Here is a 219,068-nt window from a genome sequence, read left to right as displayed (position 1 = left end):
GACAAGGAGTTACCGTGAGTAGCATCCTGAGTACGGAAGTTCCAGCGTTTAACAGTACCCGCGAAACCTTTACCTTTGGACGTACCAGTAACGTCAACTTTTTTCACGTCAGCGAAAATTTCAACGCTGATGCTTTGGCCTACGGTGAACTCTTCGCCTTCAGACAGGCGGAATTCGCGCAGGACGCGGCCAGCTTCAACACCCGCTTTAGCAAAATGACCTGCTTCCGGCTTGGTAACACGGTTTGCTTTTTTAGCACCGGTAGTTACCTGTACAGCCTGGTAGCCGTCATTAGCCAGGTATTTAACCTGAGTAACGCGGTTTGCTTCAATTTCGATAACGGTTACAGGGATAGAAACGCCGTCTTCAGTGAAGATGCGGGTCATGCCCACTTTTTTACCGACTAAACCAATCATTGTATCAACCTCTCAATCGCTTGATGACCTGATTAACCCAGGCTGATCTGCACATCTACACCGGCAGCCAGGTCCAGACGCATCAGAGCATCAACGGTTTTCTCGGTTGGCTCAACGATGTCAACCAGACGCTTGTGAGTGCGAATTTCGTACTGATCGCGCGCGTCTTTGTTGACGTGCGGGGAGATCAGAACGGTAAAGCGCTCTTTGCGGGTCGGCAGCGGGATCGGACCACTTACTTGCGCACCAGTGCGCTTGGCCGTCTCAACGATTTCCGCGGTTGCTTGATCGATCAGACGATGATCAAACGCTTTCAGGCGGATACGGATTCTTTGGTTCTGCATGAGACCAGAGCTCCAATTATTTATAAACGTAAATGATTACTCCTCACACCCATTTCGATTGATGGGGGAGTGTAATCGTTCGGCCATAACTCCCAAATCGGGAGTATTGTTGACCCATGCCTATTGCATGGCGTCTCTGCTCGTAAACGTACTGCACATACATGCACCACATTTAACGTAACAGGCCCGACTTAATTCAGACGGGCCCGCGCATTATACGTAAATCTGTTCAGGAAGCAACCGCGTTTTACACAATCACGCTTGTTTTAGCTGTGCTTGCAAATAATTAGGCACCCCAAGGCGCGCTATCAGGTCAAGTTCTGTCTCAATCCAGTCGATGTGCCCTTCTTCATCAGCCAGGATTTCAATCAGCAGGTCGCGACTGACATAATCGCGCACCGAATCCGTGTACGCGATCCCCTCGCGCAAATCCTTGGCGCCATCTAACTCCAGCTTCAGGTCAGAACTCAGTATCTCTTCGACATCCTCGCCAATGTTGAGTGCACTGGTCAAGTAAATCAGGACACTTTTTTCTCAGCCATTTGTTCATAACGCACCGGAGACAGATCACCGTTAGCGGCATGATGCCTGTCTAGGTTGTAGTAGCGGATATACGTCGCCACATCATGCTCCATGTAAGCCCGTGTTGGCTGGGGTACCAGCAGCAACCATTCATGTTTCAGACTGCCCCAGAAGCGCTCCATCACCGCATTATCCCAGCAGGCACCCACGTCTCCCATACTGCTCCTCAGCCTGTAGCTGCTCAGCAGCGCCTGAAAGCGTTGTCCCGTGTACTGCGCCCCCCTGTCCGTATGCACCACCAGGCCCGGCGGGGGAGTTCGCAGGTTATAGCCAAGCGACATTATTTTGATAACAGCCAGCTATGCTTCTTTGCCGCATATCAGGGCATAGGATGTAATCATTTTTAAGTCGGTTGGCTATAATTGCTGCGGTGGCAACCAGTGGGCCAACACCTGGAATGTCCATAATCCGCCGACAGGCCTCATTCTGTTTCGCCCAAGTGGCAAGCTGTTTTTCGATACCCTCTATCTGCATATCCAGGTCATTGAGGCGCCGATGCTGGTCTTCAAACTGGTAGTTCAGGAACGGTGGCAGCTTTTCCTTAAGTCGCTCAAGCACCTCTGGCATCGCCTTGTCCAGTGACGCCCGGCCTTTACGCACAGTTTCGCCGAACTCCAACAGCAATCCGTGTAGCGAGTTGATTTGCGCGGTGCGGAACTTCACTAACTGGCGGCGCATTTTGTGCAGCGACAGTACTGCCTGCTGTTCCTCAGTTTTGACGGCAACGGCTTTAGCTGGCTGCTGGACCGCCATCCAGATAGCACGGGCATCCATCACGTCATTTTTATTGCCCATCACGAAGGCCTTGACGAATTTGCCCTGGAGTAGTCTGACCTTATGCCCCAGTTTTTCCAGCTCCCGCGCCCAGTGCTGGGAACCGCCGCAAGCTTCCATGCCAATCAGGCAAGGCTCACGATTGCTGAAGTATTCCAGCAGCGCGTCGCGCTTTATCTGTTTATCGATGACTTCACCGGTATGTTCATTAATGAAATGAACCTGCATCAGATGTTTTGCGATATCGACGCCAACAGGGGTATATTTCATGTCGTGGATCCTCCAGTTATCAGGGAGCTTTATGCATCCCGTGTTGGGCACAATGATGCCGGAAGTCTGCGAGGATCCACACCTTACCTGCCGAACCCTTCGCTGCTCTCAAATGTGTGGGATGCGTTCATCTCATTCTCCTGTTTTTATAGTGTTATTTGGGTGTCGTACTTGGCGTGGCTCATGGTCTTCCAACTCAGGCCATTATCTTTGGATAACATGCGCCAGTAGAGGGAGAGTCGTATTGATAAATAACCGGTTCGTCGTATGCGTATTGCGTGGATAAGTCCTTCACGGTATAAGCGCTTAAATCGCTTCTCACGCTCTCTTATTCTGACTGGTATAGCTAAACGACTTAATTTTGATTACATTATTTAAATGAGCTATTCAATTGATTTTAGACGTAAAGTGATATCTACACGGAAAAACGAAGGGTTGAGTATCCGAGAAACAGCGAAGCAATTTCGGATTGGCCCTGCCTCTGTATCGCGTTGGATTAATCAAATAGAGTCAAAAGCATCGACCACGCGTCAGCGAAAGATCGATAAATCCGAGTTGATAAAAGATGTTGAACAATATCCAGATGCTTACCAAAAAGAACGTGCAGAGCGTTTTGGCGTTTGTCAGAAGGCCATTTGGCAAGCGCTTAAAAAGCTGGGATTGACCTATAAAAAAAACTCTACGTCATCCGAAAGCCGACGAAAACGCCCGGCAGGGATTTCAACAAAAAAAACAACAGTATGAAAAAGAAGGTAAACCTATTGTTTTTATTGATGAAAGTGGTTTTTCACACGATGCCCCACGGACTCACGGCTATTCCCCAAAAGGTCAACGGTGTTTTGGCCTGAAGAACTGGGGAGCTAGGGGAAGAACAAATGTTATCGGCGCTTTATTAGGCACAACGCTGTTTGCTATCGGATTATTTGATATCAATATTAACAGCGATGTTTTCTATGCCTGGGTCACACAAGTCCTTATCCCAGTACTCCCTAAAAACAGTGTAATCATGATGGACAATGCCACTTTTCACAAAAAACATAATATTCAACAAGTCATCATCGATGCAGGGTATATGGTGGAGTATTTGCCTACATATTCGCCAGATCTTAACCCAATTGAGCATAAATGGGCACAAGCAAAAAGCAAAAAAAGAGAGATGGGTTGCGATACAGAGAGTTTGTTCTCAGTCCATATGGTGTAATCAAAATTAAGTCGCTTGGCTATAGCGCCGCTTCCCTTGACATCCATCTTGCCGACCGGCTTTTCTTCGTTTTCGCCTTTTCGGGGATGAGTTACCAACAGCACATGCACCGGGTAAGTCAGCTTGAACTCGCATAAGGCTTCCATAAACGCCTTCTGGCCGTTGTAATCATCCTCATTGAGTCCGCACATCATCAGCGAGTCCACGACAAACAGTTTCACGCCATAGCGCTTGTGCGCATATTTGAACACGGACAAAATCCGTTCTCCCTTGGCTTTACCCGTCACGTTGAACAACCACATCCGCGCATCGAGCAGGTCCATCATCCGGTCTACATCCTCCGGTGAGGTATCCCCCGTAGATACGGCTTGTCGAATCATCCGTTTCAGCAGGATAGCAGGCCGTAGCTCCATCGAGGCGATGCAGGCAGACACCCCCTGGTACGTCGCCTCAAGCGACAGATGCCCCACAAACTGCGATTTGCCGTGACCGTTAACGCCGTTGACCAAGGTCAGTTCGTGCGTCCTGAATCTGAAATTCTGCTCCAGCGTGGGCCACGGACTGGTGAACAGACCGGGAGCGGGTGAAAAAAAAGCCGCATGGACTTCCTGACGGAATTCGCCCGCCCGTTTGAGTTCTGTGGGGTCGAACGTCTCAGCGTTCATGAAGAGGCGTTGAAACTGCTCCACTGAAATATTGTTGACCAGGCATTCGTTAGCGTCCTTGTGAGGGAGTTTCACAAAGTTGCAACGATGGATACCCAGCCGGGTAGCAATTTCCTTGGCGGCGGATTGCCCGGCGGCGTCCATGTCCATGCACAGGAATATCTCTCCGAAACGTGATAGATTTTCGTACTCATGCTCAATCCACTGCTGCTTGGCCCCCGTCCCTCCACCGAAGGGAACCGACAGTGCCGGGAGGCCGTACTGGTGGAGGCTCATCGCGTCAATTTCGCCTTCACAAATCACCACCAGATTGCGCTCTTTGGGGTTGATGGCCTGCCAGCCAAACAGACAGGGTTCACAATCAGACTCCACCATGATGATTTTTTTACCGTCATGACGCTCAATCCCCAACCGCTTGATTTGTTTCAACTCACCGTCGCGCAGGTAGGGGAAGGCGATGGCAGGGACTTCCTGCTTGGTCTCGTGGTTGAATATCACCGCGTCGGTCACTTTGAACGCTTGTGCCGTCTCGTGGGAGATCCCCCTTGAGGCCAGATACGCGAAACAGTCGCGGGAGCCTTTGACGCCCTTGCGCTCAGGCCTCTTGAAGATTTTTGGCTGTTTCGGCAGGAACTCATTGCTCTCGTCCTTGACACCCAGAAACACTTTGGCCTCCTGCATGGCCTGATGGAGTTGGATACCGCACACCGCTACCCACAAGTCCAGCAAGTCGCCACCCTGTCCGCCGTTGAACTCACACCAGACCTGCTTGCCGGTGAGATTGACCTTGAGCGATTGCCCCTTGTTGCCGTCCAAATCACCGACAACCCATTCCCCATTGACGCGCCGACCGTTGGGGAGTAAGTGAGCCACCACCTGCTCCACCCGCTGCCACAACAGGCCGGATAATTCCTGGATAGTCATACTGCCTCCAATCGAAAAATCTTAAAGCCCAGCGTCACTGCCGATATCGGCATAACCCCGTGGCAGTAACCGGCAATCAAAACCGGTTTCAGCCATGATTTCATCGACCCTCCAGAAGTTCATACAGTGCCAGTTCACGCCGCTGCTCTTCGGTCAACCGGGAGGCATCGAACGCGGGCGTGGTATTGGCTGGCTCGGTGATTTTTTCGGGGAACAAGCCCTGCCAACCGCGCTCGATGGACAAGCCAATCACCGCATCGGGGTTGACATGGTTCTCCAGCATCGACCTGATGCGCTTGCAGGTGGTCGGGGTGAGTGGGTGACGAATTTCTTTCCGGTGCTCCACCCAATCGGCCCAAACCTCTGCCGACACGTTAGACGGTTTTTCGGTTAGCGGGTCAAATTTGTTTTTCTTGTCGGCAAGGGGTAAGGGGATATTCTTTACCGGTTCTATGACTGGTTCAAAAGAGTGACTGGTTCTGGTGCCGCCTGTCGGCACAGGGGGTGTGCCGCCTACCGGCATAGGGGTGCCATTTCCCGGCACAGGGGGTGTGCTGGTAGTCGGCATAGGGTTATCCAATTTCAGATAGTAAACATTGGATGCATTACCCTTGCCATTATTCGTACCGGTACGATTTTCTTTTACCAACAAACCCGCCTTTTCCAGTGCATCAATGTGATCTCGAACAGTGCTTTTACTGCATTCACAATGATCGGCAATATGCTGATACGAAGGCCAGCACTCCCCTTTGTCGTTGGTATTATCAGCCAGCTTCAGGAGAACCAGCTTACGTATCGGGTTACCGACTTTGATATTCATGGCCTTAGCCATCAATGACATGCTCATTTGCGTTTCTCCTCGGACTCATGCTGAGCCAGGTAAAGTTGTTGTTGCAGGCGGAAGAGTTCGGCGAATTTCTTCGCCGCATCCTCCGGCATCAGTGTTTGGGGTTCAGGATGAGGGCGACAGGCGCCCTTTTGCTTGAAATTCCGGCGGTTTCGTGCCATAATTCCTCCTGAAATTAATGAGTTATTTGCATTTCTAAGCCGAAAAAGTGTTCGCGCACTGTTCGGCTTTTTCTTTGGTCAAATACCCCGCCAACCGTTTGGCTAATTCAGCCATTTCATCATCAGCAATGCCGTAGTTCAGCACGGCCAGCATCAGGCTCACTTGGCGAAACAGACCGTTCTTCCAGCGACTGACCTGGTACTCCGGTACGTTCATGGCGGCGGCAAAGGCTTTCTGTCCCATCAGGGCTAACTTGTTGAGTAGCGCCGACTCGATGTGAGCAGCTTTCTTGCTTTGTGTTGCAGGGTTCATTTGTGATACTTCTCCGTATTGTTAAGGCATGACAACCCTGTGGGGTGCCACCGTGTTATTGGGGGTGAAGCACCCACCGGTTAAGTTTGTAAAGAGCGGTGAAGATTATTGGTTTTTTGCTTTTGCCATTGAGTTGAGAAGCTCAGCAGCACTAATCTTTCCGTCAGTCGCCATCACGATTGAGGATATGAAGCGTGCGCTTATCTCTGAACCTTTAAGCCACTTGCTAATTGATGGCTGGCCCGTTCCTACTCGGCGAGCCAACTCAGACTGGGAGCCAGCAATCTCAATAGCCCTTTTGATAACGGCATTCATAGCGGTATTCCCTTTTACATAAATAAGAATGAATTATTCTTTAGAGAATTGAAATAGTCAAGTCATTTTAGACTTTGACATAAAATTCTTTAGGGAATATTTTTCGTAATATGAAAACACTCAAAGAAAGACTGGCTTATGCCATGCATACGACCGGGAAAAACAACCAGACTGAACTGGGACGACAAGCCGGTGCACCTCAATCTTCCATATCAAAAATACTACGGGGGAATAGCGAAACATCGCGCCATACAGGAAAGCTAGCGGCAGCTCTTGGAGTTAGTGCTGATTGGTTAATCAACGGCACAGGTTCCATTTTTGGTGAAGCAAACCAAACCATACAAGCAATTGATGTTTCAAAAAATGTAAAAGTTTTCGATTTTAATGGTTTTACAGGAAACCATGTTTCGTGGTTTAGCACATTACCAGAACACTTTAGAGCCTACGAAATTAAAGGGAGGACGGGTATATCACAGGCTCCTGCCGGAGCTATTGTTATCGTTGACCCAGAAGAGCTACCGGCATCCGAAGATTTAGTTTTGATCCTACTAAAAGATACAATCTCCGTTTTTCGTTATCACATAGGTGGTGATGGTAAGGGATATTTGTCAGTAGATGATTCACGAGTTCCTCTAGCACCAGTTTCGGATCTCTCCTCAGTGCTTGGTCCAATCGTCCAGGTTTTCATTCCAGAATTGAATAAGTAAACAACCATTAGATCTTTTGCCTGAGCGCTGTAATAGCTACCAGGCCCAACTCTTACATACAGTTCCCCCATACTCCCTCCTGACAAAAACCATACATTACTGTGTTTTCATACAGTATATGACCGTAAAATTTACTATTCCAGTAAAAAAAATTCTCTTGCGAATCACCGATAAAATGCCCTTTAGAATTATTTAATAAATTCCATATTGACTTATATTATTCTTTATTGCATAGTTAGTCCATCAGCAGGACGCTGGGTAACTCAAACGGATGTGTGCTCTTTAACAATAGACTTGTGGGTGATTCACCCCGCCAAAGTGGTTTGCTTTGGGATGATGACACGAAAGTGTGGTGTAAAAACACTCCTTGCAGAGGAGTGAACCGTGCGAAAAACACCGCCGCTATTCAGGTGTAGACATCATCACCAAAGCTAACCAGTTGGAGAATTCAAATGCCAAGAAACAGGCACAAGAATCTAGCTCGTGCCATCGCGCACCGTGCGGAGAAGAAAGAAGCAATAGCTACAGGCCAACTTACGGTATGTAAGAGAGTCGGAACGGCTGATGTACTGGCTCAGCTCGTAATTCAGTTGCGCGACAGAAAGCAGCAAGAAACAGTTGGCTCAGTATGCATACCTGATGTAGCGCTCTTTCGAGCTGGACATCGCAGTAAGCCTAAAAATCCGTTTCATGTTCAAAAGTGAGGTAATTATGAAATTTAAAGATTTTCCAGATGCGCCAGCTCGTCGTCGTTAACTCCCCATTCCAAAATTGCCAGCGCCAAACTCATCAGCCCGAAAAACGAATGCTTCTCCGTTCCTCTGGCTACCTTCATCCGGCTTACTTGTGATTCGTCTACGCTCAGAAAGTCAGCAAACTTTCGCTGTCCGAATATTGCCAGCTTGTTCAAAAGCTGCGATTCAATCTGGCGAGCTTTCTTGCTTTGTGTTGCGTGGTTCATGTGTGATACTTTCCTTATTGAAAAAAACAGGTTATCGGATGCACGTGTAGATACACGGCACCTGTGGTGTAATGTGGTAATCAACAGACGTGACGAAGCCGTGAGGCAGTCACAGTGAGTGTGTTACTGTGGGATGTTGCGTTCGCCACGTTGTCGGTGGCTTCCGTAGGACGACTGTCCGTTGTGAAGAGCGGTACTGCTGGTTAAGCAGCCTGCTCCGGGTGCGGGAACAGCTTAGGTAAGTCTGGCCGAAATTCGTAAGCAGGAACCAGTCCTCCTGTGGCTTCTACCAGATCAGGCACATATTCAGGGGAGATCTGTATTTTGCCATTTAGCCAGTCACAGATTGTTGATTGTGCTCTACCGCACTTTTTTGCCAATGCCATCTGGCTACCAACGATTGCTATTGCCTGTTTTACTCCCAAATTCTTCATAAATCGAATCTCCTATAAGCAAATACGATTTTAGGCAAGTTTAGTTACGCAGTCAATCGTTATTGCTATTTTGAGAAATTATCGCTTCTGCGATATAATTTTATAAATTAGTTCAAAGGGTTATTCATGTGAGTTTTTCAGAAAGGCTTCAAATTGCAATGAAAGCAACAGGGCACACACAAGGCTCCTTGGCTCGTGCTGTAGGCATGGCGCAATCTAGCGTATGGAGGCTAACCAGTGGAGGTGCATCAGGAACTAAAAAACTTTTCAAGATAGCCAAAGTTTTAGGCGTCAATCCTGAGTGGCTTTCAGATGGCATTGGAGAAATGCAAGCTAACTATAACAATAAAGATTATCAATTTTTTTCTGATGCAGTATCTTTATATGATAACAAGGAAACGATAAGCAGTGATGTTTTTGCGATAAAAATATATAACCGCATAGAGTGGGTGCTCTCCCCTAGCGAAAGGGGTGAAAAGGATCCTGAATCCATGTTTTGGTTACCTAAAAATATTGCTTACAAAACAAATGCTTCTGTCGATTTGTCTGTGGCTGTCATCGCTCCAGACGACAGTATGTCTCCTAACATAGAAGAAGGTGCTATCGTTATACTAGATAGAAGCTTAAAGGAAGTCAGAAATGGTAAAACTTACGCCGTATCGTACGGGGGGGTGTATATGCTTCGTACACTTTATCAGTTGCCTGAAGGCAAGGTTCGGTTAAAGAATAATAAACCTCATGATTATCCTGAAGACATAGTATCCATATCTGATCTAATCATAATAGGGAAAATTTACTACGTGGCAGGTATTTTTGATTAATAACCATGTAGTTAGCTCAATTTCATTGATGGGCTAGCTATTTCTTTCTCTGCCCTAGGTAACTGCTATCCCTACCGCAATTTCATCCTCCTTTCTATTTACTCCTAAAGAACAGTTCATAAAAAATCGCAAAATAAAAAAATAATCATCTACGCATCAATTATCCATTGGTTTTCGCAAAAAAATAATCGTATTTACGATTGACTTGGTGCAATCTAAAAGCCTATTATTCCTCCCATCAACCCACCAGACAGCCTACAGCCAGACGGTGGAACACCAACCCGCAACGGCAATACCCCGGCAGGCAAGACCTCGAGTTACCCGCCGATTGCCTGAGCGTAAGTAGCCAGCCCGAGGCACAGGAACATGACGGCGGTTGGGATAGCTAACGAGAGAGGATGAGAGATGAAAATCATGCAGATTCGAGGGAATAACCAAGATTACTTGAATTGGAAGAACAATGTGATGCGTGATGCTAACAGCTTTACGCCAGGATGCCACCTTATCATGGCAGCCTGTGAGCAAGCAGATGAAACAGGGCACATGATAGAAAAAGCGTTTTTCTCCACATGCCCCAAAACTAAGAAAATAACGCTATACGTATCAGGTGATCCGGACGTGTTTCTTAAAACGATACGAATTATTGAAATGAAATCTACATTTTTACTTCAGTCTGAAACCCCGTTTTTCGCGGAAGAGAAATATTTTTTTTAATCAATGAGATAATTTCTGAGCGTGTATCTTCGATATCGACAGAGGTGAATTTTGTATCTGGAACATGATTACGCACAGAATCGATCATCGCTAAAGCGGGCTGTGTAATGTTATTACTACCATCAATATATGATATTGCAATTAATGGGATATTAATTTGAGCTGCTGCTTTTACCGCAGTTTCCAAAAAATCAACATAAATATCTTTGTTGGATGCCATAACAATAATTGCTCTTGATTGCCTGTGGAGTCACTAAATTATCAGATTCTCTAGCCTGTGGAAAGGAGGGAACCACTGCCGCCTGAGGTGGAGAAGTAAACCAGGCATTAAACCACAGCAGATTAATGAGTCTGCTCTGTTTTAACCGCTCTTTCAAAACGAGCCTCGTGCTCTACGGAAGCCACCGACAACGTGGCGAACCTTTACCCAGATGTTTTTGGGGTGTGGTGGGCTGAATAAAAATTATAGCCAACACCAGGGCCACCACTGGCTCACCACACCACCAAAACCATCTATTGGAGGGGAGCATGGCTACCATCATTTACCGTAAATCTATTAATCCTGTTAATTGTGTTAGCAAAACAAACGCCGCTATTCGCCGTCATGCCAGACGCAAGGCAGAGGCCATCCGGCGTGAACTGGTGTCATCCCGTATCGATAAAGCTTTAGGTCAGAAGCCAGAAAGACGCAAAGCGCTTAATCGAATTGAATTAGCATTCAAGAGCAAACGTGCGCCAAGGATTAATTTCAATTTACTGGCTAAGTTCAGAGAGAAAATTAATCGTTTCGCCGAAATGTACGACACGATTAAGCGTATTAGTCATCGCATCTGGTACAGCAAGCCGAAAACCGAGTATGGCATTACCGCCAGAGCAAGACAGACGCATATATCGCGGCGCGTTCATTGAATTTGAGGAGAATTGAATGATGCAACTTAATAAACCTCATATCACAACCTTTAATCACCCTAATTTCGGTGACATGGTCGCTGTCACCAACGGCAGTAATAATATTAATGATTCACGTTATTTGATGAGCATCAATACTCACCCATATGACGACCACGAGACAATGGTATATAGCCAACCGACTTAAAAATGATTACATCCTATGCCCTGATATGCGGCAAAGAAGCATAGCTGGCTGTTATCAAAATAATGTCGCTTGGCTATACAAATCAACCATCGCCTTTCTGGTGGAAGAAAATAAGTGGCTCAAAAAGCAGGTGAAAAAATTAACGGGCATCCATGACTGAAACACTTTCAGCATTCCAATCATCGTGCTTATCGCTGTAATTAACATGACAGTGACAACAATAGATAATATCACACTACCGATTTATACCCTCGCCGATCCCAATAGTTAAACGGAGAACGCCATGCAATATGCCTTTGCAGGGTGGCCTATTGCTGGCCGCTCGGAAACACAATTTGACCCGATTCGGTCAATCGAACATCACCGCTCAAATATCGTCACGGGCCAGAGCTTCAAAAACAAAAGCTGGCTGCAACGGTTATTCGAGCAGCTTATAGCAACGGTTAATCAAAAGGGTCATCCATGAAACGCGACCTCGTTATTTTCATGCACCGGCACTGCATGGTATCTGCCGCTGCAAACAGGCGGGCTGGCGTGATGGATAAGGCTGCGAACATGCTTATCTGCGCCAGAGACTACCGAACGTCATTGCGGCGTGACGCCGACCTTCCAGCGGGAGTGCTGGCTATCTTTCTCAGGGAAGAGAAAACAAGCGAATCCGAATGTTCAGAAATTCACAGCGATGAGCCTATTTCATGGGATGAATTCGCTGGCAATCACATGTGAGGTGAGCAATGGACTTATCACAATTAGACGCGCCGTTCCCGGTAGATGATATCGAATGGCGTGTGCAGCGGTGTGGAATAGCGAAAAACAACCCGTGGGCCATGGTTCTGGCCTACGTGACTAACCGCGCCATCATGAAGCGCTTGGATGACGTATGCGGGAAAGAGAACTGGAAGAATGAATTCACCCCGGGGCCGGATGGTGGCGTGATGTGTGGCATATACATTCGGATCAGAGACCAATGGGTGGCTAAGTGGGACGGTGCAGATAAAACTCAGGTTGAAGCCGTTAAGGGCGGCATGTCTGGTTCAATGAAGCGGGCCGCTGTTCAGTGGGGTATTGGTCGTTACCTCTACTCACTGGAAGAGAATTTTGCCATCTGCTCGATTGAGAAAAAAAATGGCTGGAACAAGGCTTCATTCAAGGATACAGACAACCAATACAAGAACATCTGGTGGCAAACTCCGCCATTACCTGAATGGGCTATGCCAACGCCTCCTGATGCGGCACAGGGCGAATCCGACGATGCCAATGCCGATGAATCCAACAAGGACGAGCTGCTTAAATCATTCACTGAATCCGCAACGTCAGCAAAGAATGTTGATCAGCTAAAAGCGGCGTTTGAGGAAGCGTGGCGAGCTTTGCGCGGAACGCCGCAGCAGGCCGACGCGAAAGGCGTGTATGACATTCGTAAGTCAGAACTGGAAGAGGCGGCATAAATGGGACAGAGAGGCGTCAACAAAGTCATTCTTGTAGGTCATTTGGGGCAAGGCCCCGAAGTGCGCTACATGCCGAACGGTGGCGCGGTAGCAAACCTGACCGTAGCCACATCGGATACGTGGCGAGATAAGCAATCAGGCGAGCAGAAGGAGCGCACCGAATGGCACCGCGTCACGCTGTACGGCAAGTTGGCAGAGGTGGCTGGCGAGTATCTCCGCAAAGGCTCACAGGTCTATATCGAGGGCCAGTTACGCACACGGAAGTGGCAAGACCAGCCAGGGCAAGACCGATACACAACGGAGGTTGTTGTCGATATTGGCGGATCAATGCAGATGATCGGCGGCAAGCAGGATGGCGGGCAGCAAAACAATCAGCGCCAGCAATCAAGCGGCAATGGTCGGCAGCAACAACAGGCACCCAACAATGAGCCGCCGATGAATTTCGACGACGAGCCGCCATTCTGATTTAACCCAACCATCACCGCAGCGCTATATCCAACATGGAAGGATTTGTGCTGCCTAAATTTCAGGTGACGTTATGACCTACGAAGAATTAACGCCTGACGAAAAACACTATTACAACCGATTAGACTCGTGGGGAAAGGAACGCTACCTAAAGACTATTCCTATAGTCAGAGGCGCAATGGAAGCGGTAGACGCTGGCGAAAAAGGATTGTCTCACCCACGGTTAATTAACTGGGAAGAAAAACGGCTGGCATGGGAAAATCGCGTGATATTAGCCGAAGAGAAGCGGAGCGCAGCGGAAGCCAATAGAGTTTATGTCAAAGTAGAAATTGACCCCTCTAAAGACGAACGCTTTAAGAATTACATAGGGCGTTACGGTGCTGTCAGAAGCGACTAAGAGTCTGTAAAGAATTTTGTGTAAATGGCTCCATTGCTTAACCGGAGATTCGTTCTCCATACATCAACATGAATTGGCTCATAGCAGGTTTCCAGTCTCTGATTGGCAAGGTCCATTTAGCAGAGATATTATGCAAGGCTAGATAGAGTAATTTTATCACCGAGTCATCCGTTGGAAATATTCGTCGCGTTTTCGTTATCTTGCGCAATGAAGCATTTAACGACTCTATCGCGTTGGTGGTGTAGATAACCTTGCGGATCTCCGGCGGAAAGTCAAAAATGACGATGAGACGTTCCCAATTATTTCTCCACGACGGGCTGATCGTCGGGAACTGTTCATCCCATTTGGCCGCGAAGGCATCCAGGGCCTCTTCAGCGCCCTCTAGCGTTGCGGAACTATAGATGGTGCGCAGGTCAGCAGCAACGGCCTTACGCTCTTTCCAGCCGACGTAGCGCAGCGAGTTCCGCACCTGATGCACAATGCAGAGCTGTACCCGCGTATGCGGGTAAACAGCTTCAATGGCATCAGGAAAGCCTTTCAGGCCATCGCAGCAGGCGACGAAGATGTCCTTTAGCCCACGATTTTTCAGTTCTGTCATCACAGATAACCAGAACTTGGCCCCCTCAGTTTTGGCTATCCATAGCCCCAGCAGCTCTTTTTCGCCCTGGCCGTTGACGCCGAGGGCCAGATAAACAGACTTGTTGGCCACGGCTCCGCCGTCCTGGCTTTTGACAACAATACAGTCAAGGTAAACAATGGGATAAAGCGCATCCAGCGGCCGTTGCTGCCAGCGCTTAACTTCATCCATCACAGCATTGGTCACTTGAGAAATGAAGCCAGCGGAAACATCGACCCCGTAGACTTCTTTAAAGTGTGCCTGAATATCACGGGTTGATAACCCTCTGGAATAGAGAGAAATAATGCGGTCATCGAAGCCGTTAAGCTGTTTTTCGTGCTTACCGATCAGTGTCGGCTCGAAGGTACTGTTGCGGTCGCGCGGAATATCGAGCTCGATCTCCCCATTTTGGCTACGTACGCTCTTGGATGTCTTGCCATTGCGTGAGTTGCCTGAATGATTACCAGCCGGGTCATGCTTAGCATACCCAAGGTGCATCTCCATCTCAGCTTCAAGAACCCGTTCCGCCAGTCTTTTAGTCAGCACCTTGAGTAGGCCTGATTCACCCAGCAGATCCTGAGGGGAGTGACAATCTTGAAGCAGTTGGTCAATAAGTTCGTTGCTGATAGGCATTTTGTTATCCTTTGAAGGTTTTCCTCAAAATGCCATTTACACAGATTATTTTACAGTCTCGCGACTAATCCCCAATATTGTGGGTTGTGCAGGATCTGCACACCTCCCGATATGGGCACCACCTGCATATTTTCATTGCTCCTGCTCATTTTTCTTTCTACTGCATATTTTAGTTGATCCTGCGTGTTTTAGTTGATCCTGCATATGAGCTAACAACCCGTAGTGGCATAATTAATTAGAGGGCCGTGACGAGAAAAGCTTTCACAACCAGAGAGAGAATACCCAAAATTCCAGCACTCAGCATCCAGCGAATTAACTTCTGCTCAGATCGGATACCGGCCATCTCAAGCTGTAAGTCTTTGCGGACTAATTGCATATCCTTACGGACATCGGCTATCTGAGCTTCAGTTTTCTCGAAGCGTGCCTGCATCTGAGCTTCGTTCTTCTCGAAGCGAGCGTCAATATCCTTACGGACATCGGCTATCTCACGCTTCACCTCGGCGATATCAGCGGACAGGTCTTTGCGCACATCGTCGAGATCGCGCTTTGTTGCAAGATCTGCTACCTCGTGTGATTTTCGCACAACAAGAGATATCGCCTTAGCCTGGTCTTTCGGCAATCCGGCGTTTTCCAGCGTTTCAACGAACTCTTGAGTATCAAATGCAACTTGGCCCATAGGGATCCTCCTGTGTTAAGCCAAGTGTAAGCGATCTGACCGCCAATCTGCAAAATTTTACCCGTTAGCCCTCTGATAACCACATCCGTTTAATTATGGAGAAATCGTTATGTCTAAATTAGTTGTCATTGAAAATACGGTCGTCCGTCAGGACGCTTTTGGGCTTTACTGCCTTAACGATTTGCACCGCGCCGCCGTTGCACAAGGTAAAGCGCTACCCATTAATAAATAGTCAAAATTATTTTTAATGCATGGCGCTATACATTGATTATATTAGAAAATGCTATGGACAGCCCCTTAAAGAAACGTCTATTTATTAGTGGTCATAGCTATATTGAAAAGGATATAGCGATCAGATGCGCCAATCTCCTAATAGTTTGATTTATTTAACAAAGCCGTATGAAGCATGAGAGTTAGCTCGTGTTTTGTTTAAGGATTGCACACCCATATCAAAACCGGTAACTCTCAACCTTTCAAGGTCCAGTGTCAGCTCAAGTCACGACTAATACAGATAAGTATTTAACTTGGCCGTGGACTCTTCTTCTTGCCAAGGGCAATAGTAACATGCTCCTCATTTGCAACATGTTCAGCGACATTAGCGATATCCCATGCTATTTGTCTAACATTTAATTGTGCTGCTTTTAGCATGTCTGAATAACGCAGAATTTCTTGCGCCTGCTTTACGCAGTGTATGCTATAGAGACCAGTACATTCGTGTTTATATGTAGCGGTAAGATTATCAATTGTCCGTTTAAAACCGCCTGCTCTGTCTATAGCTTCAGCAAGCTTTATTTGCAATAAATCTAGCTCATATCCCTCATGAGCAAGATTTCTTCTTGTATTTGCTGGTAAGTGATTAGCCGATGTCTGCTGTTGACTGTAGTAAAGTTCGAGAAACGCATTACTAACCCAACGACAGGTAGAGGCTACACCCGTTACTGCGCCCGCTTTAGTTGCCGCAAGTATGACGTTAGCTGTACTTATGGGGTCCGTCGGTGGACTCCATGCTCTCAACCAAGCAGCTGCATTTGCACCACAGATGGTTGCAATAACATTTGCTCCATCACCGTTAGTTAAAGGTCCACCTCCTCTGGCAACATAAGCTAACACTGAATTTAATGTTCCCCAGCCAGCCCAAGCCCCCCCGGCAGCAGCGCCGTATATAAGTGTCTTGTACTGTTGGTTAGTAAGTGCATAAACAGGATTTAGAGCCCCTAAGCACATAAACACTAGGTAAGTAATAAGTGATTTTTTAATACTTGACATGAAACCCCCATAAATGGCAAACATATCCAGAGGTTTCATATTAATTGGCAATTATTAAAATAGTATTACATATATATTACCATTTGTTAATAAAATTAAATGTTGAGGTTAATTAGCAGAGCTCGCCACAGATTTTATGAATCACAGGGAATAATGCTATCATGGCATGCCTATTTTGGATTAAAATGTTGTTAACTCTAGGCGGCGTCCCTTAATTGCCTAGGGCTTTGTTGAATAAATCAGAATTAGCCGACAGGATGGCTCCCTCTGCTACACCTGTTATCCGATCCTGACGCTGTGTGGCATACCCAACAACGTCATACGGTTCAGCGCTTTGACCATCGCCATTGCTTCACCTACCTGAGCCTCATAGTCACGCAGGCTCAGGTGGCCACCCAACAGAGTTTTGATGCGGAACATCACTGTTTCTGCCACTGAACGGCGGTTATTGACGCAAGGAGAACCCATGCGCTATAGTCAAGCTGCATCTGCAAATTCAGGTGCCGGGTTTGAGACCCCGCCGAGATTCACCGCGACAAACTGACACGCCGCGAGCGTGTTTTTTTATGTCGCAATCTAGCTACACTTCCATGGTGAGCTGGATGGGGCAGCCGTAAGGCTGGCCGGACGGTGATCCCGGTAGTCTCAACCCTGTTCAGTTCACCACCAAATATGAGTTTGAGACCTCATGGTGGTGATTATAAGTTCACTATCTGGAGGTCACCATGACGCTTCAACCATCTGTTACCACACCAAAAGTTACCATCCATAACGGTAAAGCTGTTACTACGTCACTAGACGTTGCTGGTTATTTTTGCAAGCTCCACAAGAACGTTATCCGTAGCATCGAATCGCTCGATTGTTCACCTAAATTCACTGAGCTCAATTTTGAGCCGAGTGAATATACCGACAGCACAGGCCGCAAACTCCCGATGTATAAAATGACTAAAGACGGCTTCGTCTTCCTCGTCATGGGCTTCACGGGCAAGAAAGCAGCAGCGTTCAAGGAAGCTTACATCGCGGAGTTTAACCGCATGGAAGAGCGGCTTCATGGAGCAGTTGCCGTCAGTGGTGTAACCAGCGAAATCTTACTTACCCTTCAAGATAATAAAATCATCAGCTCCCGGCCCATCGCTGACAACGAGTATGTTGCCAGTCTCGATACATTGTTCGAGATTGCGCGCCGAGCTGACTATCTCGTCATACACAAAGACGATCTGATTAAAAAGCTCGCTAGCTAATCACCAATCCCGCCCCGGTATCGCGCCGGGGTTTTTGTGCCCTATTCCCAGCATTTCGAACTACCTCAAATTCCTGGGTAGTTGCCCAATCGATTTAGGTACCACCAATTTCATCGTAACTCACTGATTATAGAGTGCAGGATCTGCACGCCTCCCGATATGGGCACCACCTGCACATTTTCCCCACTCCTGCATATTTTATCTACTCCTGCGCATTTTCGTTACTCCTGCATATTTACCATGGTAGATTCTGAGTACTAGGCTCGTAATTCCCTGCTATGCCTGCCGCCCGGCCCCGCGCCGGTTTTTTTTCACCACTAATCATCAATCCCGCCCCGGTATCGTGCCGGGGTTTCATTAATCACATTGACTTGTGAGGACCTTACTATAGCCAAGCGACTTAATTTTGATTACACCATATGGACTGAGAACAAACTCTCTGTATCGCAACCCATCTCTCTTTTTTTGCTTTTTGCTTGTGCCCATTTATGCTCAATTGGGTTAAGATCTGGCGAATATGTAGGCAAATACTCCACCATATACCCTGCATCGATGATGACTTGTTGAATATTATGTTTTTTGTGAAAAGTGGCATTGTCCATCATGATTACACTGTTTTTAGGGAGTACTGGGATAAGGACTTGTGTGACCCAGGCATAGAAAACATCGCTGTTAATATTGATATCAAATAATCCGATAGCAAACAGCGTTGTGCCTAATAAAGCGCCGATAACATTTGTTCTTCCCCTAGCTCCCCAGTTCTTCAGGCCAAAACACCGTTGACCTTTTGGGGAATAGCCGTGAGTCCGTGGGGCATCGTGTGAAAAACCACTTTCATCAATAAAAACAATAGGTTTACCTTCTTTTTCATACTGTTGTTTTTTTTGTTGAAATCCCTGCCGGGCGTTTTCGTCGGCTTTCGGATGACGTAGAGTTTTTTTTATAGGTCAATCCCAGCTTTTTAAGCGCTTGCCAAATGGCCTTCTGACAAACGCCAAAACGCTCTGCACGTTCTTTTTGGTAAGCATCTGGATATTGTTCAACATCTTTTATCAACTCGGATTTATCGATCTTTCGCTGACGCGTGGTCGATGCTTTTGACTCTATTTGATTAATCCAACGCGATACAGAGGCAGGGCAAATCCGAAATTGCTTCGCTGTTTCTCGGATACTCAACCCTTCGTTTTTCCGTGTAGATATCACTTTACGTCTAAAATCAATTGAATAGCTCATTTAAATAATGTAATCAAAATTAAGTCGTTTAGCTATAACGGCCCTGAATTCGCTCTGCACGAGCAAATTACTCAAATCACAGGGGCGCAGGTCTACTTTGCCCATCCTTATCATTCCTGGGAGAGGGGCTTGAATGAGCACACCAACGGGCTGATACGACGTTTTTACCCAAAGGGAACAGACTTCAGTCAGGTCAGTCATCGTAAGATTGCCGAACTCGAACACATACTCAATACAAGGGGCAGAAAATCGCTGGGCTATCGTTCCCCCAATGAGGTATTTTTAACGCACTTACTGGTGGCATAAGCCTCTACCGTTTTGTTGCGTTTCGAGTGGGAATTGGGCCACAATCGGTTTGCCGTTATCCCAAGTTTCCGCATACGCCAGCAGTTCCAGGTTCTCCTCCATACGATCCGCAATCCGGTTCAGCAGCAAGGCGCGCTCCTGTACCGACATCTCGCCCCACTCTGCCTTGGCGTTATGGGCGGCATCCAGCGCATGGTCGACATCACGCATACCGGAGCTGGCGACTTCACACAGGGGTTGCCCAGTGACAGGCGTCAGGTTAACGAAATAGTCGCCACTGACCGGAGGCACCCAGGTGCCGCCGATAAAGTTGTCATAGCGTTTTTTCAGATTGAGGGGGGCTTTGTTGAATAACTTAACCGTTTGATTTACATCTTCTTTAGTTAGAATGCATTTACAGAGAATGTATTTTGTTAGAACGACAAATCAAATAGTTAGCACAATAAAAAGCATTCCGAGAGGAAAAATTAGTCGTTGAAATTTTATAATGCTTATATAAATCAGTATCTTAAATTATTCAACAAAGCCATTGAGGGGATAAGCATAGTTGCCGGGCGCGACCCGGTCTTCAGCGGTGTGATGTGCCATTGCGGTCTCCTGTTCTTCGGCGTAGGGTTACGCGGCCAGGCCGCGATGAAAACAGAGCCAATATGCAAAAAATTGCTAACATCAAGGACGGTCTACCAAGCGTATACACAAATCGGCTTTCCTGCCGCGCTGTTTAGCGACTCTTCGAGGAAACGCACACTTTGCCTCCCTTTTTGTGCCCTGGACAACAGGCAACACACCGCGTGCCACGATAAAACTCGCATCGCACCCGGTGGAGTGAAATAATGGCATTCTACTCCAGAATGAACACATTATAGGGATAATACGTGGAAGAAGCGATCCCTGCGCTCGAGGGCGCATGCCAACGAACGGTACGCCATCAAGGCAGCCTGTCTGAGGCCAAAACTGACTGGTTGGCGGAAGAATTGCCGGTCGCACTGGTGTACAACGGCATTTCCCATGTGGTGATGATGGCTACGCCAAAAGATCTGGAAGCCTTTGCGTTAGGTTTTTCCCTGTCGGAAGGCATCATCACGTCACCGCAAGAGATTTACGGCATGGACGTGCAGCCGGTCTGTAATGGTATTGAAGTCCAGATAGAGCTCTCCAGCCGCCGCTTTTCGGGGCTAAAAGAGCGCCGCCGCGCCATGAACGGTCGCACCGGCTGCGGCGTGTGTGGTGTCGAACAGTTAGAAGAGATCGGCAAGCCGGTCACACCGCTGCCCTTCACGCAAACCTTCTCGCTAAATCACCTGGACGGTGCATTAAAACAACTCAAAGACGTGCAGCATATTGGCCAATTGACCGGTTCTACCCATGCGGCGGCCTGGCTTTCCGCTGAAGGGACTATTTTGGGCGGCTGCGAAGATGTTGGCCGCCACGTGGCGCTCGATAAACTGCTGGGCGTGCGCACTACGCGCCCCTGGCACTCAGGTGCCGTGTTGGTTTCCAGCCGTGCCAGCTATGAGATGGTGCAAAAAGCCGCGATGTGCGGCGTCGAGATCCTGTTTGCCGTTTCAGCGGCGACGTCGCTCGCCATTGATGTGGCTGAGCGCTGCAACCTGACGCTGGCGTGCTTTTGCCGCCCAGGCCGGGCAACCGTTTATACCCATCCACAGCGCCTGCTCGACAGCGCATGAGGCCACTGCGGATAGATTAATCTGTTTTTAGCTTAGGCAACAATGATATAACCGTCTGTTTTCCGGGGGTAAACGTGAGAACGCCGTGTGATGGCGACGCGAATAATCGTTTTCAAGATCATTTAATTAACTATAATGAACCTCATGATTACGCGACGCTAACAAACGGTTGTTTGTTAACCACTACCGCTTGAGGCGTGCCGTACCTCACTATCACGCGCGCGCCACAACCAAGACCAAGCACGCTCGCGATTATTTAGTAGTATAACTATGGAGATGATAAATATGAGTTATTCACTGCCATCCCTGCCTTACGCTTATGACGCGCTGGAACCGCATTTCGACAAACAAACGATTGAAATCCATCACTCCAAGCACCACCAGGCTTACGTCAATAACGCTAACGCAGCGCTGGAAAGTCTGCCGGAATTCGCTAGCCTCTCCGCAGAAGAACTGATCGCCAAACTGGATAAAGTACCGGCCGAGAAGAAAGCGGTACTGCGTAACAACGCCGGCGGCCATGCTAACCACAGCCTGTTCTGGAAAGGCCTGAAACTGGGCACCACGCTGGGCGGCTCCCTGAAAGCGGCTATCGAACGCGATTTCGGCAGCGTTGATGCTTTCAAAGAAAAATTTGAGCAAGCGGCAGCTACTCGTTTCGGCTCAGGCTGGGCGTGGCTGGTATTGAAAGAAGACGGCAAACTGGCCGTGGTTTCTACGGCTAACCAAGATAGTCCACTGATGGGTGAAGCGGTGTCTGGCGCATCCGGTTACCCGATCGTCGCGCTGGACGTGTGGGAACACGCTTACTACCTGAAATATCAAAACCGTCGTCCGGATTACATCAAAGCGTTCTGGAAAGTGGTGAACTGGGACGAAGCGGCTGCACGTTTTGCTGCTGCCAAATAATTTGTCCTGACGGTATAAAACGCATGAAACCGAAATAACAAAATGTTATTTCGGTTTTTTTTTGCTTTTTCCCCGCTGACTCGATTCATCTTTCTTACATTTAAACAATTAAAAATTTTTTAAAGGCGCGTTTTTCATTTATGCTGCCAGGGTTAACTCGCCGAAATCATGCTGTGTTTTGTGCTGCCTCCTTTGCGGCGCACGCTGCCTTGAACGAAGCAGCCTGGCGGCTGCAAATCGAAGTGTGGCAGGATAGCGATATTCTGAAACCCGCCAGCCGAAGGTTATCCCGTGTCACATTCCCCTGCGCATCAGCGCGTTCATATAGCTAAACGACTTAATTTTGATTACATTATTTAAATGAGCTATTCAATTGATTTTAGACGTAAAGTGATATCTACACGGAAAAACGAAGGGTTGAGTATCCGAGAAACAGCGAAGCAATTTCGGATTGGCCCTGCCTCTGTATCGCGTTGGATTAATCAAATAGAGTCAAAAGCATCGACCACGCGTCAGCGAAAGATCGATAAATCCGAGTTGATAAAAGATGTTGAACAATATCCAGATGCTTACCAAAAAGAACGTGCAGAGCGTTTTGGCGTTTGTCAGAAGGCCATTTGGCAAGCGCTTAAAAAGCTGGGATTGACCTATAAAAAAAAACTCTACGTCATCCGAAAGCCGACGAAAACGCCCGGCAGGGATTTCAACAAAAAAAACAACAGTATGAAAAAGAAGGTAAACCTATTGTTTTTATTGATGAAAGTGGTTTTTCACACGATGCCCCACGGACTCACGGCTATTCCCCAAAAGGTCAACGGTGTTTTGGCCTGAAGAACTGGGGAGCTAGGGGAAGAACAAATGTTATGAGACTGTAAAATAATCTGTGTAAATGGCATTTTGAGGAAAACCTTCAAAGGATAACAAAATGCCTATCAGCAACGAACTTATTGACCAACTGCTTCAAGATTGTCACTCCCCTCAGGATCTGCTGGGTGAATCAGGCCTACTCAAGGTGCTGACTAAAAGACTGGCGGAACGGGTTCTTGAAGCTGAGATGGAGATGCACCTTGGGTATGCTAAGCATGACCCGGCTGGTAATCATTCAGGCAACTCACGCAATGGCAAGACATCCAAGAGCGTACGTAGCCAAAATGGGGAGATCGAGCTCGATATTCCGCGCGACCGCAACAGTACCTTCGAGCCGACACTGATCGGTAAGCACGAAAAACAGCTTAACGGCTTCGATGACCGCATTATTTCTCTCTATTCCAGAGGGTTATCAACCCGTGATATTCAGGCACACTTTAAAGAAGTCTACGGGGTCGATGTTTCCGCTGGCTTCATTTCTCAAGTGACCAATGCTGTGATGGATGAAGTTAAGCGCTGGCAGCAACGGCCGCTGGATGCGCTTTATCCCATTGTTTACCTTGACTGTATTGTTGTCAAAAGCCAGGACGGCGGAGCCGTGGCCAACAAGTCTGTTTATCTGGCCCTCGGCGTCAACGGCCAGGGCGAAAAAGAGCTGCTGGGGCTATGGATAGCCAAAACTGAGGGGGCCAAGTTCTGGTTATCTGTGATGACAGAACTGAAAAATCGTGGGCTAAAGGACATCTTCGTCGCCTGCTGCGATGGCCTGAAAGGCTTTCCTGATGCCATTGAAGCTGTTTACCCGCATACGCGGGTACAGCTCTGCATTGTGCATCAGGTGCGGAACTCGCTGCGCTACGTCGGCTGGAAAGAGCGTAAGGCCGTTGCTGCTGACCTGCGCACCATCTATAGTTCCGCAACGCTAGAGGGCGCTGAAGAGGCCCTGGATGCCTTCGCGGCCAAATGGGATGAACAGTTCCCGACGATCAGCCCGTCGTGGAGAAATAATTGGGAACGTCTCATCGTCATTTTTGACTTTCCGCCGGAGATCCGCAAGGTTATCTACACCACCAACGCGATAGAGTCGTTAAATGCTTCATTGCGCAAGATAACGAAAACGCGACGAATATTTCCAACGGATGACTCGGTGATAAAATTACTCTATCTAGCCTTGCATAATATCTCTGCTAAATGGACCTTGCCAATCAGAGACTGGAAACCTGCTATGAGCCAATTCATGTTGATGTATGGAGAACGAATCTCCGGTTAAGCAATGGAGCCATTTACACAAAATTCTTTACAGACTCAATGTTATAGCCAAGCGACTTAATTTTGATTACACCATATGGACTGAGAACAAACTCTCTGTATCGCAACCCATCTCTCTTTTTTTGCTTTTTGCTTGTGCCCATTTATGCTCAATTGGGTTAAGATCTGGCGAATATGTAGGCAAATACTCCACCATATACCCTGCATCGATGATGACTTGTTGAATATTATGTTTTTTGTGAAAAGTGGCATTGTCCATCATGATTACACTGTTTTTAGGGAGTACTGGGATAAGGACTTGTGTGACCCAGGCATAGAAAACATCGCTGTTAATATTGATATCAAATAATCCGATAGCAAACAGCGTTGTGCCTAATAAAGCGCCGATAACATTTGTTCTTCCCCTAGCTCCCCAGTTCTTCAGGCCAAAACACCGTTGACCTTTTGGGGAATAGCCGTGAGTCCGTGGGGTATCGTGTGAAAAACCACTTTCATCAATAAAAACAATAGGTTTACCTTCTTTTTCATACTGTTGTTTTTTTTGTTGAAATCCCTGCCGGGCGTTTTCGTCGGCTTTCGGATGACGTAGCGTTTTTTTTTATAGGTCAATCCCAGCTTTTTAAGCGCTTGCCAAATGGCCTTCTGACAAACGCCAAAACGCTCTGCACGTTCTTTTTGGTAAGCATCTGGATATTGTTCAACATCTTTTATCAACTCGGATTTATCGATCTTTCGCTGACGCGTGGTCGATGCTTTTGACTCTATTTGATTAATCCAACGCGATACAGAGGCAGGGCCAATCCGAAATTGCTTCGCTGTTTCTCGGATACTCAACCCTTCGTTTTTCCGTGTAGATATCACTTTACGTCTAAAATCAATTGAATAGCTCATTTAAATAATGTAATCAAAATTAAGTCGTTTAGCTATATCGGCGCTTTATTAGGCACAACGCTGTTTGCTATCGGATTATTTGATATCAATATTAACAGCGATGTTTTCTATGCCTGGGTCACACAAGTCCTTATCCCAGTACTCCCTAAAAACAGTGTAATCATGATGGACAATGCCACTTTTCACAAAAAACATAATATTCAACAAGTCATCATCGATGCAGGGTATATGGTGGAGTATTTGCCTACATATTCGCCAGATCTTAACCCAATTGAGCATAAATGGGCACAAGCAAAAAGCAAAAAAAGAGAGATGGGTTGCGATACAGAGAGTTTGTTCTCAGTCCATATGGTGTAATCAAAATTAAGTCGCTTGGCTATACAAAAATGGTTAAGCAGATTTTCAAAACGGTGGTCCGACAGGGCAACCTCCCTTACCAGCAATTCCGCCTTTTCGTTGACAACGATCCTGACTGCACAGAGTGGTTCTGGACCACCTTCTACAGTGAATTCCCTGATTCTCCGTACCACTACGTTGCCTTCTGCCATACCTGTCGCCGGTTTGACCTGTACGAAACCGAAGCGGAGATGCTCTCCGATGACCCGCACGGATGATACCGGCATACAGCCCCGCCCCATGAAGACGCTGTTTCAGCGCAACAGGGCATGGGCTGACATCATGGAGGCATACCCGCTCCGGCCTGTAGAGATTGAGGTTGTATAGCCAACCGACTTAAAAATGATTACATCCTATGCCCTGATATGCGGCAAAGAAGCATAGCTGGCTGTTATCAAAATAATGTCGCTTGGCTATAACAAAGATGCTGGCCTGCGGCACCCCACTGACGGGCAGCCGGGAATTTCGCTGCAGCAACCCCGACTGCACTCACCACCGTTACATCCATCAGAGCTGCCACGGACGCGGATGTCCGACCTGCGGCAAAAAGGCCACCGACCTGTGGATTGCCACCATGATGGCCCGCCTGCCGGATACGCCGTGCCAGCACGGCACATTCACGATGCCGGATACCCTGTGGCCATTAAACTAGTTGCTGAATAGAGACTTGCATTTTTTGTCAGGCTATTGAGAATAAAAAGAGGTTTAACTTAGAGAATAAAGGTTTGAAATGATCAACAAAGAGCGGTTGTTACGAGATAATCGTTTATGTAAAGCAATCATTGGATTATCAGTCGAAGAATTGAAAAATTTAGCCGCTGAATTTTCAGCTTGTTATTTGATTTATCGGAAAAAGAATCGAAAAGATCACGAGCGGCAGATGGGTGCAGGGCAGAAAGGATTTATCCCAACCCCATTAGATAAACTGCTTTTTATTTTATTGTATTTAAAATGTTATCCGACCTATGATTTGCAAGGACTTCCTTTTGGTTTAGATAGAACACGGGTATGTCGCTGGGTAAAAATATTATTGCCGGTTTTAGAGATGACCTTGGGGCGAGAATGTGTTTTGCCCGCTCGTCAAATTCGCTCTGCTGAGGAATTTTTTCGCGCCTTTCCTGGAGTTAAAGACGTCTTTATTGATGGGACAGAGCGACCTGTCCAAAAGCCTAAGAATCTGCGTCGGCGAAAAAAATGTATTCGGGAAAGAAAAGACAGACCACTCGAAAAGGGCTTATTATGACTGACGAAAAAAGGCAAATTGGATTTATCCCCATGAGCAAAAATGGGCGCCGTCACGATAAACGCTTACTCGATAAAGTCGATATAATTCGCCATATTCCTCCTGAGGTAACCATCTGGGCAGATACCGGTTTTCAAGGTATAGATAAACAGCATCCTAATACACAAATCCCAAAAAAAGGAACTCGAAAAAGACCTTTATCGCCTGAACAAAAACAAGAAAATAAAATAATCTCGGGCATCCGTATTACAGTTGAACACGCCATCGCGAGTCTGTAAAGAATTTCGTGTAAATGGCTCCATCGCTTAACCGGAAATCCGATCTCCATACATCAACATGAATTGGCTCATAGCCGGTTTCCAGTCTCTGATTGGTAGGGTCCATTTAGCCGAGATATTATGCAAGGCTAGATAGAATAATTTTAGCACCGAGTCATCCGTTGGAAATATTCGTCGCGTTTTCGTTATCTTGCGCAATGAAGCATTTAACGACTCTATCGCGTTGGTGGTGTAGATAACCTTGCGGATCTCCGGCGGAAAATCAAAAATGACGATGAGACGTTCCCAATTATTTCTCCACGATGGGCTGATCGTCGGGAACTGCTCATCCCATTTGTCCGCGAAGGCATCCAGGGCCTCTTCAGCGCCCTCTAGCGTTGCGGAACTATAGCCAACCGACTTAAAAATGATTACATCCTATGCCCTGATATGCGGCAAAGAAGCATAGCTGGCTGTTATCAAAATAATGTCGCTTGGCTATATCAAAATAATGTCGCTTGGCTATAGCTTGGTTGACACCTTCACCACGCCGCTTTTCGATGTAGAACCGTTATTTCTGAGTCAGATGTTTTCCCTGCATGCAACAGGCTCTCCAGTATGGCCAGAACGGTGATTTTATCCGACTCTGGCAAGTGGGTCACTTTGTTGCGTTTCGAGTGGGAATGGGGCCATGGTTTATCCTGAGCATATGCTAGACCAGATAGCGCCGGAACCATGCCAGGGTGCGTTCCCAGGCCAGATCGGCGGCCGCTTTGTCATAGCGCGGGGTGGAGTCATTGTGAAAGCCGTGGTTGGTGTTGGGGTAAATGTGCGCCTGATACACCTTTTTTCCGGCAATCAGCGCGTTTTCGTAGGTGGGCCACCCTTCGTTAATACGCTCATCGCGTTCGGCGTAGTGGATCAGCAGCGGAGCCTTTATGCGCTCAACGTCTTCCGGTTTAGGCTGTCGGCCATAGAAAGGCACCGCGGCTGCCAGCTCCGGGTAGGCCACTGCCGCCGCATTGGCGACGCCGCCGCCGTAGCAGAATCCAGTGATGCCTACTTTACCGGTGCTGTCCGGGTGCTTGAGCATAAATTCGATAGCGGCGAAAAAGTCGTTCATCAGCTTAGTGGGATCGACCTTCTGTTGCAGTTCCCGCCCTTTTTCGTCATTGCCGGGATAACCGCCGACGCTGCTGAGCCCGTCAGGGGCCAGCGCGATAAAACCGGCTTTTGCCAGCCGTCGTGCAACGTCTTCGATATAGGGATTGAGGCCGCGGTTTTCGTGCACCACCACCACCGCAGGCACTGGGCCGGTCAGGTTGGCGGGTTTCACCAGATAACCGCGCACGCTGCCGTGCCCATTGGGTGACGGATAGGTGATGTATTCAGGGAGGATATCCGGGTCCGTGAACTCGACCTGTTGTGCCAGGGCGTAGTTGGGGCTAAGTAGCGACAGCAGGGTCATGGCGGTCAGGCCGCCCACTGCATATTTACCCGCGCGCTCCAGAAACTCTCGCTTGGTGAGTTTCCCATGCGCGTAGTAGTCATACAGTTCGAGCAGTTCAGGTTGGAAATCTTGTGCAGTAAGACGTGGCATGGCGATACGCTCTCCTTTGGCAACCCATCCAACACGGGCTCTCATCACTGTAGCAAAAGTGACTCAACGCCGCGCTAATGCGCTCTGGCGTTTCTCGCCATTTTTACCTTTTTTTACGTTGGAGAACGTAGGTACCGACTCAGCGAAACATTACACGATTACGCCCTTGCTGTTTGGCTTTATACAGCGCGGCATCGGCGGCGTTGTACAGCGTATCAAATCCCGTAGTTGCCGGGGCCCAACTGACGCCAAAGCTGGCTGTCACCGGATACGCGGGCAACGCGGCCAGGTTTGAACGGTTCAGGTAGGCATGAATGCGCTGTGCATACAGGACGGCCTGTTGCAGGGCAACGTTATCCAGCAAAATCGTGAACTCTTCCCCACCCACGCGCCCAATGCTGCCGACACCGCCCAATGCGTGACGCACGCGGGTAATCAAATCGCAGATCACCGCATCGCCAGTGGGGTGACCAAAGTTGTCGTTCACCCGCTTGAAGTGGTCGATATCCAACACAATCAGCGACGCCTGGCGTTGGGTGAGCACCGTACTGATGATGTCGATAATGGCACCACGGTTGTAGACGTCCGTGAGCGGATCGTGTGTCGCTTTGTAAGCCAGTTCATCGGCCAACTGATGGAGCTGATGGTTTAAGCGCGTCAATTCGCGCTCCGCCCGATCGCTGCGTGAGATTAGCCGGTGGGATTCACGCACCAGACGATGATAGTGCTCGGTCAGTGCCAGCAGGCTATCCCGGTAGACTTCCGCGGGGCGGTCAGGCTGAGCCGCCACGTTGCGCGCGGCGAGCAGGATGTCATATTCCGGGGTGAACAGCTCAAAGGTGCTCATGATTACTCCATGATATGGCTGTGAAAATCCAACGCGGGGAAGTCGATATGCAACTCTTCGCCAAACTCTTGCGCGATATCATCCTCACAATCGTGATACCAGTGCAGAGCGATGGTGAACGCGTCCTGCGCCGCCAGGTGCAGGATATTGAGCAGGCTGAAAAGCATCTTGGTGCTGGAACTGTTGAAATAGCTCAGCGAAATATGCACTTCGATTTCGGTTGCGGACGCGTCATCGCGGTGCGATAGCTCGGCAAGATAGGCTTCCACCTTCTCGATCAGCGGCCGGTATAGCCAAGCGACATTATTTTGATATAGCCAAGCGACATTATTTTGATAACAGCCAGCTATGCTTCTTTGCCGCATATCAGGGCATAGGATGTAATCATTTTTAAGTCGGTTGGCTATAAAACGCGGCGGCGTTCTCTGGGTAAGATTCGCAGGAAAGGGATAACCTATGTGTGTCGAAATAAAAATCAACGCTGGGGGGTGGATGCTGTCCCGGCGAGATGAACATTATCGATGCGAGTTATATTTATCATTTCAGATGATCGCGGCTTTGTTGAATAAATCAGAATTAGCCGACAGGATGACTCCCTCTGCTACACCTGTTATCCTATCCTGACGCTGTGTGGCATACCCAACAACGTCATACGGTTCAGCGCTTTGACCATCGCTATGGCTTCACCTACTTGAGCCTCATAGTCACGCAGGCTCAGATGGCCACCCAGCAAAGTTTTTATGCGGAACATCGCTGTTTCTGCCACTGAACGCCGGTGATAACCCACTTTCTTTTTCCACATATCATTACTCCCGCTCAGACGCTGATTCGCCACCGCATGGTTACGTTCATGGTACTTGTCCGGCCAGTATTTGGCTCCGCTTCGCGGCGGGATAAGGGGCCTGATTTTCTTTCTTAGCAACGCATCGTGGCAGTAACGGGCGTCATAAGCACCGTCTGCTGACACTTCCCTGATTTTTCGGTGGGTTTGGTTAATCAGGCCCGGCAGTGCCTGCGCATCTGTCGTTCCGCTGAGCGATAAGTCGGCACAGATAATCTCATGCGTCGCACTGTCTGCTGCCAGATGAAGCTTGCGCCACACTCTTCGTCTGTCAGCCCCATGCTGCCTGACTTTCCATTCACCTTCGCCAAAGACCTTCAGACCGGTACTGTCGATGACCAGATGCGAGATTTCACCACGCGTTGGCGTTTTTATGCTGATACTGACGGTTTTTGCCCGCCGACTGACCAGAGAGTAGTCCGGGCAGCGCAGTGGCAGGCTCATCAGTGTAAAAACCGAGTCGACAAAGCCCTGTAATGCCCGGAGCGACAGGTTAAACACGCGCTTTATCATCAAAACCGTGGTAACAGCCATATCGGTGTAGTAAAGCGGCCGACCACGACCTTCAGGCGAAGAACTGTCAGTCCATGCAGCGATGGCGGACTCATCAAGCCAGACCGTCAGGGAGCCGCGTTGTCTGAGTGCTTTGTTGTATAGCCAAGCGACATTATTTTGATAACAGCCAGCTATGCTTCTTTGCCGCATATCACGGCATAGGATGTAATCATTTTTAAGTCGGTTGGCTATATAGATAGTGCGGAGGTCAGCAGCAACGGCTTTACGCTCTTTCCAGCCGACGTAGCGCAGCGAGTTCCGCACCTGATGCACGATGCAGAGCTGTACCCGCGTATGCGGGTAAACAGCTTCAATAAACTAGTTGCTGAATAGAGACTTGCATTTTTTGTCAGGCTATTGAGAATAAAAAGAGGTTTAACTTAGAGAATAAAGGTTTGAAATGATCAACAAAGAGCGGTTGTTACGAGATAATCGTTTATGTAAAGCAATCATTGGATTATCAGTCGAAGAATTGAAAAATTTAGCCGCTGAATTTTCAGCTTGTTATTTGATTTATCGGAAAAAGAATCGAAAAGATCACGAGCGGCAGATGGGTGCAGGGCAGAAAGGATTTATCCCAACCCCATTAGATAAACTGCTTTTTATTTTATTGTATTTAAAATGTTATCCGACCTATGATTTGCAAGGACTTCTTTTTGGTTTAGATAGAACACGGGTATGTCGCTGGGTAAAAATATTATTGCCGGTTTTAGAGATGACCTTGGGGCGAGAATGTGTTTTGCCCGCTCGTCAAATTCGCTCTGCTGAGGAATTTTTTCGCGCCTTTCCTGGAGTTAAAGACGTCTTTATTGATGGGACAGAGCGACCTGTCCAAAAGCCTAAGAATCTGCGTCGGCGAAAAAAAATGTATTCGGGAAAGAAAAGACAGACCACTCGAAAAGGGCTTATTATGACTGACGAAACAAGGCAAATTGGATTTATCCCCATGAGCAAAAATGGGCGCCGTCACGATAAACGCTTACTCGATAAAGTCGATATAATTCGCCATATTCCTCCTGAGGTAACCATCTGGGCAGATACCGGTTTTCAAGGTATAGATAAACAGCATCCTAATACACAAATCCCAAAAAAAGGAACTCGAAAAAGACCTTTATCGCCTGAACAAAAACAAGAAAATAAAATAATCTCGGGCATCCGTATTACAGTTGAACACGCCATCGCGGGTATCAAGCGCCTCGGTTGCATGACCCAAATTTTACGGAATCGTAGACCCTTTATTGATGATACCTTCTTACTCCTTAGCGCCGGTCTTTGGAATTTCCATCTCAGAACAGCGTAAAATTTACTTCAATCACCGAAACACCCTTATTTCACTATTAAGCAACACGCTTAATGGCATCAGAAAAGCCCTTCAGGCCATCGCAGCAGGCGATGAAGATGTCCTGTAGCCCACGATTTTTCAGTTCTGTCATTACAGATAACCAGAACTTGGCCCCCTCGGTTTTGCCTATCCATAGCCCCAGCAGCTCTTTTTCGCCCTGGCCGTTGATGCCTAGAGCCAAGTAAACAGACTTGTTGGTCACGGCTCCGCCGTCCTGGCTTTTGACCACAATACAGTCAAGGTAAACAATGGGATAAAACGCATCCAGCGGCCGTTGCTGCCAGCGCTTAACGTCATCCATCGCGGCATTGGTCACTTGAGAAATGAAGCCAGCGGAAACATCGACCCGGCTTTGTTGAATAAATCGAACTTTCAGGGGATCGCCGGATCAAAGCACTATCATCGCTCCCGATAGCAGCTCCCCATGGCAAAGCAAAAGTTTAAAATCACCAACTGGCCCACCTACAACAAAGCACTCAGACAACGCGGCTCCCTGACGGTCTGGCTTGATGAGTCGGCCATCGCTGCATGGACTGACAGTGCTTCGCCTGAAGGTCGTGGTCGGCCGCTTTACTACACCGATATGGCTGTTACCACGGTTTTGATGATAAAGCGCGTGTTTAACCTGTCGCTCCGGGCATTACAGGGCTTTGTCGACTCGGTTTTTACACTGATGAGCCTGCCACTGCGCTGCCCGGACTACTCTCTGGTCAGTCGGCGGGCAAAAACCGTCAGTATCAGCATAAAAACGCCAACGCGTGGTGAAATCTCGCATCTGGTCATCGACAGTACCGGTCTGAAGGTCTTTGGCGAAGGTGAATGGAAAGTCAGGCAGCATGGGGCTGACAGACGAAGAGTGTGGCGCAAGCTTCATCTGGCAGCAGACAGTGCGACGCATGAGATTATCTGTGCCGACTTATCGCTCAGCGGAACGACAGATGCGCAGGCACTGCCGGGCCTGATTAACCAAACCCACCGAAAAATCAGGGAAGTGTCAGCAGACGGTGCTTATGACGCCCGTTACTGCCACGATGCGTTGCTAAGAAAGAAAATCAGGCCCCTTATCCCGCCGCGAAGCGGAGCCAAATACTGGCCGGACAAGTACCATGAACGTAACCATGCGGTGGCGAATCAGCGTCTGAGCGGGAGTAATGATATGTGGAAAAAGAAAGTGGGTTATCACCGGCGTTCAGTGGCAGAAACAGCGATGTTCCGCATAAAAACTTTGCTGGGTGGCCATCTGAGCCTGCGTGACTATGAGGCTCAAGTAGGTGAAGCCATAGCGATGGTCAAAGCGCTGAACCGTATGACGTTGTTGGGTATGCCACACAGCGTCAGGATAGGATAACAGGTGTAGCAGAGGGAGTCATCCTGTCGGCTAATTCTGATTTATTCAACAAAGCCCATCGACCCCGTAGACTTCTTTAAAGTGAGCCTGAATATCACGGGTTGATAGCCCTCTGGAATAGAGAGAAATAATGCGGTCATCGAAGCCGTTAAGCTGCTTTTCGTGCTTACCGATCAGTGTCGGCTCGAAGGTATAGCTAAACGACTTAATTTTGATTACATTATTTAAATGAGCTATTCAATTGATTTTAGACGTAAAGTGATATCTACACGGAAAAACGAAGGGTTGAGTATCCGAGAAACAGCGAAGCTATTTCGGATTGGCCCTGCCTCTGTATCGCGTTGGATTAATCAAATAGAGTCAAAAGCATCGACCACGCGTCAGCGAAAGATCGATAAATCCGAGTTGATAAAAGATGTTGAACAATATCCAGATGCTTACCAAAAAGAACGTGCAGAGCGTTTTGGCGTTTGTCAGAAGGCCATTTGGCAAGCGCTTAAAAAGCTGGGATTGACCTATAAAAAAAACTCTACGTCATCCGAAAGCCGACGAAAACGCCCGGCAGGGATTTCAACAAAAAAAACAACAGTATGAAAAAGAAGGTAAACCTATTGTTTTTATTGATGAAAGTGGTTTTTCACACGATGCCCCACGGACTCACGGCTATTCCCCAAAAGGTCAACGGTGTTTTGGCCTGAAGAACTGGGGAGCTAGGGGAAGAACAAATGTTATCGGCGCTTTATTAGGCACAACGCTGTTTGCTATCGGATTATTTGATATCAATATTAACAGCGATGTTTTCTATGCCTGGGTCACACAAGTCCTTATCCCAGTACTCCCTAAAAACAGTGTAATCATGATGGACAATGCCACTTTTCACAAAAAACATAATATTCAACAAGTCATCATCGATGCAGGGTATATGGTGGAGTATTTGCCTACATATTCGTCAGATCTTAACCCAATTGAGCATAAATGGGCACAAGCAAAAAGCAAAAAGCAAAAAAAGAGAGATGGGTTGCGATACAGAGAGTTTGTTCTCAGTCCATATGGTGTAATCAAAATTAAGTCGCTTGGCTATACTGTTGCGGTCGCGCGGAATATCGAGCTCGATCTCCCCATTTTGGCTACGTACGCGGCTTTGTTGAATAATTTAACCGTTTGATTTACATCTTCTTTAGTTAGAATGCATTTACAGAGAATGTATTTTGTTAGAACGACAAATCAAATAGTTAGCACAATAAAAAGCATTCCGAGAGGAAAAATTAGTCGTTGAAATTTTATAATGCTTATATAAATCAGTATCTTAAATTATTCAACAAAGCCTACGTACGCTCTTGGATGTCTTGCCATTGCGGGAGTTGCCTGAATTATTACCAGCCGGGTCATGCTTAGCATACCCAAGGTGTATCTCCATCTCAGCTTGAAGAACCCGTTCCGCCAGTCTTTTAGTCAGCACCTTGAGTAGGCCTGATTCACCCAGAAGCTCCTGAGGGGAGTGGCAATCCTGAAGCAGTTGGTCAATAAGTTCGTTGCTGATAGGCATTTTTTGTCCTCTGAAGGTTTTCCTCAAAATGCCATTTACACAGATCTTTTTACACTCTCGCCATCGCGGGTATCAAGCGCCTCGGTTGCATGACCCAAATTTTACGGAATCGTAGACCCTTTATTGATGATACCTTCTTACTCCTTAGCGCCGGTCTTTGGAATTTCCATCTCAGAACAGCGTAAAATTTACTTCAATCACCGAAACACCCTTATTTCACTATTAAGCAACACGCTTATTGTTTGAAGCCAACCGCTGGTTGCTGAATGGCCTCTTTGCGCTGGCGGCGGACAACCTGCTGTACGCTGCAGAGCAGCGGGGCCTGACCACCGGTATTTTCGGCGCTCTTCACACGTATGGTCGCCAGCTTAACTGGAACTGCCATATTCACCTGTCGTGGACCACCGGCGGCATAAATGAGCACGGTGCCTGGAAAAAAACTGTCGTTTGCCCTGCCGAAGGTCAGGGCGCGCTGGGTATGGAATGTACGCCAGTATCTGCTGTCTGCATGGGAGTCTCTTGTTCTGCCGCCGCAGCTGGCTCACATCCGGGATTATGATGAATGGAAGCGCTTTATCCTCAGCCAGGGGAAAAATGAGCAGGGAGAGATTTACTGGCACGTGTATTTTGCGAAGCCGACGAAACATCCCCGGCAGACAGCAAAGTACCTGGGCCGGTACCTGAAAAAACTGCCTGTGTCGGGTGCGCGACTGGCACACTACGACGGGGGAAGCCGCATCACCCTGCGTTTTCTGGATCACCGGACGGGGAGGCATGAAGACCTGGCGCTCAGTCAGCGTGAGCTGATACTGCGGCTGATAAAGCATATACCGGAGAAGCATTTCCGGATGGTGCGTTACTTTGGTTTTCTGGCTAACCGCGTAGTGGGAAAACTGTTGCCTCTGGTGAGAAAAGCCCTGGGGCAGGATAATGTGAAAAAAGCAGCGCCAGTGACATACACAACGCTGAGTCAGGGATTACTAAGCGTGTTGCTTAATAGTGAAATAAGGGTGTTTCGGTGATTGAAGTAAATTTTACGCTGTTCTGAGATGGAAATTCCAAAGACCGGCGCTAAGGAGTAAGAAGGTATCATCAATAAAGGGTCTACGATTCCGTAAAATTTGGGTCATGCAACCGAGGCGCTTGATACCCGCGATGGCGTGTTCAACTGTAATACGGATGCCCGAGATTATTTTATTTTCTTGTTTTTGTTCAGGCGATAAAGGTCTTTTTCGAGTTCCTTTTTTTGGGATTTGTGTATTAGGATGCTGTTTATCTATACCTTGAAAACCGGTATCTGCCCAGATGGTTACCTCAGGAGGAATATGGCGAATTATATCGACTTTATCGAGTAAGCGTTTATCGTGACGGCGCCCATTTTTGCTCATGGGGATAAATCCAATTTGCCTTGTTTCGTCAGTCATAATAAGCCCTTTTCGAGTGGTCTGTCTTTTCTTTCCCGAATACATTTTTTTTCGCCGACGCAGATTCTTAGGCTTTTGGACAGGTCGCTCTGTCCCATCAATAAAGACGTCTTTAACTCCAGGAAAGGCGCGAAAAAATTCCTCAGCAGAGCGAATTTGACGAGCGGGCAAAACACATTCTCGCCCCAAGGTCATCTCTAAAACCGGCAATAATATTTTTACCCAGCGACATACCCGTGTTCTATCTAAACCAAAAAGAAGTCCTTGCAAATCATAGGTCGGATAACATTTTAAATACAATAAAATAAAAAGCAGTTTATCTAATGGGGTTGGGATAAATCCTTTCTGCCCTGCACCCATGAGACGGCTTTGTTGAATAATTTAAGATACTGATTTATATAAGCATTATAAAATTTCAACGACTAATTTTTCCTCTCGGAATGCTTTTTATTGTGCTAACTATTTGATTTGTCGTTCTAACAAAATACATTCTCTGTAAATGCATTCTAACTAAAGAAGATGTAAATCAAACGGTTAAGCAATGGAGCCATTTACACAAAATTCTTTACAGACTCTCAACAGTCAGGTAGGGTGGCCAAATTTAGTTGACCACTACACCTCACGCGCGAATATCTCCTTTATTCCTAATTACACGGTGCCTGACGCGACTTTACATTGCTTAACGCTTTCCTCACTCAAAGCGCTATATCAATCGCAAAAAGTACGGCTAAAACGCAGAAATCAGCATCTGGGCTATATTCATTTCAGTTCTAAATCATCGTCGAATGTGATTTAGAACCTTATGGCTTACGTCGTAGATTATTTAGCATCGAACGCTATCTACCCTAAATAATTCGCTTTGCAGGACAAAACGTTAACGTTTTGAACGCCGCTGGCGGCGGCCTCGTAAGCGGTGAGGCCCAGGAATGGGCCGAATAACGAGCGCAGCCAACGCACCGGCAACTTGACGTATGACGGGTATAAAACGTTCTCCACTACACGATAGGTAAACGCAATGAAAACACTGGCTTTGGCAGCATTCACTGGCGCACTGTTGATGGCGGGTACCGCCGCACAGGCACAAGACTCCCTCAGCGCCATTAAGGCTGCTGGCGTACTCAAGATCGGTACAGAAGGTACCTATGCGCCCTACTCTTTCCATGATAAATCAGGAAAACTTCAGGGCTTCGATGTGGATATCGGCCGTGCTGTTGCTGAAAAACTGGGGGTAAAAGCCGAGTTTGTGGAAGGTCGCTGGGACGGTTTGATTGCCGGCGCGGACGCAAAACGCTATGACGCGGTAATTAACCAGGTGGGTATCACGCAAGAGCGTCAGACCAAATTTGATTTCTCCAAACCCTATATCGATTCCAAAGCGGTACTGGTGGTGCGTAGTGACAACGATACCATCAAAAGCTTTGCTGACCTGAAAGGCCGTAAGTCGGCACAAAGCCTGACCAGCAATTTCTCCAAACTGGCCAGCAGCCACGGTGCTGAAATTGTTCCTACCGACGGTTTCAACCAATCGCTGGAACTGGTGTTGAGCGGTCGGGCAGAAGCGACGTTGAATGACAATCTGTCATACCTGGACTTCAAAAAACAGAAGCCCGATGCCAAGGTCAAAGTGGCAGCAACCGCTACTGAAGGTGATCCTTCAGGGATTCTGGTACGCAAAAACCAACCGGAATTGGTGGCTGCCTTGAATAAAGCGTTGGATGAAATCAAAGCGGACGGTACCTATAAAACGATAGCGGTGCGATACTTTGGGGAAGATGTTTCCCAATAATCGTCGCGTTCGAGGTCACTATTGATGCCACCATGGCTACAACTTATGGCAGACTCCTTCTGGAGTCTGCTTTCTGCTGGACTACAGTTTACCGTTCCACTCGCCATCCTCTCCTTTGTGCTCGGGTTAGCATTGGGCATTCTGGTGGCGTTGATCCGTCTCTATGGCCCCAAGCCGCTGAAATGGGTGGCGGATTTTTACGTGTGGGTGATTCGCGGCACGCCGTTGCTGGTGCAGCTGTTTTTAATTTTCTATGGGCTGCCTAATGCGGGCATCACGCTGGATGCCTTTCCGGCGGCGCTGATTGGCTTCACGCTCAATGTGGGTGCTTACAGTTCTGAGATCGTGCGCGGGGCGATCCTTTCCGTGGCGAAAGGCCAGTGGAATGCCGCGGCGTCGCTAGGCATGAATCGGCGTCAAACGCTGCGCTGGGTGATTATTCCACAGTCAATTTTTGTCTCTATCCCGCCACTCTCCAATACCTTTATTTCGCTGATCAAAGACACCTCGCTCGCCGCCGTCATCACAGTGCCGGAGATGTTTCTGGCCGCCCAGCGTATCGTTTCTGTCACTTACGAACCCTTGATCCTGTATGTGGAAGCAGCGCTGATCTATTTGCTGTTCAGTACGGTACTGAGCAAGCTGCAAACCCGGCTCGAAACCTACTACCAACGCCACATTCCCCACTGATTTCGCCTTCCTGCCTCGTCTTGGGGCAGGTGGCTTTTCCGCGCGCCGTTCTTTCACCCGAAAGTGGGCACTTTGCACTCAAATAGCGCATCTTTTGCAGCAAAGAGCCATTTAAGTGCACATCAACCGAATAATCCTTATCGCGGCCCGGCAATTTTTCTATTTTCTTGTTATTTATCATAAAAATAAATTATTGGCATCGGTTTTGCATAACCCTGTCACGGCACGCTACCGTCTGACAAAACAACGGTGCCGACAGACAGGAATGGTGCAGCCGGATGGCTGCTACCGCACAGCAACACACAACGACTGAGCTAAATAGGATCATTATGAAAAGAATGCTACTTTCCACGCTGGTTGCCGGCGCATCCCTCTTCGCCGCCATTAATCAAGCCCATGCGGGTGCAACATTGGATGCCATTCAGAAAAAAGGATTTGTTCAGTGTGGTATCAGTGACGGCTTGCCTGGCTTCTCCTATGCAGATGCCAGCGGGAAATACTCCGGTATTGACGTAGACGTGTGCCGCGGCGTGGCTGCCGCTGTGTTTGGCGATGCCAGCAAAGTGAAATACACCCCGCTGACCGCCAAAGAGCGTTTCACCGCACTGCAATCGGGTGAAGTTGATATTCTGTCGCGTAACACCACCTGGACCTCTTCCCGTGATGCCGGGATGGGTATGCTCTTTACTGGCGTGACGTACTACGATGGCATCGGCTTCCTGACCCACAACAAAGCGGGCCTGACCAGCGCGAAAGAGTTGGACGGTGCGACCGTTTGTATTCAGGCCGGTACCGATACCGAACTGAACGTGGCGGATTACTTCAAAACCCACAATATGAAATACACCCCGGTGACCTTCGACCGCTCTGACGAAAGCGCCAAGGCGCTGGAATCTGGCCGCTGCGATACCCTGGCGTCCGACCAGTCTCAACTGTACGCACTGCGTATCAAGCTGAGCAAACCGGCTGAATTTATCGTATTACCGGAAGTTATCTCCAAGGAGCCGCTGGGACCGGTGGTACGTCGCGGTGATGAAGAGTGGTTCTCTATCGTACGTTGGAACCTGTTCGCCATGTTGAATGCGGAAGAAATGGGTGTGACCTCGAAGAACGTTGACGCGCTGGCCGCCAAGCCGACCACGCCGGACATGTCTCACCTGCTGGGCCACGAAGGCAACTACGGCAAAGATCTGAAACTGCCTGCCGATTGGGCGTTCAAAATCATCAAGCAAGTTGGTAACTACGGTGAGATTTTCGAACGCAATGTCGGTATGGACAGCGAGCTGAAAATCAAACGTGGCCTGAATGAGCTGTGGAACAAAGGCGGTATCCAGTACGCACCAGCAGTGCGTTAATCGCTAACAGAAAGCGGGTGCAGCGCCAGTGTGCGGCACCTCGGTATTCCCGCTTTTTCCGTGTTCCTGCTATTGAGGCACTCGCATGCAACAACGCCCAACCGTGAAACGTGATTTTTCACTATCAAATCCAGCGATGCGCGCCTGGCTGTATCAACTTCTCGTCATCGTTATTGTGATTGCCGTGGCGGGTTATCTGTTGCACAACACCGTAACCAACCTGGCCCAGCGTGGTATTACCTCCGGCTTCGCGTTTCTGAATAACAGCGCAGGCTTCGGTATTGTCCAGCACCTTATCGACTACCAGCAGGGCGATACCTATGCCCGCGTGTTTCTGGTAGGGCTGCTCAACACGCTGTTGGTTTCAGCGCTCTGTATTGTTTTCGCTTCGGTGCTGGGTTTTATGCTCGGGCTGGCGCGGCTTTCGGATAACTGGTTGTTACGCAAACTGTCCACGATTTATATCGAAACGTTTCGTAATATCCCACCGATTTTGCAGATCTTCTTCTGGTATTTTGCCGTGCTGCGCAACCTTCCCGGTCCGCGCCAGGCACTTAACACGCTTGATATTGCGTTCCTGAGTAACCGCGGGTTGTACCTTCCCGCCGGAGAATGGAGCCCCGGCGCTCTGGGCGCGCTCTTCGCGTTGCTCATTCCGTTGGTGGTCGGCATTATTCTGTATCGGCGCAATAAACAGATTCACACGCTTACCGGACAATATCACCGCACCTGGCCTATCGTTCTGGCACTGTTGGTGGTACTCCTTGGCGTGAGCCACGCGCTGTTTGGTCCTGCCCTGCACTGGGATATCCCGCAGTTAAAAGGGTTTAACTTCCAGGGTGGCATGGTACTGATCCCTGAACTGGCGGCGTTGACGCTGGCACTGTCAGTCTACACCTCCGCGTTTATCGCAGAGATCATCCGTTCCGGCATTCAGTCGGTGTCATACGGGCAACATGAGGCCGCTCGCTCCCTGGGGTTACCCAACCCGATCACGCTGCGTAAGGTGATTTTGCCTCAGGCGTTGCGCGTTATCATTCCGCCGTTGACCAGCCAGTACTTGAATATCGTGAAGAACTCGTCGCTCGCTGCAGCGATTGGTTATCCGGATATGGTTTCCCTGTTTGCCGGTACCGTGCTCAACCAGACCGGTCAAGCGATTGAAACCATTGCTATTACCATGTTGGTATACCTGATTATCAGCCTGATCATCTCCCTGCTGATGAACCTGTATAACCGCAAAATCGCGCTCGTGGAACGCTAGAGGCCGCTATGACGACATTGTCACAACCACACCGTCAGGCGCCACTGTTTGCACTGTGGCACTGGGCCAAAAAGAACCTGTTTTCCAGCGTCCCGAACGGCCTGCTTACGCTGTTCTGCTTCTGGTTGCTGTGGAACATTCTGCCCCCGCTACTCAATTGGACGCTGCTTCAGGCGAACTGGGTCGGTGAAACTCGCGCTGACTGCACCCGCGACGGCGCTTGCTGGGTGTTTATTCAGGCACGCTTCGGCCACTTCATGTACGGACTGTATCCGGCGGAAGAGATCTGGCGCATCAACTTTGCGCTGGTTTTAGGCCTACTCAGTATCCTGCCGATGTTCTGGCGTCGCATGCCGCGCCGTGGGCGCTATATCGCTATCTGGGCGGTGTGGTACCCATTACTGGCCTGGTGGCTGCTGTATGGTAGATTCGGCGGACTGACGCGCGTAGAAACGCGCCAGTGGGGTGGGCTGACGCTTACCCTGATCATCGCGGCAATTGGTATCGCAGGTGCGTTACCGTTGGGAATTCTGCTGGCGCTGGGACGACGTTCAACCATGCCCGTGGTACGTATCCTGTGCGTGGTGTTTATCGAATTCTGGCGCGGCGTGCCGCTGATCACCGTGTTGTTTATGTCCTCGGTGATGCTGCCGCTGTTTCTCACTGAAGGTACCAGCATCGATAAACTGGTGCGCGCGCTGGTCGGCGTCATTTTGTTCCAGTCAGCCTATGTGGCAGAGGTGGTCAGAGGCGGGCTTCAGGCATTGCCGAAAGGGCAGTATGAAGCGTCCGCTGCATTAGGGCTGGGCTACTGGCGCATGCAGGGGCTGGTTATCCTGCCTCAGGCACTGAATCTGGTCATTCCAGGTCTGGTGAATACCATCATCGCGCTGTTCAAGGACACCAGTCTGGTCATCATCATCGGCCTGTTCGATCTGTTTAGTAGTATCCAGCAGGCGACCGTTGACACGACTTGGCTGGGGATGTCCACCGAAGGCTATGTTTTTGCCGCCATGATCTATTGGATCTTCTGTTTCAGCATGTCGCGCTACAGCCAGCATCTGGAAAAACGTTTTAACACCGGACACAAGTCACATTGAGGCTCTTATGAACCAGAATGCATTAAAATCTGATAACTATATGATCACACTGGACAATGTGAACAAGTGGTATGACCAATTCCACGTTCTGAAAAACATCAACCTGCACGTGAAGCAGGGGGAGCGCATTGTGTTGTGCGGGCCGTCGGGCTCTGGAAAATCGACCACCATTCGCTGCATCAACCACCTGGAAGAACATCAGCAAGGCAAGATCATGGTTGATGGTACCGAATTGGACGGAGATCTGCGCAATATCGAGAAGATCCGCGCCGAAGTGGGAATGGTATTTCAGCACTTTAACCTGTTCCCACACCTGACTGTACTGCAAAACTGCACGCTGGCCCCTAGCTGGGTACGCCATATGCCGAAGAAAGAAGCGGAAGAACTGGCGATGCATTATCTGGAGCGTGTACGCATTGCCGCACATGCCCATAAGTTCCCAGGCCAGCTTTCCGGTGGACAGCAGCAGCGCGTAGCGATTGCCCGCTCTCTGTGCATGAAGCCGAAAATCATGCTGTTCGATGAGCCCACTTCAGCGCTCGATCCGGAAATGGTAAAGGAAGTGCTGGATACCATGCTCGGGTTGGCGCAAGACGGCATGACCATGTTGTGTGTAACGCACGAAATGGGTTTTGCCAAAACGGTAGCCGACCGGGTGATCTTTATGGATCAGGGGGAGATTGTGGAACAGGCCGCACCGGAAGCCTTCTTCAGCAATCCGCGTTCAGAACGTACACGCACGTTCCTGTCACAGATCCTGTACTAATCCTTTTTACGGCCCGCGCCAAGCGTGGGCCGTATTCTATTGCCGTCACGGCTGCACAACGGTAGCAACATAGATAGGTAAGTCCCAGGTTCCCCCGGTACGAATCAGCCGACAGTGTAGTGGTCAACTAAATTTGGCCACCCTACCTGACTGTTGATGGAACAGCCGTTCTGATTCATTTGGTGTTAACCCACCGTTATACCAGTGAGGTCTGACATCGCTATAATAATGGGTTATGTAGCGAATAATGGATGATTGAGCAGTACTAAAGCTTTGGTAGCCAGTCGTTGGCACCCATTCAGTCTTCAGACTACGGAAGAATCGCTCCATCGGACTATTATCCCAACAATTTCCTCTGCGACTCATACTTTGGGTCATCTGATAACGCCACAATGCCTGCCTATACTCACGACTGGTGTAATGGCTTCCTTGGTCACTATGAAACATGACTTGTTTGGGATGCCCACGCAGTTCCCAAGCCATTTGTAGTGCTTTGGCTGTTAATTCTGAATCTGGCGAAAACGACATTGCCCAACCCACGGGTTTTCGGGCAAATAAATCTAATACCACCGCCAGATACGCCCATCGGTCGCCTGTCCAAATATAGGTTACATCGCCGCACCAAACCTGGTCAGGCTTGGTAACAGCGAACTGCCTATTGAGCAGATTTGGAATATCAATACGTTCATTTCCACCGCGGTTGTATTGATGTTTTCTTGTTTGGCAACTAACGAGGGTTAATTCTTTCATCAACTTACCCGCTAACCACCGCCCAAGTTTCACGTCGTGTGTATTGGTAACCATCGTGGCGATAGTCCTTGCGCCCGCAGACCCGCCACTAACGTTCCACGCTTCGCTGACCAGGCTACGTTTTATCGTCCGCTCAATATCTGGCTCCTTAGGTCGACACCAATAGCGATAACTGCTTCGGTGAACATTAAAAATACGACACAACGCTTTCACTGGATAAAGCGCTCTTAGCTTTTCAACTACCGAGAATTTTTCAGTGAGTCGGACATTAAGAGCGCAGTAGCCTTTTTTAAGATGGCATTCTCCATTTCCAGTCGGTGGATTTTTTTCTTCATTTCTCTGAACTCAATTTGTTCAGGTGTTAATGGCAGACCAGGCGATGTTTTCCCTTGACGTTCTAAACGAAGGGCTCTTACCCACCGGCTAATCGCTGAAAGACTGACGTTCATGGCTTTCGCGGCTTCCTGGTAGGTATAATTTTGGTCAAGGACTAATTTGGCGGTTTCACATTTAAATTCAGCAGTAATTATTTTACTCATTTTGGCACCTATAAAAATTATGAGGTAAGCATATCACCTCTACTTAGGTGGCCAAATTCAGTATGCCACTACAGTTTTCGCCCGACGACGCGCATGCTATGACAGATTCTCTGGAGGGAAAGGAAACGCCGAAGTCTTCTTCGGCGTAATCACGCTATTGAGTATCAGAAGCGATAGCCAAGGCCGATATTGAATCCGTTGATTTTTATATTTTTGGCTGTCGCGCCCTCATAACCCAGATCGATACTCCAGTTTGCTGCTGGAGAGATCTGAACACCGGCACCATAAGCAAAACCTGATGTTTTTTTCTTGAAAGATATATTATCGCCATTAGCGAAAGTGTCAGAAGGTTTAACTTTACTCTGCGCGACGCCCGCTAAGCCATAAAGGCTCACAAATTCATTGAAGCGATAAGAGGTGCCCACTAACAGCGAATAATATTTCAGCTGAGTCTTTTCCTTATTTCCCTCGAAATTAAATTTTTCCTCTCCACCCATATAGGTCAGCGAGCTGATAAAGCCCAATGAACCGTCGGGTTGATAGTGATATTTCCCTGTGACGCCGTGGAGATTTTTAAAATCAGTCACCTTTCCATGAGAATAGCCCAGACTGATGGTATACGTATCCGCTTGAGCGATAGCCCCCCCCCCCATTGCAGCCAATACCACAGATAATGCCAATAGCTTTTTATTGATATTCACTTTCACACGCTCCTTTTATGATATGTAACATCCCAAAGACAGAGCGTAAAATGTCAGTTGACGCCTGGCGTGTAAATCAGTGAAATACCTTATCGCATAGTTAATGCAATTATTATCAACACGTTATAAGATATATTTTTATTATCTTTTTAGATGCATTATTGTTTTTTTTAAATAAATGAATAACGCAATAGATATTGTAGAAAGTAAACAAAATCTATCTAAACAAAAACGCAAACAAAAGGTATCAGACAAAACGCGGGGAATTTGGTCGGCGAGAGAGGATTTGAACCTCCGACCCACACGTCCCGAACGTGTTGCGCTACCAGGCTGCGCTACTCGCCGAATGCGGGGCGCATCTTACTGCGCCCTCCAAAAAGCGTCAATCCTTTTTTCACAAAAGCGCACGCTCGACGCCTAGACGCCTAGACGCCTAGGAATTTCAAACTTTTTGGGGCCCCTGATTTCGGGGGCTGGCAACGATGAAAACCGGCTTTTTTATCGTGAATGCCTCTGTGTTTGGGTGATTTTTGAACACATTGCGCGTTTTTTGATTACATCGCCGAATTCCAGGCAGAGCTTCCCCGCATTATCCAACGTAACGCATTCGCGCTATCTCCCCGGCGTTCGCGATTAGCTTCTCCAGGGCCGTTGCCGGCAGCGCCCGGCTGAACGCCATTTTTGCCCCGCACAGCAGGCAGGCAAACGGGTCTGTATTCAGTAATCCCTGACTCAGCGTTGTGTATGTCACTGGCGCTGCTTTTTTCACATTATCCTGCCCCAGGGCTTTTCTCACCAGAGGCAACAGTTTTCCCACTACGCGGTTAGCCAGAAAACCAAAGTAACGCACCATCCGGAAATGCTTTGTAGTGGTTGAATAATCAGGACACTAAACTTACATCCAAAACGGAGGTGTTTAGTGAACCATAAACGACAATTTACCCCTGAGTTTAAAAAGGAAGCCGTTGCCCTGGTAACAGAGCAGGGCTATACGATAGCCAGGGCAGCAGCATCGCTGGGCATAAGCAACAAAACCCTGCATACATGGGTCTCGCTGGCACGCGAGCAGAGCAACGGCGTACTCAGCGATGATGAACGTGCAGAGTTATAGCCAAGCGACTTAATTTTGATTACACCATATGGACTGAGAACAAACTCTCTGTATCGCAACCCATCTCTCTTTTTTTGCTTTTTGCTTGTGCCCATTTATGCTCAATTGGGTTAAGATCTGGCGAATATGTAGGCAAATACTCCACCATATACCCTGCATCGATGATGACTTGTTGAATATTATGTTTTTTGTGAAAAGTGGCATTGTCCATCATGATTACACTGTTTTTAGGGAGTACTGGGATAAGGACTTGTGTGACCCAGGCATAGAAAACATCGCTGTTAATATTGATATCAAATAATCCGATAGCAAACAGCGTTGTGCCTAATAAAGCGCCGATAACATTTGTTCTTCCCCTAGCTCCCCAGTTCTTCAGGCCAAAACACCGTTGACCTTTTGGGGAATAGCCGTGAGTCCGTGGGGTATCGTGTGAAAAACCACTTTCATCAATAAAAACAATAGGTTTACCTTCTTTTTCATACTGTTGTTTTTTTTGTTGAAATCCCTGCCGGGCGTTTTCGTCGGCTTTCGGATGACGTAGAGTTTTTTTTATAGGTCAATCCCAGCTTTTTAAGCGCTTGCCAAATGGCCTTCTGACAAACGCCAAAACGCTCTGCACGTTCTTTTTGGTAAGCATCTGGATATTGTTCAACATCTTTTATCAACTCGGATTTATCGATCTTTCGCTGACGCGTGGTCGATGCTTTTGACTCTATTTGATTAATCCAACGCGATACAGAGGCAGGGCCAATCCGAAATTGCTTCGCTGTTTCTCGGATACTCAACCCTTCGTTTTTCCGTGTAGATATCACTTTACGTCTAAAATCAATTGAATAGCTCATTTAAATAATGTAATCAAAATTAAGTCGTTTAGCTATAATTTCGAGGGGGCGTTGTGAGTCGGTGGGCAGGGAATCAATAAACGCTTTCAGGTTTTTTCGTATTCGTTCATCACGCAGCAGGAAGCATGTTTTTTCCATCACCCACCTCTGAATTTACCCACCCAAACAAAAAGGGCTGCCATTGCCAGCAGCCCCACGATGCATTCTGTTAGATATGCCGTCATTCGTATTTCCCTCGCTGTTTGCGTTAAACCGCCATACGGCGCATTTCAGATATCACCGCACTTTGTGACTGCCCACGGGCGTAGTTGAAAGGAATACTCTTTCTGTCGGCCAGAAACTGATTACTCAGCAAGTTGAACACCAGGGGGATTTTCCCCTGCCAGCCTTCGCCGTTACGCTGCTTGTCGAGCAATAACAGCGTTCCAGGCGCTTCCAGTAGCTTTTGCTCTTTTTCCGATAAAACCTCGTTGCCAAACTTCCTCGCTTTCTCTACCACGGCTTCACGCGCCTTGTTGCGCCAGACGGTGATCAGGTTATCGGTCAAATCCGTGATAGCGCCGCTTCCCTTGACATCCATCTTGCCGACCGGCTTTTCTTCGTTTTCGCCTTTTCGGGGATGAGTTACCAACAGCACATGCACCGGGTAAGTCAGCTTGAACTCGCATAAGGCTTCCATAAACGCCTTCTGGCCGTTGTAATCATCCTCATTGAGTCCGCACATCATCAGCGAGTCCACGACAAACAGTTTCACGCCATAGCGCTTGTGCGCATATTTGAACACGGACAAAATCCGTTCTCCCTTGGCTTTACCCGTCACGTTGAACAACCACATCCGCGCATCGAGCAGGTCCATCATCCGGTCTACATCCTCCGGTGAGGTATCCCCCGTAGATACGGCTTGTCGAATCATCCGTTTCAGCAGGATAGCAGGCCGTAGCTCCATCGAGGCGATGCAGGCAGACACCCCCTGGTACGTCGCCTCAAGCGACAGATGCCCCACAAACTGCGATTTGCCGTGACCGTTAACGCCGTTGACCAAGGTCAGTTCGTGCGTCCTGAATCTGAAATTCTGCTCCAGCGTGGGCCACGGACTGGTGAACAGACCGGGAGCGGGTGAAAAAAAAGCCGCATGGACTTCCTGACGGAATTCGCCCGCCCGTTTGAGTTCTGTGGGGTCGAACGTCTCAGCGTTCATGAAGAGGCGTTGAAACTGCTCCACGGAAATATTATTGACCAGGCATTCGTTAGCGTCCTTGTGGGGTAACTTCACGAAGCTGCAACGATGAATACCCAGCCGGGTAGCAATTTCCTTGGCGGCGGATTGCCCGGCGGCGTCCATGTCCATGCACAGGAATATCTCTCCGAAACGTGATAGATTTTCGTACTCATGCTCAATCCACTGCTGCTTGGCCCCCGTCCCTCCACCGAAGGGAACCGACAGTGCCGGGAGGCCGTACTGGTGGAGGCTCATCGCGTCAATTTCGCCTTCACAAATCACCACCAGATTGCGCTCTTTGGGGTTGATGGCCTGCCAGCCAAACAGACAGGGTTCACAATCAGACTCCACCATGATGATTTTTTTACCGTCATGACGCTCAATCCCCAACCGCTTGATTTGTTTCAACTCACCGTCGCGCAGGTAGGGGAAGGCGATGGCAGGGACTTCCTGCTTGGTCTCGTGGTTGAATATCACCGCGTCGGTCACTTTGAACGCTTGTGCCGTCTCGTGGGAGATCCCCCTTGAGGCCAGATACGCGAAACAGTCGCGGGAGCCTTTGACGCCCTTGCGCTCAGGCCTCTTGAAGATTTTTGGCTGTTTCGGCAGGAACTCATTGCTCTCGTCCTTGACACCCAGAAACACTTTGGCCTCCTGCATGGCCTGATGGAATTGGATACCGCACACCGCTACCCACAAGTCCAGCAAGTCGCCACCCTGTCCGCCGTTGAACTCACACCAGACCTGCTTGCCGGTGAGATTGACCTTGAGCGATTGCCCCTTGTTGCCGTCCAAATCACCGACAACCCATTCCCCATTGACGCGCCGACCGTTGGGGAGTAAGTGAGCCACCACCTGCTCCACCCGCTGCCACAACAGGCCGGATAATTCCTGGATAGTCATACTGCCTCCAATCGAAAAATCTTAAAGCCCAGCGTCACTGCCGATATCGGCATAACCCCGTGGCAGTAACCGGCAATCAAAACCGGTTTCAGCCATGATTTCATCGACCCTCCAGAAGTTCATACAGTGCCAGTTCACGCCGCTGCTCTTCGGTCAACCGGGAGGCATCGAACGCGGGCGTGGTATTGGCTGGCTCGGTGATTTTTTCGGGGAACAAGCCCTGCCAACCGCGCTCGATGGACAAACCAATCACCGCATCGGGGTTGACATGGTTCTCCAGCATCGACCTGATGCGCTTGCAGGTGGTCGGGGTGAGTGGGTGACGAATTTCTTTCCGGTGCTCCACCCAATCGGCCCAAACCTCTGCCGACACGTTCGACGGTTTTTCGGTTAGCGGGTCAAATTTGTTTTTCTTGTCGGTAAGGGGTAAGGGGGTTTTGTTTTTAATCTCTGTAGTAATCTCTGTAGTAGTCTCTGTATCCTTATCTATACATTGGGTCAAACTTACCATTTGCATTTGGTCAATTTGACCTGATGCATTTGGGTCAATTTGACCTGATGCATCGTCCACATTTTTAACCTCCAGAGATTTCAGCGCGTCATAGTTGATGCTGTACCATTTGCTCCGATCGCGCTGGTCTTTGTTATAATTCGCCGTAAGCAGTAGCCCTTGCTTTTCCAGGCTGGTAAGCGCACGTTTAACGGTAGTTTCACTCCAAAATGGAAATTGAGTTTGCCATTCAGCAACGCTGTTATAGACCCACTTACGGCCGTTATGAACGTGACGAGAGTTGCCCAGCCAGTAATGGATTTGTTGCAGTACCATCGCTTCATTCAGGCCAATGGTGCAGGCCAGAGACGGGAGTACCTGCAACGGATTTTCGTGGATAAGTAAACGGCTTGTGCTCATTTGCGTTTCTCCTCGGACTCATGCTGAGCCAGGTAAAGTTGTTGTTGCAGGCGGAAGAGTTCGGCGAATTTCTTCGCCGCATCCTCCGGCATCAGTGTTTGGGGTTCAGGATGAGGGCGACAGGCGCCCTTTTGCTTGAAATTCCGGCGGTTTAGTGCCATAATTTCTCCTGAAATTAATGAGTTATTGCAGTTTTAAGCCGGAAAAGTGTTCGCGCACTGACCGGCTTTTTCTTTTGTGCTTGCATCATGTTCTCCTCCTATGCAGCAAGGCATTCGTCGCCTGATACAGATTCAGCCGCTTCCAGTTGATACTTCGCGAACTCCATCGCTGAACGAAGCAGATAGCGGTATTCATCCAGCGGCATCTTCTTCTCGCCCTCGAAGACAAAATCCTGCACACCACTGGCGGCTAAGATATCCATCGTCTCGGTGAGCTTCTCTGAGCGGCGCAGGACGGTTGAATCGGCGACACCCAGCATTTTTGCGATGTTGGTCTGGCGTACCCGGGCAATCGCCTGATATGCTGTTGTAACGAGGTGACGGCTAATGAACTCAACCGCAGAATTTTTGCGTGTTTTTGCACGTTCCATTTGTGATACTTTCCTTGTTGAAAGAATAGGTTATCGGATGCACATGTAGATACACGGCACCTGTGGTGTAATTAGGTAATCAACAGACGTGACGAAGCCGTGAGGCAGTCACAGTGAGTGTGTTACTGTGGGATGTTGCGTTCGCCACGTTGTCGGTGGCTTCCGTAGGACGGGTGTCCGTTGTGAAGAGCGGTACTGCTGGTTAGGCTACTGGGTCTGGTAGACCTATGGCACAAGGATGCCTATACAAATCATTTCGATACTTCAGAGCACCATTAGTGACGACTTCCAATCGGTAAGCGTCCTTTTCTGGAATAACGTCTTTCCATTGAGAAATAGCTGCATCGCTTAAACCGAGTGCTTGCGCTACAGCTCTTTGTGTCCTGAAGTGTTTCACTACTGTTTTTTTCAGCATCAACACCTCCAATTAAAGAAAACTTAAATTCTGACACTAAAGGAAGTTTTAGTCAATATCTTTTAAGATCGCTTAACTATGAACAACAATTCTGCTGGCGAGCGGATCAAACTACGCAGAAAAGAACTAAAACTAACACAGCAGGAGTTAAGCAGATCTGTGGGGGTTTCTCATGTCTCTATATCCCAGTGGGAAAGAGGCGAAACCGAACCTAGTGGAGAAAATCTTTTAGCCCTAGCAAAAGCGTTAAGGTGCCAACCCGGCTATTTAGTGTACGGTTCTGTCGAAGACGACTCCCAAGAAATTATCAGTAGAAAAACACCTGAACCTATTGATTTTCAAGATGAAGAGCTTGAACGAGAGAGGCGGATGCTACTCGATATGTTTACTAGCCTACCTTCAACAGACAGGAAAAAGTTCTTGAAGGAAATTAGTGATAGAAAGAACGAAATTGATCTCATTGTTGAAGAAGTCCTAGCTAGGCGAGCCATAAAATCTAAGCCTAAAGCAAGCTGAACTTTTCCCGCCGTTCATGTTTGGTAGGACGCCTTATTTCCACGATCATAGTCACACGTTGCTCTTCCCCTCCTGCGTCACCTAATCTTAAATTTCTAAAATTAAGATATGAAAAATCAGGTTGACTTTATTTTTAAGTAATATTAAATTTATCTCATCAACCCACCAGACAGCCTACAGCCAGACGGTGGAACACCAACCCGCAACGGCAATACCCCGGCAGGCAAGACCTCGAGTTACCCGCCGATTGCCTGAGCGTAAGTAGCCAGCCCGAGGCACAGGAACATGACGGCGGTTGGGATAGCTAACGAGAGAGGATGAGAGATGAAAATCATGCAGATTCGAGGGAATAACCAAGATTACTTGAATTGGAAGAACAATGTGATGCGTGATGCTAACAGCTTTACGCCAGGATGCCACCTTATCATGGCAGCCTGTGAGCAAGCAGATGAAACAGGGCACATGATAGAAAAAGCGTTTTTCTCCACATGCCCCAAAACTAAGAAAATAACGCTATACGTATCAGGTGATCCGGACGTGTTTCTTAAAACGATACGAATTATTGAAATGAAATCTACATTTTTACTTCAGTCTGAAACCCCGTTTTTCGCGGAAGAGAAATATTTTTTTTAATCAATGAGATAATTTCTGAGCGTGTATCTTCGATATCGACAGAGGTGAATTTTGTATCTGGAACATGATTACGCACAGAATCGATCATCGCTAAAGCGGGCTGTGTAATATTATTACTACCATCAATATATGATATTGCAATTAATGGGATATTAATTTGAGCTGCTGCTTTTACCGCAGTTTCCAAAAAATCAACATAAGTATCTTTGTTGGATGCCATAACAATAATTGCTCTTGATTGCCTGTGGAGTCACTAAATTATCAGATTCTCTAGCCTGTGGAAAGGAGGGAACCACTGCCGCCTGAGGTGGAGAAGTAAACCAGGCATTAAACCACAGCAGATTAATGAGTCTGCTCTGTTTTAACCGCTCTTTCAAAACGAGCCTCGTGCTCTACGGAAGCCACCGACAACGTGGCGAACCTTTACCCAGATGTTTTTGGGGTGTGGTGGGCTGAATAAAAATTATAGCCAACACCAGGGCCACCACTGGCTCACCACACCACCAAAACCATCTATTGGAGGGGAGCATGGCTACTATCATTTACCGTAAATCCGTTAATCCTGTTAATTGTGTTAGCAAAACAAACGCCGCTATTCGCCGTCATGCCAGACGCAAGGCAGAAGCCATCCGGCGTGAACTGGTATCATCCCGTATTGATAAAGCTTTAGGTCAGAAGCCAGAAAGACGCAAAGCGCTTAACCGCATTGAATTAGCCTTCAAGCGCAAACGTGCGCCAAGGATTAATTTCAATTTACTGGCTAAGTTCAGAGAGAAAATTAATCGTTTCGCCGAAATGTACGACAGGGTTAAGCGTCTTAACCATCGCATCTGGTACAGCAAGCCGAAAACCGAGTATGGCATTACCGCCAAAGCAAGGCAGACGTATTAACTTGGCAGCACTGATTACCCACAAAGTAACCGTAACAACATTGATAGCCTGGAAAGCTTTTCTTGATTTTCAACAGGCAGATCAATTTTTATTTGCGTTTTCCGCAATGCTATAGGCTTCAGACAGGACCAGATGTTGTTATCGGCACTATCAAGTTCAATAAGTTTTGCTTTCAGGTCTGCATCACTGAACCGGGCTTCATTTGTGAATAATCGAAGATACTCAAAGGATTGTTTCGCGGCTCCTGCGGACTGCTTGCCAAATTGGTAAGTCGATTGCACCGCTGAAATGATCACGATCATCACCCCGAAGAGAAATGGGTTCGCTTTTAGCACTATCGCTGAGCCGAAAATCAACGTTAACACCGAAAAGAGTCGGTCAATCCGTCCCGTCGCGGTGGAGTACAACTGTTCTAGATAATATCCATAAAGGATGTGGTCTTTAATTTCATCTCGGCTCATAGCGATTCCTTATGGTTGTCAGCCTCCGGTTTTCTTCGGTGGCGGTGGCGGCGGAGCCTTAGGTTGTGGCTCGGGTCTTACATTCTTTTCGGGTAAATGGTCATAGGCCAGCCTTTCGGTAGGTGTGACCGTTTGCTTTTTAGACATCTGCTTGTCCTTCTATTGCATTGGGGTAAGCATATTTTAACCGATTCCTTTGCATTGGGGAATGCAGGAACCCTCGCCGCCTGAGAGGGTCACCAAAGCAGGCCTTAACACAGAGGCCACCATGCAAAAGCTCATTGACGAATTCGACCACCTGATAGAGCCAGGGACGATTGTGACTCAAATCATCCTGTCGGGCGTTGTAGACGACTGTGGTTATCTCATACAAGAGAATGATAATCCTGATTTCTTTCGTGTTTACATCCGTGGCGGCGACGGCTTGCTACAGACCATTGGCGACTTCTCCGACCGTGAGCACGCACTCGCTTATGCCGCGAGGATGGTTGAGAAATATCAAGCACAACTCACGGACAATACCCGGAAATTATTAAATGATTGAGGAGCATGAAATAGCGTTATGGCAGATAATGTAGATATAGCCAGCCAAAACGAAGAAGCCTTTCGCCAACATCTCATTACCCATTATCGGGAGCAGCAATTACACCTCACCAGCCGTTGCTATAATTGTGACGAGCCAACGGAGGATTGAATGATGCAACTTAATAAACCTCATATCACGACCTTCAATCACCCTAATTTCGGTGACATGGTCGCTGTCACCAACGGCAGCAATAATATTAATGATTCACGTTATTTGATGAGCATTGACATCCTCCCTTGTGATGACAATGAGACAAGAGTATACAAGTCAACTATTTTCTATCTGACGGAAGAAAATAAGTGGCTCAAAAAGCAAGTGAAAAAATTAACGCCAGTGTATGACTGAAACACTTTCAGCATTCCCATCATCCGCTTATCGCCGCAATCAACATCACACTAATAATATATAACACTGAACTGCCTCTTTATACCCGCGCCGATATTCCTCGGCATCATTAATACATCAATTTAAATTAAGGAAAGCCACGATGGAACTTGCTATCGCGGGCGCACCCATCGTGCGTCCTGAAATTACATTTGACCCGATTCGGTCAATCGAACATCACCGCTCAAATATCGTCACGGGCCAGAGCTTCAAAAACAAAAGCTGGCTGCAACGGTTATTCGAGCAGCTTATAGCAACGGTTAATCAAAAGGGTCATCCATGAAACGCGACCTCGTTATTTTCATGCACCGGCACTGCATGGTATCTGCCGCTGCAAACAGGCGGGCTGGCGTGATGGATAAGGCTGCGAACATGCTTATCTGCGCCAGAGACTACCGAACGTCATTGCGGCGTGACGCCGACCTTCCAGCGGGAGTGCTGGCTATCTTTCTCAGGGAAGAGAAAACAAGCGAATCCGAATGTTCAGAAATTCACAGCGATGAGCCTATTTCATGGGATGAATTCGCTGGCAATCACATGTGAGGTGAGCAATGGACTTATCACAATTAGACGCGCCGTTCCCGGTAGATGATATCGAATGGCGTGTGCAGCGGTGTGGAATAGCGAAAAACAACCCGTGGGCCATGGTTCTGGCCTACGTGACTAACCGCGCCATCATGAAGCGCTTGGATGACGTATGCGGGAAAGAGAACTGGAAGAATGAATTCACCCCGGGGCCGGATGGTGGCGTGATGTGTGGCATATACATTCGGATCAGAGACCAATGGGTGGCTAAGTGGGACGGTGCAGATAAAACTCAGGTTGAAGCCGTTAAGGGCGGCATGTCTGGTTCAATGAAGCGGGCCGCTGTTCAGTGGGGTATTGGTCGTTACCTCTACTCACTGGAAGAGAATTTTGCCATCTGCTCGATTGAGAAAAAAAATGGCTGGAACAAGGCTTCATTCAAGGATACAGACAACCAATACAAGAACATCTGGTGGCAAACTCCGCCATTACCTGAATGGGCTATGCCAACGCCTCCTGATGCGGCACAGGGCGAATCCGACGATGCCAATGCCGATGAATCCAACAAGGACGAGCTGCTTAAATCATTCACTGAATCCGCAACGTCAGCAAAGAATGTTGATCAGCTAAAAGCGGCGTTTGAGGAAGCGTGGCGAGCTTTGCGCGGAACGCCGCAGCAGGCCGACGCGAAAGGCGTGTATGACATTCGTAAGTCAGAACTGGAAGAGGCGGCATAAATGGGACAGAGAGGCGTCAACAAAGTCATTCTTGTCGGACATTTGGGGCAAGACCCCGAAGTGCGCTACATGCCGAACGGTGGCGCGGTAGCAAACCTGACCGTAGCCACATCGGATACGTGGCGAGATAAGCAATCAGGCGAGCAGAAGGAGCGCACCGAATGGCACCGCGTCACGCTGTACGGCAAGTTGGCAGAGGTGGCTGGCGAATATCTCCGCAAAGGCTCACAGGTCTATATCGAGGGCCAGTTACGCACACGGAAGTGGCAAGACCAGTCAGGGCAAGACCGATACACAACGGAGGTTGTTGTCGATATTGGCGGATCAATGCAGATGATCGGCGGCAAGCAGGATGGCGGGCAGCAAAACAATCAGCACCAGCAATCAAGCGGCAATGGTCGGCAGCAAACACCGCCGCCTAATAACGAACCGCCGATGAATTTCGACGACGAGCCACCATTCTGATTTAACCCAACCATCACCGCAGCGCTATATCCAACATGGAAGGATTTGTGCTGCCTAAATTTCAGGTTACGTTATGACCTACGAAGAATTAACGCCTGACGAAAAACACTATTACAACCGATTAGACTCGTGGAAAAAGGAGCGATACCTAAAGACTATTCCTATAGTCAGAGGAGCAATGGAAGCGGTAGACGCTGGAGAAAAAGGACAGCCTCACCCACGGTTAATTAATTGGGAAGAAAAGCGGCTGGCATGGGAAAATCGCGTGATATTAGCCGAAGAGAAGCGGATCGCAGCCCAAGCAAATAGAGTTTATGCCAAAGTAGAAATTGCCCCCTCTAAAGACGAACGCTTTAAGAATTACATAGGGCGTTACGGTGCTGTCAGAAGCGAGACTGTAAAATAATCTGTGTAAATGGCATTTTGAGGAAAACCTTCAAAGGATAACAAAATGCCTATCAGCAACGAACTTATTGACCAACTGCTTCAAGATTGTCACTCCCCTCAGGATCTGCTGGGTGAATCAGGCCTACTCAAGGTGCTGACTAAAAGACTGGCGGAACGGGTTCTTGAAGCTGAGATGGAGATGCACCTTGGGTATGCTAAGCATGACCCGGCTGGTAATCATTCAGGCAACTCACGCAATGGCAAGACATCCAAGAGCGTACGTAGCCAAAATGGGGAGATCGAGCTCGATATTCCGCGCGACCGCAACAGTACCTTCGAGCCGACACTGATCGGTAAGAACGAAAAACAGCTTAACGGCTTCGATGACCGCATTATTTCTCTCTATTCCAGAGGGTTATCAACCCGTGATATTCAGGCACACTTTAAAGAAGTCTACGGGGTCGATGTTTCCGCTGGCTTCATTTCTCAAGTGACCAATGCTGTGATGGATGAAGTTAAGCGCTGGCAGCAACGGCCGCTGGATGCGCTTTATCCCATTGTTTACCTTGACTGTATTGTTGTCAAAAGCCAGGACGGCGGAGCCGTGGCCAACAAGTCTGTTTATCTGGCCCTCGGCGTCAACGGCCAGGGCGAAAAAGAGCTGCTGGGGCTATGGATAGCCAAAACTGAGGGGGCCAAGTTCTGGTTATCTGTGATGACAGAACTGAAAAATCGTGGGCTAAAGGACATCTTCGTCGCCTGCTGCGATGGCCTGAAAGGCTTTCCTGATGCCATTGAAGCTGTTTACCCGCATACGCGGGTACAGCTCTGCATTGTGCATCAGGTGCGGAACTCGCTGCGCTACGTCGGCTGGAAAGAGCGTAAGGCCGTTGCTGCTGACCTGCGCACCATCTATAGTTCCGCAACGCTAGAGGGCGCTGAAGAGGCCCTGGATGCCTTCGCGGCCAAATGGGATGAGCAGTTCCCGACGATCAGCCCGTCGTGGAGAAATAATTGGGAACGTCTCATCGTCATTTTTGACTTTCCGCCGGAGATCCGCAAGGTTATCTACACCACCAACGCAATAGAGTCGTTAAATGCTTCATTGCGCAAGATAACGAAAACGCGACGAATATTTCCAACGGATGACTCGGTGATAAAATTACTCTATCTAGCCTTGCATAATATCTCTGCTAAATGGACCTTGCCAATCAGAGACTGGAAACCTGCTATGAGCCAATTCATGTTGATGTATGGAGAACGAATCTCCGGTTAAGCAATGGAGCCATTTACACAAAATTCTTTACAGACTCTCAGAAGCGACTAATCCCCAATATTGTGGGTTGTGCAGGATTTTAACATGCGACCGATGGATTAAGAGTCCACAGCTGTACCAACTGAGCTAACAATCCGTAGTGGCATTACATTTTGAGAATGGCAGCAATGATGCTCACGGCAGCGGCGACCATTAGCCCGAGCCGAATAGTCATCTGCATGCCTAGCTTTTCAAATTTATCGTTAATTTTATCAAAACCGGCAGCCATATCCTTACGGACATCAGCTATCTCTGCGGATAAGTCCTTACGGACAGTTCGTCAGGTCAAATTTGACCAAGTTAGCGTTCATCATGTCAGCGAACCTCAGGTTAGCGTGGCTCAGGTCAGCGTGGCTCAGGTCAGCGAAGTCCAGGTTAGCGTTGATCAGGTCAGCATTGCTCAGGTTAGCGGCTCTCAGGTTAGCGTTGCTCAGGTTAGCGTGCCTTAGATTAGTTCTGCTCAGGTTAGCGTTGCTTAGGTTAGCATGCGGAAGGTAACCATGTTCTAGATTAAAATCGCTTAGGTTAAGGTTGCTCAGATTAGCATGCTCCAAGCTAACATTAGTCAGGTCAGCGTTTTCCAAGTTAGCGCCGCTCAGGTCAGCATGCTCCATGCAAACCCAATTCAGGCTAGCATTGCTCAGGTTAGCGCCGCTCAGGTCAGCATGGTCCAGGTCAACCCAACTCAGGCTAGCATTGCTCAGGTTAGCGCCGCTCAGGTTAGCATGCTCTAGGCTAACATTAGTCAGGTCAACGTTTTCCATGTTAGCGTTGCTCAGCTTAGCATTGCATAGTATAGAGTTTTCCAAGTAAGCGTTGCTCAGGTTAGCATCGCTTAGATCTGCATCTACCAGATAAGCACCGTACAGTTTATCCCCGCTCAGGTTAACTCCTTTCAGGTTGAGAATCCCATCATCGGTTAATATATCTTTAATACAGGTAATGTTGAGCAATGCCTTCAATTTTATCGCTTGAAATACATTAAAAAATCTTTCATAATCAATTTCTTGTGTTTCTAATTTTTTGTTGTTTTTTACTTCTACAGTAACTTTTTTTGTTGAGCCTGTGTAATAAAATGATATTTTACATCCATGAATGTCATCTAAGTCTATTTTTATGCCATCTTCCATATCTCTAGCTGTTACTCCGTTAACAGCGATTTCCATTTTTTCCATTATTTGATTATGTAAAATCTCCTTACCTTTAAAAACCACAACAAAAGTAATGAAATTAATGATGTGTTCAAGAATACCTCTTGGTGAAGTTATATCTTCTATGGAACCATTTGTCACTGATGCGGATACATTTTGTAATAGAGAGCTTGGTGATGTGTTACTTAGCATTGTGTAAATCCATATTCATATTAAGTGATATTAATCAATACTATTTAAACTTTTTTACATCATCCATGGGGGTTTAACCTGATAACTTTGCGATATGGTTGGCTTTGTTGAATCAATCGAACTGTTAGGAGATTGGCTGATCACTACAGTCATTTTAGCATCGGGTTCCCATGGCAAAGCAAACGTTTAAAATCACCCACTGATCCGTCTACAACGATGCTCTGAGGCAGCGCGGTTCATTGACAGTCTGGTTTCAAGCGCCTGCAATTGCTCGGACTCACTCAGCGCAAGTCACGTTCCAGCAGCAAGCATCCCTCAAAGAAAAATTGTTCTGCTCGCTAACCGAGAAAGGTTTACAGTTTGGTAAAAACCTGACCGACCCGAATAACCCGCGCCAGACGCAGCCACACTTCTACGACAGCCTGTTTCCACGGCTTTTAGCCATCATGATGAACGTTGTAGCAGCATAAACAACCTGAGAGAAACTTATGTACAAAATAACGGCAACGATCAAACAGCCCGGCGGGGTCGATGTTAAGTGGCTACGGTTCTCTGAGGTGGAACTCACCATGTCAGAATGCGAAAAACTGCTCTTTAAGCCTCAGGAGGCAGGTAAGTCGTTCGGCGATAAGGTGAAACTGGAGGATTTTCGCTGCGTCAGGGTGATAAACAGGCACACGTGGTAAATCGCACAATCAACCACCCCATTGACCCAAGGATAACCCATGCGCTATAGTCACTATGCATCTGCAAATTCAGGTGCCGGGATTATCAACCCGGAGTATCTACCGCGACAACAACACGCCGCGAGCGTGTTTTTTGTTGCCTGAAAGCTGCACCTCTATGGTGAGCTGGATGGGGCAGCCGAAAGGCTGGCCGGATGGTAGACCCGGTGTTGATAACCCTGCTCAGCTCACCACCAACGAGATTATCAACTCCTGTGGTGACCGATTAAAGTCTACTATCGGAGGTCATTATGACACTTCAGCTATCCCTTTCCGCACCTGAAGTCACCATCTATAACGGTAAGGCCGTTACTACTTCACTTTCTGTCGCTGAGTATTTTCATAAACGGCACGATAACGTATTACGCACCATTGAACAGCTTGAGTGTTCACCGCAATTTACAAACCTCAATTTTGAGGTTTGCTATAAAAACAATAAATTACAGAATGGCAAATCCCAGAAATACTACACCATAACAAAAGACGGCTTCGTCTTCCTCGTTATGGGCTTTACCGGCAAAAAAGCAGCAGCGTTCAAGGAAGCTTACATTGCGGAGTTTAACCGCATGGAAGAGCAGCTTAATGGTGCAGTTGCCGTCAGTGGTGTAACCAACGAAATCCTGCTTACCCTTCAAGATAATAAAATCATCAGCTCCCGGCCCATCGCTGACAACGAGTATGTTGCCAGTCTCGATACATTGTTCGAGATTGCGCGCCGAGCTGACTATCTCGTCATACACAAAGACGATCTGATTAAAAAGCTCGCTAGCTAATCACCAATCCCGCCCCGGTATCGCGCCGGGGTTTTTGTGCCCTATTCCCAGCATTTCGAACTACCTCAAATTCCTGGGTAGTTGCCCAATCGATTTAGGTACCACCAATTTCATCGTAACTCACTGATTATAGAGTGCAGGATCTGCACGCCTCCCGATATGGGCACCACCTGCACATTTTCCCCACTCCTGCATATTTTATCTACTCCTGCGCATTTTCGTTACTCCTGCATATTTACCATGGTAGATTCTGAGTACTAGGCTCGTAATTCCCTGCTATGCCTGCCGCCCGGCCCCGCGCCGGTTTTTTTTCACCACTAATCATCAATCCCGCCCCGGTATCGTGCCGGGGTTCCATTAATCACATTAACTTGTGAGGACCTTACTATGTCTAAAGAACATGAACTGATCACTATCGAAACTAATAGCATCAATGGCGAAACCATCAAGACGGTGAATGCCCGTGACCTGCATGAGTTCCTGAAGGTCGGCAAAGACTTCTCCAACTGGATTAAAGACCGCATCAAGCAGTACGGATTTGTCGAAAATATCGACTATGTAGTTTTCGCCAATTCTGGCGAAAACCCCAACGGTGGCCGCCCTTCCATTAAATACGCCATCAGCATCGACATGGCGAAAGAGCTTTCGATGGTTGAGCGCAACGAGAAAGGCAAGGAGGCACGTCAGTACTTTATCCAGTGTGAGAAGCGCATCAAGTCCCTGCCTGCCGATCCCGTTCAGATGCTCAATGACCCAGCGGCCATGCGTGGCATCCTGCTTACCTACACCGAAAAGGTTATCGCCCTCGAAAGCAAAGTTGAGGAGATGGCCCCAGACGTGAAAGCCCTGCACCGCATCGCCAAATCTGACGGCGGCATGTGCATCACCAACGCCGCCAAGGAGTTACAGGTACGCCCCAAAGATCTGTTCGCTTTCCTCCGTGAGCGTGGCTGGATTTATCGCCGTATCGGCATCAAGAACTGGATAGCCTACCAGAGCAAAATCCAGTCAGGCTACCTCGAGCATAAAATATCACTTATCCCCTGTGACGACGGCACCGACAAAATTCGCGAGCAGGTGCTGGTGACACCGAAGGGACTGGCGAAGCTGTCTCAAGCGTTCTGCCTCGAACCGGCGTAATTATAGCCAAGCGACATTATTTTGATAACAGCCAGCTATGCTTCTTTGCCGCATATCAGGGCATAGGATGTAATCATTTTTAAGTCGGTTGGCTATAAATGTCCTTTCACCGCCCCGGTAATACACCGGGGTTACATTTTCTTCATCGTTTTTACTGACGAGGACTTTACGCATGCAAAATTTAACCATTGCACAAACATTAACCATGTCCAGCCGCGAGATTGCGGAGCTGACAGAAAAGCGCCATCCAGATGTAAGAGGGGCCACAAATGAAACCTAAAATACCTAACAGGATAAGAGAGCGGGAGAAGTTATTTAAGCGCTTATACCGTGAAGGACTTATCCATGCAAGACGCATACGACGAACCGGTTATTTATCAATACGGCTCTCCCTCTACTGGCGCATGTTATCCAAAGATAATGGCCTGAGTTGGAAGACCATGAGCCATGCAAAATACGACACCCAAATAACACAATAAAAACAGGAACTCCCATGAATTATGCATTCGCGGGTCATGCTGCCCTCATGGGGAGCTATCACCCGGAAGAAACCCAATTGGATAAAATTGTAAAATGGCTGAGAAACGGATACCGAAAGCTTATCGATATCCTCGAACAGCAAGGCAAGCCTCTACGACCTGCATCAGTACGTTAACCAAGGCTGTTACAGCCTGAAATCACCTGCATCACCGCATTTCTTAGATTGGTCATTCCCCCACCCGCTCGCCGTCATGACGAACGGCGCAGCGGCTTAATTTTAGCAGAGGTCAATGATGGCATACATCACCTTATCCGAGTGGAATCGGCGGCAACCCCGTCCGCGTTGTATGGAAACCGTCAGGCGATTGGTCAGGAGCGGAATGATTTTTCCCGCACCGATACGAGATGGGCGCGAGTATCTGTTTGACGAAAATGCCTGCAAGCTCACCCAGAATAAAAACCTTAGCTCATCAAGTTACCTTCATCCCACCCTGTTATCGAGGATAAGACATGGCACGCCGGAGAAGCCATAAGAACCGCGACTTGCCGCCAAACCTGCAACCGCGCAATGGCGGCTATTTTTGCTACCGTGACCCGCGCACCGGGAAAGAATACGGCCTGGGCCGCCATCGTCAGATAGCCATTACACAAGCCATCGCCGCCAATATGGCAATTTATGGCTCATCAAAACCCTCACCGCTCGTTGACCGCATCAACGGCACACAGGTGACTACAGTGAGTGAATGGACTGAGCGTTATATGACGGTACTCGAGGGACGGAAACTCAAACCGAAAACGATGAGCGAGTACAATAAATACCTGAAAGCCGTTAACGCCCATTTAGGCGAATTTGCTCTTCAGAAAGTAGAAACCAAAGACATTGCCTCGTTCCTTAATCAGTGGGTAAAAGCAGGGAAAGTGACAATGGCGAACTGCATAAGAGCGTTGTTACGTGACCTGTTTCGTGAAGCGATTGCGGAGGGGTTACTCAAAAGCAATCCAGCCGAAGCTACGCGCAACCAGCGTGTAGAAATTCAACGTGAGCGCATAACGCTGGATGAGTGGAGGCTTATACGCAAGGCAGCGGATACATTACCCGCCTGGGTTGGGCCCTGCCTTGACCTTGCTTTAGTCACCGGTCAACGTTTAGGGGATATACAGGCACTACGCTGGGAGGATATCAAAGACGGACGTCTTTACATTAAGCAGGCGAAAACAGGCACGATGCTTGCGTTCTCCGAGGCAACCCGCATCGACTGCCTCAATTTATGCCTTGCTGATGTATTGAACCAGTTTAGGGGATTAAACAACGGGGTAGCACATATCGTCGCAGACGCCAAATACAAGCAATTTGCCGCAAAAACGATATCTGCCGCTTTTTTGAAGGCGCGTCGTATATCAGGATTAATATGGGAACGTAACCCTCCCTCATTTCATGAAATCAGAAGCCTGGCTGCAAGACTCTACACCGATGAGAAAGGGGAAGAATATGCACAAAAATTGTTAGGTCACAAAAGCTCTACCATGACAGATAGGTACCGCGATGTCCGGGGGGCTGAATGGAAGCAGATTGAATAATTTCGATCGAATTTCGAGTAATTTCGATCTATACCCTATAACTTATTGAATAATAATCTCGGTATTTTTATGGCGCTATGGCATGCTTAGCGCCATGATGAACGACATAGGTCATGACAGAACATGGTGCAGATCCCGCAAAACCCGTTAATTTTGGTCGATGGCTCGTCGTATTTATACCGTGCCTACCACGCATTCCCTCCTTTGACAAACAACGCCGGTGAGCCGACAGGTGCCATGTATGGCGTGCTGAATATGCTGCGCAGCCTGCTGCTTCAGTTTTCTCCCAGCCACGTCGCTGTGGTCTTTGATGCCAAAGGAAAAACGTTCCGCGACGAACTGTTCGAAAACTACAAGGCGCATCGCCCACCGATGCCGGACGATCTGCGCGCGCAGATTGAGCCGTTGCACGCTATGGTGCGTGCCATGGGGCTGCCTTTGTTGGCCGTAAGCGGTGTGGAAGCGGATGACGTGATCGGTACGCTGGCGCGTCAGGCAGAAAGCGCAGGTACGCCAGTACTGATCAGCACCGGTGATAAAGACATGGCGCAACTGGTGTCACCAACGATCACGCTTATCAACACCATTAACAATACAGTGCTTGGGCCGCAAGAAGTCTGCGACAAATACGGTATTCCGCCGGAGCTGATTATCGATTTTCTGGCCCTGATGGGGGATGCATCGGATAACATTCCGGGCGTACCTGGCGTGGGTGAAAAAACGGCGCAAGCGTTACTTCAGGGGCTGGGGGGATTAGATACCCTGTACAGTAATCTGGATAAGATCGCCACGCAGTCGTTTCGCGGCGCAAAGACCATGGCGCAAAAGCTGGAACAGCATAAAGAAGCGGCGTATCTCTCTTATCAACTGGCGACCATCAAAACTGACGTCGAGTTGGAGCAGACCTGCACCGAACTGACGGTGAATGAACCCGATGTGGATGCACTGCACGGACTGTTTAAGCGTTATGATTTCAAACGCTGGATCGCCGATGTGGAAAGCGGCACCTGGATGCAAGGTCGCAAGGGGCACTCTGCGGTTTCGCAGCCAGCTCCGGCGGCACAAGCGCAGCCCCCAGAGGAAGCAACCGTTGCCTTGAGCCGCGAAGGCTATGTCACTATTCAGGATGAAGAGACCTTACTGTCGTGGATTACCCGTATCCAAAATGCAGGGGCGTTTGCGTTTGATACCGAAACGGACGGCTTGGATACGCTGAGCGCCAACCTGATTGGTATGTCATTCGCGGTGACGCCGGGGGAAGCGGCATATCTGCCGCTGGCGCATGATTATCTGGATGCGCCAGATCAAATCGACAGAGCTCGCGCTTTGGAATTGCTAAAACCCCTGCTGGAAGACAACGCGCTGCGCAAAATCGGGCAGAACCTGAAGTTCGATCAGGGCGTGATGAAGCGCTATGACATTGAGCTACGTGGTATCGCCTATGACACCATGGTGGAGTCTTACGTGTTAAACAGCGTGGCGGGTCGTCATGACATGGACAGCCTTGCCGACCGCTATCTGCAACATAAAACCATTTCGTTTGAAGAGATTGCGGGTAAGGGTAAGAACCAACTTACCTTTAATCAGATTCCTGTCGAACAGGCCAGTACCTATGCCGCAGAAGATGCGGATGTCACTTTGCATTTGCATCAAACCCTGTGGGAAAAGCTGCAACAGCATGGGGAACTGGTGACGGTGTTCCGTGATATCGATATGCCGTTGGTGCCGGTGCTGTCTCGCATTGAACGCCAGGGTGTGCTGATTGATGCTGGCATTTTGGCACAACATTCTCAGGAATTGACGGCGCGCCTGGCCGAACTTGAAACTGAAGTGCATGAAATGGCCGGTGAAGCGTTTAATCTTGCTTCCACCAAGCAGTTGAAGGTGATCTTGTACGATAAGCTGAAACTGCCGGTGTTAAAGAAAACGCCGAAAGGTGCCCCTTCTACTAATGAAGAAGTATTGGAAGAGTTGGCACATGACTATCCGCTGCCCAAACGCATTCTGGAATATCGTGGACTGGCGAAACTGAAATCGACGTACACCGATAAGCTGCCGCTGATGATCAATCCGCTGACCCAGCGGGTGCATACGTCATACCATCAAGCGGTCACGGCAACGGGGCGTCTTTCCTCCAGCGATCCTAATCTGCAAAACATCCCGGTACGCAACGATGAAGGGCGGCGCATCCGTCAGGCGTTTATTGCTCCAGAAGGCTACCGCATTGTGGCGGCGGACTACTCGCAGATCGAACTGCGTATTATGGCGCACCTTTCCGGTGATGCCGGGTTGCTCAACGCGTTTGCCGAAGGGCTGGATATTCATAGTGCCACCGCCGAAGAAGTTTTTGGCTTGCCGCTGGAAAACGTTACGGGAGAGCAGCGCCGCAGTGCGAAAGCCATCAACTTTGGTTTGATTTATGGCATGAGTGCCTTTGGCCTGTCGCGCCAGTTGGGCATCCCGCGCGCCGAGTCGCAGCGCTATATGAACCTCTATTTCGAGCGCTATCCTGGCGTGCAGGATTACATGGAAAGAACCCGGCAGGAAGCCGCCGAGAAAGGGTACGTGCAGACGCTGGATGGACGCCGCCTCTATTTGCCGGATATCCACTCACGCAATGCGATGAGCCGCAAGGCGGCGGGACGTGCTGCCATTAACGCCCCGATGCAGGGCACGGCCGCTGATATTATCAAGAAGGCGATGATTGCCATCGATAGTTGGCTACAGCAAGAGCAGCCGCAGGTAAATATGATCATGCAGGTACACGATGAATTGGTGTTTGAAGTACATGCGTCGGTACTGGATGCGGCAAAACAAAAGATCGTTACCCTGATGGAAGGGTGTATGTCACTAAACGTTCCGTTACGTGTGGATGTAGGCGAAGGTAAAAACTGGGATGAGGCGCATTAATATACAGAAAAACAGGATGTTGCAACTGAATGTTTAATGCGCATTACGTTATTCATTTCTGTAATTAAACTACAGGATTGGCTGACTCGCTTGACTTTGTGTGACCCATAGCCATTTTTTATGAAACTAAACAACAAAAAAACTTTGTTCTGGCGAAAAAATAGGGTAGAGTTAACTACGTAGGGTACAGAGGTAAGATGTTCTATCTTTCAGACCTTTTACTTCACGTAATCGGATTTGGCTGAATATTAGCCGCCCCGGTCACTTCGGTGACTGGGCGTTTTTTATTGGGCGAAAGTCAGAAAAATGCCGCAAGATCGCTAACGATCGCGGCGGTTGATCTCAATTATCGACGTCTTCTTGCACTAAGCGTGTTGCTTAATAGTGAAATAAGGGTGTTTCGGTGATTGAAGTAAATTTTACGCTGTTCTGAGATGGAAATTCCAAAGACCGGCGCTAAGGAGTAAGAAGGTATCATCAATAAAGGGTCTACGATTCCGTAAAATTTGGGTCATGCAACCGAGGCGCTTGATACCCGCGATGGCGTGTTCAACTGTAATACGGATGCCCGAGATTATTTTATTTTCTTGTTTTTGTTCAGGCGATAAAGGTCTTTTTCGAGTTCCTTTTTTTGGGATTTGTGTATTAGGATGCTGTTTATCTATACCTTGAAAACCGGTATCTGCCCAGATGGTTACCTCAGGAGGAATATGGCGAATTATATCGACTTTATCGAGTAAGCGTTTATCGTGACGGCGCCCATTTTTGCTCATGGGGATAAATCCAATTTGCCTTGTTTCGTCAGTCATAATAAGCCCTTTTCGAGTGGTCTGTCTTTTCTTTCCCGAATACATTTTTTTTCGCCGACGCAGATTCTTAGGCTTTTGGACAGGTCGCTCTGTCCCATCAATAAAGACGTCTTTAACTCCAGGAAAGGCGCGAAAAAATTCCTCAGCAGAGCGAATTTGACGAGCGGGCAAAACACATTCTCGCCCCAAGGTCATCTCTAAAACCGGCAATAATATTTTTACCCAGCGACATACCCGTGTTCTATCTAAACCAAAAAGAAGTCCTTGCAAATCATAGGTCGGATAACATTTTAAATACAATAAAATAAAAAGCAGTTTATCTAATGGGGTTGGGATAAATCCTTTCTGCCCTGCACCCATCTGCCGCTCGTGATCTTTTCGATTCTTTTTCCGATAAATCAAATAACAAGCTGAAAATTCAGCGGCTAAATTTTTCAATTCTTCGACTGATAATCCAATGATTGCTTTACATAAACGATTATCTCGTAACAACCGCTCTTTGTTGATCATTTCAAACCTTTATTCTCTAAGTTAAACCTCTTTTTATTCTCAATAGCCTGACAAAAAATGCAAGTCTCTATTCAGCAACTAGTTTACTGAAGGGCGGTTGTTGAACCACAGATCGAGTTTTTGCCGCAATTTATCCACCCCTTCTTTTTTCAAGGAGGAGAAGGCTTCAACCTGAATATCTCCGCCAAACGCGAGCACGGCTTCACGCACGGCATTCAGTTGTGCTTTGCGCGCACCGGAAGCCAGTTTGTCGGATTTGGTGAGCAGAATGAGCACTGGCAGATCCACATCCACTGCCCATTCAATCATTTGCTGATCAAGATCTTTCAGCGGATGACGGATATCCATCAACACCACCAGTCCTTGCAGACAGGCACGTTTTTGCAGATATTCCCCCAGCGCTTTCTGCCATTTCCGCTTCATCTCTTCCGGAACTTCGGCATAGCCATAGCCGGGGAGGTCAACCAGACGTACGCCGTCTGTGACTTCAAACAGGTTGATAAGTTGGGTTCGTCCCGGTGTTTTACTGGTACGTGCCAGACTTTTTTGGTTGGTCAGTGTGTTCAGGGCGCTGGATTTTCCCGCGTTCGAGCGTCCGGCAAACGCCACTTCAATACCGCTATCGGCACGCAGGTGACGAATATCGGGCGCGCTGGTGACAAAATGCGTCACATTGTAGTTATGCGTCACGTTCGGGTTCTGTTGTTCGGTCACAATGGTTATCTCTGTCTGGATAGGGGGTTTTGGGTCTATTATACCTATAACTGGCCCGAAACGCGGGGTTATCGGTCGCTGCTTGTAAAGCACAAAGCGAATTCGCCGAGTTAGCCGCACCAACCCTTTTTTATTGCTGGCCTTTCTGCTAGATTCCGCCGCAATTGTCTTCTGTTTACCTGAGAGTGTTGTTATGAAACAGCCGGTGAAAAATTCGGGCACTAAAGCCCCAGGCGCGAAGGCGTCGACATCGAAAGCAAATAAAAAGACGCGCGCCGAGCTTAACAGCGAAGGCTGGGAGCGTAAACGTCAGAAAAAACATAGTGGTCGTGCGGCCGGTAGCCGCGCGCACCCAGAGACGCTGGATGCAGGCAAATCCGGTCAGAGTAAGAAACTTGATCCTCGTCTTGGGAGTAAAAAACCGGTCGCGCTGATTGTCAGTGATGACACGCCGAAAAGCGCAAAGCCCGCGAAAGCGGCCGTATCTGCTAAACCAGAAACGCTGGCTGAAACACGGCTAACCCCTGATCAGGAACTGGCGCTGCTGGAAAATGACGATCGTCTCGATGCGCTGCTGGAACGTCTGGATAACGGCGAAACGCTGAGTAAAGACGAGCAAAAATGGGTGGGCAGCACGCTCGATCGTATCAATGCCCTGATGGATGAACAGGGCATTGAAATGGATGACGAGGAAGAGGAAACGCAGCAGGAAGACATGATGCAGCTCCTCAAGCGTAATAACCCGAAAGACGTATTCTGATAGATGAAAGGGCTACTGTCTCTCATCTTGGTGTTGGTTGTCTGTTATCTGCTGTGTCTGTTGGTTAAACTGTGGCTGCTTTCCCGGCGTAAAACGCGAATACAGCGCACCGTGTTCGGGACAGGGCAGCGTAAGCTGCCGCTGAAAAGCGCCGTCGGGAAATACAAGCGGAAGGAGTAACAGCATGCAAGATCAACACGTCGATTGGGGTTTAGCCCTGATTCAAAAATACAACTATTCTGGGCCGCGTTACACCTCGTATCCCACGGCGCTCGAGTTTAACGAACAGTATGACGATGCGGCATTCCGCCAGGCGAGAGTCTGTAAAGAATTTTGTGTAAATGGCTCCATTGCTTAACCGGAGATTCGTTCTCCATACATCAACATGAATTGGCTCATAGCAGGTTTCCAGTCTCTGATTGGCAAGGTCCATTTAGCAGAGATATTATGCAAGGCTAGATAGAGTAATTTTATCACCGAGTCATCCGTTGGAAATATTCGTCGCGTTTTCGTTATCTTGCGCAATGAAGCATTTAACGACTCTATCGCGTTGGTGGTGTAGATAACCTTGCGGATCTCCGGCGGAAAGTCAAAAATGACGATGAGACGTTCCCAATTATTTCTCCACGACGGGCTGATCGTCGGGAACTGTTCATCCCATTTGGCCGCGAAGGCATCCAGGGCCTCTTCAGCGCCCTCTAGCGTTGCGGAACTATAGATGGTGCGCAGGTCAGCAGCAACGGCCTTACGCTCTTTCCAGCCGACGTAGCGCAGCGAGTTCCGCACCTGATGCACAATGCAGAGCTGTACCCGCGTATGCGGGTAAACAGCTTCAATGGCATCAGGAAAGCCTTTCAGGCCATCGCAGCAGGCGACGAAGATGTCCTTTAGCCCACGATTTTTCAGTTCTGTCATCACAGATAACCAGAACTTGGCCCCCTCAGTTTTGGCTATCCATAGCCCCAGCAGCTCTTTTTCGCCCTGGCCGTTGACGCCGAGGGCCAGATAAACAGACTTGTTGGCCACGGCTCCGCCGTCCTGGCTTTTGACAACAATACAGTCAAGGTAAACAATGGGATAAAGCGCATCCAGCGGCCGTTGCTGCCAGCGCTTAACTTCATCCATCACAGCATTGGTCACTTGAGAAATGAAGCCAGCGGAAACATCGACCCCGTAGACTTCTTTAAAGTGTGCCTGAATATCACGGGTTGATAACCCTCTGGAATAGAGAGAAATAATGCGGTCATCGAAGCCGTTAAGCTGTTTTTCGTGCTTACCGATCAGTGTCGGCTCGAAGGTACTGTTGCGGTCGCGCGGAATATCGAGCTCGATCTCCCCATTTTGGCTACGTACGCTCTTGGATGTCTTGCCATTGCGTGAGTTGCCTGAATGATTACCAGCCGGGTCATGCTTAGCATACCCAAGGTGCATCTCCATCTCAGCTTCAAGAACCCGTTCCGCCAGTCTTTTAGTCAGCACCTTGAGTAGGCCTGATTCACCCAGCAGATCCTGAGGGGAGTGACAATCTTGAAGCAGTTGGTCAATAAGTTCGTTGCTGATAGGCATTTTGTTATCCTTTGAAGGTTTTCCTCAAAATGCCATTTACACAGATTATTTTACAGTCTCCCAGGCGATAGCACGTTACCCAGAGCGACCGTTGTCGCTTTATGTCCATATCCCGTTTTGTCATCGCCTGTGCTATTTCTACGGTTGCAATAAGCTGGTGACGCGCCAGCAGCACAAAGCAGAAGAATAATGCACTGGTCAAGTAAATCAGGACACTTTTTTCTCAGCCATTTGTTCATAACGCACCGGAGACAGATCCCCGTTAGCGGCATGATGCCTGTCTAGGTTGTATAGCCAAGCGACTTAATTTTGATTACACCATATGGACTGAGAACAAACTCTCTGTATCGCAACCCATCTCTCTTTTTTTGCTTTTTGCTTGTGCCCATTTATGCTCAATTGGGTTAAGATCTGGCGAATATGTAGGCAAATACTCCACCATATACCGGCTTTGTTGAATAAATCAGAATTAGCCGACAGGATGACTCCCTCTGCTACACCTGTTATCCTATCCTGACGCTGTGTGGCATACCCAACAACGTCATACGGTTCAGCGCTTTGACCATCGCTATGGCTTCACCTACTTGAGCCTCATAGTCACGCAGGCTCAGATGGCCACCCAGCAAAGTTTTTATGCGGAACATCGCTGTTTCTGCCACTGAACGCCGGTGATAACCCACTTTCTTTTTCCACATATCATTACTCCCGCTCAGACGCTGATTCGCCACCGCATGGTTACGTTCATGGTACTTGTCCGGCCAGTATTTGGCTCCGCTTCGCGGCGGGATAAGGGGCCTGATTTTCTTTCTTAGCAACGCATCGTGGCAGTAACGGGCGTCATAAGCACCGTCTGCTGACACTTCCCTGATTTTTCGGTGGGTTTGGTTAATCAGGCCCGGCAGTGCCTGCGCATCTGTCGTTCCGCTGAGCGATAAGTCGGCACAGATAATCTCATGCGTCGCACTGTCTGCTGCCAGATGAAGCTTGCGCCACACTCTTCGTCTGTCAGCCCCATGCTGCCTGACTTTCCATTCACCTTCGCCAAAGACCTTCAGACCGGTACTGTCGATGACCAGATGCGAGATTTCACCACGCGTTGGCGTTTTTATGCTGATACTGACGGTTTTTGCCCGCCGACTGACCAGAGAGTAGTCCGGGCAGCGCAGTGGCAGGCTCATCAGTGTAAAAACCGAGTCGACAAAGCCCTGTAATGCCCGGAGCGACAGGTTAAACACGCGCTTTATCATCAAAACCGTGGTAACAGCCATATCGGTGTAGTAAAGCGGCCGACCACGACCTTCAGGCGAAGCACTGTCAGTCCATGCAGCGATGGCCGACTCATCAAGCCAGACCGTCAGGGAGCCGCGTTGTCTGAGTGCTTTGTTGTAGGTGGGCCAGTTGGTGATTTTAAACTTTTGCTTTGCCATGGGGAGCTGCTATCGGGAGCGATGATAGTGCTTTGATCCGGCGATCCCCTGAAAGTTCGATTTATTCAACAAAGCCCCATATACCCTGCATCGATGATGACTTGTTGAATATTATGTTTTTTGTGAAAAATGGCATTGTCCATCATGATTACACTGTTTTTAGGGAGTACTGGGATAAGGACTTGTGTGACCCAGGCATAGAAAACATCGCTGTTAATATTGATATCAAATAATCCGATAGCAAACAGCGTTGTGCCTAATAAAGCGCCGATAACATTTGTTCTTCCCCTAGCTCCCCAGTTCTTCAGGCCAAAACACCGTTGACCTTTTGGGGAATAGCCGTGAGTCCGTGGGGCATCGTGTGAAAAACCACTTTCATCAATAAAAACAATAGGTTTACCTTCTTTTTCATACTGTTGTTTTTTTTGTTGAAATCCCTGCCGGGCGTTTTCGTCGGCTTTCGGATGACGTAGAGTTTTTTTTATAGGTCAATCCCAGCTTTTTAAGCGCTTGCCAAATGGCCTTCTGACAAACGCCAAAACGCTCTGCACGTTCTTTTTGGTAAGCATCTGGATATTGTTCAACATCTTTTATCAACTCGGATTTATCGATCTTTCGCTGACGCGTGGTCGATGCTTTTGACTCTATTTGATTAATCCAACGCGATACAGAGGCAGGGCCAATCCGAAATTGCTTCGCTGTTTCTCGGATACTCAACCCTTCGTTTTTCCGTGTAGATATCACTTTACGTCTAAAATCAATTGAATAGCTCATTTAAATAATGTAATCAAAATTAAGTCGTTTAGCTATAGTGGCGGGTCTGCGGGCGCAAGGACTATCACCACGATGGTTACCAATACACACGACGTGAAACTTGGGCGGTGGTTAGCGGGTAAGTTGATGAAAGAATTAACCCTCGTTAGTTGCCAAACAAGAAAACATCAATACAACCGCGGTGGAAATGAACGTATTGATATTCCAAATCTGCTCAATAGGCAGTTCGCTGTTACCAAGCCTGACCAGGTTTGGTGCGGCGATGTAACCTATATTTGGACAGGCGACCGATGGGCGTATCTGGCGGTGGTATTAGATTTATTTGCCCGAAAACCCGTGGGTTGGGCAATGTCGTTTTCGCCAGATTCAGAATTAACAGCCAAAGCACTACAAATGGCTTGGGAACTGCGTGGGCATCCCAAACAAGTCATGTTTCATAGTGACCAAGGAAGCCATTACACCAGTCGTCAGTATAGGCAGGCATTGTGGCGTTATCAGATGACCCAAAGTATGAGTCGCAGAGGAAATTGTTGGGATAATAGTCCGATGGAGCGATTCTTCCGTAGTCTGAAGACTGAATGGGTGCCAACGACTGGCTACCAAAGCTTTAGTACTGCTCAATCATCCATTATTCGCTACATAACCCATTATTATAGCGATGTCAGACCTCACTGGTATAACGGTGGGTTAACACCAAATGAATCAGAACGGCTGTTCCATCAACAGTCAGGTAGGGTGGCCAAATTTAGTTGACCACTACAATGACGTGGTCGGCGAGAAAGAAGCCTGGCACACCGTGGTATGGTTCGCCGTGCTGATGACGCTGGCAGGGCAACTGAACAAGATGGGGCTGATTGCCTGGTTAGGCCAACTGGCAGGCAACGCTGTCAGCGGGTTCCACTGGTTACCGATGCTTGGCATCTTGCTGCTGGTTTACTACTACAGCCACTACCTGATGGCGAGTGCGATTGCCCATATCAGCGCCATGTATGCCATCTTTGTGGCTTTGTTGAATAATTTAACCGTTTGATTTACATCTTCTTTAGTTAGAATGCATTTACAGAGAATGTATTTTGTTAGAACGACAAATCAAATAGTTAGCACAATAAAAAGCATTCCGAGAGGAAAAATTAGTCGTTGAAATTTTATAATGCTTATATAAATCAGTATCTTAAATTATTCAACAAAGCCCATCTTTGTTTCCATTGCCTTAGCGGCAGGCGCACCGCCGATGTTGACCGTGCTGGCATTTGGTATCTTCAGTAACCTGTTCATGTCCACCACGCACTATTCAAGCGGCCCGGCACCGATCCTGTTTGGATGTGGTTATATGCCGCTGTCAACCTGGTGGAAAATTGGCTTCTTGATCAGCCTGGTCGTGATTCCTATCTGGCTGGGTATTGGCGGCATGTGGTGGAAGGTATTGGGATTCTGGTAATCCCCGTCAGACTGCGATTTTCGTTGCCCAGTAACGCGGGGCAATAACGCAGGACGATAAATACGGCAAAACAGATTAAGATAAGGATATCCAAGGTGATTCCGGAGCAAGACATGAGCAGGACAAAAGCACCGATGAAGCTGGGAACATCCGTTTTTTTGATGGTCTCTGTCGTGCTAGGCGCGGTGTTGCTGGTGGTCTATGCTCTGCTGTTTTTCCGCATTAACCAACTCTCCGAAGACAGCCTACGCGACAAGGCGTTTGCCATCGCGCGCACCTTTGCCGCTTCCCCGGTGGTGATTGATGAGTTGCAAGGGTTGGGTAACCCCGAAGCGGTGCAGCGCGCCGCTGAGACCATCACTCACCGCAATCAGCTGCTGTTTGTCACCGTGACCGACATGGACACGGTGCGTCAGACCCACCCGGAACGCGAGCGCATCGGTGAACATTTTGCCGGGCGCGACATTTACCCTGCGCTGTTTGGGCTGGAAAATACTTCGATCAACCGCGGCACGCTAGACCCGGCGTTGCGGGTGTTTACACCGGTTTTTAATAATGATGGCAAGCAGGTCGGCGTTGTGGCGTTAGGCATTGCGCTGACCAGCGTGCAGAAAGTGATCAGTGAAAACCGTTGGATGATCCCCTGGGCGCTGCTGGCCGGTGCATTGGTTGGCGGACTCGGCACACTGGTGCTGGTGAAAATCCACAAGCGCATCATGCTGGGGTTTGAACCCTATGAGATTTCCAATCTGTTTGAGCAGCGCAACGCTATGCTGAAACAGATCAAGGAAGGGGTGGTTGCCGTGGATGACAGCGGCCGTATTACGGTGATTAACGATGAAGCGCGCAGGCTGTTCCGACAAGGCAATATGGCGGCCAATGCGTCGGCAGAAACCATCAGCGAGCAGTGGATGGAGCACCTTCGCCTCAGGCAAGTGCTGGAAAGTGGTATCGCTCAGCGTGATGAAGAGATCAATATCAACGGCAACTTGCTGCTAACCAATACCGTGCCAGTGACGGTGAAAGGTAACGTGATTGGTGCTATCGCCACGTTCCGCGACAAGACTGAAATTGGCCAGTTGTTGCAGCGCTTGACGGGGATGTCCTATTACGCCGATGCGTTACGGGCACAGTCCCACGAGTTTATGAACAAGCTGCATGTGATTTTGGGCATGCTGCATTTGAAATACTATTCGCAGTTGGAAGACTATATTTTAAAAACGGCGAACAACTATCAGGCAGAAATTGGCTCGATTATTCGCAAGGTGAAATCGCCAGTGATTGCCGGGTTCTTACTGGGTAAAATCAACCGGGCGCGCGATCTCGGCATACAGCTGTCAATAACCGAAGAGAGCCTGTTGCCCGAAACCGACGATATGGATGCCACCAATGAGTTGATCATCGTTTTGGGCAACCTGATTGAGAATGCCATGGATGCAATGAGTAACATGGAAAACGGAGAAATCAGCGTGAGTTTCCATCATCAGGATGGGCGCTTGCACTGCATAGTGGGCGATGATGGCCCGGGTATTACGCTGGAAAATCAGCACCGTATTTATGAACAAGGATTCTCCACCAAGGGATCCGGGCGCGGAATCGGTCTTTACCTGACCAAGCAAAGCCTGGAAAAAGTGGGCGGCAGTATCGATTTTGAGTCGAAAGCTGAGGTGTATACCCAGTTTTTCGTGAATATCCCTTATCAAGCCAAGGCTGTTTAACCATGATAAATGTACTGATTGTTGATGACGATGCCATGGTTGCAGAACTTAACCGTTCCTATCTGAGCCAGGTGCCCGGTTTCAACTGTTACGCAACGATGCCAACCTTACAGCAGGCGCGAAATTTACTGATGCAACCCGATTCCGAGATCGATCTGGTGCTGCTCGATATCTATATGCAGCAGGATAACGGGTTGGATCTGCTGCCGACCATTCGTGAGTTCAGCGAACAAACGGACGTGATTATCATCTCCTCCGCCAGTGATGTGTATACCATCAAGAAAGCACTGCATTACGGCGTAGTCGATTACCTGCTCAAACCGTTCCAGTTCTCTCGCTTTGAGCAGGCGCTGACTGCCTACCGCGAAGAAGCGAGAGAACTGGAACATCGAGAATTTGTTGCTCAGTCGGATATTGATAGCCTGATTCGTCGCACCAGCGGCGGCGTGGCCGGCGAGCGTAAAAAACTGCCGAAAGGGCTGACCAGCCTGACGCTACGCACCGTCTGCGAATGGATTGAAGGCAACCAAGGGGCTGAGTTTTCCACGGAAATGCTGGCGAACGCGATTGGAATCTCTCGCGTATCTTGCCGTAAGTATCTAATATATCTCGCTGATACTAATATTCTTGCCACCAATATCCTCTACGGATCGACCGGCCGCCCTGTATACCTTTACCGCCTGCTGCCCGAGAAACAAGACTCACTGCGCCAGTATTGCGAGTAGTGTGCTGCTTCTCTCCTCGCGCTATCGTGTAGACGATAGCGCGATGTTGATACCATCCTGTTCTTTCTATTTTATTCACGCATTATCATCGGTTTGTTATTGGTATCTCCACACAGCATTTTCCTCTTTTTATATTTCAATCAAGGCTCAATAAAGAAGTATTTTCTATAAATAAATAATCGCCGATGATGCTAAGAACCTATCCCAATAGGATTTTATTCGAGACAATGATGCCGCAGGTAAAATGCAGCATCGCCTCATAATTTTCGACTTTCTTCTCCCAGCGAGTCAGAACCCGACGAAAGCGATTCATCCAGCTGTGCGTTCTCTCCACTACCCAGCGGTGAGCTTTAAAATCCTTGTTTTTGATGGCTTCCGACTCCTCTTTCCCTGACTGGATATGAGGTTCGTAACGACGACTTTTCAGACAGGCCTCCAGCTATCCGGCTTCATAGCCTTTGTCTAGACAGAGGCGGAGCTTTCTGCCGGGTCTGCCCGTCTGAAGGGCGTCGAGAGTATCAGCAACCAGCTTTATGTCGTGGGTATTTGCCCCTGAGACAACCAGAGAGAGGGGAAGCCCGTTCGCATCGGTCATCAGGCTACGCTTTACACCCTGTTTCCCCCGGTCTGTGGGATTCCGTCCTGTTTTTTTGAGCCTGTCAGCGGTGTAGTGGTCAACTAAATTTGGCCACCCTACCTGACTGTTGATGGAACAGCCGTTCTGATTCATTTGGTGTTAACCCACCGTTATACCAGTGAGGTCTGACATCGCTATAATAATGGGTTATGTAGCGAATAATGGATGATTGAGCAGTACTAAAGCTTTGGTAGCCAGTCGTTGGCACCCATTCAGTCTTCAGACTACGGAAGAATCGCTCCATCGGACTATTATCCCAACAATTTCCTCTGCGACTCATACTTTGGGTCATCTGATAACGCCACAATGCCTGCCTATACTCACGACTGGTGTAATGGCTTCCTTGGTCACTATGAAACATGACTTGTTTGGGATGCCCACGCAGTTCCCAAGCCATTTGTAGTGCTTTGGCTGTTAATTCTGAATCTGGCGAAAACGACATTGCCCAACCCACGGGTTTTCGGGCAAATAAATCTAATACCACCGCCAGATACGCCCATCGGTCGCCTGTCCAAATATAGGTTACATCGCCGCACCAAACCTGGTCAGGCTTGGTAACAGCGAACTGCCTATTGAGCAGATTTGGAATATCAATACGTTCATTTCCACCGCGGTTGTATTGATGTTTTCTTGTTTGGCAACTAACGAGGGTTAATTCTTTCATCAACTTACCCGCTAACCACCGCCCAAGTTTCACGTCGTGTGTATTGGTAACCATCGTGGCGATAGTCCTTGCGCCCGCAGACCCGCCACTAACGTTCCACGCTTCGCTGACCAGGCTACGTTTTATCGTCCGCTCAATATCTGGCTCCTTAGGTCGAAACCAATAGCGATAACTGCTTCGGTGAACATTAAAAATACGACACAACGCTTTCACTAAACTAGTTGCTGAATAGAGACTTGCATTTTTTGTCAGGCTATTGAGAATAAAAAGAGGTTTAACTTAGAGAATAAAGGTTTGAAATGATCAACAAAGAGCGGTTGTTACGAGATAATCGTTTATGTAAAGCAATCATTGGATTATCAGTCGAAGAATTGAAAAATTTAGCCGCTGAATTTTCAGCTTGTGATTTGATTTATCGGAAAAAGAATCGAAAAGATCACGAGCGGCAGATGGGTGCAGGGCAGAAAGGATTTATCCCAACCCCATTAGATAAACTGCTTTTTATTTTATTGTATTTAAAATGTTATCCGACCTATGATTTGCAAGGACTTCTTTTGGGTTTAGATAGAACACGGGTATGTCGCTGGGTAAAAATATTATTGCCGGTTTTAGAGATGACTTTGGGGCGAGAATGTGTTTTGCCCGCTCGTCAAATTCGCTCTGCTGAGGAATTTTTTCGCGCCTTTCCTGGAGTTAAAGACGTCTTTATTGATGGGACAGAGCGACCTGTCCAAAAGCCTAAGAATCTGCGTCGGCGAAAAAAAATGTATTCGGGAAAGAAAAGACAGACCACTCGAAAAGGGCTTATTATGACTGACGAAACAAGGCAAATTGGATGTATCCCCATGAGCAAAAATGGGCACCGTCACGATAAACGCTTACTCGATAAAGTCGATATAATTCGCCATATTCCTCCTGAGGTAACCATCTGGGCAGATACCGGTTTTCAAGGTATAGATAAACAGCATCCTAATACACAAATCGGCTTTGTTGAATAATTTAAGATACTGATTTATATAAGCATTATAAAATTTCAACGACTAATTTTTCCTCTCGGAATGCTTTTTATTGTGCTAACTATTTGATTTGTCGTTCTAACAAAATACATTCTCTGTAAATGCATTCTAACTAAAGAAGATGTAAATCAAACGGTTAAATTATTCAACAAAGCCGAAGGTAGCGTTGCGCGCATCTGGTCTGCCAATGATCTCGTTGCCAACATAATGACCGCGGGCACGCTGTCGTATTTGCTGCAAAATATCAATGAGAAGGTAACCGGGGTTAAGCAAACAGAACCGTTTGACGCAACAGCAGGCTCGCTATTGATAAATGGGGCTTGGGGTTGGGGAGGTCGGGGCGAGGATTTTGAAAAATCAGAGGCGGATTTCATATAGCCAAGCGACATTATTTTGATAACAGCCAGCTATGCTTCTTTGCCGCATATCAGGGCATAGGATGTAATCATTTTTAAGTCGGTTGGCTATATCATGGGCCAGAAATATAAATAATGGATCGCGTGTTTTTCGCAATACTTTAAATACAAAATATACACAGCCCTATGGCGCAAGCCTTTTATTTAGGTCTGTTGATACATGGGGCGTTCTGTCAGTTGGATATGGTAATCAGGACGGAGTAAAAATATCAGGCGGCAATGCATCGGGTAGTAATACAAGAGATCACTATTTGTGGACTGATAAAAACCTCGCAAACCCGGCAACGCTTGATACTACGCAAACAATATCCGGGCAAAAAACGTTTACAACATCGCCAATAATAACGGCAAGTAATAGTAACGTGATATTGGATGATTCAAACGTTGCAACCGGAACGATTGGGCGAACGTTTAGAATAACCAATAACGGCGGAGTTTTAAGAATATTTCGTGACCCGTCATTATCATCGACAACAGGACGAACTTATATAAGTTTTCCTACCACAGCCACTGGAACCGTTCTTGTTTCAGGGAATAACGGGCTTTGTTGAATAATTTAAGATACTGATTTATATAAGCATTATAAAATTTCAACGACTAATTTTTCCTCTCGGAATGCTTTTTATTGTGCTAACTATTTGATTTGTCGTTCTAACAAAATACATTCTCTGTAAATGCATTCTAACTAAAGAAGATGTAAATCAAACGGTTAAATTATTCAACAAAGCCGGAATAACGCTGTAGCCGACGCAAACGGCTTATGGAAGACGCCTGAAAGCCCTGCATTAACACCAGACTCAATATGCGCATTGTCCATCCGTGAGATTGCAGGCATTCCACTGCCTTACCCCGGCGCCGTTGCGCCAGCTGGTTGGCTGAAATGCAACGGACAGGCATTTAACAAAACGGCTTACCCCATTCTCGCGGAGCTCTACCCATCCGGTCATTTACCTGACCTGCGCGGTGAGTTTATTCGTGGGTGGGATGATGGACGCTTGATGACCAAACGGCTGACCCTGGCGTCAATTATCCCCCGACAGGTGCTTTATACATCGATAGTTCAGCACCGGTGAATTACGACGCGACATCAAGTCGCACGAATACGGGTGCCCGTGCTGTTTTTGATTCATCACGCCAAACGCGAACCGCTACCGAAACCCGCCCACGCAACATCGCCTTTAACTACATAGTGAGAGCAGCATAATGAGCACCTATTCAACTGATATTGAAAATGCCGAATTAGGCGCAAACGGCCTCAGCAAAAAGGCGGGTTGGATCACTGTTTATCAAGCGCACCCGGTCACGCGCGAATACCAAAGCGCCAGCATGGAATACCTCATGTTCGATGTAGGCCTTCCAGCCCACAGTTACCCCGATAAGCCAGAGTTACCGCCTGTTGGGCAAGCGCTATGTCGCGCGGCAGATGGCAAGTCATGGGAGCACGTGGAGGATAATCACGGCCAGACAGTTTACAGTACCGAAACACGGCAGGAACAGATTGTCACCCAATTCGGCGAACTGCCGGATAACCTCACGTTACTGAAACCACAAACCGAATTTGATGTGTGGAACGGGAAAAAATGGGTGACAGACACGCAAGCCCAGCAAGCGGCTGAATCACGAGCTGCGCAGCAGGAGGCACAACAGGCGTTAACCTCACGTCTTACCGTGGCGAATACGCGTATTCAGCCACTTCAGGATGCGGTAGACCTCGATATGGCCACGGAGACAGAAAGGGCGCAACTTGTTGCGTGGAAGAAATACCGCGTGCTGCTTAATCGGCTGGATATAAGCAAAGCGGCGGCTATAAACTGGCCTGAGCCGCCGGACGCGGAAAAGGCGGGGATTAATGCCCGTGGTTGAACAGGGAAGCCAGTTCATCATCGGACAGGCCGGTATAGCGCTTGATGGCTGATTTTCCTACACCATCAGCAAGAAGTTGCCTTGCAATTTTGAGCGAGGCGCTATGCTCGCCTTCTTGGCGACCTTCTTGGCGACCTTCTTGGCGACCTTCTTGGCGACCGAGGTGGATGCCTTCTTGGCGCCCTTCCTGCCGTAGCTGTTCTGCAATCGTCATGACATCCTCCTGATAATCTTGTGTCTGTACCGCGATGGTGTGCAAAAACTGTCTGGTGTCTGAGGTTTCACCTCGACCTACAATATAGTACATCAGGCTACGAAACTGCTCTTTAGGTATCGCCCATAGATTGAGTAGGCGGGCGATATCGGCTGCCAGTTCCAGCATATCGCGCGTTTTGATGTGCTTCTGTACTAACTCTAGCAACGCCACCCGCCTATGCGTCAGGATTTCATCATCCGGCACAGCGGTGATATCAACGAGCGGGAATGCCTGCGTATAGACTGATTCTGCCAGTTCAGGGTCAGCAAAGCAATCGAGCCATTGGGTGCTGTAGGGGTAGGGCGACGTGGTGCCGTGGTAGAACATGAGCGGGATGACCACGGGTAAGGTCTCGTTACCTTGCTCAAGGTGCCGCTGCATGGCTGCCACACTGTACCGTAGCAGCCTGAATGCCATGAGCTTTTCTGGCCTGCTCTGGTGCTCGATGAGTGTATAAATGTAGCCTTTCCCCGCATTCGTCTGCACGGAATAGGGCATATCCGAACACTGGGTGCGCAGGTCGTCTTCGATAAAGCTGCCCGACTCCATTGCCAACGTACTGAAGTCGCAGCGTTCACGCAGGTGGGGCGGCAGATGGATTTCCAAAAAGTCTCGTGCCACAGCGATATCGCCGAGAAACTTTTTGAACAGCGAATCGTGTTGTGAGAGTGAGGATGTTGTCATTGGCGCAGTATACCTTGCTCAGGTTAGGCTACGCCATCGAAATCCCCTCCTTCAAGTCTGTCAAATCTGGGCGATTCTGGCGTAGTTGGCAAGTCGAAATGGACGGTAACGTATTGATAAAAATGTTGTGTATTGTCGTGCTTTGTTGTGTTTTGTTGCCTATTTTTTGAACGATAAATTCAGTCAATGCATTGATATTAATAGTTTTTATGTTCTTTTGCTCTGCTGTGCATGCCATAGCGCCATAAAAATACCCAGATTATTATTCAATAAGTTATAGGGTATAGATCGAAATTACTCGAAATTCGATCGAAATTATTCAATCTGCTTCCATTCAGCCCCCCGGACATCGCGGTACCTATCTGTCATGGTAGAGCTTTTGTGACCTAACAATTTTTGTGCATATTCTTCCCCTTTCTCATCGGTGTAGAGTCTTGCAGCCAGGCTTCTGATTTCATGAAATGAGGGAGGGTTACGTTCCCATATTAATCCTGATATACGACGCGCCTTCAAAAAAGCGGCAGATATCGTTTTTGCGGCAAATTGCTTGTATTTGGCGTCTGCGACGATATGTGCTACCCCGTTGTTTAATCCCCTAAACTGGTTCAATACATCAGCAAGGCATAAATTGAGGCAGTCGATGCGGGTTGCCTCGGAGAACGCAAGCATCGTGCCTGTTTTCGCCTGCTTAATGTAAAGACGTCCGTCTTTGATATCCTCCCAGCGTAGTGCCTGTATATCCCCTAAACGTTGACCGGTGACTAAAGCAAGGTCAAGGCAGGGCCCAACCCAGGCGGGTAATGTATCCGCTGCCTTGCGTATAAGCCTCCACTCATCCAGCGTTATGCGCTCACGTTGAATTTCTACACGCTGGTTGCGCGTAGCTTCGGCTGGATTGCTTTTGAGTAACCCCTCCGCAATCGCTTCACGAAACAGGTCACGTAACAACGCTCTTATGCAGTTCGCCATTGTCACTTTCCCTGCTTTTACCCACTGATTAAGGAACGAGGCAATGTCTTTGGTTTCTACTTTCTGAAGAGCAAATTCGCCTAAATGGGCGTTATAGCTAAACGACTTAATTTTGATTACATTATTTAAATGAGCTATTCAATTGATTTTAGACGTAAAGTGATATCTACACGGAAAAACGAAGGGTTGAGTATCCGAGAAACAGCGAAGCAATTTCGGATTGGCCCTGCCTCTGTATCGCGTTGGATTAATCAAATAGAGTCAAAAGCATCGACCACGCGTCAGCGAAAGATCGATAAATCCGAGTTGATAAAAGATGTTGAACAATATCCAGATGCTTACCAAAAAGAACGTGCAGAGCGTTTTGGCGTTTGTCAGAAGGCCATTTGGCAAGCGCTTAAAAAGCTGGGATTGACCTATAAAAAAAACTCTACGTCATCCGAAAGCCGACGAAAACGCCCGGCAGGGATTTCAACAAAAAAAACAACAGTATGAAAAAGAAGGTAAGCCTATTGTTTTTATTGATGAAAGTGGTTTTTCACACGATGCCCCACGGACTCACGGCTATTCCCCAAAAGGTCAACGGTGTTTTGGCCTGAAGAACTGGGGAGCTAGGGGAAGAACAAATGTTATCGGCGCTTTATTAGGCACAACGCTGTTTGCTATCGGATTATTTGATATCAATATTAACAGCGATGTTTTCTATGCCTGGGTCACACAAGTCCTTATCCCAGTACTCCCTAAAAACAGTGTAATCATGATGGACAATGCCACTTTTCACAAAAAACATAATATTCAACAAGTCATCATCGATGCAGGGTATATGGTGGAGTATTTGCCTACATATTCGCCAGATCTTAACCCAATTGAGCATAAATGGGCACAAGCAAAAAGCAAAAAAAGAGAGATGGGTTGCGATACAGAGAGTTTGTTCTCAGTCCATATGGTGTAATCAAAATTAAGTCGCTTGGCTATAACGGCTTTCAGGTATTTATTGTACTCGCTCATCGTTTTCGGTTTGAGTTTCCGTCCCTCGAGTACCGTCATATAACGCTCAGTCCATTCACTCACTGTAGTCACCTGTGTGCCGTTGATGCGGTCAACGAGCGGTGAGGGTTTTGATGAGCCATAAATTGCCATATTGGCGGCGATGGCTTGTGTAATGGCTATCTGACGATGGCGGCCCAGGCCGTATTCTTTCCCGGTGCGCGGGTCACGGTAGCAAAAATAGCCGCCATTGCGCGGTTGCAGGTTTGGCGGCAAGTCGCGGTTCTTATGGCTTCTCCGGCGTGCCATGTCTTATCCTCGATAACAGGGTGGGATGAAGGTAACTTGATGAGCTAAGGTTTTTATTCTGGGTGAGCTTGCAGGCATTTTCGTCAAACAGATACTCGCGCCCATCTCGTATCGGTGCGGGAAAAATCATTCCGCTCCTGACCAATCGCCTGACGGTTTCCATACAACGCGGACGGGGTTGCCGCCGATTCCACTCGGATAAGGTGATGTATGCCATCATTGACCTCTGCTAAAATTAAGCCGCTGCGCCGTTCGTCATGACGGCGAGCAGGTGGGGGAATGACCAATCTAAGAAATGCGGTGATGCAGGTGATTTCAGGCTGTAACAGCCTTGGTTAACGTACTGATGCAGGTCGTAGAGGCTTGCCTTGCTGTTCAAGGATATCGATAAGCTTTCGGTATCCGTTTCTCAGCCATTTTACAATTTTATCCAATTGGGTTTCTTCCGGGTGATAGCTCCCCATGAGGGCAGCATGACCCGCGAATGCATAATTCATGGGAGTTCCTGTTTTTATTGTGTTATTTGGGTGTCGTATTTTGCATGGCTCATGGTCTTCCAACTCAGGCCATTATCTTTGGATAACATGCGCCAGTAGAGGGAGAGCCGTATTGATAAATAACCGGTTCGTCGTATGCGTCTTGCATGGATAAGTCCTTCACGGTATAAGCGCTTAAATAACTTCTCCCGCTCTCTTATCCTGTTAGGTATTTTAGGTTTCATTTGTGGCCCCTCTTACATCTGGATGGCGCTTTTCTGTCAGCTCCGCAATCTCGCGGCTGGACATGGTTAATGTTTGTGCAATGGTTAAATTTTGCATGCGTAAAGTCCTCGTCAGTAAAAACGATGAAGAAAATGTAACCCCGGTGTATTACCGGGGCGGTGAAAGGACATTTATAGCCAACCGACTTAAAAATGATTACATCCTATGCCCTGATATGCGGCAAAGAAGCATAGCTGGCTGTTATCAAAATAATGTCGCTTGGCTATAATTACGCCGGTTCGAGGCAGAACGCTTGAGACAGCTTCGCCAGTCCCTTCGGTGTCACCAGCACCTGCTCGCGAATTTTGTCGGTGCCGTCGTCACAGGGGATAAGTGATATTTTATGCTCGAGGTAGCCTGACTGGATTTTGCTCTGGTAGGCTATCCAGTTCTTGATGCCGATACGGCGATAAATCCAGCCACGCTCACGGAGGAAAGCGAACAGATCTTTGGGGCGTACCTGTAACTCCTTGGCGGCGTTGGTGATGCACATGCCGCCGTCAGATTTGGCGATGCGGTGCAGGGCTTTCACGTCTGGGGCCATCTCCTCAACTTTGCTTTCGAGGGCGATAACCTTTTCGGTGTAGGTAAGCAGGATGCCACGCATGGCCGCTGGGTCATTGAGCATCTGAACGGGATCGGCAGGCAGGGACTTGATGCGCTTCTCACACTGGATAAAGTACTGACGTGCCTCCTTGCCTTTCTCGTTGCGCTCAACCATCGAAAGCTCTTTCGCCATGTCGATGCTGATGTAGTAATCTTTCATTGGGCGTTGGCGAGATTTTGCACTCGCCGATTTTGGCGAGCTCAAATTATCAACAATTACGTAGTCCTGATTTTCGACAAATTCGTACTGCTTGATGCGGTCTTTAATCCAGTTGGAGAAGTCTTTGCCGACCTTCAGGAACTCATGCAGGTCACGGGCATTCACCGTCTTGATGGTTTCGCCATTGATGCTATTAGTTTCGATAGTGATCAGTTCATGTTCTTTAGACATAGTAAGGTCCTCACAAGTTAATGTGATTAATGGAACCCCGGCACGATAACGGGGCGGGATTACTGGATTAGTGGCGTTGCAGGAACTGGTTAACGTTCGCCTGTTGCCATTTTTCGAGCGCGTGGGTCATGACGCCGTAATGCTGCTGCGTGCTCTCTTCAAGCATCTGTTGCATTTCGCCCAGTACGATAGCTTCATCTTCACGGTGACGCAGAACGCGGCGTATCGTCTGCTTCTCAGCGTCGAAGATGGCACCCTTGAGCGTGTTGGTAATGCTGTAGATACGGCGGCACTCTTCGGCCAGCAGTGGGAGTTGCCGGATTTCGAAGTGCTGAGGGGAGGGGACGCCGGTTACACGGCGCAGGGCATACCAGATGGCCTGTGTCCATGCCCGGTCAAAATGAAAGCCGTTAGCCATGCTCCAGACCAGATGGGTCAGGCAACGGGTATCATCATCGTTGAACAGTTCGGCGGTTTGGGGTTTGTATTTCGGTATCGCATAAAGCTCAGCCTCCATGCGGTTAAACTCCGCGATGTAAGCTTCCTTGAACGCTGCTGCCTTTTTGCCCGTGAAGCCCATGACGAGGAAGACGAAGCCGTCTTTTGTCATGGTATACATTGGGAGTTTGCGGCCTGTGCTGTCGGTATATTCACTCGGCACAAAATTGTGTTCAGTGAATTTTGACGAACAATCTAAGTTACGAATTTTATCCAGAACACGTTCATGGCGCTTGCCAAAGTATTCAGCGACGTCTTTGGATGTGGTCAGGGCTTTACCATTGTTGATAAATACGCGAGGTTCTTCAGTGTGACGATTTTCCGCTAATGCTGGAAGAGCCATAGTAGCCTCCGATGGTTGTATTTAAACTATCCACCACCGAAGTTGCTACGCCTACTGGTGGTGAACTGAACGGGGGTAGCAATACCGGATACAACCAACCGGCCAACCTTTCGGTTGCCCCATCCAGCCCACCATTGATCTGATGCGCCTAAATGTGCGACATAAAAAAACACGCTCGCGGCGTGTCATTCTGTCGCGGTTGTATCGTCGAGTTGCTACACCCGGCACCTGAATTTGCAGATGCAGCGTGACTATAGCGCATGGGTTATCCTTGCGTCAATGGGGTGGTTTATGCCGCTACACCGTTCATCATGACGCCTAAGAGACGTGGAAACAGGCTGTCGTAGAAGTGTGGCTGTGTCTGGCGCGGATTATTCGGGTCAGTCAGGTTCTTACCAAACTGCAAACCTTTCTCCGTTAGCGACCAGAACAGCTTTTCTCTGTCGGGATGCTTGCTGCTGGGACGTGACTTGCGCTCAGCGAGTCCGAGCAATTGCAGGCGCTTGAAACCAGACTGTCAATGCACCGCGCTGCCTGAGAGCATTTTTGTAGACGGACCAGTTGGTGATTTTAAACGTTTGCTTTGCCATGGGAACCCGATACTGAAATGACTGTAGTGATCAGAGCGGCCAATCACCTAAAAGTTCGATTTATTCAACAAAGCCGCTGCGAACCTACACAGACGTCGGACGCCCCTAATGTAAAATCAGTAGGTTAAAGTCAGAATTGGAAGGAGCACGCAAAGGTGAAAAACATCTTTGACCAAAACAGGCATGTCAAAACAGCATGATTCCCTAGGCTTTGTTGAATAATTTAACCGTTTGATTTACATCTTCTTTAGTTAGAATGCATTTACAGAGAATGTATTTTGTTAGAACGACAAATCAAATAGTTAGCACAATAAAAAGCATTCCGAGAGGAAAAATTAGTCGTTGAAATTTTATAATGCTTATATAAATCAGTATCTTAAATTATTCAACAAAGCCGATTCCCTATTATTCAACAAAGGCACATCCAGAGCGTGGTGATACATCCCGGAGCGATAAGCATTTTAATCGGCTTTGTTGAATAATTTAACCGTTTGATTTATAGCCAACCGACTTAAAAATGATTACATCCTATGCCCTGATATGCGGCAAAGAAGCATAGCTGGCTGTTATCAAAATAATGTCGCTTGGCTATACATCTTCTTTAGTTAGAATGCATTTACAGAGAATGTATTTTGTTAGAACGACAAATCAAATAGTTAGCACAATAAAAAGCATTCCGAGAGGAAAAATTAGTCGTTGAAATTTTATAATGCTTATATAAATCAGTATCTTAAATTATTGAACAAAGCCCGCCGATAAGCAAAGCATTCGGGAAATCGAAGAGTCACGCCACCACTGACACGGCGCAACTCTATGAAGAAGTGGCAAGGCTGAGGATTGATGCAATCGCGTAGCGATTATACTTGATCGGCTTGAAAAATAAATCAACAAAACAATGAGGCTCGGTTAATCCGGGCCTTTTTATGCAGTAAATCCAACGCGCATCAAAATGCGATAACCACAGCAGAACCTTACTAATATTTATCCGGCAGGTTCTTTACGAAGGAAATTAACAATGAAACATGATTTTTCCGATGTAGTACCAGAAAACTTTTATACAGAAGACGGGCATATAAATTTAGAGGCTTTGGTTAATCGAGAAGAGCATCTTTACGCACTCTCTATTGCTCAACGAGCATTAGCTGGAATTGAGGAGCAATTGACTTCATCTATAGGAGGTAGCGATGATTGGAAATATAGAGCTAATGCAGCGCATAAGAGATGGACTTGGTTGATTGCAAGGATCCGGGAAAGGCTTTCAATATTTAAGGCCCGAGAAAAAAAACGTCAAATTATCGGCTTTGTTGAATAATTTAACCGTTTGATTTACATCTTCTTTAGGTAGAATGCATGTACAGAGACTGTATTTTGTTAGAACGACAAATCAAGTAGTTAGCACAATAAAAAGCATTACGGCTGGAAAACTTAGTTGTTGAAGTGTTATAATAATTATGTAAATCAGCATGTTAAATTATTCAACAAAGCCCAAATTATCGCGTAGCATTCTTATGAGAAAATACCTGGTAAAAGAACTTAAAAAGCATGTATCGCGTGCGGTCTACAAAGAATGTGAAAAGCTAGCCAGAGATTTAGCGAGAGAAGAAATAGAAGCTCTTAAAGTAACGTCGCAGTAAAAAAGTAAGCAAGAAAGTAAATCCGCCAAGCCCGGCGATAACCCACCATAGATCCTGTTTGGAAATGACTCTCAGAGGAATGCCAGTATAGCTGGTGAGCTTCTATGGGCTGTCATTTCTGGGCGCTGAGGGTCATTTCCAAAAGGAATACACAATGCAATTAGTCGAAATAAAAAAATTTGACTTAGTAACCACGTCTTGCGCTGTTGCACAAGGCATTGGCTTTGTTGAATAATTTAAGATACTGATTTATATAAGCATTATAAAATTTCAACGACTAATTTTTCCTCTCGGAATGCTTTTTATTGTGCTAACTATTTGATTTGTCGTTCTAACAAAATACATTCTCTGTAAATGCATTCTAACTAAAGAAGATGTAAATCAAACGGTTAAATTATTCAACAAAGCCATGGATACCTTTCTGATGGCAGAGTTCAGGTAGGGGTTGGGCTTACAGAAAAAGCGTTAGCCTCCATCATCGTACTTCTCTATGCCAAATGCGGTAAAAAAGCACATGAATCACTGTATTGACAGAATTTTATATAGGTTTTATCCCATGCCAGTATCCTGATCTACCGGGCTGGCATTTTTTATTCAGAGGATTGTTCTAAATGACAGAATTAGTAAGCGGAAGCGTTGGCGGTACAGCGTCACTCACAGCACAACAATCAACTCGTCTCGAATTGTTGCGCCCAGTCATGAACGATACCGCAGCAGCTCAAGCGGCAATTGAATTTGTCGGTGATGACCTGCTGAAACTGGAACTGTTCAAAGACCAGTACAAGCTAGCAACGACTGAACGTGAAGTTGTGGCCCGTACACTCAAGGCAATTCAGGACGCTAAAGAAGCGCTGACACTTTTCTGAGGGAATGATTATGGCGACAAAGACAAAAAATAAAGTCGGTCGCCCGTCCGATTACATGCCGGAGGTGGCTGATGATATCTGTGCGCTGCTTGCCTCCGGAGAAAGCCTGGTCAAGGTTTGCAATCGACCCTCGATGCCAGCAAAGGCTACTGTATTTCGCTGGCTGTCAGAGTATGAAGAGTTTAGAGACAAGTACGCGAAGGCAACAGAGGCGCGAGCGGATTATATTTTCGAAGAGATATTCCAAATTGCTGACAGTGCGATTCCAGAAGCCTCTGAAGTGGCCAAGGCAAGGCTTCGCGTTGACACTCGCAAGTGGGCGCTGGCCAGAATGAATCCCCGCAAGTATGGCGACAAGGTAACTAATGAACTGGTCGGAAAAGACGGCGGCGCTATCCAAATTGAAACCTCTCCTATGAGCACGCTATTCGGAAAATGACAACGATTAACCCTATCTTTCAACCGTTCATCAAGGCGCATCGCTATAAGGTCGCTAAGGGCGGTCGAGGTAGCGGTAAGTCATGGGCAATAGCGCGGCTTCTTGTTGAAGGTGCAAGGCGCCAATCAATTCGCATTCTGTGTGCGCGTGAGTTACAAAACAGCATCAGCGATTCAGTTATCCGCTTGCTTGAGGACACGATAGAGCGTGAAGGCTACACGGCTGAGTTCGAAATCCAGCGCTCAATGATACGGCACCTTGGCACTAATGCTGAGTTCATGTTCTACGGCATCAAGAACAATCCGACAAAGATTAAATCTCTCGAAGGGATAGACATCTGTTGGGTGGAAGAGGCTGAAGCCGTAACTAAAGAGTCATGGGACATTTTAGTCCCGACTATCCGAAAGCCTGGGTCTGAAATATGGGTGAGCTTCAACCCGAAAAACATCCTTGATGATACCTATCAGCGGTTTGTTGTTACGCCTCCTGATGACATTGGTTTGCTTACGGTCAACTACACGGACAATCCGCACTTTCCCGAAGTTCTTCGGTTGGAGATGGAGGAATGCAAGCGGCGCAATCCAACGCTGTATCGTCATATCTGGCTGGGTGAGCCAGTAAGTGCAAGCGAAATGGCAATCATCAAGCGCGAATGGCTAGAGGCTGCCACCGACGCACACATTGAGCTTGGCTGGAAGGCTAAGGGCGCTGTTGTTGCTGCGCATGACCCATCAGATACGGGGCCAGATGATAAGGGTTATGCGATGCGGCATGGCTCGGTAGTTAAGCGTGTTGCCTCGCCGCCTACGCCTCTTGCCTCGCAGCCTACGCCTCTTGATGTTAACGATGGTGCTGATTGGGCCACTGATTTAGCGATTGCCGATGGCGCAGATCACTTCCTTTGGGATGGTGACGGGCTCGGCGCTGGACTACGCAGGCAGGTTACAGACGCATTTACTGGCAAGAAAATCACCGCGACCATGTTCAAGGGGAGCGAATCCCCATTCGATGAGGACGCTCCGTATCAGTCTGGCGCGTGGTCTGATGAGGTGGTCGATGGTGACAACATCCGTACCATCGGCGACGTGTTCCGTAATAAGAGAGCACAATTCTATTACGCGCTGGCTGACAGGCTTTATCTGACATATCGCGCAGTAGTGCATGGCGATTACGCAAACCCTGATGACATGCTGAGCTTCGACAAAGAGGCGATAGGCGATCAGATGCTTGAGAAATTATTCGCAGAGTTAACGCAGATTCAGCGCAAGTTTAATGGCAACGGTAAGTTGGAGCTTATGACGAAAGTCGATATGAAAAATAAGCTCGGCATTCCATCACCTAACCTGGCCGACTCCCTGATGATGTGCATGCATTGCCCTTCTGTGGCGATAGAACCGGACTATTCAAACTATTCAATCCCCTGTGGGGTAGGCTGATATGGCAGATAAAAAACAATCAACTGACAAATTGGCTAAGTGGCACGTTCAGGCCAGAACCCACTTTGATAAAGCGTGGTCTGGTAGTCAGAAAGTGCGCGAGAAGATTGTCGAGGCGCAACGGTTTGTTCGTGTCGCTGGCGCACAGTGGGAAGGTTCGACGAATGCCGGGTATTCATTTGAAGAAGGGCGATTCGAGCACTACCCACGGTTTGAACTGAATAAGGTTGCGCGAGAGTGCGATCGCATTATCAGCGAGTACCGACAGAACCGTATCAGTGTCAGGTTCAGGCCGAAAGACGGGCAAGCATCGGGGCTTTGTTGAATAATTTAAGATACTGATTTATATAAGCATTATAAAATTTCAACGACTAATTTTTCCTCTCGGAATGCTTTTTATTGTGCTAACTATTTGATTTGTCGTTCTAACAAAATACATTCTCTGTAAATGCATTCTAACTAAAGAAGATGTAAATCAAACGGTTAAATTATTCAACAAAGCCAAGCATCGGAAGAACTCGCGGAGAAGATGAACGGCAAGTTCCGCGCTGATTACTCGGAAACATCAGGCGGCGAGGCGTGTGATAACGCATTCGATGATGCTGTAGTGGGCGGGTTTGGATGTTTCCGCATGTGTGCTGACTATGAAGACGAAATGGATCCGTCAAACGAGCAGCGACGCATTAGCCTATTGCCTGTGTACGACGCGGCAACCTGCGTGTTCTTTGACCTCGACAGCAAGCAGTATGACCGCAGCGATGCGATGTGGGCGCTTGAGATGTTCTCCATGACGCCAGTTGCATTCAAAGCTGAGTATCCAAAGGCTTTGATGGCAAGCATGGACAGGAGCGACACTGGCACACAGTTTGACTGGTGTACGCCTGATGCCATCTATGTTGCGCGTTACTATGAGGTGCGCATTGAGAAAGTCACTCTTACCGCTTACCGCAATCCGATCACGAACGAAGCAGCGACATACGATAGTGACCAGATAGCCGATGTGATTGACGAACTGGCAGAGGGCGGCTTTGAGGAAATCGGTAAACGTGAGGTTAAGAAACGTCGCGTTTACTGTGGTTTGATGGACGGCGCGGAATGGCTGGAAGAACCTAAACGCATCCCCGGTGAACACATCCCGCTAATCCCTGTCTACGGTCGTCGCTCATTCGTTGACAACATGGAGCGCATCGAAGGACACGCAGCTAAAGCGATGGATGCTCAGAGGTTAGAAAACCTGATGGTGTCGATGATCGCTGATAACGCTACGCAAGCAGGTGGTGACGGCATTCCTATCGTCGATGTTGAATTCATTCCCAGCCCGCTAGCGCCACATTGGGCAGAGCGTAACAAGAAACGTCCTGCGTATCTCCCCATGAAGAGCATGCGCTCTAAAGACGGGCAGGTAGTGGCACAGGCAGAGGTCAGCGGATACACGCCGCCAACTCAGATGCCACCTGCGTTAGCTGGGCTTCTCCAGTACACCGGAACAGCCATCCAGCAAATAACAGGCGCGAATCAGATGGAGAATATGCCGAGCAACGTAGCCTCGGAAACCGTCGATTCGATATTTAACCGCATGGACACGCAGTCATATGTCTACATGGACAACATGGCTAAGTCTATGCGGCGTGCTGGTGTGGTCTGGTTGAGCATGGCTCGCGAGGTGTACGGTAGTGATACGCCGATGCGTGTAGTCAATGAAGACGGTAGCGACGACATGGTGTTACTGAATGGCTCGGTAGTTGATCGTCAATCGGGCCGAGAGGTAGCGCTAAACGACCTATCGCAGGGTAAGTACGAAGTGACCGTTGATGTTGGGCAGTCATTCGCCACGCGCCGCGATGCTACAGTGAAATCATTACTCAATATGCTCTCGCTGTTACCGCCTGGCACACCGAAACACGACATCGTTACCAGTATGATTCTGGATAACATGGATGGCGAAGGTATTAGCGACCTGAAAGAGTTCAACAGGAACCAAATGCTACTGTCTGGCGCTGTCAAGCCGAAGACGCCGGAAGAAGAGCAGACGGTTGCACAGGCTCAGCAGCAACAACAGCAACAACCAGACCCGGCAATGGTTCAGGCTCAGGGCGTCCTCATGCAAGGCCAAGCTGAATTGCAGAAAGCGCAGAATGAGCAGCTATCGATTCAGGTCAAGGCATTCCAAGCGCAGACCGACGCGCAAGTCGCCGCCGCCAATGTGGTTAAGATTCTCGCTCAGGCGGATAGCCAGCAGAAACAAGATATTCGTGAAGCCCTCAAAATGCTTTCAGACTTCCAGAATAAGCAAGGAGACAATGCCCGTGCTGATGCTGAATTAGTCCTGAAAACTCAATCGCAGGGCCATAACCAGCAGATGGATGTAGCTAACGCTCTCCGAACTGCGCAAACGCAACAACCTCAACAGTGATCCAACCAAATCACCACGCCACACCGTCACCATGAGGCACGGCACTCTATTGCCTTCCGATGGGCATAACAATCGAGTAAATCAGGGGTAATCATGGAACAACAGGCAGAAAACCAATCACCAGAAGTGGAAATCGAAGAGCAATCACCTGAGCAAATTCCAGATGATGCAGGTCAGCAACCAGACGTCGATGACGAGCAAGGTCAAGGCACCGAGCAACAGCCAGAAGATGAAGGCGATGACGAAGAAGAGTTCTATTTCGGTGATGAAAAACTGGAATCGCCTACCAGTGAAGAAGAGAAAGATCCGGCATTAGTTCGGCATCTGCGTAACACCATCAGGGAGAAAGACCGCGAGCTAAAAGAGTTGCGCACCAAATCTCCGCAACCGCAGCAGCAAGCCCCAACGCAAGCACCGCGCATGCCTCAGTTGTCTGATGATGGCATTGACTATGACGAGGCTGTTTTTCAGCAAAGGCTCAGTGAATGGTCAGAAGAAAACGCCAAATATAGCCAAGCGACTTAATTTTGATTACACCATATGGACTGAGAACAAACTCTCTGTATCGCAACCCATCTCTCTTTTTTTGCTTTTTGCTTGTGCCCATTTATGCTCAATTGGGTTAAGATCTGGCGAATATGTAGGCAAATACTCCACCATATACCCTGCATCGATGATGACTTGTTGAATATTATGTTTTTTGTGAAAAGTGGCATTGTCCATCATGATTACACTGTTTTTAGGGAGTACTGGGATAAGGACTTGTGTGACCCAGGCATAGAAAACATCGCTGTTAATATTGATATCAAATAATCCGATAGCAAACAGCGTTGTGCCTAATAAAGCGCCGATAACATTTGTTCTTCCCCTAGCTCCCCAGTTCTTCAGGCCAAAACACCGTTGACCTTTTGGGGAATAGCCGTGAGTCCGTGGGGCATCGTGTGAAAAACCACTTTCATCAATAAAAACAATAGGTTTACCTTCTTTTTCATACTGTTGTTTTTTTTGTTGAAATCCCTGCCGGGCGTTTTCGTCGGCTTTCGGATGACGTAGAGTTTTTTTTATAGGTCAATCCCAGCTTTTTAAGCGCTTGCCAAATGGCCTTCTGACAAACGCCAAAACGCTCTGCACGTTCTTTTTTGTAAGCATCTGGATATTGTTCAACATCTTTTATCAACTCGGATTTATCGATCTTTCGCTGACGCGTGGTCGATGCTTTTGACTCTATTTGATTAATCCAACGCGATACAGAGGCAGGGCCAATCCGAAATTGCTTCGCTGTTTCTCGGATACTCAACCCTTCGTTTTTCCGTGTAGATATCACTTTACGTCTAAAATCAATTGAATAGCTCATTTAAATAATGTAATCAAAATTAAGTCGTTTAGCTATACGGATCAGTTGCAGGTGTTCCGCGTTCTGGCTGTGAGCGGTGTCACTGCGACCATCACCCCGCAGATTTTGCCGCCGAACAACGCAGACGTAGCGAGCCGTCCGTATGCGAACGTTAACGCAAACGCGGCAAACGGCGCAGCTATCACCATCCTGAACGCTAACGCAGCGCCAACCAACATCTTCTGGGCTGACGGCTCAGTTGAGTTGATGTACGGCAAGTTGGCATTCCCTACCGGGCAGGGGCCACAGGTCATGACTGCAACGACTGAGCAGGGCGCTACGCTCATCATGTCGTATGCGTTCGACCACATCAAAGGCACCACAACGGCGCGTTTCACCACGCTGTACGGTTGCTCTGTGCTGGTTCCTGAGTATGTCGGGATCGTGTTTGGCAAGCAGTAACAGTTAGGGGCTTCGGCCCCTTTCTTTTTTTGGAGAACACCATGTCAGAAACCATGCTCTATAGCTAAACGACTTAATTTTGATTACATTAAACTAGTTGCTGAATAGAGACTTGCATTTTTTGTCAGGCTATTGAGAATAAAAAGAGGTTTAACTTAGAGAATAAAGGTTTGAAATGATCAACAAAGAGCGGTTGTTACGAGATAATCGTTTATGTAAAGCAATCATTGGATTATCAGTCGAAGAATTGAAAAATTTAGCCGCTGAATTTTCAGCTTGTTATTTGATTTATCGGAAAAAGAATCGAAAAGATCACGAGCGGCAGATGGGTGCAGGGCAGAAAGGATTTATCCCAACCCCATTAGATAAACTGCTTTTTATTTTATTGTATTTAAAATGTTATCCGACCTATGATTTGCAAGGACTTCTTTTTGGTTTAGATAGAACACGGGTATGTCGCTGGGTAAAAATATTATTGCCGGTTTTAGAGATGACCTTGGGGCGAGAATGTGTTTTGCCCGCTCGTCAAATTCGCTCTGCTGAGGAATTTTTTCGCGCCTTTCCTGGAGTTAAAGACGTCTTTATTGATGGGACAGAGCGACCTGTCCAAAAGCCTAAGAATCTGCGTCGGCGAAAAAAAATGTATTCGGGAAAGAAAAGACAGACCACTCGAAAAGGGCTTATTATGACTGACGAAACAAGGCAAATTGGATTTATCCCCATGAGCAAAAATGGGCGCCGTCACGATAAACGCTTACTCGATAAAGTCGATATAATTCGCCATATTCCTCCTGAGGTAACCATCTGGGCAGATACCGGTTTTCAAGGTATAGATAAACAGCATCCTAATACACAAATCCCAAAAAAAGGAACTCGAAAAAGACCTTTATCGCCTGAACAAAAACAAGAAAATAAAATAATCTCGGGCATCCGTATTACAGTTGAACACGCCATCGCGGGTATCAAGCGCCTCGGTTGCATGACCCAAATTTTACGGAATCGTAGACCCTTTATTGATGATACCTTCTTACTCCTTAGCGCCGGTCTTTGGAATTTCCATCTCAGAACAGCATAAAATTTACTTCAATCACCGAAACACCCTTATTTCACTATTAAGCAACACGCTTATTATTTAAATGAGCTATTCAATTGATTTTAGACGTAAAGTGATATCTACACGGAAAAACGAAGGGTTGAGTATCCGAGAAACAGCGAAGCAATTTCGGATTGGCCCTGCCTCTGTATCGCGTTGGATTAATCAAATAGAGTCAAAAGCATCGACCACGCGTCAGCGAAAGATCGATAAATCCGAGTTGATAAAAGATGTTGAACAATATCCAGATGCTTACCAAAAAGAACGTGCAGAGCGTTTTGGCGTTTGTCAGAAGGCCATTTGGCAAGCGCTTAAAAAGCTGGGATTGACCTATAAAAAAAACTCTACGTCATCCGAAAGCCGACGAAAACGCCCGGCAGGGATTTCAACAAAAAAAACAACAGTATGAAAAAGAAGGTAAACCTATTGTTTTTATTGATGAAAGTGGTTTTTCACACGATGCCCCACGGACTCACGGCTATTCCCCAAAAGGTCAACGGTGTTTTGGCCTGAAGAACTGGGGAGCTAGGGGAAGAACAAATGTTATCGGCGCTTTATTAGGCACAACGCTGTTTGCTATCGGATTATTTGATATCAATATTAACAGCGATGTTTTCTATGCCTGGGTCACACAAGTCCTTATCCCAGTACTCCCTAAAAACAGTGTAATCATGATGGACAATGCCACTTTTCACAAAAAACATAATATTCAACAAGTCATCATCGATGCAGGGTATATGGTGGAGTATTTGCCTACATATTCGCCAGATCTTAACCCAATTGAGCATAAATGGGCACAAGCAAAAAGCAAAAAAAGAGAGATGGGTTGCGATACAGAGAGTTTGTTCTCAGTCCATATGGTGTAATCAAAATTAAGTCGCTTGGCTATATAAGCGAGGAACGACCATCAAATGCGGCCCGTTCTCGCTGGACTACATCATCGTGGGTGATGGTGATATTCAGGGAAAGTTGGCTGAGGGTTGGGTAAAAACTCCGGCTGAAACTGACGAGCAGAAAAAGAAGCCGGGGCCAAAACCAAAGGTGGCACAAGATGGCGAGAACAAAGGGTGATTTGGTTCTAAAGGCGTTGCGTAAAGCCGGACTGTACTCCAACGCCACGCTAACAGACGCCGAACCACAAGCCGTTGAGGACTCAATTCAAGACCTCGAAGACATGATGGCTCAGTGGTTAGCGGTGGGCATTGACCTTGGCTATCTGTTCGCTGATGTGGAAAACGGTGAGTTCCCGCTACCAGATGACGAGTCTGGCATTCCGGCATGGGCATATGACGGCGTATCGCTGAAATTAGCAGTTCAAATCTGCATGGATAACGTGATACAGCCATCAGATGCGCTGCTGACCGCCGCCGATACCGCATATCAATCAATTTGCATCGCTCTAACCACGATCCCCCCATTACAGCGCCGTAACGACATGCCAGTAGGTGAGGGAAACCGTTCTGCATTTACGTGGGGCCGTTTCTACATCGAGAAAGACACGCCGAATAAGTAGGTAATCATGCCAATCCAACAGCTTCCGTTAATGAAAGGTAACGGTAAAAACTTCCGTGATGCAGACTATGTTGACTTGCTTCCGGTCAATATGCTGGCGACACCTAAGCAGGTGCTCAACAGTAACGGATATTTGCGCTCATTCCCCGGCATAGACAAGCGATCTGACGTTGCAGGTGTATCGCGTGGCGGTCAGTTCAACACCGCTCAGAATGCCGTCTACCGCGTTTGTGGTGGTAGTCTGTATCGTGGTCAATCAGTGGTGGGTTCGGTGTCCGGTTCAGGTCGTGTGCCAATGGCGCATAGTCGGGCATATCAGGCGGTGATTGTCGGCGGACAGGTTGTGCAGTATGGCTACGATGGCGCGGTGAAAACCGTTGCAAACTGGCCTGTATCGAGTGGCAACACGCAGTATGAATTGGGCTCTGCGCGGGATATCTGCTGGTCACGCGGTAACTACGTGTGGTCGAAGGATGGCACCGACTCGTTTTTCATCTCTGACTTAGATGACGAGGCTTTTCCAGACAAGTATAGCGCTGAATACCGAGCTGAATCACAGCCGGACGGCATCATTGGTGTTGGTTCATGGCGTGACATGGTGGTTTGTTTCGGCACCACCACGATTGAGTATTTCTCTCTTACTGGCAACACTGGCGCAGGTCAGGCGGTATACATCGCTAACCCTGCGTACATGGTCACGAAAGGCATTGCCGGAACGTTCTGCAAATGTTCGTACATGGATGCGTTCGCAATCATCAGCAACCCCGCCACAGGTGCTCCTTCTGTCTACCTGATTGACTCCGGTCAGTCTAAACCCATCGCATCAGCCACGGTTGAGAAAACACTACGTGAGTACTCCAACGCTGAGTTGGAGACGGGAATCATGGAGTCACTACGGTTTGACTCTCACGAACTGCTGATTATCCACCTGCCGCGCCATGTATTGGTGTTTGATGCGTCAGTGAGCGAGAACGGGCCGCAATGGGCCATCCTGAAAACGGGCCTGTTTGATGATATCTATCGAGTGATTGATTTCATCTACGAAGGTGGCGCTATCGCTTGCGGCGATAAGCTGGGATCTGTGACCGGACAGCTTAATTTTGCATCATCTGCGCAGCACGGGAAACAACAAGAGCACCTACTCTATTCCCCGCTCATCAAGGCGGATAACGCGAGACTTTTCGATCTCGAATTAGAGGTATCGACGGGCGTTGCTCAATTTGCTGAACGGCTGTTTATCTCTGCCACCACTGAAGGGATCAACTACGGCCGCGAACAAATGGTGCCGTGGAATGCCCCGTTCCGCTATGACCAGCGGGCGCTATGGCGGCGTATTGGGCGGGTGCGCAAGAACGTCGGGTTCAAATTCAGGATTATTACCAAAAGCCCGGTGACGTTATCAGGCCTACAGGTGAGGGTTGAAGAGTGGCTGATGACAAACTAAAAACGCCTGTTCGCGTCCGCGACATCAGCATCAAAGCCGTATCGCTCCCCGTAGGTTTCTCTCCAGCGTATCAGCAATACGTGCTCAGTCAGGCGCTCGACTTCACCAACGTTGCAGGTAAAGCCAACCAAGCGGCGGGTGGTGCATACGATGCGCAGGCCAGGAATGACGAGCAGGATGTGATACTGGAAGACCATGAGCAGCGGTTAGATATTGCAGAGACTACGTTAGCCAATCGGCTTTGTTGAATAATTTAAGATACTGATTTATATAAGCATTATAAAATTTCAACGACTAATTTTTCCTCTCGGAATGCTTTTTATTGTGCTAACTATTTGATTTGTCGTTCTAACAAAATACATTCTCTGTAAATGCATTCTAACTAAAGAAGATGTAAATCAAACGGTTAAATTATTCAACAAAGCCTAGCCAATCATGAAACGCGCATCACGGCAGCAGAAGCTACGCTGGCTAACCATGAGACGCGGATTGCCGCATCCGAGGCAAATATTGCCAGCCAAGGGGCGCGATTAACCACGGCAGAGGGCAATATCACAGCCATACAAACGCGCGTTGGTGCCATACAGGCCGATTATGTATCCAAGTCTGCTACAGCATCACAAACGCTCGCGAGCCCGATAAGCGTCGCTACGTCCTACTCAGTCAACGGAACCAAAGTTATAGGCCCTCGGCAAACAGGATGGACGGCCGCAACCGGTACGGCGAACAAAGGCGCATTCAATGCCGATCTCGCATTCACTGTCAGCGCCACTTACACGCAATCCGAAATTCAGGTCATCGCTGCCGCGCTAGTCGCTGAAAGACAGCGAACAAAGGCGCTTGAGGATGCATTGAGGTCGCACGGACTCATTGACTGAGGCGTGAATATGATTAGCTTAAAACCAACACGCAACATCGACCTGATAGAAGCGGTGGGTAATCACCCTGACATCATTGCAGGAAGCAATAACGGCGACGGATACGATCACAGGCCGGAGTGCAGGTATTTCGAGGTAAATGCACATGGTCAATTCGGCGGAGTTGTTTATTACCACGAGATTCAGCCGCTCACTTTCGATTGCCATGCAATGTATCTGCCGGAGGCGCGAGGGTTTAGCAAAGATATTGGTCTGGCGTTCTGGAGGTTCATCCTGTCAGAAACGAATGTCCAGTGTGTCACATCGTTCGCGGCTCGCAAGTTTCGTCACGGTCAAATCTACTGCGCGATGATCGGATTAAATCGAATCGGCACCATCAAGAAATACTTCAAAGGCGTTGATGACGTCACCTTTTATTCAGCCACTCGCGAAGAACTAACCGACTTCCTCAATAACCGGAGATAACCATGCTATAGCCAACCGACTTAAAAATGATTACATCCTATGCCCTGATATGCGGCAAAGAAGCATAGCTGGCTGTTATCAAAATAATGTCGCTTGGCTATATACGCATTTGCGCTGGGCAGGAAACTGCGCGGCGAGGAACCATTTTGCCCTGAAAAAGGCGGTAAGGGTGGCAGCAGTGATAACGGCGCAGGCGCTCAAGCTGACGCCATGAATCGAGCTACAGATTTGCAGCGCGAACAGTGGCAAACGGTGATGGGTAATCTTGCTCCATTCACGCCATTAGCTCAGCAATACGTCACTCAGTTACAAGACTACTCAACGCTGGACGGCCAGAATAAAGCGCTGAATGAATATTATAGCCAAGCGACATTATTTTGATAACAGCCAGCTATGCTTCTTTGCCGCATATCAGGGCATAGGATGTAATCATTTTTAAGTCGGTTGGCTATATACCGAATTCCAGGTGCAAACGGCCACTGATGATTTCAGGTGAAGAGTGAGTGGAAAGCGCCTGCCTGATGAAGTTCTGAATGTGTGGCTCCAACGGGTAAAAAGCATTGTTTGGCAGAGGCTTATGACGGCGTTCCCGGGCCAGAGTGTCCGCCCTTCTACAGCAGTAGACACCATTGAAAGTAGGGTCGGTATTGCGTCTGAGTTCCCTGCTGATGGTCGAGCGAGGCAGAGCAAGCTCTCTGGCGATGGTATAGCCAACCGACTTAAAAATGATTACATCCTATGCCCTGATATGCGGCAAAGAAGCATAGCTGGCTGTTATCAAAATAATGTCGCTTGGCTATACAATTCAGATCAATATCAGGGCTTGTCTGACCAGGCTAGAAACCAGATTTTACGCTCCGCTCAGGCTACGGGCGGCCTTGGTTCGACTGCAACCGGAAATCAACTGTCATCGATCGCCCCCACGCTGGGCCAGAACTGGCTATCAGGCCAGATGTGTAGTGGCATACTGAATTTGGCCACCTAAGTAGAGGTGATATGCTTACCTCATAATTTTTATAGGTGCCAAAATGAGTAAAATAATTACTTCTGAATTTAAATGTGAAACCGCCAAATTAGTCCTTGACCAAAATTATACCTACCAGGAAGCCGCGAAAGCCATGAACGTCAGTCTTTCAGCGATTAGCCGGTGGGTAAGATCCCTTCGTTTAGAACGTCAAGGGAAAACATCGCCTGGTCTGCCATTAACACCTGAACAAATTGAGTTCAGAGAAATGAAGAAAAAAATCCACCGACTGGAAATGGAGAATGCCATCTTAAAAAAGGCTACTGCGCTCTTAATGTCCGACTCACTGAAAAATTCTCGGTAGTTGAAAAGCTAAGAGCGCTTTATCCAGTGAAAGCGTTGTGTCGTATTTTTAATGTTCACCGAAGCAGTTATCGCTATTGGTGTCGACCTAAGGAGCCAGATATTGAGCGGACGATAAAACGTAGCCTGGTCAGCGAAGCGTGGAACGTTAGTGGCGGGTCTGCGGGCGCAAGGACTATCGCCACGATGGTTACCAATACACACGACGTGAAACTTGGGCGGTGGTTAGCGGGTAAGTTGATGAAAGAATTAACCCTCGTTAGTTGCCAAACAAGAAAACATCAATACAACCGCGGTGGAAATGAACGTATTGATATTCCAAATCTGCTCAATAGGCAGTTCGCTGTTACCAAGCCTGACCAGGTTTGGTGCGGCGATGTAACCTATATTTGGACAGGCGACCGATGGGCGTATCTGGCGGTGGTATTAGATTTATTTGCCCGAAAACCCGTGGGTTGGGCAATGTCGTTTTCGCCAGATTCAGAATTAACAGCCAAAGCACTACAAATGGCTTGGGAACTGCGTGGGCATCCCAAACAAGTCATGTTTCATAGTGACCAAGGAAGCCATTACACCAGTCGTCAGTATAGGCAGGCATTGTGGCGTTATCAGATGACCCAAAGTATGAGTCGCAGAGGAAATTGTTGGGATAATAGTCCGATGGAGCGATTCTTCCGTAGTCTGAAGACTGAATGGGTGCCAACGACTGGCTACCAAAGCTTTAGTACTGCTCAATCATCCATTATTCGCTACATAACCCATTATTATAGCGATGTCAGACCTCACTGGTATAACGGTGGGTTAACACCAAATGAATCAGAACGGCTGTTCCATCAACAGTCAGGTGGCCCCATTCCCACTCGAAACGCAACAAAACGGTAGAGGCTTATGCCACCAGTAAGTGCGTTAAAAATACCTCATTGGGGGAACGATAGCCCAGCGATTTTCTGCCCCTTGTATTGAGTATGTGTTCGAGTTCGGCAATCTTACGATGACTGACCTGACTGAAGTCTGTTCCCTTTGGGTAAAAACGTCGTATCAGCCCGTTGGTGTGCTCATTCAAGCCCCTCTCCCAGGAATGATAAGGATGGGCAAAGTAGACCTGCGCCCCTGTGATTTGAGTAATTTGCTCGTGCAGAGCGAATTCAGGGCCGTTATCAGCTGTTAGGGTCTTAAACTTGCAAAAGGTATTAGCTTCAATGTCCCTGAAAGCAGCAACCACAGTCTCCGCACGCTTATTAGGCAGTTTGCGAATGATGACGGTTTTCAATGCTTTATCTACGATGGTTAACAAGAATGACTTCTGGTCTTTGCCAAAAATAGTGTCAATTTCGAAGTGGCCAGGCTCCTGTTTAAGCTCGGCTTGAGCTGGGCGATACTCAATACCAACACGGTTGGGAATAGGGCCTGATTTGAGGTTTTCGGCATTGTACCTGTAACGTTTTCCCCGATGAGGAAGTTGCTGATATAGCTCCCCGCCAGCCTGTCTCTCCTGCAGGATATAGCGATATAGCGTATTCTTGCTGACAGGTATACCGAATTCCAGGTGCAAACGGCCACTGATGATTTCAGGTGAAGAGTGAGTGGAAAGCGCCTGCCTGATGAAGTTCTGAATGTGTGGCTCCAACGGGTAAAAAGCATTGTTTGGCAAAGGGCCTTGGCGTTGTCGAACAGCAACTGATGCGGAGTTCCGCCAAAGAACTTAAGTGCAGACTCAATGCCGTCACACCAGGCTGCGGACTCCTGGTTGCTGTAGAACTTGACGAAAGTCGCCCGGCTCCAGCCCAGCGTAGCGACGAAGGCCAGCAACGGGTTATGGCCCTGCCTGACGATGGTGAAATCAACCTGCATCTGTACGCCGGGTTCGGTCTCAAAGCGCGTGACCGCCTCAGTAACGGGCTGCTTCATGGGGTGTAGAAATGCGGTAAGCATGCTATAGCCGCCATCATATCCCCGTTGGCCTATCTCGCGCAGCAGCACACTGGCCGGTATCCACTGTGGTCTGGCAGCAGCAACGCGCTCGAGAACATACGGCTTGAACGGGTCAAGCTTGCATGTTCTAGGCATACGCGGCTTGTAACGCATGTCAGCCACCGGTAGTGGACTACGGATATATCGTCGAACGGTCTCGCGGGAGCATGAAAGCTGCCGCGCGATGGCGCGGATGGACATGCCTTGACGGTGTAAAACGTGAATCTCCACTCTGGTCTCCAATGTCATCATTGGCAGTGCCTTAAAACTGCCATTTTTACCCTAGGTGGGTCAGATTTACATCGGCAGGTGGGCCAGTTTTACATCGGTAGCGACATCAGCCACTTGCAGTGAACCCAATGCGTGACCATCAATCAGCAATTGTGGCGTACCCCGATACGGCAATGCCCCTTCATTGTCTAGCAAATAGGTGAGCATCACTTGGTTGTCAACCGGTGTGCCTGCACCTGCATCGCGGGTCAGCAGCACTGCTACATTGTAGCGTTCGTTTCCCGGGGAATATCCTTCTGCCCGGCAGGTCAAGGTGTTGTCACATGTCAAGTCCCAGCGCTTGTGAGAGAAGAAGGTCAGCGATTATTCGGCGCGTGCCCACGAAAATATAAAATTCAATATAAACAATAAGCGTGTTGCTTAATAGTGAAATAAGGGTGTTTCGGTGATTGAAGTAAATTTTACGCTGTTCTGAGATGGAAATTCCAAAGACCGGCGCTAAGGAGTAAGAAGGTATCATCAATAAAGGGTCTACGATTCCGTAAAATTTGGGTCATGCAACCGAGGCGCTTGATACCCGCGATGGCGTGTTCAACTGTAATACGGATGCCCGAGATTATTTTATTTTCTTGTTTTTGTTCAGGCGATAAAGGTCTTTTTCGAGTTCCTTTTTTTGGAATTTGTGTATTAGGATGCTGCTTATCTATACCTTGAAAACCGGTATCTGCCCAGATGGTTACCTCAGGAGGAATATGGCGAATTATATCGACTTTATCGAGTAAGCGTTTATCGTGACCGCGCCCATTTTTGCTCATGGGGATAAATCCAATTTGCCTTGTTTCGTCAGTCATAATAAGCGCTTTTCGAGTGGTCTGTCTTTTCTTTCCCGAATACATTTTTTTTCGCCGACGCAGATTCTTAGGCTTTTGGACAGGTCGCTCTGTCCCATCAATAAAGACGTCTTTAACTCCAGGAAAGGCGCGAAAAAATTCCTCAGCAGAGCGAATTTGACGAGCGGGCAAAACACATTCTCGCCCCAAGGTCATCTCTAAAACCGGCAATAATATTTTTACCCAGCGACATACCCGTGTTCTATCTAAACCAAAAAGAAGTCCTTGCAAATCATAGGTCGGATAACATTTTAAATACAATAAAATAAAAAGCAGTTTATCTAATGGGGTTGGGATAAAGAGACTGTAAAATAATCTGTGTAAATGGCATTTTGAGGAAAACCTTCAAAGGATAACAAAATGCCTATCAGCAACGAACTTATTGACCAACTGCTTCAAGATTGTCACTCCCCTCAGGATCTGCTGGGTGAATCAGGCCTACTCAAGGTGCTGACTAAAAGACTGGCGGAACGGGTTCTTGAAGCTGAGATGGAGATGCACCTTGGGTATGCTAAGCATGACCCGGCTGGTAATCATTCAGGCAACTCACGCAATGGCAAGACATCCAAGAGCGTACGTAGCCAAAATGGGGAGATCGAGCTCGATATTCCGCGCGACCGCAACAGTACCTTCGAGCCGACACTGATCGGTAAGCACGAAAAACAGCTTAACGGCTTCGATGACCGCATTATTTCTCTCTATTCCAGAGGGTTATCAACCCGTGATATTCAGGCACACTTTAAAGAAGTCTACGGGGTCGATGTTTCCGCTGGCTTCATTTCTCAAGTGACCAATGCTGTGATGGATGAAGTTAAGCGCTGGCAGCAACGGCCGCTGGATGCGCTTTATCCCATTGTTTACCTTGACTGTATTGTTGTCAAAAGCCAGGACGGCGGAGCCGTGGCCAACAAGTCTGTTTATCTGGCCCTCGGCGTCAACGGCCAGGGCGAAAAAGAGCTGCTGGGGCTATGGATAGCCAAAACTGAGGGGGCCAAGTTCTGGTTATCTGTGATGACAGAACTGAAAAATCGTGGGCTAAAGGACATCTTCGTCGCCTGCTGCGATGGCCTGAAAGGCTTTCCTGATGCCATTGAAGCTGTTTACCCGCATACGCGGGTACAGCTCTGCATTGTGCATCAGGTGCGGAACTCGCTGCGCTACGTCGGCTGGAAAGAGCGTAAGGCCGTTGCTGCTGACCTGCGCACCATCTATAGTTCCGCAACGCTAGAGGGCGCTGAAGAGGCCCTGGATGCCTTCGCGGCCAAATGGGATGAACAGTTCCCGACGATCAGCCCGTCGTGGAGAAATAATTGGGAACGTCTCATCGTCATTTTTGACTTTCCGCCGGAGATCCGCAAGGTTATCTACACCACCAACGCGATAGAGTCGTTAAATGCTTCATTGCGCAAGATAACGAAAACGCGACGAATATTTCCAACGGATGACTCGGTGATAAAATTACTCTATCTAGCCTTGCATAATATCTCTGCTAAATGGACCTTGCCAATCAGAGACTGGAAACCTGCTATGAGCCAATTCATGTTGATGTATGGAGAACGAATCTCCGGTTAAGCAATGGAGCCATTTACACAAAATTCTTTACAGACTCGGGATAAATCCTTTCTGCCCTGCACCCATCTGCCGCTCGTGATCTTTTCGATTCTTTTTCCGATAAATCAAATAACAAGCTGAAAATTCAGCGGCTAAATTTTTCAATTCTTCGACTGATAATCCAATGATTGCTTTACATAAACGATTATCTCGTAACAACCGCTCTTTGTTGATCATTTCAAACCTTTATTCTCTAAGTTAAACCTCTTTTTATTCTCAATAGCCTGACAAAAAATGCAAGTCTCTATTCAGCAACTAGTTTAATGCACTAGCAGCAAGCCAGCGTAAACGAAAAGCGGTAATAGCGTTCATTTAAAGATTCCTTTCCCAAAACGTAACCGTTTGATCCTGATCGATAAGCAAACAAAAAAGCCTTCCATCTTTCGATGGAAGGCTTTTTGATCTATCTGGCAGGGGCGGAGAGACTCGAACTCCCAACACCCGGTTTTGGAGACCGGTGCTCTACCAATTGAACTACGCCCCTAAATAGGGTGGCGGAACGGACGGGACTCGAACCCGCGACCCCCTGCGTGACAGGCAGGTATTCTAACCGACTGAACTACCGCTCCACCGATACTTTTTCATTACCAGACACCGTCTGATAATCGACATAAAAACCTGGCAGTTCCCTACTCTCACATGGGGAAGCCCCACACTACCATCGGCGCTACGGCGTTTCACTTCTGAGTTCGGCATGGGGTCAGGTGGGACCACCGCGCTATCGCCGCCAGGCATATTCTGTTTCATCTCACCCGCCCTTTCGAGCCAGCAAGACCAATCTGTCAACAAGCTGAACTTCACGAGTTCTGATTCTCTACACCAACACCAAAACATCTTCGGCGTTGTAAGGTTAAGCCTCACAGGTCATTAGTACTGGTTAGCTCAATGCATCGCTGCACTTACACACCCAGCCTATCTACGTCGTCGTCTTCAACGGCCTTTCAGCGTCCTCTAGGGACAAGGGAGAACTCATCTCGGGGCAAGTTTCGTGCTTAGATGCTTTCAGCACTTATCTCTTCCGCACGTAGCTACCGGGCAATGCCATTGGCATGACAACCCGAACACCAGTGGTGCGTTCACTCCGGTCCTCTCGTACTAGGAGCAACCCCCCTCAATTCTCCAACGCCCACGGCAGATAGGGACCGAACTGTCTCACGACGTTCTAAACCCAGCTCGCGTACCACTTTAAATGGCGAACAGCCATACCCTTGGGACCTACTTCAGCCCCAGGATGTGATGAGCCGACATCGAGGTGCCAAACACCGCCGTCGATATGAACTCTTGGGCGGTATCAGCCTGTTATCCCCGGAGTACCTTTTATCCGTTGAGCGATGGCCCTTCCATTCAGAACCACCGGATCACTAAGACCTACTTTCGTACCTGCTCGAGCCGTCACTCTCGCAGTCAAGCTAGCTTATGCCTTTGCACTAACCTCCTGATGTCCGACCAGGATTAGCTAACCTTCGTGCTCCTCCGTTACTCTTTGGGAGGAGACCGCCCCAGTCAAACTACCCACCAGACACTGTCCCCAGCCCAGATTATGGGCCCAGGTTAGAACATCAAACATTAAAGGGTGGTATTTCAAGGTTGGCTCCATGCAGACTGGCGTCCACACTTCAAAGCCTCCCACCTATCCTACACATCAAGGCTCAAGGTTCAGTGTCAAGCTATAGTAAAGGTTCACGGGGTCTTTCCGTCTTGCCGCGGGTACACTGCATCTTCACAGCGAGTTCAATTTCACTGAGTCTCGGGTGGAGACAGCCTGGCCATCATTACGCCATTCGTGCAGGTCGGAACTTACCCGACAAGGAATTTCGCTACCTTAGGACCGTTATAGTTACGGCCGCCGTTTACTGGGGCTTCGATCAAGAGCTTCTCCTTACGGATAACCCCATCAATTAACCTTCCAGCACCGGGCAGGCGTCACACCGTATACGTCCACTTTCGTGTTTGCACAGTGCTGTGTTTTTATTAAACAGTTGCAGCCAGCTGGTATCTGCGACTGCGCAAAGCTCGGAGAGCAAGTCTCTTCACCTCGCACAGCGTGCCTTCTCCCGAAGTTACGGCACCATTTTGCCTAGTTCCTTCACCCGAGTTCTCTCAAGCGCCTTGGTATTCTCTACCTGACCACCTGTGTCGGTTTGGGGTACGATTCAATGTTACCTGATGCTTAGAGGCTTTTCCTGGAAGCTGGGCATCTGTCACTTCAGTACCGTAGTACCTCGTCATCACGCCTCAGTGTTAATAGCGACCCGGATTTACCAAAGTCACCCACCTACACGCTTAAACCGGGACAACCGTCGCCCGGATGACATAGCCTTCTCCGTCCCCCCTTCGCAGTAACACCAAGTACAGGAATATTAACCTGTTTCCCATCGACTACGCCTTTCGGCCTCGCCTTAGGGGTCGACTCACCCTGCCCCGATTAACGTTGGACAGGAACCCTTGGTCTTCCGGCGAGCGGGCTTTTCACCCGCTTTATCGTTACTTATGTCAGCATTCGCACTTCTGATACCTCCAGCAAACCTCACAGTTCACCTTCAACGGCTTACAGAACGCTCCCCTACCCAACAACGCCTAAGCGTCGCTGCCGCAGCTTCGGTGCATGGTTTAGCCCCGTTACATCTTCCGCGCAGGCCGACTCGACCAGTGAGCTATTACGCTTTCTTTAAATGATGGCTGCTTCTAAGCCAACATCCTGGCTGTCTATGCCTTCCCACATCGTTTCCCACTTAACCATGACTTTGGGACCTTAGCTGGCGGTCTGGGTTGTTTCCCTCTTCACGACGAACGTTAGCACCCGCCGTGTGTCTCCCGTGATAACATTCTTCGGTATTTGTAGTTTGCATCGGGTTGGTAAGTCGGGATGACCCCCTAGCCGAAACAGTGCTCTACCCCCGAAGATGAATTCACGAGGCGCTACCTAAATAGCTTTCGGGGAGAACCAGCTATCTCCCGGTTTGATTGGCCTTTCACCCCCAGCCACAAGTCATCCGCTAATTTTTCAACATTAGTCGGTTCGGTCCTCCAGTTAGTGTTACCCAACCTTCAACCTGCCCATGGCTAGATCACCGGGTTTCGGGTCTATACCCTGCAACTTAACGCCCAGTTAAGACTCGGTTTCCCTACGGCTCCCCTATACGGTTAACCTTGCTACAGAATATAAGTCGCTGACCCATTATACAAAAGGTACGCAGTCACACCCATAAAGAGTGCTCCCACTGCTTGTACGTACACGGTTTCAGGTTCTATTTCACTCCCCTCGCCGGGGTTCTTTTCGCCTTTCCCTCACGGTACTGGTTCACTATCGGTCAGTCAGGAGTATTTAGCCTTGGAGGATGGTCCCCCCATATTCAGACAGGATGTCACGTGTCCCGCCCTACTTATCGAGCTCACAACCTGTGCATCTTCGTGTACGGGACTATCACCCTTTACTGTGCGACTTTCCAGACGCTTCCACTGACACACAAGCTGATTCAGACTCTGGGCTTTTCCCCGTTCGCTCGCCGCTACTGGGGGAATCTCGGTTGATTTCTTTTCCTCGGGGTACTGAGATGTTTCAGTTCCCCCGGTTCGCCTCATGCCACTATGTATTCATGACATGATAGTGCAACGAATTGCACTGGGTTTCCCCATTCGGGTATCGTCGGTTGTAACGCTTCATATCAGCTTACCGACGCTTTTCGCAGATTAGCACGCCCTTCATCGCCTCTGACTGCCTAGGCATCCACCGTGTACGCTTATTCACTTAACCTCACAACCCGAAAATGTTTCGGGTGTGAAAGCTTGAGAGAATCACAATATTGGTAGTGAGCCAATATTGCTCGTTTTAATTTTCAGCTTGTTCTAGATTGTTAAAGAGCAAATAACGTAAACACGACTCGTAAGTCATCTTTACGTTATTGTCGGTTCCGCAGAACCGGTGATAATGTCTTTCACTCATTATCGGTATGGCGTCCCCAAGGGGATTCGAACCCCTGTTACAGCCGTGAAAGGGCAGTGTCCTAGGCCTCTAGACGATGGGGACACGAAAACCCGATTAACATAACAGCTCTAATCGGTTCGTATCAGCATGAGTCAGAGACTCATTCATCAACAGGTGCTTTTTGCTCAGCATTTTCATCAGACAATCTGTGTGAACACTTCGCAGAATCAGTATCATTAGGTAAGGAGGTGATCCAACCGCAGGTTCCCCTACGGTTACCTTGTTACGACTTCACCCCAGTCATGAATCACAAAGTGGTAAGCGCCCTCCCGAAGGTTAAGCTACCTACTTCTTTTGCAACCCACTCCCATGGTGTGACGGGCGGTGTGTACAAGGCCCGGGAACGTATTCACCGTAGCATTCTGATCTACGATTACTAGCGATTCCGACTTCATGGAGTCGAGTTGCAGACTCCAATCCGGACTACGACGTACTTTATGAGGTCCGCTTGCTCTCGCGAGGTCGCTTCTCTTTGTATACGCCATTGTAGCACGTGTGTAGCCCTACTCGTAAGGGCCATGATGACTTGACGTCATCCCCACCTTCCTCCAGTTTATCACTGGCAGTCTCCTTTGAGTTCCCGACCGAATCGCTGGCAACAAAGGATAAGGGTTGCGCTCGTTGCGGGACTTAACCCAACATTTCACAACACGAGCTGACGACAGCCATGCAGCACCTGTCTCAGAGTTCCCGAAGGCACCAAGGCATCTCTGCCAAGTTCTCTGGATGTCAAGAGTAGGTAAGGTTCTTCGCGTTGCATCGAATTAAACCACATGCTCCACCGCTTGTGCGGGCCCCCGTCAATTCATTTGAGTTTTAACCTTGCGGCCGTACTCCCCAGGCGGTCGATTTAACGCGTTAGCTCCGGAAGCCACGCCTCAAGGGCACAACCTCCAAATCGACATCGTTTACAGCGTGGACTACCAGGGTATCTAATCCTGTTTGCTCCCCACGCTTTCGCACCTGAGCGTCAGTCTTCGTCCAGGGGGCCGCCTTCGCCACCGGTATTCCTCCAGATCTCTACGCATTTCACCGCTACACCTGGAATTCTACCCCCCTCTACGAGACTCTAGCTTGCCAGTTTTGAATGCAGTTCCCAGGTTAAGCCCGGGGATTTCACATCCAACTTAACAAACCGCCTGCGTGCGCTTTACGCCCAGTCATTCCGATTAACGCTTGCACCCTCCGTATTACCGCGGCTGCTGGCACGGAGTTAGCCGGTGCTTCTTCTGCGAGTAACGTCAATCAGCAAGGTTATTAACCTTACTGCCTTCCTCCTCGCTGAAAGTGCTTTACAACCCGAAGGCCTTCTTCACACACGCGGCATGGCTGCATCAGGCTTGCGCCCATTGTGCAATATTCCCCACTGCTGCCTCCCGTAGGAGTCTGGACCGTGTCTCAGTTCCAGTGTGGCTGGTCATCCTCTCAGACCAGCTAGGGATCGTCGCCTAGGTGAGCCATTACCCCACCTACTAGCTAATCCCATCTGGGCACATCTGATGGCGTGAGGCCCGAAGGTCCCCCACTTTGGTCTTGCGACGTTATGCGGTATTAGCTACCGTTTCCAGTAGTTATCCCCCTCCATCAGGCAGTTTCCCAGACATTACTCACCCGTCCGCCGCTCGTCACCCAGAGAGCAAGCTCTCCTGTGCTACCGCTCGACTTGCATGTGTTAGGCCTGCCGCCAGCGTTCAATCTGAGCCATGATCAAACTCTTCAATTTAAAGTTTGATTTGCTTCTGCAAGAGAAGCGATGCTCAAAGAATTATTACTGTTAGTTCGTAATGAATTAACTGTTGTTCACTCTTCAAGACTTTTATTTTTTAAGCCTGTAGGCTTTACGATAAAGTCCTGTGAGTGCCCACACAGATTGTCTGATTAATTGTTAAAGAGCGTTACCACATCTACCGTGGCGCGGGAGGCGTATATTACGCTGCACCGCTGAAAAGTCAACGTTAATTTTTCAATTTCGCGTCTAACTTTCCGACTGTTACCGCAACTGCGTGTCGCTGTTGCGGTGTCAGTGGAGGCGCAGTATAGACACTTCTCGCGCCCTGACAAGGGCTAACTTCAATTTTATTTCTGAGTGGGTGTTTTTTCGGCGAATCGCATAGCAAACCAGCATAGATGACGCTATTTCATCCTAAACACCCCATTTTACTGCGTCGTAAATCCTATTTACCGGTGAGCAACCGATTCACGCGGCACCAACTCGGGCGTTAATACCAGTACCGTTGGCTCGGTTTCAGGATGTTCCAAACGGTATAACAGCGTATCCACCGCCAGTTCCCCCAATTCATCTTTTGGTTGATGAATGGTTGTTAACGGCGGAGACATATAGCGCGCCAGTTCTATATCGTCATAACCCACCACGGCCATATCCCTTGGAATAGATAACCCCGCCTGATAGAGCGCGTGATAAACCCCAACGGCCATTGCATCATTACTACAGAACACCGCCTCCGGCCTTTTCGCCAGCGACAGCAGTTTACGCATCGCCTGGTACCCGGTTTCAAACTCGAAATCCCCTAACACCACGTAATCATCAGGAACGGGCAAACCGGCACGCTGCATCGCCTGCCGATAGCCTAACAGTCGGTTATAGGCCGTTGTTTTATCCTGTGGGCCAGCGATACAAGCGATGTTACGGTATCCGCTGTCGATCAGATGGCGGGTTGCAATATCGCCGCCAAGCAGAGAATTGTCCTTGATAACATCACTGACGCCTTCAAACGGCGACCAGTCCATCATCACCAGTGGAATTGACGGGTAACGGCTGATGGTTTCCGGAGAGGGGCGGTGGTTCTCGGTACACATCAGGAGCAAGCCATCAACCCGCTTTTGCATCAAGGTTTCCAGACTGCGATCCAGCCGATTATGGTCACCTTCGGTATTGCACAGGATCAGGCTATAGCCGCGCTCGTAGCAGCTACGCTCAACGCCACGCACCACTTCAGCATAAAACGGGTTACTACTGGCCGTTAGCAACATACCAATAGTTTGCGTCTGATTGATCTTCAAACTGCGCGCCAGCGCAGACGGTGCGTAATTGAGCGCATCAACGGTCGCCAATACCCGTTCACGCACCGTGTCGCTAACAAAGCGATTGTTATTAATTACATGTGAAACGGTTGACGTCGACACGCCCGCCAGACGAGCAACATCCTTCATTGTGGCCACAAGTCACCCCTGAGAGTGTAAAAATGCATCGATCTCATTGCGCCACGGCACGGAAGATTGAGCACCAGCGCGCCTTACCGCAATGGCAGCGGCAGCATGAGCAAACTTCACGGCGGTTTGCATCGGTTGATGTTCCAAAAGAGCCGTTACCAGCGCACCATTAAAGGTATCTCCCGCCGCAATCGTATCTACGGCCTGAACCTGGAAACCGGGAATGCGCTGACCCTGACCGTTTTCACTCAGCCAGACGCCGCGGCTACCCAATGTAATCAGCACGGTAGTAATGCCTTTATTATGCAATAGTTGCGCAGCCCGTGCTGCATCTTGCTCATTCTGCACAGTGACACCGGTCAGACGCTGCGCTTCCGTTTCATTCGGCGTGATCATATCCACCAGCGCCAGCAGCTCATCCGGCAAGTCACAGGCGGGAGCCGGGTTTAAAATTACACGCGTTTGGTGCTGATGCGCCAACTGCGCAGCGGCAATAACCGTCTCCAGCGGAGACTCAAGCTGCATTAATAAGGCAGAAGCATCAATGATTTTTTGGCGGTGACGAGCCAGAACATCGGGAGTGATCGCCGCATTGGCACCCGCGTTAATACCAATCATATTCTCAGCGTCGCCATTGACAAAAATCAGCGCAACGCCCGTGGTTTCATCGGCAACGGTTTCAACGGCAGAAACATCTATCTGGTCACGAGACAACTGCTCGCGAATGCGTGCGCCAATATCATCCTCACCCACGCCAGCAATAAAGGCGATATCGGCACCACTGCGCCCGGCAGCAACCGCCTGATTAGCCCCTTTACCACCAAAAGCGACCTGGTATTGCTTACCGATCACCGTTTCGCCCGGTTGAGGGAAGTGTGTCAGATTGAGGATATGGTCGGCATTAATACTGCCCAACACCACGAGTTTGCCCGTTTTCATAAAATCGCCCCAAAAGTGATTAAAAGCGCCGCCTTATTTCGGCTGCGCTGCTTGTCGTTGTTATTCGTTATTCTTTGGCAACCAGTTTCAGATCAACCGGGATAATCGCCTGTACCTTTTCACCCTTGATGACCTTGTCAGCGGTTTGTACGCCAATTTCACCTATTTTTTCAGGACGTTGTGCAACAGTGGCAGCCAGTTTCCCGCCCTCTACGGCTTTTACGCCATCCTGCGTGCCATCAAAACCGACCACCATGACATCAGTTTTACCCGCCGTTTGCAGAGCACGCAGCGCACCCAGTGCCATTTCATCGTTTTGTGCGAACACGGCTTTTACATCAGGGTGTGCGGTGAGCAGGTTCTGCATCACGTTCAGCCCTTTGGTACGATCGAAATCGGCGGGCTGACTGGCCAGCATGACAAATTTGTTCTTCTCAGCGGATTTCATAAAGCCAGCGCCGCGTTCACGGGCGGCAGAGGTTCCAGCGATACCTTCCAACTGAATCACCTTTGCACCTTCACCCAATTTTTTCGCGATGAAATCGCCGGCAACTTTGCCACCAAACGCATTGTCAGACGCCACGTGGCTTACCACCGCGCCGCTGCCCGCCACGCGATCCAGCGTAATCACCGGAATGTTGGCCTGATTCGCCAGTTTCACCGCGTTACCTACGGCATCAGAGTCTGTCGGGTTGATGAGTAGCAGTTTGGTACCGCGCACGGTCAGATCCTGAACGTTGGAGAGCTCTTTTGCCGGGTTGTTTTGCGAATCTAACACCACCAGGTCGTAGCCCAATTTATCCGCTTCTTTTTGCGCGCCGTCTTTCAGTGACACGAAGAACGGGTTATTCAGGGTTGAAACCACTAATGCTATCGACTCTTTAGCCAGCGCATTGGCGCTCACCGTAGCACTTAATGCAACAGCAGAAACCAGCGTAGCCAGTTTTTTCATATTCATAATCCAATTCCTATGCGTGAGAATGAAGGTTATTTACTGCTTTTGTTATCTACCAAAACCGCCAGCAAAATAACGGCTGCCTTCACGATCATTTGGTAGTAAGAAGAAACACCTAACAGATTCAGTCCATTGTTGAGGAACCCAAGAATCAGCGCGCCGATAAGCGTGCCGACAATGCGCCCTTTACCGCCCGCCAAACTGGTTCCGCCCAGCACTACTGCCGCAATCGCATCCAGTTCATACCCCGTGCCCGCCGTCGGCTGTGCCGATGACAAACGCGCGACTTCGATAATCCCAGCCAGTGCAGACAACAACCCACACAAGCCGTAGACGATAATTTTGACTTTATCGACGCTGATGCCCGACAAGCGCGTCGCCGCTTCATTGCCGCCCAGCGCATAGATATAACGCCCAAGCCGCGTGTGGTGCAGCATGTACCAGGCCGCGATAAAAACGATAACCATCAACCAGATTGGTGTAGGAATCCCCAGAGGGCGACCAATACCAAACCAGCCAAAGGTATCAGCGACGTCAGAAAAACCGGTGTTGATTGGGCTGCCGTTGGTGTACACCATGGTGACGCCGCGCAGCAGCAACATCATCACCAGCGTGGCGATAAACGCCTGCACTTTGCCTTTCGCCACAATCACGCCAGTACCTGCCCCGATGGCCGCACCGAGCGCCAACGCGCCAAACACCGCCAGAAGCGCATTCACTTCCAGGCCAACAATCGATGCCGCCACCGCGCCGGTCAGCGCCAGTAGAGATCCAACCGATAAATCGATACCCGATATCAGAATCACCAGCGTCATTCCTACCGCCATAATGGCGTTCACCGATGTCTGTTGCAGGATATTGAACAGGTTATTGACCGTGAAAAAGTTAGGGCTCATGGACGAGACCAATGCGATCAGGATCAGCAGGGCAATCAGCGACTTTTGCTCCAACAGCCACTCTTTACTGAACCAGCGCTTTGCCGTGATAGATTCGGAACTCATGTCTGACTTACTCCTGCTTTACGCTATATTGCTTGCCAACCGCCGCCGCCATCAGCACTTCCTGAGTGGCCTGCTCAATGGAAAATTCACCGCTCAAGCGGCCTTCATGCATCACCAAAATGCGATCGCTCATACCCAACACTTCCGGCATTTCCGATGACACCAAAATGATGCTGAGGCCTTCTTCTTTGAACTGGTTGATTAACTGGTAGATCTCCTTCTTGGCCCCCACATCGACGCCGCGCGTAGGTTCATCAAGAATCAGCACTTTCGGCCGCGTCATCAGACCGCGGGCAATCGCAACCTTCTGCTGATTTCCGCCGGACAACAGGCCAATGGGCTGTGCCATTGAGGGAGTTTTAATATTGAATAAACGGATAAAATCACTGACCGCGGTGCGTTCGTCTTCATGTTTGAGTGCGCCAAAATCACGGCTGAAATAACGCAACGCCGTCAGCGACATGTTCTCTTTGACGGACATCCCCAACACCAGACCATCACGTTTGCGATCTTCGGAGATATAAACGATGCCGTTTGCCAACCCATCCTGCGGACTGCGCGTCACCACCTCACGGCCATCCAGCGCCACGTCTCCGTGCGTACGAGGAAGTGCGCCATACAGGATCTTCATCAGTTCTGTACGACCTGCGCACATCAAGCCGGAAACACCGAGAATTTCCCCCTGCCGCAGCGTAAAGCTGACGCCTTTAACGCCCGGCCCCGTCAGGTCTGTAACGCTCAAGCGAATATCGCCCGGCACGGTATTCAACCTTGGGTACTGCTCTTCCAGCTTGCGCCCTACCATCATTTCAATGAGCTGCTCTTCATGCAGTTGGTTGACCGGGCGCTCACCGATAAACTGACCGTCGCGCAGCACGGTCACGTCATCACAAATCTCAAAGATCTCTTTCAGGCGGTGGGAGATATAGACGATACCGCAGCCCTGTGCGGTCAGTTCTTTAATCATGGTAAATAAGGAAGCGGTTTCGGTATCCGTCAGTGCATCGGTGGGTTCATCCATGATGATCACTTTGGATTCAAAACTCAGCACCTTGGCAATCTCGACCATTTGCTGGTCACCAATGGACAACTCGCCGACCAGTCGGCGGCTATTGTAGCGCAGGTTGAGCTTTTTCAACAACTTGTCGGCTTCGGCGTACATCTTTTGCCAATCAATGCGCCCCAAGGCTCCGGTAAACTCACGGCCAAGGAAAATATTTTCAGCAATCGTCAGTTGAGGAATCAGGTTAAGTTCCTGATGAATAATACCGATACCCGCGTGCTGTGATGATTTTGGCCCGTTAAAGGCAACCTCTTGCCCGAGAAAGCGAACATGACCGGCATCTTTGCGGTAAATACCGGTGAGCACCTTCATCAGGGTCGATTTACCGGCACCATTCTCCCCCACCAGCGCCATCACCTTGCCGGGATAGACATTCAGGGCAGCACCGGACAGCGCTTTTACACCGGGAAAGGTTTTTACTATCCCCTGCAACTGTAATAAAGGTTCCATCTCGGCCTCAGAAGGTTACGCCAGCACACAAAATAATATTGGCATAGGGCGAGCATTCACCGCTGCGAAAAACGGCCCTGCTCTGCCCGCTTTGCGTCTTGAATGCCTCATGACTGACATAGTGCAACGCAATGGTGTTTCCCTGGTGTTGTTCAAGTTTTTGCAAATGCTCACGTATAGCGTCATGGAGCACTGGGTTCTTCTCGATAATCTCTTGAGCAACAATCGCCGCTTCCACCTGCATCTCCTGCGTAATCACACTCAGCACCTGTATAAAGGTAGGCACATTGTGTGTTAACGCCAGATCGACACGGGCGGTGGTGGCAGGAATGGGTAACCCTGCATCACACACCACCACTTGGTCTGTGTGCCCAAGTCGGGCAATCACGCTCGAGACTTCGGAATTGAGTAATGCGCCTTTTTTCATTATTTCACTCGTTTTGATAACGACAGCGAAACGTTTCGCTTGTAGTAAAGTTTAAGAAGAAGTCCTGATAAAGCAAAAAAGAGTTTGCAGAATTGTGATCGTCATCGAAACGTTTCGCTATCACAAAAAAGAGAGATAAGAAAAACATTGGGTTAGAAAATAGCCGTTGACCAGGGTTTAGGAAGATTGATCGCTATCACAAATGAAAAACAAACAATGAAACCAGATGATACATTTATTAAAACATCGTTTCTTTTTTCGTATGATTCACATCACTTCCTAAAGCTCACAATTTAAACAATAACGGCACCCTGGAGTCTGTAAAGAATTTCGTGTAAATGGCTCCATCGCTTAACCGGAAATCCGATCTCCATACATCAACATGAATTGGCTCATAGCCGGTTTCAAGTCTCTGATTGGTAGGGTCCATTTAGCCGAGATATTATGCAAGGCTAGATAGAATAATTTTAGCACCGAGTCATCCGTTGGAAAGAGACTGTAAAATAATCTGTGTAAATGGCATTTTGAGGAAAACCTTCAAAGGATAACAAAATGCCTATCAGCAACGAACTTATTGACCAACTGCTTCAAGATTGTCACTCCCCTCAGGATCTGCTGGGTGAATCAGGCCTACTCAAGGTGCTGACTAAAAGACTGGCGGAACGGGTTCTTGAAGCTGAGATGGAGATGCACCTTGGGTATGCTAAGCATGACCCGGCTGGTAATCATTCAGGCAACTCACGCAATGGCAAGACATCCAAGAGCGTACGTAGCCAAAATGGGGAGATCGAGCTCGATATTCCGCGCGACCGCAACAGTACCTTCGAGCCGACACTGATCGGTAAGCACGAAAAACAGCTTAACGGCTTCGATGACCGCATTATTTCTCTCTATTCCAGAGGGTTATCAACCCGTGATATTCAGGCACACTTTAAAGAAGTCTACGGGGTCGATGTTTCCGCTGGCTTCATTTCTCAAGTGACCAATGCTGTGATGGATGAAGTTAAGCGCTGGCAGCAACGGCCGCTGGATGCGCTTTATCCCATTGTTTACCTTGACTGTATTGTTGTCAAAAGCCAGGACGGCGGAGCCGTGGCCAACAAGTCTGTTTATCTGGCCCTCGGCGTCAACGGCCAGGGCGAAAAAGAGCTGCTGGGGCTATGGATAGCCAAAACTGAGGGGGCCAAGTTCTGGTTATCTGTGATGACAGAACTGAAAAATCGTGGGCTAAAGGACATCTTCGTCGCCTGCTGCGATGGCCTGAAAGGCTTTCCTGATGCCATTGAAGCTGTTTACCCGCATACGCGGGTACAGCTCTGCATTGTGCATCAGGTGCGGAACTCGCTGCGCTACGTCGGCTGGAAAGAGCGTAAGGCCGTTGCTGCTGACCTGCGCACCATCTATAGTTCCGCAACGCTAGAGGGCGCTGAAGAGGCCCTGGATGCCTTCGCGGCCAAATGGGATGAACAGTTCCCGACGATCAGCCCGTCGTGGAGAAATAATTGGGAACGTCTCATCGTCATTTTTGACTTTCCGCCGGAGATCCGCAAGGTTATCTACACCACCAACGCGATAGAGTCGTTAAATGCTTCATTGCGCAAGATAACGAAAACGCGACGAATATTTCCAACGGATGACTCGGTGATAAAATTACTCTATCTAGCCTTGCATAATATCTCTGCTAAATGGACCTTGCCAATCAGAGACTGGAAACCTGCTATGAGCCAATTCATGTTGATGTATGGAGAACGAATCTCCGGTTAAGCAATGGAGCCATTTACACAAAATTCTTTACAGACTCGTTGGAAATATTCGTCGCGTTTTCGTTATCTTGCGCAATGAAGCATTTAACGACTCTATCGCGTTGGTGGTGTAGATAACCTTGCGGATCTCCGGCGGAAAATCAAAAATGACGATGAGACGTTCCCAATTATTTCTCCACGATGGGCTGATCGTCGGGAACTGCTCATCCCATTTGTCCGCGAAGGCATCCAGGGCCTCTTCAGCGCCCTCTAGCGGGCTTTGTTGAATAATTTAAGATACTGATTTATATAAGCATTATAAAATTTCAACGACTAATTTTTCCTCTCGGAATGCTTTTTATTGTGCTAACTATTTGATTTGTCGTTCTAACAAAATACATTCTCTGTAAATGCATTCTAACTAAAGAAGATGTAAATCAAACGGTTAAATTATTCAACAAAGCCCCTCTAGCGTTGCGGAACTATAGATAGTACGGAGGTCAGCAGCAACGGCTTTACGCTCTTTCCAGCCGACGTAGCGCAGCGAGTTCCGCACCTGATGCCATTGAAGCAGGCGATGAAGATGTCCTGTAGCCCACGATTTTTCAGTTCTGTCATTACAGATAACCAGAACTTGGCCCCCTCGGTTTTGGCTATCCATAGCCCCAGCAGCTCTTTTTCGCCCTGGCCGTTGATGCCTAGAGCCAAGTAAACAGACTTGTTGGTCACGGCTCCGCCGTCCTGGCTTTTGACCACAATACAGTCAAGGTAAACAATGGGATAAAACGCATCCAGCGGCCGTTGCTGCCAGCGCTTAACGTCATCCATCACGGCATTGGTCACTTGAGAAATGAAGCCAGCGGAAACATCGACCCAGTAGACTTCTTTAAAGTGAGCCTGAATATCACGGGTTGATAGCCCTCTGGAATAGAGAGAAATAATGCGGTCATCGAAGCCCTTAAGCTGCTTTTCGTGCTTACCGATCAGTGTCGGCTCGAAGGTACTGTTGCGGTCGCGCGGCCCCATTCCCAGTCGAAACGCAACAAAACGGTAGGGCATTATGCCGCCTGTAAGTGCGTTAAAAATACCTCATTTGGAGAACGATAACCCAGCGATTTTCGGCCTCGCGTATTGAGCAGGTGTTCGAGTGCTGCAACCTTGCGATGGGTGACATAATTGAAGTCCGTTCCCTTCGGGTAAAAACGCCGTATCAGCCCGTTGGTATGCTCATTCAACCCGCGTTCCCAGGAATGATATGGCCGGGCAAAGTAGACCGGTGCCCCCGTGACTTTTGTAATTTCCCCGTGCTGGGAAAATTCAGAACCGTTGTCAGCAGTCAGGGTTTTAAAGGCTTTGTTGAATAATTTAAGATACTGATTTATATAAGCATTATAAAATTTCAACGACTAATTTTTCCTCTCGGAATGCTTTTTATTGTGCTAACTATTTGATTTGTCGTTCTAACAAAATACATTCTCTGTAAATGCATTCTAACTAAAGAAGATGTAAATCAAACGGTTAAATTATTCAACAAAGCCGGTTTTAAACTCGCAGAAGGTATTGGCAACGATGTCCCTGAAGGCCGCTACCACTGTCTCTGCTCGCTTGTTGGGCAGTTTGCGAATGATGACCAGCTTGACGGCTTTATCGACCACCGTCAGCAGGAATGATTTCTGATCTTTGCCAAAGATGCTGTCAATAAACTAGTTGCTGAATAGAGACTTGCATTTTTTGTCAGGCTATTGAGAATAAAAAGAGGTTTAACTTAGAGAATAAAGGTTTGAAATGATCAACAAAGAGCGGTTGTTACGAGATAATCGTTTATGTAAAGCAATCATTGGATTATCAGTCGAAGAATTGAAAAATTTAGCCGCTGAATTTTCAGCTTGTTATTTGATTTATCGGAAAAAGAATCGAAAAGATCACGAGCGGCAGATGGGTGCAGGGCAGAAAGGATTTATCCCAACCCCATTAGATAAACTGCTTTTTATTTTATTGTATTTAAAATGTTATCCGACCTATGATTTGCAAGCACTTCTTTTTGGTTTAGATAGAACACGGGTATGTCGCTGGGTAAAAATATTATTGCCGGTTTTAGAGATGACCTTGGGGCGAGAATGTGTTTTGCCCGCTCGTCAAATTAGCTCTGCTGAGGAATTTTTTCGCGCCTTTCCTGGAGTTAAAGACGTCTTTATTGATGGGACAGAGCGACCTGTCCAAAAGCCTAAGAATCTGCGTCGGCGAAAAAAAATGTATTCGGGAAAGAAAAGACAGACCACTCGAAAAGGGCTTATTATGACTGACGAAACAAGGCAAATTGGATTTATCCCCATGAGCAAAAATGGGCGCCGTCACGATAAACGCTTACTCGATAAAGTCGATATAATTCGCCATATTCCTCCTGAGGTAACCATCTGGGCAGATACCGGTTTTCAAGGTATAGATAAACAGCATCCTAATACACAAATCCCAAAAAAAGGAACTCGAAAAAGACCTTTATCGCCTGAACAAAAACAAGAAAATAAAATAATCTCGGGCATCCGTATTACAGTTGAACACGCCATCGCGGGAGTCTGTAAAGAATTTTGTGTAAATGGCTCCATTGCTTAACCGGAGATTCGTTCTCCATACATCAACATGAATTGGCTCATAGCAGGTTTCCAGTCTCTGATTGGCAAGGTCCATTTAGCAGAGATATTATGCAAGGCTAGATAGAGTAATTTTATCACCGAGTCATCCGTTGGAAATATTCGTCGCGTTTTCGTTATCTTGCGCAATGAAGCATTTAACGACTCTATCGCGTTGGTGGTGTAGATAACCTTGCGGATCTCCGGCGGAAAGTCAAAAATGACGATGAGACGTTCCCAATTATTTCTCCACGACGGGCTGATCGTCGGGAACTGTTCATCCCATTTGGCCGCGAAGGCATCCAGGGCCTCTTCAGCGCCCTCTAGCGTTGCGGAACTATAGATGGTGCGCAGGTCAGCAGCAACGGCCTTACGCTCTTTCCAGCCGACGTAGCGCAGCGAGTTCCGCACCTGATGCACAATGCAGAGCTGTACCCGCGTATGCGGGTAAACAGCTTCAATGGCATCAGGAAAGCCTTTCAGGCCATCGCAGCAGGCGACGAAGATGTCCTTTAGCCCACGATTTTTCAGTTCTGTCATCACAGATAACCAGAACTTGGCCCCCTCAGTTTTGGCTATCCATAGCCCCAGCAGCTCTTTTTCGCCCTGGCCGTTGACGCCGAGGGCCAGATAAACAGACTTGTTGGCCACGGCTCCGCCGTCCTGGCTTTTGACAACAATACAGTCAAGGTAAACAATGGGATAAAGCGCATCCAGCGGCCGTTGCTGCCAGCGCTTAACTTCATCCATCACAGCATTGGTCACTTGAGAAATGAAGCCAGCGGAAACATCGACCCCGTAGACTTCTTTAAAGTGTGCCTGAATATCACGGGTTGATAACCCTCTGGAATAGAGAGAAATAATGCGGTCATCGAAGCCGTTAAGCTGTTTTTCGTGCTTACCGATCAGTGTCGGCTCGAAGGTACTGTTGCGGTCGCGCGGAATATCGAGCTCGATCTCCCCATTTTGGCTACGTACGCTCTTGGATGTCTTGCCATTGCGTGAGTTGCCTGAATGATTACCAGCCGGGTCATGCTTAGCATACCCAAGGTGCATCTCCATCTCAGCTTCAAGAACCCGTTCCGCCAGTCTTTTAGTCAGCACCTTGAGTAGGCCTGATTCACCCAGCAGATCCTGAGGGGAGTGACAATCTTGAAGCAGTTGGTCAATAAGTTCGTTGCTGATAGGCATTTTGTTATCCTTTGAAGGTTTTCCTCAAAATGCCATTTACACAGATTATTTTACAGTCTCCATCGCGGGTATCAAGCGCCTCGGTTGCATGACCCAAATTTTACGGAATCGTAGACCCTTTATTGGGCTTTGTTGAATAAATTAACCGTTTGATTTACATCTTCTTTAGTTAGAATGCATTTACAGAGAATGTATTTTGTTAGAACGACAAATCAAATAGTTAGCACAATAAAAAGCATTCCGAGAGGAAAAATTAGTCGTTGAAATTTTATAATGCTTATATAAATCAGTATCTTAAATTATTCAACAAAGCCCCTTTATTGATGATACCTTCTTACTCCTTAGCGCCGGTCTTTGGAATTTCCATCTCAGAACAGCGTAAAATTTACTTCAATCACCGAAACACCCTTATTTCACTATTAAGCAACACGCTTATTGTTAGCAATAATCTGCACAACGGCTTCTTTATGAACTCAGCCAAATATCAATATGCGTCCATTGATAGCATCGACCCTTACGCACTGCTGGCACTCGAAGCCACGCTGAAGAACAAACCGCAGGCCGTTGCCCCGTTCCTTAACGGCTCCGGCTTCACCGAAGGGGCTTATCGCATGCCGGACGGCAGCGCCCGCGTATCCACCCGTGATGATGAGCTGTTTGCCCTGAAGGAAGGGGAAATCTTAAAATTGAACGGTAAATAATCCCGCAAAATGACGCCCTCGGTTTCGAGGGCGTCATACACTAAATTTCTACCTGAATCCCCAGCTCTATCAGCCGGTTCGGCGGTATCTCAAACTGATCGGCCGCGCGTAATGCATTACGACTCAGCATCATAAACACCTTGCCGCGCACGCGCAGATACCAGGGTCGTTTACCCATGGTCAGCGACTCATTGGACATGAAAAACGACGTTTCCATCATTTGGCAAGCTAATCCCTCCTGCCAACAGCGGTGAAACACCTCTTCCACGTTGGGCGTTTCCCGCCAGCCGTAGTTGGCAATCACGCGCCAAAAGGTGGGGGAAAGCTGCTCAACCGTAACGCGCTGCACGTTATGCACATAGGGAACCGCCTCGGTGCGCATGGTCAGCAGCACTACCCTTTCATGCAACACTTTGTTGTGCTTGAGATTATGCAGTAATGCAAACGGGATGACGTGCGTAGCGCGCGAGAGATAGACCGCCGTACCCGGCACACGCACCGGCTGGTTTTTCTCGAGTGAGACAATCATCGCATCCAGTGAATTACCATGCTCATGCAAACGGCGCAGCAACCGGAAACGCTCGCTTTTCCAGGTGGTCATAATGGTGAACATGATTAATCCCAGCGCCAGCGGCAACCAACCGCCGGAAAGGATCTTGACCACGTTGGCCAGAAACAGCGGGATATCAATCAACAACATCGCCACCAGCAGCAGCCACACCAAATAGCGGTACCAGTGCCAGTTTTTTACCGCCACGGTCGCAGAAAGAATGCTGGTCAACACCATGGTTCCGGTCACCGCAATACCGTAAGCCGCCGCCAGATTGCCAGAATGCTCGAAGCTGACGATGACAATCACCACCGCGGTATACAGCAGCCAGTTTATCGCAGGAATATAAATCTGCCCGGACTCCATGTCTGACGTATGCACAATACGCATTGGCGGCAGATACCCCAAACGCACCGCCTGGCGCGTCAGCGAGAAGACGCCGGAGATAACGGCCTGAGACGCGATGATAGTCGCCAGCGTTGCCAGGATCAGCAGCGGAATCAACGCCCAATCCGGAGCCAGCAAAAAGAAGGGGTTTTTGATGGCTTCCGGGTTACGCAGCAGCAACGCCCCCTGGCCAAAGTAGTTGAGCACCAATGACGGCAACACCACGGTAAACCACGCCAAGCGAATAGGGAATTTACCAAAGTGCCCCATATCCGCGTAGAGCGCCTCCACCCCAGTTATCGCCAGCACCACAGCACCCAGCGCGAAGAAAGAGATAAACTTGTACTCTATAAAGAAACGCACGGCGTAAACCGGGTTCAATGCCTGAAGCACTTGCGGCGTGTCCATGATACTGCGCACGCCCAGCACCGCCAGCGTCAAAAACCAAATCAGCATCACCGGCGCAAACAGCTTACCCACGCTGCTGGTGCCGTGTTTCTGAATGGCAAACAGCAAGGTCAGCACAATCACCGACAGCGGCACGATGTAGCTATCTAACTCGGGGGCAGCAATCTCAATCCCTTCCATGGCGGAAAGCACCGACATCGCCGGGGTGATCACCACTTCCCCATAAAAAAAACCGCCGCCAATCAGCCCCATGCTCAACACGATGGATGTCATGCGATCGCTGGTGTGGCGTCCGGCCAGTGACATCAGGGTCAAAATCCCCCCTTCTCCGGCGTTGTCAGCTCGCATCACATAGGAGAGATACTTGAGCGACACCACCAGCACCAGCAGCCAGAAGATCAGCGAGAGAAAACCAAATACTGAATGCTGCTCGACGCCAAACCCAAACTGTCCGGAAAGACATTCCCTTAATGTATAAAGTGGGCTGGTGCCGATATCCCCGTACACCACGCCAATAGCTGCCAAGGTAATGGCAGGAAGCGATTGCTTATGCTCTGAGCTCATAGCGCCTATCTTCTGTTGTTTTCACTTTGCGACTTCCGATGTTTTCACTGCGTACAGAGCAACGCGTTTTTCGTAGACTTAGCCCGAAAGCGCACAGTATGCATATATTCATGCAAAAACCCATCCCTTCACGCCGTATCGAAACATCCAGAAATAAACTGGTTTATTGATTAACATAGCCAAAGATGGCAATAATCGATGCAGATACGATTAAAAAAATCTGTGATCTGCCGTATATTATTGCATCATCGTTGATGACTTTATCGCTTGCCGCCCTGTTTTGCCCCATCAGAGTAAAAACGGATCTCTTATGCTTCAATCAGCCTCTTTGGCCGATCGTATTACACGCCTCAGCCAAGCCCTTGAACACGGCTTGTATGAACGTCAGCACACTATTCGCCTGTGCCTGCTCGCCGCGCTCAGCGGCGAAAGCGTGTTTTTGCTGGGGCAGCCGGGCATCGCCAAGAGCATGATCGCGCGTCGTCTGAAGTTCGCGTTTCGTGGCGCCCGTGCTTTCGAATACCTGATGACACGCTTCTCCACTCCGGAAGAGGTGTTTGGCCCGCTGTCGATTCAGGCGCTGAAAGATGAAGGGCGTTATCAGCGTCTTACCGGCGGCTATTTGCCGGAGGCGGAAATCGTCTTTCTGGATGAAATCTGGAAAGCGGGCCCGGCCATTCTCAATACTCTGCTGACAGCCATCAATGAACGGCGCTTTCGCAACGGCAGCCATGAAGAAACCATTCCCATGCGGCTGCTGGTTACCGCCTCCAACGAACTGCCCGAATCAGACAGCAGCTTAGAAGCACTCTATGACCGCATGCTTATTCGCCTGTGGCTGGATAAAGTGCAGGAAAAACAAAACTTCCGCGCATTGTTGACGCATACCGGCAACGATCGCGACAACCCAGTGCCGCTGTCGCTGAGCGTCAGCGATGAAGAGTATCAGGCATGGCAAAGCGCCATCGATCGCATCGCCTTTCCGGATACCTGCTTTGAACTGATTTACGCACTGCGCCAACAGTTGAATACCACTGACAATGCGCCGTACGTTTCCGATCGACGCTGGAAGAAAGCGCTGCGACTGCTGCAAGCCTGTGCGTTATTCTCTGGCCGTGAAAGCATTGTTCCGCTTGATATCATCTTGCTGAAAGATTGCCTGTGGCATGACAGGGATTCACAAACGCTGGTGGAACAGCACACCGAGCAACTCATCACCGCACATGCCTATCAGCAACAGGCTCTGCTGTTCCTCTTGCAGCAATTAAACGTGAAACGACAGCAATATCAGCAGCAACAGAGCGAGTCGCAGGCGATAACGGTCGAAAAACAGGGGGCATTCCTCAGCCGTAAAGCCCACTACCTGCTGCCAGAGGCGCTGAACAAAGAGACGCTAACCGTGGTGTTACAGCGTCCACTGGTACTGAATAATATTGATGTGACACATATCGTGTTAGAAAAAAACGCCTTGCAGTCATGGCTGCAAAAAGGCGGAGAAGGCGAAATCAGGGGAAAACTCAATGGCATCGGGTTTACCCAGCACCTCGACATGTACGTTGATGACCACCTTCATCTTGCGATGCGCGATATCAGCCTACAGACCACCATTCTTTCTTTACCTGAAAAACAAGACTGTACCCTACCGACAGAACTTACTGATGAATATGAGAAATTGCGTCAACAACTGCGCGAGCAGCGACGTCTGTTTCACCACCATCAGCCGTGTTTGTTCATCCCTGCCGACTGGCTGTCAAAAATAGAAGACAGCCTGCAACAGGTCGACGAACAGATACAGCTCTCGTTACAGGATTGATCGAATGTTGACGTTGGAATCGCTGGAAATGCTGTTGTCCATTGACGAAAACGAGCTCTTGGACGACCTGGTTCTCGCGCTGTTGGCAACTCCGCAGCTTGCGGTCTTTCTTGAACAGCACCCGAGAATGAAAGCGGCGCTGCTGCACGATCTGCCCGAATGGAAAGCGTCACTCAAGCAGCGCCTGCGTGCAACCGTGGCACCCGCCGATCTGGAGCGGGAATTTACCTGCTATCAAAATACCCAGACCGTCGACAATCTGACCTTTCAGTCACGCATTCCACGTATCGTTAATACGCTGCAAACGGTGGACTCGCCTTTTCTTTCTCAGGCCAACAAGCTGATCGCACAGACAGAACCGACGCTTGGACAGCGGTTTAGCAACGCCTTCCATGCCTTGTTCTTGCAGCGCTGGAAAATGAGCCTCTCTTTGCAAACGGTCTCCTTGCACCATCAATTGATGGAGGCCGAAAAAGAGATCCTGCTCGATGAATTACAACAGCGGCTAACGCTGACCGGCAAACTGGAAGCCGTTCTGGCAGAGAACGAGACAGCGGCCGGACGATTATGGGATCTCAGCGCGGGAAAATTGATAAAAACCGAGCTGCAAACCCTGATTAACTTCTGCGACTTTCTGCAAAAACAGCCTTCATTGCAGCGCCTCGCCGAGCGTTTAGGCCGCAGTCGGGAAACCAAATCGATTATCTCCACCGAAGCGCCGCGCGAAGCGTTTCGCGTGATGGTTCGCGAACGCCCCATTCCCACTCGAAACGCAACAAAGTGACCCACTGGCCAGAGTCGGATAAAATCACCGTTCTGGCCCTACTGGAGATCCCGTTGCATGCAGGGAAAACATCTGACTCACAAAGAACGGTTCTACATCGAAAAGCGGCGTGGTGATGGGGTTAACCAGGCCACCATCGCCCGGGAACTGGAGCTTCCTCGTTCTACCATCAGCAGGGAACTCAGACGCAATACCGACGCCGCTTTCAACGGGGTCTATTCCTGCAGAAGGGCCGAAACGTTGGCCAGAGGGCGGCGGCAGAAAACACGGCCGGACAGCGTGATTAACCAGCTTGAACCGCACATTCAGGACTTTATCAGAACGGCGCTGTCTACCCACACCTCACCTGAGGTCATCAGTGGGCGCCTGGTCCTGGAATTTGGCCTGTCCGTCAGCAAGAACTCGCTCTATCGCTATATCCAGCAGGAGCGCCGGGCCGGCGGTGAGCTGTATCAGCAGCTCCCTCATCGGGGTAAACGGTATAACTATCAGACCGATGAGAACAAACGCGGTCCTATTCCCAACCGTGTTGGCATTGAGCAGCGGCCGGCCGTTGCTGACCTCAAGCAGGAACCCGGGCATTTCGAGATTGACACCATCTTTGGCAAAGATCAGAAATCATTCCTGCTGACGGTGGTCGATAAAGCCGTCAAGCTGGTCATCATTCGCAAACTGCCCAACAAGCGAGCAGAGACAGTGGTAGCGGCCTTCAGGGACATCGTTGCCAATACCTTCTGCGAGTTTAAAACCCTGACTGCTGACAACGGTTCTGAATTTTCCCAGCACGGGGAAATTACAAAAGTCACGGGGGCACCGGTCTACTTTGCCCGGCCATATCATTCCTGGGAACGCGGGTTGAATGAGCATACCAACGGGCTGATACGGCGTTTTTACCCGAAGGGAACGGACTTCAATTATGTCACCCATCGCAAGGTTGCAGCACTCGAACACCTGCTCAATACGCGAGGCAGAAAATCGCTGGGTTATCGTTCTCCAAATGAGGTATTTTTAACGCACTTACAGGCGGCATAATGCCCTACCGTTTTGTTGCGTTTCGACTGGGAATGGGGCTTCAGGCCAAAACACCGTTGACCTTTTGGGGAATAGCCGTGAGTCCGTGGGGCATCGTGTGAAAAACCACTTTCATCAATAAAAACAATAGGTTTACCTTCTTTTTCATACTGTTGTTTTTTTTGTTGAAATCCCTGCCGGGCGTTTTCGTCGGCTTTCGGATGACGTAGAGTTTTTTTTATAGGTCAATCCCAGCTTTTTAAGCGCTTGCCAAATGGCCTTCTGACAAACGCCAAAACGCTCTGCACGTTCTTTTTGGTAAGCATCTGGATATTGTTCAACATCTTTTATCAACTCGGATTTATCGATCTTTCGCTGACGCGTGGTCGATGCTTTTGACTCTATTTGATTAATCCAACGCGATACAGAGGCAGGGCCAATCCGAAATTGCTTCGCTGTTTCTCGGATACTCAACCCTTCGTTTTTCCGTGTAGATATCACTTTACGTCTAAAATCAACTGAATAGCTCATTTAAATAATGTAATCAAAATTAAGTCGTTTAGCTATATTTCTCCACGACGGGCTGATCGTCGGGAACTGCTCATACCATTTGGCCGCGAAGGCGTCCAGGGCCTCTTCCGCGCCCTCTAGCGTTGCGGAACTATAGATGGTGCGCAGGTCAGCAGCAACGGCCTTACGCTCTTTCCAGCCGACGTAGCGCAGCGAGTTCCGCACCTGATGCACAATGCAGAGCTGTACCCGCGTATGCGGGTAAACAGCTTCAATGGCATCAGGAAAGCCTTTCAGGCCATCGCAGCAGGCGACGAAGATGTCCTTTAGCCCACGATTTTTCAGTTCTGTCATCACAGATAACCAGAACTTGGCCCCCTCAGTTTTGGCTATCCATAGCCCCAGCAGCTCTTTTTCGCCCTGGCCGTTGACGCCGAGGGCCAGATAAACAGACTTGTTGGCCACGGCTCCGCCGTCCTGGCTTTTGACAACAATACAGTCAAGGTAAACAATGGGATAAAGCGCATCCAGCGGCCGTTGCTGCCAGCGCTTAACGTCATCCATCACAGCATTGGTCACTTTGTAGTGGTCAACTAAATTTGGCCACCCTACCTGACTGTTGATGGAACAGCCGTTCTGATTCATTTGGTGTTAACCCACCGTTATACCAGTGAGGTCTGACATCGCTATAATAATGGGTTATGTAGCGAATAATGGATGATTGAGCAGTACTAAAGCTTTGGTAGCCAGTCGTTGGCACCCATTCAGTCTTCAGACTACGGAAGAATCGCTCCATCGGACTATTATCCCAACAATTTCCTCTGCGACTCATACTTTGGGTCATCTGATAACGCCACAATGCCCGCCTATACTGACGACTGGTGTAATGGCTTCCTTGGTCACTATGAAACATGACTTGTTTGGGATGCCCACGCAGTTCCCAAGCCATTTGTAGTGCTTTGGGGCTTTGTTGAATAATTTAACCGTTTGATTTACATCTTCTTTAGTTAGAATGCATTTACAGAGAATGTATTTTGTTAGAACGACAAATCAAATAGTTAGCACAATAAAAAGCATTCCGAGAGGAAAAATTAGTCGTTGAAATTTTATAATGCTTATATAAATCAGTATCTTAAATTATTCAACAAAGCCGTGCTTTGGCTGTTAATTCTGAATCTGGCGAAAACGACATTGCCCAACCCACGGGTTTTCGGGCAAATAAATCTAATACCACCGCCAGATACGCCCATCGGTCGCCTGTCCAAATATAGGTTACATCGCCGCACCAAACCTGGTCAGGCTTGGTAACAGCGAACTGCCTATTGAGCAGATTTGTAATATCAATACGTTCATTTCCACCGCGGTTGTATTGATGTTTTCTTGTTTGGCAACTAACGAGGGTTAATTCTTTCATCAACTTACCCGCTAACCACCGCCCAAGTTTCACGTCGTGTGTATTGGTAACCATCGTGGCGATAGTCCTTGCGCCCGCAGACCCGCCACTAACGTTCCACGCTTCGCTGACCAGGCTACGTTTTATCGTCCGCTCAATATCTGGCTCCTTAGGTCGACACCAATAGCGATAACTGCTTCGGTGAACATTAAAAATACGACACAACGCTTTCACTGGATAAAGCGCTCTTAGCTTTTCAACTACCGAGAATTTTTCAGTGAGTCGGACATTAAGAGCGCAGTAGCCTTTTTTAAGATGGCATTCTCCATTTCCAGTCGGTGGATTTTTTTCTTCATTTCTCTGAACTCAATTTGTTCAGGTGTTAATGGCAGACCAGGCGATGTTTTCCCTTGACGTTCTAAACGAAGGGCTCTTACCCACCGGCTAATCGCTGAAAGACTGACGTTAATGGCTTTCGCGGCTTCCTGGTAGGTATAATTTTGGTCAAGGACTAATTTGGCGGTTTCACATTTAAATTCAGCAGTAATTATTTTACTCATTTTGGCACCTATAAAAATTATGAGGTAAGCATATCACCTCTACTTAGGTGGCCAAATTCAGTATGCCACTACAGTTGATAACCCTCTGGAATATAGAGAAATAATGCGGTCATCGAAGCCGTTAAGCTGTTTTTCGTTCTTACCGATCAGTGTCGGCTCGAAGGTACTGTTGCGGTCACGCGGAATATCGAGCTCGATCTCCCCATTTTGGCTACGTACGCTCTTGGATGTCTTGCCATTGCGGGAGTTGCCTGAATGATTACCTGCCGGGTCATGCTTAGCATACCCAAGGTGCATCTCCATCTCAGCTTCAAGAACCCGTTCCGCCAGTCTTTTAGTCAGCACCGGCTTTGTTGAATAATTTAAGATACTGATTTATATAAGCATTATAAAATTTCAACGACTAATTTTTCCTCTCGGAATGCTTTTTATTGTGCTAACTATTTGATTTGTCGTTCTAACAAAATACATTCTCTGTAAATGCATTCTAACTAAAGAAGATGTAAATCAAACGGTTAAATTATTCAACAAAGCCGTCAGCACCTTGAGTAGGCCTGATTCACCCAGAAGCTCCTGAGGGGAGTGACAATCTTGAAGCAGTTGGTCAATAAGTTCGTTGCTGATAGGCATTTTGTTATCCTTTGAAGGTTTTCCTCAAAATGCCATTTACACAGATTATTTTACAGTCTCTATCGGTTTAGCGACACTGCGGTTGTTTCTGTATTTTTTCTTCCTTTTCTGTTACATCTGATGGTCTTGTCACCGCACGGTAAATCTGCAATGTCTCTGTTAATCAAAGCCATTCTTGGCTCTGTCATTGTTGTGCTGATTGGTATTTTGGCTAAGACCAGACACTACTATATTTCGGGGCTGATCCCGCTGTTTCCTACCTTTGCCTTAATTGCTCACTACATCGTAGGAACAGAGCGCGGTACAGAAGCGCTGCGAGCCACCATCCTCTTTGGCATCTGGTCGATCATTCCCTATCTGATTTACCTGATATCACTCTACTATTTTACCGCATCCATGAAGCTGCCATTGGCATTGTTATCCGCAGTGGCCTGTTGGAGCGCTTCTGCGTATGTATTGATCAAAGTCTGGGCGCACGTCTATAACTCGTAGCGCATACCCCGTGGCGATTGGGTGCCTGAATGACGAGAATGGATATCACAGAAAGATGGCTTCATTGCTATTACTGCGCCTTCTACGTGATTTCTTTTTGCTACAGCAAAGCGTCGCGTCCTCTGAAGGTGAGGATGAGGCGGTCAGGGCCAGGCTGCGATAATCGTTACTCAGGATCATGGCGCATATCCTTTCCCACGACACGATATCATGCTCCTCGCTAGCGCATGCCTCTTCATCCGGTATGCACGTCAGAAAGCCGCGCGAACGGTGCCAACTCAGGTACTGAGCGATATTGACGCGGAATTGATCTGCCATTTTCTGCGGCATTGAGTTCAAAAGGAATGTGGCATGGTTTTGCCATGTCCTCTCGCCGGGTTTTCGGGCGTTATCACAGGGTCCAGCACAACTAGACGTGGCCGGTTGCGCATAGTCTGCCTTACACCGAAAAATTTCTGCGGTTTGTTGTTCGAACGGTTCTTGTATTTTCATGCTGGTACGTGGTGCACCTGAGCGATACATGAGGTCATACAAGGGGTTATAAGTCGCTTTTGACAGGCTGTTAAATAACCATACGTCTTGCGATTGCCAATCAAACAGAGGATAGAGCGTTTGAATCTGGCTGCTGGTCTCTGATGTAGAGAGGCGTTTATTGCGGCCTACGCCATAGCTTGTTTGTGTCGGTTGACTGTCGGTGTTGGCATATTCATTGGACAGCGTTCCCATGACGAAAGCGAGTGTTTTTCCAGAGGAGAGCCAATTGAGAAACGCAGAGGTAAAGTTGCTCTCCATCATTGCATAATGGTAAAACGGAAAGTGCTTTTTATCCGTAATGGCGTCTGCCGGCGGAATTCTCCACCACTCAACATTATCTTCCCAAGATATCCAGGTGCGTGAAGGATAGCGTTGATTATTTTCAGTTGTGAGCGGTAGCGCAATCCAATAAAAATGTTCGATGACCTCGCAATATAGCTGTTTCAAGCGTTGTATATGCGAAATGGTTTGCGTATGTTGAGCTTCCTGATCAATAAATAACACGGTGATTTTTTTACCGTGAGATTTAGCAACCGTAGCCGCAAGATGTAATAATACCGTTGAGCTTTTTCCTCCAGATAAGGAGATACACACTTCTTCATGATCCCTGAAAACGATATCAAGGCGTAATAACGCTGCATCAAAAACGTTGGATATAGAATGTGGCTCTTTCATCTTATGGCCTTGGTGGTAAGGTTTTTTCTGGGTTGCCGAGGCTTTGTTGAATAATTTAAGATACTGATTTATATAAGCATTATAAAATTTCAACGACTAATTTTTCCTCTCGGAATGCTTTTTATTGTGCTAACTATTTGATTTGTCGTTCTAACAAAATACATTCTCTGTAAATGCATTCTAACTAAAGAAGATGTAAATCAAACGGTTAAATTATTCAACAAAGCCGGTTGCCGACTGATAGCGAACTGTGAACCTTTATATTTTGTAGGGTTGGTATGAGAAATGAATCTCGTTATCATACTTGTTAAAAATAACCGATTCGCAAAGAGGGTCCTTCCCGCAAGTTAACGCTAACCATATGATATATTTTATATTATTGAGGCGTTCTGAATGGGCAACCCTCTGTGTTTGTATTTTTTATGGTCGTTAATATAAACTTTTTTTCGTCATTTTTTGTCATTTTTCGTTCAATTAATTGCAAATTTTTATAGGGAAATAGTCATCAGTTTAGCGATTGTTATTGGTTTGTTTATTTACTGTTTAATAATGGTTGTAATTGTCAGCGGCTTTGTTGAATAATTTAACATGCTGATTTACATAATTATTATAACACTTCAACAACTAAGTTTTCCAGCCGTAATGCTTTTTATTGTGCTAACTACTTGATTTGTCGTTCTAACAAAATACAGTCTCTGTACATGCATTCTACCTAAAGAAGATGTAAATCAAACGGTTAAATTATTCAACAAAGCCATTGTCAGCCAGAGAGTAAAGTGCTCGTCTAGCCGATTGATGTGTTTTCAATGCGCATTTTTATCGTCAAGGATGTGGTATATTTTTCTTTTTTTGTGTCTTAAATGAGACAGTGACCCAGTAGGATCAGACAGGTAAAATCGATTTGGTTTTGATTTTATTGAATGTAAAAATCTGTATTTTTTGACATCCGCTGATTTTTTCAGGATATAGATGAAAGTCTCGAATACCTAACCTGATATGAGCAGGTATTAAAATCAAGAATTATCTGAATTCATATGTTATTCTTCTGTGATATGGCATCACACCTTGGCTGGTGTTGTTCGTGCTGCGAATGAGCGTGTTGGCTTCTTGAGTGTCAGGAAAGCCTCGCATTAACGTTGCCCTTATCACCGGACGCCGTTGTGTTGAAGACGAAAAGAGGAAAGCCGCCCAGCAAGGCATTATTGAGATTAGGGAAAATGGGCTTTGTTGAATAATTTAACCGTTTGATTTACATCTTCTTTAGGTAGAATACATGTACAGAGACTGTATTTTGTTAGAACGACAAATCAAGTAGTTAGCACAATAAAAAGCATTACGGCTGGAAAACTTAGTTGTTGAAGTGTTATAATAATTATGTAAATCAGCATGTTAAATTATTCAACAAAGCCGGGAAAATGTTGGCGTTTTTGCTAAAGGGCGGAATGTAGTGAATGAAGCTATGTGTGTTTAGCGAATGGCATCTACTGCTCGGTATAAAAGCGGCTTACCACAACGTCGTGAAATGACGTGCCGTAAATTAGCTTTTTAACGGAGTGATAAGAACCATAGTTATATGCGATTCGAGGTTTGCCAAGGGTGGGGGATCATGTAAACGCAGTACTCTTTAGGATCATGTTTATAATAACAATGAGTGAAAGTGTCACGCGGCTTTGTTGAATAATTTAACCGTTTGATTTACATCTTCTTTAGTTAGAATGCATTTACAGAGAATGTATTTTGTTAGAACGACAAATCAAATAGTTAGCACAATAAAAAGCATTCCGAGAGGAAAAATCAGTCGTTGAAATTTTATAATGCTTATATAAATCAGTATCTTAAATTATTCAACAAAGCCCTGTAGATGTTCATTCGCATCTTTTCATGATATCGGTTTGGTTGCCCTTTGTTGGATAGGTAACTTTAGGATGATCAACGTTAAGCCTGTACGGCAAGCGGGAAAGTTAAATCTCGCGATAAATACGTAGCGGAGGGGTTATGGTAATAAATAATGTCTTGCTCTTTGGTCAAGATTCCTTTTTTTGTAAGACGTATCTGACATTTTGCTGAAAAAAACATTCAACATGTACATGTGAAAAATTATCGTCAATTTTTCGGCTTTGTTGAATAAATCGAACTTTCAGGGGATCGCCGGATCAAAGCACTATCATCGCTCCCGATAGCAGCTCCCCATGGCAAAGCAAAAGTTTAAAATCACCAACTGGCCCACCTACAACAAAGCACTCAGACAACGCGGCTCCCTGACGGTCTGGCTTGATGAGTCCGCCATCGCTGCATGGACTGACAGTGCTTCGCCTGAAGGTCGTGGTCGGCCGCTTTACTACACCGATATGGCTGTTACCACGGTTTTGATGATAAAGCGCGTGTTTAACCTGTCGCTCCGGGCATTACAGGGCTTTGTCGACTCGGTTTTTACACTGATGAGCCTGCCACTGCGCTGCCCGGACTACTCTCTGGTCAGTCGGCGGGCAAAAACCGTCAGTATCAGCATAAAAACGCCAACGCGTGGTGAAATCTCGCATCTGGTCATCGACAGTACCGGTCTGAAGGTCTTTGGCGAAGGTGAATGGAAAGTCAGGCAGCATGCGGCTGACAGACGAAGAGTGTGGCGCAAGCTTCATCTGGCAGCAGACAGTGCGACGCATGAGATTATCTGTGCCGACTTATCGCTCAGCGGAACGACAGATGCGCAGGCACTGCCGGGCCTGATTAACCAAACCCACCGAAAAATCAGGGAAGTGTCAGCAGACGGTGCTTATGACGCCCGTTACTGCCACGATGCGTTGCTAAGAAAGAAAATCAGGCCCCTTATCCCGCCGCGAAGCGGAGCCAAATACTGGCAGGACAAGTACTATGAACGTAACCATGCGGTGGCGAATCAGCGTCTGAGCGGGAGTAATGATATGTGGAAAAAGAAAGTGGGTTATCACCGGCGTTCAGTGGCAGAAACAGCGATGTTCCGCATAAAAACTTTGCTGGGTGGCCATCTGAGCCTGCGTGACTATGAGGCTCAAGTAGGTGAAGCCATAGCGATGGTCAAAGCGCTGAACCGTATGACGTTGTTGGGTATGCCACACAGCGTCAGGATAGGATAACAGGTGTAGCAGAGGGAGTCATCCTGTCGGCTAATTCTGATTTATTCAACAAAGCCGCTACGTACGCTCTTGGATGTCTTGCCATTGCGTGAGTTGCCTGAATGATTACCAGCCGGGTCATGCTTAGCATACCCAAGGTGCATCTCCATCTCAGCTTCAAGAACCCGTTCCGCCAGTCTTTTAGTCAGCACCTTGAGTAGGCCTGATTCACCCAGCAGATCCTGAGGGGAGTGACAATCTTGAAGCAGTTGGTCAATAAGTTCGTTGCTGATAGGCATTTTGTTATCCTTTGAAGGTTTTCCTCAAAATGCCATTTACACAGATTATTTTACAGTCTCGCTTTGGTAGCCAGTCGTTGGCACCCATTCAGTCTTCAGACTACGGAAGAATCGCTCCATCGGACTATTATCCCAACAATTTCCTCTGCGACTCATACTTTGGGTCATCTGATAACGCCACAATGCCTGCCTATACTGACGACTGGTGTAATGGCTTCCTTGGTCACTATGAAACATGACTTGTTTGGGATGCCCACGCAGTTCCCAAGCCATTTGTAGGGCTTTGTTGAATAATTTAAGATACTGATTTATATAAGCATTATAAAATTTCAACGACTAATTTTTCCTCTCGGAATGCTTTTTATTGTGCTAACTATTTGATTTGTCGTTCTAACAAAATACATTCTCTGTAAATGCATTCTAACTAAAGAAGATGTAAATCAAACGGTTAAATTATTCAACAAAGCCCATTTGTAGTGCTTTGGCTGTTAATTCTGAATCTGGCGAAAACGACATTGCCCAACCCACGGGTTTTCGGGCAAATAAATCTAATACCACCGCCAGATACGCCCATCGGTCGCCTGTCCAAATATAGGTTACATCGCCGCACCAAACCTGGTCAGGCTTGGTAACAGCGAACTGCCTATTGAGCAGATTTGGAATATCAATACGTTCATTTCCACCGCGGTTGTATTGATGTTTTCTTGTTTGGCAACTAACGAGGGTTAATTCTTTCATCAACTTACCCGCTAACCACCGCCCAAGTTTCACGTCGTGTGTGGCTTTGTTGAATAATTTAACCGTTTGATTTACATCTTCTTTAGTTAGAATGCATTTACAGAGAATGTATTTTGTTAGAACGACAAATCAAATAGTTAGCACAATAAAAAGCATTCCGAGAGGAAAAATTAGTCGTTGAAATTTTATAATGCTTATATAAATCAGCATGTTAAATTATTCAACAAAGCCGTCGTGTGTATTGGTAACCATCGTGGCGATAGTCCTTGCGCCCGCAGACCCGCCACTAACGTTCCACGCTTCGCTGACCAGGCTACGTTTTATCGTCCGCTCAATATCTGGCTCCTTAGGTCGACACCAATAGCGATAACTGCTTCGGTGAACATTAAAAATACGACACAACGCTTTCACTGGATAAAGCGCTCTTAGCTTTTCAACTACCGAGAATTTTTCAGTAAACTAGTTGCTGAATAGAGACTTGCATTTTTTGTCAGGCTATTGAGAATAAAAAGAGGTTTAACTTAGAGAATAAAGGTTTGAAATGAAAGAGCGGTTGTTACGAGATAATCGTTTATGTAAAGCAATCATTGGATTATCAGTCGAAGAATTGAAAAATTTAGCCGCTGAATTTTCAGCTTGTTATTTGATTTATCGGAAAAAGAATCGAAAAGATCACGAGCGGCAGATGGGTGCAGGGCAGAAAGGATTTATCCCAACCCCATTAGATAAACTGCTTTTTATTTTATTGTATTTAAAATGTTATCCGACCTATGATTTGCAAGCACTTCTTTTTGGTTTAGATAGAACACGGGTATGTCGCTGGGTAAAAATATTATTGCCGGTTTTAGAGATGACCTTGGGGCGAGAATGTGTTTTGCCCGCTCGTCAAATTCGCTCTGCTGAGGAATTTTTTCGCGCCTTTCCTGGAGTTAAAGACGTCTTTATTGATGGGACAGAGCGACCTGTCCAAAAGCCTAAGAATCTGCGTCGGCGAAAAAAAATGTATTCGGGAAAGAAAAGACAGACCACTCGAAAAGCGCTTATTATGACTGACGAAACAAGGCAAATTGGATTTATCCCCATGAGTAAAAATGGGCGCCGTCACGATAAACGCTTACTCGATAAAGTCGATATAATTCGCCATATTCCTCCTGAGGTAACCATCTGGGCAGATACCGGTTTTCAAGGTATAGATAAACAGCATCCTAATACACAAATCCCAAAAAAAGGAACTCGAAAAAGACCTTTATCGCCTGAACAAAAACAAGAAAATAAAATAATCTCGGGCATCCGTATTACAGTTGAACACGCCATCGCGGGTATCAAGCGCCTCGGTTGCATGACCCAAATTTTACGGAATTGATGATACCTTCTTACTCCTTAGCGCCGGTCTTTGGAATTTCCATCTCAGAACAGCGTAAAATTTACTTCAATCACCGAAACACCCTTATTTCACTATTAAGCAACACGCTTAGGCTTTGTTGAATAATTTAACGTTTTGATTTACAACTTCTTTAGGTGGGATGCATGTACAGAAAATGTATTTTGTTAGAGCGATAAATCAAATAGTTAGCACAATAAAAAGCATTACGGTAGTAAAATTTAGTCGTTAAAATTTTATAATACCCATTTAAATCAGTATTTTAAATTATTCAACAAAGCCACACGCTTATTGAAAACCGTCATCATTCGCAAACTGCCTAATAAGCGTGCGGAGACTGTGGTTGCTGCTTTCAGGGACATTGAAGCTAATACCTTTTGCAAGTTTAAGACCCTAACAGCTGATAACGGCCCTGAATTCGCTCTGCACGAGCAAATTACTCAAATCACAGGGGCGCAGGTCTACTTTGCCCATCCTTATCATTCCTGGGAGAGGGGCTTGAATGAGCACACCAACGGGCTGATACGACGTTTTTACCCAAAGGGAACAGACTTCAGTCAGGTCAGTCATCGTAAGATTGCCGAACTCGAACACATACTCAATACAAGGGGCAGAAAATCGCTGGGCTATCGTTCCCCCAATGAGGTATTTTTAACGCACTTACTGGTGGCATAAGCCTCGAGTCTGTAAAGAATTTTGTGTAAATGGCTCCATTGCTTAACCGGAGATTCGTTCTCCATACATCAACATGAATTGGCTCATAGCAGGTTTCCAGTCTCTGATTGGCAAGGTCCATTTAGCAGAGATATTATGCAAGGCTAGATAGAGTAATTTTATCACCGAGTCATCCGTTGGAAATATTCGTCGCGTTTTCGTTATCTTGCGCAATGAAGCATTTAACGACTCTATCGCGTTGGTGGTGTAGATAACCTTGCGGATCTCCGGCGGAAAGTCAAAAATGACGATGAGACGTTCCCAATTATTTCTCCACGACGGGCTGATCGTCGGGAACTGTTCATCCCATTTGGCCGCGAAGGCATCCAGGGCCTCTTCAGCGCCCTCTAGCGTTGCGGAACTATAGATGGTGCGCAGGTCAGCAGCAACGGCCTTACGCTCTTTCCAGCCGACGTAGCGCAGCGAGTTCCGCACCTGATGCACAATGCAGAGCTGTACCCGCGTATGCGGGTAAACAGCTTCAATGGCATCAGGAAAGCCTTTCAGGCCATCGCAGCAGGCGACGAAGATGTCCTTTAGCCCACGATTTTTCAGTTCTGTCATCACAGATAACCAGAACTTGGCCCCCTCAGTTTTGGCTATCCATAGCCCCAGCAGCTCTTTTTCGCCCTGGCCGTTGACGCCGAGGGCCAGATAAACAGACTTGTTGGCCACGGCTCCGCCGTCCTGGCTTTTGACAACAATACAGTCAAGGTAAACAATGGGATAAAGCGCATCCAGCGGCCGTTGCTGCCAGCGCTTAACTTCATCCATCACAGCATTGGTCACTTGAGAAATGAAGCCAGCGGAAACATCGACCCCGTAGACTTCTTTAAAGTGTGCCTGAATATCACGGGTTGATAACCCTCTGGAATAGAGAGAAATAATGCGGTCATCGAAGCCGTTAAGCTGTTTTTCGTGCTTACCGATCAGTGTCGGCTCGAAGGTACTGTTGCGGTCGCGCGGAATATCGAGCTCGATCTCCCCATTTTGGCTACGTACGCTCTTGGATGTCTTGCCATTGCGTGAGTTGCCTGAATGATTACCAGCCGGGTCATGCTTAGCATACCCAAGGTGCATCTCCATCTCAGCTTCAAGAACCCGTTCCGCCAGTCTTTTAGTCAGCACCTTGAGTAGGCCTGATTCACCCAGCAGATCCTGAGGGGAGTGACAATCTTGAAGCAGTTGGTCAATAAGTTCGTTGCTGATAGGCATTTTGTTATCCTTTGAAGGTTTTCCTCAAAATGCCATTTACACAGATTATTTTACAGTCTCTAAGCCTCTACCGTTTTGTTGCGTTTCGAGTGGGAATGGGGCATTCCGGCAGTTCTGTTGTAAATGAAAGCTCTTTACTCATTACGTTACCCTCAACGCCCCTAATTAACTTGCGAGCCAGGCGGGTAGGGTTTCCCGCTTTTCGGTTGGCCGACCTAGACTCGCAAGACCAGTTTAATCTCTATTCGCTACAGGTAACAGAACCACATTTTGATGATTACCCGCAAGAAGTTCTAAGCGGTCATACCACTTATTCAGTGCGTTCAGCTTTTCCGGCAGGTATAGACTACGGTTGTATACCGCCATGACGCCGCCCAACGAGTGACCAAGAAGCAATTCAACTATGTGGGGCGGTATGCCCAAATCATTCATGTCCGTTGAGAACGTGCGGCGCAGATCGTGAAGTGTCCACGGCTCAGAATGCCCCAATCGTTGATAAATCCTGCTGCCAGTGGCACTTACCGCTGTATTCTCTTTTAATTCACCAAGCAAATAGCCCGTTTTTTTATTCTGCTCTACCAATCGCTCAATCAGCGGACATATTCTATCAGGGATCGGTCTTACTATTTTTTCACCCGTCTTGCTGTGCTGTTCTGGAACAGTCCATAAACGCGATTTTAAATCCCACTCATCAATATTCGATAATCGAACCTCTACGGTACGGGAACCAAAAATCACCAGCAGATAAATAAGATTTTCATAATAGGGGGAGAAAAAATTGCTGTTTATCGCCTGTAATAACTCCGTTAGCTCCGTGTTTGAAAGAAGCCGCTTACGTCTATTTATCTTAACGCCGATATCTTGCATCGTTAAGCGGCTTTGGGCTTTGTTGAATAATTTAACATGCTGATTTACATAATTATTATAACACTTCAACAACTAAGTTTTCCAGCCGTAATGCTTTTTATTGTGCTAACTATTTGATTTGTCGTTCTAACAAAATACATTCTCTGTAAATGCATTCTAACTAAAGAAGATGTAAATCAAACGGTTAAATTATTCAACAAAGCCCGTCATACGGTTCAGCGCTTTGACCATCGCTATGGCTTCACCTACTTGAGCCTCATAGTCACGCAGGCTCAGATGGCCACCCAGCAAAGTTTTTATGCGGAACATCGCTGTTTCTGCCACTGAACGCCGGTGATAACCCACTTTCTTTTTCCACATATCATTACTCCCGCTCAGACGCTGATTCGCCACCGCATGGTTACGTTCATGGTACTTGTCCGGCCAGTATTTGGCTCCGCTTCGCGGCGGGATAAGGGGCCTGATTTTCTTTCTTAGCAACGCATCGTGGCAGTAACGGGCGTCATAAGCACCGTCTGCTGACACTTCCCTGATTTTTCGGTGGGTTTGGTTAATCAGGCACGGCAGTGCCTGCGCATCTGTCGTTCCGCTGAGCGATAAGTCGGCACAGATAATCTCATGCGTCGCACTGTCTGCTGCCAGATGAAGCTTGCGGCTTTGTTGAATAATTTAACCGTTTGATTTACATCTTCTTTAGGTAGAATGCATTTACAGAGAATGTATTTTGTTAGAACGACAAATCAAATAGTTAGCACAATAAAAAGCATTCCGAGAGGAAAAATTAGTCGTTGAAATTTTATAATGCTTATATAAATCAGTATCTTAAATTATTCAACAAAGCCGAAGCTTGCGCCACACTCTTCGTCTGTCAGCCCCATGCTGCCTGACTTTCCATTCACCTTCGCCAAAGACCTTCAGACCGGTACTGTCGATGACCAGATGCGAGATTTCACCACGCGTTGGCGTTTTTATGCTGATACTGACGGTTTTTGCCCGCCTACTGACCAGAGAGTAGTCCGGGCAGCGCAGTGGCAGGCTCATCAGTGTAAAAACCGAGTCGACAAAGCCCTGTAATGCCCGGAGCGACAGGTTAAACACGCGCTTTATCATCAAAACCGTGGTAACAGCCATATCGGTGTAGTAAAGCGGCCGACCACGACCTTCAGGCGAAGAACTGTCAGTCCATGCAGCGATGGCCGACTCATCAAGCCAGACCGTCAGGGAGCCGCGTTGTCTGAGTGCTTTGTTGTAGGTGGGCCAGTTGGTGATTTTAAACTTTTGCTTTGCCATGGGGAGCTGCTATCGGGAGCGATGATAGTGCTTTGATCCGGCGATCCCCTGAAAGTTCGATTTATTCAACAAAGCCTCGTTAAGCCATCGAGAGCGTGGCACACAGCAAAGCGACGCACACAGCAAAATTTAAACGCCTGCTGTGACATTTGCAGCAGCATCCCAGCAACGCTAGGTGCTTTCTTTTTCGCTCTTGTAAGGCAGGTTAGCCAATGGTGTGTTTCACAGTCTGAAAGTGCCATATCACCGATAAACGGAAACACATGGTTATTAAACCGTTCCCGATACCGGGCATCATTAACAAGGTTTCCATCTACGTATTCAGCCAGCCAGTAATCTATCGCATCTTTCACTGTAACGGGTTTGAGCGTGGTTTCGCGGTCAAGTTTCATCATTCTTTGTGGATCGCGCCCTTCTGCCAGCCATCGGCGGCACTGGTCACGCATTTCACGAGCCTTCGCCAGAGTCATCTCTGGATATCTGCCAATCTTGGCCCTGGATATTGGAGACTCTCGCCCACCCAGACGATATTGGAAATACAAACTGATCACGCCACTCGTACTAATCCGTACTATCAACCCACCCCCGTCAGATAGGATTGATTCTTTATCCCTTGGCGCTGCAAAAAGGGCTTTTAACTTTTTATCAGTGAATCGGTTTATACTGGATGCCATAGCTGCGTTCTCTGTTTCCACGTACATCACCACGTACATCACAGGTTAACGCAAAAGCGGCAAAACAGCAAAAAAATACTGGAAAAATAAACAGTATAAAATTTTGTTAACTTGCTGATTTTTTTATATTAAATGAAAAAGAATACGGAAACAAAAAAACACTATGTTGAGTTATCGCCACAGTTTCCATGCCGGCAACCATACCGACGTACTGAAGCACACCGTTCAGAGCCTGATCATTACTGCGCTCAAAGAAAAAGAGAAACCGTTTCTGTATCTGGATACCCATGCAGGGGCCGGGCGTTATCAGCTTAGCGGTGAACATGCGGAGCGCACCGGGGAGTATCTGGAGGGTATTGCCAAACTGTGGCAGCGGGACGACATTCCCGAAGCGTTGACCCCTTACCTGAATGCGGTTAAAGCCTACAACAGTAACGGTACGCTACGTTTCTACCCCGGTTCGCCGCTGATAGCGCGCCAACTGCTGCGCGAGCAGGACAGTATTCACCTGACGGAGTTGCACCCGAGCGACTTCCCGTTGCTGCGCGGTGAGTTTCAACGTGATTCGCGAGCTAAAGTGGTGCGTGAAGATGGCTATCAGCAGTTGAAATCCCAATTGCCACCCGCCTCTCGCCGTGGATTTATCCTGATAGACCCTCCCTACGAATTAAAAACCGACTATCAGGCAGTGGTCAAAGGGATTCAGGAAAGTTACAAACGTTTTGCCACCGGCGTGTACGCGCTGTGGTATCCTGTGGTATTACGCCAACAAATCAAACGTATGCTCAAAGATCTGGAAGCCACTGGTATCCGTAATATTCTGCAAATTGAACTGGCAATGCTGCCTGACAGCGATCGCTATGGCATGACGGCGTCAGGCATGATTGTCATCAACCCGCCGTGGAAACTGCACGCGCAAATGCAAACGCTGCTGCCGTGGTTGCACGGCGTGCTTGCGCATAATGGCACTGGGCATACGCTGATTGAGCAAGTGGTGCCAGAATAACCTGAGAGGTTTTACCTGTTGCACCCATCGGCAAAACCAACGTTAACGGTTTTGCCGCAGACCGGGTTCAGGGGTTACACTGCGTTTTATTCTCTTCACTTAACCATGGATCTTCTCATGACAAAGCATTATGACTATCTCGCCATCGGTGGCGGCAGTGGCGGTATTGCGTCCATTAACCGTGCGGCAATGTATGGGCAAAAATGTGCGTTGATTGAAGCAAAGTATCTGGGCGGTACCTGCGTTAATGTCGGCTGCGTACCGAAAAAGGTCATGTGGCACGCGGCGCAGATTGCCGAAGCGATCCATCTGTATGGGCCAGACTATGGTTTTGATACCACCGTTAATGCCTTTAACTGGGATGTCCTGGTGAAGAACCGCAGTGCCTATATCGATCGCATTCATCAGTCCTACAACAATGTGCTGGGCAAAAACAAGGTGGACGTTATCCACGGTTTTGCGCGTTTTGTCGATGCGCATACCATTGAAGTGAATGGCGAAACCATTACTGCCGACCATATTGTGATCGCAACGGGAGGCCGGCCGACGCGTCCTTCGATTCCCGGGGCTGAGTACGGTATCGATTCCGACGGTTTTTTTGCGCTTGACGGTTTGCCAAAGCGCACGGCAATTGTCGGTGCGGGCTATATCGCCGTTGAGATCGCCGGTGTTGTGAACGCGCTCGGTTCCGAAACCCATCTGTTTGTGCGCAAGCACGCGCCGTTGCGCGGCTTTGACCCGCTGATCTTCACTACGCTGGTGGAGGTGATGAAGGCAGAAGGGCCGATGCTGCATACCGAATCCTCGCCGCAGTCCGTGGAGAAAAACGCCGATGGTAGCCTGACTCTGCATCTGATCAACGGTGAATCTTATACCGTGGATTGCCTGATTTGGGCGATTGGCCGTGAGCCAGCAACCGATAACCTCAATATTGAAGCCGCGGGTGTCATCAAAGACGAGCGTGGTTTTATCAAGGTGGATAAATACCAAAACACCAACGTGCCGGGGGTTTATGCGGTGGGCGGCAACACTGGCGCCGTCGAACTGACGCCAGTGGCTGTTGCGGCGGGGCGCCGCCTCTCAGAACGGCTGTTTAACAACAAGCCGGAAGAGCATCTGGATTACACCAATATTCCCACCGTGGTGTTCAGCCATCCGCCGATTGGCACTGTCGGGTTGACCGAACCGCAAGCGCGGGAAAAATTCGGTGATGATCAGGTTAACGTTTACACCTCTTCTTTCACCGCGATGTATACCGCCGTAACGCAGCACCACCAACCGTGCCGCATGAAGCTGGTGTGTGTCGGACCGGAAGAGAAGATCGTGGGTATACATGGCATCGGTTTTGGCATGGATGAAATGCTACAAGGCTTTGCCGTGGCGGTGAAAATGGGCGCGACCAAACGCGACTTCGACAATACCGTGGCGATTCACCCGACCGCGTCGGAAGAGTTTGTGACGATGCGCTAAGGCTGCTGCCTAACCGCTTCTCCAATGCCCTAAAAGAAGCTCAATCGCGAGCTTCTTTTTTATTGGTGGCACTCTACGGTTTACGGCCTCGACGCTTCAGCGCGATAAGCGAGCAGAAATATCGTGATGGCGCGAGAGACCGCCTCTTCAACGCCTAGGAATTTCAAACTTTTTGGGGCCCCTGATTTCGGGGGCTGGCAACGATGAAAACCGGCTTTTTTATCGTGAATGCCTCTGTGTTTGGGTGATTTTTGAACACATTGCGCGTTTTTTGATTACATCGCCAAATTCCAGGCAGAGTTTCCCCGCATTATCCAACGTAACGCATTCGTGCTATCTCCCCGGCGTTCGCGATTAGCTTCTCCAGTGCCGTTGCCGGCAGCGCCCGGCTGAACGCCATTTTTGCCCCGCACAGCAGGCAGGCAAACGGGTCTGTATTCAGTAAACCAGTTGCTGAATAGAGACTTGCATTTTTTGTCAGGCTATTGAGAATAAAAAGAGGTTTAACTTAGAGAATAAAGGTTTGAAATGATCAACAAAGAGCGGTTGTTATAGCCAAGCGACTTAATTTTGATTACACCATATGGACTGAGAACAAACTCTCTGTATCGCAACCCATCTCTCTTTTTTTGCTTTTTGCTTGTGCCCATTTATGCTCAATTGGGTTAAGATCTGGCGAATATGTAGGCAAATACTCCACCATATACCCTGCATCGATGATGACTTGTTGAATATTATGTTTTTTGTGAAAAATGGCATTGTCCATCATGATTACACTGTTTTTAGGGAGTACTGGGATAAGGACTTGTGTGACCCAGGCATAGAAAACATCGCTGTTAATATTGATATCAAATAATCCGATAGCAAACAGCGTTGTGCCTAATAAAGCGCCGATAACATTTGTTCTTCCCCTAGCTCCCCAGTTCTTCAGGCCAAAACACCGTTGACCTTTTGGGGAATAGCCGTGAGTCCGTGGGGCATCGTGTGAAAAACCACTTTCATCAATAAAAACAATAGGTTTACCTTCTTTTTCATACTGTTGTTTTTTTTGTTGAAATCCCTGCCGGGCGTTTTCGTCGGCTTTCGGATGACGTAGAGTTTTTTTTATAGGTCAATCCCAGCTTTTTAAGCGCTTGCCAAATGGCCTTCTGACAAACGCCAAAACGCTCTGCACGTTCTTTTTGGTAAGCATCTGGATATTGTTCAACATCTTTTATCAACTCGGATTTATCGATCTTTCGCTGACGCGTGGTCGATGCTTTTGACTCTATTTGATTAATCCAACGCGATACAGAGGCAGGGCCAATCCGAAATTGCTTCGCTGTTTCTCGGATACTCAACCCTTCGTTTTTCCGTGTAGATATCACTTTACGTCTAAAATCAATTGAATAGCTCATTTAAATAATGTAATCAAAATTAAGTCGTTTAGCTATACGAGATAATCGTTTATGTAAAGCAATCATTGGATTATCAGTCGAAGAATTGAAAAATTTAGCCGCTGAATTTTCAGCTTGTTATTTGATTTATCGGAAAAAGAATCGAAAAGATCACGAGCGGCAGATGGGTGCAGGGCAGAAAGGATTTATCCCAACCCCATTAGATAAACTGCTTTTTATTTTATTGTATTTAAAATGTTATCCGACCTATGATTTGCAAGCACTTCTTTTTGGTTTAGATAGAACACGGGTATGTCGCTGGGTAAAAATATTATTGCCGGTTTTAGAGATGACCTTGGGGCGAGAATGTGTTTTGCCCGCTCGTCAAATTAGCTCTGCTGAGGAATTTTTTCGCGCCTTTCCTGGAGTTAAAGACGTCTTTATTGATGGGACAGAGCGACCTGTCCAAAAGCCTAAGAATCTGCGTCGGCGAAAAAAAATGTATTCGGGAAAGAAAAGACAGACCACTCGAAAAGGGCTTATTATGACTGACGAAACAAGGCAAATTGGATTTATCCCCATGAGCAAAAATGGGCGCCGTCACGATAAACGCTTACTCGATAAAGTCGATATAATTCGCCATATTCCTCCTGAGGTAACCATCTGGGCAGATACCGGTTTTCAAGGTATAGATAAACAGCATCCTAATACACAAATCCCAAAAAAAGGAACTCGAAAAAGACCTTTATCGCCTGAACAAAAACAAGAAAATAAAATAATCTCGGGCATCCGTATTACAGTTGAACACGCCATCGCGGGTATCAAGCGCCTCGGTTGCATGACCCAAATTTTACGGAATCGTAGACCCTTTATTGATGATACCTTCTTACTCCTTAGCGCCGGTCTTTGGAATTTCCATCTCAGAACAGCGTAAAATTTACTTCAATCACCGAAACACCCTTATTTCACTATTAAGCAACACGCTTAGTGAAAGCGTTGTGTCGTATTTTTAATGTTCACCGAAGCAGTTATCGCTATTGGTGTCGACCTAAGGAGCCAGATATTGAGCGGACGATAAAACGTAGCCTGGTCAGCGAAGCGTGGAACGTTAGTGGCGGGTCTGCGGGCGCAAGGACTATCGCCACGATGGTTATAGCCAACCGACTTAAAAATGATTACATCCTATGCCCTGATATGCGGCAAAGAAGCATAGCTGGCTGTTATCAAAATAATGTCGCTTGGCTATACCAATACACACGACGTGAAACTTGGGCGGTGGTTAGCGGGTAAGTTGATGAAAGAATTAACCCTCGTTAGTTGCCAAACAAGAAAACATCAATACAACCGCGGTGGAAATGAACGTATTGATATTACAAATCTGCTCAATAGGCAGTTCGCTGTTACCAAGCCTGACCAGGTTTGGTGCGGCGATGTAACCTATATTTGGACAGGCGACCGATGGGCGTATCTGGCGGTGGTATTAGATTTATTTGCCCGAAAACCCGTGTGTTGGGCAATGTCGTTTTCGCCAGATTCAGAATTAACAGCCAAAGCACTACAAATGGCTTGGGAACTGCGTGGGCATCCCAAACAAGTCATGTTTCATAGTGACCAAGGAAGCCATTACACCAGTCGTCAGTATAGGCAGGCATTGTGGCGTTATCAGATGACCCAAAGTATGAGTCGCAGAGGAAATTGTTGGGATAATAGTCCGATGGAGCGATTCTTCCGTAGTCTGAAGACTGAATGGGTGCCAACGACTGGCTACCAAAGCTTTAGTACTGCTCAATCATCCATTATTCGCTACATAACCCATTATTATAGCGATGTCAGACCTCACTGGTATAACGGTGGGTTAACACCAAATGAATCAGAACGGCTGTTCCATCAACAGTCAGGTAGGGTGGCCAAATTTAGTTGACCACTACACGTGAGATACCGGTTCATTCTCGACAATGCCACTGACTTCAGCGTTCGTACACTCTGTCGGGTCATGCGTGTGACGGCCTCTGCCTGGTATGCATGGCGAAAAAAGCCCGCCGAACCGCTGCAAAAAGACGTGGAGGTCCGGGTCAGGTTAAAGGCGCTGTTCGCCGCCAGCAGGCAGGGAGCAGGAAGCCGGACGCTGGTCAAAAGGCTTCGTGGAGAAGGCATCATAATCAGCCGCTGGCGGGTGAGGAAACTCATGCAGGAAGAGGGGCTGGTCTGCCGACAGCGCCGGACTTATAAGGTCACGACAAAACCCCGCCCGGGTGCAGAGGTGGCCCCAAACCTGCTGAACCAGAATTTTAACCCTCCGGGGCCAAATCAGGTGTGGGCGAGTGACATCACGTATCTGAAGACCGGTGAAGGCTGGCTGTATCTGGCGGCTATTATGGATTTGTACTCCCGGCAGATAGTGGGCTGGCAGGTGGACAGACGGATGACCTCATCGCTGGTCTGCGGGGCCCTGATGAAGGCATATAACCTGCGAACTCCCCCGCCGGGCCTGGTGGTGCATACGGACAGGGGGGCGCAGTACACGGGACAACGCTTTCAGGCGCTGCTGAGCAGCTACAGGCTGAGGAGCAGTATGGGAGACGTGGGTGCCTGCTGGGATAATGCGGTGATGGAGCGCTTCTGGGGCAGTCTGAAACATGAATGGTTGCTGCTGGTACCCCAGCCAACACGGGCTTACATGGAGCAGGATGTGGCGACGTATATCCGCTACTACAACCTAGACAGGCATCATGCCGCTAACGGGGATCTGTCTCCGGTGCGTTATGAACAAATGGCTGAGAAAAAAGTGTCCTGATTTACTTGACCAGTGCACCATTTTCCCCCAGAGTTCATCGCTGATCTGCCACTTATAGCTTACCATATTTCCCTCAGAAATTGCCATTACTTATTAACTGACAATTCCTTTTGGGATGGGTTCTAAGGGCGGAGAGCGTAAACCACGCCACACCTCCCCACAGCAAAAGAAACAGCGTCAACACCATCAGCAACACCTTTCTGATGGTCATATTGCGTAAAAAAGACATGATGATACCTATCCATTTTCCAACCCCTGGTGATGTTAAGCTACGGCAAGATACGGGAATTCTTACATACGTCTTTTTTATAGGTCGAGGGCAATATAACAAACTGAAATTGTTGAAAGTTACCCAATGTAAACCCCAATCGCGCGCAGGGGATATGTCGATAAGGGGCGCACGTGGTATGCTCAAGTAAAAAACGTTTATTCCCATCATGGTTTTCAGGGCGTGTTACTTTGCGCGGCCAGGCAATACTGCGTTATTTATGTTGCTTTTATGTAAATGGAATTAACAAAACGTTCAAAAATTGATATACTGGAGTGCATGACGATCTTACTGCCGGGTACGCCACCCTACATTTTCACAGGCGGAGGACACATCGCCTGACGCGTAACCGGGTATGGACATCACCACCGGGAGCGAGAGCGCCGTACATAACGAAGACAATGAGAGCGAGGAGAGAATCGTGCTAGAAGAATATCGCAAGCACGTGGCCGACCGGGCTGCACAGGGCATCGTACCCAAGCCGTTAGACGCTTCACAGATGGCAGCGCTGGTCGATGCGCTGAAGAAACCGCCTGTTGGCGAAGAAGAGGCGTTGCTGGATCTGCTGGTAAACCGCGTACCGCCGGGCGTTGATGAAGCCGCCTATGTAAAAGCCGGTTTTCTGGCGGCTGTCGCGAAAGGAGAAGCACATTCTCCGTTGGTCAGCCCGGAAAAAGCCGTTGAACTGCTTGGCACCATGCAAGGCGGTTATAACATTCATCCGCTGATTGACGCGCTGGACAATGAGACGCTGTCTCCCATCGCTGCTGATGCGCTGTCGCATACGCTGCTGATGTTCGATAACTTCTACGATGTAGAAGAGAAGGCCAAAGCTGGCAACGTGCACGCTAAACGCGTGGTGCAATCCTGGGCTGATGCCGACTGGTTCCTGTCTCGCCCCAAACTGGCGGAGAAAATTACCGTCACCGTTTTTAAAGTCACCGGCGAAACCAATACCGATGACCTCTCTCCGGCACCTGATGCCTGGTCTCGCCCGGATATCCCGTTACATGCGTTGGCGATGTTGAAAAATGCCCGCGATGGCATTACGCCGGATCAACCCGGCGCTGTTGGCCCGATCAAACAGATCGAAGCGCTCAGCCAGAAAGGGTACCCGTTGGCCTACGTGGGGGATGTGGTGGGCACCGGTTCTTCGCGTAAATCCGCTACCAACTCGGTGCTGTGGTTTATGGGCGACGATATTCCCCATGTACCGAACAAACGCGGTGGTGGCGTGGTGCTGGGCGGCAAAATCGCGCCTATTTTCTTCAACACCATGGAAGATGAGGGCGCATTGCCGATCGAAGTCGATGTGAACGAATTAAACATGGGCGATGTGATCGACATCTACCCCTACAAAGGGGAAATTCGCCTGCACGACAGCGATACCGTGTTGGCAACGTTTGCGCTGAAAACTGACGTACTGCTTGATGAAGTGCGGGCGGGTGGGCGTATTCCTCTGATCATTGGTCGCGGTCTGACCACTAAAGCACGTGAAGCGCTGGGATTGCCAGCGAGTGATATCTTCAGCCAGGCGAAGGATGTGGCGCAGAGTACGCGCGGCTTCTCGCTGGCGCAGAAGATGGTGGGGAGCGCCTGTGGCGTTGCCGGGATTCGTCCCGATCAGTATTGCGAACCCAAGATGACCTCCGTCGGTTCTCAGGACACCACCGGTCCGATGACCCGTGACGAACTGAAAGATCTGGCTTGCCTTGGCTTCTCTGCCGACCTGGTGATGCAGTCATTCTGCCACACGGCCGCCTATCCGAAGCCCGTTGACGTCACCACGCATCATACGCTGCCGGACTTTATCATGAACCGTGGCGGTGTCTCCCTGCGCCCGGGCGATGGCGTTATCCACTCCTGGCTCAACCGCATGTTGTTGCCGGATATGGTAGGCACCGGCGGTGACTCCCATACCCGTTTCCCTATCGGTATCTCCTTCCCGGCGGGCTCCGGGCTGGTGGCGTTTGCTGCCGCTACGGGCGTGATGCCGCTGGATATGCCGGAGTCGGTGCTGGTACGCTTTAAAGGCAAGATGCAACCGGGGATTACCCTGCGCGATCTGGTGCATGCAATCCCCCTGTACGCCATTAAACAGGGGCTGCTGACCGTAGAGAAGAAAGGCAAGAAGAACATTTTCTCTGGCCGCATTCTGGAAATCGAAGGGTTACCCGACCTGAAGGTGGAGCAGGCGTTTGAACTGACCGATGCGTCAGCAGAGCGTTCTGCCGCCGGGTGTACCATCAAGCTGGATAAAGCCCCGATCATCGAGTACCTGAATTCTAATATCGTGCTGCTCAAGTGGATGATCGCCGAAGGTTACGGCGATCGGCGTACGCTGGAGCGTCGCGTGCAGGGCATGGAAAAATGGCTGGCCGATCCGCAACTGCTGGAAGCCGATCCCGATGCGGAATATGCCGCGGTGATCGATATCGATCTGGCGGATATCAAAGAGCCGATTCTGTGTGCGCCGAACGATCCGGACGATGCGCGCTGGCTGTCGGATGTGCAGGGTGAGAAGATTGACGAGGTGTTTATCGGCTCCTGCATGACCAACATCGGTCACTTCCGTGCGGCGGGTAAACTGCTGGATCAGCATAAAGGCCAACTGCCGACGCGTCTGTGGGTTGCGCCGCCGACCAAGATGGATGCCGCGCAACTGACAGAAGAGGGCTACTACAGCGTGTTTGGCAAGAGCGGCGCGCGCGTAGAAATCCCAGGCTGCTCGTTGTGTATGGGTAACCAGGCGCGCGTAGCCGATGGCGCAACGGTGGTGTCGACTTCTACCCGTAACTTCCCGAACCGCTTGGGCACTGGCGCTAATGTCTATCTGGCGTCTGCGGAGCTGGCGGCGGTGGCGTCACTGCTGGGTAAACTGCCGACGCCTGACGAATATCTCGCCGCGATGGCCCAGGTGGATAAAACCGCGCAGGATACTTATCGCTACCTGAATTTTGATCGATTAGATCAGTATACGGCGAAAGCGGACGGGGTGATTTTCCAAAGCGCTGTCTGATTTCTGTGTGTGATAAATACGACAAGAGTCCATGATGATATGGGCTCTTTTTTTTGTCCGATCGCCGTTGAGCACGCAGGTAGGCTTCTGCATGGCCGATGCAACGCTTAAACAACGTGTCCAGCATGCGTTTATCCTCCGGTGTCATTGACGGTGTCATCTCAGGGCGCTCAAGGGTATTGGTGATGCGGTTGAACATGGTGGCTATGCCAACTGTTCTTCCCTTTGAATCCTCATAAATACGGTCGTCTCTCGGCGAGACGCCGCCCGTGGCTACGCCAGGTATATCCATATTGTGGCTCCATCTCGTATTTCGTGTCTGGCGAGCGTAAAGGATTCCTTTTTTCAGCCGGGGCAAGCGGCTGACGCATTGTAACAGTATTTATTGTTGGTTTCTTTCAGAAAACTAGTTGCTGAATAGAGACTTGCATTTTTTGTCAGGCTATTGAGAATAAAAAGAGGTTTAACTTAGAGAATAAAGGTTTGAAATGATCAACAAAGAGCGGTTGTTACGAGATAATCGTTTATGTAAAGCAATCATTGGATTATCAGTCGAAGAATTGAAAAATTTAGCCGCTGAATTTTCAGCTTGTTATTTGATTTATCGGAAAAAGAATCGAAAAGATCACGAGCGGCAGATGGGTGCAGGGCAGAAAGGATTTATCCCAACCCCATTAGAGAGTCTGTAAAGAATTTTGTGTAAATGGCTCCATTGCTTAACCGGAGATTCGTTCTCCATACATCAACATGAATTGGCTCATAGCAGGTTTCCAGTCTCTGATTGGCAAGGTCCATTTAGCAGAGATATTATGCAAGGCTAGATAGAGTAATTTTATCACCGAGTCATCCGTTGGAAATATTCGTCGCGTTTTCGTTATCTTGCGCAATGAAGCATTTAACGACTCTATCGCGTTGGTGGTGTAGATAACCTTGCGGATCTCCGGCGGAAAGTCAAAAATGACGATGAGACGTTCCCAATTATTTCTCCACGACGGGCTGATCGTCGGGAACTGTTCATCCCATTTGGCCGCGAAGGCATCCAGGGCCTCTTCAGCGCCCTCTAGCGTTGCGGAACTATAGATGGTGCGCAGGTCAGCAGCAACGGCCTTACGCTCTTTCCAGCCGACGTAGCGCAGCGAGTTCCGCACCTGATGCACAATGCAGAGCTGTACCCGCGTATGCGGGTAAACAGCTTCAATGGCATCAGGAAAGCCTTTCAGGCCATCGCAGCAGGCGACGAAGATGTCCTTTAGCCCACGATTTTTCAGTTCTGTCATCACAGATAACCAGAACTTGGCCCCCTCAGTTTTGGCTATCCATAGCCCCAGCAGCTCTTTTTCGCCCTGGCCGTTGACGCCGAGGGCCAGATAAACAGACTTGTTGGCCACGGCTCCGCCGTCCTGGCTTTTGACAACAATACAGTCAAGGTAAACAATGGGATAAAGCGCATCCAGCGGCCGTTGCTGCCAGCGCTTAACTTCATCCATCACAGCATTGGTCACTTGAGAAATGAAGCCAGCGGAAACATCGACCCCGTAGACTTATTTAAAGTGTGCCTGAATATCACGGGTTGATAACCCTCTGGAATAGAGAGAAATAATGCGGTCATCGAAGCCGTTAAGCTGTTTTTCGTGCTTACCGATCAGTGTCGGCTCGAAGGTACTGTTGCGGTCGCGCGGAATATCGAGCTCGATCTCCCCATTTTGGCTACGTACGCTCTTGGATGTCTTGCCATTGCGTGAGTTGCCTGAATGATTACCAGCCGGGTCATGCTTAGCATACCCAAGGTGCATCTCCATCTCAGCTTCAAGAACCCGTTCCGCCAGTCTTTTAGTCAGCACCTTGAGTAGGCCTGATTCACCCAGCAGATCCTGAGGGGAGTGACAATCTTGAAGCAGTTGGTCAATAAGTTCGTTGCTGATAGGCATTTTGTTATCCTTTGAAGGTTTTCCTCAAAATGCCATTTACACAGATTATTTTACAGTCTCTTATCCGACCTATGATTTGCAAGGACTTCTTTTTGGTTTAGATAGAACACGGGTATGTCGCTGGGTAAAAATATTATTGCCGGTTTTAGAGATGACCTTGGGGCGAGAATGTGTTTTGCCCGCTCGTCAAATTCGCTCTGCTGAGGAATTTTTTCGCGCCTTTCCTGGAGTTAAAGACGTCTTTATTGATGGGACAGAGCGACCTGTCCAAAAGCCTAAGAATCTGCGTCGGCGAAAAAAAATGTATTCGGGAAAGAAAAGACAGACCACTCGAAAAGGGCTTATTATGACTGACGAAACAAGGCAAATTGGATTTATCCCCGGCTTTGTTGAATAATTTAAGATACTGATTTATATAAGCATTATAAAATTTCAACGACTAATTTTTCCTCTCGGAATGCTTTTTATTGTGCTAACTATTTGATTTGTCGTTCTAACAAAATACATTCTCTGTAAATGCATTCTAACTAAAGAAGATGTAAATCAAACGGTTAAATTATTCAACAAAGCCTTTATCCCCATGAGCAAAAATGGGCGCCGTCACGATAAACGCTTACTCGATAAAGTCGATATAATTCGCCATATTCCTCCTGAGGTAACCATCTGGGCAGATACCGGTTTTCAAGGTATAGCTAAACGACTTAATTTTGATTACATTATTTAAATGAGCTATTCAATTGATTTTAGACGTAAAGTGATATCTACACGGAAAAACGAAGGGTTGAGTATCCGAGAAACAGCGAAGCAATTTCGGATTGGCCCTGCCTCTGTATCGCGTTGGATTAATCAAATAGAGTCAAAAGCATCGACCACGCGTCAGCGAAAGATCGATAAATCCGAGTTGATAAAAGATGTTGAACAATATCCAGATGCTTACCAAAAAGAACGTGCAGAGCGTTTTGGCGTTTGTCAGAAGGCCATTTGGCAAGCGCTTAAAAAGCTGGGATTGACCTATAAAAAAAACTCTACGTCATCCGAAAGCCGACGAAAACGCCCGGCAGGGATTTCAACAAAAAAAACAACAGTATGAAAAAGAAGGTAAACCTATTGTTTTTATTGATGAAAGTGGTTTTTCACACGATACCCCACGGACTCACGGCTATTCCCCAAAAGGTCAACGGTGTTTTGGCCTGAAGAACTGGGGAGCTAGGGGAAGAACAAATGTTATCGGCGCTTTATTAGGCACAACGCTGTTTGCTATCGGATTATTTGATATCAATATTAACAGCGATGTTTTCTATGCCTGGGTCACACAAGTCCTTATCCCAGTACTCCCTAAAAACAGTGTAATCATGATGGACAATGCCACTTTTCACAAAAAACATAATATTCAACAAGTCATCATCGATGCAGGGTATATGGTGGAGTATTTGCCTACATATTCGCCAGATCTTAACCCAATTGAGCATAAATGGGCACAAGCAAAAAGCAAAAAAAGAGAGATGGGTTGCGATACAGAGAGTTTGTTCTCAGTCCATATGGTGTAATCAAAATTAAGTCGCTTGGCTATATAGATAAACAGCATCCTAATACACAAATCCCAAAAAAAGGAACTCGAAAAAGACCTTTATCGCCTGAACAAAAACAAGAAAATAAAATAATCTCGGGCATCCGTATTACAGTTGAACACGCCATCGCGGGTATCAAGCGCCTCGGTTGCATGACCCAAATTTTACGGAATCGTAGACCCTTTATTGATGATACCTTCTTACTCCTTAGCGCCGGTCTTTGGAATTTCCATCTCAGAACAGCGTAAAATTTACTTCAATCACCGAAACACCCTTATTTCACTATTAAGCAGGCTTTGTTGAATAATTTAACCGTTTGATTTACATCTTCTTTAGTTAGAATGCATTTACAGAGAATGTATTTTGTTAGAACGACAAATCAAATAGTTAGCACAATAAAAAGCATTCCGAGAGGAAAAATTAGTCGTTGAAATTTTATAATGCTTATATAAAGAGACTGTAAAATAATCTGTGTAAATGGCATTTTGAGGAAAACCTTCAAAGGATAACAAAATGCCTATCAGCAACGAACTTATTGACCAACTGCTTCAAGATTGTCACTCCCCTCAGGATCTGCTGGGTGAATCAGGCCTACTCAAGGTGCTGACTAAAAGACTGGCGGAACGGGTTCTTGAAGCTGAGATGGAGATGCACCTTGGGTATGCTAAGCATGACCCGGCTGGTAATCATTCAGGCAACTCACGCAATGGCAAGACATCCAAGAGCGTACGTAGCCAAAATGGGGAGATCGAGCTCGATATTCCGCGCGACCGCAACAGTACCTTCGAGCCGACACTGATCGGTAAGCACGAAAAACAGCTTAACGGCTTCGATGACCGCATTATTTCTCTCTATTCCAGAGGGTTATCAACCCGTGATATTCAGGCACACTTTAAAGAAGTCTACGGGGTCGATGTTTCCGCTGGCTTCATTTCTCAAGTGACCAATGCTGTGATGGATGACGTTAAGCGCTGGCAGCAACGGCCGCTGGATGCGCTTTATCCCATTGTTTACCTTGACTGTATTGTTGTCAAAAGCCAGGACGGCGGAGCCGTGGCCAACAAGTCTGTTTATCTGGCCCTCGGCGTCAACGGCCAGGGCGAAAAAGAGCTGCTGGGGCTATGGATAGCCAAAACTGAGGGGGCCAAGTTCTGGTTATCTGTGATGACAGAACTGAAAAATCGTGGGCTAAAGGACATCTTCGTCGCCTGCTGCGATGGCCTGAAAGGCTTTCCTGATGCCATTGAAGCTGTTTACCCGCATACGCGGGTACAGCTCTGCATTGTGCATCAGGTGCGGAACTCGCTGCGCTACGTCGGCTGGAAAGAGCGTAAGGCCGTTGCTGCTGACCTGCGCACCATCTATAGTTCCGCAACGCTAGAGGGCGCTGAAGAGGCCCTGGATGCCTTCGCGGCCAAATGGGATGAACAGTTCCCGACGATCAGCCCGTCGTGGAGAAATAATTGGGAACGTCTCATCGTCATTTTTGACTTTCCGCCGGAGATCCGCAAGGTTATCTACACCACCAACGCGATAGAGTCGTTAAATGCTTCATTGCGCAAGATAACGAAAACGCGACGAATATTTCCAACGGATGACTCGGTGATAAAATTACTCTATCTAGCCTTGCATAATATCTCTGCTAAATGGACCTTGCCAATCAGAGACTGGAAACCTGCTATGAGCCAATTCATGTTGATGTATGGAGAACGAATCTCCGGTTAAGCAATGGAGCCATTTACACAAAATTCTTTACAGACTCAATTTTGATTACACCATATGGACTGAGAACAAACTCTCTGTATCGCAACCCATCTCTCTTTTTTTGCTTTTTGCTTGTGCCCATTTATGCTCAATTGGGTTAAGATCTGGCGAATATGTAGGCAAATACTCCACCATATACCCTGCATCGATGATGACTTGTTGAATATTATGTTTTTTGTGAAAAGTGGCATTGTCCATCATGATTACACTGTTTTTAGGGAGTACTGGGATAAGGACTTGTGTGACCCAGGCATAGAAAACATCGCTGTTAATATTGATATCAAATAATCCGATAGCAAACAGCGTTGTGCCTAATAAAGCGCCGATAACATTTGTTCTTCCCCTAGCTCCCCAGTTCTTCAGGCCAAAACACCGTTGACCTTTTGGGGAATAGCCGTGAGTCCGTGGGGCATCGTGTGAAAAACCACTTTCATCAATAAAAACAATAGGTTTACCTTCTTTTTCATACTGTTGTTTTTTTTGTTGAAATCCCTGCCGGGCGTTTTCGTCGGCTTTCGGATGACGTAGAGTTTTTTTTATAGGTCAATCCCAGCTTTTTAAGCGCTTGCCAAATGGCCTTCTGACAAACGCCAAAACGCTCTGCACGTTCTTTTTGGTAAGCATCTGGATATTGTTCAACATCTTTTATCAACTCGGATTTATCGATCTTTCGCTGACGCGTGGTCGATGCTTTTGACTCTATTTGATTAATCCAACGCGATACAGAGGCAGGGCCAATCCGAAATTGCTTCGCTGTTTCTCGGATACTCAACCCTTCGTTTTTCCGTGTAGATATCACTTTACGTCTAAAATCAATTGAATAGCTCATTTAAATAATGTAATCAAAATTAAGTCGTTTAGCTATATGGTTGACATCGCCGCGATGCAAACCGCGCTGGATGCGCGTTATGGCAAGGTATTACCCGGCAAACTGTGGCTGAAAAAAGACAGCCACCTGCCGATTTCCGGTTCGATCAAAGCGCGCGGCGGTATCTATGAAGTGCTGGTACACGCGGAGCAATTGGCGTTACAGGCGGGATTGATTGCTCCCACCGATGACTATCGTCAACTGGCAAGCGAAGCCGCGCGGCACTTCTTTAGCCAATACCGCATTGCCGTGGGGTCGACCGGCAATCTCGGTATGTCGATCGGGATTATGGGGGCGACCCTGGGCTTCAACGTCTCGGTACACATGTCGGCGGATGCGCGCCAATGGAAAAAGGACAGATTGCGCGCACACGGCGTTGACGTCGTGGAATATCAACAGGATTACGGGGTTGCCGTCGCACAAGGGCGCAAAGCCGCGCAGGACGATCCCTACTGCTTTTTTATTGATGACGAGAATTCACACTCGCTGTTTCTTGGCTATGCGGTTGCCGGTGACCGGCTCAAAGCCCAGTTTGCTGAACGTGGCATGGTGGTCGATGCGGATCATCCCCTGTTTGTCTACCTGCCGTGCGGCTTGGGCGGTGGGCCGGGCGGGGTGGCGTTCGGTCTGAAGCTGGCATTTGGCGATCACGTACACTGTATTTTTGCTGAGCCGACGCACTCGCCCTGTATGCTGCTGGGCGTGTACACCGGCCTGCACGACGGCATTGCGGTGCAGGATTTGGGTATCGACAACCTGACCGCTGCCGATGGGCTGGCGGTGGGGCGTCCATCCGGTTTTGTTGGACGTGCCATGGCGCGGCTGATTGACGGGTACTACACCCTGAGCGACGACGAAATGTATCGCTTGTTGGCGATGTTGGCGCACACCGAAACGCTCTGTTTGGAACCCTCGACGTTGGCCGGAATGGCCGGGCCGCGTAGCGGGCAACGCGGAATACCTGTCGCGCTTGTCGTTATCCGCGTCGGCGATGCAACAGGCAACGCATCTGGTGTGGGCGACGGGCGGTGGCATGGTGCCTGATGCCGAGATGCAGAAATATCTGGCGCACGGGGCGAAATAGCCCACGCGCCAGATGCCCTGTTTACTTCATGCTGGCGGCAAGGGTGTCCACATTGTGTTTGAACGCGGCGGTGTAGCTGGCGGCCGGGCCCGTGCTGTCGGTTAACGCTTCCGGGTAGAGTTCACCGCCCGGCTGTGCGCCGCTGGCGTTAGCTATCTGTTTCACCAAACGAGGATCGGTCTGGTTCTCGATAAAGTAGCTGGCGACCTTCTCTTGCTTGATCTGGCGGATGAGCGTGGCAACCTGTTTACTGCTGGCTTCCGCTTCCGTTGAAAAACCCAGCGGTGCCAGGAAGGTTACGCCATAGGCCTGGCTGAAATAGCCAAACGCATCGTGGCTGGTGAGCACTTTGCGTTTTTCGGGCGCAATGGCGGCGAAGGTTTTCTTGGCATAATCATCCAGCGCCTGAAGCTGTTGAATATAGGCTTTTCCCTGCTGGCGAAAATAGTCAGCATCCTGCGGTGCCGCACTGGCTAGCGCATCGATGATATTCTGCGCGTAGATAACCCCATTCGCAGCGCTGTTCCAGGCGTGCGGATCGGTCTGGGTTTTTCCCTCTTCTTCCATCGCCAACGTGTGGATGCCTTGCGAGGCGGTCACCACTTTCCCTTGATAACCGGAAGCGGATACCAGACGTGTCAGCCAGCCCTCCAGACCCAGCCCGTTAACAAAAACCAGATCTGCGCTCGCCAGCGTTTTGCTGTCTTGCGGTGAGGGTTCGAATTCATGGGGATCGCTGTTGGGCTTAACCAAATCGGTAACGATGATGCGATCGCCGCCAATGTGGCTGACCATATCGCCTAAAACGGAAAAGCTAGCGACAACCTGCAACGGCTTCGCCATCGCAAACGTGCTGAATAACATGCTGGAAAGTGCCAGTGCGATAACAGGGTGTTTCATGATGTCCTCATTGATGATATGTGGATGATATTAGCGGCGCAGGCGAAACATGCCGCCCTCAGCGCCGAAAGCGGCCGAGAACGCAAAAAATAGCGTGGCGGTCAGGATGATGGCGGGCCCGGCGGGCAGTGAGGCATAGTAGGACCACAGCAGGCCGATAAGGCTGGATGCGATACCCACCAGTACCGAGACTGCCAGCATGACCGGCAAACGGGCTGTCCAGAAGCGGGCGCAGGTCGCGGGTAGCATCATCATGCCGACTGTCATCAGCGTGCCCAGTAGTTGAAACCCAGCCACCAGATTGAGCACCACCAATGCGAGAAATAATGCGTGGATCAGCGTGCGTCCTCGCGGTGAGGCGAGTTGCATAAAGGTGGCATCAAACGATTCGATCACCAGCGCACGATAGAGCCACGCCAACAGCAGTATCGAGGCCGAACAGATCAGGCCGATATCGATCAGTGCGCCGCGATCGACCGCCAAAATTGATCCAAACAGCAGGTGCAACAGATCGACGCTGGAGCCGCGCAGTGACACTAACGTGACGCCGAGCGCCAGCGAACCCAGATAGAGTCCGGCGAAGCTGGCGTCCTCTTTTAATGTCGTGTTGCGGCTGACAAAACCGGAAAGCAGCGCCACGGTCAGTCCAGCGATAAATCCGCCGGTTCCCATTGCCAACAGCGACATGCCAGAGAGCAGATACCCGATGGCGACGCCGGGCAATATCGCGTGCGACAGCGCATCGCCGATCAAACTCATGCGGCGTAGCAACAAAAAGCAACCTAACGGTGTGGCACTGAGCGTAAGCGCGATACATCCCACCAGCGCGCGCCGCATAAACCCGAATTCCACCAGCGGTGAAAGGAGAATCATTGTCATCATATTACCGCCCTGACTCGCGCCTGCGCGCCGCGGTGAATATATCGTGGGTTGCGCCCCAGCGATGTCCTGCGGCGCTGAGCTGTAGCACCAGCGGAAAATGGCGCTCGACAATGTCACGATCGTGCAGCACCGCCAGAATGGTGCATCCTTGCTGATGACGTTGGTGGATCAACGCCAGCAGAGCCTGCGTTGTTTCGGCATCTACGCCGGTAAACGGCTCGTCCAGCAGCAGCACTGGCGCATCCATCAGCAGCAGGCGGGCAAACAGGACGCGCTGTAGCTGGCCTCCCGATAGATGGCCGATAGGGCGAGTGGCGAACGCGGTCATTGCGACTGCCTCCAGCGCGGCATACGCACTGCGCCGCCAGCTACTATTGAGGCCACCGAACAGACCGCGTTGCGGCAGGCTGCCCATCAGCACCAACTCCATGACGCTCAACGGAAACTGGCGATCGAACTCCGACAGCTGTGGCAAATAGCCAATGCGCGGCAGAGTGTTGCCATCGTGCGTCAGCGAGCCTACCAAGGGGGGGATCAGTCCGGCAAGGGTTTTTAACAGCGTCGATTTACCGCTGCCGTTTTCACCGACGATGGCTGTCAACGAACCTGCGTTGAAGCTGCCACTCAGCGTGCCCAGCGGCGAAGAGGACGTGTAGCCAAATGTGACGTTATGCACTGCGATCATGGCAGCGATACCCCCCAGACGACCAGCGCCCATAACAATGCTAACAGCGCCAACGCAATGCTGATGCGCGTCCAGGCGGAAAGATAATAGAATCTCACTCGCAAGTGCCATACAGAGAGAATGTATTATTATGTTATAATATAACAAAAAAATGCTAGCAGAAAGGCGTAAGAGAATGTGACATGGCGGCTTTAGCGCCTGTCTGTGTGCAAATGTTCTCGTGGTTGTTATTGCGTTAACCCTCGACAGTGTAGAGATAAGCGGTAGGAAAGGGGGCTGATGCGTTGAGTGATGTATTGCTAAAACAGTCTATCGTGAGCCCCGCAAACACAGGGATGAAGGAATAATGGCAACATTAAAGGATATTGCGGAGTGTGCAGGCGTCTCTATCCAGTACGGTTTCTCGTGTATTAAATGGCACTGCGCCGATCAGTGCCAAAGTCAAACAGCAGATCCTGGCGATTGCCACAGAACAGGGCTATCCGCTGCATAAATTGGCGAAACCGGTGGCGGAAGCCTTGGATCCCTTGCGCCATGTTCTGCTGGCAGCACCGCGCAACCTGATGCTGGAGAGTGATTACAATCTGGTTTCCCTGTCATTGATCAATGCGCTCAAAACCTTGTGCTTACAGCGCAATATACGGATGCTCCCATTTCTCTCGGAGCATGAGGCCATGACGGAAGATCAAATGATTGCATCGCTGCAAGGTGTGCGACAGAGTGGCATTGTGATCGTCAATGACGCGCATATCCCCTTATTGCAGGCGGTGGTGAAAAGTGGAATACCTGCCGTATTGATCAACGGTGAAGATCCCGCCATGTGTTTAAACCGCGTCACACCGGCTAATTATTCCGCCGCTGCTTGTGCCGTTCGTCATCTGATAGAACACGGGCACCGGCGAATTCTGCATTTAACCTGGTCGTCGTGCATCACCATTAAGCAGCGGGAGCGCGGTTACCGTGATGCTTTGCTGGAGGCAGGGATTGCTGTCGATGAGTCACTGATTCTTGCTTTGCCTGATTTTCACTCCCTTACTGCACGCGATGCCATGCTGCGTTGGCTTTCCGCACATGCTGACCGCCTTGGTGTGACCGCGATTTTTTGCGCGGCGGACAATCAGGCGGTGGGGGGAGTGGATGCGTTGGCGCAGCGTGGCATTCGCGTTCCGAATGATATGTCGTTGGTGGGAATGGATAATATCTTGCCGCTGGATATGCTGCCGGTGTCACTGACCACGGTGCACATGCCGCTTGATGCGGTTGCCAGAGCCGCACTGCAACTATTAACCCAGCAGTTGGTTCCCGCACAGTCGCTGGGGGTGACACAATATGTTGAATTGGCTGGGCATTTGGTGGTGAGAGAGTCGGTGAAATGTCTTAACGCACTCGCCTGATGCTCGCTAAAAGCGTGAAGCGGTGGCCGCGATCAGCGCATCTATTGCAAGACGTAAGCAGGGCAACATTACTGGCGTTGCCCGCCATAAGGCATGAATGGGCAAATGTCCGGCAATAACCTCGTCCAGCACGCTAACCAGGAGAGTGTAAAAAGATCTGTGTAAATGGCATTTTGAGGAAAACCTTCAGAGGACAAAAAATGCCTATCAGCAACGAACTTATTGACCAACTGCTTCAGGATTGCCACTCCCCTCAGGAGCTTCTGGGTGAATCAGGCCTACTCAAGGAGCTGACTAAATGACTGGCGGAACGGGTTCTTCAAGCTGAGATGGAGATACACCTTGGGTATGCTAAGCATGACCCGGCTGGTAATAATTCAGGCAACTCCCGCAATGGCAAGACATCCAAGAGCGTACGTAGCCAAAATGGGGCGCTCGAGCTCGATATTCCGCGCGACCGCAACAGTATAGCCAAGCGACTTAATTTTGATTACACCATATGGACTGAGAACAAACTCTCTGTATCGCAACCCATCTCTCTTTTTTTGCTTTTTGCTTTTTGCTTGTGCCCATTTATGCTCAATTGGGTTAAGATCTGGCGAATATGTAGGCAAATACTCCACCATATACCCTGCATCGATGATGACTTGTTGAATATTATGTTTTTTGTGAAAAGTGGCATTGTCCATCATGATTACACTGTTTTTAGGGAGTACTGGGATAAGGACTTGTGTGACCCAGGCATAGAAAACATCGCTGTTAATATTGATATCAAATAATCCGATAGCAAACAGCGTTGTGCCTAATAAAGCGCAGATAACATTTGTTCTTCCCCTAGCTCCCCAGTTCTTCAGGCCAAAACACCGTTGACCTTTTGGGGAATAGCCGTGAGTCCGTGGGGCATCGTGTGAAAAACCACTTTCATCAATAAAAACAATAGGTTTACCTTCTTTTTCATACTGTTGTTTTTTTTGTTGAAATCCCTGCCGGGCGTTTTCGTCGGCTTTCGGATGACGTAGAGTTTTTTTTATAGGTCAATCCCAGCTTTTTAAGCGCTTGCCAAATGGCCTTATGACAAACGCCAAAACGCTCTGCACGCTCTTTTTGGTAAGCATCTGGATATTGTTCAACATCTTTTATCAACTCGGATTTATCGATCTTTCGCTGACGCGTGGTCGATGCTTTTGACTCTATTTGATTAATCCAACGCGATACAGAGGCAGGGCCAATCCGAAATTGCTTCGCTGTTTCTCGGATACTCAACCCTTCGTTTTTCCGTGTAGATATCACTTTACGTCTAAAATCAATTGAATAGCTCATTTAAATAATGTAATCAAAATTAAGTCGTTTAGCTATACCTTCGAGCCGACACTGATCGGTAAGCACGAAAAGCAGCTTAACGGCTTCGATGACCGCATTATTTCTCTCTATTCCAGAGGGCTATCAACCCGTGATATTCAGGCTCACTTTAAAGAAGTCTACGGGGTCGATGTTTCCGCTGGCTTCATTTCTCAAGTGACCAATGCCGTGATGGATGACGTTAAGCGCTGGCAGCAACGGCCGCTGGATGCGTTTTATCCCATTAAACTAGTTGCTGAATAGAGACTTGCATTTTTTGTCAGGCTATTGAGAATAAAAAGAGGTTTAACTTAGAGAATAAAGGTGGCTTTGTTGAATAAATCAGAATTAGCCGACAGGATGACTCCCTCTGCTACACCTGTTATCCGATCCTGACGCTGTGTGGCATAACCAACAACGTCATACGATTCAGCGCTTTGACCATCGCCATGGCTTCACCCACCTGAGCATCGTAGTCACGCAGGCTCAGGTGGCCACCCAGCAAAGTTTTTATGCGGAACATCGCTGTTTCTGCCACTGAACGCCGGTGATAACCCACTTTCTTTTTCCACATATCATTACTCCCGCTCAGACGCTGATTCGCCACCGCATGGTTACGTTCATAGTACTTGTCCGGCCAGTATTTCGCTCCGCTTCGCGGCGGGATAAGGGGCCTGATTTTCTTTCTCAGCAACGCATCGTGGCAGTAACGGGCGTCATAAGCACCGTCTGCTGACACTTCCCTGATTTTCCGGTGGGTTTGGTTAATCAGGCCCGGCAGTGCCTGCGCATCTGTCGTTCCGCTGAGCGATAAGTCGGCACAGATAATCTCATGCGTCGCACTGTCTGCTGCCAGATGAAGCTTGCGCCACACTCTTCGTCTGTCAGCCCCATGCTGCCTGACTTTCCATTCACCTTCGCCAAAGACCTTCAGACCGGTACTGTCGATGACCAGATGCGAGATTTCACCACGCGTTGGCGTTTTTATGCTGATACTGACGGTTTTTGCCCGCCGACTGACCAGAGAGTAGTCCGGGCAGCGCAGTGGCAGGCTCATCAGTGTAAAAACCGAGTCGACAAAGCCCTGTAATGCCCGGAGCGACAGGTTAAACACGCGCTTTATCATCAAAACCGTGGTAACAGCCATATCGGTGTAGTAAAGCGGCCGACCACGACCTTCAGGCGAAGCACTGTCAGTCCATGCAGCGATGGCCGACTCATCAAGCCAGACCGTCAGGGAGCCGCGTTGTCTGAGTGCTTTGTTGTAGGTGGGCCAGTTGGTGATTTTAAACTTTTGCTTTGCCATGGGGAGCTGCTATCGGGAGCGATGATAGTGCTCTGATCCGGCGATCCCCTGAAAGTTCGATTTATTCAACAAAGCCGCCTCTATCCTGAACAGATTCAGCAGTGGAAGGACGAGTTTATGCAGCCAGGTCAGCGTGCAGAAAGAGCCTTAATAAAGAAACAACAAAAAGAAATTCAGCAGCTTAATCGTGAAATAGCCCGCAAGGACAAAGCCCTCGCCGAAGCGGCGGCACTGCTCATCCTGGAAAAAAAGCTCAAGGCGTTCTTCGACGAAGAACGCGAGGTCGAATGACGCGCACAGCCGACAGGTTACGGCTGATGAAGATGCTGGAGGAGGCTGCCACTGCCGGCGTCCGGCAAAGCGATGCCTGCAGGTCTGTAGGTATTAGCGAGCGGACGTTCCAGCGCTGGCGGCTAAGTCCTGACGACCGGCGACCGACGGCATCACGGCCGATGCCGAAAAACAGGCTCAGTGCTGAAGAGGAACAGCAGGTGCTGGCCATCTGCCATGAGCCACGATTCGCCAGTCTGTCGCCGGCGCAAATCGTACCGGCACTAGCCGATGAGGGGCGTTACGTTGCCAGTGAATCGACGTTTTACCGGGTGTTGCGCCGTGCCGGAGAGGTCAGTCATCGCGGGCGTCAGCAGGCCCCGCAAAGTAAGCCGCTGTCGACATGGAAGGCGATCGCGCCGAACCAGGTGTGGTCGTGGGACATCACCTGGCTGAAGTCGCTGACGGCGGGTCACTGGTTCTACCTGTATCTCATTAAGCGTGTTGCTTAATAGTGAAATAAGGGTGTTTCGGTGATTGAAGTAAATTTTATGCTGTTCTGAGATGGAAATTCCAAAGACCGGCGCTAAGGAGTAAGAAGGTATCATCAATAAAGGGTCTACGATTCCGTAAAATTTGGGTCATGCAACCGAGGCGCTTGATACCCGCGATGGCGTGTTCAACTGTAATACGGATGCCCGAGATTATTTTATTTTCTTGTTTTTGTTCAGGCGATAAAGGTCTTTTTCGAGTTCCTTTTTTTGGGATTTGTGTATTAGGATGCTGTTTATCTATACCTTGAAAACCGGTATCTGCCCAGATGGTTACCTCAGGAGGAATATGGCGAATTATATCGACTTTATCGAGTAAGCGTTTATCGTGACGGCGCCCATTTTTGCTCATGGGGATAAATCCAATTTGCCTTGTTTCGTCAGTCATAATAAGCCCTTTTCGAGTGGTCTGTCTTTTCTTTCCCGAATACATTTTTTTTCGCCGACGCAGATTCTTAGGCTTTTGGACAGGTCGCTCTGTCCCATCAATAAAGACGTCTTTAACTCCAGGAAAGGCGCGAAAAAATTCCTCAGCAGAGCGAATTTGACGAGCGGGCAAAACACATTCTCGCCCCAAGGTCATCTCTAAAACCGGCAATAATATTTTTACCCAGCGACATACCCGTGTTCTATCTAAACCAAAAAGAAGTCCTTGCAAATCATAGGTCGGATAACATTTTAAATACAATAAAATAAAAAGCAGTTTATCTAATGGGGTTGGGATAAATCCTTTCTGCCCTGCACCCATCTGCCGCTCGTGATCTTTTCGATTCTTTTTCCGATAAATCAAATAACAAGCTGAAAATTCAGCGGCTAAATTTTTCAATTCTTCGACTGATAATCCAATGATTGCTTTACATAAACGATTATCTCGTAACAACCGCTCTTTGTTGATCATTTCAAACCTTTATTCTCTAAGTTAAACCTCTTTTTATTCTCAATAGCCTGACAAAAAATGCAAGTCTCTATTCAGCAACTAGTTTATAGAAGATGTGTTCAGTCGCAAAATAGTGGGTTATGAGGTGTACCCGGTCGAAAGCGGCGAGTATGCAGCAGAACTGCTGAAGCGAACGGTGCTGAGCGAGCGCTGCTGGCAGGAGCCGCTGGTACTGCATGCGGATAACGGTGCACCGATGAAGTCACAGGTGCTGCAGGTGAAGCTTGCGGAGCTGAAGATAACCCCGTCACACAGTCGGCCGCGGGTAAGCAACGACAACGCCCACGTGGAATCGCTGTTCAGGATGCTGAAATACGTGCCTGCATGGTCTGAAAAAGGCTTTGCAACGCTGGAAGATGCGCGAGCCTGGGTGGAAACCTTCGTCGGCTGGTACAACGAGGAACATCGCCATAGCGGTATCCGGTATGTCACGCCGGGCCAGCGGCACAGAGGCGAAGACAGCCAGTTGCTGGTAAAGCGAAAATCGGTGTATGAGGCAGCAAAAATGCAGAACCCGCATCGTTGGTCAGGGCCAACAAGAAACTGGGAGCGGCAGGACGAAGTGTGGCTAAATCCGGAACGGGAAAAACAGGCCGTATGAATCAACTGGGGCGACAACTACCTTGACACGCACCGTGAACACGCCATCGCGGGTATCAAGCGCCTCGGTTGCATGACCCAAATTTTACGGAATCGTGAGACTGTAAAATAATCTGTGTAAATGGCATTTTGAGGAAAACCTTCAAAGGATAACAAAATGCCTATCAGCAACGAACTTATTGACCAACTGCTTCAAGATTGTCACTCCCCTCAGGATCTGCTGGGTGAATCAGGCCTACTCAAGGTGCTGACTAAAAGACTGGCGGAACGGGTTCTTCAAGCTGAGATGGAGATGCACCTTGGGTATGCTAAGCATGACCCGGCAGGTAATCATTCAGGCAACTCCCGCAATGGCAAGACATCCAAGAGCGTACGTAGCCAAAATGGGGAGATCGAGCTCGATATTCCGCGCGACCGCAACAGTATAGCCAAGCGACTTAATTTTGATTACACCATATGGACTGAGAACAAACTCTCTGTATCGCAACCCATCTCTCTTTTTTTGCTTTTTGCTTGTGCCCATTTATGCTCAATTGGGTTAAGATCTGGCGAATATGTAGGCAAATACTCCACCATATACCCTGCATCGATGATGACTTGTTGAATATCATGTTTTTTGTGAAAAGTGGCATTGTCCATCATGATTACACTGTTTTTAGGGAGTACTGGGATAAGGACTTGTGTGACCCAGGCATAGAAAACATCGCTGTTAATATTGATATCAAATAATCCGATAGCAAACAGCGTTGTGCCTAATAAAGCGCCGATAACATTTGTTCTTCCCCTAGCTCCCCAGTTCTTCAGGCCAAAACACCGTTGACCTTTTGGGGAATAGCCGTGAGTCCGTGGGGCATCGTGTGAAAAACCACTTTCATCAATAAAAACAATAGGTTTACCTTCTTTTTCATACTGTTGTTTTTTTTGTTGAAATCCCTGCCGGGCGTTTTCGTCGGCTTTCGGATGACGTAGAGTTTTTTTTATAGGTCAATCCCAGCTTTTTAAGCGCTTGCCAAATGGCCTTCTGACAAACGCCAAAACGCTCTGCACGTTCTTTTTGGTAAGCATCTGGATATTGTTCAACATCTTTTATCAACTCGGATTTATCGATCTTTCGCTGACGCGTGGTCGATGCTTTTGACTCTATTTGATTAATCCAACGCGATACAGAGGCAGGGCCAATCCGAAATTGCTTCGCTGTTTCTCGGATACTCAACCCTTCGTTTTTCCGTGTAGATATCACTTTACGTCTAAAATCAATTGAATAGCTCATTTAAATAATGTAATCAAAATTAAGTCGTTTAGCTATACCTTCGAGCCGACACTGATCGGTAAGAACGAAAAACAGCTTAACGGCTTCGATGACCGCATTATTTCTCTCTATTCCAGAGGGTTATCAACCCGTGATATTCAGGCACACTTTAAAGAAGTCTACGGGGTCGATGTTTCCGCTGGCTTCATTTCTCAAGTGACCAATGCTGTGATGGATGACGTTAAGCGCTGGCAGCAACGGCCGCTGGATGCGCTTTATCCCATTGTTTACCTTGACTGTATTGTTGTCAAAAGCCAGGACGGCGGAGCCGTGGCCAACAAGTCTGTTTATCTGGCCCTCGGCGTCAACGGCCAGGGCGAAAAAGAGCTGCTGGGGCTATGGATAGCCAAAACTGAGGGGGCCAAGTTCTGGTTATCTGTGATGACAGAACTGAAAAATCGTGGGCTAAAGGACATCTTCGTCGCCTGCTGCGATGGCCTGAAAGGCTTTCCTGATGCCATTGAAGCTGTTTACCCGCATACGCGGGTACAGCTCTGCATTGTGCATCAGGTGCGGAACTCGCTGCGCTACGTCGGCTGGAAAGAGCGTAAGGCCGTTGCTGCTGATCTGCGCACCATCTATATAGCCAAGCGACATTATTTTGATAACAGCCAGCTATGCTTCTTTGCCGCATATCAGGGCATAGGATGTAATCATTTTTAAGTCGGTTGGCTATAGTTCCTCAACGCTAGAGGGCGCTGAAGAGGCCCTGGATGCCTTCGCGGCCAAGTGGGATGAGCAGTTCCCGACGATCAGCCCGTCGTGGAGAAATAATTGGGAACGTCTCATCGTCATTTTTGACTTTCCGCCGGAGATCCGCAAGGTTATAGCCAAGCGACTTAATTTTGATTACACCATATGGACTGAGAACAAACTCTCTGTATCGCAACCCATCTCTCTTTTTTTGCTTTTTGCTTGTGCCCATTTATGCTCAATTGGGTTAAGATCTGGCGAATATGTAGGCAAATACTCCACCATATACCCTGCATCGATGATGACTTGTTGAATATTATGTTTTTTGTGAAAAGTGGCATTGTCCATCATGATTACACTGTTTTTAGGGAGTACTGGGATAAGGACTTGTGTGACCCAGGCATAGAAAACATCGCTGTTAATATTGATATCAAATAATCCGATAGCAAACAGCGTTGTGCCTAATAAAGCGCCGATAACATTTGTTCTTCCCCTAGCTCCCCAGTTCTTCAGGCCAAAACACCGTTGACCTTTTGGGGAATAGCCGTGAGTCCGTGGGGCATCGTGTGAAAAACCACTTTCATCAATAAAAACAATAGGTTTACCTTCTTTTTCATACTGTTGTTTTTTTTGTTGAAATCCCTGCCGGGCGTTTTCGTCGGCTTTCGGATGACGTAGAGTTTTTTTTATAGGTCAATCCCAGCTTTTTAAGCGCTTGCCAAATGGCCTTCTGACAAACGCCAAAACGCTCTGCACGTTCTTTTTGGTAAGCATCTGGATATTGTTCAACATCTTTTATCAACTCGGATTTATCGATCTTTCGCTGACGCGTGGTCGATGCTTTTGACTCTATTTGATTAATCCAACGCGATACAGAGGCAGGGCCAATCCGAAATTGCTTCGCTGTTTCTCGGATACTCAACCCTTCGTTTTTCCGTGTAGATATAGCTAAGCGACATTATTTTGATAACAGCCAGCTATGCTTCTTTGCCACATATCAGGGCATCGGCTGTAATCATTTTTAAGTCGGTTGGCTATATGCTTACCTCATAATTTTTATAGGTGCCAAAATGAGTAAAATAATTACTGCTGAATTTAAATGTGAAACCGCCAAATTAGTCCTTGACCAAAATTATATCTACCAGGAAGCCGCGAAAGCCATGAACGTCAGTCTTTCAGCGATTAGCCGGTGGGTAAGAGCCCTTCGTTTAGAACGTCAAGGGAAAACATCGCCTGGTCTGCCATTATAGCCAAGCGACATTATTTTGATAACAGCCAGCTATGCTTCTTTGCCGCATATCAGGGCATAGGATGTAATCATTTTTAAGTCGGTTGGCTATATCACTTTACGTCTAAAATCAATTGAATAGCTCATTTAAATAATGTAATCAAAATTAAGTCGTTTAGCTATATCAGCAACTTCCTCATCAGGGAAAACGTTACAGGTACAATGCCGAAAACCTCAAATCAGGCCCTATTCCCAACCGTGTTGGTATTGAGTATCGCCCAGCTCAAGCCGAGCTTAAACAAGAGCCTGGCCACTTCGAAATTGACACTATAGCCAACCGACTTAAAAATGATTACATCCTATGCCCTGATATGCGGCAAAGAAGCATAGCTGGCTGTTATCAAAATAATGTCGCTTGGCTATATTTTTGGCAAAGACCAGAAGTCATTCTTGTTAACCATCGTAGATAAAGCATTGAAAACCGTCATCATTCGCAAACTGCCTAATAAGCGTGCGGAGACTGTGGTTGCTGCTTTCAGGGACATTGAAGCTAATACCTTTTGCAAGTTTAAGACCCTAACAGCTGATAACGGCCCTGAATTCGCTCTGCACGAGCAAATTACTCAAATCACAGGGGCGCAGGTCTACTTTGCCCATCCTTATCATTACTGGGAGAGGGGCTTGAATGAGCACACCAACGGGCTGATACGACGTTTTTACCCAAAGGGAACACACTTCAGTCAGGTCAGTCATCGTAAGATTGCCGAACTCGAACACATACTCAATACAAGGGGCAGAAAATCGCTGGGCTATCGTTCCCCCAATGAGGTATTTTTAACGCACTTACTGGTGGCATAACACTCTACCGTTTTGTTGCGTTTCGAGTGGGAATGGTGCATACAGCACGGTAGCGACAAGGGTCATGGTGCCACCGACAATCGCTTCGTAAGGCAGCAGGCCCATACGCTGTCTGATGGTCATGTTCATGCTCTGCGCTGTAACGTGGAAATAGTTGCCCTGCGGCAAGGAGTCGATAACGGTCGCACCGGTATGCACCATGACCGCAGAGGCAATCGGCGCAATGCCGATAGTGGCGATGGCGTTACCGAAGGTCCCGGTCGCCAGAATGGTCCCGGTGGAGGTGGACGCCGTGGCTGCCGCCATCAAAATACCGGAGATAGGTGCGAGGAAGGTGCCGGAAATACCCATGAGGTCAATCAGTTGTACCACCTGAGCAGACAGATTGGAGGCAGCGATCAGGCCCGCAATTGCACCTGCACCAATCAGGATAAGCACGGTGGCGGTCATTTTTTCCAGACCGGAAGCAGTGTAGGCAATCACCTTGTGCTTTTGCCCCATGGCAATCAGCCCGACGATACCGGCAATCGGCAATACATACATGGCATCCAGCTTGAACGCGGTCAGCGCGCTGATGTGAAAAATGGAACCAATCGGGTTTATCATCAATAAGATAACGGCAACCGCTGGCGCGACGATGGCCTTGCCCAACATCGGGTAGGTTTTGTCATTTTTCGCGCTCTGGGTGCCGTAGGCTGCGGCGGCTTCTTCACCACTTACCATGATCCCTTTATTTTTCAACATTGAGGCGACAACGACAGTCATAATCAAACCGAATACAGCAGAAATAAAACCGGCGATCATTACATCGCTTAAATTCAGGTAAAAACCGTTTGCTGCGGCAATGGTATTGGGGTTCGGCGATATAATATTCCCAGCTTTACCGCCGTTGGAAAGCGCCAGTAATAATGCCAGTTTGGAAATCCCCATTTTATTACCCACCGATAACGCAATCGGTGCAACAATTAATACGGCAACGGGGATAAATATGCCCACCGCAGTGATGATCATGGTGGCCAGTGCCAGCGCTAAAATCGCTTTGCTCTCCCCCATCTTCCTCACAATGGCCTGAGCGATGGTTTCTGCCGCGCCCGATTCCATCATCACGCCAGCCAGTACACCCGCAGCCAGCACGCGGATCACCGTGCCCATTACACTCTGCGTGCCAGATGTCAGCAGCCCGATGGTCTGTTCAAGATTCCCCCCGCCGATCACCGCACCGAGAATGGCGCCGAGGAACAAGGAGTACACGGGATTAATTTTTTTCAGGATGAGCGCAATGGCAATAAAAAGACCAATCAACGCCCCGTACCATGCCAAGGGTTCTATGGTATGCATAATGAGACCTCTTATATTTTATATGTCTTCGACAATAGGGTGCTAATGCAAATACATTCCTGGTGGAATCTGCATTATTTAATGTGGTAATAAATTACGCTGTTCTAAATAATTTTCTTTGGGAAAAAATCAGAACCGATAAATAATTCCTTATCACATGCTCTTATGGATTGGGAATTATTCTATGACTTGGCAATAAAATAACCTATGTGTCGCAACACGAAAAAACTGGGCATTTGTATAAATATTTTTGTGTTGCAGAACAAGAAAGCGAGAGGTTTATCACATTGCACAGGGAGGAGGGGCGGATTCAGACTGATGACAAAGCCACTTTACTTCGTCATCCCCGGCGAAAGCCGCGGATCTCGGCCAGAAGAAACGCGTTTCACCAGCAAGAGATTCTCGTCTTCGCGGGAATGACTGTGGGAGTAGGCTGTTTGCCTGCAACCATAAAGGACGGTTACAGGGCCTCGAGCGCCAGCAATTCTTCGATGCTCTGACGGCGGCGAATCAGACGTGCTTCACCGTCTTCGAACAACACTTCCGGCAGCAGGGTGCGGCTGTTGTAGTTGGAAGACATAGAGGCACCGTAAGCCCCGGTGTCGTGGAACACCAGATAGTCGCCGACCTGTACCGCAGGTAACGCCACCGTTTCCACGCCGCCGCCAGCCTGTTGCGTAAACACATCACCGGATTCACACAATGGCCCTGCCACTACGGTATCGCGCAACGGTGCGCCAGCGAGAGAACGCTCATCTGCCGGCAACAACGAAATGTGGTGATAGCTACCGTACATGGCGGGGCGCATCAAATCGTTAAACCCGGCATCCACCAACACGAAGTGACGGCTACCCATATTTTTGACGGCATGCACCTGCGCCACTAAGACGCCAGACTCCGCCACCAGAAAACGTCCCGGTTCGATTTCCAGCGTCACGGGGTGACCAAGGTGCGTCTCAATACGCTGACGCGCTGCGTGCCACAGGCCAAAGTAGTGCTCAGTATCAATAACCGGTTCACCCGCGCGATAAGGAATGGAAAGCCCGCCGCCTGCGGAAATGGCCTCAACATCCTGACCAAACTCAACCACCTGACGCACCATGGCATCACACACTTGCTCCAGATGGCCGTAGTCCACGCCGGAACCGATATGCATATGAATGCCGACCAGCTTCAAGGAGTAGCGCTGGATTTGTGCCAGCGCCAGTGGTAAATCGGCATACCAGATACCGTGTTTGCTGTTCTCACCGCCGGTGTTGGTTTTCTGGCTGTGACCGTGACCAAACCCCGGATTGACGCGCAACCACACCGGATGACCCGGCTGGGCTGCCCCCAACTGCGCCAGAATATCCACTGAACCGGCGTTAACCGGAATATTCAGTTCCACCACGCGTGCCAGCGTCGGCGCATCCAGCATGTCAGAGGTGAACACAATCTCATGATCTGCCGTACCCGGCACAAAGCCGGCCACCAGAGCACGCTCAATTTCCCCCAGCGATACCGAATCCACTTTTACACCTTGTGCCCGCATCAGACGCAGAATATGGGTGTTGGAGCAGGCTTTTTGCGCAAAACGGATGGTGTCAAACTGACAGAGTTGTGCGATACGCGCCACAATGGTGTGCGCATCATACGCCCACACCGGACATCCAAAACGAGCAGGTAATTCACGCAGGCTATGCGCGTTAAGCGCGTGGGTAAGGTCATTCAGATCGTACGGCATAGGGGTTCCGTGCAAAAAAAGGGAGCAATGACCACACGGTAACGGGCTGCACCGATTTAAACAAATATCGGTTTTCGCATACTCTATTCATACATGATATGGGTTGGCTAAGCCACTTCACGCAGCGCGTCAGCAGTAATATGCACGCCCACTACACTGCCCGCATGGTACAAATCGCCCGGTGCACGATTCAGTACATCCACAGCCAGCTCTACGCCATTCACCACGATACGGTATCGCACCACGTTCCCTAACAGGCTGTGGTTAAGGATCTTCCCAGCAATGCCCTGTTCAGGTGCGCCCAGCGTGATAGATTCAGGGCGAAGTGCCACCTGACCAGTGAAGTGTTCTCCCGTCAACTGTTGCGCTTGCGCGGCACTCAGCAGGTTATATAGCTAAGCGACATTATTTTGATAACAGCCAGCTATGCTTCTTTGCCACATATAGCCAACCGACTTAAAAATGATTACAGCCGATGCCCTGATATATGGCAAAGAAGCATAGCTGGCTGTTATCAAAATAATGTCGCTTAGCTATATCAGGGCATCGGCTGTAATCATTTTTAAGTCGGTTGGCTATAGCTGCCGATAAAGCTGGCGGCAAACAGATTGGCAGGCTGGGTATACAGCGATACCGCATCGCCATCCTGTACAATTTCCCCCTTGTTCATCAGCACGATACGATCGGAGAGCGTCAGCGCCTCTTCCTGATCGTGGGTAACAAAGATGGCCGTCAGATTCAGTTCACGCTGAATGCGACGGATTTGTTCACGCAGGTGGCGACGAATACGGGCATCCAGCGCGGAAAGCGGATCGTCCAGTAACAGCAAACGCGGGCGCGTAACCAACGAACGCGCCAGAGCCACGCGCTGACACTGACCGCCAGAAAGCTGATGTGGATAACGGTGGGCAAATTCATTCAGTTCCACCAGCGCCAGCACCTCGGCCACCCGCTGGCGAATCTCCCCTGCGCCGAGCTTCTGCATTTTTAACCCAAACGCCACGTTCCCTTCTGCCGTCATATTGGGGAACAGCGCGTAGTTCTGGAACACCATGCCAATGCCGCGCTTTTGCGGAGACACCGGCACGATATCCTGTCCCTGTAACAGGATCTGTCCGCTGTCCACGGGCGTCAAACCAGCCAGACAACGCAACAGCGTCGATTTGCCGCAGCCACTCGGCCCCAGCAGGGTAACAAACGCCCCTTCTGCCGCTGAGAAATCGATATTAAGCGTGTTGCTTAATAGTAAAATAAGGGTGTTTCGGTGATTGAAGTAAATTTTACGCTGTTCTGAGATGGAAATTCCAAAGACCGGCGCTAAGGAGTAAGAAGGTATAGCCAACCGACTTAAAAATGATTACATCCTATGCCCTGATATAGCCAACCGACTTAAAAATGATTACATCCTATGCCCTGATATGCGGCAAAGAAGCATAGCTGGCTGTTATCAAAATAATGTCGCTTGGCTATATGCGGCAAAGAAGCATAGCTGGCTGTTATCAAAATAATGTCGCTTGGCTATATGCGGCAAAGAAGCATAGCTGGCTGTTATCAAAATAATGTCGCTTGGCTATATCATCAATAAAGGGTCTACGATTCCGTAAAATTTGGGTCATGCAACCGAGGCGCTTGATACCCGCGATGGCGTGTTCAACTGTAATACGGATGCGGCTTTGTTGAATAATTTAACCGTTTGATTTACATCTTCTTTAGTTAGAATGCATTTACAGAGAATGTATTTTGTTAGAACGACAAATCAAATAGTTAGCACAATAAAAAGCATTCCGAGAGGAAAAATTAGTCGTTGAAATTTTATAATGCTTGAGTCTGTAAAGAATTTTGTGTAAATGGCTCCATTGCTTAACCGGAGATTCGTTCTCCATACATCAACATGAATTGGCTCATAGCAGGTTTCCAGTCTCTGATTGGCAAGGTCCATTTAGCAGAGATATTATGCAAGGCTAGATAGAGTAATTTTATCACCGAGTCATCCGTTGGAAATATTCGTCGCGTTTTCGTTATCTTGCGCAATGAAGCATTTAACGACTCTATCGCGTTGGTGGTGTAGATAACCTTGCGGATCTCCGGCGGAAAGTCAAAAATGACGATGAGACGTTCCCAATTATTTCTCCACGACGGGCTGATCGTCGGGAACTGTTCATCCCATTTGGCCGCGAAGGCATCCAGGGCCTCTTCAGCGCCCTCTAGCGTTGCGGAACTATAGATGGTGCGCAGGTCAGCAGCAACGGCCTTACGCTCTTTCCAGCCGACGTAGCGCAGCGAGTTCCGCACCTGATGCACAATGCAGAGCTGTACCCGCGTATGCGGGTAAACAGCTTCAATGGCATCAGGAAAGCCTTTCAGGCCATCGCAGCAGGCGACGAAGATGTCCTTTAGCCCACGATTTTTCAGTTCTGTCATCACAGATAACCAGAACTTGGCCCCCTCAGTTTTGGCTATCCATAGCCCCAGCAGCTCTTTTTCGCCCTGGCCGTTGACGCCGAGGGCCAGATAAACAGACTTGTTGGCCACGGCTCCGCCGTCCTGGCTTTTGACAACAATACAGTCAAGGTAAACAATGGGATAAAGCGCATCCAGCGGCCGTTGCTGCCAGCGCTTAACTTCATCCATCACAGCATTGGTCACTTGAGAAATGAAGCCAGCGGAAACATCGACCCCGTAGACTTCTTTAAAGTGTGCCTGAATATCACGGGTTGATAACCCTCTGGAATAGAGAGAAATAATGCGGTCATCGAAGCCGTTAAGCTGTTTTTCGTGCTTACCGATCAGTGTCGGCTCGAAGGTACTGTTGCGGTCGCGCGGAATATCGAGCTCGATCTCCCCATTTTGGCTACGTACGCTCTTGGATGTCTTGCCATTGCGTGAGTTGCCTGAATGATTACCAGCCGGGTCATGCTTAGCATACCCAAGGTGCATCTCCATCTCAGCTTCAAGAACCCGTTCCGCCAGTCTTTTAGTCAGCACCTTGAGTAGGCCTGATTCACCCAGCAGATCCTGAGGGGAGTGACAATCTTGAAGCAGTTGGTCAATAAGTTCGTTGCTGATAGGCATTTTGTTATCCTTTGAAGGTTTTCCTCAAAATGCCATTTACACAGATTATTTTACAGTCTCTAATGCTTATATAAATCAGTATCTTAAATTATTCAACAAAGCCTACGGATGCCCGAGATTATTTTATTTTCTTGTTTTTGTTCAGGCGATAAAGGTCTTTTTCGAGTTCCTTTTTTTGGGATTTGTGTATTAGGATGCTGTTTATCTATACCTTGAAAACCGGTATCTGCCCAGATGGTTACCTCAGGAGGAATATGGCGAATTATATCGACTTTATCGAGTAAGCGTTTATCGTGACGGCGCCCATTTTTGCTCATGGGGATAAATCCAATTTGCCTTGTTTCGTCAGTCATAATAAGCCCTTTTCGAGTGGTCTGTCTTTTCTTTCCCGAATACATTTTTTTTCGCCGACGCAGATTCTTAGGCTTTTGGACAGGTCGCTCTGTCCCATCAATAAAGACGTCTTTAACTCCAGGAAAGGCGCGAAAAAATTCCTCAGCAGAGCGAATTTGACGAGCGGGCAAAACACATTCTCGCCCCAAGGTCATCTCTAAAACCGGCAATAATATTTTTACCCAGCGACATACCCGTGTTCTATCTAAACCAAAAAGAAGTCCTTGCAAATCATAGGTCGGATAACATTTTAAATACAATAAAATAAAAAGCAGTTTATCTAATGGGGTTGGGATAAATCCTTTCTGCCCTGCACCCATCTGCCGCTCGTGATCTTTTCGATTCTTTTTCCGATAAATCAAATAACAAGCTGAAAATTCAGCGGCTAAATTTTTCAATTCTTCGACTGATAATCCAATGATTGCTTTACATAAACGATTATCTCGTAACAACCGCTCTTTGTTGATCATTTCAAACCTTTATTCTCTAAGTTAAACCTCTTTTTATTCTCAATAGCCTGACAAAAAATGCAAGTCTCTATTCAGCAACTAGTTTATTGTGAAACACCTTGGTGGGCCCGTAGTGTTTATTGAGCTGTTTTACATCAAGATAGGGCATATCAGGATTTCTCCCGGTTAAGAATATTGGCCAGCCAGGTCACCAGCAGCACGACGAGGAAATAGGAGATCACCAGCGCACTGGTAAAGTGTCCGCTGTCGTTACGTTTGTTGTAGAGATACACCTGCAACGTTTCAAAGCGGGTGCCTACCAGCAGGTTGGCAAACACAAACTCGCCAATCAGGAAAGAGAACGAGAGCAATACCGCGATCATCACGCCTTTACGCAAATTAGGCAGCACCACCCACAGCGCCGCTTGCCAAGTACTGGCACCCAATAAATGCGCCGCATCGAGCAGCTCTTTGAGGTTAATCGCCTGAATGTTGTTGGAAATGGCGCGATAGATAAAAGGCAGCGCGATAGCAAAGTATCAGCCGATCAGAATCCAGGGCGTGCCGGTAATGGCGAGTGGGCCTGAGGAATAGAGCTGCAACAATCCGACGGAAGAGACCACCGGTGGCACCGAGAACGGCAGCAAAATCAGCACGTTCATCACCCCATCCAAACGCGGAAACCGTCAGGCGATAACAAACATCGCGGGCAACACCAGCAGCAGTGAAAACAGCAGTGCGCCAAAACAGATCAGCAGCGAATGGCCCAATGCCACCAAAAACCGGCTGTCGCCCCACAGGGCAATAAACCACTTTAGGCTGTGTCCCTTAATTGCACTATAGATGAAAAATCGTACAAAGCAGGCTGTTTTTGACAGTAAAAAAAACCAAAATCAGTCCAAAAAACGAACAGATTCGATGTGTTTTTCTCATTTCCAATCAGTGAAAATTAATTAAGGGACACAGCCTAGCGTCACGCCGTTAGGCAGAATGGTGGCGCCCCACTCTGTCGCCAGCGCATAGCCCAAGGTGGCGAGCAGCGGCAACAGCAGAATCAGCAGCACCAGTAATACCACCGTCTGATGGTAGCGCCGTTCAAAGGATGGCATGGCAGCCTCCGGTCAGGGGATTACGGCGCAGCATGGAGATAACTCCGCCGCAGCAACCACTGGTGGACAACGGTAATCAGCGCCATCAGCAGTACCAGCAGCACGGAAAGCGCGCGGCCAAGATTAGGATCCAGGGTGATATCCCCGGCAACCAGCGCGGCAATACGTATCGGCACCACGTTGAAGTTACCCGTTGTGAGCGCGTAAATGGTGGCGTAAGCCCCGAGCGCATTGGCAAGCAGAATAACAAAGGTGCCGAGCAGCGCGGGGGTCAACACCGGAATGCCGATGTGCAGTCAGAAGCGCCAGCGCGGTGCGCCTAGCAACGCCGCCGACTCTTGCCATTCCGTGCGCAGCCCGTCAAACGCGGGATAGAGCAACAATATCCCCAGAGGGATCTGAAAATAGGTGTATATCAGGATCAAGCCGTCGCGGGAGTAAATGTTGAACCCGTCGATCACGCCATATTTTTTCAGCAATAAGGTAAAAAAAACCGTTCAGCCCCACCATAATCACGAAGGCAAAGGCCAGCGGAACACCCGCAAAGTTGCTGGTCATATTGGCAAAGGACAACACGAAGCGTTGCAAACGCCCCGTCCCCAGTTGGCGCAACGAGTAGCCGCCAATCAGGGCGATAATGACGCCATAGAAGCTGGACCAAAACGAGATATCCAGTGAAAAACGGATCGCCTGAAGATAAAACGGCGAAGAAAGGATATCGGTATAGCCAAGCGACATTATTTTGATAACAGCCAGCTATGCTTCTTTGCCGCATATCAGGGCATAGGATGTAATCATTTTTAAGTCGGTTGGCTATATAGTTCGCCAGCCCCCACGCCTCTTCCGTTTGGCTGTAAAAGCTGTTCACCAGGATCCAGATAAGCGGTGCTATCTGGAACGCAAAAAAGACGGCAAAAAACGGCAACAGGATCCCTGCAACCAGCCAGTTTTTTCTCACGCGTTATCCTCCCTCTGCGGCGTGGACCAATACGCCCTGTGCGCCTCCTCTCCGTATCCGGACAGGGTGCGCACAGGAACAGGCTTTACTGCTTCATATTGATAATCACGTGCTCTTGCCACTGACGCGGCAACGTTTTCACCGTTTTATCCCAGGCCTCGCCGTCAGCAATAGGGCGTACGCTTTTGTACTGTTCTTCCGGCAACAGTTTAGCTTTCACATCATCCGGCAACGTGATGTGCTGCGCGCGGATCGGGCGCGCATAGCCACGCGCCAGATTGATCTGTCCGGCATCAGAGAAGATGTATTCACGCGCCAGCTTGGCCGCGTTGGGGTTTTTGGCGTATTTATTGATGATGGTGGTATAACCGGAGATCACCGAACCATCGGAAGGGTTCAGCACTTCAAAGCGATCTTTGTTGATTTTGTCGCGGTAGTTCAGGCCGTTGAAATCCCACACCACGCCAACCTGCACTTCCCCTTTTTCGATATTCGAGATCACCGGATCGGTAACGCCAAGACGCCCTGCTTTCGCCAGCTTGCCAAAGAACTCCAACGCCGGTTTCAGGTTTTTCTCGTCCCCCCCCCAGCGCAAAGTTGGCTGCCAGTACGCCGCTTACCGCCTGCGAGGCGGAGTTAACGTCACCAATGGTCACGACGTAATTGCCTTTAAGCAAGTCGGCCCAGCTGTGCGGGATCTCTTTCACCTGCTGTTTATCGATAATAAAGGCGATAGACCCGGTATAAGCCAGTGCCCAATGCACGTCTTTATCTTTAGCCCAGTCAGGCACCTGTTCTCAGGTGGTCGGTTTATAGGGCTGGGTTACACCTTTTTGCGCCGCAATCGGCCCGAACGCGGCACCTACGTCACCGATGTCAGCACTGGCATTCTCTTTTTCAGCCGCAAACTTGGCGATTTCCTGCGCGGAAGACATATCGGTATCACTGTGCTTCAAACCGTATTGGGTAGAGAGATCCTGCCAGGTGTCTTTCCAGTTGGCCCAACTGTCCGGCATCCCTACGCTGTTTACCGCGCCTTCAGCCCGCGCGGCTTTTTCCAGGGCTGCCAGATCCTGCGCCGACACAGGGGTGGAAACAAAGGCAATTGAGGAGAACAGTGCGCTACTTATTAACACGGAAGACAACAATTTCTTCATCATGATGCTCCTGATTTTATAGGTTCGCGACGCTGGTCTTAGCCAGCAATAACTACGCCAATTCAGCACAGCGGGATGAAAGTTATATGTCGGGTGTATGACAACCGCATGTCAGCGCAAGGAGGGATGAGAGCATACCCATCAGGCCAGGCACGAAATTCCCCGTCATGGTGCACATTGCGCGATATCGGTGTTTGATTCTGGTGAAATACATCGGCATGAAGTGCAGTAACCCGATGATAGTTCAGCCTCATGGCTTCATCCATTCAGAGGCCGTGAACCACAGTGATAACATTACTGTCATGTGACATTAACCGCAGAAAATGTGCTTCACGATTGATTGAGCAGCCAGCAAGCGCGATTCCCTCCGCATTTGGTGAAAAAATAAATAAATCCCGGTTAAGCTATTCATTTATGATATCGGTTAGCGAGGCAACCACGACTGAGGCGATGATGCCGACCATTTCACTGCGCCACATTGAAATTTTTCATGCCGTCATGACCACCGGTAACCTCACCGAGGCCGCCGCGTTGCTCAACACCTCGCAACCCACGGTCAGCCGTGAGCTGGCACGTTTCGAGCATCTGGTGCAAATACCGTTGTTCGAGCGGGTGCGCGGACGTCTTCACCCTACGGCGCAAGGACTGCAACTGTTCGAAGAGGTGCAACGTTCTTACTACGGGTTGGATCGCATCATCAATGCTGCGCGCGACATTCGGCGTTTTGAACAGGCACAGCTTTCTATCGCCTGCCTGCCGGTGTTTTCTCAATCCTTGCTCCCCTACGTATGCAAACCGTTGCTGGACAGCTATCCCTCGCTCAGCCTGCACGTCATACCTCAGGAATCACCGCTGCTGGAAGAGTGGCTGTCAGCACAGCGCCACGATCTTGGTCTGACGGAGAACAGAGTGACGCCCGCGGGCACTGAGCGCCATACCCTGCTCACGTTGAACGAAGTGTGCGTGCTTCCCGCACAGCACCCTTTAGCCGCGCGCCAGATACTGACGCCAGAAGATTTTCGCCATGAGCGATTTATCAGCCTTTCAAGCATCGATAGCTACCGCCAACTGCTAGATAAATTGTTTGATAGCGCCGGGATAGCGCGTGATATGGTGCTGGAAACCCACAGTGCGGCATCGGTGTGCGCTATGGTGCGCGCCGGTGTTGGTATTTCTATCGTCAATCCGCTCACCGCTTTGGATTACGCCGCCTCCGGCGTGGTGGTGCGCCCGTTCAGCGTCGCGGTGCCTTTTACCGTCAGCCTGATTCGCCCGCTGCACCGCCCAGCCTCGGCGCTGGTGGATACCGTGATCGCCCATCTAACGCGTTATACAGCAGGCATTGCCGAGCAACTGGACGCGGTGCTGGTGCGCTGAGTAGCCCACTATTCCGCTTGCAGCGCCAGCCAGCGCGGCTCATGAGCGAACCAGTGCACCAAGAAGTCCAGCAATGCACGCAGCGCAGGCGGCATATGTTGACGAGACGCGTAGATGCCGTAAATGCCCATATCCTGCGGTCGATACTCTGTCAGCAGCGGCACCAGTGCGCCGCTGGCAAGATAGCGCTGAACCGAGTAGCGCGGTTGCCGTGATACCGGCCCCTTCCAGCGCGCCGGATAACAACACCAACGATTCGTTGCCGCTCAAGTTGCCGCTCACGGGTACAGTAACCGGCTCATTATCATGAGTAAAATTCCACAGACTTTTGCCAAAGTAGGTATAAGTCAGGCAGTTGTGCAGCGAAAGATCGCTCAGTTGGCGCGGCATCCCCTGTTTTGCCAGGTAAGTGGGCGCGGCGCACAGCACCGAGGCACATTGGCCGAGTGGCCGAGTGGGCGAGCAATCAGGTTGGGATCGAGCGCATTGGTGATGCGCAATGCCAGATCGATGCGATCTTCCACCAGATTGATCGCACGATTATTCATCTGCATATCCACCGCTACGCGCGGGTGACGCTGCAAAAATGCCTTAACCGCCACGCCCAGTGCTGTTTGCTCAAGCGATTGCGAGCAGCTGACGCGCAGCAGGCCACCGATAGACGCCACATCCGAGGCGTTTTCCACCCGCATATCTCCCGCCAACTCCAGCATCTCACGACAGCGTTGCAAGGTTTTTTCACCGGCATCGGTTAAACTCAATTTACGCGTGGTGCGATGCAGCAGACGTGCCTGCGCCCAGGTTTCCATCTCGTTCAGGTAGCGGCTCACCATCGCGCGCGACATATCCAATAGCTCGGCGGCAGCGCTCATGCTCCCCCGTTCAACAATAGCGACAAACACTTCAGCAGCAGTGATGCGATCCATGATTAGCTCGATTTATGCAACAGAGCAAACCACCATTTAGCCATTTTTATTACGATAATTGCAACTTAAGATAGACCCCGTTGAGTACTTTTAAACGAATCTAACTTTTAACGAATAATGACATGAATGGAGTTCTGCTATGAAAAAATCTACCTTAACGCTGGTTGCCGCCGCTTTCCTGAGTATGACGACGGTAGCTCACGCCGCCTCTCCGTTGAAGCTTGAAGTCTTTAACCCCGGTGAAGCCAGTATTTTCCCGGTATCATCTGCGCTGATTGTTGGCGAACATGAAGTGGCACTGATTGACGCCCAGTTCCAGCGTAACGATGCACAAACGTTGGTGGGTCGCATTAAAGCCACCGGCAAGCCGTTGAAAACCATTTATATCAGCCATTCTGATCCTGATTATTACTTCGGTCTGGATGTGATTAAGGCCGCTTTCCCAGATGCGAAAGTGATTGCCACCCCGGCAACCATCGCAGCGATCGAAGCCAGCCAGGCAGGTAAAGTGGCCTACTGGGGCCCGATCATGAAAGAAAACGCGCCGCAAAAAATTATCGTGCCAACGCCGTTAAAGGGCGACAACTTCACCGTTGATGGTCAGAAACTGGAAGTGAAAGGTCTGACAGGGCCTACGCCGGATCGCACGTTCGTGTGGATCCCGTCGATGAGCACCGTGGTAGGAGGGATTCCGGTTTCCGCCAATATCCATCTGTGGATTGCCGATACACAAACGCCGCAATCTCGCGCTGACTGGCGTCAGACGTTACAACAGATTGAGCAGTTAAAACCGAAACAAGTGGTGCCGGGTCACTTCCTGCCGCCAATGGATTACAGCCTGAGCAGCGTCACGTTCAGCCTGCAATACCTGAACACGCTGGAAAAAGCGCTGGCTACCAGTAAAGATTCTGCTGCGCTGATCGATACCATGAAAAAGCAGTACCCCGACCTGCACGAAGAGTCCAGCCTGGAACTGAGTGCCAAAGTGCTTAAAGGTGAAATGAAATGGCCGCAGTAACGCTGCACTATATTTATGACCCGCTGTGTGGCTGGTGCTACGGTGCCGCGCCGCTGGCGCAGGCCGCGCAAGCAATGCCAGGCGTCAATGTGGTGCTGCACGGTGGCGGCATGATGACGGGCAGCAACCGCCGTCAGGTCACCCCGCAGTGGCATGACTACGTGTTGCCACATGACCAGCGTATCGCAGAACTGACCGGTCAGCCTTTTGGCCAGCCTTACTTCGATAAACTGCTGCGCGATACCAGCGTCGTGCTGGACTCCGCGCCGCCGACGGCAGCCGTTATCGCGGCAGAGCGCATGGCTAACAAAGGCTATGAACTGCTGCACCATGTGCAACGAGCGCATTATGAACAGGGTAGAAAAATCGCTGATGTCGACGTATTGACACAGTGCGCCAGTGAAATCGGGCTGGACCCAGTTGCTTTTGCCAATGAGTATGCCTTCGTTAACGCCGATGGCCTGGAGCACCATTTCAAAGAGAGCCGCGCATTATTGGCGAAAGTGGGCGGACACGGCTTCCCCACCTTTGTGCTGGAAACCGCCGACGGTAACAGAGAGATTGTTCAGACGGTCGAATTCCTGGGCAATATCGATGCATGGCGCGCCTTTTTGCAGGTTAAGATCGGCGGGTTTGCTGCCTAAGCGGTATTCACTACCCGTAAGCCGGTGTCGATGACACCGGCTTTCAATGATACACTGTGCTCAGGTTTCCCTGCATTGGGATCACGATTGACCAGACACAGTAAGACGTATGCACCCATCTTCTGATACTCAGCACCGCTTCCCTGCACAACGCTTCTCCATAGCGCCGATGCTCGATTGGACCGATCGCCATTGCCGTTATTTCCACCGCCAACTGACCCGGCAAACGCTGCTGTACACCGAGATGGTCACGACCGGTGCCATTATTTACGGCAAGGGCGACTATCTGGCTTACAGTGATACCGAGCATCCGGTGTCGTTGCAGTTGGGCGGCAGCGATCCTGCCGCGTTGGCGCAGTGCGCGCAGTTGGCAGAGCAGCGCGGCTACGATGAGGTCAATCTCAACGTTGGCTGCCCTTCGGACCGTGTGCAGAATGGACGTTTTGGCGCTTGCCTGATGGCAGAAGCCGAACTGGTGGCGGATTGCATTAAAGCGATGCGCGATCGGGTATCGATCCCGGTTACGGTAAAAACCCGTATCGGCATCGACGATCAGGATAGCTACGCTTTCCTGTGCGATTTTGTTCACACCGTGGCCAAGCGCGGCCAGTGCGATACTTTTATTATCCATGCGCGCAAAGCCTGGCTTTCGGGTCTCAGTCCAAAAGAGAATCGCGAGATCCCGCCGCTGGATTATCCACGCGTCTATCAGCTCAAACGCGATTTCCCAGCATTGACCATCGCCATTAACGGCGGTATAAAAACGCTGGAAGAGGCAAAAACCCATTTGGCACAGCTCGATGGAGTGATGATGGGGCGCGAAGCCTATCAAAATCCCGGCTTGCTGCTGGATGTCGATTCGCAACTGTTCGGTATTGATACTCCCGCCATCAGCCCGTTTAGCGTGGTGGAAGCGATGTATCCTTACATTGAGCATGAACTGACGAACGGAACCTATTTGGGCCATATCACCCGTCATATGCTGGGCTTGTTCCAAAGTATCCCCGGCGCGCGTCAATGGCGTAGTCACTTAAGCGAAAATGCTCACAAACCCGGCGCAGGCATCCCGGTGGTGGAAGCGGCACTGGCGCTGGTACGCGATCGCGTAGCATAAAACCCCAATAGTTAGTCAAAATAGCCACAATTTATTGCCCACACCGACATTCCCTTCTGATAAATCAAAGCGTTATCAGAGGGGAAAGGTTGGCATGCTTCTTGTAATACTTCCCGCAGAGCACGTCTTTAGTACGGCACACCTTATTGAGGAGAGGAATCATGCTGGAGTTTTTGTTCGTTGTGGGCTTTTTCGTGATGTTAATGGTCACCGGGATTTCACTGATTGGCGTACTAGGCGCACTGGTGATTGCGGCGGTGGTGATGCTGGTGGGTGGGCTGATTGTTACCGCCATCAAAGTACTGCCCTGGCTGCTGCTGGCAGTGGCGATCGTCTGGCTGTGGCGTTACTGGCAGCAAAAACCGCTGCGCGATTACCGCTGATGCCACGCTTTGTGACGGCAGCTGCAAATACCGCTTCTGAGCACCAAGATTCTCAGTAATTTACGCCAATTTTGTGCGCCAGCAGATATTTTTTTCCCCTAAGCCGCTGTTAGGATGGCGGCTCTTGGTCACTATGACTGCCTCCATGTAGCAAGGCGGTTTACGTAACCGGTAACACGCACAAGACACGCGGCCTGTGCGAATCAATAAAAAATGATTTCATCCGCGTCAGAGCATCATCATCCAAAAAAATTACGCCTCGATGCGCTGACGTTCGCCACGCTGTACCCTACATACAGCATGATGAAATATCAAAAATAATGCAGCAACAAGGCCCCCGTTTGGGGCACTTACTTTTTACGCCGACCTACCCTGTACAGCGGCTCGCTCGCTTATCGTCCTGGGATCAGCAGACAGGAACCGTGCGCCTGACGGCTCTCCAGTGCGCGATGCGCTTTTTGCGCTTCCGACAGCCCGAAGATCTGGTTGGCAGAAACATCTACCTTGACAGCGCCACTGGCAATCAGCGAAAACAGCTCGCTGCTTGCTTTATCCAGCTCTGCCCGGTTGGTCACGTAGCCAAACAGCGACGGACGCGTCACGTAAAGCGAGCCTTTCTGATTCAGAATGCCTAAATTCACGCCGGTCACCGGGCCAGAAGCGTTACCGAAGCTCACCATCAAACCGCGACGTTGCAGACTATCGAGCGAGGCTTCCCACGTGTCTTTACCCACCGAGTCGTACACTACCGGCACTTTCTGCCCATCGGTTAATTCCAGTACCCGCTGCGCGATGTTCTCACTGCGATAGTTGATGGTCGCCCAGGCACCCGCCTGACGTGCCAACGCCGCCTTGTCATCGGACCCGACGGTACCAATAAGTTTCGCGCCCAGCGCCTTGGCCCACTGGCAGGCGATCAGGCCAACGCCACCGGCGGCCGCTTGGAAGAGGAATGTCTCACCGGACGTAATCTCATAGGTTTCACGCAGCAGGTAGTATACCGTCAGCCCTTTCAGGAACGACGCCGCGCCCTGCTCAAAGCTGATGGCCTCTGGTAGATGCGCTACGCGATCCGCCACCACGTTGTGCACCGCACTGTAAGCGCCCAGCCCCGCTTGCGCGTACACCACGCGATCGCCGACTTGAAAACCACTTACCCCCGCGCCGACTTTCGCCACCACCCCCGCCGCCTCAGTGCCCAGCCCAGATGGGAAGGTCTGCACGGGATAAAGCCCACTGCGCACGTAGGTATCGATAAAGTTGATCCCGACAGCACGGTTTTCAATTTGTACTTCACCCGCAGCCGGTTCACGCGGGGTAAAATCAACGTACTCCAGCACCTCAGGGCCACCGTGGGCGCTGAATTGAATGCGTTTCGCCATGTTTTCTCCTGATGCGGTCCGGTGCGATAAACACACGGGCGCGTTTTTATCACGTCAGTTTCGTATACAATGCCTCCTTATGGAATGACAAATCAACCAATAAAGAACGTAATCCCATGGCAGAAAAGCGCACCGCACCCCCATCGAAACAGCCCCGCGACCGACAGATGGAGGAGTTAAAGCTTCCACCCCAATCGCTGGAAGCGGAACAATCGGTTCTGGGCGGCTTGATGCTCGACAACGAGCGCTGGGATAACGTTGCAGAACGCGTCGTCGCCAACGATTTCTACAACCGCGCCCACCGTCTGATTTTCAGCGAAATGCAGCGCCTGTTGGAATTGAACAAGCCCATCGATCTCATCACCCTGTCCGAGTCGCTGGAGCAAAAAGGCGAGCTGGACACGGTCGGCGGTTTTGCCTATCTGGCAGAACTGGCGAAAAACACCCCCAGCGCCGCCAACATCAGTGCCTATGCCGATATCGTGCGCGAACGGGCGGTGGTGCGTGAGATGATCGCTGTCGCCCATGAAATCGCCGATGCCGGTTACGATCCACAGGGTCGTAGCAGTGAAGATCTGTTGGATCTGGCGGAATCACGCGTGTTTCAGATCGCGGAAAACCGTGCCAGCAAGGATGAAGGTCCGAAAAGCATCGACCGCATTCTGGAAGATACCGTCTCTCGTATTGAGCAGTTGTATCAACGCCCGCACGACGGGGTCACCGGCGTTTCCAGCGGTTATCAGGATCTGGATAAAAAAACCGCCGGGCTGCAAAAGTCGGACTTGATTATCGTCGCAGCGCGTCCCTCCATGGGGAAAACCACGTTCGCCATGAACCTGTGCGAAAACGCCGCGATGATGCAAGAGAAGCCGGTGCTGATCTTCAGTCTGGAAATGCCCGGCGAACAGATCATGATGCGTATGCTGGCATCGCTGTCGCGCGTGGATCAAACCCGTATCCGTACCGGGCAGTTGGATGACGAGGACTGGGCGCGTATCTCCAGCACCATGGGTATTCTGCTGGAGAAGAAGAACATGTATATCGATGACTCTTCCGGCCTGACGCCCACGGAAGTGCGCTCCCGCGCGCGCCGCGTTTTCCGCGAACATGATGGCCTCAGCCTGATCATGATCGACTACCTGCAACTGATGCGGGTGCCCGCCCTTTCAGATAACCGAACCCTTGAGATAGCCGAAATTTCCCGTTCTCTCAAAGCATTGGCAAAAGAATTGCAGGTGCCTGTGGTCGCACTCTCTCAGCTTAACCGTAGTCTGGAGCAGCGAGCGGATAAACGCCCGGTCAACTCCGACCTGCGTGAATCCGGCTCTATCGAGCAGGATGCCGACCTGATTATGTTTATCTATCGTGATGAGGTTTATCATGAAAACAGCGATTTGAAAGGCATCGCTGAGATTATCTTGGGGAAACAGCGTAACGGCCCTATCGGTACCGTTCGGTTGACCTTCAACGGGCAGTGGTCGCGTTTTGATAATTACGCCGGTCCACAATACGATGATGAATAAATAGCGCACCTGAGCGGGCAGCGTTAAGGACAGTAGAAATGAAAACGGCAACCGCCGTCATCAGTCGCCGCGCATTACGTCACAATATGCAGCGCGTGCGCCAGTTAGCGCCTAACAGTCGGCTGGTCGCCGTCGTCAAGGCCAATGCATACGGCCACGGTGCCGTGGAATGCGCCACCACCCTTCAGGATGCCGATTGCTTCGGCGTCGCCCGGCTCTCGGAGGCGTTGGCACTGCGCCAAGCGGGTATCACCAAACCCATCCTGCTGCTGGAAGGGTTTTTCTCTGCCGACGATCTTCCTTTACTGGCGCAGCATCAATTGGAAACCGCGGTGCACAGCGTCGAGCAGTTGGAAGCATTGGAGCAGGCCGATTTACCGCACCCTCTTACCGTGTGGATGAAGCTGGATACGGGTATGCACCGTTTAGGGGTGCGTCCCGATAAAGCGGAAGAGTTTTATCAACGGCTGACCCAGTGCCGCAATGTGGTGCAACCGGTGAATATCATGAGCCATTTTTGCCGCGCCGATGAGCCAGAGTTCAATACCACCCTGAAACAGATCGCCTGCTTCGATGCCTTCGCCGAGGGAAAACCCGGCGCGCAATCTATCGCGGCTTCCGGCGGGATTCTGCTGTGGCCACAGGCGCATCTTAATCAGGTACGGCCGGGGATTATTCTCTACGGCGTATCACCGTTGGCCACTGAAACCGCCACGCATTTTGGACTGCAACCCGCCATGACCCTCACATCACACCTGATCGCGGTGCGTGAGCACAAAGCGGGTGAAACCGAAGGATACGGCTGCATCTGGACCAGCGAGCGCGATACCCTGCTCGGCGTGGTCGCGATGGGGTATGGCGATGGCTACCCGCGCACAGCGCCGTTGGGTACTCCAGTGCTGGTCAATGGCCGTGAAGTGCCGTTGGTTGGACGCGTATCAATGGATATGTTGACGGTCGATCTGGGACCCGATGCCCGGGAGCGGGTGGGCGATGAAGTGATCTTGTGGGGAGAGGCGCTGCCCGTCGAGCGGATCGCCGCACACACCAAGATCAGCGCTTACGAACTGATTACCCGCGTGACACAGCGTCTGGCGCTGGTGTATCTCGACGATTAATGCGTAAAAAGGCGTACCACAGGGTACGCCTTTCCCATCAATTACGCGTCACTGACCGCAACATCTGCCGGGGTGCGTTTACGGTTCTTCACCCGATAAGCCACAGCCATTGCCACCAGCCACACGGGAATCAGCCATACCGAGATCTGGATACCGGGGGTAATCGCCATGATCACCAGAATACCCGCCAGAAATAGCAGGCAAATCACGTTGGTCACCGGATAGCCCCAGCTTTTAAAACGCGTTTCCTTTGCAGCCGCTTGCATCGCATGGCGGAACTTGAGGTGTGTAATGCAAATCATCGCCCAGTTGATCACTATAGCCAAGCGACTTAATTTTGATTACACCATATGGACTGAGAACAAACTCTCTGTATCGCAACCCATCTCTCTTTTTTTGCTTTTTGCTTGTGCCCATTTATGCTCAATTGGGTTAAGATCTGGCGAATATGTAGGCAAATACTCCACCATATACCCTGCATCGATGATGACTTGTTGAATATTATGTTTTTTGTGAAAAGTGGCATTGTCCATCATGATTACACTGTTTTTAGGGAGTACTGGGATAAGGACTTGTGTGACCCAGGCATAGAAAACATCGCTGTTAATATTGATATCAAATAATCCGATAGCAAACAGCGTTGTGCCTAATAAAGCGCCGATAACATTTGTTCTTCCCCTAGCTCCCCAGTTCTTCAGGCCAAAACACCGTTGACCTTTTGGGGAATAGCCGTGAGTCCGTGGGGCATCGTGTGAAAAACCACTTTCATCAATAAAAACAATAGGTTTACCTTCTTTTTCATACTGTTGTTTTTTTTGTTGAAATCCCTGCCGGGCGTTTTCGTCGGCTTTCGGATGACGTAGAGTTTTTTTTATAGGTCAATCCCAGCTTTTTAAGCGCTTGCCAAATGGCCTTCTGACAAACGCCAAAACGCTCTGCACGTTCTTTTTGGTAAGCATCTGGATATTGTTCAACATCTTTTATCAACTCGGATTTATCGATCTTTCGCTGACGCGTGGTCGATGCTTTTGACTCTATTTGATTAATCCAACGCGATACAGAGGCAGGGCCAATCCGAAATTGCTTCGCTGTTTCTCGGATACTCAACCCTTCGTTTTTCCGTGTAGAGGCTTTGTTGAATAATTTAACCGTTTGATTTACATCTTCTTTAGTTAGAATGCATTTACAGAGAATGTATTTTGTTAGAACGACAAATCAAATAGTTAGCACAATAAAAAGCATTCCGAGAGGAAAAATTAGTCGTTGAAATTTTATAATGCTTATATAAATCAGTATCTTAAATTATTCAACAAAGCCCCGTGTAGATATCACTTTACGTCTAAAATCAATTGAATAGCTCATTTAAATAATGTAATCAAAATTAAGTCGTTTAGCTATAACGCGGACACCACCAGCGCCATCAGCAGCTCAAACGCTTTGCCCGGCATCAGGTAGTTCAACACCACGCACAGCCCGGTTGCCAACGCCGATACACCAAGCGCGTTCAACGGAATGCCACGTTTGTTGATGCTTAACAGTGCCCGAGGGGCGTTGCCCTGTTTAGCCAGGCCAAACAGCATACGGCTATTGCAATAGACGCAACTGTTATACACCGAGAGCGCCGCAGACAGCACCACCAGATTCAGCACGGTTGCCACCACGTTGCTATCCAGCGCGTGGAAAATCAGCACAAACGGGCTGCCGCCTTCCACCACTTTCTGCCAGGGGTACAGCTACAGCAACACCGCCAATGCCCCCACATAAAACAGCAGAATGCGATAAATCACCTGATTGGTGGCGCGCGGAATACTTTTTTCTGGCTGATCGGCCTCAGCGGCAGTGATCACGACCAATTCAAGGCCGCCAAAGGAGAACATGATGACCGCCATTGCCATCACCATGCCACCAAAACCATTGGGGAAAAACCCACCGTGCTGCCACAGGTTAGCCACGCTGGCCTCTGGCCCGCCACTCCCACTGATCAGTAGATAGCAGCCGAACGCAATCATGCCGATAATCGCCGCCACTTTAATGATGGCAAACCAGAACTCCATTTCGCCATAAACCTTCACGTTAGTAAGGTTTATGGCGTTAATCAGCAGGAAGAAAACGGCCGCCGAAACCCAGGTCGGCACATCGGGAAACCAGTATTGAATAAGCGTGTTGCTTAATAGTGAAATAAGGGTGTTTCGGTGATTGAAGTAAATTTTACGCTGTTCTGAGATGGAAATTCCAAAGACCGGCGCTAAGGAGTAAGAAGGTATCATCAATTCCGTAAAATTTGGGTCATGCAACCGAGGCGCTTGATACCCGCGATGGCGTGTTCAACTGTAATACGGATGCCCGAGATTATTTTATTTTCTTGTTTTTGTTCAGGCGATAAAGGTCTTTTTCGAGTTCCTTTTTTTGGGATTTGTGTATTAGGATGCTGTTTATCTATACCTTGAAAACCGGTATCTGCCCAGATGGTTACCTCAGGAGGAATATGGCGAATTATATCGACTTTATCGAGTAAGCGTTTATCGTGACGGCGCCCATTTTTGCTCATGGGGATAAATCCAATTTGCCTTGTTTCGTCAGTCATAATAAGCCCTTTCCGAGTGGTCTGTCTTTTCTTTCCCGAATACATTTTTTTTCGCCGACGCAGATTCTTAGGCTTTTGGACAGGTCGCTCTGTCCCATCAATAAAGACGTCTTTAACTCCAGGAAAGGCGCGAAAAAATTCCTCAGCAGAGCGGCTTTGTTGAATAAATCGAACTTTCAGGGGATCGCCGGATCAAAGCACTATCATCGCTCCCGATAGCAGCTCCCCATGGCAAAGCAAAAGTTTAAAATCACCAACTGGCCCACCTACAACAAAGCACTCAGACAACGCGGCTCCCTGACGGTCTGGCTTGATGAGTCGGCCATCGCTGCATGGACTGACAGTTCTTCGCCTGAAGGTCGTGGTCGGCCGCTTTACTACACCGATATGGCTGTTACCACGGTTTTGATGATAAAGCGCGTGTTTAACCTGTCGCTCCGGGCATTACAGGGCTTTGTCGACTCGGTTTTTACACTGATGAGCCTGCCACTGCGCTGCCCGGACTACTCTCTGGTCAGTAGGCGGGCAAAAACCGTCAGTATCAGCATAAAAACGCCAACGCGTGGTGAAATCTCGCATCTGGTCATCGACAGTACCGGTCTGAAGGTCTTTGGCGAAGGTGAATGGAAAGTCAGGCAGCATGGGGCTGACAGACGAAGAGTGTGGCGCAAGCTTCATCTGGCAGCAGACAGTGCGACGCATGAGATTATCTGTGCCGACTTATCGCTCAGCGGAACGACAGATGCGCAGGCACTGCCGGGCCTGATTAACCAAACCCACCGAAAAATCAGGGAAGTGTCAGCAGACGGTGCTTATGACGCCCGTTATAGCTAAACGACTTAATTTTGATTACATTATTTAAATGAGCTATTCAATTGATTTTAGACGTAAAGTGATATCTACACGGAAAAACGAAGGGTTGAGTATCCGAGAAACAGCGAAGCAATTTCGGATTGGCCCTGCCTCTGTATCGCGTTGGATTAATCAAATAGAGTCAAAAGCATCGACCACGCGTCAGCGAAAGATCGATAAATCCGAGTTGATAAAAGATGTTGAACAATATCCAGATGCTTACCAAAAAGAACGTGCAGAGCGTTTTGGCGTTTGTCAGAAGGCCATTTGGCAAGCGCTTAAAAAGCTGGGATTGACCTATAAAAAAAACTCTACGTCATCCGAAAGCCGACGAAAACGCCCGGCAGGGATTTCAACAAAAAAAACAACAGTATGAAAAAGAAGGTAAACCTATTGTTTTTATTGATGAAAGTGGTTTTTCACACGATGCCCCACGGACTCACGGCTATTCCCCAAAAGGTCAACGGTGTTTTGGCCTGAAGAACTGGGGAGCTAGGGGAAGAACAAATGTTATCGGCGCTTTATTAGGCACAACGCTGTTTGCTATCGGATTATTTGATATCAATATTAACAGCGATGTTTTCTATGCCTGGGTCACACAAGTCCTTATCCCAGTACTCCCTAAAAACAGTGTAATCATGATGGACAATGCCACTTTTCACAAAAAACATAATATTCAACAAGTCATCATCGATGCAGGGTATATGGTGGAGTATTTGCCTACATATTCGCCAGATCTTAACCCAATTGAGCATAAATGGGCACAAGCAAAAAGCAAAAAAAGAGAGATGGGTTGCGATACAGAGAGTTTGTTCTCAGTCCATATGGTGTAATCAAAATTAAGTCGCTTGGCTATAGTTTAATGTAAATCCCGACCGCAGAAAGCTCAGCCATGCTGACCAGCACATAGAGCACCCAGTAGTTCCAACCGGACATAAAACCGGCAAAGCTACCCCAGTATTTATTGGCCAAATGGCTAAAAGAACCGGCTACGGGCTCTTCCACCACCATTTCCCCTAACTGACGCATAATGAAAAAAACAATAATCCCGGCGATTGCATAGCCCAACAATACCGATGGCCCGGCCATTTTGATGGTTTGCGCAATCCCCAAAAACAGCCCGGTGCCTACCGCGCCCCCTAATGCAATCAACTGGATATGGCGGTTTTTTAACCCTCTTTTCAGTTGATCCGCTGTCTGCGACGTATCCATGATATTCCCCGAACAAGATGTTGTGTTGGCAATCTCATGGCAACAATCAGGCCAGCCTCAGCGGAGCAATGGCGAGCTCCGGCCATAAAAGAAAGTAATATCATGAATATATTCATTATTTTTATTATCACGCCACGGGATACTCAATGACGAAACAAAACAGATTGATGCATAAACAGGCAACCACATGCACGAAATGCCCTTAATTGCATCACTGAACGCACGACATTGCGCCAACACGGTGCATGCCCATTGGTTGTGCAATCCCCCTGAGAACCGGGGTATGAAAAGAAGCGGCACGCAGTGATAAAAAGCTGCTAGTCTGTTTTATCTCCCGATACATCATGCGGATAAAGCACTATGTACCAGATAGACGATTATGATTTGAAAATGCTGACCTTACTGCAAACCAACGGCCGCTTGACCAATCAGGAGTTAAGCGAACTGATCGGGTTATCCGCATCGCAGTGCTCGCGCCGTCGCATTGCACTTGAGCAGGCAAAGCAGATCCTGGGCTACCACGCCCGCCTGGCACCCAATGCCATCGGTCTGGAGTGTCTGGGTTTGATCGAAGTGCGCCTGATCAACCATACCCCCGACTACGTGGAGCGCTTTCACCAAATGCTAGGAGAGGTGGATGCGATCATTGATGCCTATAAAACCACCGGCGATGCCGACTATTTACTGAAAGTTGCGGTAGCCGATCTGCAAGGGCTGAGCGATCTGATCAGTCGCATCTTGTCGCAGAATAAAAGCGTTTCTCACCTGAAGACCTCAGTGGTACTGAATCTCCTGAAAGAGAATGGGCTCATGTTGCCTAACTGAACGCTTGCACCCTAATAGGGCGAGATGCTTCCTTTTAGTGCATGGAAAGAATGAGAACGCGCATTAACACCTTAAACCATGCGTGAATCACGCAAAAAATTACGTTTTCTGCATTTTTTGTGCATGACGTAATTACAGCATTTCAATAATTTATACTTATTATCACGGTTAATACGTGATTCTCCCCGCGGTAAGCACCATTTTTGGTGCATTTCTTGCTTTGCTTGCGTCACATTTTTATTTTTTCTGCCATTGAGAATGAGATGAACGCATCCCACACATTTGAGAGCAGCGAAGGGTTCGGCAGGTAAGGTGTGGATCCTCGCAGACTTACGGCATCATTGTGCCCAACACGGGATGCATAAAGCTCCCTGATAACTGGAGGATCCACGGCATGAAATATACCCCTGTTGGCGTCGATATCGCAAAACATCTGATGCAGGTTCACTTCATTAATGAACATACCGGTGAAGTCATCGATAAACAGATATAGCCAACCGACTTAAAAATGATTACATCCTATGCCCTGATATGCGGCAAAGAAGCATAGCTGGCTGTTATCAAAATAATGTCGCTTGGCTATAAAGCGCGACGCGCTGCTGGAATACTTCAGCAATCGGGAGCCTTGCCTGATTGGCATGGAAGCTTGCGGCGGTTCCCAGTACTGGGCGCGGGAGCTGGAAAAACTGGGGCATAAGGTCAGACTACTCCAGGGCAAATTCGTCAAGGCCTTCGTGATGGGCAATAAAAATGACGTGATGGATGCCCGTGCTATCTGGATGGCGGTCCAGCAGCCAGCTAAAGCCGTTGCCGTCAAAACTGAGGAACAGCAGGCAGTACTGTCGCTGCACAAAATGCGCCGCCAGTTAGTGAAGTTCCGCACCGCGCAAATCAACGCGCTGCACGGATTGCTGTTGGAGTTCGGCGAAACTGTGCGTAAAGGCCGGGCGTCACTGGACAAGGCGATGCCAGAGGTGCTTGAGCGACTTAAGGAAAAACTGCCACCGTTCCTGATCTACCAGTTTGAAGACCAGCATCGGCGCCTCAATGACCTGGATATGCAGATAGAGGGTATCGAAAAACAGCTTGCCACTTGGGCGAAACAGAATGAGGTCTGTCGGCGGATTATGGACATTCCAGGTGTTGGCCCACTGGTTGCCACCGCAGCAGTTACCATCATGGGAGATGCGGGAGCCTTCCGATCAGGACGGGAGTTCGCAGCCTACATCGGCTTGGTGCCAAAGCAAACAGGCACCGGCGGCAAAGTGAGGCTTCTGGGCATCAGTAAACGCGGCGATGCTTATCTGCGGACGCTGTTTATCCACGGAGCCAGGGCTGCGACGCTGCTGGCGAAAGAGCCGAACCCGTGGGTTACGGAGCTGCTGAAAAGACGGACAACCAGCGTTGCGGTGGTGGGGATGGCTAACAAGATAGCGCGCACGGTGTGGGCCCTGGTGGCACATAGCCGAACTTACGACAAAAAACACGTCAGTGTCAGGCCGTTCTGAACGACAGATACTGGCAAAACATTAACTCTTTTAATAGAAGGGTTAATGCTGAAAGGTTGCTAGGGCAGCCGTAGTGATGACAACGACAGGTAAGACCGTGATTCACTAAACCTGAATGGTGTGTTGAGCTTAAAGCTCGCCAGGAGAATGAGGTCTGAGTCAGCGAATCTCATCGAGGCCCGCAGCAGCGGCTGCAACAAGGCCGAATATAGAGCTGCAACCTACCGTCAATGTCAACACCACGAATGCTTTGCAAACGGGATGCGTTCATATAGCACACCATGGATAACGTTGTTGCAACTGAAAATCTAAAACACACGCTGCTGGAGGATATTCTGGCGCTGTTGATTGGCACATTGATGGTGTCTTTTGGGATCATCCTGTTACGCCAATCTGGCGCGCTCACCGGCGGCACGGCAGGGATGGCATTCCTGCTGCACTACATCACGCATATTTCATTTGGCACCATTTTCTTTCTGATCAACCTGCCGTTTTATTATCTGGCCGTTCGCCGCATGGGCTGGCATTTCACCATCAAGACCTTCTGTGCCGTCGGGCTGGTTTCCCTGCTGTCAGACGTGCATCCGCTGTTTATTCACTTCGATAGACTTCAGCCTTTCTATGCCACGCTGTTTGGCAACATCATCATTGGGTTGGGCTTTATTGTGCTGTTTCGTCACAAGGCCAGTCTGGGTGGCGTGAATATTTTGGCGCTCTAACTTCAGGATCACTACGGCATACGCGCTGGCAAGTTACAAATGGCGGTTGATGTGGTGATTGTACTGGCTTCACTGTTTGTGGTAAGCATACCTATGCTGGTGGTTTCCGTATTAGGTGCCGTGATTCTTAACTTAATCATTGCGATGAATCACCGCCCGGGGCGTTATAGGGTCTAAATGGCGTCCAGGGGTTGCGCGCTACGCATTACGCGTGGCAGATAATTATTTCAGGAGAAAAACCGTGTTCCAACATGTCGACGCCTATGCCGGAGATCCCATCCTGTCTCTGATGGAAAAATACAAGCAGGACCCGCGCGCAGATAAGATCAATCTCAGTATCGGGCTCTATTACAACGAACAGAATATCATCCCGCAATTGCGCGCCGTGAGCAGTGCCGTTGATGTACTAGAAGCGCAACCCAAAGCGGCCTCCTCCTATTTGCCGATGGAAGGTTTTCAGCCTTATCGCTCCGCTATTCAGACACTGCTGTTTGGCAAAGAACACCCGGCGCTGGCGGCAAACCGTATTGCAACGATCCAAACGCTGGGCGGTTCCGGTGCGCTGAAAGTTGGTGCTGACTTCCTGAAACACTATTTCCCTGATTCCGAGGTGTGGGTCAGCGATCCGACCTGGGAAAATCACATCGCTATTTTTGCCGGTGCTGGGTTTAAGGTACCCACTTATCCCTACTTTGATGCACAGAAGCTGGGTGTAAATTTCGATGGCATGATGGCCACGCTGGAAAGCCTGCCAGCACGCAGCATCGTGCTGCTGCACCCGTGCTGCCATAACCCGACCGGTTCCGATCTGACCAATTCGCAATGGGCTCGCATTATTGAAACGGTTATCAAACACGAACTGATCCCGTTTATGGATATCGCCTATCAAGGCTTTGGCGGCGGCATTGATGCCGATGCTTACGCACTGCGCGCCATTGCCAGCGCGGGCGTTCCTGCCCTGATAGCCAACTCCTTCTCCAAGATTTTTTCTCTTTATAGTGAACGCGTGGGTGGGCTCTCCGTGGTGTGCGAAGATGCCGATAGCGCGCAGCGTGTATTAGGACAGTTGAAAGCCACGGTACGTCGTAACTACTCAACCCCACCGAATTACGGCGCTCAAGTGGTTTCTAACGTGCTGAACGATGCGGCGCGCAACACGGAGTGGAAAGCGGAAGTCGAAGAAATGCGTTCCCGCATTCTCGCCATGCGTAAAGCGCTGGTGGATGCCCTGAAAGCAGAACTGCCAACGCGCAACTTTGACTACCTGCTGACACAGCGCGGTATGTTCAGCTACACCGGCTTCAGCCCGTTGCAGGTGGATCGTTTACGCGACGAATTTGGTGTTTATTTGATCGCCAACGGCAGAATGTGTGTTGCAGGCCTGAATTCGGGCAATGTTGTACGCGTTGCCAAAGCGTTCGCGGCGGTTCAATAACCCATCAAAGGCTTAACGTCCGCGTTAAGCCTTTTCCTTTTGCCATTCCATTTACCCCATCATTCCTCTTTCGCTGTGATTCATAAGAAATTTTTATATAGCGTGACATTGACACTCCGCTTGCTCTGAACTACTACTTAAGATAGGCTTTGTTGAATAAATCGAACTTTCAGGGGATCGCCGGATCAAAGCACTATCATCGCTCCCGATAGCAGATCCCCATGGCAAAGCAAAAGTTTAAAATCACCAACTGGCCCACATACAACAAAGCACTCAGACAACGCGGCTCCCTGACGGTCTGGTTTGATGAGTCGGCCATCGCTGCATGGACTGACAGTTCTTCGCCTGAAGGTAGTGGTCGGCCGCTTTACTACACCGATATGGCTGTTACCACGGTTTTGATGATAAAGCGCGTGTTTAACCTGTCGCTCCGGGCATTACAGGGCTTTGTCGATTCGGTTTTTACACTGATGAGCCTGCCACTGCGCTGCCCGGACTACTCTCTGGTCAGTCGGCGGGCAAAAACCGTCAGTATCAGCATAAAAACGCCGACCCGGGGCGAAATATCGCACCTGGTCATAGACAGTAGCGGTCTTAAGGTCTTCGGAGAAGGCGAATGGAAAGTCCGGCAACACGGGGCTGACAGACGCAGGGTATGGCGCAAGCTTCATCTGGCTGCAGACAGCGCAACGCATGAAATTATCTGTGCCGATTTATCGCTCAGTGTCACGACCGATGCGCAGGCCCTGCCGGGGCTGATAAACCAGACCCACCGGAAAATTAGGGAAGTCTCTGCGGACGGGGCTTATGACGCCCGTTACTGCCACGATGCGTTGCTGAGAAAAAAAATCAGGCCGCTCATTCCTCCGCGAAGCGGGGCACAATACTGGCCGGACAGATACCATGAGCGTAACCACGCCGTGGCGAATCAGCATCTGAGCGGGGGTAATGATATGTGGAAAAAGAAAGTGGGTTATCACCGGCGTTCAGTGGCAGAAACGGCGATGTTCCGCATCAAAACCCTGCTGGGCGGGCACCTGAAGCTGCGGGACTATGACGCACAGGTCGGAGAAGCCATGGCGATGGTTAAGGCGCTGAACCGCATGACGCTGTTGGGCATGCCGGACAGCATCCGTATCGCATAACGGCAATCCCGGTGGGGCCATCCGTCAGCTAACTCTGATTTATTCAACAAAGCCCTTAAGATATATCCCATAATTTATTACCCAACAGATTTCGATGGATAGGGCGCAGTCCTCAGCTGAGTCTGAGGTGTACGGGAGCACGTCTCCCCCTACTGTGAAAAAGAAAGGGTATTTTCAACATTCACCTTCTTAATCATTAACTTACATCATGATATTGAACAGCCGATCGCTCGCTGATTTGCGACAACAATAATAAGCAGAAAGATAATAAATGAAACCATTTCAGAAGCATTTTATTCTTCAAATCAATTTACGACGCCTCATTCTTTTCATCGCACTATCTGGTATGTCAGTTATTTTTGTAAATAGCTATTTCGCCTTCTACGACACACAAAAAAGTTATTGACCGATCAGTTTTTTAAAATAAACCTTAACTATTCATTAAAACTCGCAAATACCGTCGAAACCTTTTTTTCCTCTTCCCAATCACAACTCAGTTTTAGCGCCCAACTGCTCGCCGATAACATGAAAAATGCCGACACGCTGCAAAAAGAGCTCGAGCGGATTCGGCAGATTGGTCATCGCTTCAACTCCGTCTCGGTCATTAAACTAGTTGCTGAATAGAGACTTGCATTTTTTGTCAGGCTATTGAGAATAAAAAGAGGTTTAACTTAGAGAATAAGGGTTTGAAATGATCAACAAAGAGCGGTTGTTACGAGATAATCGTTTATGTAAAGCAATCATTGGATTATCAGTCGAAGAATTGAAAAATTTAGCCGCTGAATTTTCAGCTTGTTATTTGATTTATCGGAAAAAGAATCGAAAAGATCACGAGCGGCAGATGGGTGCAGGGCAGAAAGGATTTATCCCAACCCCATTAGATAAACTGCTTTTTATTTTATTGTATTTAAAATGTTATCCGACCTATGATTTGCAAGGACTTCTTTTTGGTTTAGGTAGAACACGGGTATGTCGCTGGGTAAAAATATTATTGCCGGTTTTAGAGGGCTTTGTTGAATAATTTAACCGTTTGATTTACATCTTCTTTAGTTAGAATGCATTTACAGAGAATGTATTTTGTTAGAACGACAAATCAAATAGTTAGCACAATAAAAAGCATTCCGAGAGGAAAAATTAGTCGTTGAAATTTTATAATGCTTATATAAATCAGTATCTTAAATTATTCAACAAAGCCGTTTTAGAGATGACCTTGGGGCGAGAATGTGTTTTGCCCGCTCGTCAAATTCGCTCTGCTGAGGAATTTTTTCGCGCCTTTCCTGGAGTTAAAGACGTCTTTATTGATGGGACAGAGCGACCTGTCCAAAAGCCTAAGAATCTGCGTCGGCGAAAAAAAATGTATTCGGGAAAGAAAAGACAGACCACTCGAAAAGGGCTTATTATGACTGACGAAACAAGGCAAATTGGATTTATCCCCATGAGCAAAAATGGGCGCCGTCACGATAAACGCTTACTCGATAAAGTCGATATAATTCGCCATATTCCTCCTGAGGTAACCATCTGGGCAGATACCGGTTTTCAAGGTATAGATAAACAGCATCCTAATACACAAATCCCAAAAAAAGGAACTCGAAAAAGACCTTTATCGCCTGAACAAAAACAAGAAAATAAAATAATCTCGGGCATCCGTATTACAGTTGAACACGCCATCGCGGGTATCAAGCGCCTCGGTTGCAGAGTCTGTAGGCTTTGTTGAATAATTTAACATGCTGATTTACATAATTATTATAACACTTCAACAACTAAGTTTTCCAGCCGTAATGCTTTTTATTGTGCTAACTACTTGATTTGTCGTTCTAACAAAATACAGTCTCTGTACATGCATTCTACCTAAAGAAGATGTAAATCAAACGGTTAAATTATTCAACAAAGCCGAGTCTGTAAAGAATTTCGTGTAAATGGCTCCATCGCTTAACCGGAAATCCGATCTCCATACATCAACATGAATTGGCTCATAGCCGGTTTCCAGTCTCTGATTGGTAGGGTCCATTTAGCCGAGATATTATGCAAGGCTAGATAGAATAATTTTAGCACCGAGTCATCCGTTGGAAATATTCGTCGCGTTTTCGTTATCTTGCGCAATGAAGCATTTAACGACTCTATCGCGTTGGTGGTGTAGATAACCTTGCGAATCTCCGGCGGAAAATCAAAAATGACGATGAGACGTTCCCAATTATTTCTCCACGATGGGCTGATCGTCGGGAACTGCTCATCCCATTTGGCCGCGAAGGCATCCAGGGCCTCTTCAGCGCCCTCTAGCGTTGCGGAACTATATAGCCAACCGACTTAAAAATGATTACATCCTATGCCCTGATATGCGGCAAAGAAGCATAGCTGGCTGTTATCAAAATAATGTCGCTTGGCTATAGATAGTGCGGAGTTCAGCAGCAACGGCTTTACGCTCTTTCCAGCCGACGTAGCGCAACGAGTTCCGCACCTGATGCACGATGCAGAGCTGTACCCGCGTATGCGGGTAAACAGCTTCAATGGCATCAGGAAAGCCCTTCAGGCCATCGCAGCAGGCGATGAAGATGTCCTGTAGCCCACGATTTTTCAGTTCTGTCATTACAGATAACCAGAACTTGGCCCCCTCGGTTTTGGCTATCCATAGCCCCAGCAGCTCTTTTTCGCCCTGGCCGTTGATGCCTAGAGCCAAGTAAACAGACTTGTTGGTCACGGCTCCGCCGTCCTGGCTTTTGACCACAATACAGTCAAGGTAAACAATGGGATAAAACTCATCCAGCGGCCGTTGCTGCCAGCGCTTAACGTCATCCATCACGGCATTGGTCACTTGAGAAATGAAGCCAGCGGAAACATCGACCCCGTAGACTTCTTTAAAGTGAGCCTGAATATCACGGGTTGATAGCCCTCTGGAATAGAGAGAAATAATGCGGTCATCGAAGCCGTTAAGCTGCTTTTCGTGCTTACCGATCAGTGTCGGCTCGAAGGTACTGTTGCGGTCGCGCGGAATATCGAGCTCGAGCGCCCCATTTTGGCTACGTACGCTCTTGGATGTCTTGCCATTGCGGGAGTTGCCTGAATTATTACCAGCCGGGTCATGCTTAGCATACCCAAGGTGTATCTCCATCTCAGCTTGAAGAACCCGTTCCGCCAGTCTTTTAGTCAGCTCCTTGAGTAGGCCTGATTCACCCAGAAGCTCCTGAGGGGAGTGGCAATCCTGAAGCAGTTGGTCAATAAGTTCGTTGCTGATAGGCATTTTTTGTCCTCTGAAGGTTTTCCTCAAAATGCCATTTACACAGATCTTTTTACACTCTCCGGTTGCATGAGGCTTTGTTGAATAAATCAGAATTAGCCGACAGGATGACTCCCTCTGCTACACCTGTTATCCTATCCTGACGGGCTTTGTTGAATAATTTAACCGTTTGATTTACATCTTCTTTAGTTAGAATGCATTTACAGAGAATGTATTTTGTTAGAACGACAAATCAAATAGTTAGCACAATAAAAAGCATTCCGAGAGGAAAAATTAGTCGTTGAAATTTTATAATGCTTATATAAATCAGTATCTTAAATTATTCAACAAAGCCATCCTGACGCTGTGTGGCATACCCAACAACGTCATACGGTTCAGCGCTTTGACCATCGCTATGGCTTCACCTACTTGAGCCTCATAGTCACGCAGGCTCAGATGGCCACCCAGCAAAGTTTTTATGCGGAACATCGCTGTTTCTGCCACTGAACGCCGGTGATAACCCACTTTCTTTTTCCACATATCATTACTCCCGCTCAGACGCTGATTCGCCACCGCATGGTTACGTTCATGGTACTTGTCCGGCCAGTATTTGGCTCCGCTTCGCGGCGGGATAAGGGGCCTGATTTTCTTTCTTAGCAACGCATCGTGGCAGTAACGGGCGTCATAAGCACCGTCTGCTGACACTTCCCTGATTTTTCGGTGGGTTTGGTTAATCAGGCCCGACAGTGCCTGCGCATCTGTCGTTCCGCTGAGCGATAAGTCGGCACAGATAATCTCATGCGTCGCACTGTCTGCTGCCAGATGAAGCTTGCGCCACACTCTTCGTCTGTCAGCCCCATGCTGCCTGACTTTCCATTCACCTTCGCCAAAGACCTTCAGACCGGTACTGTCGATGACCAGATGCGAGATTTCACCACGCGTTGGCGTTTTTATGCTGATACTGACGGTTTTTGCCCGCCTACTGACCAGAGAGTAGTCCGGGCAGCGCAGTGGCAGGCTCATCAGTGTAAAAACCGAGTCGACAAAGCCCTGTAATGCCCGGAGCGACAGGTTAAACACGCGCTTTATCATCAAAACCGTGGTAACAGCCATATCGGTGTAGTAAAGCGGCCGACCACGACCTTCAGGCGAAGAACTGTCAGTCCATGCAGCGATGGCCGACTCATCAAGCCAGACCGTCAGGGAGCCGCGTTGTCTGAGTGCTTTGTTGTAGGTGGGCCAGTTGGTGATTTTAAACTTTTGCTTTGCCATGGGGAGCTGCTATCGGGAGCGATGATAGTGCTTTGATCCGGCGATCCCCTGAAAGTTCGATTTATTCAACAAAGCCGTTGCATGACCCAAATTTTACGGAATCGTAGACCCTTTATTGATGATACCTTCTTACTCCTTAGCGCCGGTCTTTGGAATTTCCATCTCAGAACAGCGTAAAATTTACTTCAATCACCGAAACACCCTTATTTCACTATTAAGCAACACGCTTATTGACAAGCAGGGCTACATTCGCGCGTTCTCCCCATTGCAGCCTGGGGTGATTGATGCGCGACTAACTTCCCCTTCCCATGCGGCCACCGTTCAGGCCAACACCTTTTTTATCAGTCAGCCCTATGTTTCTCTGATTGGTAACCTGATTGTCTATATTTCTGTGCCTATCCACAATGCTGAAGGTGAACAGCTAGGGTACGTCGGCGGTTCTATTTATCTCAACAACCGCAATGCGACAAATGAATTTATGAATTCGCAGTTTGATGACGATAATTACGATACCTATGTCCTCAATAAAGATGGAACAATTATTTATCATCATGATAAAAGCCGCATTGGGCAAAAAATAGACGACAACTCATTAAAACAGATGGCGCTATTGGGGAATAAAGGCAATTTTCGTCTGACCGATTCACAAGGAGCAACATTTTTAGCCGGGTTCGCCAAAGTTAAACGCGCGGATTGGATTATTCTTACACTACAAACAGAACAAATTGTCACTCAGGCATTAAATAACGTAATGATTGATGTGATAAAGAAAAGTGCGCCCGGAGAGTGTAAAAAGATCTGTGTAAATGGCATTTTGAGGAAAACCTTCAGAGGACAAAAAATGCCTATCAGCAACGAACTTATTGACCAACTGCTTCAGGATTGCCACTTCCCTCAGGAGCTTCTGGGTGAATCAGGACTACTCAAGCAGCTGACTAAAAGACTGGCGGAACGGGTTCTTCAAGCTGAGATGGAGATACACCTTGGGTATGCTAAGCATGACCCGGCTGGTAACCATTCAGGCAACTCCCGCAATGGCAAGACATCCAAGAGCGTACGTAGCCAAAATGGGGCGCTCGAGCTCGATATTCCGCGCGACCGCAACAGTACCTTCGAGCCGACACTGATCGGTAAGCACGAAAAGCAGCTTAACGGCTTCGATGACCGTATTATTTCTCTCTATTCCAGAGGGCTATCAACCCGTGATATTCAGGCTCACTTTAAAGAAGTCTACGGGGTCGATGTTTCCGCTGGCTTCATTTATCAAGTGACCAATGCCGTGATGGATGACGTTAAGCGCTGGCAGCAACGGCCGCTGGATGCGTTTTATCCCATTGTTTACCTTGACTGTATTGTGGTCAAAAGCCAGGACGGCGGAGCCGTGACCAACAAGTCTGTTTACTTGGCTCTAGGCATCAACGGCCAGGGCGAAAAAGAGCTGCTGGGGCTATGGATAGCCAAAACCGAGGGGGCCAAGTTCTGGTTATCTGTAATGACAGAACTGAAAAATCGTGGGCTACAGGACATCTTCATCGCCTGCTGCGATGGCCTGAAGGGCTTTCCTGATGCCATTGAAGCTGTTTACCCGCATACGCGGGTACAGCTCTGCATCGTGCATCAGGTGCGGAACTCGCTGCGCTACGTCGGCTGGAAAGAGCGTAAGGCCGTTGCTGCTGACCTGCGCACCATCTATAGTTCCGCAACGCTAGAGGGCGCTGAAGAGGCCCTGGATGCCTTCGCGGCCAAATGGGATGAGCAGTTCCCGACGATCAGCCCATCGTGGAGAAATAATTGGGAACGTCTCATCGTCATTTTTGATTTTCCGCCGGAGATCCGCAAGGTTATCTACACCACCAACGCCCCATTCCCACTCGAAACGCAACAAAACGGTAGAAAGCGTGTTGCTTAATAGTGAAATAAGGGTGTTTCGGTGATTGAAGTAAATTTTACGCTGTTCTGAGATGGAAATTCCAAAGACCGGCGCTAAGGAGTATGAAGGTATCATCAATAAAGGGTCTACGATTCCGTAAAATTTGGGTCATACAACCGAGGCGCTTGATACCCGCGATGGCGTGTTCAACTGTAATACGGATGCCCGAGATTATTTTATTTTCTTGTTTTTGTTCAGGCGATAAAGGTCTGTTTCGAGTTCCTTTTTTTGGGATTTGTGTATTAGGATGCTGTTTATCTATACCTTGAAAACCGGTATCTGCCCAGATGGTTACCTCAGGAGGAATATGGCGAATTATATCGACTTTATCGAGTAAGCGTTTATCGTGACGGCGCCCATTTTTGCTCATGGGGATAAATCCAATTTGCCTTGTTTCGTCAGTCATAATAAGCTCTTTTCGAGTGGTCTGTCTTTTCTTTCCCGAATACATTTTTTTTCGCCGACGCAGATTCTTAGGCTTTTGGACAGGTCGCTCTGTCCCATCAATAAAGACGTCTTTAACTCCAGGAAAGGCGCGAAAAAATTCCTCAGCAGAGCGAATTTGACGAGCGGGCAAAACACATTCTCGCCCCAAGGTCATCTCTAAAACCGGCAATAATATTTTTACCCAGCGACATACCCGTGTTCTATCTAAACCAAAAAGAAGTCCTTGCAAATCATAGGTCGGATAACATTTTAAATACAATAAAATAAAAAGCAGTTTATCTAATGGGGTTGGGATAAATCCTTTCTGCCCTGCACCCATCTGCCGCTCGTGATCTTTTCGATTCTTTTTCCGATAAATCAAATAACAAGCTGAAAATTCAGCGGCTAAATTTTTCAATTCTTCGACTGATAATCCAATGATTGCTTTACATAAACGATTATCTCGTAACAACCGCTCTTTGTTGATCATTTCAAACCTTTATTCTCTAAGTTAAACCTCTTTTTATTGGCTTTGTTGAATAATTTAACCGTTTGATTTACATCTTCTTTAGTTAGAATGCATTTACAGAGAATGTATTTTGTTAGAACGACAAATCAAATAGTTAGCACAATAAAAAGGGCTTTGTTGAATAATTTAAGATACTGATTTATATAAGCATTATAAAATTTCAACGACTAATTTTTCCTCTCGGAATGCTTTTTATTGTGCTAACTATTTGATTTGTCGTTCTAACAAAATACATTCTCTGTAAATGCATTCTAACTAAAGAAGATGTAAATCAAACGGTTAAATTATTCAACAAAGCCAATAAAAAGCATTCCGAGAGGAAAAATTAGTCGTTGAAATTTTATAATGCTTATATAAATCAGTATCTTAAATTATTCAACAAAGCCCTTTTTATTCTCAATAGCCTGACAAAAAATGCAAGTCTCTATTCAGCAACTAGTTTAGAGGCTTATGCCACCAGTAAGTGCGTTAAAAATACCTCATTGGGGGAACGATAGCCCAGCGATTTTCTGCCCCTTGTATTGAGTATGTGTTCGAGTTCGGCAATCTTACGATGACTGACCTGACTGAAGTCTGTTCCCTTTGGGTAAAAACGTCGTATCAGCCCGTTGGTGTGCTCATTCAAGCCCCTCTCCCAGTAATGATAAGGATGGGCAAAGTAGACCTGCGCCCCTATGATTTGAGTAATTTGCTCGTGCAGAGCGAATTCAGGGCCGTTATCAGCTGTTAGGGTCTTAAACTTGCAAAAGGTATTAGCTTCAAGCCCCATTCCCACTCGAAACGCAACAAAGTGACCCACTTGCCAGAGTCGGATAAAATCACCGTTCTGGCCATACTGGAGAGCCTGTTGCATGCAGGGAAAACCTCTGACTCAGAAAGAACGGTTCTACATCGAAAAGCGGCGTGGTGAAGGTGTCAACCAAGCTACCATCGCCAGAGAGCTTGCTCTGCCTCGCTCGACCATCAGCAGGGAACTCAGACGCAATACCGACCCTACTTTCAATGGTGTCTACTGCTGTAGAAGGGCGGACACTCTGGTCCGGGAACGCCGTCATAAGCCTCTGCCAAACAATGCTTTTTACCCGTTGGAGCCACACATTCAGAACTTCATCAGTCAGGCGCTTTCCACTCACTCTTCACCTGAAATCATCAGTGGCCGTTTGCACCTGGAATTCGGTATATCTGTCAGCAAGAATACGCTATATCGCTATATCCTGCAGGAGAGACAGGCTGGCGGGGAGCTATATCAGCAACTTCCTCATCGGGGAAAACGTTACAGGTACAATGCCGAAAACCTCAAATCAGGCCCTATTCCCAACCGTGTTGGTATTGAGTATCGCCCAGCTCAAGCCGAGCTTAAACAGGAGCCTGGCCACTTCGAAATTGACACTATTTTTGGCAAAAACCAGAAGTCATTCTTGTTAAGAATCGTAGATAAAGCATTGAAAAAATTCATCATTCGCAAACTGCCTAATAAGCGTGCTGAGACTGTGGTTGCTGCTTTCAGGGACATTGAAGCTAATACCTTTTGCAAGTTTAAGACCCTAACAGCTGATAACGGCCCTGAATTCGCTCTGCACGAGCAAATTACTCAAATCACAGGGGCGCAGGTCTACTTTGCCCATCCTTATCATTCCTGGGAGAGGGGCTTGAATGAGCACACCAACGGGCTGATACGACGTTTTTACCCAAAGGGAACAGACTTCAGTCAGGTCAGTCATCGTAAGATTGCCGAACTCGAACACATACTCAATACAAGGGGCAGAAAATCGCTGGGCTATCGTTCCCCCAATGAGGTATTTTTAACGCACTTACTGGTGGCATAACCCTCTACCGTTTTGTTGCGTTTCGAGTGGGAATGGGGCGGGCGTATCGAAATAAAAGGTTAACGTGGATGTCCTTATAATCACGACGCCCGGCGCAATACCAGGCGTCGTGAACAGCACTACCTGCGTGCCAATATCGGCTTGAGGAAACGGGCAGTGTGCGATGCGTCGCAATTGGCTACCGTCTCCGGGGTGCCGGACACCAGTATTTGACCGCCACCGCTGCCCCCTTCCGGACCAAGATCCACAATCCAGTCTGCGGTTTTAATCACATCCAGATTATGCTCAATCACCACAATGGTGTTCCCCTGATCGCGCAGCTGGTGCAACACGTCCAACAATTGCTGAATATCGGCGAAATGCAACCCGGTGGTTGGCTCATCAAGAATATACAGTGTTTGACCCGTTCCTCGCTTGGACAGCTCACGGGACAGCTTCACACGTTGTGCTTCACCGCCGGAGAGCGTGGTTGCCGACTGGCCAAGACGAATATAGGAAAGCCCCACGTCGATAAGGGTTTGCAGCTTGCGCGCCAACGCAGGAATGGCATCAAAGAAGTCACGCGCCTCCTCAATGGTCATTTCCAATACTTCGTGGATGCTTTTACCCTTATATTTGATTTCCAGCGTTTCACGGTTGTAGCGTTTGCCTTTGCACTGATCGCACGGAACATAGATATCCGGCAAGAAGTGCATCTCCACTTTGATGACGCCATCGCCCTGACAGGCCTCACAGCGCCCACCGCGCACGTTGAAACTAAAGCGCCCCGGGTTGTATCCACGGCTTCTCGCTTCTGGTACGCCAGCAAACAGTTCACGGATAGGGGTAAATACGCCCGTATAAGTCGCCGGGTTGGAACGCGGTGTGCGCCCAATCGGGCTCTGATCGATATCGATCACTTTATCAAAATGCTCAAGGCCATGAATTTCACGGTACGGCGCCGGTTCCGCCAGCGTTGCGCCATTGAGCTGACGTTGCGCCAGCGGAAACAGCGTATCGTTAATCAGCGTCGATTTGCCGGAGCCAGAGACACCGGTGATACAAGTGAACAACCCGACAGGCAGCGTCAGCGCGACATCTTTCAGGTTGTTGCCCTTCGCACCCACCAGCTTCAGCACTTTGGTAGGATCGGCAGGCACCCGTTGCGACGGCACTGAGATTTTTCGCTCACCGCTCAGGTATTGTCCGGTCAGCGATTCAGGCACCGCCATAATCTGTTCTACCGAACCTTCCGCTACCACCTGGCCGCCATGCACCCCGGCACCCGGTCCGATATCAATCACATGATCTGCCGCGCGAATGGCGTCTTCATCGTGTTCCACCACAATCACCGTGTTACCCAGATTGCGCAGGTGGATCAAGGTTTCCAGCAGGCGTTCATTATCTCGCTGGTGCAAGCCAATGGAAGGTTCATCCAATACGTACATCACCCCGACCAGCCCGGCACCAATTTGGCTCGCCAGTCGGATACGCTGCGCTTCACCGCCAGAAAGCGTTTCGGCAGAACGCGACAGCGACAGGTAGTTCAATCCTACGTTCACCAGGAACTTCAGACGATCGCCTATCTCCTTCAACACCTTTTCAGCAATCTGCGCGCGCTGACCACTTAGCTTCATGTTTTGGAAGAACTTCATCGCATGGCCGATACTCATGTCGGAAATCTGCGGCAGCGTAGTCTGTTCGACAAACACATGGCGCGCTTCCTTACGCAGGCGCGTGCCGCTGCAACTGGCACAGGGACGATTGCTGATGAACTTGGCCAGCTCTTCGCGCACCGCGCTTGATTCGGTTTCCTTGTAACGCCGCTCCATGTTGTTCAACACGCCCTCGAAAGGATGGCGTCGCACCGACGTATCGCCACGATCGTTGATGTATTTGAACTCGATAGTGTCTTTACCGGAGCCGTA

General features: G+C 48.5%; 227 protein-coding genes, 4 tRNA genes, 3 rRNA genes and 72 pseudogenes (2 of these 306 only partly in view). 152 read left to right on the top strand and 154 right to left on the bottom strand.

All coding sequences use genetic code 11. The features are described from left to right. From rplC to ACQGXV_RS13950, 6 genes and pseudogenes are all read right to left on the bottom strand, one after another. Nucleotides 1–416: the 5' portion of a 50S ribosomal protein L3 gene (gene rplC / locus ACQGXV_RS13975; RefSeq protein ID WP_440866687.1), read on the bottom strand. Its footprint begins 214 nt before the window's first position; only the first 416 of its 630 coding nucleotides appear in the window; the start codon lies at nucleotides 414–416; the stop codon falls past the left edge of the window. Nucleotides 417–448: 32 nt separating this feature from the next. Continuing rightward, nucleotides 449–760: a 30S ribosomal protein S10 gene (gene rpsJ / locus ACQGXV_RS13970; protein ID WP_440866686.1), complete on the bottom strand. Its 312-nt coding sequence runs from the start codon at nucleotides 758–760 to the stop codon at nucleotides 449–451. Nucleotides 761–1,015: 255 nt separating this feature from the next. Next, nucleotides 1,016–1,261: pseudogene (locus ACQGXV_RS13965) on the bottom strand (ferritin-like domain-containing protein); the annotation flags it as partial. A gap of 17 nt (nucleotides 1,262–1,278) precedes the next feature. Continuing rightward, a pseudogene (locus tag ACQGXV_RS13960) lies at nucleotides 1,279–1,635 on the bottom strand (integrase core domain-containing protein); the annotation flags it as partial. Nucleotides 1,636–1,702: 67 nt separating this feature from the next. Then, a pseudogene (locus tag ACQGXV_RS13955) lies at nucleotides 1,703–2,386 on the bottom strand (IS110 family transposase); the annotation flags it as partial. Nucleotides 2,387–2,532: 146 nt separating this feature from the next. Further along, a complete protein-coding gene (locus tag ACQGXV_RS13950; protein WP_440867423.1) occupies nucleotides 2,533–2,718 on the bottom strand; it encodes a ParE family toxin-like protein in 186 nt (61 codons plus the stop codon). A gap of 46 nt (nucleotides 2,719–2,764) precedes the next feature. Here ACQGXV_RS13950 and ACQGXV_RS13945 point away from each other — a divergent pair, with 46 nt between their 5' ends. Beyond that, nucleotides 2,765–3,130, top strand: coding sequence for an IS630 transposase-related protein (locus tag ACQGXV_RS13945; RefSeq protein ID WP_440862584.1), 366 nt, complete (start codon nucleotides 2,765–2,767; stop codon nucleotides 3,128–3,130). After that, nucleotides 3,054–3,479: pseudogene (locus ACQGXV_RS13940) on the top strand (transposase); the annotation flags it as partial. The gene ACQGXV_RS13945 and the pseudogene ACQGXV_RS13940, both read left to right, overlap by 77 nt. Here ACQGXV_RS13940 and ACQGXV_RS13935 read toward each other — a convergent pair. The 5 genes from ACQGXV_RS13935 to ACQGXV_RS13915 form a co-directional block, all read right to left on the bottom strand. Continuing rightward, nucleotides 3,431–4,627: a bifunctional DNA primase/helicase gene (locus tag ACQGXV_RS13935; protein ID WP_440867422.1), complete on the bottom strand. Its 1,197-nt coding sequence runs from the start codon at nucleotides 4,625–4,627 to the stop codon at nucleotides 3,431–3,433. The pseudogene ACQGXV_RS13940 and the gene ACQGXV_RS13935 sit on opposite strands and share 49 nt — an antisense overlap. Before the next feature lie 649 nt (nucleotides 4,628–5,276). Then, nucleotides 5,277–6,023 carry a helix-turn-helix domain-containing protein gene (locus ACQGXV_RS13930; protein ID WP_440866685.1) on the bottom strand — a complete coding sequence of 249 codons (747 nt, stop codon included), beginning with the start codon at nucleotides 6,021–6,023 and terminating at the stop codon, nucleotides 5,277–5,279. Next, nucleotides 6,020–6,184 (bottom strand): hypothetical protein, encoded by a 165-nt coding sequence (locus ACQGXV_RS13925; protein WP_440866684.1) that lies wholly within the window; start codon nucleotides 6,182–6,184, stop codon nucleotides 6,020–6,022. Before ACQGXV_RS13925 ends, ACQGXV_RS13930 begins: the two co-directional genes overlap by 4 nt. A gap of 34 nt (nucleotides 6,185–6,218) precedes the next feature. Then, complete coding sequence (locus tag ACQGXV_RS13920; protein ID WP_440866683.1) at nucleotides 6,219–6,497, bottom strand: CII family transcriptional regulator; 279 nt, start codon at nucleotides 6,495–6,497, stop codon at nucleotides 6,219–6,221. A gap of 105 nt (nucleotides 6,498–6,602) precedes the next feature. After that, nucleotides 6,603–6,812, bottom strand: a complete 210-nt coding sequence (locus tag ACQGXV_RS13915) for a transcriptional regulator (protein WP_440866682.1) — start codon at nucleotides 6,810–6,812, stop codon at nucleotides 6,603–6,605. 110 nt (nucleotides 6,813–6,922) lie between these two features. Here ACQGXV_RS13915 and ACQGXV_RS13910 point away from each other — a divergent pair, with 110 nt between their 5' ends. Further along, entirely contained in the window at nucleotides 6,923–7,519 is a 597-nt protein-coding gene (locus ACQGXV_RS13910) for a helix-turn-helix domain-containing protein (protein ID WP_440866681.1), read from the top strand. A gap of 718 nt (nucleotides 7,520–8,237) precedes the next feature. On the opposite strand, the gene ACQGXV_RS13905 is transcribed toward ACQGXV_RS13910, so the two are convergent. Continuing rightward, nucleotides 8,238–8,480 (bottom strand): CII family transcriptional regulator, encoded by a 243-nt coding sequence (locus ACQGXV_RS13905; RefSeq protein WP_440866680.1) that lies wholly within the window; start codon nucleotides 8,478–8,480, stop codon nucleotides 8,238–8,240. A 203-nt stretch (nucleotides 8,481–8,683) separates the two neighbouring features. Further along, nucleotides 8,684–8,914, bottom strand: a complete 231-nt coding sequence (locus ACQGXV_RS13900; protein WP_440866679.1) for a transcriptional regulator — start codon at nucleotides 8,912–8,914, stop codon at nucleotides 8,684–8,686. A 128-nt stretch (nucleotides 8,915–9,042) separates the two neighbouring features. Here ACQGXV_RS13900 and ACQGXV_RS13895 point away from each other — a divergent pair, with 128 nt between their 5' ends. Next, on the top strand, nucleotides 9,043–9,735 hold the full coding sequence (locus tag ACQGXV_RS13895) for an XRE family transcriptional regulator (RefSeq protein ID WP_440866678.1): 693 nt from the start codon (nucleotides 9,043–9,045) through the stop codon (nucleotides 9,733–9,735). 655 nt (nucleotides 9,736–10,390) lie between these two features. Here the strand turns inward: ACQGXV_RS13895 and ACQGXV_RS13890 are convergent. Next, nucleotides 10,391–10,669: a hypothetical protein gene (locus tag ACQGXV_RS13890; protein ID WP_440866677.1), complete on the bottom strand. Its 279-nt coding sequence runs from the start codon at nucleotides 10,667–10,669 to the stop codon at nucleotides 10,391–10,393. Nucleotides 10,670–10,977: 308 nt separating this feature from the next. Here ACQGXV_RS13890 and ACQGXV_RS13885 point away from each other — a divergent pair, with 308 nt between their 5' ends. From ACQGXV_RS13885 to ACQGXV_RS13855, 7 genes are all read left to right on the top strand, one after another. Continuing rightward, on the top strand, nucleotides 10,978–11,358 hold the full coding sequence (locus tag ACQGXV_RS13885) for a hypothetical protein (RefSeq protein WP_440866676.1): 381 nt from the start codon (nucleotides 10,978–10,980) through the stop codon (nucleotides 11,356–11,358). A 146-nt stretch (nucleotides 11,359–11,504) separates the two neighbouring features. Beyond that, complete coding sequence (locus tag ACQGXV_RS13880; protein WP_440866675.1) at nucleotides 11,505–11,705, top strand: hypothetical protein; 201 nt, start codon at nucleotides 11,505–11,507, stop codon at nucleotides 11,703–11,705. Between the two features lie 123 nt (nucleotides 11,706–11,828). Continuing rightward, the gene (locus ACQGXV_RS13875) at nucleotides 11,829–12,011 is read left to right on the top strand and encodes a hypothetical protein (RefSeq protein WP_440864458.1); all 183 of its coding nucleotides are present in this window, start codon (nucleotides 11,829–11,831) and stop codon (nucleotides 12,009–12,011) included. After that, nucleotides 12,008–12,271, top strand: a complete 264-nt coding sequence (locus tag ACQGXV_RS13870) for a hypothetical protein (protein WP_440864459.1) — start codon at nucleotides 12,008–12,010, stop codon at nucleotides 12,269–12,271. Before ACQGXV_RS13875 ends, ACQGXV_RS13870 begins: the two co-directional genes overlap by 4 nt. 8 nt (nucleotides 12,272–12,279) lie before the next feature. Then, the gene (locus ACQGXV_RS13865) at nucleotides 12,280–12,990 is read left to right on the top strand and encodes a Rad52/Rad22 family DNA repair protein (RefSeq protein WP_440866646.1); all 711 of its coding nucleotides are present in this window, start codon (nucleotides 12,280–12,282) and stop codon (nucleotides 12,988–12,990) included. Beyond that, nucleotides 12,991–13,455 (top strand): single-stranded DNA-binding protein, encoded by a 465-nt coding sequence (gene ssb / locus ACQGXV_RS13860; RefSeq protein WP_440866674.1) that lies wholly within the window; start codon nucleotides 12,991–12,993, stop codon nucleotides 13,453–13,455. Nucleotides 13,456–13,528: 73 nt separating this feature from the next. Further along, a complete protein-coding gene (locus ACQGXV_RS13855) occupies nucleotides 13,529–13,852 on the top strand; it encodes a hypothetical protein (RefSeq protein WP_440866673.1) in 324 nt (107 codons plus the stop codon). Nucleotides 13,853–13,889: 37 nt separating this feature from the next. Here the strand turns inward: ACQGXV_RS13855 and ACQGXV_RS13850 are convergent, their stop codons facing one another. Both ACQGXV_RS13850 and ACQGXV_RS13845 read right to left on the bottom strand, forming a co-directional pair. Further along, nucleotides 13,890–15,101, bottom strand: coding sequence for an IS256 family transposase (locus ACQGXV_RS13850; RefSeq protein ID WP_440862551.1), 1,212 nt, complete (start codon nucleotides 15,099–15,101; stop codon nucleotides 13,890–13,892). A gap of 235 nt (nucleotides 15,102–15,336) precedes the next feature. Continuing rightward, nucleotides 15,337–15,777: a hypothetical protein gene (locus ACQGXV_RS13845; RefSeq protein ID WP_440866672.1), complete on the bottom strand. Its 441-nt coding sequence runs from the start codon at nucleotides 15,775–15,777 to the stop codon at nucleotides 15,337–15,339. Between the two features lie 109 nt (nucleotides 15,778–15,886). Here ACQGXV_RS13845 and ACQGXV_RS13840 point away from each other — a divergent pair, with 109 nt between their 5' ends. Next, nucleotides 15,887–16,009, top strand: coding sequence for a hypothetical protein (locus tag ACQGXV_RS13840; RefSeq protein WP_440863054.1), 123 nt, complete (start codon nucleotides 15,887–15,889; stop codon nucleotides 16,007–16,009). 287 nt (nucleotides 16,010–16,296) lie between these two features. Here the strand turns inward: ACQGXV_RS13840 and ACQGXV_RS13835 are convergent, their stop codons facing one another. Together ACQGXV_RS13835 and ACQGXV_RS13830 are read right to left on the bottom strand one after the other, a co-directional pair. Beyond that, on the bottom strand, nucleotides 16,297–17,082 hold the full coding sequence (locus ACQGXV_RS13835; protein WP_440866671.1) for a hypothetical protein: 786 nt from the start codon (nucleotides 17,080–17,082) through the stop codon (nucleotides 16,297–16,299). Between the two features lie 240 nt (nucleotides 17,083–17,322). Further along, a pseudogene (locus ACQGXV_RS13830) lies at nucleotides 17,323–17,490 on the bottom strand (IS5/IS1182 family transposase); the annotation flags it as partial. 305 nt (nucleotides 17,491–17,795) lie between these two features. Between ACQGXV_RS13830 and ACQGXV_RS13825 the strand changes: the two are divergent. Beyond that, nucleotides 17,796–18,092, top strand: a pseudogene (locus ACQGXV_RS13825) (Rha family transcriptional regulator); the annotation flags it as partial. Nucleotides 18,093–18,694: 602 nt separating this feature from the next. Here the strand turns inward: ACQGXV_RS13825 and ACQGXV_RS13820 are convergent. Both ACQGXV_RS13820 and ACQGXV_RS13815 read right to left on the bottom strand, forming a co-directional pair. After that, nucleotides 18,695–19,228 (bottom strand): IS630 family transposase, encoded by a 534-nt coding sequence (locus ACQGXV_RS13820; RefSeq protein ID WP_440862665.1) that lies wholly within the window; start codon nucleotides 19,226–19,228, stop codon nucleotides 18,695–18,697. Next, on the bottom strand, nucleotides 19,152–19,517 hold the full coding sequence (locus tag ACQGXV_RS13815; RefSeq protein WP_440866670.1) for an IS630 transposase-related protein: 366 nt from the start codon (nucleotides 19,515–19,517) through the stop codon (nucleotides 19,152–19,154). The genes ACQGXV_RS13820 and ACQGXV_RS13815 overlap by 77 nt, the downstream gene beginning before the upstream one ends. On the opposite strand from ACQGXV_RS13815, the gene ACQGXV_RS13810 reads away from it, so the two are divergent. Further along, complete coding sequence (locus tag ACQGXV_RS13810) at nucleotides 19,509–19,823, top strand: IS30 family transposase (protein ID WP_440867421.1); 315 nt, start codon at nucleotides 19,509–19,511, stop codon at nucleotides 19,821–19,823. The genes ACQGXV_RS13815 and ACQGXV_RS13810 overlap by 9 nt on opposite strands. Nucleotides 19,824–19,865: 42 nt before the next feature. On the opposite strand, the pseudogene ACQGXV_RS13805 reads toward ACQGXV_RS13810, so the two are convergent. Beyond that, a pseudogene (locus tag ACQGXV_RS13805) lies at nucleotides 19,866–20,213 on the bottom strand (aldehyde dehydrogenase family protein); the annotation flags it as partial. An 84-nt stretch (nucleotides 20,214–20,297) separates the two neighbouring features. Here ACQGXV_RS13805 and ACQGXV_RS13800 point away from each other — a divergent pair. The 6 genes and pseudogenes from ACQGXV_RS13800 (at nucleotide 20,298) to ACQGXV_RS13775 (ending at nucleotide 24,557) form a co-directional block, all read left to right on the top strand. Beyond that, nucleotides 20,298–20,657 (top strand): hypothetical protein, encoded by a 360-nt coding sequence (locus tag ACQGXV_RS13800; protein WP_440866669.1) that lies wholly within the window; start codon nucleotides 20,298–20,300, stop codon nucleotides 20,655–20,657. Between the two features lie 41 nt (nucleotides 20,658–20,698). Next, nucleotides 20,699–21,511, top strand: coding sequence for a formate dehydrogenase accessory sulfurtransferase FdhD (gene fdhD / locus ACQGXV_RS13795; protein ID WP_440866668.1), 813 nt, complete (start codon nucleotides 20,699–20,701; stop codon nucleotides 21,509–21,511). A 285-nt stretch (nucleotides 21,512–21,796) separates the two neighbouring features. Next, nucleotides 21,797–22,420, top strand: coding sequence for a superoxide dismutase [Mn] (gene sodA, locus ACQGXV_RS13790; protein ID WP_440866667.1), 624 nt, complete (start codon nucleotides 21,797–21,799; stop codon nucleotides 22,418–22,420). 360 nt (nucleotides 22,421–22,780) lie between these two features. After that, nucleotides 22,781–23,098: pseudogene (locus tag ACQGXV_RS13785) on the top strand (IS630 transposase-related protein); the annotation flags it as partial. A gap of 65 nt (nucleotides 23,099–23,163) precedes the next feature. Further along, complete coding sequence (locus tag ACQGXV_RS13780) at nucleotides 23,164–23,295, top strand: transposase (RefSeq protein WP_440867420.1); 132 nt, start codon at nucleotides 23,164–23,166, stop codon at nucleotides 23,293–23,295. 50 nt (nucleotides 23,296–23,345) lie between these two features. Further along, entirely contained in the window at nucleotides 23,346–24,557 is a 1,212-nt protein-coding gene (locus tag ACQGXV_RS13775) for an IS256 family transposase (RefSeq protein WP_440862551.1), read from the top strand. Between the two features lie 66 nt (nucleotides 24,558–24,623). Here the strand turns inward: ACQGXV_RS13775 and ACQGXV_RS13770 are convergent. Together ACQGXV_RS13770 and ACQGXV_RS13765 are read right to left on the bottom strand one after the other, a co-directional pair. Next, a pseudogene (locus ACQGXV_RS13770) lies at nucleotides 24,624–25,091 on the bottom strand (IS630 family transposase); the annotation flags it as partial. Beyond that, entirely contained in the window at nucleotides 24,977–25,447 is a 471-nt protein-coding gene (locus ACQGXV_RS13765) for an IS630 transposase-related protein (protein ID WP_440863899.1), read from the bottom strand. The gene ACQGXV_RS13765 and the pseudogene ACQGXV_RS13770, both read right to left, overlap by 115 nt. Between ACQGXV_RS13765 and ACQGXV_RS13760 the strand changes: the two genes are divergently transcribed. Further along, complete coding sequence (locus tag ACQGXV_RS13760; RefSeq protein WP_440867419.1) at nucleotides 25,439–25,804, top strand: transposase; 366 nt, start codon at nucleotides 25,439–25,441, stop codon at nucleotides 25,802–25,804. The two genes, ACQGXV_RS13765 and ACQGXV_RS13760, sit on opposite strands and share 9 nt — an antisense overlap. A gap of 29 nt (nucleotides 25,805–25,833) precedes the next feature. Continuing rightward, the gene (locus ACQGXV_RS13755; RefSeq protein ID WP_440867418.1) at nucleotides 25,834–26,061 is read left to right on the top strand and encodes a hypothetical protein; all 228 of its coding nucleotides are present in this window, start codon (nucleotides 25,834–25,836) and stop codon (nucleotides 26,059–26,061) included. A gap of 118 nt (nucleotides 26,062–26,179) precedes the next feature. On the opposite strand, the gene ACQGXV_RS13750 is transcribed toward ACQGXV_RS13755, so the two are convergent. After that, the gene (locus ACQGXV_RS13750; protein WP_440867867.1) at nucleotides 26,180–26,320 is read right to left on the bottom strand and encodes a hypothetical protein; all 141 of its coding nucleotides are present in this window, start codon (nucleotides 26,318–26,320) and stop codon (nucleotides 26,180–26,182) included. On the opposite strand from ACQGXV_RS13750, the pseudogene ACQGXV_RS13745 reads away from it, so the two are divergent. The 3 genes and pseudogenes from ACQGXV_RS13745 to ACQGXV_RS13735 all read left to right on the top strand — a co-directional run. After that, a pseudogene (locus tag ACQGXV_RS13745) lies at nucleotides 26,256–26,489 on the top strand (transposase zinc-binding domain-containing protein); the annotation flags it as partial. The gene ACQGXV_RS13750 and the pseudogene ACQGXV_RS13745 sit on opposite strands and share 65 nt — an antisense overlap. Nucleotides 26,490–26,573: 84 nt before the next feature. Continuing rightward, nucleotides 26,574–27,086 (top strand): helix-turn-helix domain-containing protein, encoded by a 513-nt coding sequence (locus ACQGXV_RS13740; RefSeq protein ID WP_440866666.1) that lies wholly within the window; start codon nucleotides 26,574–26,576, stop codon nucleotides 27,084–27,086. Next, entirely contained in the window at nucleotides 27,038–27,364 is a 327-nt protein-coding gene (locus tag ACQGXV_RS13735; RefSeq protein ID WP_440866665.1) for a transposase family protein, read from the top strand. The genes ACQGXV_RS13740 and ACQGXV_RS13735 overlap by 49 nt, the downstream gene beginning before the upstream one ends. A 27-nt stretch (nucleotides 27,365–27,391) precedes the next feature. Here the strand turns inward: ACQGXV_RS13735 and ACQGXV_RS13730 are convergent. After that, a pseudogene (locus ACQGXV_RS13730) lies at nucleotides 27,392–27,754 on the bottom strand (transposase); the annotation flags it as partial. Nucleotides 27,755–27,830: 76 nt separating this feature from the next. On the opposite strand from ACQGXV_RS13730, the gene ACQGXV_RS13725 reads away from it, so the two are divergent. Then, the gene (locus tag ACQGXV_RS13725; protein WP_440866664.1) at nucleotides 27,831–27,977 is read left to right on the top strand and encodes a hypothetical protein; all 147 of its coding nucleotides are present in this window, start codon (nucleotides 27,831–27,833) and stop codon (nucleotides 27,975–27,977) included. Nucleotides 27,978–28,055: 78 nt separating this feature from the next. On the opposite strand, the gene yghX is transcribed toward ACQGXV_RS13725, so the two are convergent. The 5 genes from yghX to ACQGXV_RS13700 all read right to left on the bottom strand — a co-directional run bounded on the left by yghX (nucleotide 28,056) and on the right by ACQGXV_RS13700 (nucleotide 31,501). Further along, complete coding sequence (yghX, locus tag ACQGXV_RS13720) at nucleotides 28,056–28,943, bottom strand: YghX family hydrolase (RefSeq protein WP_440863267.1); 888 nt, start codon at nucleotides 28,941–28,943, stop codon at nucleotides 28,056–28,058. Between the two features lie 139 nt (nucleotides 28,944–29,082). Then, nucleotides 29,083–29,790, bottom strand: a complete 708-nt coding sequence (locus ACQGXV_RS13715) for a GGDEF domain-containing protein (RefSeq protein ID WP_440863266.1) — start codon at nucleotides 29,788–29,790, stop codon at nucleotides 29,083–29,085. 2 nt (nucleotides 29,791–29,792) lie between these two features. Beyond that, nucleotides 29,793–30,155 carry a DUF1987 domain-containing protein gene (locus ACQGXV_RS13710; protein ID WP_440867417.1) on the bottom strand — a complete coding sequence of 121 codons (363 nt, stop codon included), beginning with the start codon at nucleotides 30,153–30,155 and terminating at the stop codon, nucleotides 29,793–29,795. Nucleotides 30,156–30,180: 25 nt separating this feature from the next. Then, entirely contained in the window at nucleotides 30,181–30,306 is a 126-nt protein-coding gene (locus ACQGXV_RS13705) for a SiaC family regulatory phosphoprotein (protein ID WP_440863265.1), read from the bottom strand. Nucleotides 30,307–30,400: 94 nt separating this feature from the next. Next, complete coding sequence (locus tag ACQGXV_RS13700; RefSeq protein WP_440867416.1) at nucleotides 30,401–31,501, bottom strand: IS5 family transposase; 1,101 nt, start codon at nucleotides 31,499–31,501, stop codon at nucleotides 30,401–30,403. A gap of 85 nt (nucleotides 31,502–31,586) precedes the next feature. On the opposite strand from ACQGXV_RS13700, the gene ACQGXV_RS13695 reads away from it, so the two are divergent. Further along, nucleotides 31,587–32,486: a transposase family protein gene (locus tag ACQGXV_RS13695; RefSeq protein ID WP_440862939.1), complete on the top strand. Its 900-nt coding sequence runs from the start codon at nucleotides 31,587–31,589 to the stop codon at nucleotides 32,484–32,486. Between the two features lie 43 nt (nucleotides 32,487–32,529). Here the strand turns inward: ACQGXV_RS13695 and ACQGXV_RS13690 are convergent. Continuing rightward, a pseudogene (locus ACQGXV_RS13690) lies at nucleotides 32,530–32,871 on the bottom strand (transposase); the annotation flags it as partial. Between the two features lie 81 nt (nucleotides 32,872–32,952). On the opposite strand from ACQGXV_RS13690, the gene ACQGXV_RS13685 reads away from it, so the two are divergent. Beyond that, nucleotides 32,953–33,876 (top strand): IS5 family transposase, encoded by a 924-nt coding sequence (locus ACQGXV_RS13685; RefSeq protein WP_440863224.1) that lies wholly within the window; start codon nucleotides 32,953–32,955, stop codon nucleotides 33,874–33,876. Between the two features lie 57 nt (nucleotides 33,877–33,933). Here the strand turns inward: ACQGXV_RS13685 and ACQGXV_RS13680 are convergent. Continuing rightward, nucleotides 33,934–34,068: pseudogene (locus ACQGXV_RS13680) on the bottom strand (transposase); the annotation flags it as partial. A gap of 36 nt (nucleotides 34,069–34,104) precedes the next feature. Here ACQGXV_RS13680 and ACQGXV_RS13675 point away from each other — a divergent pair. Both ACQGXV_RS13675 and ACQGXV_RS13670 read left to right on the top strand, forming a co-directional pair. Next, nucleotides 34,105–34,470 (top strand): IS630 transposase-related protein, encoded by a 366-nt coding sequence (locus ACQGXV_RS13675; RefSeq protein ID WP_440866663.1) that lies wholly within the window; start codon nucleotides 34,105–34,107, stop codon nucleotides 34,468–34,470. Further along, a complete protein-coding gene (locus ACQGXV_RS13670; RefSeq protein WP_440867415.1) occupies nucleotides 34,394–35,041 on the top strand; it encodes an IS630 family transposase in 648 nt (215 codons plus the stop codon). Before ACQGXV_RS13675 ends, ACQGXV_RS13670 begins: the two co-directional genes overlap by 77 nt. Before the next feature lie 156 nt (nucleotides 35,042–35,197). Here ACQGXV_RS13670 and ACQGXV_RS13665 read toward each other — a convergent pair. Together ACQGXV_RS13665 and ACQGXV_RS13660 are read right to left on the bottom strand one after the other, a co-directional pair. After that, nucleotides 35,198–35,422, bottom strand: a pseudogene (locus ACQGXV_RS13665) (transposase); the annotation flags it as partial. Nucleotides 35,423–35,657: 235 nt separating this feature from the next. Continuing rightward, complete coding sequence (locus ACQGXV_RS13660) at nucleotides 35,658–35,846, bottom strand: hypothetical protein (RefSeq protein ID WP_440867866.1); 189 nt, start codon at nucleotides 35,844–35,846, stop codon at nucleotides 35,658–35,660. On the opposite strand from ACQGXV_RS13660, the pseudogene ACQGXV_RS13655 reads away from it, so the two are divergent. Then, nucleotides 35,757–36,444: pseudogene (locus ACQGXV_RS13655) on the top strand (IS91 family transposase). The gene ACQGXV_RS13660 and the pseudogene ACQGXV_RS13655 sit on opposite strands and share 90 nt — an antisense overlap. A gap of 12 nt (nucleotides 36,445–36,456) precedes the next feature. Here ACQGXV_RS13655 and ACQGXV_RS13650 read toward each other — a convergent pair. Next, on the bottom strand, nucleotides 36,457–37,206 hold the full coding sequence (locus ACQGXV_RS13650; protein ID WP_440866662.1) for a transposase family protein: 750 nt from the start codon (nucleotides 37,204–37,206) through the stop codon (nucleotides 36,457–36,459). 655 nt (nucleotides 37,207–37,861) lie between these two features. Between ACQGXV_RS13650 and ACQGXV_RS13645 the strand changes: the two genes are divergently transcribed. The 6 genes from ACQGXV_RS13645 to ACQGXV_RS13620 all read left to right on the top strand — a co-directional run bounded on the left by ACQGXV_RS13645 (nucleotide 37,862) and on the right by ACQGXV_RS13620 (nucleotide 43,807). After that, on the top strand, nucleotides 37,862–38,632 hold the full coding sequence (locus ACQGXV_RS13645) for an amino acid ABC transporter substrate-binding protein (protein WP_440866661.1): 771 nt from the start codon (nucleotides 37,862–37,864) through the stop codon (nucleotides 38,630–38,632). A 24-nt stretch (nucleotides 38,633–38,656) separates the two neighbouring features. Then, complete coding sequence (locus tag ACQGXV_RS13640; protein ID WP_264643795.1) at nucleotides 38,657–39,322, top strand: amino acid ABC transporter permease; 666 nt, start codon at nucleotides 38,657–38,659, stop codon at nucleotides 39,320–39,322. A 329-nt stretch (nucleotides 39,323–39,651) separates the two neighbouring features. Beyond that, the gene (locus tag ACQGXV_RS13635) at nucleotides 39,652–40,677 is read left to right on the top strand and encodes an amino acid ABC transporter substrate-binding protein (RefSeq protein ID WP_440866660.1); all 1,026 of its coding nucleotides are present in this window, start codon (nucleotides 39,652–39,654) and stop codon (nucleotides 40,675–40,677) included. A gap of 85 nt (nucleotides 40,678–40,762) precedes the next feature. Next, nucleotides 40,763–41,941, top strand: a complete 1,179-nt coding sequence (locus tag ACQGXV_RS13630) for an amino acid ABC transporter permease (protein ID WP_440866659.1) — start codon at nucleotides 40,763–40,765, stop codon at nucleotides 41,939–41,941. Between the two features lie 8 nt (nucleotides 41,942–41,949). Further along, nucleotides 41,950–43,041, top strand: a complete 1,092-nt coding sequence (locus tag ACQGXV_RS13625) for an amino acid ABC transporter permease (RefSeq protein ID WP_440866658.1) — start codon at nucleotides 41,950–41,952, stop codon at nucleotides 43,039–43,041. Between the two features lie 7 nt (nucleotides 43,042–43,048). Then, nucleotides 43,049–43,807, top strand: a complete 759-nt coding sequence (locus tag ACQGXV_RS13620) for an amino acid ABC transporter ATP-binding protein (RefSeq protein WP_440866657.1) — start codon at nucleotides 43,049–43,051, stop codon at nucleotides 43,805–43,807. Nucleotides 43,808–43,930: 123 nt separating this feature from the next. Here ACQGXV_RS13620 and ACQGXV_RS13615 read toward each other — a convergent pair. The 4 genes from ACQGXV_RS13615 to ACQGXV_RS13600 form a co-directional block, all read right to left on the bottom strand. Further along, a protein-coding gene (locus ACQGXV_RS13615) for an IS3 family transposase (RefSeq protein ID WP_440866656.1) occupies nucleotides 43,931–45,096 on the bottom strand; the annotation gives its coding sequence in 2 pieces (ribosomal slippage) (nucleotides 43,931–44,853 and nucleotides 44,853–45,096; 1,167 coding nt in all). A gap of 164 nt (nucleotides 45,097–45,260) precedes the next feature. Further along, nucleotides 45,261–45,797 (bottom strand): Ail/Lom family outer membrane beta-barrel protein, encoded by a 537-nt coding sequence (locus ACQGXV_RS13610; protein ID WP_440866655.1) that lies wholly within the window; start codon nucleotides 45,795–45,797, stop codon nucleotides 45,261–45,263. 268 nt (nucleotides 45,798–46,065) lie between these two features. After that, nucleotides 46,066–46,142: transfer RNA gene (locus ACQGXV_RS13605), tRNA-Pro, on the bottom strand. Nucleotides 46,143–46,386: 244 nt separating this feature from the next. Continuing rightward, nucleotides 46,387–46,650 (bottom strand): hypothetical protein, encoded by a 264-nt coding sequence (locus ACQGXV_RS13600; protein ID WP_440866654.1) that lies wholly within the window; start codon nucleotides 46,648–46,650, stop codon nucleotides 46,387–46,389. 66 nt (nucleotides 46,651–46,716) lie between these two features. Between ACQGXV_RS13600 and ACQGXV_RS13595 the strand changes: the two genes are divergently transcribed. Further along, the gene (locus ACQGXV_RS13595; RefSeq protein ID WP_440866653.1) at nucleotides 46,717–46,908 is read left to right on the top strand and encodes a transposase; all 192 of its coding nucleotides are present in this window, start codon (nucleotides 46,717–46,719) and stop codon (nucleotides 46,906–46,908) included. Nucleotides 46,909–46,927: 19 nt separating this feature from the next. Here ACQGXV_RS13595 and ACQGXV_RS13590 read toward each other — a convergent pair whose 3' ends face one another. The 8 genes from ACQGXV_RS13590 to ACQGXV_RS13555 all read right to left on the bottom strand — a co-directional run bounded on the left by ACQGXV_RS13590 (nucleotide 46,928) and on the right by ACQGXV_RS13555 (nucleotide 51,789). After that, nucleotides 46,928–47,461, bottom strand: a complete 534-nt coding sequence (locus ACQGXV_RS13590; protein WP_440867179.1) for an IS630 family transposase — start codon at nucleotides 47,459–47,461, stop codon at nucleotides 46,928–46,930. Next, nucleotides 47,385–47,750: an IS630 transposase-related protein gene (locus ACQGXV_RS13585; protein WP_440862584.1), complete on the bottom strand. Its 366-nt coding sequence runs from the start codon at nucleotides 47,748–47,750 to the stop codon at nucleotides 47,385–47,387. Before ACQGXV_RS13585 ends, ACQGXV_RS13590 begins: the two co-directional genes overlap by 77 nt. Further along, nucleotides 47,751–47,891 (bottom strand): hypothetical protein, encoded by a 141-nt coding sequence (locus tag ACQGXV_RS13580; protein ID WP_440866652.1) that lies wholly within the window; start codon nucleotides 47,889–47,891, stop codon nucleotides 47,751–47,753. Nucleotides 47,892–47,997: 106 nt separating this feature from the next. Beyond that, nucleotides 47,998–49,872, bottom strand: a complete 1,875-nt coding sequence (locus tag ACQGXV_RS13575; protein ID WP_440866651.1) for a toprim domain-containing protein — start codon at nucleotides 49,870–49,872, stop codon at nucleotides 47,998–48,000. 100 nt (nucleotides 49,873–49,972) lie between these two features. Beyond that, nucleotides 49,973–50,782 carry a hypothetical protein gene (locus ACQGXV_RS13570; protein WP_440863067.1) on the bottom strand — a complete coding sequence of 270 codons (810 nt, stop codon included), beginning with the start codon at nucleotides 50,780–50,782 and terminating at the stop codon, nucleotides 49,973–49,975. Next, a complete protein-coding gene (locus ACQGXV_RS13565) occupies nucleotides 50,779–50,943 on the bottom strand; it encodes a hypothetical protein (RefSeq protein ID WP_440863043.1) in 165 nt (54 codons plus the stop codon). Before ACQGXV_RS13565 ends, ACQGXV_RS13570 begins: the two co-directional genes overlap by 4 nt. Before the next feature lie 98 nt (nucleotides 50,944–51,041). Continuing rightward, nucleotides 51,042–51,374, bottom strand: a complete 333-nt coding sequence (locus tag ACQGXV_RS13560) for a hypothetical protein (protein WP_440863042.1) — start codon at nucleotides 51,372–51,374, stop codon at nucleotides 51,042–51,044. 202 nt (nucleotides 51,375–51,576) lie between these two features. Beyond that, on the bottom strand, nucleotides 51,577–51,789 hold the full coding sequence (locus ACQGXV_RS13555; protein ID WP_440866650.1) for a Cro/CI family transcriptional regulator: 213 nt from the start codon (nucleotides 51,787–51,789) through the stop codon (nucleotides 51,577–51,579). A 78-nt stretch (nucleotides 51,790–51,867) separates the two neighbouring features. Between ACQGXV_RS13555 and ACQGXV_RS13550 the strand changes: the two genes are divergently transcribed. Next, entirely contained in the window at nucleotides 51,868–52,305 is a 438-nt protein-coding gene (locus ACQGXV_RS13550) for a helix-turn-helix domain-containing protein (protein ID WP_440866649.1), read from the top strand. A gap of 574 nt (nucleotides 52,306–52,879) precedes the next feature. Here ACQGXV_RS13550 and ACQGXV_RS13545 read toward each other — a convergent pair. Then, nucleotides 52,880–53,158 carry a hypothetical protein gene (locus tag ACQGXV_RS13545; RefSeq protein WP_440863039.1) on the bottom strand — a complete coding sequence of 93 codons (279 nt, stop codon included), beginning with the start codon at nucleotides 53,156–53,158 and terminating at the stop codon, nucleotides 52,880–52,882. A 308-nt stretch (nucleotides 53,159–53,466) separates the two neighbouring features. On the opposite strand from ACQGXV_RS13545, the gene ACQGXV_RS13540 reads away from it, so the two are divergent. Further along, nucleotides 53,467–53,829 carry an antitermination protein gene (locus tag ACQGXV_RS13540; RefSeq protein ID WP_440863063.1) on the top strand — a complete coding sequence of 121 codons (363 nt, stop codon included), beginning with the start codon at nucleotides 53,467–53,469 and terminating at the stop codon, nucleotides 53,827–53,829. Between the two features lie 14 nt (nucleotides 53,830–53,843). On the opposite strand, the gene ACQGXV_RS13535 is transcribed toward ACQGXV_RS13540, so the two are convergent. Then, the gene (locus tag ACQGXV_RS13535) at nucleotides 53,844–54,290 is read right to left on the bottom strand and encodes a hypothetical protein (RefSeq protein ID WP_440863037.1); all 447 of its coding nucleotides are present in this window, start codon (nucleotides 54,288–54,290) and stop codon (nucleotides 53,844–53,846) included. Between the two features lie 268 nt (nucleotides 54,291–54,558). Between ACQGXV_RS13535 and ACQGXV_RS13530 the strand changes: the two genes are divergently transcribed. The 9 genes from ACQGXV_RS13530 to ACQGXV_RS13490 all read left to right on the top strand — a co-directional run bounded on the left by ACQGXV_RS13530 (nucleotide 54,559) and on the right by ACQGXV_RS13490 (nucleotide 58,650). Further along, nucleotides 54,559–54,834 carry a hypothetical protein gene (locus ACQGXV_RS13530; protein WP_440866648.1) on the top strand — a complete coding sequence of 92 codons (276 nt, stop codon included), beginning with the start codon at nucleotides 54,559–54,561 and terminating at the stop codon, nucleotides 54,832–54,834. Nucleotides 54,835–54,852: 18 nt separating this feature from the next. Next, on the top strand, nucleotides 54,853–54,984 hold the full coding sequence (locus ACQGXV_RS13525) for a hypothetical protein (protein ID WP_440863061.1): 132 nt from the start codon (nucleotides 54,853–54,855) through the stop codon (nucleotides 54,982–54,984). Further along, nucleotides 54,985–55,221, top strand: a complete 237-nt coding sequence (locus ACQGXV_RS13520) for a hypothetical protein (RefSeq protein WP_440863060.1) — start codon at nucleotides 54,985–54,987, stop codon at nucleotides 55,219–55,221. A gap of 142 nt (nucleotides 55,222–55,363) precedes the next feature. Next, nucleotides 55,364–55,543, top strand: coding sequence for a hypothetical protein (locus ACQGXV_RS13515; RefSeq protein WP_440866647.1), 180 nt, complete (start codon nucleotides 55,364–55,366; stop codon nucleotides 55,541–55,543). Beyond that, nucleotides 55,540–55,803 carry a hypothetical protein gene (locus ACQGXV_RS13510; protein WP_440864459.1) on the top strand — a complete coding sequence of 88 codons (264 nt, stop codon included), beginning with the start codon at nucleotides 55,540–55,542 and terminating at the stop codon, nucleotides 55,801–55,803. The genes ACQGXV_RS13515 and ACQGXV_RS13510 overlap by 4 nt, the downstream gene beginning before the upstream one ends. An 8-nt stretch (nucleotides 55,804–55,811) precedes the next feature. Further along, nucleotides 55,812–56,522, top strand: a complete 711-nt coding sequence (locus ACQGXV_RS13505) for a Rad52/Rad22 family DNA repair protein (protein ID WP_440866646.1) — start codon at nucleotides 55,812–55,814, stop codon at nucleotides 56,520–56,522. Next, nucleotides 56,523–56,987 carry a single-stranded DNA-binding protein gene (ssb, locus tag ACQGXV_RS13500; protein ID WP_440866645.1) on the top strand — a complete coding sequence of 155 codons (465 nt, stop codon included), beginning with the start codon at nucleotides 56,523–56,525 and terminating at the stop codon, nucleotides 56,985–56,987. 73 nt (nucleotides 56,988–57,060) lie between these two features. Further along, entirely contained in the window at nucleotides 57,061–57,393 is a 333-nt protein-coding gene (locus tag ACQGXV_RS13495) for a hypothetical protein (RefSeq protein ID WP_440866644.1), read from the top strand. A gap of 45 nt (nucleotides 57,394–57,438) precedes the next feature. Next, a complete protein-coding gene (locus ACQGXV_RS13490; RefSeq protein ID WP_440864265.1) occupies nucleotides 57,439–58,650 on the top strand; it encodes an IS256 family transposase in 1,212 nt (403 codons plus the stop codon). A 145-nt stretch (nucleotides 58,651–58,795) separates the two neighbouring features. On the opposite strand, the gene ACQGXV_RS13485 is transcribed toward ACQGXV_RS13490, so the two are convergent. Both ACQGXV_RS13485 and ACQGXV_RS13480 read right to left on the bottom strand, forming a co-directional pair. Beyond that, nucleotides 58,796–58,918, bottom strand: coding sequence for a hypothetical protein (locus ACQGXV_RS13485; protein WP_440866643.1), 123 nt, complete (start codon nucleotides 58,916–58,918; stop codon nucleotides 58,796–58,798). A 37-nt stretch (nucleotides 58,919–58,955) separates the two neighbouring features. Then, nucleotides 58,956–59,981 (bottom strand): pentapeptide repeat-containing protein, encoded by a 1,026-nt coding sequence (locus ACQGXV_RS13480; protein ID WP_440866642.1) that lies wholly within the window; start codon nucleotides 59,979–59,981, stop codon nucleotides 58,956–58,958. A 221-nt stretch (nucleotides 59,982–60,202) separates the two neighbouring features. On the opposite strand from ACQGXV_RS13480, the pseudogene ACQGXV_RS13475 reads away from it, so the two are divergent. From ACQGXV_RS13475 to ACQGXV_RS13455, 5 genes and pseudogenes are all read left to right on the top strand, one after another. After that, nucleotides 60,203–60,322, top strand: a pseudogene (locus ACQGXV_RS13475) (IS5/IS1182 family transposase); the annotation flags it as partial. Nucleotides 60,323–60,355: 33 nt separating this feature from the next. Beyond that, a pseudogene (locus ACQGXV_RS13470) lies at nucleotides 60,356–60,502 on the top strand (KilA-N domain-containing protein); the annotation flags it as partial. A gap of 18 nt (nucleotides 60,503–60,520) precedes the next feature. Continuing rightward, nucleotides 60,521–60,718: a DUF1187 family protein gene (locus ACQGXV_RS13465; protein ID WP_440866641.1), complete on the top strand. Its 198-nt coding sequence runs from the start codon at nucleotides 60,521–60,523 to the stop codon at nucleotides 60,716–60,718. A gap of 290 nt (nucleotides 60,719–61,008) precedes the next feature. Further along, complete coding sequence (locus tag ACQGXV_RS13460; protein ID WP_440866640.1) at nucleotides 61,009–61,530, top strand: Rha family transcriptional regulator; 522 nt, start codon at nucleotides 61,009–61,011, stop codon at nucleotides 61,528–61,530. A gap of 387 nt (nucleotides 61,531–61,917) precedes the next feature. Next, complete coding sequence (locus ACQGXV_RS13455; RefSeq protein WP_440866639.1) at nucleotides 61,918–62,670, top strand: antA/AntB antirepressor family protein; 753 nt, start codon at nucleotides 61,918–61,920, stop codon at nucleotides 62,668–62,670. Here ACQGXV_RS13455 and ACQGXV_RS13450 read toward each other — a convergent pair whose 3' ends face one another. Beyond that, nucleotides 62,671–62,844, bottom strand: coding sequence for a hypothetical protein (locus ACQGXV_RS13450; RefSeq protein WP_440866624.1), 174 nt, complete (start codon nucleotides 62,842–62,844; stop codon nucleotides 62,671–62,673). A 95-nt stretch (nucleotides 62,845–62,939) separates the two neighbouring features. Here ACQGXV_RS13450 and ACQGXV_RS13445 point away from each other — a divergent pair, with 95 nt between their 5' ends. The 6 genes from ACQGXV_RS13445 (at nucleotide 62,940) to ACQGXV_RS13420 (ending at nucleotide 67,883) form a co-directional block, all read left to right on the top strand. Further along, on the top strand, nucleotides 62,940–63,149 hold the full coding sequence (locus tag ACQGXV_RS13445) for a ParE family toxin-like protein (RefSeq protein WP_440866625.1): 210 nt from the start codon (nucleotides 62,940–62,942) through the stop codon (nucleotides 63,147–63,149). A gap of 14 nt (nucleotides 63,150–63,163) precedes the next feature. Continuing rightward, nucleotides 63,164–63,325, top strand: a complete 162-nt coding sequence (locus ACQGXV_RS13440) for a protease FtsH-inhibitory lysogeny factor CIII (RefSeq protein WP_440863006.1) — start codon at nucleotides 63,164–63,166, stop codon at nucleotides 63,323–63,325. Nucleotides 63,326–63,440: 115 nt separating this feature from the next. Beyond that, a complete protein-coding gene (locus tag ACQGXV_RS13435; protein WP_440866638.1) occupies nucleotides 63,441–63,683 on the top strand; it encodes an excisionase in 243 nt (80 codons plus the stop codon). Then, nucleotides 63,661–64,728 carry a phage integrase Arm DNA-binding domain-containing protein gene (locus ACQGXV_RS13430; protein ID WP_440866637.1) on the top strand — a complete coding sequence of 356 codons (1,068 nt, stop codon included), beginning with the start codon at nucleotides 63,661–63,663 and terminating at the stop codon, nucleotides 64,726–64,728. Before ACQGXV_RS13435 ends, ACQGXV_RS13430 begins: the two co-directional genes overlap by 23 nt. Before the next feature lie 123 nt (nucleotides 64,729–64,851). Beyond that, entirely contained in the window at nucleotides 64,852–67,638 is a 2,787-nt protein-coding gene (polA, locus tag ACQGXV_RS13425; protein WP_440866636.1) for a DNA polymerase I, read from the top strand. Between the two features lie 197 nt (nucleotides 67,639–67,835). Beyond that, complete coding sequence (locus tag ACQGXV_RS13420; protein WP_071892919.1) at nucleotides 67,836–67,883, top strand: spot 42 RNA, inhibition of DNA synthesis; 48 nt, start codon at nucleotides 67,836–67,838, stop codon at nucleotides 67,881–67,883. A 174-nt stretch (nucleotides 67,884–68,057) separates the two neighbouring features. On the opposite strand, the gene ACQGXV_RS13415 is transcribed toward ACQGXV_RS13420, so the two are convergent. Both ACQGXV_RS13415 and yihA read right to left on the bottom strand, forming a co-directional pair. Beyond that, on the bottom strand, nucleotides 68,058–68,957 hold the full coding sequence (locus ACQGXV_RS13415) for a transposase family protein (protein WP_440862939.1): 900 nt from the start codon (nucleotides 68,955–68,957) through the stop codon (nucleotides 68,058–68,060). 78 nt (nucleotides 68,958–69,035) lie between these two features. Next, nucleotides 69,036–69,671, bottom strand: a complete 636-nt coding sequence (gene yihA / locus ACQGXV_RS13410) for a ribosome biogenesis GTP-binding protein YihA/YsxC (protein ID WP_440866635.1) — start codon at nucleotides 69,669–69,671, stop codon at nucleotides 69,036–69,038. 193 nt (nucleotides 69,672–69,864) lie between these two features. Here yihA and yihI point away from each other — a divergent pair, with 193 nt between their 5' ends. Beyond that, nucleotides 69,865–70,431, top strand: a complete 567-nt coding sequence (gene yihI, locus ACQGXV_RS13405) for a Der GTPase-activating protein YihI (protein WP_440866634.1) — start codon at nucleotides 69,865–69,867, stop codon at nucleotides 70,429–70,431. Between the two features lie 184 nt (nucleotides 70,432–70,615). Beyond that, nucleotides 70,616–70,747, top strand: a pseudogene (locus ACQGXV_RS13400) (hypothetical protein); the annotation flags it as partial. Nucleotides 70,748–70,785: 38 nt separating this feature from the next. Here ACQGXV_RS13400 and ACQGXV_RS13395 read toward each other — a convergent pair. Continuing rightward, nucleotides 70,786–71,997, bottom strand: coding sequence for an IS256 family transposase (locus ACQGXV_RS13395; RefSeq protein ID WP_440862551.1), 1,212 nt, complete (start codon nucleotides 71,995–71,997; stop codon nucleotides 70,786–70,788). Between the two features lie 61 nt (nucleotides 71,998–72,058). Here ACQGXV_RS13395 and ACQGXV_RS13390 point away from each other — a divergent pair. Further along, a pseudogene (locus ACQGXV_RS13390) lies at nucleotides 72,059–72,184 on the top strand (hypothetical protein); the annotation flags it as partial. Between the two features lie 126 nt (nucleotides 72,185–72,310). Here the strand turns inward: ACQGXV_RS13390 and ACQGXV_RS13385 are convergent. The 4 genes from ACQGXV_RS13385 to ACQGXV_RS13370 form a co-directional block, all read right to left on the bottom strand. Then, a complete protein-coding gene (locus tag ACQGXV_RS13385; protein WP_440862618.1) occupies nucleotides 72,311–72,439 on the bottom strand; it encodes a transposase in 129 nt (42 codons plus the stop codon). A 61-nt stretch (nucleotides 72,440–72,500) separates the two neighbouring features. After that, entirely contained in the window at nucleotides 72,501–73,424 is a 924-nt protein-coding gene (locus tag ACQGXV_RS13380) for an IS5 family transposase (RefSeq protein ID WP_440863224.1), read from the bottom strand. 65 nt (nucleotides 73,425–73,489) lie between these two features. After that, complete coding sequence (locus ACQGXV_RS13375; protein WP_440867414.1) at nucleotides 73,490–73,807, bottom strand: transposase; 318 nt, start codon at nucleotides 73,805–73,807, stop codon at nucleotides 73,490–73,492. A 25-nt stretch (nucleotides 73,808–73,832) separates the two neighbouring features. Beyond that, nucleotides 73,833–74,198, bottom strand: coding sequence for an IS630 transposase-related protein (locus ACQGXV_RS13370; protein ID WP_440862584.1), 366 nt, complete (start codon nucleotides 74,196–74,198; stop codon nucleotides 73,833–73,835). A 36-nt stretch (nucleotides 74,199–74,234) separates the two neighbouring features. Here ACQGXV_RS13370 and ACQGXV_RS13365 point away from each other — a divergent pair. The 5 genes and pseudogenes from ACQGXV_RS13365 to dcuR form a co-directional block, all read left to right on the top strand. Beyond that, nucleotides 74,235–74,951: pseudogene (locus ACQGXV_RS13365) on the top strand (IS3 family transposase); the annotation flags it as partial. A gap of 4 nt (nucleotides 74,952–74,955) precedes the next feature. Beyond that, nucleotides 74,956–75,207, top strand: a pseudogene (locus ACQGXV_RS13360) (anion permease); the annotation flags it as partial. 183 nt (nucleotides 75,208–75,390) lie between these two features. Continuing rightward, a pseudogene (locus tag ACQGXV_RS13355) lies at nucleotides 75,391–75,636 on the top strand (anion permease); the annotation flags it as partial. A 113-nt stretch (nucleotides 75,637–75,749) separates the two neighbouring features. Beyond that, entirely contained in the window at nucleotides 75,750–77,354 is a 1,605-nt protein-coding gene (locus ACQGXV_RS13350) for a sensor histidine kinase (RefSeq protein ID WP_440867413.1), read from the top strand. Between the two features lie 2 nt (nucleotides 77,355–77,356). Then, nucleotides 77,357–78,079, top strand: coding sequence for a two-component system response regulator DcuR (dcuR, locus tag ACQGXV_RS13345; RefSeq protein ID WP_440866633.1), 723 nt, complete (start codon nucleotides 77,357–77,359; stop codon nucleotides 78,077–78,079). Between the two features lie 199 nt (nucleotides 78,080–78,278). On the opposite strand, the pseudogene ACQGXV_RS13340 reads toward dcuR, so the two are convergent. Together ACQGXV_RS13340 and ACQGXV_RS13335 are read right to left on the bottom strand one after the other, a co-directional pair. Further along, nucleotides 78,279–78,757 (bottom strand): annotated as a pseudogene (locus tag ACQGXV_RS13340) (IS5 family transposase); the annotation flags it as partial. Then, nucleotides 78,754–79,593 (bottom strand): annotated as a pseudogene (locus ACQGXV_RS13335) (IS3 family transposase); the annotation flags it as partial. The pseudogenes ACQGXV_RS13340 and ACQGXV_RS13335, both read right to left, overlap by 4 nt. An 86-nt stretch (nucleotides 79,594–79,679) precedes the next feature. Here ACQGXV_RS13335 and ACQGXV_RS13330 point away from each other — a divergent pair. Next, nucleotides 79,680–80,378, top strand: a complete 699-nt coding sequence (locus tag ACQGXV_RS13330; RefSeq protein ID WP_440866632.1) for a transposase family protein — start codon at nucleotides 79,680–79,682, stop codon at nucleotides 80,376–80,378. 146 nt (nucleotides 80,379–80,524) lie between these two features. Here ACQGXV_RS13330 and ACQGXV_RS13325 read toward each other — a convergent pair whose 3' ends face one another. Together ACQGXV_RS13325 and ACQGXV_RS13320 are read right to left on the bottom strand one after the other, a co-directional pair. Beyond that, the gene (locus ACQGXV_RS13325; protein ID WP_440866631.1) at nucleotides 80,525–80,785 is read right to left on the bottom strand and encodes a hypothetical protein; all 261 of its coding nucleotides are present in this window, start codon (nucleotides 80,783–80,785) and stop codon (nucleotides 80,525–80,527) included. Then, nucleotides 80,754–80,909: a hypothetical protein gene (locus ACQGXV_RS13320; RefSeq protein WP_440866630.1), complete on the bottom strand. Its 156-nt coding sequence runs from the start codon at nucleotides 80,907–80,909 to the stop codon at nucleotides 80,754–80,756. Before ACQGXV_RS13320 ends, ACQGXV_RS13325 begins: the two co-directional genes overlap by 32 nt. 712 nt (nucleotides 80,910–81,621) lie before the next feature. Between ACQGXV_RS13320 and ACQGXV_RS13315 the strand changes: the two genes are divergently transcribed. Both ACQGXV_RS13315 and ACQGXV_RS13310 read left to right on the top strand, forming a co-directional pair. After that, complete coding sequence (locus tag ACQGXV_RS13315) at nucleotides 81,622–81,885, top strand: phage tail protein (protein WP_440866629.1); 264 nt, start codon at nucleotides 81,622–81,624, stop codon at nucleotides 81,883–81,885. Between the two features lie 130 nt (nucleotides 81,886–82,015). Next, on the top strand, nucleotides 82,016–82,675 hold the full coding sequence (locus ACQGXV_RS13310; protein ID WP_440866628.1) for a tail fiber assembly protein: 660 nt from the start codon (nucleotides 82,016–82,018) through the stop codon (nucleotides 82,673–82,675). Here ACQGXV_RS13310 and ACQGXV_RS13305 read toward each other — a convergent pair. Both ACQGXV_RS13305 and ACQGXV_RS13300 read right to left on the bottom strand, forming a co-directional pair. Then, a complete protein-coding gene (locus ACQGXV_RS13305; RefSeq protein ID WP_440866627.1) occupies nucleotides 82,659–83,615 on the bottom strand; it encodes an Rpn family recombination-promoting nuclease/putative transposase in 957 nt (318 codons plus the stop codon). The two genes, ACQGXV_RS13310 and ACQGXV_RS13305, sit on opposite strands and share 17 nt — an antisense overlap. 315 nt (nucleotides 83,616–83,930) lie before the next feature. Beyond that, nucleotides 83,931–84,695, bottom strand: coding sequence for a tyrosine-type recombinase/integrase (locus tag ACQGXV_RS13300; protein WP_440867412.1), 765 nt, complete (start codon nucleotides 84,693–84,695; stop codon nucleotides 83,931–83,933). A gap of 18 nt (nucleotides 84,696–84,713) precedes the next feature. On the opposite strand from ACQGXV_RS13300, the gene ACQGXV_RS13295 reads away from it, so the two are divergent. Both ACQGXV_RS13295 and ACQGXV_RS13290 read left to right on the top strand, forming a co-directional pair. Then, a complete protein-coding gene (locus ACQGXV_RS13295; protein WP_440862584.1) occupies nucleotides 84,714–85,079 on the top strand; it encodes an IS630 transposase-related protein in 366 nt (121 codons plus the stop codon). After that, a pseudogene (locus ACQGXV_RS13290) lies at nucleotides 85,003–85,476 on the top strand (IS630 family transposase); the annotation flags it as partial. The gene ACQGXV_RS13295 and the pseudogene ACQGXV_RS13290, both read left to right, overlap by 77 nt. On the opposite strand, the gene ACQGXV_RS13285 reads toward ACQGXV_RS13290, so the two are convergent. The 4 genes from ACQGXV_RS13285 to ACQGXV_RS13270 form a co-directional block, all read right to left on the bottom strand. Further along, on the bottom strand, nucleotides 85,380–85,880 hold the full coding sequence (locus ACQGXV_RS13285) for a phage integrase Arm DNA-binding domain-containing protein (protein WP_440866626.1): 501 nt from the start codon (nucleotides 85,878–85,880) through the stop codon (nucleotides 85,380–85,382). The pseudogene ACQGXV_RS13290 and the gene ACQGXV_RS13285 overlap by 97 nt on opposite strands. Further along, a complete protein-coding gene (locus ACQGXV_RS13280) occupies nucleotides 85,858–86,097 on the bottom strand; it encodes an excisionase (RefSeq protein ID WP_440867411.1) in 240 nt (79 codons plus the stop codon). Before ACQGXV_RS13280 ends, ACQGXV_RS13285 begins: the two co-directional genes overlap by 23 nt. 118 nt (nucleotides 86,098–86,215) lie before the next feature. Next, the gene (locus ACQGXV_RS13275; RefSeq protein ID WP_440863006.1) at nucleotides 86,216–86,377 is read right to left on the bottom strand and encodes a protease FtsH-inhibitory lysogeny factor CIII; all 162 of its coding nucleotides are present in this window, start codon (nucleotides 86,375–86,377) and stop codon (nucleotides 86,216–86,218) included. A 14-nt stretch (nucleotides 86,378–86,391) separates the two neighbouring features. After that, a complete protein-coding gene (locus ACQGXV_RS13270; protein ID WP_440866625.1) occupies nucleotides 86,392–86,601 on the bottom strand; it encodes a ParE family toxin-like protein in 210 nt (69 codons plus the stop codon). Nucleotides 86,602–86,696: 95 nt separating this feature from the next. Between ACQGXV_RS13270 and ACQGXV_RS13265 the strand changes: the two genes are divergently transcribed. Continuing rightward, nucleotides 86,697–86,870 (top strand): hypothetical protein, encoded by a 174-nt coding sequence (locus ACQGXV_RS13265; RefSeq protein WP_440866624.1) that lies wholly within the window; start codon nucleotides 86,697–86,699, stop codon nucleotides 86,868–86,870. On the opposite strand, the gene ACQGXV_RS13260 is transcribed toward ACQGXV_RS13265, so the two are convergent. The 3 genes and pseudogenes from ACQGXV_RS13260 to ACQGXV_RS13250 all read right to left on the bottom strand — a co-directional run. Further along, nucleotides 86,871–87,638, bottom strand: coding sequence for an antA/AntB antirepressor family protein (locus tag ACQGXV_RS13260; protein WP_440866623.1), 768 nt, complete (start codon nucleotides 87,636–87,638; stop codon nucleotides 86,871–86,873). It abuts the gene before it with no gap. 67 nt (nucleotides 87,639–87,705) lie between these two features. Next, nucleotides 87,706–88,479 carry a Rha family transcriptional regulator gene (locus tag ACQGXV_RS13255; protein ID WP_440866622.1) on the bottom strand — a complete coding sequence of 258 codons (774 nt, stop codon included), beginning with the start codon at nucleotides 88,477–88,479 and terminating at the stop codon, nucleotides 87,706–87,708. A 488-nt stretch (nucleotides 88,480–88,967) separates the two neighbouring features. Beyond that, a pseudogene (locus ACQGXV_RS13250) lies at nucleotides 88,968–89,069 on the bottom strand (IS5/IS1182 family transposase); the annotation flags it as partial. 1,015 nt (nucleotides 89,070–90,084) lie between these two features. Between ACQGXV_RS13250 and ACQGXV_RS13245 the strand changes: the two are divergent. The 7 genes and pseudogenes from ACQGXV_RS13245 (at nucleotide 90,085) to ACQGXV_RS13215 (ending at nucleotide 96,382) form a co-directional block, all read left to right on the top strand. Next, nucleotides 90,085–90,381: a hypothetical protein gene (locus tag ACQGXV_RS13245; RefSeq protein ID WP_440866621.1), complete on the top strand. Its 297-nt coding sequence runs from the start codon at nucleotides 90,085–90,087 to the stop codon at nucleotides 90,379–90,381. 933 nt (nucleotides 90,382–91,314) lie between these two features. Further along, nucleotides 91,315–91,569: a DUF2560 family protein gene (locus ACQGXV_RS13240; protein WP_440866620.1), complete on the top strand. Its 255-nt coding sequence runs from the start codon at nucleotides 91,315–91,317 to the stop codon at nucleotides 91,567–91,569. Between the two features lie 10 nt (nucleotides 91,570–91,579). Next, nucleotides 91,580–92,008, top strand: a complete 429-nt coding sequence (locus ACQGXV_RS13235) for a ubiquitin carboxyl-hydrolase (protein ID WP_440866619.1) — start codon at nucleotides 91,580–91,582, stop codon at nucleotides 92,006–92,008. Beyond that, nucleotides 92,005–93,444 (top strand): PBSX family phage terminase large subunit, encoded by a 1,440-nt coding sequence (locus ACQGXV_RS13230; protein ID WP_440866618.1) that lies wholly within the window; start codon nucleotides 92,005–92,007, stop codon nucleotides 93,442–93,444. Before ACQGXV_RS13235 ends, ACQGXV_RS13230 begins: the two co-directional genes overlap by 4 nt. Nucleotide 93,445: 1 nt before the next feature. After that, a pseudogene (locus ACQGXV_RS13225) lies at nucleotides 93,446–93,752 on the top strand (portal protein); the annotation flags it as partial. Between the two features lie 185 nt (nucleotides 93,753–93,937). After that, a pseudogene (locus ACQGXV_RS13220) lies at nucleotides 93,938–95,857 on the top strand (portal protein); the annotation flags it as partial. Nucleotides 95,858–95,950: 93 nt separating this feature from the next. Beyond that, the gene (locus ACQGXV_RS13215) at nucleotides 95,951–96,382 is read left to right on the top strand and encodes a hypothetical protein (protein WP_440866617.1); all 432 of its coding nucleotides are present in this window, start codon (nucleotides 95,951–95,953) and stop codon (nucleotides 96,380–96,382) included. Nucleotides 96,383–96,388: 6 nt separating this feature from the next. Here the strand turns inward: ACQGXV_RS13215 and ACQGXV_RS13210 are convergent, their stop codons facing one another. Further along, nucleotides 96,389–96,922 carry an IS630 family transposase gene (locus tag ACQGXV_RS13210; protein WP_440862665.1) on the bottom strand — a complete coding sequence of 178 codons (534 nt, stop codon included), beginning with the start codon at nucleotides 96,920–96,922 and terminating at the stop codon, nucleotides 96,389–96,391. After that, nucleotides 96,846–97,211 (bottom strand): IS630 transposase-related protein, encoded by a 366-nt coding sequence (locus tag ACQGXV_RS13205; RefSeq protein ID WP_440866616.1) that lies wholly within the window; start codon nucleotides 97,209–97,211, stop codon nucleotides 96,846–96,848. The genes ACQGXV_RS13210 and ACQGXV_RS13205 overlap by 77 nt, the downstream gene beginning before the upstream one ends. Before the next feature lie 36 nt (nucleotides 97,212–97,247). On the opposite strand from ACQGXV_RS13205, the pseudogene ACQGXV_RS13200 reads away from it, so the two are divergent. The 13 genes and pseudogenes from ACQGXV_RS13200 to ACQGXV_RS13140 all read left to right on the top strand — a co-directional run. Next, nucleotides 97,248–97,652, top strand: a pseudogene (locus ACQGXV_RS13200) (P22 phage major capsid protein family protein); the annotation flags it as partial. Between the two features lie 175 nt (nucleotides 97,653–97,827). Continuing rightward, nucleotides 97,828–98,727, top strand: a complete 900-nt coding sequence (locus ACQGXV_RS13195; protein ID WP_440862939.1) for a transposase family protein — start codon at nucleotides 97,828–97,830, stop codon at nucleotides 98,725–98,727. Between the two features lie 61 nt (nucleotides 98,728–98,788). Further along, on the top strand, nucleotides 98,789–99,154 hold the full coding sequence (locus ACQGXV_RS13190; protein WP_440862584.1) for an IS630 transposase-related protein: 366 nt from the start codon (nucleotides 98,789–98,791) through the stop codon (nucleotides 99,152–99,154). Then, nucleotides 99,078–99,611 (top strand): IS630 family transposase, encoded by a 534-nt coding sequence (locus ACQGXV_RS13185; protein ID WP_440862665.1) that lies wholly within the window; start codon nucleotides 99,078–99,080, stop codon nucleotides 99,609–99,611. The genes ACQGXV_RS13190 and ACQGXV_RS13185 overlap by 77 nt, the downstream gene beginning before the upstream one ends. Before the next feature lie 76 nt (nucleotides 99,612–99,687). Next, complete coding sequence (locus tag ACQGXV_RS13180; protein WP_440866615.1) at nucleotides 99,688–99,816, top strand: hypothetical protein; 129 nt, start codon at nucleotides 99,688–99,690, stop codon at nucleotides 99,814–99,816. Continuing rightward, nucleotides 99,797–100,258, top strand: coding sequence for a packaged DNA stabilization gp4 family protein (locus ACQGXV_RS13175; protein ID WP_440866614.1), 462 nt, complete (start codon nucleotides 99,797–99,799; stop codon nucleotides 100,256–100,258). Before ACQGXV_RS13180 ends, ACQGXV_RS13175 begins: the two co-directional genes overlap by 20 nt. Before the next feature lie 6 nt (nucleotides 100,259–100,264). Next, complete coding sequence (locus ACQGXV_RS13170) at nucleotides 100,265–101,701, top strand: packaged DNA stabilization protein (protein WP_440866613.1); 1,437 nt, start codon at nucleotides 100,265–100,267, stop codon at nucleotides 101,699–101,701. Continuing rightward, entirely contained in the window at nucleotides 101,683–101,949 is a 267-nt protein-coding gene (locus ACQGXV_RS13165; protein WP_440866612.1) for a hypothetical protein, read from the top strand. Before ACQGXV_RS13170 ends, ACQGXV_RS13165 begins: the two co-directional genes overlap by 19 nt. Nucleotides 101,950–102,126: 177 nt before the next feature. Next, a pseudogene (locus ACQGXV_RS13160) lies at nucleotides 102,127–102,579 on the top strand (phage tail protein); the annotation flags it as partial. 9 nt (nucleotides 102,580–102,588) lie between these two features. Then, complete coding sequence (locus ACQGXV_RS13155) at nucleotides 102,589–103,044, top strand: DUF2824 family protein (RefSeq protein ID WP_440866611.1); 456 nt, start codon at nucleotides 102,589–102,591, stop codon at nucleotides 103,042–103,044. A gap of 99 nt (nucleotides 103,045–103,143) precedes the next feature. After that, nucleotides 103,144–103,407, top strand: a pseudogene (locus tag ACQGXV_RS13150) (DNA transfer protein); the annotation flags it as partial. Nucleotides 103,408–103,843: 436 nt separating this feature from the next. Next, nucleotides 103,844–103,999: pseudogene (locus tag ACQGXV_RS13145) on the top strand (DNA transfer protein); the annotation flags it as partial. A gap of 73 nt (nucleotides 104,000–104,072) precedes the next feature. After that, nucleotides 104,073–105,253, top strand: a protein-coding gene (locus tag ACQGXV_RS13140) for an IS3 family transposase (RefSeq protein ID WP_440866610.1) whose coding sequence is annotated in 2 segments (ribosomal slippage) — nucleotides 104,073–104,316 and nucleotides 104,316–105,253 — 1,182 coding nt in all. Because the reading frame shifts where the segments join, the coding sequence is not laid out codon by codon here. Nucleotides 105,254–105,257: 4 nt separating this feature from the next. Here ACQGXV_RS13140 and ACQGXV_RS13135 read toward each other — a convergent pair. The 4 genes and pseudogenes from ACQGXV_RS13135 to ACQGXV_RS13120 form a co-directional block, all read right to left on the bottom strand. Continuing rightward, nucleotides 105,258–106,022: an IS30 family transposase gene (locus tag ACQGXV_RS13135; protein WP_440866609.1), complete on the bottom strand. Its 765-nt coding sequence runs from the start codon at nucleotides 106,020–106,022 to the stop codon at nucleotides 105,258–105,260. A 50-nt stretch (nucleotides 106,023–106,072) separates the two neighbouring features. After that, nucleotides 106,073–106,591: pseudogene (locus ACQGXV_RS13130) on the bottom strand (helix-turn-helix domain-containing protein); the annotation flags it as partial. Between the two features lie 48 nt (nucleotides 106,592–106,639). Further along, a complete protein-coding gene (locus ACQGXV_RS13125) occupies nucleotides 106,640–106,933 on the bottom strand; it encodes a DUF1176 domain-containing protein (RefSeq protein ID WP_440867410.1) in 294 nt (97 codons plus the stop codon). A 101-nt stretch (nucleotides 106,934–107,034) separates the two neighbouring features. Then, the gene (locus tag ACQGXV_RS13120; RefSeq protein WP_440867409.1) at nucleotides 107,035–107,739 is read right to left on the bottom strand and encodes a transposase family protein; all 705 of its coding nucleotides are present in this window, start codon (nucleotides 107,737–107,739) and stop codon (nucleotides 107,035–107,037) included. Between the two features lie 84 nt (nucleotides 107,740–107,823). Between ACQGXV_RS13120 and ACQGXV_RS13115 the strand changes: the two genes are divergently transcribed. Beyond that, on the top strand, nucleotides 107,824–109,035 hold the full coding sequence (locus tag ACQGXV_RS13115) for an IS256 family transposase (RefSeq protein ID WP_440862551.1): 1,212 nt from the start codon (nucleotides 107,824–107,826) through the stop codon (nucleotides 109,033–109,035). Between the two features lie 27 nt (nucleotides 109,036–109,062). On the opposite strand, the gene ACQGXV_RS13110 is transcribed toward ACQGXV_RS13115, so the two are convergent. The 14 genes and pseudogenes from ACQGXV_RS13110 to ACQGXV_RS13045 form a co-directional block, all read right to left on the bottom strand. After that, nucleotides 109,063–109,251 carry a hypothetical protein gene (locus tag ACQGXV_RS13110; protein ID WP_440863498.1) on the bottom strand — a complete coding sequence of 63 codons (189 nt, stop codon included), beginning with the start codon at nucleotides 109,249–109,251 and terminating at the stop codon, nucleotides 109,063–109,065. Between the two features lie 231 nt (nucleotides 109,252–109,482). Next, nucleotides 109,483–109,558, bottom strand: a tRNA-Trp gene (locus ACQGXV_RS13105). Between the two features lie 8 nt (nucleotides 109,559–109,566). Continuing rightward, nucleotides 109,567–109,643, bottom strand: a tRNA-Asp gene (locus ACQGXV_RS13100). 47 nt (nucleotides 109,644–109,690) lie between these two features. After that, nucleotides 109,691–109,806 (bottom strand): 5S ribosomal RNA (gene rrf, locus ACQGXV_RS13095). Between the two features lie 114 nt (nucleotides 109,807–109,920). After that, nucleotides 109,921–112,828 (bottom strand): 23S ribosomal RNA (locus ACQGXV_RS13090). 197 nt (nucleotides 112,829–113,025) lie between these two features. Next, nucleotides 113,026–113,101 (bottom strand) — tRNA-Glu (locus ACQGXV_RS13085). A gap of 139 nt (nucleotides 113,102–113,240) precedes the next feature. Further along, nucleotides 113,241–114,782 (bottom strand): 16S ribosomal RNA (locus ACQGXV_RS13080). Together the 16S, 23S and 5S rRNA genes with 3 tRNA genes alongside form the textbook arrangement of a ribosomal RNA operon. A 455-nt stretch (nucleotides 114,783–115,237) precedes the next feature. Then, the gene (gene rbsR / locus ACQGXV_RS13075) at nucleotides 115,238–116,239 is read right to left on the bottom strand and encodes a ribose operon transcriptional repressor RbsR (protein ID WP_440866608.1); all 1,002 of its coding nucleotides are present in this window, start codon (nucleotides 116,237–116,239) and stop codon (nucleotides 115,238–115,240) included. A gap of 3 nt (nucleotides 116,240–116,242) precedes the next feature. Then, entirely contained in the window at nucleotides 116,243–117,169 is a 927-nt protein-coding gene (rbsK, locus tag ACQGXV_RS13070) for a ribokinase (RefSeq protein WP_440866607.1), read from the bottom strand. Nucleotides 117,170–117,236: 67 nt separating this feature from the next. After that, on the bottom strand, nucleotides 117,237–118,127 hold the full coding sequence (gene rbsB / locus ACQGXV_RS13065; RefSeq protein ID WP_440866606.1) for a ribose ABC transporter substrate-binding protein RbsB: 891 nt from the start codon (nucleotides 118,125–118,127) through the stop codon (nucleotides 117,237–117,239). A 29-nt stretch (nucleotides 118,128–118,156) separates the two neighbouring features. Continuing rightward, nucleotides 118,157–119,125: a ribose ABC transporter permease gene (gene rbsC / locus ACQGXV_RS13060; RefSeq protein WP_440866605.1), complete on the bottom strand. Its 969-nt coding sequence runs from the start codon at nucleotides 119,123–119,125 to the stop codon at nucleotides 118,157–118,159. A 7-nt stretch (nucleotides 119,126–119,132) separates the two neighbouring features. Continuing rightward, nucleotides 119,133–120,638, bottom strand: a complete 1,506-nt coding sequence (rbsA, locus tag ACQGXV_RS13055; RefSeq protein WP_440866604.1) for a ribose ABC transporter ATP-binding protein RbsA — start codon at nucleotides 120,636–120,638, stop codon at nucleotides 119,133–119,135. A 7-nt stretch (nucleotides 120,639–120,645) separates the two neighbouring features. Then, entirely contained in the window at nucleotides 120,646–121,065 is a 420-nt protein-coding gene (gene rbsD, locus ACQGXV_RS13050) for a D-ribose pyranase (protein WP_440866603.1), read from the bottom strand. 351 nt (nucleotides 121,066–121,416) lie between these two features. Beyond that, nucleotides 121,417–121,557, bottom strand: a pseudogene (locus ACQGXV_RS13045) (IS256 family transposase); the annotation flags it as partial. A gap of 60 nt (nucleotides 121,558–121,617) precedes the next feature. Between ACQGXV_RS13045 and ACQGXV_RS13040 the strand changes: the two are divergent. After that, nucleotides 121,618–122,829, top strand: coding sequence for an IS256 family transposase (locus ACQGXV_RS13040; RefSeq protein ID WP_440862551.1), 1,212 nt, complete (start codon nucleotides 121,618–121,620; stop codon nucleotides 122,827–122,829). Nucleotides 122,830–122,865: 36 nt separating this feature from the next. Here the strand turns inward: ACQGXV_RS13040 and ACQGXV_RS13035 are convergent. From ACQGXV_RS13035 to ACQGXV_RS13020, 4 genes and pseudogenes are all read right to left on the bottom strand, one after another. Beyond that, a pseudogene (locus ACQGXV_RS13035) lies at nucleotides 122,866–123,081 on the bottom strand (transposase); the annotation flags it as partial. A 192-nt stretch (nucleotides 123,082–123,273) separates the two neighbouring features. Then, nucleotides 123,274–123,827 (bottom strand): annotated as a pseudogene (locus tag ACQGXV_RS13030) (IS256 family transposase); the annotation flags it as partial. 38 nt (nucleotides 123,828–123,865) lie between these two features. After that, entirely contained in the window at nucleotides 123,866–124,210 is a 345-nt protein-coding gene (locus tag ACQGXV_RS13025; protein ID WP_440866602.1) for an IS30 family transposase, read from the bottom strand. A 120-nt stretch (nucleotides 124,211–124,330) separates the two neighbouring features. Continuing rightward, nucleotides 124,331–124,462, bottom strand: coding sequence for a hypothetical protein (locus ACQGXV_RS13020; RefSeq protein WP_440866601.1), 132 nt, complete (start codon nucleotides 124,460–124,462; stop codon nucleotides 124,331–124,333). Between the two features lie 130 nt (nucleotides 124,463–124,592). Between ACQGXV_RS13020 and ACQGXV_RS13015 the strand changes: the two genes are divergently transcribed. Beyond that, entirely contained in the window at nucleotides 124,593–125,417 is an 825-nt protein-coding gene (locus ACQGXV_RS13015) for a transposase family protein (protein WP_440866600.1), read from the top strand. Here ACQGXV_RS13015 and ACQGXV_RS13010 read toward each other — a convergent pair. After that, nucleotides 125,414–126,625: an IS256 family transposase gene (locus ACQGXV_RS13010; protein WP_440862551.1), complete on the bottom strand. Its 1,212-nt coding sequence runs from the start codon at nucleotides 126,623–126,625 to the stop codon at nucleotides 125,414–125,416. The two genes, ACQGXV_RS13015 and ACQGXV_RS13010, sit on opposite strands and share 4 nt — an antisense overlap. On the opposite strand from ACQGXV_RS13010, the gene ACQGXV_RS13005 reads away from it, so the two are divergent. Further along, nucleotides 126,612–126,761: a hypothetical protein gene (locus ACQGXV_RS13005; RefSeq protein WP_440866599.1), complete on the top strand. Its 150-nt coding sequence runs from the start codon at nucleotides 126,612–126,614 to the stop codon at nucleotides 126,759–126,761. The genes ACQGXV_RS13010 and ACQGXV_RS13005 overlap by 14 nt on opposite strands. A gap of 298 nt (nucleotides 126,762–127,059) precedes the next feature. Further along, nucleotides 127,060–127,326 (top strand): annotated as a pseudogene (locus ACQGXV_RS13000) (pectate lyase); the annotation flags it as partial. A gap of 40 nt (nucleotides 127,327–127,366) precedes the next feature. On the opposite strand, the gene kup reads toward ACQGXV_RS13000, so the two are convergent. Next, nucleotides 127,367–129,235 carry a low affinity potassium transporter Kup gene (gene kup, locus ACQGXV_RS12995; protein ID WP_440866598.1) on the bottom strand — a complete coding sequence of 623 codons (1,869 nt, stop codon included), beginning with the start codon at nucleotides 129,233–129,235 and terminating at the stop codon, nucleotides 127,367–127,369. 310 nt (nucleotides 129,236–129,545) lie between these two features. Between kup and ravA the strand changes: the two genes are divergently transcribed. The 3 genes and pseudogenes from ravA to ACQGXV_RS12980 all read left to right on the top strand — a co-directional run bounded on the left by ravA (nucleotide 129,546) and on the right by ACQGXV_RS12980 (nucleotide 132,864). Then, nucleotides 129,546–131,048: an ATPase RavA gene (ravA, locus tag ACQGXV_RS12990; RefSeq protein WP_440866597.1), complete on the top strand. Its 1,503-nt coding sequence runs from the start codon at nucleotides 129,546–129,548 to the stop codon at nucleotides 131,046–131,048. 4 nt (nucleotides 131,049–131,052) lie between these two features. Then, nucleotides 131,053–131,799: pseudogene (locus ACQGXV_RS12985) on the top strand (ATPase RavA stimulator ViaA); the annotation flags it as partial. 90 nt (nucleotides 131,800–131,889) lie between these two features. Continuing rightward, the gene (locus tag ACQGXV_RS12980) at nucleotides 131,890–132,864 is read left to right on the top strand and encodes an IS30 family transposase (protein ID WP_440862690.1); all 975 of its coding nucleotides are present in this window, start codon (nucleotides 131,890–131,892) and stop codon (nucleotides 132,862–132,864) included. Nucleotides 132,865–133,008: 144 nt separating this feature from the next. Here the strand turns inward: ACQGXV_RS12980 and ACQGXV_RS12975 are convergent, their stop codons facing one another. The 6 genes and pseudogenes from ACQGXV_RS12975 to ACQGXV_RS12950 form a co-directional block, all read right to left on the bottom strand. Next, complete coding sequence (locus ACQGXV_RS12975; RefSeq protein WP_440864215.1) at nucleotides 133,009–133,374, bottom strand: IS630 transposase-related protein; 366 nt, start codon at nucleotides 133,372–133,374, stop codon at nucleotides 133,009–133,011. Nucleotides 133,375–133,392: 18 nt separating this feature from the next. After that, a pseudogene (locus ACQGXV_RS12970) lies at nucleotides 133,393–133,935 on the bottom strand (IS256 family transposase); the annotation flags it as partial. A gap of 7 nt (nucleotides 133,936–133,942) precedes the next feature. Beyond that, entirely contained in the window at nucleotides 133,943–134,302 is a 360-nt protein-coding gene (locus ACQGXV_RS12965; RefSeq protein WP_440866596.1) for an integrase core domain-containing protein, read from the bottom strand. A gap of 204 nt (nucleotides 134,303–134,506) precedes the next feature. Continuing rightward, nucleotides 134,507–135,306, bottom strand: a pseudogene (locus ACQGXV_RS12960) (IS3 family transposase); the annotation flags it as partial. A 72-nt stretch (nucleotides 135,307–135,378) separates the two neighbouring features. Next, a pseudogene (locus ACQGXV_RS12955) lies at nucleotides 135,379–135,648 on the bottom strand (transposase); the annotation flags it as partial. Between the two features lie 165 nt (nucleotides 135,649–135,813). After that, entirely contained in the window at nucleotides 135,814–135,936 is a 123-nt protein-coding gene (locus tag ACQGXV_RS12950) for a hypothetical protein (protein ID WP_440866595.1), read from the bottom strand. Between the two features lie 150 nt (nucleotides 135,937–136,086). Here ACQGXV_RS12950 and ACQGXV_RS12945 point away from each other — a divergent pair, with 150 nt between their 5' ends. Beyond that, nucleotides 136,087–136,428 carry a GlpM family protein gene (locus tag ACQGXV_RS12945; protein WP_440867408.1) on the top strand — a complete coding sequence of 114 codons (342 nt, stop codon included), beginning with the start codon at nucleotides 136,087–136,089 and terminating at the stop codon, nucleotides 136,426–136,428. A gap of 45 nt (nucleotides 136,429–136,473) precedes the next feature. Here ACQGXV_RS12945 and ACQGXV_RS12940 read toward each other — a convergent pair whose 3' ends face one another. Continuing rightward, entirely contained in the window at nucleotides 136,474–137,730 is a 1,257-nt protein-coding gene (locus ACQGXV_RS12940; protein WP_440866594.1) for a phosphoadenosine phosphosulfate reductase domain-containing protein, read from the bottom strand. Nucleotides 137,731–139,826: 2,096 nt separating this feature from the next. Between ACQGXV_RS12940 and ACQGXV_RS12935 the strand changes: the two genes are divergently transcribed. Next, nucleotides 139,827–140,750, top strand: coding sequence for an IS5 family transposase (locus tag ACQGXV_RS12935; RefSeq protein ID WP_440866593.1), 924 nt, complete (start codon nucleotides 139,827–139,829; stop codon nucleotides 140,748–140,750). 56 nt (nucleotides 140,751–140,806) lie between these two features. Here the strand turns inward: ACQGXV_RS12935 and ACQGXV_RS12930 are convergent. The 4 pseudogenes from ACQGXV_RS12930 to ACQGXV_RS12915 all read right to left on the bottom strand — a co-directional run. Continuing rightward, a pseudogene (locus ACQGXV_RS12930) lies at nucleotides 140,807–141,028 on the bottom strand (transposase); the annotation flags it as partial. Nucleotides 141,029–141,088: 60 nt separating this feature from the next. Then, nucleotides 141,089–141,313 (bottom strand): annotated as a pseudogene (locus ACQGXV_RS12925) (DDE-type integrase/transposase/recombinase); the annotation flags it as partial. 177 nt (nucleotides 141,314–141,490) lie between these two features. Further along, a pseudogene (locus ACQGXV_RS12920) lies at nucleotides 141,491–141,796 on the bottom strand (DDE-type integrase/transposase/recombinase); the annotation flags it as partial. A gap of 213 nt (nucleotides 141,797–142,009) precedes the next feature. Continuing rightward, a pseudogene (locus ACQGXV_RS12915) lies at nucleotides 142,010–142,219 on the bottom strand (IS3 family transposase); the annotation flags it as partial. A gap of 88 nt (nucleotides 142,220–142,307) precedes the next feature. Between ACQGXV_RS12915 and ACQGXV_RS12910 the strand changes: the two are divergent. Then, a complete protein-coding gene (locus ACQGXV_RS12910; RefSeq protein WP_440866592.1) occupies nucleotides 142,308–143,129 on the top strand; it encodes a transposase family protein in 822 nt (273 codons plus the stop codon). A gap of 309 nt (nucleotides 143,130–143,438) precedes the next feature. After that, a complete protein-coding gene (locus tag ACQGXV_RS12905) occupies nucleotides 143,439–143,822 on the top strand; it encodes an IS30 family transposase (RefSeq protein WP_440864049.1) in 384 nt (127 codons plus the stop codon). Nucleotides 143,823–143,864: 42 nt separating this feature from the next. On the opposite strand, the gene ACQGXV_RS12900 is transcribed toward ACQGXV_RS12905, so the two are convergent. From ACQGXV_RS12900 to ACQGXV_RS12880, 5 genes and pseudogenes are all read right to left on the bottom strand, one after another. Further along, on the bottom strand, nucleotides 143,865–145,076 hold the full coding sequence (locus tag ACQGXV_RS12900) for an IS256 family transposase (RefSeq protein ID WP_440862551.1): 1,212 nt from the start codon (nucleotides 145,074–145,076) through the stop codon (nucleotides 143,865–143,867). A gap of 234 nt (nucleotides 145,077–145,310) precedes the next feature. Continuing rightward, nucleotides 145,311–145,949: pseudogene (locus tag ACQGXV_RS12895) on the bottom strand (site-specific integrase); the annotation flags it as partial. 183 nt (nucleotides 145,950–146,132) lie between these two features. Then, nucleotides 146,133–146,597, bottom strand: a pseudogene (locus tag ACQGXV_RS12890) (IS5 family transposase); the annotation flags it as partial. 198 nt (nucleotides 146,598–146,795) lie between these two features. After that, a pseudogene (locus tag ACQGXV_RS12885) lies at nucleotides 146,796–147,233 on the bottom strand (IS5 family transposase); the annotation flags it as partial. 65 nt (nucleotides 147,234–147,298) lie between these two features. Next, nucleotides 147,299–147,907, bottom strand: a complete 609-nt coding sequence (locus ACQGXV_RS12880; RefSeq protein ID WP_440866591.1) for an Arm DNA-binding domain-containing protein — start codon at nucleotides 147,905–147,907, stop codon at nucleotides 147,299–147,301. Between the two features lie 163 nt (nucleotides 147,908–148,070). Here ACQGXV_RS12880 and ACQGXV_RS12875 point away from each other — a divergent pair, with 163 nt between their 5' ends. Beyond that, a complete protein-coding gene (locus tag ACQGXV_RS12875; RefSeq protein ID WP_440866590.1) occupies nucleotides 148,071–148,913 on the top strand; it encodes a 23S rRNA (adenine(2030)-N(6))-methyltransferase RlmJ in 843 nt (280 codons plus the stop codon). Nucleotides 148,914–149,030: 117 nt separating this feature from the next. Then, the gene (gene gorA, locus ACQGXV_RS12870; RefSeq protein WP_440866589.1) at nucleotides 149,031–150,383 is read left to right on the top strand and encodes a glutathione-disulfide reductase; all 1,353 of its coding nucleotides are present in this window, start codon (nucleotides 149,031–149,033) and stop codon (nucleotides 150,381–150,383) included. 574 nt (nucleotides 150,384–150,957) lie between these two features. Here the strand turns inward: gorA and ACQGXV_RS12865 are convergent. Both ACQGXV_RS12865 and ACQGXV_RS12860 read right to left on the bottom strand, forming a co-directional pair. Continuing rightward, nucleotides 150,958–151,491: an IS630 family transposase gene (locus ACQGXV_RS12865; RefSeq protein ID WP_440867407.1), complete on the bottom strand. Its 534-nt coding sequence runs from the start codon at nucleotides 151,489–151,491 to the stop codon at nucleotides 150,958–150,960. Then, complete coding sequence (locus ACQGXV_RS12860; protein ID WP_440862584.1) at nucleotides 151,415–151,780, bottom strand: IS630 transposase-related protein; 366 nt, start codon at nucleotides 151,778–151,780, stop codon at nucleotides 151,415–151,417. Before ACQGXV_RS12860 ends, ACQGXV_RS12865 begins: the two co-directional genes overlap by 77 nt. Before the next feature lie 85 nt (nucleotides 151,781–151,865). On the opposite strand from ACQGXV_RS12860, the gene ACQGXV_RS12855 reads away from it, so the two are divergent. The 5 genes and pseudogenes from ACQGXV_RS12855 to ACQGXV_RS12835 all read left to right on the top strand — a co-directional run bounded on the left by ACQGXV_RS12855 (nucleotide 151,866) and on the right by ACQGXV_RS12835 (nucleotide 158,529). Further along, nucleotides 151,866–152,693 (top strand): transposase family protein, encoded by an 828-nt coding sequence (locus tag ACQGXV_RS12855; protein ID WP_440866588.1) that lies wholly within the window; start codon nucleotides 151,866–151,868, stop codon nucleotides 152,691–152,693. Between the two features lie 83 nt (nucleotides 152,694–152,776). Continuing rightward, nucleotides 152,777–153,680, top strand: a pseudogene (locus ACQGXV_RS12850) (IS3 family transposase); the annotation flags it as partial. Between the two features lie 9 nt (nucleotides 153,681–153,689). Further along, a complete protein-coding gene (locus tag ACQGXV_RS12845; protein ID WP_440866587.1) occupies nucleotides 153,690–154,553 on the top strand; it encodes an IS3 family transposase in 864 nt (287 codons plus the stop codon). Between the two features lie 689 nt (nucleotides 154,554–155,242). Next, a complete protein-coding gene (gene acnB, locus ACQGXV_RS12840; RefSeq protein WP_440867406.1) occupies nucleotides 155,243–157,840 on the top strand; it encodes a bifunctional aconitate hydratase 2/2-methylisocitrate dehydratase in 2,598 nt (865 codons plus the stop codon). A 488-nt stretch (nucleotides 157,841–158,328) separates the two neighbouring features. Beyond that, nucleotides 158,329–158,529 carry a hypothetical protein gene (locus ACQGXV_RS12835; RefSeq protein WP_440866586.1) on the top strand — a complete coding sequence of 67 codons (201 nt, stop codon included), beginning with the start codon at nucleotides 158,329–158,331 and terminating at the stop codon, nucleotides 158,527–158,529. A gap of 27 nt (nucleotides 158,530–158,556) precedes the next feature. On the opposite strand, the pseudogene ACQGXV_RS12830 reads toward ACQGXV_RS12835, so the two are convergent. Next, nucleotides 158,557–159,768 (bottom strand): annotated as a pseudogene (locus ACQGXV_RS12830) (IS256 family transposase). Here ACQGXV_RS12830 and ACQGXV_RS12825 point away from each other — a divergent pair. From ACQGXV_RS12825 to ACQGXV_RS12800, 6 genes are all read left to right on the top strand, one after another. Next, a complete protein-coding gene (locus ACQGXV_RS12825; protein ID WP_440866585.1) occupies nucleotides 159,755–160,165 on the top strand; it encodes a transposase family protein in 411 nt (136 codons plus the stop codon). The pseudogene ACQGXV_RS12830 and the gene ACQGXV_RS12825 overlap by 14 nt on opposite strands. Nucleotides 160,166–160,348: 183 nt before the next feature. Beyond that, nucleotides 160,349–160,492 (top strand): hypothetical protein, encoded by a 144-nt coding sequence (locus tag ACQGXV_RS12820; protein WP_440866584.1) that lies wholly within the window; start codon nucleotides 160,349–160,351, stop codon nucleotides 160,490–160,492. Next, entirely contained in the window at nucleotides 160,493–160,858 is a 366-nt protein-coding gene (locus tag ACQGXV_RS12815) for an IS630 transposase-related protein (RefSeq protein ID WP_440862584.1), read from the top strand. Further along, nucleotides 160,782–161,315, top strand: a complete 534-nt coding sequence (locus ACQGXV_RS12810; protein ID WP_440867179.1) for an IS630 family transposase — start codon at nucleotides 160,782–160,784, stop codon at nucleotides 161,313–161,315. The genes ACQGXV_RS12815 and ACQGXV_RS12810 overlap by 77 nt, the downstream gene beginning before the upstream one ends. Next, nucleotides 161,276–161,584, top strand: a complete 309-nt coding sequence (locus ACQGXV_RS12805; RefSeq protein ID WP_440866583.1) for a transposase family protein — start codon at nucleotides 161,276–161,278, stop codon at nucleotides 161,582–161,584. Before ACQGXV_RS12810 ends, ACQGXV_RS12805 begins: the two co-directional genes overlap by 40 nt. 265 nt (nucleotides 161,585–161,849) lie before the next feature. Further along, complete coding sequence (locus ACQGXV_RS12800; RefSeq protein ID WP_440866582.1) at nucleotides 161,850–163,061, top strand: IS256 family transposase; 1,212 nt, start codon at nucleotides 161,850–161,852, stop codon at nucleotides 163,059–163,061. A gap of 45 nt (nucleotides 163,062–163,106) precedes the next feature. On the opposite strand, the gene ACQGXV_RS12795 is transcribed toward ACQGXV_RS12800, so the two are convergent. Beyond that, nucleotides 163,107–163,640 carry an IS630 family transposase gene (locus ACQGXV_RS12795; protein ID WP_440862665.1) on the bottom strand — a complete coding sequence of 178 codons (534 nt, stop codon included), beginning with the start codon at nucleotides 163,638–163,640 and terminating at the stop codon, nucleotides 163,107–163,109. Next, on the bottom strand, nucleotides 163,564–163,929 hold the full coding sequence (locus tag ACQGXV_RS12790; protein ID WP_440862584.1) for an IS630 transposase-related protein: 366 nt from the start codon (nucleotides 163,927–163,929) through the stop codon (nucleotides 163,564–163,566). The genes ACQGXV_RS12795 and ACQGXV_RS12790 overlap by 77 nt, the downstream gene beginning before the upstream one ends. A gap of 30 nt (nucleotides 163,930–163,959) precedes the next feature. On the opposite strand from ACQGXV_RS12790, the pseudogene ACQGXV_RS12785 reads away from it, so the two are divergent. Next, a pseudogene (locus tag ACQGXV_RS12785) lies at nucleotides 163,960–165,052 on the top strand (D-serine ammonia-lyase); the annotation flags it as partial. 21 nt (nucleotides 165,053–165,073) lie between these two features. Here the strand turns inward: ACQGXV_RS12785 and ACQGXV_RS12780 are convergent. The 3 genes from ACQGXV_RS12780 to ACQGXV_RS12770 are packed head-to-tail and all read right to left on the bottom strand — an operon-like array spanning nucleotide 165,074 to nucleotide 167,519. Beyond that, entirely contained in the window at nucleotides 165,074–165,952 is an 879-nt protein-coding gene (locus ACQGXV_RS12780; RefSeq protein ID WP_440866581.1) for a metal ABC transporter substrate-binding protein, read from the bottom strand. 30 nt (nucleotides 165,953–165,982) lie between these two features. Continuing rightward, a complete protein-coding gene (locus ACQGXV_RS12775; RefSeq protein WP_440867405.1) occupies nucleotides 165,983–166,825 on the bottom strand; it encodes a metal ABC transporter permease in 843 nt (280 codons plus the stop codon). Between the two features lie 10 nt (nucleotides 166,826–166,835). Further along, entirely contained in the window at nucleotides 166,836–167,519 is a 684-nt protein-coding gene (locus ACQGXV_RS12770) for a metal ABC transporter ATP-binding protein (RefSeq protein ID WP_440867404.1), read from the bottom strand. Nucleotides 167,520–167,865: 346 nt separating this feature from the next. On the opposite strand from ACQGXV_RS12770, the pseudogene ACQGXV_RS12765 reads away from it, so the two are divergent. Both ACQGXV_RS12765 and ACQGXV_RS12760 read left to right on the top strand, forming a co-directional pair. Next, nucleotides 167,866–168,913 (top strand): annotated as a pseudogene (locus ACQGXV_RS12765) (LacI family DNA-binding transcriptional regulator). A gap of 200 nt (nucleotides 168,914–169,113) precedes the next feature. Beyond that, nucleotides 169,114–169,377, top strand: a pseudogene (locus ACQGXV_RS12760) (transposase); the annotation flags it as partial. Here ACQGXV_RS12760 and ACQGXV_RS12755 read toward each other — a convergent pair. Then, a complete protein-coding gene (locus tag ACQGXV_RS12755) occupies nucleotides 169,291–169,944 on the bottom strand; it encodes an IS630 family transposase (RefSeq protein ID WP_440867403.1) in 654 nt (217 codons plus the stop codon). The pseudogene ACQGXV_RS12760 and the gene ACQGXV_RS12755 overlap by 87 nt on opposite strands. Next, nucleotides 169,868–170,233: an IS630 transposase-related protein gene (locus ACQGXV_RS12750; RefSeq protein WP_440866580.1), complete on the bottom strand. Its 366-nt coding sequence runs from the start codon at nucleotides 170,231–170,233 to the stop codon at nucleotides 169,868–169,870. Before ACQGXV_RS12750 ends, ACQGXV_RS12755 begins: the two co-directional genes overlap by 77 nt. A gap of 36 nt (nucleotides 170,234–170,269) precedes the next feature. Here ACQGXV_RS12750 and ACQGXV_RS12745 point away from each other — a divergent pair. Beyond that, nucleotides 170,270–170,497, top strand: a pseudogene (locus tag ACQGXV_RS12745) (transposase); the annotation flags it as partial. Between the two features lie 136 nt (nucleotides 170,498–170,633). On the opposite strand, the gene ACQGXV_RS12740 reads toward ACQGXV_RS12745, so the two are convergent. Beyond that, entirely contained in the window at nucleotides 170,634–171,557 is a 924-nt protein-coding gene (locus ACQGXV_RS12740; protein ID WP_440866579.1) for an IS5 family transposase, read from the bottom strand. Between the two features lie 117 nt (nucleotides 171,558–171,674). Here ACQGXV_RS12740 and ACQGXV_RS12735 point away from each other — a divergent pair, with 117 nt between their 5' ends. Then, the gene (locus ACQGXV_RS12735; RefSeq protein WP_440864267.1) at nucleotides 171,675–171,848 is read left to right on the top strand and encodes a hypothetical protein; all 174 of its coding nucleotides are present in this window, start codon (nucleotides 171,675–171,677) and stop codon (nucleotides 171,846–171,848) included. Beyond that, nucleotides 171,845–172,339: a helix-turn-helix domain-containing protein gene (locus ACQGXV_RS12730; protein WP_440866578.1), complete on the top strand. Its 495-nt coding sequence runs from the start codon at nucleotides 171,845–171,847 to the stop codon at nucleotides 172,337–172,339. Before ACQGXV_RS12735 ends, ACQGXV_RS12730 begins: the two co-directional genes overlap by 4 nt. A gap of 37 nt (nucleotides 172,340–172,376) precedes the next feature. Here ACQGXV_RS12730 and ACQGXV_RS12725 read toward each other — a convergent pair whose 3' ends face one another. Next, nucleotides 172,377–173,276 carry a transposase family protein gene (locus tag ACQGXV_RS12725; RefSeq protein WP_440862939.1) on the bottom strand — a complete coding sequence of 300 codons (900 nt, stop codon included), beginning with the start codon at nucleotides 173,274–173,276 and terminating at the stop codon, nucleotides 172,377–172,379. A gap of 85 nt (nucleotides 173,277–173,361) precedes the next feature. Here ACQGXV_RS12725 and ACQGXV_RS12720 point away from each other — a divergent pair. Both ACQGXV_RS12720 and ACQGXV_RS12715 read left to right on the top strand, forming a co-directional pair. Then, nucleotides 173,362–173,916, top strand: a pseudogene (locus ACQGXV_RS12720) (transposase); the annotation flags it as partial. Nucleotides 173,917–174,072: 156 nt separating this feature from the next. Continuing rightward, a pseudogene (locus ACQGXV_RS12715) lies at nucleotides 174,073–174,336 on the top strand (transposase); the annotation flags it as partial. Nucleotides 174,337–174,362: 26 nt separating this feature from the next. Here the strand turns inward: ACQGXV_RS12715 and ACQGXV_RS12710 are convergent. Next, nucleotides 174,363–174,896 carry an IS630 family transposase gene (locus ACQGXV_RS12710; protein ID WP_440867239.1) on the bottom strand — a complete coding sequence of 178 codons (534 nt, stop codon included), beginning with the start codon at nucleotides 174,894–174,896 and terminating at the stop codon, nucleotides 174,363–174,365. After that, nucleotides 174,820–175,185, bottom strand: a complete 366-nt coding sequence (locus tag ACQGXV_RS12705; RefSeq protein WP_440862584.1) for an IS630 transposase-related protein — start codon at nucleotides 175,183–175,185, stop codon at nucleotides 174,820–174,822. Before ACQGXV_RS12705 ends, ACQGXV_RS12710 begins: the two co-directional genes overlap by 77 nt. A gap of 36 nt (nucleotides 175,186–175,221) precedes the next feature. Between ACQGXV_RS12705 and ACQGXV_RS12700 the strand changes: the two are divergent. Then, nucleotides 175,222–176,053, top strand: a pseudogene (locus tag ACQGXV_RS12700) (IS256 family transposase); the annotation flags it as partial. 20 nt (nucleotides 176,054–176,073) lie between these two features. Here the strand turns inward: ACQGXV_RS12700 and ACQGXV_RS12695 are convergent. Next, nucleotides 176,074–176,607: an IS630 family transposase gene (locus ACQGXV_RS12695; RefSeq protein ID WP_440862665.1), complete on the bottom strand. Its 534-nt coding sequence runs from the start codon at nucleotides 176,605–176,607 to the stop codon at nucleotides 176,074–176,076. Further along, on the bottom strand, nucleotides 176,531–176,863 hold the full coding sequence (locus ACQGXV_RS12690; RefSeq protein ID WP_440867402.1) for an IS630 transposase-related protein: 333 nt from the start codon (nucleotides 176,861–176,863) through the stop codon (nucleotides 176,531–176,533). Before ACQGXV_RS12690 ends, ACQGXV_RS12695 begins: the two co-directional genes overlap by 77 nt. 124 nt (nucleotides 176,864–176,987) lie before the next feature. Between ACQGXV_RS12690 and ACQGXV_RS12685 the strand changes: the two genes are divergently transcribed. From ACQGXV_RS12685 to ACQGXV_RS12675, 3 genes are all read left to right on the top strand, one after another. After that, nucleotides 176,988–177,167, top strand: a complete 180-nt coding sequence (locus tag ACQGXV_RS12685; RefSeq protein ID WP_440863673.1) for a transposase — start codon at nucleotides 176,988–176,990, stop codon at nucleotides 177,165–177,167. Next, nucleotides 177,107–177,244, top strand: a complete 138-nt coding sequence (locus ACQGXV_RS12680; protein WP_440867865.1) for a hypothetical protein — start codon at nucleotides 177,107–177,109, stop codon at nucleotides 177,242–177,244. The genes ACQGXV_RS12685 and ACQGXV_RS12680 overlap by 61 nt, the downstream gene beginning before the upstream one ends. A gap of 309 nt (nucleotides 177,245–177,553) precedes the next feature. Continuing rightward, nucleotides 177,554–178,003, top strand: coding sequence for an IS30 family transposase (locus tag ACQGXV_RS12675; protein ID WP_440866577.1), 450 nt, complete (start codon nucleotides 177,554–177,556; stop codon nucleotides 178,001–178,003). Here the strand turns inward: ACQGXV_RS12675 and ACQGXV_RS12670 are convergent. The 3 genes from ACQGXV_RS12670 to ACQGXV_RS12660 form a co-directional block, all read right to left on the bottom strand. Further along, the gene (locus ACQGXV_RS12670; protein ID WP_440866576.1) at nucleotides 177,989–179,341 is read right to left on the bottom strand and encodes a GntP family permease; all 1,353 of its coding nucleotides are present in this window, start codon (nucleotides 179,339–179,341) and stop codon (nucleotides 177,989–177,991) included. The two genes, ACQGXV_RS12675 and ACQGXV_RS12670, sit on opposite strands and share 15 nt — an antisense overlap. A gap of 460 nt (nucleotides 179,342–179,801) precedes the next feature. After that, nucleotides 179,802–181,064: a diaminopimelate decarboxylase gene (gene lysA / locus ACQGXV_RS12665; protein ID WP_440867401.1), complete on the bottom strand. Its 1,263-nt coding sequence runs from the start codon at nucleotides 181,062–181,064 to the stop codon at nucleotides 179,802–179,804. Nucleotides 181,065–181,171: 107 nt separating this feature from the next. Next, nucleotides 181,172–181,396 carry a TOBE domain-containing protein gene (locus tag ACQGXV_RS12660; RefSeq protein WP_440866575.1) on the bottom strand — a complete coding sequence of 75 codons (225 nt, stop codon included), beginning with the start codon at nucleotides 181,394–181,396 and terminating at the stop codon, nucleotides 181,172–181,174. A 78-nt stretch (nucleotides 181,397–181,474) separates the two neighbouring features. Between ACQGXV_RS12660 and ACQGXV_RS12655 the strand changes: the two genes are divergently transcribed. Then, complete coding sequence (locus ACQGXV_RS12655; RefSeq protein WP_440866574.1) at nucleotides 181,475–181,597, top strand: hypothetical protein; 123 nt, start codon at nucleotides 181,475–181,477, stop codon at nucleotides 181,595–181,597. Nucleotides 181,598–181,638: 41 nt separating this feature from the next. On the opposite strand, the pseudogene ACQGXV_RS12650 reads toward ACQGXV_RS12655, so the two are convergent. From ACQGXV_RS12650 to ACQGXV_RS12620, 7 genes and pseudogenes are all read right to left on the bottom strand, one after another. After that, nucleotides 181,639–182,343 (bottom strand): annotated as a pseudogene (locus ACQGXV_RS12650) (ABC transporter ATP-binding protein); the annotation flags it as partial. 581 nt (nucleotides 182,344–182,924) lie between these two features. Continuing rightward, nucleotides 182,925–184,136 (bottom strand): IS256 family transposase, encoded by a 1,212-nt coding sequence (locus tag ACQGXV_RS12645; protein WP_440862551.1) that lies wholly within the window; start codon nucleotides 184,134–184,136, stop codon nucleotides 182,925–182,927. A 92-nt stretch (nucleotides 184,137–184,228) separates the two neighbouring features. Next, nucleotides 184,229–184,999, bottom strand: coding sequence for a transposase family protein (locus ACQGXV_RS12640; protein WP_440866573.1), 771 nt, complete (start codon nucleotides 184,997–184,999; stop codon nucleotides 184,229–184,231). Nucleotides 185,000–185,148: 149 nt separating this feature from the next. After that, a pseudogene (locus ACQGXV_RS12635) lies at nucleotides 185,149–185,805 on the bottom strand (ABC transporter permease); the annotation flags it as partial. A 144-nt stretch (nucleotides 185,806–185,949) separates the two neighbouring features. Then, nucleotides 185,950–186,087: pseudogene (locus ACQGXV_RS12630) on the bottom strand (ABC transporter permease); the annotation flags it as partial. Nucleotides 186,088–186,107: 20 nt separating this feature from the next. Next, a pseudogene (locus ACQGXV_RS12625) lies at nucleotides 186,108–187,045 on the bottom strand (ABC transporter permease). An 85-nt stretch (nucleotides 187,046–187,130) separates the two neighbouring features. After that, nucleotides 187,131–188,202, bottom strand: a pseudogene (locus tag ACQGXV_RS12620) (ABC transporter substrate-binding protein). Between the two features lie 453 nt (nucleotides 188,203–188,655). Here ACQGXV_RS12620 and ACQGXV_RS12615 point away from each other — a divergent pair. Continuing rightward, nucleotides 188,656–189,579, top strand: coding sequence for a LysR family transcriptional regulator (locus tag ACQGXV_RS12615; protein WP_440867400.1), 924 nt, complete (start codon nucleotides 188,656–188,658; stop codon nucleotides 189,577–189,579). 8 nt (nucleotides 189,580–189,587) lie between these two features. On the opposite strand, the pseudogene ACQGXV_RS12610 reads toward ACQGXV_RS12615, so the two are convergent. Further along, a pseudogene (locus ACQGXV_RS12610) lies at nucleotides 189,588–190,505 on the bottom strand (LysR family transcriptional regulator). Nucleotides 190,506–190,644: 139 nt separating this feature from the next. Here ACQGXV_RS12610 and ACQGXV_RS12605 point away from each other — a divergent pair. Together ACQGXV_RS12605 and ACQGXV_RS12600 are read left to right on the top strand one after the other, a co-directional pair. Further along, nucleotides 190,645–191,523: an MBL fold metallo-hydrolase gene (locus ACQGXV_RS12605; RefSeq protein ID WP_440866572.1), complete on the top strand. Its 879-nt coding sequence runs from the start codon at nucleotides 190,645–190,647 to the stop codon at nucleotides 191,521–191,523. Further along, nucleotides 191,511–192,167 carry a DsbA family protein gene (locus tag ACQGXV_RS12600; protein WP_440866571.1) on the top strand — a complete coding sequence of 219 codons (657 nt, stop codon included), beginning with the start codon at nucleotides 191,511–191,513 and terminating at the stop codon, nucleotides 192,165–192,167. Before ACQGXV_RS12605 ends, ACQGXV_RS12600 begins: the two co-directional genes overlap by 13 nt. On the opposite strand, the gene ACQGXV_RS12595 is transcribed toward ACQGXV_RS12600, so the two are convergent. Next, nucleotides 192,164–192,316, bottom strand: coding sequence for a hypothetical protein (locus ACQGXV_RS12595; RefSeq protein ID WP_440867864.1), 153 nt, complete (start codon nucleotides 192,314–192,316; stop codon nucleotides 192,164–192,166). The two genes, ACQGXV_RS12600 and ACQGXV_RS12595, sit on opposite strands and share 4 nt — an antisense overlap. Between ACQGXV_RS12595 and dusA the strand changes: the two genes are divergently transcribed. Together dusA and pspG are read left to right on the top strand one after the other, a co-directional pair. After that, nucleotides 192,277–193,281 carry a tRNA dihydrouridine(20/20a) synthase DusA gene (gene dusA, locus ACQGXV_RS12590; protein WP_440866570.1) on the top strand — a complete coding sequence of 335 codons (1,005 nt, stop codon included), beginning with the start codon at nucleotides 192,277–192,279 and terminating at the stop codon, nucleotides 193,279–193,281. The genes ACQGXV_RS12595 and dusA overlap by 40 nt on opposite strands. A gap of 161 nt (nucleotides 193,282–193,442) precedes the next feature. Next, entirely contained in the window at nucleotides 193,443–193,664 is a 222-nt protein-coding gene (gene pspG / locus ACQGXV_RS12585; protein WP_264624700.1) for an envelope stress response protein PspG, read from the top strand. A 392-nt stretch (nucleotides 193,665–194,056) separates the two neighbouring features. Here the strand turns inward: pspG and ACQGXV_RS12580 are convergent, their stop codons facing one another. After that, complete coding sequence (locus ACQGXV_RS12580; RefSeq protein WP_440866569.1) at nucleotides 194,057–195,046, bottom strand: quinone oxidoreductase; 990 nt, start codon at nucleotides 195,044–195,046, stop codon at nucleotides 194,057–194,059. Between the two features lie 116 nt (nucleotides 195,047–195,162). Here ACQGXV_RS12580 and dnaB point away from each other — a divergent pair, with 116 nt between their 5' ends. After that, a complete protein-coding gene (dnaB, locus tag ACQGXV_RS12575; RefSeq protein WP_440866568.1) occupies nucleotides 195,163–196,569 on the top strand; it encodes a replicative DNA helicase in 1,407 nt (468 codons plus the stop codon). Nucleotides 196,570–196,607: 38 nt separating this feature from the next. Beyond that, on the top strand, nucleotides 196,608–197,687 hold the full coding sequence (gene alr, locus ACQGXV_RS12570; RefSeq protein ID WP_440866567.1) for an alanine racemase: 1,080 nt from the start codon (nucleotides 196,608–196,610) through the stop codon (nucleotides 197,685–197,687). Between the two features lie 41 nt (nucleotides 197,688–197,728). On the opposite strand, the pseudogene ACQGXV_RS12565 reads toward alr, so the two are convergent. The 5 genes and pseudogenes from ACQGXV_RS12565 to ACQGXV_RS12545 all read right to left on the bottom strand — a co-directional run. Further along, nucleotides 197,729–198,010 (bottom strand): annotated as a pseudogene (locus tag ACQGXV_RS12565) (aromatic amino acid transporter AroP); the annotation flags it as partial. 18 nt (nucleotides 198,011–198,028) lie between these two features. Then, nucleotides 198,029–198,562: an IS630 family transposase gene (locus ACQGXV_RS12560; RefSeq protein ID WP_440862665.1), complete on the bottom strand. Its 534-nt coding sequence runs from the start codon at nucleotides 198,560–198,562 to the stop codon at nucleotides 198,029–198,031. After that, nucleotides 198,486–198,794 carry an IS630 transposase-related protein gene (locus tag ACQGXV_RS12555; protein ID WP_440865549.1) on the bottom strand — a complete coding sequence of 103 codons (309 nt, stop codon included), beginning with the start codon at nucleotides 198,792–198,794 and terminating at the stop codon, nucleotides 198,486–198,488. The genes ACQGXV_RS12560 and ACQGXV_RS12555 overlap by 77 nt, the downstream gene beginning before the upstream one ends. A 290-nt stretch (nucleotides 198,795–199,084) precedes the next feature. Next, nucleotides 199,085–199,954, bottom strand: a pseudogene (locus ACQGXV_RS12550) (amino acid permease); the annotation flags it as partial. Further along, the gene (locus tag ACQGXV_RS12545) at nucleotides 199,954–200,373 is read right to left on the bottom strand and encodes a transposase family protein (protein WP_440867399.1); all 420 of its coding nucleotides are present in this window, start codon (nucleotides 200,371–200,373) and stop codon (nucleotides 199,954–199,956) included. The pseudogene ACQGXV_RS12550 and the gene ACQGXV_RS12545, both read right to left, overlap by 1 nt. Before the next feature lie 126 nt (nucleotides 200,374–200,499). On the opposite strand from ACQGXV_RS12545, the pseudogene ACQGXV_RS12540 reads away from it, so the two are divergent. From ACQGXV_RS12540 to ACQGXV_RS12530, 3 genes and pseudogenes are all read left to right on the top strand, one after another. Further along, nucleotides 200,500–201,099 (top strand): annotated as a pseudogene (locus ACQGXV_RS12540) (IS5 family transposase); the annotation flags it as partial. A gap of 34 nt (nucleotides 201,100–201,133) precedes the next feature. Then, nucleotides 201,134–201,499, top strand: coding sequence for an IS630 transposase-related protein (locus ACQGXV_RS12535; protein ID WP_440862584.1), 366 nt, complete (start codon nucleotides 201,134–201,136; stop codon nucleotides 201,497–201,499). Continuing rightward, complete coding sequence (locus tag ACQGXV_RS12530; RefSeq protein ID WP_440862665.1) at nucleotides 201,423–201,956, top strand: IS630 family transposase; 534 nt, start codon at nucleotides 201,423–201,425, stop codon at nucleotides 201,954–201,956. The genes ACQGXV_RS12535 and ACQGXV_RS12530 overlap by 77 nt, the downstream gene beginning before the upstream one ends. A gap of 25 nt (nucleotides 201,957–201,981) precedes the next feature. On the opposite strand, the pseudogene ACQGXV_RS12525 reads toward ACQGXV_RS12530, so the two are convergent. Beyond that, nucleotides 201,982–202,335 (bottom strand): annotated as a pseudogene (locus ACQGXV_RS12525) (aromatic amino acid transporter AroP); the annotation flags it as partial. A gap of 360 nt (nucleotides 202,336–202,695) precedes the next feature. Between ACQGXV_RS12525 and ACQGXV_RS12520 the strand changes: the two are divergent. The 7 genes and pseudogenes from ACQGXV_RS12520 (at nucleotide 202,696) to ACQGXV_RS12490 (ending at nucleotide 209,681) form a co-directional block, all read left to right on the top strand. Beyond that, nucleotides 202,696–203,160 (top strand): Lrp/AsnC family transcriptional regulator, encoded by a 465-nt coding sequence (locus tag ACQGXV_RS12520; RefSeq protein WP_440866566.1) that lies wholly within the window; start codon nucleotides 202,696–202,698, stop codon nucleotides 203,158–203,160. A gap of 394 nt (nucleotides 203,161–203,554) precedes the next feature. Beyond that, nucleotides 203,555–204,668: pseudogene (locus ACQGXV_RS12515) on the top strand (IS110 family transposase). 281 nt (nucleotides 204,669–204,949) lie between these two features. After that, nucleotides 204,950–205,564 (top strand): annotated as a pseudogene (locus ACQGXV_RS12510) (YitT family protein). Between the two features lie 64 nt (nucleotides 205,565–205,628). Next, nucleotides 205,629–206,822, top strand: a complete 1,194-nt coding sequence (locus ACQGXV_RS12505; RefSeq protein ID WP_440867398.1) for an amino acid aminotransferase — start codon at nucleotides 205,629–205,631, stop codon at nucleotides 206,820–206,822. Nucleotides 206,823–207,043: 221 nt separating this feature from the next. Then, nucleotides 207,044–207,967: an IS5 family transposase gene (locus ACQGXV_RS12500; RefSeq protein ID WP_440866565.1), complete on the top strand. Its 924-nt coding sequence runs from the start codon at nucleotides 207,044–207,046 to the stop codon at nucleotides 207,965–207,967. 691 nt (nucleotides 207,968–208,658) lie between these two features. Beyond that, the gene (locus ACQGXV_RS12495) at nucleotides 208,659–208,988 is read left to right on the top strand and encodes a helix-turn-helix domain-containing protein (RefSeq protein ID WP_440866564.1); all 330 of its coding nucleotides are present in this window, start codon (nucleotides 208,659–208,661) and stop codon (nucleotides 208,986–208,988) included. Nucleotides 208,989–209,108: 120 nt separating this feature from the next. Then, on the top strand, nucleotides 209,109–209,681 hold the full coding sequence (locus ACQGXV_RS12490; RefSeq protein WP_440866563.1) for a transposase family protein: 573 nt from the start codon (nucleotides 209,109–209,111) through the stop codon (nucleotides 209,679–209,681). 215 nt (nucleotides 209,682–209,896) lie between these two features. Here ACQGXV_RS12490 and ACQGXV_RS12485 read toward each other — a convergent pair. Beyond that, nucleotides 209,897–211,202, bottom strand: a pseudogene (locus ACQGXV_RS12485) (IS256 family transposase). Nucleotides 211,203–211,505: 303 nt separating this feature from the next. After that, a complete protein-coding gene (locus ACQGXV_RS12480) occupies nucleotides 211,506–212,450 on the bottom strand; it encodes an IS5 family transposase (protein WP_440866562.1) in 945 nt (314 codons plus the stop codon). A 154-nt stretch (nucleotides 212,451–212,604) separates the two neighbouring features. Between ACQGXV_RS12480 and ACQGXV_RS12475 the strand changes: the two are divergent. Beyond that, a pseudogene (locus ACQGXV_RS12475) lies at nucleotides 212,605–213,144 on the top strand (cache domain-containing protein); the annotation flags it as partial. A 147-nt stretch (nucleotides 213,145–213,291) separates the two neighbouring features. Continuing rightward, nucleotides 213,292–214,311 (top strand): annotated as a pseudogene (locus ACQGXV_RS12470) (IS256 family transposase); the annotation flags it as partial. An 85-nt stretch (nucleotides 214,312–214,396) separates the two neighbouring features. Here the strand turns inward: ACQGXV_RS12470 and ACQGXV_RS12465 are convergent. Continuing rightward, nucleotides 214,397–215,296: a transposase family protein gene (locus tag ACQGXV_RS12465; RefSeq protein WP_440866561.1), complete on the bottom strand. Its 900-nt coding sequence runs from the start codon at nucleotides 215,294–215,296 to the stop codon at nucleotides 214,397–214,399. Nucleotides 215,297–215,783: 487 nt separating this feature from the next. Continuing rightward, complete coding sequence (locus ACQGXV_RS12460; RefSeq protein ID WP_440866560.1) at nucleotides 215,784–216,188, bottom strand: IS30 family transposase; 405 nt, start codon at nucleotides 216,186–216,188, stop codon at nucleotides 215,784–215,786. On the opposite strand from ACQGXV_RS12460, the gene ACQGXV_RS12455 reads away from it, so the two are divergent. After that, entirely contained in the window at nucleotides 216,187–217,161 is a 975-nt protein-coding gene (locus ACQGXV_RS12455) for an IS30 family transposase (protein ID WP_440866559.1), read from the top strand. The genes ACQGXV_RS12460 and ACQGXV_RS12455 overlap by 2 nt on opposite strands. Before the next feature lie 119 nt (nucleotides 217,162–217,280). Here ACQGXV_RS12455 and uvrA read toward each other — a convergent pair whose 3' ends face one another. Continuing rightward, on the bottom strand, nucleotides 217,281–219,068 hold the 3' portion of the coding sequence (uvrA, locus tag ACQGXV_RS12450; RefSeq protein WP_440866558.1) for an excinuclease ABC subunit UvrA. It continues 1,044 nt past the right edge of the window; the window shows 1,788 of its 2,832 coding nt (coding positions 1,045–2,832); the start codon falls outside the window, past its right edge; it ends in the stop codon at nucleotides 217,281–217,283.

This window comes from Symbiopectobacterium purcellii (assembly GCF_052050035.1).
Taxonomy (GTDB): domain Bacteria; phylum Pseudomonadota; class Gammaproteobacteria; order Enterobacterales; family Enterobacteriaceae; genus Symbiopectobacterium; species Symbiopectobacterium purcellii_A.
Note: the sequence above shows the minus strand (reverse complement) of the source record. Positions and strands in the feature narration are given on the sequence as shown.

What these genes read in the sequence shown, in the direction of transcription:
- rpsJ (WP_440866686.1), bottom strand. Translation starts at nt 760, where the DNA reads ATGCAGAACCAAAGAATCCGTATCCGCCTGAAAGCGTTTGATCATCGT.
- ACQGXV_RS13945 (WP_440862584.1), top strand. Translation starts at nt 2,765, where the DNA reads ATGAGCTATTCAATTGATTTTAGACGTAAAGTGATATCTACACGGAAA.
- ACQGXV_RS13935 (WP_440867422.1), bottom strand. Translation starts at nt 4,627, where the DNA reads ATGGTGGAGTCTGATTGTGAACCCTGTCTGTTTGGCTGGCAGGCCATC.
- ACQGXV_RS13930 (WP_440866685.1), bottom strand. Translation starts at nt 6,023, where the DNA reads ATGAGCATGTCATTGATGGCTAAGGCCATGAATATCAAAGTCGGTAAC.
- ACQGXV_RS13925 (WP_440866684.1), bottom strand. Translation starts at nt 6,184, where the DNA reads ATGGCACGAAACCGCCGGAATTTCAAGCAAAAGGGCGCCTGTCGCCCT.
- ACQGXV_RS13920 (WP_440866683.1), bottom strand. Translation starts at nt 6,497, where the DNA reads ATGAACCCTGCAACACAAAGCAAGAAAGCTGCTCACATCGAGTCGGCG.
- ACQGXV_RS13915 (WP_440866682.1), bottom strand. Translation starts at nt 6,812, where the DNA reads ATGAATGCCGTTATCAAAAGGGCTATTGAGATTGCTGGCTCCCAGTCT.
- ACQGXV_RS13910 (WP_440866681.1), top strand. Translation starts at nt 6,923, where the DNA reads ATGAAAACACTCAAAGAAAGACTGGCTTATGCCATGCATACGACCGGG.
- ACQGXV_RS13905 (WP_440866680.1), bottom strand. Translation starts at nt 8,480, where the DNA reads ATGAACCACGCAACACAAAGCAAGAAAGCTCGCCAGATTGAATCGCAG.
- ACQGXV_RS13900 (WP_440866679.1), bottom strand. Translation starts at nt 8,914, where the DNA reads ATGAAGAATTTGGGAGTAAAACAGGCAATAGCAATCGTTGGTAGCCAG.
- ACQGXV_RS13890 (WP_440866677.1), bottom strand. Translation starts at nt 10,669, where the DNA reads ATGGCATCCAACAAAGATATTTATGTTGATTTTTTGGAAACTGCGGTA.
- ACQGXV_RS13885 (WP_440866676.1), top strand. Translation starts at nt 10,978, where the DNA reads ATGGCTACCATCATTTACCGTAAATCTATTAATCCTGTTAATTGTGTT.
- ACQGXV_RS13880 (WP_440866675.1), top strand. Translation starts at nt 11,505, where the DNA reads ATGACGACCACGAGACAATGGTATATAGCCAACCGACTTAAAAATGAT.
- ACQGXV_RS13875 (WP_440864458.1), top strand. Translation starts at nt 11,829, where the DNA reads ATGCAATATGCCTTTGCAGGGTGGCCTATTGCTGGCCGCTCGGAAACA.
- ACQGXV_RS13870 (WP_440864459.1), top strand. Translation starts at nt 12,008, where the DNA reads ATGAAACGCGACCTCGTTATTTTCATGCACCGGCACTGCATGGTATCT.
- ACQGXV_RS13865 (WP_440866646.1), top strand. Translation starts at nt 12,280, where the DNA reads ATGGACTTATCACAATTAGACGCGCCGTTCCCGGTAGATGATATCGAA.
- ssb (WP_440866674.1), top strand. Translation starts at nt 12,991, where the DNA reads ATGGGACAGAGAGGCGTCAACAAAGTCATTCTTGTAGGTCATTTGGGG.
- ACQGXV_RS13855 (WP_440866673.1), top strand. Translation starts at nt 13,529, where the DNA reads ATGACCTACGAAGAATTAACGCCTGACGAAAAACACTATTACAACCGA.
- ACQGXV_RS13850 (WP_440862551.1), bottom strand. Translation starts at nt 15,101, where the DNA reads ATGCCTATCAGCAACGAACTTATTGACCAACTGCTTCAAGATTGTCAC.
- ACQGXV_RS13845 (WP_440866672.1), bottom strand. Translation starts at nt 15,777, where the DNA reads ATGGGCCAAGTTGCATTTGATACTCAAGAGTTCGTTGAAACGCTGGAA.
- ACQGXV_RS13840 (WP_440863054.1), top strand. Translation starts at nt 15,887, where the DNA reads ATGTCTAAATTAGTTGTCATTGAAAATACGGTCGTCCGTCAGGACGCT.
- ACQGXV_RS13835 (WP_440866671.1), bottom strand. Translation starts at nt 17,082, where the DNA reads ATGAAACCTCTGGATATGTTTGCCATTTATGGGGGTTTCATGTCAAGT.
- ACQGXV_RS13815 (WP_440866670.1), bottom strand. Translation starts at nt 19,517, where the DNA reads ATGAGCTATTCAATTGATTTTAGACGTAAAGTGATATCTACACGGAAA.
- sodA (WP_440866667.1), top strand. Translation starts at nt 21,797, where the DNA reads ATGAGTTATTCACTGCCATCCCTGCCTTACGCTTATGACGCGCTGGAA.
- ACQGXV_RS13775 (WP_440862551.1), top strand. Translation starts at nt 23,346, where the DNA reads ATGCCTATCAGCAACGAACTTATTGACCAACTGCTTCAAGATTGTCAC.
- ACQGXV_RS13765 (WP_440863899.1), bottom strand. Translation starts at nt 25,447, where the DNA reads ATGAGCTATTCAATTGATTTTAGACGTAAAGTGATATCTACACGGAAA.
- ACQGXV_RS13755 (WP_440867418.1), top strand. Translation starts at nt 25,834, where the DNA reads ATGGTTAAGCAGATTTTCAAAACGGTGGTCCGACAGGGCAACCTCCCT.
- ACQGXV_RS13740 (WP_440866666.1), top strand. Translation starts at nt 26,574, where the DNA reads ATGATCAACAAAGAGCGGTTGTTACGAGATAATCGTTTATGTAAAGCA.
- ACQGXV_RS13735 (WP_440866665.1), top strand. Translation starts at nt 27,038, where the DNA reads ATGTATTCGGGAAAGAAAAGACAGACCACTCGAAAAGGGCTTATTATG.
- ACQGXV_RS13725 (WP_440866664.1), top strand. Translation starts at nt 27,831, where the DNA reads ATGTCGCTTGGCTATATCAAAATAATGTCGCTTGGCTATAGCTTGGTT.
- yghX (WP_440863267.1), bottom strand. Translation starts at nt 28,943, where the DNA reads ATGCCACGTCTTACTGCACAAGATTTCCAACCTGAACTGCTCGAACTG.
- ACQGXV_RS13715 (WP_440863266.1), bottom strand. Translation starts at nt 29,790, where the DNA reads ATGAGCACCTTTGAGCTGTTCACCCCGGAATATGACATCCTGCTCGCC.
- ACQGXV_RS13710 (WP_440867417.1), bottom strand. Translation starts at nt 30,155, where the DNA reads ATGCGGCAAAGAAGCATAGCTGGCTGTTATCAAAATAATGTCGCTTGG.
- ACQGXV_RS13705 (WP_440863265.1), bottom strand. Translation starts at nt 30,306, where the DNA reads ATGTTCATCTCGCCGGGACAGCATCCACCCCCCAGCGTTGATTTTTAT.
- ACQGXV_RS13695 (WP_440862939.1), top strand. Translation starts at nt 31,587, where the DNA reads ATGATCAACAAAGAGCGGTTGTTACGAGATAATCGTTTATGTAAAGCA.
- ACQGXV_RS13685 (WP_440863224.1), top strand. Translation starts at nt 32,953, where the DNA reads ATGGCAAAGCAAAAGTTTAAAATCACCAACTGGCCCACCTACAACAAA.
- ACQGXV_RS13675 (WP_440866663.1), top strand. Translation starts at nt 34,105, where the DNA reads ATGAGCTATTCAATTGATTTTAGACGTAAAGTGATATCTACACGGAAA.
- ACQGXV_RS13650 (WP_440866662.1), bottom strand. Translation starts at nt 37,206, where the DNA reads ATGGGTGCAGGGCAGAAAGGATTTATCCCAACCCCATTAGATAAACTG.
- ACQGXV_RS13645 (WP_440866661.1), top strand. Translation starts at nt 37,862, where the DNA reads ATGAAAACACTGGCTTTGGCAGCATTCACTGGCGCACTGTTGATGGCG.
- ACQGXV_RS13640 (WP_264643795.1), top strand. Translation starts at nt 38,657, where the DNA reads ATGCCACCATGGCTACAACTTATGGCAGACTCCTTCTGGAGTCTGCTT.
- ACQGXV_RS13635 (WP_440866660.1), top strand. Translation starts at nt 39,652, where the DNA reads ATGAAAAGAATGCTACTTTCCACGCTGGTTGCCGGCGCATCCCTCTTC.
- ACQGXV_RS13630 (WP_440866659.1), top strand. Translation starts at nt 40,763, where the DNA reads ATGCAACAACGCCCAACCGTGAAACGTGATTTTTCACTATCAAATCCA.
- ACQGXV_RS13625 (WP_440866658.1), top strand. Translation starts at nt 41,950, where the DNA reads ATGACGACATTGTCACAACCACACCGTCAGGCGCCACTGTTTGCACTG.
- ACQGXV_RS13620 (WP_440866657.1), top strand. Translation starts at nt 43,049, where the DNA reads ATGAACCAGAATGCATTAAAATCTGATAACTATATGATCACACTGGAC.
- ACQGXV_RS13600 (WP_440866654.1), bottom strand. Translation starts at nt 46,650, where the DNA reads ATGGTGCGTTACTTTGGTTTTCTGGCTAACCGCGTAGTGGGAAAACTG.
- ACQGXV_RS13585 (WP_440862584.1), bottom strand. Translation starts at nt 47,750, where the DNA reads ATGAGCTATTCAATTGATTTTAGACGTAAAGTGATATCTACACGGAAA.
- ACQGXV_RS13575 (WP_440866651.1), bottom strand. Translation starts at nt 49,872, where the DNA reads ATGACTATCCAGGAATTATCCGGCCTGTTGTGGCAGCGGGTGGAGCAG.
- ACQGXV_RS13570 (WP_440863067.1), bottom strand. Translation starts at nt 50,782, where the DNA reads ATGAGCACAAGCCGTTTACTTATCCACGAAAATCCGTTGCAGGTACTC.
- ACQGXV_RS13565 (WP_440863043.1), bottom strand. Translation starts at nt 50,943, where the DNA reads ATGGCACTAAACCGCCGGAATTTCAAGCAAAAGGGCGCCTGTCGCCCT.
- ACQGXV_RS13560 (WP_440863042.1), bottom strand. Translation starts at nt 51,374, where the DNA reads ATGGAACGTGCAAAAACACGCAAAAATTCTGCGGTTGAGTTCATTAGC.
- ACQGXV_RS13555 (WP_440866650.1), bottom strand. Translation starts at nt 51,789, where the DNA reads ATGCTGAAAAAAACAGTAGTGAAACACTTCAGGACACAAAGAGCTGTA.
- ACQGXV_RS13550 (WP_440866649.1), top strand. Translation starts at nt 51,868, where the DNA reads ATGAACAACAATTCTGCTGGCGAGCGGATCAAACTACGCAGAAAAGAA.
- ACQGXV_RS13545 (WP_440863039.1), bottom strand. Translation starts at nt 53,158, where the DNA reads ATGGCATCCAACAAAGATACTTATGTTGATTTTTTGGAAACTGCGGTA.
- ACQGXV_RS13540 (WP_440863063.1), top strand. Translation starts at nt 53,467, where the DNA reads ATGGCTACTATCATTTACCGTAAATCCGTTAATCCTGTTAATTGTGTT.
- ACQGXV_RS13535 (WP_440863037.1), bottom strand. Translation starts at nt 54,290, where the DNA reads ATGAGCCGAGATGAAATTAAAGACCACATCCTTTATGGATATTATCTA.
- ACQGXV_RS13530 (WP_440866648.1), top strand. Translation starts at nt 54,559, where the DNA reads ATGCAAAAGCTCATTGACGAATTCGACCACCTGATAGAGCCAGGGACG.
- ACQGXV_RS13525 (WP_440863061.1), top strand. Translation starts at nt 54,853, where the DNA reads ATGGCAGATAATGTAGATATAGCCAGCCAAAACGAAGAAGCCTTTCGC.
- ACQGXV_RS13520 (WP_440863060.1), top strand. Translation starts at nt 54,985, where the DNA reads ATGATGCAACTTAATAAACCTCATATCACGACCTTCAATCACCCTAAT.
- ACQGXV_RS13515 (WP_440866647.1), top strand. Translation starts at nt 55,364, where the DNA reads ATGGAACTTGCTATCGCGGGCGCACCCATCGTGCGTCCTGAAATTACA.
- ACQGXV_RS13510 (WP_440864459.1), top strand. Translation starts at nt 55,540, where the DNA reads ATGAAACGCGACCTCGTTATTTTCATGCACCGGCACTGCATGGTATCT.
- ACQGXV_RS13505 (WP_440866646.1), top strand. Translation starts at nt 55,812, where the DNA reads ATGGACTTATCACAATTAGACGCGCCGTTCCCGGTAGATGATATCGAA.
- ssb (WP_440866645.1), top strand. Translation starts at nt 56,523, where the DNA reads ATGGGACAGAGAGGCGTCAACAAAGTCATTCTTGTCGGACATTTGGGG.
- ACQGXV_RS13495 (WP_440866644.1), top strand. Translation starts at nt 57,061, where the DNA reads ATGACCTACGAAGAATTAACGCCTGACGAAAAACACTATTACAACCGA.
- ACQGXV_RS13490 (WP_440864265.1), top strand. Translation starts at nt 57,439, where the DNA reads ATGCCTATCAGCAACGAACTTATTGACCAACTGCTTCAAGATTGTCAC.
- ACQGXV_RS13485 (WP_440866643.1), bottom strand. Translation starts at nt 58,918, where the DNA reads ATGGCTGCCGGTTTTGATAAAATTAACGATAAATTTGAAAAGCTAGGC.
- ACQGXV_RS13465 (WP_440866641.1), top strand. Translation starts at nt 60,521, where the DNA reads ATGTACAAAATAACGGCAACGATCAAACAGCCCGGCGGGGTCGATGTT.
- ACQGXV_RS13460 (WP_440866640.1), top strand. Translation starts at nt 61,009, where the DNA reads ATGACACTTCAGCTATCCCTTTCCGCACCTGAAGTCACCATCTATAAC.
- ACQGXV_RS13455 (WP_440866639.1), top strand. Translation starts at nt 61,918, where the DNA reads ATGTCTAAAGAACATGAACTGATCACTATCGAAACTAATAGCATCAAT.
- ACQGXV_RS13450 (WP_440866624.1), bottom strand. Translation starts at nt 62,844, where the DNA reads ATGCGTAAAGTCCTCGTCAGTAAAAACGATGAAGAAAATGTAACCCCG.
- ACQGXV_RS13445 (WP_440866625.1), top strand. Translation starts at nt 62,940, where the DNA reads ATGAAACCTAAAATACCTAACAGGATAAGAGAGCGGGAGAAGTTATTT.
- ACQGXV_RS13440 (WP_440863006.1), top strand. Translation starts at nt 63,164, where the DNA reads ATGAATTATGCATTCGCGGGTCATGCTGCCCTCATGGGGAGCTATCAC.
- ACQGXV_RS13435 (WP_440866638.1), top strand. Translation starts at nt 63,441, where the DNA reads ATGATGGCATACATCACCTTATCCGAGTGGAATCGGCGGCAACCCCGT.
- ACQGXV_RS13430 (WP_440866637.1), top strand. Translation starts at nt 63,661, where the DNA reads ATGGCACGCCGGAGAAGCCATAAGAACCGCGACTTGCCGCCAAACCTG.
- polA (WP_440866636.1), top strand. Translation starts at nt 64,852, where the DNA reads ATGGTGCAGATCCCGCAAAACCCGTTAATTTTGGTCGATGGCTCGTCG.
- ACQGXV_RS13415 (WP_440862939.1), bottom strand. Translation starts at nt 68,957, where the DNA reads ATGATCAACAAAGAGCGGTTGTTACGAGATAATCGTTTATGTAAAGCA.
- yihI (WP_440866634.1), top strand. Translation starts at nt 69,865, where the DNA reads ATGAAACAGCCGGTGAAAAATTCGGGCACTAAAGCCCCAGGCGCGAAG.
- ACQGXV_RS13395 (WP_440862551.1), bottom strand. Translation starts at nt 71,997, where the DNA reads ATGCCTATCAGCAACGAACTTATTGACCAACTGCTTCAAGATTGTCAC.
- ACQGXV_RS13385 (WP_440862618.1), bottom strand. Translation starts at nt 72,439, where the DNA reads ATGGTGGAGTATTTGCCTACATATTCGCCAGATCTTAACCCAATTGAG.
- ACQGXV_RS13380 (WP_440863224.1), bottom strand. Translation starts at nt 73,424, where the DNA reads ATGGCAAAGCAAAAGTTTAAAATCACCAACTGGCCCACCTACAACAAA.
- ACQGXV_RS13370 (WP_440862584.1), bottom strand. Translation starts at nt 74,198, where the DNA reads ATGAGCTATTCAATTGATTTTAGACGTAAAGTGATATCTACACGGAAA.
- ACQGXV_RS13350 (WP_440867413.1), top strand. Translation starts at nt 75,750, where the DNA reads ATGAGCAGGACAAAAGCACCGATGAAGCTGGGAACATCCGTTTTTTTG.
- dcuR (WP_440866633.1), top strand. Translation starts at nt 77,357, where the DNA reads ATGATAAATGTACTGATTGTTGATGACGATGCCATGGTTGCAGAACTT.
- ACQGXV_RS13330 (WP_440866632.1), top strand. Translation starts at nt 79,680, where the DNA reads ATGATCAACAAAGAGCGGTTGTTACGAGATAATCGTTTATGTAAAGCA.
- ACQGXV_RS13325 (WP_440866631.1), bottom strand. Translation starts at nt 80,785, where the DNA reads ATGTCGCTTGGCTATATGAAATCCGCCTCTGATTTTTCAAAATCCTCG.
- ACQGXV_RS13310 (WP_440866628.1), top strand. Translation starts at nt 82,016, where the DNA reads ATGAGCACCTATTCAACTGATATTGAAAATGCCGAATTAGGCGCAAAC.
- ACQGXV_RS13305 (WP_440866627.1), bottom strand. Translation starts at nt 83,615, where the DNA reads ATGACAACATCCTCACTCTCACAACACGATTCGCTGTTCAAAAAGTTT.
- ACQGXV_RS13295 (WP_440862584.1), top strand. Translation starts at nt 84,714, where the DNA reads ATGAGCTATTCAATTGATTTTAGACGTAAAGTGATATCTACACGGAAA.
- ACQGXV_RS13285 (WP_440866626.1), bottom strand. Translation starts at nt 85,880, where the DNA reads ATGGCACGCCGGAGAAGCCATAAGAACCGCGACTTGCCGCCAAACCTG.
- ACQGXV_RS13280 (WP_440867411.1), bottom strand. Translation starts at nt 86,097, where the DNA reads ATGGCATACATCACCTTATCCGAGTGGAATCGGCGGCAACCCCGTCCG.
- ACQGXV_RS13275 (WP_440863006.1), bottom strand. Translation starts at nt 86,377, where the DNA reads ATGAATTATGCATTCGCGGGTCATGCTGCCCTCATGGGGAGCTATCAC.
- ACQGXV_RS13270 (WP_440866625.1), bottom strand. Translation starts at nt 86,601, where the DNA reads ATGAAACCTAAAATACCTAACAGGATAAGAGAGCGGGAGAAGTTATTT.
- ACQGXV_RS13265 (WP_440866624.1), top strand. Translation starts at nt 86,697, where the DNA reads ATGCGTAAAGTCCTCGTCAGTAAAAACGATGAAGAAAATGTAACCCCG.
- ACQGXV_RS13260 (WP_440866623.1), bottom strand. Translation starts at nt 87,638, where the DNA reads ATGTCTAAAGAACATGAACTGATCACTATCGAAACTAATAGCATCAAT.
- ACQGXV_RS13255 (WP_440866622.1), bottom strand. Translation starts at nt 88,479, where the DNA reads ATGGCTCTTCCAGCATTAGCGGAAAATCGTCACACTGAAGAACCTCGC.
- ACQGXV_RS13245 (WP_440866621.1), top strand. Translation starts at nt 90,085, where the DNA reads ATGAAACATGATTTTTCCGATGTAGTACCAGAAAACTTTTATACAGAA.
- ACQGXV_RS13240 (WP_440866620.1), top strand. Translation starts at nt 91,315, where the DNA reads ATGACAGAATTAGTAAGCGGAAGCGTTGGCGGTACAGCGTCACTCACA.
- ACQGXV_RS13235 (WP_440866619.1), top strand. Translation starts at nt 91,580, where the DNA reads ATGGCGACAAAGACAAAAAATAAAGTCGGTCGCCCGTCCGATTACATG.
- ACQGXV_RS13230 (WP_440866618.1), top strand. Translation starts at nt 92,005, where the DNA reads ATGACAACGATTAACCCTATCTTTCAACCGTTCATCAAGGCGCATCGC.
- ACQGXV_RS13215 (WP_440866617.1), top strand. Translation starts at nt 95,951, where the DNA reads ATGGAACAACAGGCAGAAAACCAATCACCAGAAGTGGAAATCGAAGAG.
- ACQGXV_RS13205 (WP_440866616.1), bottom strand. Translation starts at nt 97,211, where the DNA reads ATGAGCTATTCAATTGATTTTAGACGTAAAGTGATATCTACACGGAAA.
- ACQGXV_RS13195 (WP_440862939.1), top strand. Translation starts at nt 97,828, where the DNA reads ATGATCAACAAAGAGCGGTTGTTACGAGATAATCGTTTATGTAAAGCA.
- ACQGXV_RS13190 (WP_440862584.1), top strand. Translation starts at nt 98,789, where the DNA reads ATGAGCTATTCAATTGATTTTAGACGTAAAGTGATATCTACACGGAAA.
- ACQGXV_RS13175 (WP_440866614.1), top strand. Translation starts at nt 99,797, where the DNA reads ATGGCGAGAACAAAGGGTGATTTGGTTCTAAAGGCGTTGCGTAAAGCC.
- ACQGXV_RS13170 (WP_440866613.1), top strand. Translation starts at nt 100,265, where the DNA reads ATGCCAATCCAACAGCTTCCGTTAATGAAAGGTAACGGTAAAAACTTC.
- ACQGXV_RS13155 (WP_440866611.1), top strand. Translation starts at nt 102,589, where the DNA reads ATGATTAGCTTAAAACCAACACGCAACATCGACCTGATAGAAGCGGTG.
- ACQGXV_RS13115 (WP_440862551.1), top strand. Translation starts at nt 107,824, where the DNA reads ATGCCTATCAGCAACGAACTTATTGACCAACTGCTTCAAGATTGTCAC.
- ACQGXV_RS13110 (WP_440863498.1), bottom strand. Translation starts at nt 109,251, where the DNA reads ATGATCAACAAAGAGCGGTTGTTACGAGATAATCGTTTATGTAAAGCA.
- rbsK (WP_440866607.1), bottom strand. Translation starts at nt 117,169, where the DNA reads ATGAAAACGGGCAAACTCGTGGTGTTGGGCAGTATTAATGCCGACCAT.
- rbsB (WP_440866606.1), bottom strand. Translation starts at nt 118,127, where the DNA reads ATGAATATGAAAAAACTGGCTACGCTGGTTTCTGCTGTTGCATTAAGT.
- rbsC (WP_440866605.1), bottom strand. Translation starts at nt 119,125, where the DNA reads ATGAGTTCCGAATCTATCACGGCAAAGCGCTGGTTCAGTAAAGAGTGG.
- rbsA (WP_440866604.1), bottom strand. Translation starts at nt 120,638, where the DNA reads ATGGAACCTTTATTACAGTTGCAGGGGATAGTAAAAACCTTTCCCGGT.
- rbsD (WP_440866603.1), bottom strand. Translation starts at nt 121,065, where the DNA reads ATGAAAAAAGGCGCATTACTCAATTCCGAAGTCTCGAGCGTGATTGCC.
- ACQGXV_RS13040 (WP_440862551.1), top strand. Translation starts at nt 121,618, where the DNA reads ATGCCTATCAGCAACGAACTTATTGACCAACTGCTTCAAGATTGTCAC.
- ACQGXV_RS13015 (WP_440866600.1), top strand. Translation starts at nt 124,593, where the DNA reads ATGATCAACAAAGAGCGGTTGTTACGAGATAATCGTTTATGTAAAGCA.
- ACQGXV_RS13010 (WP_440862551.1), bottom strand. Translation starts at nt 126,625, where the DNA reads ATGCCTATCAGCAACGAACTTATTGACCAACTGCTTCAAGATTGTCAC.
- kup (WP_440866598.1), bottom strand. Translation starts at nt 129,235, where the DNA reads ATGAGCTCAGAGCATAAGCAATCGCTTCCTGCCATTACCTTGGCAGCT.
- ravA (WP_440866597.1), top strand. Translation starts at nt 129,546, where the DNA reads ATGCTTCAATCAGCCTCTTTGGCCGATCGTATTACACGCCTCAGCCAA.
- ACQGXV_RS12980 (WP_440862690.1), top strand. Translation starts at nt 131,890, where the DNA reads ATGCAGGGAAAACATCTGACTCACAAAGAACGGTTCTACATCGAAAAG.
- ACQGXV_RS12975 (WP_440864215.1), bottom strand. Translation starts at nt 133,374, where the DNA reads ATGAGCTATTCAGTTGATTTTAGACGTAAAGTGATATCTACACGGAAA.
- ACQGXV_RS12965 (WP_440866596.1), bottom strand. Translation starts at nt 134,302, where the DNA reads ATGGCTTGGGAACTGCGTGGGCATCCCAAACAAGTCATGTTTCATAGT.
- ACQGXV_RS12950 (WP_440866595.1), bottom strand. Translation starts at nt 135,936, where the DNA reads ATGCCTATCAGCAACGAACTTATTGACCAACTGCTTCAAGATTGTCAC.
- ACQGXV_RS12945 (WP_440867408.1), top strand. Translation starts at nt 136,087, where the DNA reads ATGTCTCTGTTAATCAAAGCCATTCTTGGCTCTGTCATTGTTGTGCTG.
- ACQGXV_RS12935 (WP_440866593.1), top strand. Translation starts at nt 139,827, where the DNA reads ATGGCAAAGCAAAAGTTTAAAATCACCAACTGGCCCACCTACAACAAA.
- ACQGXV_RS12910 (WP_440866592.1), top strand. Translation starts at nt 142,308, where the DNA reads ATGAAAGAGCGGTTGTTACGAGATAATCGTTTATGTAAAGCAATCATT.
- ACQGXV_RS12900 (WP_440862551.1), bottom strand. Translation starts at nt 145,076, where the DNA reads ATGCCTATCAGCAACGAACTTATTGACCAACTGCTTCAAGATTGTCAC.
- ACQGXV_RS12880 (WP_440866591.1), bottom strand. Translation starts at nt 147,907, where the DNA reads ATGGCATCCAGTATAAACCGATTCACTGATAAAAAGTTAAAAGCCCTT.
- ACQGXV_RS12875 (WP_440866590.1), top strand. Translation starts at nt 148,071, where the DNA reads ATGTTGAGTTATCGCCACAGTTTCCATGCCGGCAACCATACCGACGTA.
- gorA (WP_440866589.1), top strand. Translation starts at nt 149,031, where the DNA reads ATGACAAAGCATTATGACTATCTCGCCATCGGTGGCGGCAGTGGCGGT.
- ACQGXV_RS12860 (WP_440862584.1), bottom strand. Translation starts at nt 151,780, where the DNA reads ATGAGCTATTCAATTGATTTTAGACGTAAAGTGATATCTACACGGAAA.
- ACQGXV_RS12835 (WP_440866586.1), top strand. Translation starts at nt 158,329, where the DNA reads ATGATCAACAAAGAGCGGTTGTTACGAGATAATCGTTTATGTAAAGCA.
- ACQGXV_RS12820 (WP_440866584.1), top strand. Translation starts at nt 160,349, where the DNA reads ATGAGCAAAAATGGGCGCCGTCACGATAAACGCTTACTCGATAAAGTC.
- ACQGXV_RS12815 (WP_440862584.1), top strand. Translation starts at nt 160,493, where the DNA reads ATGAGCTATTCAATTGATTTTAGACGTAAAGTGATATCTACACGGAAA.
- ACQGXV_RS12800 (WP_440866582.1), top strand. Translation starts at nt 161,850, where the DNA reads ATGCCTATCAGCAACGAACTTATTGACCAACTGCTTCAAGATTGTCAC.
- ACQGXV_RS12790 (WP_440862584.1), bottom strand. Translation starts at nt 163,929, where the DNA reads ATGAGCTATTCAATTGATTTTAGACGTAAAGTGATATCTACACGGAAA.
- ACQGXV_RS12780 (WP_440866581.1), bottom strand. Translation starts at nt 165,952, where the DNA reads ATGAAACACCCTGTTATCGCACTGGCACTTTCCAGCATGTTATTCAGC.
- ACQGXV_RS12775 (WP_440867405.1), bottom strand. Translation starts at nt 166,825, where the DNA reads ATGATTCTCCTTTCACCGCTGGTGGAATTCGGGTTTATGCGGCGCGCG.
- ACQGXV_RS12770 (WP_440867404.1), bottom strand. Translation starts at nt 167,519, where the DNA reads ATGATCGCAGTGCATAACGTCACATTTGGCTACACGTCCTCTTCGCCG.
- ACQGXV_RS12750 (WP_440866580.1), bottom strand. Translation starts at nt 170,233, where the DNA reads ATGAGCTATTCAATTGATTTTAGACGTAAAGTGATATCTACACGGAAA.
- ACQGXV_RS12740 (WP_440866579.1), bottom strand. Translation starts at nt 171,557, where the DNA reads ATGGCAAAGCAAAAGTTTAAAATCACCAACTGGCCCACCTACAACAAA.
- ACQGXV_RS12735 (WP_440864267.1), top strand. Translation starts at nt 171,675, where the DNA reads ATGCAGCCAGGTCAGCGTGCAGAAAGAGCCTTAATAAAGAAACAACAA.
- ACQGXV_RS12730 (WP_440866578.1), top strand. Translation starts at nt 171,845, where the DNA reads ATGACGCGCACAGCCGACAGGTTACGGCTGATGAAGATGCTGGAGGAG.
- ACQGXV_RS12725 (WP_440862939.1), bottom strand. Translation starts at nt 173,276, where the DNA reads ATGATCAACAAAGAGCGGTTGTTACGAGATAATCGTTTATGTAAAGCA.
- ACQGXV_RS12705 (WP_440862584.1), bottom strand. Translation starts at nt 175,185, where the DNA reads ATGAGCTATTCAATTGATTTTAGACGTAAAGTGATATCTACACGGAAA.
- ACQGXV_RS12685 (WP_440863673.1), top strand. Translation starts at nt 176,988, where the DNA reads ATGAGTAAAATAATTACTGCTGAATTTAAATGTGAAACCGCCAAATTA.
- ACQGXV_RS12675 (WP_440866577.1), top strand. Translation starts at nt 177,554, where the DNA reads ATGTCGCTTGGCTATATTTTTGGCAAAGACCAGAAGTCATTCTTGTTA.
- ACQGXV_RS12670 (WP_440866576.1), bottom strand. Translation starts at nt 179,341, where the DNA reads ATGCATACCATAGAACCCTTGGCATGGTACGGGGCGTTGATTGGTCTT.
- lysA (WP_440867401.1), bottom strand. Translation starts at nt 181,064, where the DNA reads ATGCCGTACGATCTGAATGACCTTACCCACGCGCTTAACGCGCATAGC.
- ACQGXV_RS12645 (WP_440862551.1), bottom strand. Translation starts at nt 184,136, where the DNA reads ATGCCTATCAGCAACGAACTTATTGACCAACTGCTTCAAGATTGTCAC.
- ACQGXV_RS12640 (WP_440866573.1), bottom strand. Translation starts at nt 184,999, where the DNA reads ATGATCAACAAAGAGCGGTTGTTACGAGATAATCGTTTATGTAAAGCA.
- ACQGXV_RS12615 (WP_440867400.1), top strand. Translation starts at nt 188,656, where the DNA reads ATGCCGACCATTTCACTGCGCCACATTGAAATTTTTCATGCCGTCATG.
- ACQGXV_RS12605 (WP_440866572.1), top strand. Translation starts at nt 190,645, where the DNA reads ATGAAAAAATCTACCTTAACGCTGGTTGCCGCCGCTTTCCTGAGTATG.
- ACQGXV_RS12600 (WP_440866571.1), top strand. Translation starts at nt 191,511, where the DNA reads ATGGCCGCAGTAACGCTGCACTATATTTATGACCCGCTGTGTGGCTGG.
- dusA (WP_440866570.1), top strand. Translation starts at nt 192,277, where the DNA reads ATGCACCCATCTTCTGATACTCAGCACCGCTTCCCTGCACAACGCTTC.
- pspG (WP_264624700.1), top strand. Translation starts at nt 193,443, where the DNA reads ATGCTGGAGTTTTTGTTCGTTGTGGGCTTTTTCGTGATGTTAATGGTC.
- ACQGXV_RS12580 (WP_440866569.1), bottom strand. Translation starts at nt 195,046, where the DNA reads ATGGCGAAACGCATTCAATTCAGCGCCCACGGTGGCCCTGAGGTGCTG.
- dnaB (WP_440866568.1), top strand. Translation starts at nt 195,163, where the DNA reads ATGGCAGAAAAGCGCACCGCACCCCCATCGAAACAGCCCCGCGACCGA.
- alr (WP_440866567.1), top strand. Translation starts at nt 196,608, where the DNA reads ATGAAAACGGCAACCGCCGTCATCAGTCGCCGCGCATTACGTCACAAT.
- ACQGXV_RS12535 (WP_440862584.1), top strand. Translation starts at nt 201,134, where the DNA reads ATGAGCTATTCAATTGATTTTAGACGTAAAGTGATATCTACACGGAAA.
- ACQGXV_RS12520 (WP_440866566.1), top strand. Translation starts at nt 202,696, where the DNA reads ATGTACCAGATAGACGATTATGATTTGAAAATGCTGACCTTACTGCAA.
- ACQGXV_RS12500 (WP_440866565.1), top strand. Translation starts at nt 207,044, where the DNA reads ATGGCAAAGCAAAAGTTTAAAATCACCAACTGGCCCACATACAACAAA.
- ACQGXV_RS12495 (WP_440866564.1), top strand. Translation starts at nt 208,659, where the DNA reads ATGATCAACAAAGAGCGGTTGTTACGAGATAATCGTTTATGTAAAGCA.
- ACQGXV_RS12480 (WP_440866562.1), bottom strand. Translation starts at nt 212,450, where the DNA reads ATGGCAAAGCAAAAGTTTAAAATCACCAACTGGCCCACCTACAACAAA.
- ACQGXV_RS12465 (WP_440866561.1), bottom strand. Translation starts at nt 215,296, where the DNA reads ATGATCAACAAAGAGCGGTTGTTACGAGATAATCGTTTATGTAAAGCA.
- ACQGXV_RS12455 (WP_440866559.1), top strand. Translation starts at nt 216,187, where the DNA reads ATGCAGGGAAAACCTCTGACTCAGAAAGAACGGTTCTACATCGAAAAG.
- ACQGXV_RS12460 (WP_440866560.1), bottom strand. Translation starts at nt 216,188, where the DNA reads ATGCAACAGGCTCTCCAGTATGGCCAGAACGGTGATTTTATCCGACTC.